Annotated in this window: 190 protein-coding genes and 4 pseudogenes; 87 read left to right on the top strand and 107 right to left on the bottom strand. The window is 68.7% G+C overall.

From position 1 onward, the window contains the following. Positions 1–181 (bottom strand): hypothetical protein (locus A3CU_RS53975; RefSeq protein ID WP_043841805.1); only part of this gene is annotated, 181 nt, incomplete at its 3' end. Positions 182–260: 79 nt separating this feature from the next. Between A3CU_RS53975 and A3CU_RS45635 the strand changes: the two are divergent. After that, positions 261–896, top strand: a pseudogene (locus A3CU_RS45635) (IS630 family transposase); the annotation flags it as partial. Positions 897–1,453: 557 nt separating this feature from the next. Here A3CU_RS45635 and A3CU_RS0119975 read toward each other — a convergent pair. After that, a complete protein-coding gene (locus A3CU_RS0119975) occupies positions 1,454–1,864 on the bottom strand; it encodes a VOC family protein (protein ID WP_027943810.1) in 411 nt (136 codons plus the stop codon). Positions 1,865–2,046: 182 nt separating this feature from the next. Here A3CU_RS0119975 and A3CU_RS45630 point away from each other — a divergent pair, with 182 nt between their 5' ends. After that, positions 2,047–3,495 carry an AfsR/SARP family transcriptional regulator gene (locus A3CU_RS45630; RefSeq protein ID WP_052371888.1) on the top strand — a complete coding sequence of 483 codons (1,449 nt, stop codon included), beginning with the start codon at positions 2,047–2,049 and terminating at the stop codon, positions 3,493–3,495. Between the two features lie 155 nt (positions 3,496–3,650). Here A3CU_RS45630 and A3CU_RS52510 read toward each other — a convergent pair whose 3' ends face one another. The 5 genes from A3CU_RS52510 to A3CU_RS0119950 all read right to left on the bottom strand — a co-directional run bounded on the left by A3CU_RS52510 (position 3,651) and on the right by A3CU_RS0119950 (position 7,226). Next, entirely contained in the window at positions 3,651–4,157 is a 507-nt protein-coding gene (locus tag A3CU_RS52510) for a hypothetical protein (protein WP_156960431.1), read from the bottom strand. Between the two features lie 396 nt (positions 4,158–4,553). Then, complete coding sequence (locus tag A3CU_RS0119965; protein ID WP_027943809.1) at positions 4,554–4,772, bottom strand: 4Fe-4S dicluster domain-containing protein; 219 nt, start codon at positions 4,770–4,772, stop codon at positions 4,554–4,556. Then, on the bottom strand, positions 4,772–5,572 hold the full coding sequence (locus A3CU_RS0119960) for a thiamine pyrophosphate-dependent enzyme (protein WP_027943808.1): 801 nt from the start codon (positions 5,570–5,572) through the stop codon (positions 4,772–4,774). The genes A3CU_RS0119965 and A3CU_RS0119960 overlap by 1 nt, the downstream gene beginning before the upstream one ends. After that, positions 5,572–6,663: a hypothetical protein gene (locus tag A3CU_RS0119955; RefSeq protein ID WP_027943807.1), complete on the bottom strand. Its 1,092-nt coding sequence runs from the start codon at positions 6,661–6,663 to the stop codon at positions 5,572–5,574. Before A3CU_RS0119955 ends, A3CU_RS0119960 begins: the two co-directional genes overlap by 1 nt. Then, the gene (locus tag A3CU_RS0119950; RefSeq protein ID WP_043841753.1) at positions 6,660–7,226 is read right to left on the bottom strand and encodes a 2-oxoacid:ferredoxin oxidoreductase family protein; all 567 of its coding nucleotides are present in this window, start codon (positions 7,224–7,226) and stop codon (positions 6,660–6,662) included. The genes A3CU_RS0119955 and A3CU_RS0119950 overlap by 4 nt, the downstream gene beginning before the upstream one ends. A gap of 116 nt (positions 7,227–7,342) precedes the next feature. Here A3CU_RS0119950 and A3CU_RS0119945 point away from each other — a divergent pair, with 116 nt between their 5' ends. Next, positions 7,343–8,944, top strand: a complete 1,602-nt coding sequence (locus A3CU_RS0119945) for an acyl-CoA synthetase (RefSeq protein ID WP_156960429.1) — start codon at positions 7,343–7,345, stop codon at positions 8,942–8,944. Between the two features lie 9 nt (positions 8,945–8,953). Here the strand turns inward: A3CU_RS0119945 and A3CU_RS45625 are convergent, their stop codons facing one another. Both A3CU_RS45625 and A3CU_RS0119935 read right to left on the bottom strand, forming a co-directional pair. Beyond that, complete coding sequence (locus A3CU_RS45625; RefSeq protein WP_043841751.1) at positions 8,954–9,814, bottom strand: SDR family oxidoreductase; 861 nt, start codon at positions 9,812–9,814, stop codon at positions 8,954–8,956. Between the two features lie 9 nt (positions 9,815–9,823). Then, positions 9,824–11,521 (bottom strand): 3-ketosteroid-delta-1-dehydrogenase, encoded by a 1,698-nt coding sequence (locus tag A3CU_RS0119935; protein WP_027943804.1) that lies wholly within the window; start codon positions 11,519–11,521, stop codon positions 9,824–9,826. Positions 11,522–11,739: 218 nt separating this feature from the next. Between A3CU_RS0119935 and A3CU_RS0119930 the strand changes: the two genes are divergently transcribed. Beyond that, entirely contained in the window at positions 11,740–12,576 is an 837-nt protein-coding gene (locus A3CU_RS0119930; RefSeq protein WP_027943803.1) for an alpha/beta fold hydrolase, read from the top strand. Between the two features lie 167 nt (positions 12,577–12,743). Here the strand turns inward: A3CU_RS0119930 and A3CU_RS0119925 are convergent, their stop codons facing one another. Then, on the bottom strand, positions 12,744–13,799 hold the full coding sequence (locus A3CU_RS0119925; protein WP_245617204.1) for an alcohol dehydrogenase catalytic domain-containing protein: 1,056 nt from the start codon (positions 13,797–13,799) through the stop codon (positions 12,744–12,746). A 143-nt stretch (positions 13,800–13,942) separates the two neighbouring features. Here A3CU_RS0119925 and A3CU_RS0119920 point away from each other — a divergent pair, with 143 nt between their 5' ends. Further along, a complete protein-coding gene (locus tag A3CU_RS0119920) occupies positions 13,943–15,442 on the top strand; it encodes a class I adenylate-forming enzyme family protein (RefSeq protein ID WP_027943801.1) in 1,500 nt (499 codons plus the stop codon). A gap of 51 nt (positions 15,443–15,493) precedes the next feature. Here the strand turns inward: A3CU_RS0119920 and A3CU_RS54575 are convergent, their stop codons facing one another. Beyond that, positions 15,494–15,658: a VOC family protein gene (locus A3CU_RS54575; protein WP_342668920.1), complete on the bottom strand. Its 165-nt coding sequence runs from the start codon at positions 15,656–15,658 to the stop codon at positions 15,494–15,496. On the opposite strand from A3CU_RS54575, the gene A3CU_RS0119910 reads away from it, so the two are divergent. Next, on the top strand, positions 15,647–16,315 hold the full coding sequence (locus tag A3CU_RS0119910) for a GntR family transcriptional regulator (RefSeq protein ID WP_084143413.1): 669 nt from the start codon (positions 15,647–15,649) through the stop codon (positions 16,313–16,315). The two genes, A3CU_RS54575 and A3CU_RS0119910, sit on opposite strands and share 12 nt — an antisense overlap. Before the next feature lies 1 nt (position 16,316). Continuing rightward, positions 16,317–17,315 (top strand): dTDP-glucose 4,6-dehydratase, encoded by a 999-nt coding sequence (gene rfbB / locus A3CU_RS0119905; RefSeq protein WP_027943799.1) that lies wholly within the window; start codon positions 16,317–16,319, stop codon positions 17,313–17,315. Positions 17,316–17,501: 186 nt separating this feature from the next. Here the strand turns inward: rfbB and A3CU_RS0119900 are convergent, their stop codons facing one another. Together A3CU_RS0119900 and A3CU_RS0119895 are read right to left on the bottom strand one after the other, a co-directional pair. Beyond that, positions 17,502–18,026 (bottom strand): nuclear transport factor 2 family protein, encoded by a 525-nt coding sequence (locus tag A3CU_RS0119900; protein WP_027943798.1) that lies wholly within the window; start codon positions 18,024–18,026, stop codon positions 17,502–17,504. A 2-nt stretch (positions 18,027–18,028) separates the two neighbouring features. Beyond that, complete coding sequence (locus tag A3CU_RS0119895) at positions 18,029–18,400, bottom strand: nuclear transport factor 2 family protein (RefSeq protein ID WP_027943797.1); 372 nt, start codon at positions 18,398–18,400, stop codon at positions 18,029–18,031. A gap of 168 nt (positions 18,401–18,568) precedes the next feature. Between A3CU_RS0119895 and A3CU_RS0119890 the strand changes: the two genes are divergently transcribed. Beyond that, positions 18,569–19,468: an IclR family transcriptional regulator gene (locus A3CU_RS0119890; protein ID WP_052371887.1), complete on the top strand. Its 900-nt coding sequence runs from the start codon at positions 18,569–18,571 to the stop codon at positions 19,466–19,468. Here the strand turns inward: A3CU_RS0119890 and A3CU_RS0119885 are convergent. Beyond that, positions 19,395–19,979, bottom strand: a complete 585-nt coding sequence (locus tag A3CU_RS0119885; protein ID WP_027943795.1) for a flavin reductase family protein — start codon at positions 19,977–19,979, stop codon at positions 19,395–19,397. The genes A3CU_RS0119890 and A3CU_RS0119885 overlap by 74 nt on opposite strands. Positions 19,980–20,181: 202 nt before the next feature. Between A3CU_RS0119885 and A3CU_RS0119880 the strand changes: the two genes are divergently transcribed. The 4 genes from A3CU_RS0119880 (at position 20,182) to A3CU_RS0119865 (ending at position 24,059) form a co-directional block, all read left to right on the top strand. Then, complete coding sequence (locus A3CU_RS0119880) at positions 20,182–21,057, top strand: alpha/beta fold hydrolase (protein ID WP_027943794.1); 876 nt, start codon at positions 20,182–20,184, stop codon at positions 21,055–21,057. Positions 21,058–21,115: 58 nt separating this feature from the next. Beyond that, complete coding sequence (locus A3CU_RS45615; protein WP_027943793.1) at positions 21,116–21,721, top strand: TetR/AcrR family transcriptional regulator; 606 nt, start codon at positions 21,116–21,118, stop codon at positions 21,719–21,721. 238 nt (positions 21,722–21,959) lie between these two features. Beyond that, positions 21,960–23,144, top strand: a complete 1,185-nt coding sequence (locus A3CU_RS0119870) for an acyl-CoA dehydrogenase family protein (protein WP_027943792.1) — start codon at positions 21,960–21,962, stop codon at positions 23,142–23,144. Positions 23,145–23,171: 27 nt separating this feature from the next. After that, positions 23,172–24,059 (top strand): VOC family protein, encoded by an 888-nt coding sequence (locus A3CU_RS0119865; RefSeq protein ID WP_027943791.1) that lies wholly within the window; start codon positions 23,172–23,174, stop codon positions 24,057–24,059. A gap of 131 nt (positions 24,060–24,190) precedes the next feature. Here the strand turns inward: A3CU_RS0119865 and A3CU_RS52505 are convergent, their stop codons facing one another. Then, positions 24,191–24,409, bottom strand: coding sequence for a hypothetical protein (locus tag A3CU_RS52505; protein ID WP_156960428.1), 219 nt, complete (start codon positions 24,407–24,409; stop codon positions 24,191–24,193). 78 nt (positions 24,410–24,487) lie between these two features. Then, positions 24,488–25,675: an NADH:flavin oxidoreductase gene (locus tag A3CU_RS45610; RefSeq protein ID WP_043841747.1), complete on the bottom strand. Its 1,188-nt coding sequence runs from the start codon at positions 25,673–25,675 to the stop codon at positions 24,488–24,490. 169 nt (positions 25,676–25,844) lie between these two features. On the opposite strand from A3CU_RS45610, the gene A3CU_RS0119855 reads away from it, so the two are divergent. Continuing rightward, positions 25,845–26,660 (top strand): SDR family NAD(P)-dependent oxidoreductase, encoded by an 816-nt coding sequence (locus tag A3CU_RS0119855; RefSeq protein WP_043841745.1) that lies wholly within the window; start codon positions 25,845–25,847, stop codon positions 26,658–26,660. A 30-nt stretch (positions 26,661–26,690) separates the two neighbouring features. Then, the gene (locus tag A3CU_RS0119850) at positions 26,691–27,521 is read left to right on the top strand and encodes a mycofactocin-coupled SDR family oxidoreductase (protein ID WP_027943789.1); all 831 of its coding nucleotides are present in this window, start codon (positions 26,691–26,693) and stop codon (positions 27,519–27,521) included. Here the strand turns inward: A3CU_RS0119850 and A3CU_RS0119845 are convergent. Genes A3CU_RS0119845 through A3CU_RS0119825 form a run of 5 tightly spaced genes read right to left on the bottom strand, consistent with a single transcriptional unit; the run spans position 27,518 to position 33,161 of the window. Beyond that, positions 27,518–28,594 (bottom strand): acyl-CoA dehydrogenase family protein, encoded by a 1,077-nt coding sequence (locus A3CU_RS0119845; protein WP_027943788.1) that lies wholly within the window; start codon positions 28,592–28,594, stop codon positions 27,518–27,520. The two genes, A3CU_RS0119850 and A3CU_RS0119845, sit on opposite strands and share 4 nt — an antisense overlap. Further along, on the bottom strand, positions 28,594–29,574 hold the full coding sequence (locus tag A3CU_RS0119840; protein ID WP_027943787.1) for an acyl-CoA dehydrogenase family protein: 981 nt from the start codon (positions 29,572–29,574) through the stop codon (positions 28,594–28,596). The genes A3CU_RS0119845 and A3CU_RS0119840 overlap by 1 nt, the downstream gene beginning before the upstream one ends. A 7-nt stretch (positions 29,575–29,581) precedes the next feature. Beyond that, positions 29,582–30,712 carry an acyl-CoA dehydrogenase family protein gene (locus A3CU_RS0119835; protein ID WP_027943786.1) on the bottom strand — a complete coding sequence of 377 codons (1,131 nt, stop codon included), beginning with the start codon at positions 30,710–30,712 and terminating at the stop codon, positions 29,582–29,584. Next, complete coding sequence (locus A3CU_RS0119830; protein WP_027943785.1) at positions 30,712–31,554, bottom strand: enoyl-CoA hydratase; 843 nt, start codon at positions 31,552–31,554, stop codon at positions 30,712–30,714. The genes A3CU_RS0119835 and A3CU_RS0119830 overlap by 1 nt, the downstream gene beginning before the upstream one ends. Further along, on the bottom strand, positions 31,551–33,161 hold the full coding sequence (locus tag A3CU_RS0119825; RefSeq protein WP_027943784.1) for a FadD3 family acyl-CoA ligase: 1,611 nt from the start codon (positions 33,159–33,161) through the stop codon (positions 31,551–31,553). The genes A3CU_RS0119830 and A3CU_RS0119825 overlap by 4 nt, the downstream gene beginning before the upstream one ends. Before the next feature lie 286 nt (positions 33,162–33,447). On the opposite strand from A3CU_RS0119825, the gene A3CU_RS0119820 reads away from it, so the two are divergent. After that, positions 33,448–34,617, top strand: coding sequence for an acyl-CoA dehydrogenase family protein (locus tag A3CU_RS0119820; RefSeq protein WP_027943783.1), 1,170 nt, complete (start codon positions 33,448–33,450; stop codon positions 34,615–34,617). Positions 34,618–34,684: 67 nt separating this feature from the next. Next, a complete protein-coding gene (locus A3CU_RS0119815) occupies positions 34,685–35,455 on the top strand; it encodes an SDR family oxidoreductase (protein WP_027943782.1) in 771 nt (256 codons plus the stop codon). A gap of 87 nt (positions 35,456–35,542) precedes the next feature. Here the strand turns inward: A3CU_RS0119815 and A3CU_RS0119810 are convergent, their stop codons facing one another. From A3CU_RS0119810 to A3CU_RS0119790, 5 genes are all read right to left on the bottom strand, one after another. Continuing rightward, on the bottom strand, positions 35,543–36,265 hold the full coding sequence (locus A3CU_RS0119810) for a CoA-transferase subunit beta (protein WP_027943781.1): 723 nt from the start codon (positions 36,263–36,265) through the stop codon (positions 35,543–35,545). 149 nt (positions 36,266–36,414) lie between these two features. Then, entirely contained in the window at positions 36,415–37,278 is an 864-nt protein-coding gene (locus tag A3CU_RS0119805) for a CoA transferase subunit A (protein WP_027943780.1), read from the bottom strand. Next, positions 37,271–38,023, bottom strand: a complete 753-nt coding sequence (locus A3CU_RS0119800) for an enoyl-CoA hydratase family protein (protein ID WP_027943779.1) — start codon at positions 38,021–38,023, stop codon at positions 37,271–37,273. Before A3CU_RS0119800 ends, A3CU_RS0119805 begins: the two co-directional genes overlap by 8 nt. A 58-nt stretch (positions 38,024–38,081) precedes the next feature. Further along, positions 38,082–38,996, bottom strand: coding sequence for an SDR family oxidoreductase (locus A3CU_RS0119795; protein ID WP_027943778.1), 915 nt, complete (start codon positions 38,994–38,996; stop codon positions 38,082–38,084). Further along, a complete protein-coding gene (locus tag A3CU_RS0119790; RefSeq protein ID WP_027943777.1) occupies positions 38,993–39,781 on the bottom strand; it encodes an SDR family oxidoreductase in 789 nt (262 codons plus the stop codon). Before A3CU_RS0119790 ends, A3CU_RS0119795 begins: the two co-directional genes overlap by 4 nt. A gap of 554 nt (positions 39,782–40,335) precedes the next feature. Between A3CU_RS0119790 and A3CU_RS0119785 the strand changes: the two genes are divergently transcribed. From A3CU_RS0119785 to A3CU_RS0119775, 3 genes are all read left to right on the top strand, one after another. Continuing rightward, positions 40,336–41,943 (top strand): flavin-containing monooxygenase, encoded by a 1,608-nt coding sequence (locus A3CU_RS0119785; RefSeq protein WP_027943776.1) that lies wholly within the window; start codon positions 40,336–40,338, stop codon positions 41,941–41,943. A 38-nt stretch (positions 41,944–41,981) separates the two neighbouring features. Further along, the gene (locus tag A3CU_RS0119780) at positions 41,982–42,794 is read left to right on the top strand and encodes a mycofactocin-coupled SDR family oxidoreductase (protein ID WP_027943775.1); all 813 of its coding nucleotides are present in this window, start codon (positions 41,982–41,984) and stop codon (positions 42,792–42,794) included. 72 nt (positions 42,795–42,866) lie between these two features. Further along, positions 42,867–43,304, top strand: a complete 438-nt coding sequence (locus tag A3CU_RS0119775) for a VOC family protein (protein ID WP_027943774.1) — start codon at positions 42,867–42,869, stop codon at positions 43,302–43,304. A 42-nt stretch (positions 43,305–43,346) separates the two neighbouring features. On the opposite strand, the gene A3CU_RS0119770 is transcribed toward A3CU_RS0119775, so the two are convergent. Continuing rightward, the gene (locus A3CU_RS0119770; RefSeq protein WP_027943773.1) at positions 43,347–44,816 is read right to left on the bottom strand and encodes an FAD-dependent oxidoreductase; all 1,470 of its coding nucleotides are present in this window, start codon (positions 44,814–44,816) and stop codon (positions 43,347–43,349) included. 265 nt (positions 44,817–45,081) lie between these two features. Between A3CU_RS0119770 and A3CU_RS0119765 the strand changes: the two genes are divergently transcribed. The 4 genes from A3CU_RS0119765 to A3CU_RS0119750 all read left to right on the top strand — a co-directional run bounded on the left by A3CU_RS0119765 (position 45,082) and on the right by A3CU_RS0119750 (position 49,280). Next, entirely contained in the window at positions 45,082–45,882 is an 801-nt protein-coding gene (locus A3CU_RS0119765) for a mycofactocin-coupled SDR family oxidoreductase (protein ID WP_169739660.1), read from the top strand. A 30-nt stretch (positions 45,883–45,912) separates the two neighbouring features. Further along, positions 45,913–47,121 (top strand): DegT/DnrJ/EryC1/StrS family aminotransferase, encoded by a 1,209-nt coding sequence (locus A3CU_RS0119760; protein WP_043841742.1) that lies wholly within the window; start codon positions 45,913–45,915, stop codon positions 47,119–47,121. Between the two features lie 59 nt (positions 47,122–47,180). Further along, complete coding sequence (locus A3CU_RS0119755) at positions 47,181–48,254, top strand: NAD(P)H-dependent flavin oxidoreductase (RefSeq protein ID WP_027943770.1); 1,074 nt, start codon at positions 47,181–47,183, stop codon at positions 48,252–48,254. Between the two features lie 117 nt (positions 48,255–48,371). After that, positions 48,372–49,280: an SDR family NAD(P)-dependent oxidoreductase gene (locus tag A3CU_RS0119750; protein WP_027943769.1), complete on the top strand. Its 909-nt coding sequence runs from the start codon at positions 48,372–48,374 to the stop codon at positions 49,278–49,280. A 63-nt stretch (positions 49,281–49,343) separates the two neighbouring features. Here A3CU_RS0119750 and A3CU_RS45605 read toward each other — a convergent pair whose 3' ends face one another. Further along, positions 49,344–49,796, bottom strand: a complete 453-nt coding sequence (locus tag A3CU_RS45605) for a DUF3224 domain-containing protein (protein ID WP_043841739.1) — start codon at positions 49,794–49,796, stop codon at positions 49,344–49,346. A 77-nt stretch (positions 49,797–49,873) separates the two neighbouring features. Between A3CU_RS45605 and A3CU_RS49880 the strand changes: the two genes are divergently transcribed. After that, positions 49,874–50,533: a TetR/AcrR family transcriptional regulator gene (locus A3CU_RS49880; protein WP_052371885.1), complete on the top strand. Its 660-nt coding sequence runs from the start codon at positions 49,874–49,876 to the stop codon at positions 50,531–50,533. Here the strand turns inward: A3CU_RS49880 and A3CU_RS0119735 are convergent. The 6 genes from A3CU_RS0119735 to A3CU_RS45590 all read right to left on the bottom strand — a co-directional run bounded on the left by A3CU_RS0119735 (position 50,519) and on the right by A3CU_RS45590 (position 56,711). Further along, the gene (locus A3CU_RS0119735; RefSeq protein WP_043841736.1) at positions 50,519–51,271 is read right to left on the bottom strand and encodes an ABC transporter ATP-binding protein; all 753 of its coding nucleotides are present in this window, start codon (positions 51,269–51,271) and stop codon (positions 50,519–50,521) included. The genes A3CU_RS49880 and A3CU_RS0119735 overlap by 15 nt on opposite strands. Then, positions 51,268–53,115, bottom strand: coding sequence for a branched-chain amino acid ABC transporter ATP-binding protein/permease (locus A3CU_RS45595; protein WP_052371884.1), 1,848 nt, complete (start codon positions 53,113–53,115; stop codon positions 51,268–51,270). The genes A3CU_RS0119735 and A3CU_RS45595 overlap by 4 nt, the downstream gene beginning before the upstream one ends. 3 nt (positions 53,116–53,118) lie before the next feature. Beyond that, positions 53,119–53,976, bottom strand: a complete 858-nt coding sequence (locus tag A3CU_RS0119725) for a branched-chain amino acid ABC transporter permease (RefSeq protein WP_027943767.1) — start codon at positions 53,974–53,976, stop codon at positions 53,119–53,121. Positions 53,977–53,993: 17 nt separating this feature from the next. Then, positions 53,994–55,202: an ABC transporter substrate-binding protein gene (locus A3CU_RS0119720; protein WP_027943766.1), complete on the bottom strand. Its 1,209-nt coding sequence runs from the start codon at positions 55,200–55,202 to the stop codon at positions 53,994–53,996. 85 nt (positions 55,203–55,287) lie between these two features. Next, complete coding sequence (locus tag A3CU_RS0119715; RefSeq protein ID WP_027943765.1) at positions 55,288–55,755, bottom strand: VOC family protein; 468 nt, start codon at positions 55,753–55,755, stop codon at positions 55,288–55,290. Then, complete coding sequence (locus A3CU_RS45590) at positions 55,752–56,711, bottom strand: TIGR03621 family F420-dependent LLM class oxidoreductase (protein WP_052371883.1); 960 nt, start codon at positions 56,709–56,711, stop codon at positions 55,752–55,754. The genes A3CU_RS0119715 and A3CU_RS45590 overlap by 4 nt, the downstream gene beginning before the upstream one ends. 148 nt (positions 56,712–56,859) lie before the next feature. Here A3CU_RS45590 and A3CU_RS0119705 point away from each other — a divergent pair, with 148 nt between their 5' ends. Together A3CU_RS0119705 and A3CU_RS0119700 are read left to right on the top strand one after the other, a co-directional pair. Beyond that, the gene (locus A3CU_RS0119705) at positions 56,860–57,447 is read left to right on the top strand and encodes a TetR/AcrR family transcriptional regulator (protein WP_027943764.1); all 588 of its coding nucleotides are present in this window, start codon (positions 56,860–56,862) and stop codon (positions 57,445–57,447) included. Between the two features lies 1 nt (position 57,448). After that, on the top strand, positions 57,449–58,243 hold the full coding sequence (locus A3CU_RS0119700) for an APH(3'') family aminoglycoside O-phosphotransferase (protein ID WP_027943763.1): 795 nt from the start codon (positions 57,449–57,451) through the stop codon (positions 58,241–58,243). Between the two features lie 3 nt (positions 58,244–58,246). On the opposite strand, the gene A3CU_RS0119695 is transcribed toward A3CU_RS0119700, so the two are convergent. From A3CU_RS0119695 to A3CU_RS0119685, 3 genes are read right to left on the bottom strand one after another with little or no spacing between them, the layout of a single operon-like run. Continuing rightward, positions 58,247–59,479, bottom strand: coding sequence for an acetyl-CoA C-acetyltransferase (locus tag A3CU_RS0119695; RefSeq protein ID WP_027943762.1), 1,233 nt, complete (start codon positions 59,477–59,479; stop codon positions 58,247–58,249). Continuing rightward, on the bottom strand, positions 59,476–59,895 hold the full coding sequence (locus tag A3CU_RS0119690) for a MaoC/PaaZ C-terminal domain-containing protein (protein WP_043841734.1): 420 nt from the start codon (positions 59,893–59,895) through the stop codon (positions 59,476–59,478). The genes A3CU_RS0119695 and A3CU_RS0119690 overlap by 4 nt, the downstream gene beginning before the upstream one ends. Next, positions 59,892–60,347, bottom strand: coding sequence for an FAS1-like dehydratase domain-containing protein (locus A3CU_RS0119685; RefSeq protein ID WP_027943761.1), 456 nt, complete (start codon positions 60,345–60,347; stop codon positions 59,892–59,894). The genes A3CU_RS0119690 and A3CU_RS0119685 overlap by 4 nt, the downstream gene beginning before the upstream one ends. A gap of 162 nt (positions 60,348–60,509) precedes the next feature. Between A3CU_RS0119685 and A3CU_RS0119680 the strand changes: the two genes are divergently transcribed. From A3CU_RS0119680 to A3CU_RS0119665, 4 genes are all read left to right on the top strand, one after another. Beyond that, complete coding sequence (locus A3CU_RS0119680; RefSeq protein ID WP_027943760.1) at positions 60,510–61,661, top strand: acetyl-CoA C-acetyltransferase; 1,152 nt, start codon at positions 60,510–60,512, stop codon at positions 61,659–61,661. Beyond that, a complete protein-coding gene (locus tag A3CU_RS0119675) occupies positions 61,658–62,248 on the top strand; it encodes a TetR/AcrR family transcriptional regulator (protein WP_211246461.1) in 591 nt (196 codons plus the stop codon). The genes A3CU_RS0119680 and A3CU_RS0119675 overlap by 4 nt, the downstream gene beginning before the upstream one ends. Positions 62,249–62,307: 59 nt before the next feature. Further along, positions 62,308–63,240 carry a TIGR03619 family F420-dependent LLM class oxidoreductase gene (locus tag A3CU_RS45585; RefSeq protein WP_052371882.1) on the top strand — a complete coding sequence of 311 codons (933 nt, stop codon included), beginning with the start codon at positions 62,308–62,310 and terminating at the stop codon, positions 63,238–63,240. 75 nt (positions 63,241–63,315) lie between these two features. Further along, a complete protein-coding gene (locus tag A3CU_RS0119665) occupies positions 63,316–64,086 on the top strand; it encodes a hypothetical protein (protein ID WP_027943758.1) in 771 nt (256 codons plus the stop codon). Positions 64,087–64,170: 84 nt separating this feature from the next. On the opposite strand, the gene A3CU_RS0119660 is transcribed toward A3CU_RS0119665, so the two are convergent. Next, positions 64,171–64,659 carry a nuclear transport factor 2 family protein gene (locus A3CU_RS0119660; RefSeq protein ID WP_027943757.1) on the bottom strand — a complete coding sequence of 163 codons (489 nt, stop codon included), beginning with the start codon at positions 64,657–64,659 and terminating at the stop codon, positions 64,171–64,173. 2 nt (positions 64,660–64,661) lie between these two features. Next, the gene (locus A3CU_RS0119655; RefSeq protein ID WP_027943756.1) at positions 64,662–65,522 is read right to left on the bottom strand and encodes an LLM class F420-dependent oxidoreductase; all 861 of its coding nucleotides are present in this window, start codon (positions 65,520–65,522) and stop codon (positions 64,662–64,664) included. A gap of 101 nt (positions 65,523–65,623) precedes the next feature. Between A3CU_RS0119655 and A3CU_RS0119650 the strand changes: the two genes are divergently transcribed. After that, positions 65,624–66,433, top strand: coding sequence for an SDR family NAD(P)-dependent oxidoreductase (locus A3CU_RS0119650; RefSeq protein WP_245617202.1), 810 nt, complete (start codon positions 65,624–65,626; stop codon positions 66,431–66,433). A 13-nt stretch (positions 66,434–66,446) separates the two neighbouring features. On the opposite strand, the gene A3CU_RS0119645 is transcribed toward A3CU_RS0119650, so the two are convergent. Next, entirely contained in the window at positions 66,447–67,502 is a 1,056-nt protein-coding gene (locus A3CU_RS0119645) for a ferredoxin--NADP reductase (protein WP_043841731.1), read from the bottom strand. Positions 67,503–67,654: 152 nt separating this feature from the next. On the opposite strand from A3CU_RS0119645, the gene A3CU_RS0119640 reads away from it, so the two are divergent. Then, positions 67,655–68,383, top strand: coding sequence for a TetR/AcrR family transcriptional regulator (locus tag A3CU_RS0119640; RefSeq protein ID WP_027943753.1), 729 nt, complete (start codon positions 67,655–67,657; stop codon positions 68,381–68,383). An 87-nt stretch (positions 68,384–68,470) separates the two neighbouring features. On the opposite strand, the gene A3CU_RS0119635 is transcribed toward A3CU_RS0119640, so the two are convergent. Beyond that, positions 68,471–69,019, bottom strand: a complete 549-nt coding sequence (locus A3CU_RS0119635) for an SUKH-4 family immunity protein (protein WP_027943752.1) — start codon at positions 69,017–69,019, stop codon at positions 68,471–68,473. A gap of 242 nt (positions 69,020–69,261) precedes the next feature. Here A3CU_RS0119635 and A3CU_RS51185 point away from each other — a divergent pair, with 242 nt between their 5' ends. Continuing rightward, positions 69,262–70,350 carry a response regulator transcription factor gene (locus A3CU_RS51185; protein WP_156960427.1) on the top strand — a complete coding sequence of 363 codons (1,089 nt, stop codon included), beginning with the start codon at positions 69,262–69,264 and terminating at the stop codon, positions 70,348–70,350. Here A3CU_RS51185 and A3CU_RS45575 read toward each other — a convergent pair. From A3CU_RS45575 to A3CU_RS0119610, 4 genes are all read right to left on the bottom strand, one after another. Continuing rightward, positions 70,231–74,121 (bottom strand): RHS repeat-associated core domain-containing protein, encoded by a 3,891-nt coding sequence (locus A3CU_RS45575; RefSeq protein WP_052371881.1) that lies wholly within the window; start codon positions 74,119–74,121, stop codon positions 70,231–70,233. The two genes, A3CU_RS51185 and A3CU_RS45575, sit on opposite strands and share 120 nt — an antisense overlap. Continuing rightward, entirely contained in the window at positions 74,118–75,617 is a 1,500-nt protein-coding gene (locus A3CU_RS45570; RefSeq protein ID WP_169739659.1) for a PrsW family intramembrane metalloprotease, read from the bottom strand. Before A3CU_RS45570 ends, A3CU_RS45575 begins: the two co-directional genes overlap by 4 nt. 5 nt (positions 75,618–75,622) lie before the next feature. After that, positions 75,623–76,003 carry a hypothetical protein gene (locus tag A3CU_RS45565; protein WP_043841728.1) on the bottom strand — a complete coding sequence of 127 codons (381 nt, stop codon included), beginning with the start codon at positions 76,001–76,003 and terminating at the stop codon, positions 75,623–75,625. A gap of 87 nt (positions 76,004–76,090) precedes the next feature. After that, complete coding sequence (locus A3CU_RS0119610; protein WP_027943751.1) at positions 76,091–76,846, bottom strand: TetR/AcrR family transcriptional regulator; 756 nt, start codon at positions 76,844–76,846, stop codon at positions 76,091–76,093. Positions 76,847–76,937: 91 nt separating this feature from the next. Between A3CU_RS0119610 and A3CU_RS45560 the strand changes: the two genes are divergently transcribed. The 3 genes and pseudogenes from A3CU_RS45560 to A3CU_RS51180 form a co-directional block, all read left to right on the top strand. Further along, complete coding sequence (locus A3CU_RS45560; RefSeq protein WP_084143397.1) at positions 76,938–77,990, top strand: ATP-binding cassette domain-containing protein; 1,053 nt, start codon at positions 76,938–76,940, stop codon at positions 77,988–77,990. Then, positions 77,987–78,811, top strand: a complete 825-nt coding sequence (locus A3CU_RS0119600; RefSeq protein WP_027943750.1) for an ABC transporter permease — start codon at positions 77,987–77,989, stop codon at positions 78,809–78,811. Before A3CU_RS45560 ends, A3CU_RS0119600 begins: the two co-directional genes overlap by 4 nt. A gap of 24 nt (positions 78,812–78,835) precedes the next feature. Continuing rightward, positions 78,836–78,932: pseudogene (locus tag A3CU_RS51180) on the top strand (transposase); the annotation flags it as partial. 41 nt (positions 78,933–78,973) lie between these two features. Here A3CU_RS51180 and A3CU_RS0119595 read toward each other — a convergent pair. From A3CU_RS0119595 to A3CU_RS0119555, 8 genes and pseudogenes are all read right to left on the bottom strand, one after another. After that, positions 78,974–79,930, bottom strand: a complete 957-nt coding sequence (locus tag A3CU_RS0119595) for a cyclase family protein (protein WP_245617210.1) — start codon at positions 79,928–79,930, stop codon at positions 78,974–78,976. Between the two features lie 207 nt (positions 79,931–80,137). After that, positions 80,138–80,280 (bottom strand): annotated as a pseudogene (locus tag A3CU_RS54570) (transposase); the annotation flags it as partial. A 319-nt stretch (positions 80,281–80,599) separates the two neighbouring features. Then, a complete protein-coding gene (locus A3CU_RS0119580) occupies positions 80,600–81,565 on the bottom strand; it encodes an ABC transporter substrate-binding protein (RefSeq protein ID WP_027943748.1) in 966 nt (321 codons plus the stop codon). A 22-nt stretch (positions 81,566–81,587) separates the two neighbouring features. Further along, the gene (locus A3CU_RS0119575; RefSeq protein WP_027943747.1) at positions 81,588–82,583 is read right to left on the bottom strand and encodes an ABC transporter permease; all 996 of its coding nucleotides are present in this window, start codon (positions 82,581–82,583) and stop codon (positions 81,588–81,590) included. Beyond that, the gene (locus A3CU_RS45555; RefSeq protein ID WP_043841725.1) at positions 82,580–84,127 is read right to left on the bottom strand and encodes a sugar ABC transporter ATP-binding protein; all 1,548 of its coding nucleotides are present in this window, start codon (positions 84,125–84,127) and stop codon (positions 82,580–82,582) included. The genes A3CU_RS0119575 and A3CU_RS45555 overlap by 4 nt, the downstream gene beginning before the upstream one ends. Beyond that, positions 84,117–85,397 (bottom strand): L-fuconate dehydratase, encoded by a 1,281-nt coding sequence (locus A3CU_RS0119565; RefSeq protein ID WP_027943811.1) that lies wholly within the window; start codon positions 85,395–85,397, stop codon positions 84,117–84,119. Before A3CU_RS0119565 ends, A3CU_RS45555 begins: the two co-directional genes overlap by 11 nt. Positions 85,398–85,473: 76 nt before the next feature. Next, on the bottom strand, positions 85,474–86,163 hold the full coding sequence (locus tag A3CU_RS0119560; RefSeq protein WP_027943746.1) for a FadR/GntR family transcriptional regulator: 690 nt from the start codon (positions 86,161–86,163) through the stop codon (positions 85,474–85,476). Between the two features lie 145 nt (positions 86,164–86,308). After that, positions 86,309–86,551 (bottom strand): hypothetical protein, encoded by a 243-nt coding sequence (locus A3CU_RS0119555; RefSeq protein ID WP_052371879.1) that lies wholly within the window; start codon positions 86,549–86,551, stop codon positions 86,309–86,311. Between the two features lie 182 nt (positions 86,552–86,733). Here A3CU_RS0119555 and tenA point away from each other — a divergent pair, with 182 nt between their 5' ends. Next, a complete protein-coding gene (gene tenA, locus A3CU_RS0119550) occupies positions 86,734–87,390 on the top strand; it encodes a thiaminase II (protein ID WP_027943744.1) in 657 nt (218 codons plus the stop codon). 27 nt (positions 87,391–87,417) lie between these two features. Here tenA and A3CU_RS0119545 read toward each other — a convergent pair whose 3' ends face one another. The 4 genes from A3CU_RS0119545 to A3CU_RS0119530 form a co-directional block, all read right to left on the bottom strand. Then, positions 87,418–89,823: an HAD-IC family P-type ATPase gene (locus tag A3CU_RS0119545; RefSeq protein WP_052371878.1), complete on the bottom strand. Its 2,406-nt coding sequence runs from the start codon at positions 89,821–89,823 to the stop codon at positions 87,418–87,420. Between the two features lie 567 nt (positions 89,824–90,390). Further along, complete coding sequence (locus A3CU_RS0119540) at positions 90,391–91,635, bottom strand: MFS transporter (RefSeq protein WP_169739658.1); 1,245 nt, start codon at positions 91,633–91,635, stop codon at positions 90,391–90,393. A gap of 234 nt (positions 91,636–91,869) precedes the next feature. Then, on the bottom strand, positions 91,870–93,441 hold the full coding sequence (locus tag A3CU_RS0119535; RefSeq protein WP_156960426.1) for a tannase/feruloyl esterase family alpha/beta hydrolase: 1,572 nt from the start codon (positions 93,439–93,441) through the stop codon (positions 91,870–91,872). A gap of 64 nt (positions 93,442–93,505) precedes the next feature. Then, a complete protein-coding gene (locus A3CU_RS0119530; protein WP_027943740.1) occupies positions 93,506–94,678 on the bottom strand; it encodes an ROK family transcriptional regulator in 1,173 nt (390 codons plus the stop codon). Positions 94,679–94,832: 154 nt separating this feature from the next. Between A3CU_RS0119530 and A3CU_RS0119525 the strand changes: the two genes are divergently transcribed. The 5 genes from A3CU_RS0119525 (at position 94,833) to A3CU_RS0119505 (ending at position 100,782) form a co-directional block, all read left to right on the top strand. Then, entirely contained in the window at positions 94,833–96,350 is a 1,518-nt protein-coding gene (locus tag A3CU_RS0119525) for a sugar ABC transporter ATP-binding protein (RefSeq protein ID WP_245617201.1), read from the top strand. Beyond that, positions 96,350–97,369, top strand: a complete 1,020-nt coding sequence (locus tag A3CU_RS0119520; protein WP_043841723.1) for an ABC transporter permease — start codon at positions 96,350–96,352, stop codon at positions 97,367–97,369. The genes A3CU_RS0119525 and A3CU_RS0119520 overlap by 1 nt, the downstream gene beginning before the upstream one ends. Before the next feature lie 61 nt (positions 97,370–97,430). Further along, the gene (locus tag A3CU_RS0119515; protein ID WP_027943737.1) at positions 97,431–98,480 is read left to right on the top strand and encodes a substrate-binding domain-containing protein; all 1,050 of its coding nucleotides are present in this window, start codon (positions 97,431–97,433) and stop codon (positions 98,478–98,480) included. A 129-nt stretch (positions 98,481–98,609) separates the two neighbouring features. After that, the gene (locus tag A3CU_RS0119510) at positions 98,610–99,761 is read left to right on the top strand and encodes a Gfo/Idh/MocA family protein (RefSeq protein WP_027943736.1); all 1,152 of its coding nucleotides are present in this window, start codon (positions 98,610–98,612) and stop codon (positions 99,759–99,761) included. A 16-nt stretch (positions 99,762–99,777) separates the two neighbouring features. After that, positions 99,778–100,782 carry a sugar phosphate isomerase/epimerase family protein gene (locus A3CU_RS0119505; protein WP_027943735.1) on the top strand — a complete coding sequence of 335 codons (1,005 nt, stop codon included), beginning with the start codon at positions 99,778–99,780 and terminating at the stop codon, positions 100,780–100,782. 178 nt (positions 100,783–100,960) lie between these two features. On the opposite strand, the gene A3CU_RS45550 is transcribed toward A3CU_RS0119505, so the two are convergent. After that, positions 100,961–101,440 carry a hypothetical protein gene (locus tag A3CU_RS45550; RefSeq protein WP_084143417.1) on the bottom strand — a complete coding sequence of 160 codons (480 nt, stop codon included), beginning with the start codon at positions 101,438–101,440 and terminating at the stop codon, positions 100,961–100,963. Positions 101,441–101,539: 99 nt separating this feature from the next. Here A3CU_RS45550 and A3CU_RS0119495 point away from each other — a divergent pair, with 99 nt between their 5' ends. Further along, positions 101,540–102,343 (top strand): class I SAM-dependent methyltransferase, encoded by an 804-nt coding sequence (locus tag A3CU_RS0119495; RefSeq protein WP_027943734.1) that lies wholly within the window; start codon positions 101,540–101,542, stop codon positions 102,341–102,343. A gap of 42 nt (positions 102,344–102,385) precedes the next feature. Here the strand turns inward: A3CU_RS0119495 and A3CU_RS0119490 are convergent, their stop codons facing one another. From A3CU_RS0119490 to A3CU_RS0119480, 3 genes are all read right to left on the bottom strand, one after another. Next, entirely contained in the window at positions 102,386–102,691 is a 306-nt protein-coding gene (locus A3CU_RS0119490; protein WP_027943733.1) for a hypothetical protein, read from the bottom strand. A gap of 249 nt (positions 102,692–102,940) precedes the next feature. Next, the gene (locus tag A3CU_RS0119485) at positions 102,941–104,227 is read right to left on the bottom strand and encodes an ArsB/NhaD family transporter (protein ID WP_027943732.1); all 1,287 of its coding nucleotides are present in this window, start codon (positions 104,225–104,227) and stop codon (positions 102,941–102,943) included. A 106-nt stretch (positions 104,228–104,333) separates the two neighbouring features. Continuing rightward, positions 104,334–104,579, bottom strand: coding sequence for a cation:proton antiporter regulatory subunit (locus A3CU_RS0119480; protein ID WP_027943731.1), 246 nt, complete (start codon positions 104,577–104,579; stop codon positions 104,334–104,336). A gap of 158 nt (positions 104,580–104,737) precedes the next feature. Between A3CU_RS0119480 and A3CU_RS0119475 the strand changes: the two genes are divergently transcribed. After that, positions 104,738–105,724, top strand: coding sequence for a HAMP domain-containing sensor histidine kinase (locus A3CU_RS0119475; protein WP_027943730.1), 987 nt, complete (start codon positions 104,738–104,740; stop codon positions 105,722–105,724). Between the two features lie 175 nt (positions 105,725–105,899). Then, the gene (locus A3CU_RS45545; protein ID WP_245617200.1) at positions 105,900–106,376 is read left to right on the top strand and encodes a LuxR C-terminal-related transcriptional regulator; all 477 of its coding nucleotides are present in this window, start codon (positions 105,900–105,902) and stop codon (positions 106,374–106,376) included. Between the two features lie 13 nt (positions 106,377–106,389). Here A3CU_RS45545 and A3CU_RS0119465 read toward each other — a convergent pair whose 3' ends face one another. Both A3CU_RS0119465 and A3CU_RS45540 read right to left on the bottom strand, forming a co-directional pair. Then, positions 106,390–107,064 carry a response regulator gene (locus A3CU_RS0119465; RefSeq protein ID WP_027943729.1) on the bottom strand — a complete coding sequence of 225 codons (675 nt, stop codon included), beginning with the start codon at positions 107,062–107,064 and terminating at the stop codon, positions 106,390–106,392. Continuing rightward, positions 107,061–108,692, bottom strand: coding sequence for an ATP-binding protein (locus A3CU_RS45540; protein WP_084143393.1), 1,632 nt, complete (start codon positions 108,690–108,692; stop codon positions 107,061–107,063). Before A3CU_RS45540 ends, A3CU_RS0119465 begins: the two co-directional genes overlap by 4 nt. Before the next feature lie 245 nt (positions 108,693–108,937). Here A3CU_RS45540 and A3CU_RS0119455 point away from each other — a divergent pair, with 245 nt between their 5' ends. The 4 genes from A3CU_RS0119455 to A3CU_RS0119440 all read left to right on the top strand — a co-directional run bounded on the left by A3CU_RS0119455 (position 108,938) and on the right by A3CU_RS0119440 (position 112,761). Next, positions 108,938–109,780 carry an ABC transporter ATP-binding protein gene (locus A3CU_RS0119455; RefSeq protein WP_043841717.1) on the top strand — a complete coding sequence of 281 codons (843 nt, stop codon included), beginning with the start codon at positions 108,938–108,940 and terminating at the stop codon, positions 109,778–109,780. After that, a complete protein-coding gene (locus A3CU_RS0119450) occupies positions 109,777–110,625 on the top strand; it encodes an ABC transporter permease (RefSeq protein WP_027943727.1) in 849 nt (282 codons plus the stop codon). The genes A3CU_RS0119455 and A3CU_RS0119450 overlap by 4 nt, the downstream gene beginning before the upstream one ends. Positions 110,626–110,665: 40 nt before the next feature. Further along, the gene (locus A3CU_RS0119445; protein ID WP_156960425.1) at positions 110,666–111,706 is read left to right on the top strand and encodes an ABC transporter substrate-binding protein; all 1,041 of its coding nucleotides are present in this window, start codon (positions 110,666–110,668) and stop codon (positions 111,704–111,706) included. Positions 111,707–111,819: 113 nt separating this feature from the next. Beyond that, on the top strand, positions 111,820–112,761 hold the full coding sequence (locus A3CU_RS0119440; protein ID WP_027943725.1) for an EamA family transporter: 942 nt from the start codon (positions 111,820–111,822) through the stop codon (positions 112,759–112,761). 307 nt (positions 112,762–113,068) lie between these two features. On the opposite strand, the gene A3CU_RS0119435 is transcribed toward A3CU_RS0119440, so the two are convergent. Beyond that, positions 113,069–113,473, bottom strand: a complete 405-nt coding sequence (locus A3CU_RS0119435; RefSeq protein ID WP_027943724.1) for a nuclear transport factor 2-like protein — start codon at positions 113,471–113,473, stop codon at positions 113,069–113,071. Positions 113,474–113,611: 138 nt separating this feature from the next. Continuing rightward, positions 113,612–114,436, bottom strand: a complete 825-nt coding sequence (locus tag A3CU_RS0119430) for an IclR family transcriptional regulator (RefSeq protein ID WP_027943723.1) — start codon at positions 114,434–114,436, stop codon at positions 113,612–113,614. A gap of 484 nt (positions 114,437–114,920) precedes the next feature. Between A3CU_RS0119430 and fae the strand changes: the two genes are divergently transcribed. The 7 genes from fae (at position 114,921) to A3CU_RS0119395 (ending at position 123,334) form a co-directional block, all read left to right on the top strand. Further along, positions 114,921–115,478, top strand: a complete 558-nt coding sequence (gene fae / locus A3CU_RS0119425; RefSeq protein WP_027943722.1) for a formaldehyde-activating enzyme — start codon at positions 114,921–114,923, stop codon at positions 115,476–115,478. After that, entirely contained in the window at positions 115,475–116,584 is a 1,110-nt protein-coding gene (locus A3CU_RS0119420; RefSeq protein ID WP_027943721.1) for a mandelate racemase/muconate lactonizing enzyme family protein, read from the top strand. Before fae ends, A3CU_RS0119420 begins: the two co-directional genes overlap by 4 nt. Beyond that, complete coding sequence (locus A3CU_RS0119415) at positions 116,572–118,077, top strand: aldehyde dehydrogenase (RefSeq protein WP_027943720.1); 1,506 nt, start codon at positions 116,572–116,574, stop codon at positions 118,075–118,077. The genes A3CU_RS0119420 and A3CU_RS0119415 overlap by 13 nt, the downstream gene beginning before the upstream one ends. 3 nt (positions 118,078–118,080) lie before the next feature. Beyond that, positions 118,081–119,001 (top strand): NAD(P)-dependent oxidoreductase, encoded by a 921-nt coding sequence (locus tag A3CU_RS0119410; protein WP_027943719.1) that lies wholly within the window; start codon positions 118,081–118,083, stop codon positions 118,999–119,001. A 151-nt stretch (positions 119,002–119,152) separates the two neighbouring features. Beyond that, the gene (locus tag A3CU_RS0119405; protein WP_027943718.1) at positions 119,153–120,292 is read left to right on the top strand and encodes an iron-containing alcohol dehydrogenase family protein; all 1,140 of its coding nucleotides are present in this window, start codon (positions 119,153–119,155) and stop codon (positions 120,290–120,292) included. Between the two features lie 255 nt (positions 120,293–120,547). Beyond that, positions 120,548–120,865 carry a hypothetical protein gene (locus A3CU_RS0119400; RefSeq protein WP_063628854.1) on the top strand — a complete coding sequence of 106 codons (318 nt, stop codon included), beginning with the start codon at positions 120,548–120,550 and terminating at the stop codon, positions 120,863–120,865. Positions 120,866–120,976: 111 nt separating this feature from the next. Continuing rightward, positions 120,977–123,334 carry an arylsulfatase gene (locus tag A3CU_RS0119395; RefSeq protein ID WP_027943716.1) on the top strand — a complete coding sequence of 786 codons (2,358 nt, stop codon included), beginning with the start codon at positions 120,977–120,979 and terminating at the stop codon, positions 123,332–123,334. A gap of 139 nt (positions 123,335–123,473) precedes the next feature. Here A3CU_RS0119395 and A3CU_RS0119390 read toward each other — a convergent pair whose 3' ends face one another. After that, positions 123,474–124,004 carry a helix-turn-helix domain-containing protein gene (locus tag A3CU_RS0119390; protein WP_027943715.1) on the bottom strand — a complete coding sequence of 177 codons (531 nt, stop codon included), beginning with the start codon at positions 124,002–124,004 and terminating at the stop codon, positions 123,474–123,476. 80 nt (positions 124,005–124,084) lie between these two features. Here A3CU_RS0119390 and A3CU_RS0119385 point away from each other — a divergent pair, with 80 nt between their 5' ends. Continuing rightward, positions 124,085–125,305 (top strand): metal-dependent hydrolase family protein, encoded by a 1,221-nt coding sequence (locus tag A3CU_RS0119385; RefSeq protein WP_027943714.1) that lies wholly within the window; start codon positions 124,085–124,087, stop codon positions 125,303–125,305. Between the two features lie 171 nt (positions 125,306–125,476). Beyond that, positions 125,477–125,899, top strand: a complete 423-nt coding sequence (locus A3CU_RS0119380) for a hypothetical protein (RefSeq protein ID WP_156960424.1) — start codon at positions 125,477–125,479, stop codon at positions 125,897–125,899. A 35-nt stretch (positions 125,900–125,934) separates the two neighbouring features. On the opposite strand, the gene nudC is transcribed toward A3CU_RS0119380, so the two are convergent. Beyond that, complete coding sequence (nudC, locus tag A3CU_RS0119375) at positions 125,935–126,825, bottom strand: NAD(+) diphosphatase (RefSeq protein WP_027943712.1); 891 nt, start codon at positions 126,823–126,825, stop codon at positions 125,935–125,937. Between the two features lie 127 nt (positions 126,826–126,952). Between nudC and A3CU_RS45535 the strand changes: the two genes are divergently transcribed. Next, a complete protein-coding gene (locus tag A3CU_RS45535) occupies positions 126,953–127,144 on the top strand; it encodes a DUF4253 domain-containing protein (protein ID WP_043841714.1) in 192 nt (63 codons plus the stop codon). 37 nt (positions 127,145–127,181) lie between these two features. On the opposite strand, the gene A3CU_RS45530 is transcribed toward A3CU_RS45535, so the two are convergent. Genes A3CU_RS45530 through A3CU_RS0119355 form a run of 3 tightly spaced genes read right to left on the bottom strand, consistent with a single transcriptional unit; the run spans position 127,182 to position 130,119 of the window. Then, entirely contained in the window at positions 127,182–128,009 is an 828-nt protein-coding gene (locus A3CU_RS45530; protein ID WP_052371873.1) for an ATP-binding cassette domain-containing protein, read from the bottom strand. Then, on the bottom strand, positions 128,006–129,058 hold the full coding sequence (locus A3CU_RS0119360; protein ID WP_027943710.1) for an ABC transporter permease: 1,053 nt from the start codon (positions 129,056–129,058) through the stop codon (positions 128,006–128,008). The genes A3CU_RS45530 and A3CU_RS0119360 overlap by 4 nt, the downstream gene beginning before the upstream one ends. Before the next feature lie 41 nt (positions 129,059–129,099). After that, positions 129,100–130,119: a sugar ABC transporter substrate-binding protein gene (locus A3CU_RS0119355; protein ID WP_027943709.1), complete on the bottom strand. Its 1,020-nt coding sequence runs from the start codon at positions 130,117–130,119 to the stop codon at positions 129,100–129,102. 299 nt (positions 130,120–130,418) lie between these two features. Here A3CU_RS0119355 and A3CU_RS0119350 point away from each other — a divergent pair, with 299 nt between their 5' ends. From A3CU_RS0119350 to A3CU_RS0119315, 8 genes are all read left to right on the top strand, one after another. Then, entirely contained in the window at positions 130,419–131,438 is a 1,020-nt protein-coding gene (locus A3CU_RS0119350; protein WP_245617199.1) for a LacI family DNA-binding transcriptional regulator, read from the top strand. Between the two features lie 138 nt (positions 131,439–131,576). Next, complete coding sequence (gene iolC / locus A3CU_RS0119345) at positions 131,577–132,578, top strand: 5-dehydro-2-deoxygluconokinase (protein ID WP_052371872.1); 1,002 nt, start codon at positions 131,577–131,579, stop codon at positions 132,576–132,578. Then, positions 132,575–133,414 (top strand): 5-deoxy-glucuronate isomerase, encoded by an 840-nt coding sequence (iolB, locus tag A3CU_RS0119340; protein WP_027943706.1) that lies wholly within the window; start codon positions 132,575–132,577, stop codon positions 133,412–133,414. The genes iolC and iolB overlap by 4 nt, the downstream gene beginning before the upstream one ends. Beyond that, the gene (gene iolD / locus A3CU_RS0119335; RefSeq protein ID WP_027943705.1) at positions 133,411–135,318 is read left to right on the top strand and encodes a 3D-(3,5/4)-trihydroxycyclohexane-1,2-dione acylhydrolase (decyclizing); all 1,908 of its coding nucleotides are present in this window, start codon (positions 133,411–133,413) and stop codon (positions 135,316–135,318) included. Before iolB ends, iolD begins: the two co-directional genes overlap by 4 nt. Positions 135,319–135,376: 58 nt before the next feature. Continuing rightward, the gene (locus A3CU_RS0119330) at positions 135,377–136,861 is read left to right on the top strand and encodes a CoA-acylating methylmalonate-semialdehyde dehydrogenase (protein ID WP_027943704.1); all 1,485 of its coding nucleotides are present in this window, start codon (positions 135,377–135,379) and stop codon (positions 136,859–136,861) included. 9 nt (positions 136,862–136,870) lie between these two features. Beyond that, positions 136,871–137,803: a TIM barrel protein gene (locus tag A3CU_RS0119325; RefSeq protein ID WP_027943703.1), complete on the top strand. Its 933-nt coding sequence runs from the start codon at positions 136,871–136,873 to the stop codon at positions 137,801–137,803. Further along, complete coding sequence (locus A3CU_RS0119320) at positions 137,800–138,807, top strand: Gfo/Idh/MocA family protein (RefSeq protein WP_027943702.1); 1,008 nt, start codon at positions 137,800–137,802, stop codon at positions 138,805–138,807. Before A3CU_RS0119325 ends, A3CU_RS0119320 begins: the two co-directional genes overlap by 4 nt. 7 nt (positions 138,808–138,814) lie before the next feature. After that, on the top strand, positions 138,815–139,048 hold the full coding sequence (locus tag A3CU_RS0119315) for a hypothetical protein (protein ID WP_027943701.1): 234 nt from the start codon (positions 138,815–138,817) through the stop codon (positions 139,046–139,048). Here the strand turns inward: A3CU_RS0119315 and A3CU_RS0119310 are convergent. Continuing rightward, positions 139,032–140,075: an alpha/beta fold hydrolase gene (locus tag A3CU_RS0119310; protein ID WP_027943700.1), complete on the bottom strand. Its 1,044-nt coding sequence runs from the start codon at positions 140,073–140,075 to the stop codon at positions 139,032–139,034. The genes A3CU_RS0119315 and A3CU_RS0119310 overlap by 17 nt on opposite strands. Positions 140,076–140,229: 154 nt before the next feature. On the opposite strand from A3CU_RS0119310, the gene A3CU_RS0119305 reads away from it, so the two are divergent. Continuing rightward, positions 140,230–140,646: a hypothetical protein gene (locus A3CU_RS0119305; RefSeq protein ID WP_245617198.1), complete on the top strand. Its 417-nt coding sequence runs from the start codon at positions 140,230–140,232 to the stop codon at positions 140,644–140,646. 19 nt (positions 140,647–140,665) lie between these two features. After that, on the top strand, positions 140,666–141,730 hold the full coding sequence (locus A3CU_RS45525; RefSeq protein ID WP_245617196.1) for a LysR family transcriptional regulator: 1,065 nt from the start codon (positions 140,666–140,668) through the stop codon (positions 141,728–141,730). 114 nt (positions 141,731–141,844) lie between these two features. Here the strand turns inward: A3CU_RS45525 and A3CU_RS0119295 are convergent, their stop codons facing one another. Beyond that, positions 141,845–142,270 carry a MarR family winged helix-turn-helix transcriptional regulator gene (locus A3CU_RS0119295; protein WP_027943698.1) on the bottom strand — a complete coding sequence of 142 codons (426 nt, stop codon included), beginning with the start codon at positions 142,268–142,270 and terminating at the stop codon, positions 141,845–141,847. 53 nt (positions 142,271–142,323) lie between these two features. Here A3CU_RS0119295 and A3CU_RS45520 point away from each other — a divergent pair, with 53 nt between their 5' ends. Next, a complete protein-coding gene (locus A3CU_RS45520; RefSeq protein WP_211246460.1) occupies positions 142,324–142,896 on the top strand; it encodes a cupin domain-containing protein in 573 nt (190 codons plus the stop codon). A gap of 223 nt (positions 142,897–143,119) precedes the next feature. Here A3CU_RS45520 and A3CU_RS0119285 read toward each other — a convergent pair whose 3' ends face one another. The 8 genes from A3CU_RS0119285 to A3CU_RS0119250 form a co-directional block, all read right to left on the bottom strand. Continuing rightward, a complete protein-coding gene (locus A3CU_RS0119285) occupies positions 143,120–144,508 on the bottom strand; it encodes an amidase (RefSeq protein WP_027943697.1) in 1,389 nt (462 codons plus the stop codon). Then, positions 144,505–145,884, bottom strand: a complete 1,380-nt coding sequence (locus A3CU_RS0119280) for an MFS transporter (RefSeq protein ID WP_027943696.1) — start codon at positions 145,882–145,884, stop codon at positions 144,505–144,507. The genes A3CU_RS0119285 and A3CU_RS0119280 overlap by 4 nt, the downstream gene beginning before the upstream one ends. A 106-nt stretch (positions 145,885–145,990) precedes the next feature. Then, positions 145,991–146,572, bottom strand: coding sequence for a GNAT family N-acetyltransferase (locus A3CU_RS0119275; RefSeq protein WP_027943695.1), 582 nt, complete (start codon positions 146,570–146,572; stop codon positions 145,991–145,993). Positions 146,573–146,710: 138 nt separating this feature from the next. Then, a complete protein-coding gene (gene eda, locus A3CU_RS0119270) occupies positions 146,711–147,343 on the bottom strand; it encodes a bifunctional 4-hydroxy-2-oxoglutarate aldolase/2-dehydro-3-deoxy-phosphogluconate aldolase (RefSeq protein ID WP_027943694.1) in 633 nt (210 codons plus the stop codon). A 33-nt stretch (positions 147,344–147,376) separates the two neighbouring features. Next, positions 147,377–148,315 (bottom strand): sugar kinase, encoded by a 939-nt coding sequence (locus A3CU_RS0119265; RefSeq protein WP_027943693.1) that lies wholly within the window; start codon positions 148,313–148,315, stop codon positions 147,377–147,379. A gap of 38 nt (positions 148,316–148,353) precedes the next feature. Beyond that, the gene (locus A3CU_RS0119260; RefSeq protein ID WP_027943692.1) at positions 148,354–149,928 is read right to left on the bottom strand and encodes an N-acyl-D-amino-acid deacylase family protein; all 1,575 of its coding nucleotides are present in this window, start codon (positions 149,926–149,928) and stop codon (positions 148,354–148,356) included. Between the two features lie 72 nt (positions 149,929–150,000). Continuing rightward, positions 150,001–151,359 (bottom strand): MFS transporter, encoded by a 1,359-nt coding sequence (locus A3CU_RS45515; RefSeq protein ID WP_084143385.1) that lies wholly within the window; start codon positions 151,357–151,359, stop codon positions 150,001–150,003. 82 nt (positions 151,360–151,441) lie between these two features. Beyond that, positions 151,442–152,578, bottom strand: coding sequence for a mandelate racemase/muconate lactonizing enzyme family protein (locus A3CU_RS0119250; protein ID WP_027943691.1), 1,137 nt, complete (start codon positions 152,576–152,578; stop codon positions 151,442–151,444). A gap of 144 nt (positions 152,579–152,722) precedes the next feature. Here A3CU_RS0119250 and A3CU_RS0119245 point away from each other — a divergent pair, with 144 nt between their 5' ends. The 3 genes from A3CU_RS0119245 to A3CU_RS45510 all read left to right on the top strand — a co-directional run bounded on the left by A3CU_RS0119245 (position 152,723) and on the right by A3CU_RS45510 (position 154,906). Further along, positions 152,723–153,373, top strand: a complete 651-nt coding sequence (locus tag A3CU_RS0119245) for a GntR family transcriptional regulator (RefSeq protein ID WP_027943690.1) — start codon at positions 152,723–152,725, stop codon at positions 153,371–153,373. Between the two features lie 291 nt (positions 153,374–153,664). Further along, positions 153,665–154,051, top strand: coding sequence for a ribonuclease domain-containing protein (locus tag A3CU_RS0119240; RefSeq protein ID WP_211246459.1), 387 nt, complete (start codon positions 153,665–153,667; stop codon positions 154,049–154,051). A 246-nt stretch (positions 154,052–154,297) separates the two neighbouring features. Then, a complete protein-coding gene (locus A3CU_RS45510) occupies positions 154,298–154,906 on the top strand; it encodes a hypothetical protein (RefSeq protein ID WP_043841708.1) in 609 nt (202 codons plus the stop codon). A gap of 9 nt (positions 154,907–154,915) precedes the next feature. On the opposite strand, the gene A3CU_RS0119225 is transcribed toward A3CU_RS45510, so the two are convergent. The 12 genes from A3CU_RS0119225 to A3CU_RS0119170 form a co-directional block, all read right to left on the bottom strand. Further along, positions 154,916–156,181, bottom strand: coding sequence for an NAD(P)/FAD-dependent oxidoreductase (locus tag A3CU_RS0119225; RefSeq protein ID WP_027943687.1), 1,266 nt, complete (start codon positions 156,179–156,181; stop codon positions 154,916–154,918). 71 nt (positions 156,182–156,252) lie between these two features. Beyond that, positions 156,253–157,401: a PucR family transcriptional regulator gene (locus tag A3CU_RS45505; RefSeq protein WP_063628853.1), complete on the bottom strand. Its 1,149-nt coding sequence runs from the start codon at positions 157,399–157,401 to the stop codon at positions 156,253–156,255. Between the two features lie 171 nt (positions 157,402–157,572). After that, positions 157,573–158,487 (bottom strand): alpha/beta fold hydrolase, encoded by a 915-nt coding sequence (locus tag A3CU_RS0119215; protein WP_027943686.1) that lies wholly within the window; start codon positions 158,485–158,487, stop codon positions 157,573–157,575. A gap of 61 nt (positions 158,488–158,548) precedes the next feature. Beyond that, positions 158,549–159,232 carry an isochorismatase family protein gene (locus tag A3CU_RS0119210; protein ID WP_425388266.1) on the bottom strand — a complete coding sequence of 228 codons (684 nt, stop codon included), beginning with the start codon at positions 159,230–159,232 and terminating at the stop codon, positions 158,549–158,551. Further along, the gene (locus tag A3CU_RS0119205) at positions 159,207–159,905 is read right to left on the bottom strand and encodes an SRPBCC family protein (protein ID WP_027943684.1); all 699 of its coding nucleotides are present in this window, start codon (positions 159,903–159,905) and stop codon (positions 159,207–159,209) included. The genes A3CU_RS0119210 and A3CU_RS0119205 overlap by 26 nt, the downstream gene beginning before the upstream one ends. Further along, the gene (locus A3CU_RS0119200; RefSeq protein ID WP_027943683.1) at positions 159,902–160,414 is read right to left on the bottom strand and encodes a (2Fe-2S)-binding protein; all 513 of its coding nucleotides are present in this window, start codon (positions 160,412–160,414) and stop codon (positions 159,902–159,904) included. The genes A3CU_RS0119205 and A3CU_RS0119200 overlap by 4 nt, the downstream gene beginning before the upstream one ends. Then, positions 160,411–162,864 (bottom strand): xanthine dehydrogenase family protein molybdopterin-binding subunit, encoded by a 2,454-nt coding sequence (locus A3CU_RS45500; protein WP_043841706.1) that lies wholly within the window; start codon positions 162,862–162,864, stop codon positions 160,411–160,413. The genes A3CU_RS0119200 and A3CU_RS45500 overlap by 4 nt, the downstream gene beginning before the upstream one ends. After that, positions 162,861–163,865: an FAD binding domain-containing protein gene (locus A3CU_RS45495; protein ID WP_084143379.1), complete on the bottom strand. Its 1,005-nt coding sequence runs from the start codon at positions 163,863–163,865 to the stop codon at positions 162,861–162,863. Before A3CU_RS45495 ends, A3CU_RS45500 begins: the two co-directional genes overlap by 4 nt. A gap of 84 nt (positions 163,866–163,949) precedes the next feature. Then, positions 163,950–165,368 carry an MFS transporter gene (locus A3CU_RS0119185; RefSeq protein ID WP_027943682.1) on the bottom strand — a complete coding sequence of 473 codons (1,419 nt, stop codon included), beginning with the start codon at positions 165,366–165,368 and terminating at the stop codon, positions 163,950–163,952. A gap of 31 nt (positions 165,369–165,399) precedes the next feature. Continuing rightward, positions 165,400–166,671 carry an FAD-dependent oxidoreductase gene (locus tag A3CU_RS0119180; protein ID WP_027943681.1) on the bottom strand — a complete coding sequence of 424 codons (1,272 nt, stop codon included), beginning with the start codon at positions 166,669–166,671 and terminating at the stop codon, positions 165,400–165,402. 139 nt (positions 166,672–166,810) lie between these two features. Further along, a complete protein-coding gene (locus A3CU_RS0119175; protein ID WP_027943680.1) occupies positions 166,811–167,584 on the bottom strand; it encodes a maleate cis-trans isomerase family protein in 774 nt (257 codons plus the stop codon). Between the two features lie 8 nt (positions 167,585–167,592). Beyond that, positions 167,593–168,639, bottom strand: coding sequence for a 2,5-dihydroxypyridine 5,6-dioxygenase NicX family protein (locus A3CU_RS0119170; RefSeq protein ID WP_027943679.1), 1,047 nt, complete (start codon positions 168,637–168,639; stop codon positions 167,593–167,595). A 159-nt stretch (positions 168,640–168,798) separates the two neighbouring features. On the opposite strand from A3CU_RS0119170, the gene A3CU_RS0119165 reads away from it, so the two are divergent. From A3CU_RS0119165 to A3CU_RS0119150, 4 genes are all read left to right on the top strand, one after another. Continuing rightward, positions 168,799–169,299: a MarR family winged helix-turn-helix transcriptional regulator gene (locus tag A3CU_RS0119165; protein WP_027943678.1), complete on the top strand. Its 501-nt coding sequence runs from the start codon at positions 168,799–168,801 to the stop codon at positions 169,297–169,299. A gap of 131 nt (positions 169,300–169,430) precedes the next feature. Then, positions 169,431–169,676 carry a hypothetical protein gene (locus A3CU_RS54565; protein WP_245617213.1) on the top strand — a complete coding sequence of 82 codons (246 nt, stop codon included), beginning with the start codon at positions 169,431–169,433 and terminating at the stop codon, positions 169,674–169,676. A 194-nt stretch (positions 169,677–169,870) separates the two neighbouring features. Beyond that, positions 169,871–170,167 carry a hypothetical protein gene (locus A3CU_RS0119155; protein WP_052371869.1) on the top strand — a complete coding sequence of 99 codons (297 nt, stop codon included), beginning with the start codon at positions 169,871–169,873 and terminating at the stop codon, positions 170,165–170,167. Between the two features lie 38 nt (positions 170,168–170,205). Further along, positions 170,206–170,952, top strand: coding sequence for a hypothetical protein (locus tag A3CU_RS0119150; RefSeq protein ID WP_156960423.1), 747 nt, complete (start codon positions 170,206–170,208; stop codon positions 170,950–170,952). 116 nt (positions 170,953–171,068) lie between these two features. On the opposite strand, the gene A3CU_RS0119145 is transcribed toward A3CU_RS0119150, so the two are convergent. The 4 genes from A3CU_RS0119145 to A3CU_RS0119130 all read right to left on the bottom strand — a co-directional run bounded on the left by A3CU_RS0119145 (position 171,069) and on the right by A3CU_RS0119130 (position 176,623). Continuing rightward, positions 171,069–172,400: an MFS transporter gene (locus A3CU_RS0119145; RefSeq protein WP_027943675.1), complete on the bottom strand. Its 1,332-nt coding sequence runs from the start codon at positions 172,398–172,400 to the stop codon at positions 171,069–171,071. A gap of 49 nt (positions 172,401–172,449) precedes the next feature. Further along, positions 172,450–174,762 (bottom strand): cytochrome P450/oxidoreductase, encoded by a 2,313-nt coding sequence (locus A3CU_RS0119140; protein WP_027943674.1) that lies wholly within the window; start codon positions 174,760–174,762, stop codon positions 172,450–172,452. 166 nt (positions 174,763–174,928) lie between these two features. Beyond that, complete coding sequence (locus A3CU_RS0119135; RefSeq protein ID WP_027943673.1) at positions 174,929–175,606, bottom strand: IclR family transcriptional regulator; 678 nt, start codon at positions 175,604–175,606, stop codon at positions 174,929–174,931. Between the two features lie 132 nt (positions 175,607–175,738). Beyond that, complete coding sequence (locus A3CU_RS0119130; protein ID WP_027943672.1) at positions 175,739–176,623, bottom strand: polysaccharide deacetylase family protein; 885 nt, start codon at positions 176,621–176,623, stop codon at positions 175,739–175,741. A gap of 64 nt (positions 176,624–176,687) precedes the next feature. On the opposite strand from A3CU_RS0119130, the gene A3CU_RS0119125 reads away from it, so the two are divergent. The 3 genes from A3CU_RS0119125 (at position 176,688) to A3CU_RS0119115 (ending at position 178,802) form a co-directional block, all read left to right on the top strand. Then, positions 176,688–177,047: a MerR family transcriptional regulator gene (locus tag A3CU_RS0119125; protein ID WP_027943671.1), complete on the top strand. Its 360-nt coding sequence runs from the start codon at positions 176,688–176,690 to the stop codon at positions 177,045–177,047. Between the two features lie 96 nt (positions 177,048–177,143). Then, entirely contained in the window at positions 177,144–177,407 is a 264-nt protein-coding gene (locus A3CU_RS0119120) for an HNH endonuclease signature motif containing protein (RefSeq protein WP_043841698.1), read from the top strand. Between the two features lie 99 nt (positions 177,408–177,506). Next, positions 177,507–178,802, top strand: coding sequence for an MFS transporter (locus A3CU_RS0119115; protein ID WP_027943669.1), 1,296 nt, complete (start codon positions 177,507–177,509; stop codon positions 178,800–178,802). Between the two features lie 61 nt (positions 178,803–178,863). Here the strand turns inward: A3CU_RS0119115 and A3CU_RS0119110 are convergent, their stop codons facing one another. Both A3CU_RS0119110 and A3CU_RS0119105 read right to left on the bottom strand, forming a co-directional pair. Then, positions 178,864–179,328 (bottom strand): group II truncated hemoglobin, encoded by a 465-nt coding sequence (locus tag A3CU_RS0119110; RefSeq protein ID WP_043841696.1) that lies wholly within the window; start codon positions 179,326–179,328, stop codon positions 178,864–178,866. After that, positions 179,321–179,638 (bottom strand): antibiotic biosynthesis monooxygenase family protein, encoded by a 318-nt coding sequence (locus tag A3CU_RS0119105; RefSeq protein ID WP_027943667.1) that lies wholly within the window; start codon positions 179,636–179,638, stop codon positions 179,321–179,323. The genes A3CU_RS0119110 and A3CU_RS0119105 overlap by 8 nt, the downstream gene beginning before the upstream one ends. Positions 179,639–179,674: 36 nt before the next feature. On the opposite strand from A3CU_RS0119105, the gene A3CU_RS0119100 reads away from it, so the two are divergent. Both A3CU_RS0119100 and A3CU_RS0119095 read left to right on the top strand, forming a co-directional pair. Continuing rightward, on the top strand, positions 179,675–180,256 hold the full coding sequence (locus A3CU_RS0119100) for a TetR/AcrR family transcriptional regulator (RefSeq protein ID WP_027943666.1): 582 nt from the start codon (positions 179,675–179,677) through the stop codon (positions 180,254–180,256). Between the two features lie 575 nt (positions 180,257–180,831). Then, positions 180,832–181,983, top strand: a complete 1,152-nt coding sequence (locus tag A3CU_RS0119095) for a hypothetical protein (protein WP_027943665.1) — start codon at positions 180,832–180,834, stop codon at positions 181,981–181,983. An 80-nt stretch (positions 181,984–182,063) separates the two neighbouring features. Here the strand turns inward: A3CU_RS0119095 and A3CU_RS0119090 are convergent, their stop codons facing one another. Both A3CU_RS0119090 and bla read right to left on the bottom strand, forming a co-directional pair. After that, on the bottom strand, positions 182,064–182,621 hold the full coding sequence (locus A3CU_RS0119090) for a D-alanyl-D-alanine carboxypeptidase family protein (protein WP_027943664.1): 558 nt from the start codon (positions 182,619–182,621) through the stop codon (positions 182,064–182,066). 12 nt (positions 182,622–182,633) lie between these two features. Further along, on the bottom strand, positions 182,634–183,590 hold the full coding sequence (gene bla / locus A3CU_RS0119085) for a class A beta-lactamase (protein ID WP_052371890.1): 957 nt from the start codon (positions 183,588–183,590) through the stop codon (positions 182,634–182,636). A gap of 106 nt (positions 183,591–183,696) precedes the next feature. Here bla and A3CU_RS0119080 point away from each other — a divergent pair, with 106 nt between their 5' ends. Together A3CU_RS0119080 and A3CU_RS0119075 are read left to right on the top strand one after the other, a co-directional pair. Further along, the gene (locus tag A3CU_RS0119080) at positions 183,697–184,581 is read left to right on the top strand and encodes a LysR family transcriptional regulator (protein ID WP_027943662.1); all 885 of its coding nucleotides are present in this window, start codon (positions 183,697–183,699) and stop codon (positions 184,579–184,581) included. Next, entirely contained in the window at positions 184,578–185,486 is a 909-nt protein-coding gene (locus A3CU_RS0119075; protein ID WP_027943661.1) for a serine hydrolase, read from the top strand. The genes A3CU_RS0119080 and A3CU_RS0119075 overlap by 4 nt, the downstream gene beginning before the upstream one ends. 42 nt (positions 185,487–185,528) lie before the next feature. Here A3CU_RS0119075 and A3CU_RS0119070 read toward each other — a convergent pair whose 3' ends face one another. The 5 genes from A3CU_RS0119070 to A3CU_RS0119050 form a co-directional block, all read right to left on the bottom strand. After that, positions 185,529–187,118 carry a dipeptide ABC transporter ATP-binding protein gene (locus A3CU_RS0119070; protein ID WP_027943660.1) on the bottom strand — a complete coding sequence of 530 codons (1,590 nt, stop codon included), beginning with the start codon at positions 187,116–187,118 and terminating at the stop codon, positions 185,529–185,531. A gap of 110 nt (positions 187,119–187,228) precedes the next feature. Next, positions 187,229–188,098, bottom strand: coding sequence for an ABC transporter permease (locus A3CU_RS0119065; RefSeq protein ID WP_027943659.1), 870 nt, complete (start codon positions 188,096–188,098; stop codon positions 187,229–187,231). After that, entirely contained in the window at positions 188,095–189,051 is a 957-nt protein-coding gene (locus A3CU_RS0119060; RefSeq protein WP_027943658.1) for an ABC transporter permease, read from the bottom strand. The genes A3CU_RS0119065 and A3CU_RS0119060 overlap by 4 nt, the downstream gene beginning before the upstream one ends. A 6-nt stretch (positions 189,052–189,057) precedes the next feature. Then, a complete protein-coding gene (locus tag A3CU_RS0119055) occupies positions 189,058–190,689 on the bottom strand; it encodes an ABC transporter substrate-binding protein (RefSeq protein ID WP_027943657.1) in 1,632 nt (543 codons plus the stop codon). Between the two features lie 256 nt (positions 190,690–190,945). Beyond that, positions 190,946–192,241, bottom strand: coding sequence for an MFS transporter (locus A3CU_RS0119050; protein WP_027943656.1), 1,296 nt, complete (start codon positions 192,239–192,241; stop codon positions 190,946–190,948). Between the two features lie 82 nt (positions 192,242–192,323). On the opposite strand from A3CU_RS0119050, the gene A3CU_RS0119045 reads away from it, so the two are divergent. Then, entirely contained in the window at positions 192,324–193,055 is a 732-nt protein-coding gene (locus A3CU_RS0119045) for a class I SAM-dependent methyltransferase (RefSeq protein ID WP_052371868.1), read from the top strand. A gap of 13 nt (positions 193,056–193,068) precedes the next feature. On the opposite strand, the gene A3CU_RS0119040 is transcribed toward A3CU_RS0119045, so the two are convergent. Further along, positions 193,069–193,440 (bottom strand): MerR family transcriptional regulator, encoded by a 372-nt coding sequence (locus tag A3CU_RS0119040; RefSeq protein WP_027943654.1) that lies wholly within the window; start codon positions 193,438–193,440, stop codon positions 193,069–193,071. 88 nt (positions 193,441–193,528) lie between these two features. Between A3CU_RS0119040 and A3CU_RS0119035 the strand changes: the two genes are divergently transcribed. Both A3CU_RS0119035 and A3CU_RS55690 read left to right on the top strand, forming a co-directional pair. After that, positions 193,529–194,704, top strand: coding sequence for an MFS transporter (locus A3CU_RS0119035; protein ID WP_052371867.1), 1,176 nt, complete (start codon positions 193,529–193,531; stop codon positions 194,702–194,704). A 9-nt stretch (positions 194,705–194,713) separates the two neighbouring features. Beyond that, complete coding sequence (locus A3CU_RS55690) at positions 194,714–195,106, top strand: HEAT repeat domain-containing protein (RefSeq protein ID WP_169739655.1); 393 nt, start codon at positions 194,714–194,716, stop codon at positions 195,104–195,106. A gap of 95 nt (positions 195,107–195,201) precedes the next feature. On the opposite strand, the pseudogene A3CU_RS0119030 reads toward A3CU_RS55690, so the two are convergent. Beyond that, positions 195,202–195,360 (bottom strand): annotated as a pseudogene (locus tag A3CU_RS0119030) (transposase); the annotation flags it as partial. Positions 195,361–195,864 lie beyond the last annotated feature (504 nt).

The raw sequence follows: 195,864 nt of genomic DNA, 5'->3' as shown, positions 1-195,864 counted from the left end.
CAAGGACCGCCTTGGTCATCTGGTTGAGCAAACCGTCCGCGCCGTCCAACGGTGTGCCCGACGCCTGCGCGTCCTTGATCAACGAATCGATCGTCGCCGGCGAGAGAGCTTCCGCCAACCGCCGCGCCGCCGCCTCATCCGTACGAGCCGACGACCCGCCAGACGATGTGTCCTTAGTCACTCGGTGTCCCTTCCGACCAGCTAACCAGCCAGTCGATCATGGATCACCTCCGACCTACACAGTTGGCATGACACGCCCCACCGACCCGGAACTCGAGCCCAAGATCCGCGACGTGGTGGGCCTGTATCTCAACCCGCCAGCGAACGCGGTCGTTGTCAGCGTTGACGAGAAATCGCAGATCCAAGCCCTGGATCGAACCCAGCTCGCATTGCCACTGCGACCAGGCCTGCCCGAGCGGCAGACCCACGACTATGTCCGCCACGGAACGACAACCCTGTTCGCCGCATTGGAGGTCGCCACCGGCAGGATCAGCGCCGACGCCTGCTATCCACGGCACAGCAACACTGAGTTCCTGGCCTTCCTGAAGAAGGTCGCCAAGGCCCACCCACGCGTCAAACTACACGTCGTGGTCGACAACTACGCCACCCACAAACACCCCGACGTGCAGAAATGGCTGGACCGCAGCAAACGCATCACCCTGCACTTCACTCCCACCAGCTGTTCCTGGCTGAACATGGTCGAGATCTTCTTCGGCATCATCACCCGCCAAGCCATCCGACGCGGCACCTTCACCAGCGTCAACGACCTCGAAGACACCATCCGCGACTTCATCGACGCATACAACCACCGAGCCAAACCCTTCACCTGGACCAAAACCGCCGACGAACTACTCACCAAGATCAACCGTAAACAAAACTCAGACACGCGACACTAGTGCCCCTTCCTCCACCACCCACCGCTTGCCCCGCCGGGCCGGCAACGGACGCCACCGTCCACTCCTCGGGTCCTCAGCCACTTCGTCCAGAATCCGGCCAAGGCCGTACTCCTCGATATCGGCCAGAGTGGTTCCGTCAATACATCTCGCCACCCGTGGAACCGTCATCCCGGATCGGCCTTGGCCAGCCGGTACAGCGCATGCTGCAAAGCACGAACCGGGTCCATCCTGGACCCCAGCGCGGTGGAACTAGCCTGACCGAAGACATCATGCACGCACGAAGCAGCGGCCCTTCCCTCACCGGCGGTCATGTTGTCCACCCGGCTCGATCAGTACTACGACCGCCTTCCACACCCTCCAGGCACCGACCCCGGCTACACACCAGTTACAGGACGAGCCTTTCCACGCCACACGCAGCACGTTTCGGCCGGGAAGCGCCTCCCCAGTTCCCGCTGTCACCGTGCCCTCGTACACCGAGGAGTGCCCTTCCGATGATCTTCACCGCTTCCATGGCCGTCACCGTGAACCGCCCTCCTCATAGCGCTGGACGGGGCGGGCTACTCGGTCAGAAACAGGCAGAACGGGTGTCCGACGGGGTCGAACACGACTCGGACGCGGTCTTGCGGTTGGAATTCGGCGAGCGTCGCACCGGCTTGTTGTGCCCAGGCCACGGCGGCGCCGAGGTCGTCGACGGCGATGTCGAGGTGCGTCTGCAACTGCTGCTCACCCGTAACCGACGGCCATACCGGCGGCACGTAGTCGGCTTCGTACTCGAAGTTCAGGGCCGGGCCCGTGGAACTAGCGGGCGGGCGGATCTGCGCCCAGCCATCTTCAGGCGGAAAGCCCGCGCGTGGCGGCTCCGTCGAGGTAACGGCCCAACCCAAGAGTCTGCTGTAGAAGGCGGCGAGTGCGCGCGGGTCGGGCGCCGCGATCGAGACCGAGGTCACGCGGAAGTTTGGTTGGACCACCCGCCGACGATATCGACATAGCCGGAGCGGTGGAACCGGACCAACTTCGCTTACCCGACTGGTCTTGGCGTTCCCTCTTGAAAATCTGAGGAAGAACAGAACCAAAATGGTCCGCACAACGTCAGACTCTCGTGGTGTGACAGAAGAGACGGTAGTGTCACACCTCTGCGACGGGAGGGACGATGGAAGCCATCGGCGGGGAACCTGCCGCGGCACGGCAGGTGCTGGTACTGGGTCCGGTCGGGGTCGGCGCGGGTGACGAGGTCTTTCGCCCCAGTTCTGCCGTCGCCGCGCGGCTGCTTGCGGCGCTGGCCACACGGTCGGGCCAGGCGGTGCCCGACGACGTGCTGCGTGCGCAGGTGTGGCCCGGCGATCCCGGCGACCGGGGGGCGAAGCTGGCCGTCACGGTGCACCGGCTGCGCGGATGGTTGAAGACCGTCGCCGGCTCTGCGATCGGCATCGGCCGCGGCACCGACGGCTACGTACTCGAAGGCGACACGGACGCGGCACAGTTCGGTCGGCTTGTCGCTGCCCGGCAGGTGGATCCGCAGAAGCGCGTGGAGGCGCTGGCCGAAGCGCTCCGGCTGTGGCGCGGCCCGCTGCCGGACTTCCTCGATCCGGCGGCGGCCGCGGCGCTGGAACGCACCCGGCGCGAGGTGATCGGCGAATATGGCCGGCTGTTGCTGGAGAGCGGGAGGACGGCCGCCGCGCTGGCGATCGTCGAGGAACCGGCCCGCACGAATCCGCTCGACGAGGATCTGCAGGCGGTCCGGATCGAAGCGCTCGCGATGGCGGGTCGCCGCGCGGATGCGCTGGCCGCGTACCACGAACTGCGCAGGCAACTCCGCGACGAGCTCGGCGTCCATCCGGGACCGCGGGCACAGGCAGCCCTGTCCAATGTGCTCGGTGAGAGCACTCCGGCCGTTCCGTGGGTGGCCCCACGGCCCGCTCAGTTGCCGCGCATGGTAACGCCCTTTCGCGGGCGGGCAAGGCAGCTTGCCGAGTTGGATGGGCTGCTCGCCACGGCGGCTTCGACGGTTGTCACGGTCACGGGCACGCGCGGGTGTGGCAAGACCGCGCTCGCGACGCGGTGGGCGCACCAGATCGCCGAGGAGTTCCCCGACGGCCAGGTCTTCCTGGACCTCCACGGCTCCTCGGACGAACCCAGCACACCGGTACGAGCACTCGCCAGCGTGCTCCGCTCGCTCGGGGAACCCCACATAGCGTCCGATGCGGACGAGGCCGGGGCGCTGTTCCGATCGGTCACCGCGGAGAAAAGCCTGCTGCTGGTCCTGGACGACGCCGCGTCGGCGGAACAGGTTCGGCCGCTACTGCCCGGCGCGTCGACCTGCCTCACCGTCGTCACCAGCCGCTACCCGCTCGACGAACTGACCGCGGTCGACGGAGCGGCGCGCGTCGAACTCGACGCGCTGCCCGCGGACGAGGCGGTCGCGCTGCTCGCCGCGCTCCTCGGAGAGGAACACGCCGACGACCATTCGCGGGCACTCACCGAGTTCGCCGAGGCCTGTGAACGCATGCCCATGACCCTGCGCACCGCAGCCACGGCGCTGCACAGCCACCTTCGGCAGACCGTGGTGCGCCACCGATCGTTAGCCGTGCCGGTGGCCTGATCCGTCGTCGCCCGGCCGGAAACTGCCGTTCGACACGCCGTCTCGGCTCGCGACACCCGGCCACCCGCGCGTCCGCCGAGGCGATGGCCGGGCTTTGGCGCAAGGCCGTGAGGTGACGTCAGGTCGCCAGCGCAGCCTCAGTCGTTGAGATCGTCTCAATAGGCTTGTACCGCAATAGTAAGAGTTTCCACCTGCGTAGAACTCATGTAAATGGTGGTGACAGGGATATCCTGACTGCCGTTGTTGAAGCCTAAGTTGAAATCTTGGCCGGTTTGGTTCTGGCCGATGGTCGCGCAGATGGCGCCCCCCGGGTCGGAACAAGCCGTGGCCGAGGTGGAGAGCATCGGTGGAATGATGGACACGTACAGTCCCTCGCCTGGAGCGACTGTCAGGCTCGTTCCCGTACCACATGGGGTCAGGTTGGGACTGAGGTACGTCGTGCAATCCCCACCAAAGCCGCCCCCCTTGGGTGTGCTTGCAACCCGCTCGGTGGCCTGGCTGCTAGCGGCACTCGCGTGCGCTGCCGACAGCAATAGTGTGCTGCTTTGGCGATCAGGGAAACCGTTGTGAGCGGTCGCCGCCGAGGCCGGGACGAAGCCGGCTACAGAGAAAGCAACTGCGAGGATCGCGCCGACACAGAGCGCGGTGAGTCTCTTACGCATGGCAACCTACTTCGGTGACCGGATGCGGTCAGATACCCACGCCTGATTTGGCTCTGCGCACGTATGGCCCCGTCCGGTCCGAGAGCGGACGCACTGGCCATAATTCAGCAGTGACCATGACCAGCGCATGGGGTATGTGTGGCGAGCAACAGTTCACATCGCCCGGGCGGGGTCGACGTCAGTTGGCAGACTGTAGCTGCGTTGACGGCGGCGACGCCGACCACGCAAAGACCTGAGGGTTCTGCCCTGCAAGTCGAAGCCCACCTTAGGCCTGGGCGATCTGACCGCCTAGGGCAAAAAGTCCCATATGGATAGACCCGTTCGGGGTAGGTCGGCTTTCGTCGCGCCCGAGTTCTCGGTTCAGGATGCCATGTTCCCGGTTCAGGCAGCTGAGTTCTAGGTTTGGTCGAACCGGTAGACGGCGAAGACGGCGTCGGGGCAGACGATCTGGCATGCGGTGCATCCGGTGCAGCCGTCGTGGAGTTCCGGGTAGCGGTAACCGGTCTCGTTCACCTCGCCGGACATCGTCAACACGCCTGGCGGGCAGGCCGCGATGCACAGCTCGCATCCCTTGCAGCGCTCGGTGTCGATCACCAGGGTGCCGCGGGCCGCCATCAGTCATCACCTCGCCGGAGCGGCCGGGAACGGAGGTCGCCGAGCGGGTAGACCCGCTCCATCGCCTCGGCCATGTAGTCGGGTCCCTGCGGCGCACCGACGAACCAGCCGGTGGGGCACATGGTGAGAATCTCGACCAGGCTGAACCCCTCCCCCGCCAGCTGGGCCTCGAACGCGGTGCGGATCATCTTCTTGGTGCGCATGACGCTGCCGGCGGTGCCGACCGCTCCTCGCGCCACGTAGGCGACTCCGTCAAGGCTCGCGACGATGTCCGCGACCGCGATCGGATGCCCGTGCTGGCGCGCATCGCGCCCTTCGATGCTGGTCTTGGTGCGCTGGCCGAGTACGGTGGTCGCGGTCTGCTGGCCGCCAGTGTCGCCGAAGACGCCGTTGTTGAGCAGGATGCACGTCACGTTCTCGCCCCGTGCGGCGGTATGGATCACTTCCTGCAGACCCTCGTTGACCATGTCGCCGTCACCCTGCAACGTGAACACCCCGACGTCCGGGCGCATGCGCTTGATGCCGGTGGCGCAGGACGGCGCCCTGCCGTGCAGGCACTGCAGCACCTCCACGTCCATGATCCGCACGAAACTGCCGTAGCAGCCGTGTCCGACCACTCCGATCGACTTTCGCACGAGATCCAGTTCCTGCAACGTTTCCAGCAGGATCCGCAGCGCCACCGGCTCGCCGCAGCCGGGGCACAGCGAATGCTCGCCGAGCACCAAAGACGGCCGGAAGTCCGCGACCTTGCGGCCGGCCGGCTCCGGCGGCCGGTCGGTGGGGATGAGTTCCCGCGTCATTACCGTCCTCCTTCGGCCGCGGCCGCCAGGATGCGTTCGCGGATGCGCGGCGCGTCCAGCAGCGGGCCGTAGGCCAGGCCGGACTCGTGGATGCTGACCCCGCCGATGAACCGGATGGCCGACCGGTCGTGCGCGTACTGGCGCACGTCGTCCAGCATCTGTCCCGCGTTGAGCTCGAAGACGAGCACCCGGCGTGCCCCGCGGGTGGCCGCCGCCAGCGCCGGCCCCGGAAACGGCCACAGCGTGATCGGCCGGAACCAGCCGATCCGATGGCCTTCGGCACGCAATTCCTCGACGACGTACTCCACGAACTTCGCCGCGCTCCCGAAAGAAACCACCACGGTGTCCGCGTCCTCGACGTACCCACTTTCGCTGCGCTGCTCGGTTTCGGCGATCCGATCGAACTTCGCGGCGACGTCGCGCCAGTGCCGGTCGGGGCCGGGGCCCGGGTCGGTGGCCTTGCCCATCGCCCAGGTCCAGACCTGACGGGAGTGCCCGCTGCCGCCGGTCGTGCCGTCCAGCGCCCAGTCCCGCGGCGGTAGCTCGCCGAACTCGATGCGCCGCAGATGCACGCCCACTCTGGTCTGCGCCAGCAACGGATCGCCGTACAGGATCGTCGGGCCGCGGTGCAGCTCGGCGAGATGGAACAGCAGCTGGGTGTGCTCCACGGCTTCCGGAATGTCCTTGGGCGCCAGCGTGATCGTGCGGTAGTCGCCCCAGCCGCCGCCGCGCGTGGCCTGGAAGTAGTCCTGCTGGTTGCGGGCCATGTTGAACACGACCATCGGCGTCTCGTTGAGCGCGGCCTCCGCGATGGCCTCCTGCATGAGCGCGATCCCCTGCCCGCACGACCCCGTCGCGGCGCGGGCACCGGTCGCGCCCGCGCCCAGCGCCATGTTGACGCCCTCGATTTCGCTCTCGGCGTTGATGCACACGCCACCGGCGGCCGGCAGCGCCTTGGACATGTGCTCCAGCAACGCCGTGAACGGCGACATCGGATAGCCGGCGAAGAACCGGCACCCGGCCAGGATCGCGGACTCCCCGATCGCGGCGGCACCCTCCATCAACCGAAGCCCGGTCGTCTCCGCCGTCATATCGCCGCCCCCGCGCCGGCGACCGCGGCCGCACCGGCCTTCAGCGCCGCTGCGTTCGTCGCCGCGTGCTGACGCCGGTAGGGCGGCAACAGCGACGTCATCGCCGCCACGAGGTGATCGTGGTCCACCAGACCGGTGAGGCCGGCGAACGCGCCGAGCAGGATGAACCCGGCCGCCTGCGGCGCACCCAGCTCCGTGGCCATCCCGGTGGCCGGCACCTCGACGACCCGGTGCGTTTCGCCGGCGGCGGTGGCGTCCACAATGGAGCTGTTGAGCAGCAGCAGCCCGCCGGGCCGCAGCCGTTCGGGCACCACGCCACTGAACTTGTGGTTGGCCACGATCGCCGCATCCACCGCAGGCAGGATGGGCAGGGCCCGCAGCGGCGCGGCCCCGATCACCACCGAGGCGTTCGACGGCCCGCCCCGCATCTCCCCGCCGTAGTCCGCGGCCAGCATCGCGTGCTTGCCGGCATCGGTCGCGGCCAGCGCCAGCGTCTTGCCGATGAGCTGCACACCCTGGCCTCCGATGCCGAAGATGACGACCGCTGTCTCCGGGCCACTCATGTCAGGCAGGCTACGAGCGCAACCCCACCGAACCCATCCACACTCCCGGTGAGCGGGAATATGGTCCGGGTCGATACTCGAAGCACTTCCGGCACTCCCGACGAATGCGAGAGCACATGAGCGAGGACACCGTACGGGTCAGCGGGGCGATCTCCCGGGCCCGCCAGCACGCCGTGGGCGATCTGTTGCGCCGCACGGCCCTGCGTTACCCGGACAAGCTCGCCATCGTCGCGGGCGAGCGACGGGTGACCTTCGCGGAGTTCGATGCCGCGGTGAACCGCTGCGCCAACAATCTGGCCGTCCAGGGCCTGGCGAAGGGCGACCGGCTCGCGCTCCTGTCCCACAACTCGTGGCAGTACGGCGTGCTCGCCTTCGCGGCCGCGCGCCTCGGCGTGGTGCTGGTACCGGTGAACTTCATGCTGGGCGCCGAGGAAATCGCCTACATACTCACCCACTGCGGTGCCGCGGGCATGGTCACCGAGGACACGCTCGCCCCCACCGCCGAGAAGGCGATCGTCTCGGCGGGCCTGAGCGGGGGCGTGCGGGGGTGGATCTCGCTTTCCGGCACGGCGCCGACCGGCGACTGGGAAGACGTCGACACCTGGATCGACTCGGGTTCCGACGCGGCGCCGGACGTCCTGGTGGCCGATGACGATCCGCTGCGGCTGATGTACACCTCGGGCACGGAGTCGCGGCCCAAGGGCGTGTTGCTGCCGTCGCGGTCGTTGATCAGTCAGTACGTGTCGTGCGCGATCGACGGCGGGATGAGCGTGGACGACGTCGAGATCCACTCGCTGCCGATGTACCACTGCGCGCAACTGGACTGCTTCTTCTCCGTGGACGTGTATCTCGGTGCGACCAGCATCATCCTGCCCGGACCGGACCCGGCGACGGTATTGGCGACGATCGAACGGGAGAAGGTCACCAAGCTGTTCTGCCCGCCGACGGTGTGGATCTCACTGCTGCGCCACCCCGATTTCGACAGCCGGGACCTGTCGAGCCTGCGCAAGGGCTACTACGGGGCCTCGCCGATGCCGGTCGAGGTGCTGCGGGAGCTGCAGCGGCGCCTGCCGCAGGTGCGGTTGTGGAATTTCTACGGGCAGACGGAAATGGCTCCGCTGGCCACGATCCTGCAGCCGCACGAGCAGTTGCCCCGCGCCGGTTCGGCCGGCCGGGCCTCGCTCAACGTGGAAACCCGCGTGGTGGACGAGTTCGACCGGCAGCTCCCACCGGGCGAGGTGGGCGAGATCGTGCATCGCAGCCCGCACGCCGCGCTGGGCTACTACCGTGACGACGCCAAGACCGACGAGGCCTTCCGCAACGGGTGGTTTCACTCCGGCGATCTGGGTGTGTTCGACGAGCAGGGCTACCTCACGGTGGTCGACCGCAAGAAGGACATGATCAAAACAGGCGGGGAGAACGTCGCCTCCCGCGAGGTCGAGGAGGCCCTGTACCGGCTCGACGGCGTGGCCGAGGTGGCGGTGTTCGGTGTCCCGCACCCGCACTGGATCGAGGCCGTGACCGCGGTCGTCGTGCCCAAGGAAGGCGTGGAGTTGACCAGGCAGCAGGTGGACGCGCACGCCCGCGAAGTGCTCGCCTCCTTCAAGCGGCCCAAGTACGTGGTGTTCGCCGACGCCCTGCCGAAGAACCCGAGCGGCAAGATCCTCAAGAAGGACCTGCGCGCACGGCACGCCGGCCTGGCCGAGGCCACCGGCTGAAGCGACGGCTCAGCGGGAGGCGTTCCCGGCGAACCTGCTGCGGAACGGCGCGGGCGGCCGGCGGCCGGCCAGTTGGGTGGCTCGGTCCGCCATCGCCTTCAACACCATTTCGGGCTGGGTCACGATGTAGAACTCGCCCTGCGCCGCCTGTTCCATGATCGTCTCGGCGGCCTCGGCGGGCGTGATCGCGCGCTCGTGCACCGCGAGCATTGCCCGCCGCTGCCGCTCCGCGGCATCGACGTCGCCCTCTTCGACGCCCCCGGCGCTGGAAAAGATGTTCGACTCGACCGCGCCGGGCAGGACGGCGGCCACCGACACGTCCGCGCCGACGAGCCCGATCTCCTGGTGGAGGCATTCGGTGAGACCGAGCACGGCGTGCTTGCTCATCACGTACCCAGCCTGTAGCGGGACGGAAACGACCGACCCGATCGACGCCATCACGAGCAGATGGCTGCGCCCCTCATCGGCGATCATGCTGGGCAGGAACGCCCTGACTCCGGTGAAGACACCGTTGATGTTGACGTCGACCAGCCGCTCCCACTGCGCGACCGGGGTGTCCCAGACGTAGCCGAACTGCTCCAGCCCGGCGTTGAGCACCAGAAGCCGCACGGGGCCGAGTTCGGCGCGTACCCAGCGGGCGAGTTCGGCCACGCGGTTGGCGTCCCGCACGTCGACCTGGTAGGGCACGCCCCGTCCCGGTGCGCCGAGAGCACCCGCTACCCGCTCGGCCGCGGCCCCGTCGATATCGGCCACCACGACCGTCATCCCGAGCCGCTCGGCAAGATGGTGGGCAAGGCCCTCGCCGATCCCGGAACCGGACCCGGTCACGACGGCGATCCCGCCGCCGAACAATTCCTGCTGGGTCGCCATGGTCGCTCCTCATGCCTCGCCGAGCGCGGCGTGCTCGGCGACGATGGTGCCGAACACCAGCCCCTGACCGATCGTCGCGCCCGCGCCGGGATAGGTGTGGCCGAAGGCGTTCGCGGCCGTGTTGCCCAACGCGTACAGCCCGCGCATCGGCGTCCCGTCCGTCCGCAGCACCCGGCCGTGCCGGTCCGCTCGCAAGCCACCGCACGTGCCCAGGTCGCCCAGGACCACTCGCACCGCGTACAGCGTTCCCGCCAGCGGTCGCAGGTTCGGGTTCGGGGCGACGGTGGGGTCGCCGTAGTAGCGGTCGTAGGCGCTGGCCCCACGGTGGAAGTCGTGGTCGGTTCCGGTGGCGGCCAACGCATTGAACCGGGCGAAGGTCCCGGTGAAGGCGTCCACCGGCACGCCGACCGCTTCCGCCAGCTCGCCCGGGGTGGCCGCGCGGTGCGCGATTCCCGCCTCGAACCAGGCCGGGGGAATCGGCATCCGCGGGAACAGCGACCCCGCGAACACGTACCGATTGCGGTAGGCCTGGTCGAAGACCAGCCACATCGTGCCGACCGGGTCACCGGCCCGCTCGCGGGCCTGCACCGTCTGACCGAAGGACATGTAGTCGGTCGCCTCGTTGACGAACCGGTTCCCGGTGCCGTCGACCATGAACGACCCGGGCAGCGACCGTTCGGCGAGCAGCACCTGCGGCGAGCGGCCGGGCAGCGGGGCCACCTCCGGGAACCACCACGCCTGGTCCAGGCAGGCGACGTCCGCACCGATCTCCTGGGCGAGGCCGATCGCGTCACCGGTGTTGCCCTCGCTGCCCAGACTCCAGCCCGCCTCGATCGATTCGAGCTGATACTTGCGCCGCATCGCGAGATCGTGGTCGAAGCCGCCCGCGGCCAGCACAACGCCGCGCCGGGCGGTGACGGTGACCTCCCGCCCGTCCTGCACCAGCCGCGCGCCGGTGACCGTCTCTCCCTCGGTGAGCAGGCCGGTCAGCGCGGTGCGCGTCCACACCGGAATCCCGGCGCGCAGCACGCCGGCGTAGAGGCCCGCGGCCAGTGCCTGGCCCCCGGCGAGGTACTCGCGGCCGACTGCGAGCCCGCCGATCCCTTGCGCCGCGCGGCGGAGCACCCGCGGGAGGGCACGCAGCGGCGCCCGCGTCAGGAGGTTCATCCACTTGTAGTCGGCGCCCGTGACCGGCATCGGCACCGGCGCCTTGAGCAGCCCCGGGCGCAGGCGACGTCGCTGGGCTCCCAGCACCGAGGCGTCGAAGGGGCGGCTCTCGCAGGTCCGGCCGACGGCCGACCCGCCGGGCAGCTCCGGGTGGTAGTCCGAATATCCCTTGGCCCAGAAGAACTTCAGCGGGGTGGTCCGTCGCAGCATCTCCACGGTCTGCGGGCCGTGGTCGAGGAACGCCTGCCAGCGTTCCTCGGGCGCGGTATCGCCCACGGCGGCACGGGTGTACTCCACGGCCCGTTGTGGCGAGTCGGCGGCCCCGCTCTCGGCCAGGATCGGGCTCGCCGGGATCCAGAAGGCCCCGCCCGACCGAGCGGTGGAGCCGCCGACGTAATCGGTCTTCTCCACGATCAGCACGTCCAGCCCGCGCTCGGCGGCCGCGAGCGCGGCGGCCATGCCGGTTCCCGAGCCGATCACGAGCAGGTCGACGCTGGTGTCGCGAGCGGGTGCCGGCGCGAGCGGTTCGGTGACGGACATCGGGCCTCCATTGGAGCGTGGACCGGGTCGGTAGGCATTTAACCAAGCGCTTGGCGCACTGAATCGGGCTACGACGGAGCCGACGCTAGGGAGCTTGTCTCACTGCGACTACCGGGCATCCCGGTGAGCGGGAAGACGGCTCGCCGCCTGCTCCGCGGATTCGTTAGCGTTCGCGGGAACGCTATCCGTACCACCGATGGAGCATGGGAAGGCAGCCGATGACGACGGTCGAAATCGCGCCGAAGATCAGTCGCGGCGCCTACGAGCTGGTCTACCGGGAGGCGGGGTCCGGTCCGGTGCTGGTGATGCTGCACGGCTCCGGGCCGGGGGTGTCCGGGATGTCGAACTACGCGGCGAACCTCCCCGTACTCGCCCGCACGTTCCGGACGATCGTGGTGGACATGCCCGGCTTCGGCGACAGCCCCGAAGTGCCTCACACCAAGCCGTATCCGGAGCACGCGGCCGAGGCGGTCGTGTCGCTGCTGGCCGATCTCGGGGTCGACAAGGCGCACCTGGTCGGCAACTCCATGGGCGGATTCGTCGCGCTCGAAACCGCGTTCGCCCATCCGGAACGGGTCGACCGGATGGTGCTGATGGGGCCGGGCGGGATCGCGGCCGAGATCTTCTCACCGCCGGTGTCCGAAGGCGCCCGGCGGTTGTTCGACTTCATGTCCTCGCCGTCCGAGGCCGCGATGCGCGCCTGGGTGGACACCATGGTCTCCAACCCGGCGAGTGTGCCGGAGGACGTCATCCGGGAGCGCACCGAACGCGCGCTCGCTCCCGGCGCGATCAAGAGGATGCGCAACGTCTTCGCCAGCCTCGGGAAACCGTCTGCTCATGGTCCGATGTGGACACGGACCGGACGGATTTCCCACCGGACGCTGGTGACCTGGGGTCGCGACGACCGGATGCTGCCGCTCGAGGGAGCGTTCTTCGCCACCCGGCGCATGCCGAACGCCGACCTGCACATCTTCGCCAACTGCGGCCATTGGGCCCAGGTGGAGCGCAAGGAAGCGTTCGAGGCTCTCCTCGCCGAGTTCCTGACCGCGCCCTGAAGTCCTCCTCGACTTGCCCGTGGCGCCTCCGGATCAACTCCGTGCCGTGCCCTGGCGTGCCAGCACGAGTTCCTCGACGGACCTGGGGAGGGTGGTCTCGAAGTCCAGCAGCTTCGCCCAGTCCGGCTCGATCGTGATCAGGACCAGCTGGTGCTCTCCAACAGCTCTCAGGGATTGACCACCGCACGTCCGGGCACCGATCCCTCGGCGAGCCGGCGATACGCCTCGCCGACGTCTTCCAGCGCGAAGGTCTCCACCCGGTTGCTGATCATTCCCGACCGGGCCAGTGCGACCACGGCACGGGTGTCGCTGATATCGGATCCCTGGAAGGTGAACACCTCCCCGTCCCGCGGCAGCCCGGAAAACCAGTTCCCGCGCAAGCCCCCGCCGGCCGAACCGACCAGGCCGAAAGCGCCACCCGGCGCGAGCGCGCCGAGCCCACAGCCGATCGTCACGTCCGTGCCGACGAAGTCCAGCACCGCGTCGGCTCCGGCACCACCCGTACGCTCACGGAGCGCCTCCACCGTCGACTCGTCGACACCGTCGATCGCCTCGTGCGCACCGAGTTCGACGGCCCGGTCGCGCCGGTCGGCCGACACGTCCACCGCGATCACCCGCGCCGCCCCGAGCACCCGCAAGAACTGCACCGCGAAACCACCCAACCCGCCGGCACCGAGGACGACCGCGGTCGCCTCGGGCAGGAGCCGGGGCCGGATGCGGCGCACGCCGTGATACGCGGTCGACCCCGCATCGGTGAGGGGCCCTGCCGACTCCGGCGCGAGGTCCCCCAACGGAACGAGATCGCGCGGGTCCCCGACGAGCACATACGGCGCCAAGCCCCCGTCGCGACCATAACCCCGGCCGGTCGCGCTGGCTGGGCACGCGTTGTCCTGTCCGGCGACGCAGTACCGGCACCGGCCGCAGGACGCTGCCGCGACCAGTGCTACCGCGTCGCCCTCGGCGAGGTCGACCGCGGCCGCCGAGCCGATCGCCGCCACCCGGCCTGCCGTCTCGTGCCCGAGCGTGAACGGCATACTCCAGCCGAGCGCCTGGCCCCTGGACGCCGGCATCCGCATCATGCCCAGATCCGACCGGCACAGCCCGCACCCGGCGACCCGCACCAGCACCTGTCCCGGTCCGGGTCGGGGCACCGGAACCTCTCGCAACTGGGCCGGGCCGCCCCAGCCGGTGACTCGGTAGGCCAGCATCGTGCGCTCGTCCATCAGGCGCCTCCCTGCCACCGTTCTACCGAGCTCCACGGCGCCACGGCCCCGGCCATCCCGATCACCGGGATTCCGCCGTGCACCCCAACCGAGCAAGCGCTTGGATCAATGTGCGGACGGGACGCGTATCGCAAGGAGGCAGGGTGGGGCTGCTGATCGGTGAGGTGGTCTCGGACGCCGCCGTGCTGAAACCGCACGGCGTCGCGGCCACCCTGGCCGGCCGGTCGATCACCTTCGCGGAACTGGACGCCGAGGCCAACCGCGTCGCGCACGCCCTCGCGGCCAAGGGCATCGAACGGGGCAGCCTGCTGGCCTGGTGGACGGCGGGCACGACGGCCTCTTTGCCGGCGCTGCTCGCGTGTGCCCGGCTCGGCGCTGTCTTCGCCCCGCTACCCCCGACGGCCGAGGCCACGGAGATGGCGGCCATCCTCGACTACCTGGAGCCGCGGTTGTTGGTCGTCGACGGTCCGCGGGTGGATGGGGCGGCGGATTTCGACGTCGCCACCCTCACCGTCCACACCGGACGGCCGGACGATCTCGGAGTGCTTGCGCAGGTGGCGTCGGCGGCCCCGGTGCGGGCAGGCGTCGCCGAGACCGATCCGCACATCCTCTACCTGACCAGCGGCACCACCGGTGCGCCGAAGGGAGTGCTCGTCAGTCACCGGGCGACGTGGCTGCGCTCCAGCGCCGGAGGCGGCACCTTCGGCGGAGCCGTACGCGGTGAGCGCGGCGTACTCTCCAGCTTCCCGCTGCACCACTACGGCGGCTGGCACTACGTGATCGAGGCGTGGCTGCACCGGACCGCCATCCACCTCGTGCCCCGGGCCGACGCCGAGAGCCTGCACGCGGCGGTGGCCAGGCATCGGCCCAGCGCGATGTACTGCATTCCCGCCGTCTGGGAACGGGTCCTCGCCGCGCCCGGTGACCTGAGCTGCCTGGCCCACGCCGACACCGGCACCTCCCGGGTCTCCGCCGGCCTCGTCGAACGCATCCGGGCCCGCGCGCCGCACGCGACCACCACGGTGCTGTACGGCAGCAGCGAGGCCGGGCCGATGGCGGCCCTGCGCGACTGGGAGCTGGCGGGCCACCCCGGCACCGTGGGCCGACCGATCTCCCCCGGCGTGATCACCATCGCCGAGGACGGGGAGATCCTCTTCCGCGGCCCCACCGTGATGAACGGCTACCTCGGCCTGCCGGACGCGACCGGGAAGGCGCTCGCCGGCGGCTGGTACCACTCCGGCGACCTCGGTGTGTATGACGGGGACGGCTACCTCACCATCACCGGCCGCAAGCGCGAGATCATCCGTTCCGGCGGCGAAACCATCGCACCCGTCGAGGTGGAGGAGGCGATCCGCGCCCTGCCCGGGATCGAGGACGTGGCCGTGGTGGGGCTGCCCGACGAGCGCTGGGGCGAGATCGTCTGTGCCGTCGTCGTGCCCAGCCCCGGCGCGACCGCGCCGGACACCGCGGCGCTGCGTGCCCGCCTGGGCAGCCTGCCGCGTCACAAGCATCCCCGGCGAGTCAGGACCGCCGCCTCGATTCCGCGCACCGGCGCCACCGGCCAGATCCGGCGCGCGCAGATCCGCGACGACTTGTTAGCCGCAGACGATGAAGCAGGACTCTGGCCGAACTCGGGGTCGTGAGGCCGGCGATGTGCGGGTTCATGCCACTGCGGGACGGCGCAGCCAAGCGGATCACGCCGGGCCCGCGGCGACGCAGAACTCGTTGCCTTCCGGATCGGCCATCACGACGTGGTGTCCGTCGAACTCCTCCAGGACACTGCCGCCCGCTGCCACCAAGCGTCCGGACTCTGCTTTGATTCGCGCCCACCGCTCGCTTGGACTGCTGTGTCCGGGCACCCGGATGTCGATGTGGAGCCGGTTCTTCGCCGTACAGAGGGACTGCTGGCCTCCCGCAAGGGGTCGGGCTGGTATGTCGTTTCCGGCGCTTCGTTTGGGCAGTCCTTGGCCCTGGGTAGCTTCCAGCACGCTGGCTCGGCGGTCACCGAGGCCGGTGTCCCGCTCGCGCGCACGGTGGTCGAGTACGGCTACGGCGCCACCCCGGACAGCGTGGCCCACCTGCTGGCAATTCCCGGCAACACCGAGACGCTGCGCGTCCAGGCGTTGCGACGGGCCGGTACGACACCGCTGGACGTGGTCACCGAGTGGGTCCCACTGGCGCTGGCGGCACCAATCAGCCGCGCGGACGCCGAGGATCCAGGAATCTGGGAAACCCTGCGCCGCCATGGGCACTGGGTTGCCGTGGTCCACCAGAGCATCGCCGCCACGGCCGCTTCCCAGCGCGTTGAGGACCTGCTCGAGGTTCCCGTCTCCACCCCTGTGCTGCTGGTCCGCCGTCTCGCTGTGGGACCAGACGAGAAACCCATCGCCTTGTCCGAGCATCGCTACCTCGGACACCGTTTCCGGTTGGAGGTGGAATTCCGCGGCTGGCCTGCCACCGCAGTTGCTGAACCACCCGGAGTCGCCCCGATCACCAGCACCGAGCAGGAAGGCTGACATGCGTCTCCTCGTCACGGGAGCAGCCGGATTCATCGGCTCCCACTTCGTCCGCCACTGGGTGCGAGAGCACCCAGACGACAGCGTCATCGCGCTGGACGCGCTGACCTACGCGGGTACCGAGACCAATTTGGCCGACGTGCGCGAGCAGATCACCTTCGTGCACGCCGACATCGCCGACGCCGAGCAGGTGCTGCGCGACCATCGCGTCAACGTGATCGTCAACTTCGCCGCCGAGTCGCACAACAGCCTGGCGGTCGTCGATCCCGGGCGGTTCTTCCGCACCAACGTGCTGGGCACCCAAGCCCTGCTGGAAGCCGCCCGCCAAGCCGGCCTCGAACGCTTTCATCACGTCTCCACCTGTGAGGTCTACGGTGACCTCGCGCTGGACGCCGACCAAGCATTCACCGAACGGTCGCCGTACCGGCCACGAACCCCGTACAACGCCAGCAAAGCGGGCGGCGACCACGCAGTGCGCGCCTATTACGAAACATTCGGCCTGCCGATCACCATCACCAACTGCGCTAACAACTATGGCTCACACCAGTTCCCGGAAAAGGTCCTGCCGCTGTTCACCACCAACGCGCTGGACGGCCGGCCACTGCCGGTCTACAGCTCCAAGGACAACCGTCGCGAATGGATCCACGCCTCCGACCACGTCCGCGCCATCGACGCAGTGCTCTGCCGAGGCCGGATCGGCGAGACCTACCACGTGGGCACCGGCGTCGAAGCCAGCGTCGAGCAGATCGCGGACCTGGTGCTCGACGAACTGAAACTGCCCGCGTCGCTGAAGCAAGAGGTGCCCGACCGTCCGGGTCATGACCGCCGCTACCTGCTGGACTCCGCCAAGATCCGCCGCGAGCTCGGCTGGGAACCCCTCGTGGAGTTCGAGGCCGGAGTGCGCGAGACCGTCCGCTGGTATGCCGACAACCGCGACTGGTGGGAGCCGCTACGCGACCGTTCACCAGTGGTCGAAGGCTCATGGGCACGCCAGTCCTGAACAGGCTCTCGCACACGTCCGCACCCGAGTCGGTGCGGCCGGTCGGCGGTCACCACCACTTTCGATTCAGGTGCAGGCCATCCAGCTCAGTGAGTCCACCGACGATACGTCGGATGCCGCAGCACTGTCCACGGGTTTTCGTCCAGCCAACCAGCAGGCCGTCAAAGCCTGTTCCCATAACTGTTGCTACAAGCCGGAAACGCACTGACCATTTGACCCCAAGATGGTCACCTCCGGCCCGATAGGACGGCTGATCGACCACAGCACGCGGAAATGGCATTGGCTGTGTTTCCATTTCCCGTCCTCGATCACGTACCGGTCGTCGTACTCCCCGGCCATGACCGTCTCCGTGCCGCGCTCGATGTCGATCTGGCGCATCCGCAGCGTCCACCGCCCGGTCGCCTCTCCCGGGCCCACCAGCTCGATATCGGGGTGGAATCCGTGGTGCATGTCCAGGACGACGTATTGCCCGTTCACCTTGCGCAGCGCGATATCGCGGTATATTCGTAAAATGGGTTCCACGTCGTCGTGCCGGCCGAGCCGGCCATAATCGATCGAGGCGCCGCGGGCGATGAAGCAGCGGCGAAATCCGTCGGGGTCTTTGGCATCACACGCTCGCCAGTAGCGGTACTTCATCTTCTTTATCGCCTCGACAGCCTCGATCACCTCAATCCGCCTCGCGAGCGCGCGTACCTCACCGTCGTCAGGCATGGTCACCCCAACCTTATGTCGGCTTCGCTCCAGAACGCGCGCATTTCGACGATCAGGCCGTTCTCGTCGAAGGTCATGACATCGATCGGTTGGACCTCGACCACCTGGCCGCCCCGCTCCGTACGCACCCGGAAATGGAAGGCAGCACTGGACGAAGCCACTCGAATCGCGATCAGCTCCGTTTCCCTGCGGGCATCCGTGATCGGTTCGAAGAAGCGCTGGATGGCCGCCCGGCCCCGGTGTGGCTCGCTGCCCACCGGATCTTCGAGCGTGGCGTTCTCGGCGAAGCAGGCGGCGATGTCGGCGGCCGTACCGCCGGCAACCGCTTTCAGGTAACGGCGAACGGCGTCGGTGATCGCCTCGGCTGTTGGCATCCTCCGACGTTATGGCCCCACCCGGGCGGATCTCGTGCTCGTCCCGATGACCGGGACCGCCCACGGGCACGACCCGGGCGGGCGAGTCGATCACTTCCCTGGCACGCCGGTCGCTGCTAGCGTAGAAATAGAATTGATTTCAACCTCGCCGGTGAGGTGGGAGCGAGCATGACCTCGATGCTGAACAGGAATGCCGAGGCCGCGGTCGAGCAGCGGAGGCCGCCGCCGTCGATGGTCGAGCGGATGACGTTGATCCTGGACCTGTTCGATCGCCCGCATACCCGCCTGACGCTCGAAGACGTCGTGCAGCGGACCCACCTGCCCCGGTCCACCGCTCACCGGATACTCGAACAACTCGCCCGCTTGCACTGGCTCGACCACTCGACGGCCGGCTATCGCCTCGGCCGGCGGTCCCTGGGACTCGGCGGACGGGAGACCGGCCACAACGCGCTTCGCGTCGCGGCGGCCCCCGTCCTGCACGATCTGGCCGTCCGCACGGAACTGGTGGTGCACCTGGGTGTGCTGGACGGCACCGACGTGTACTACCTCGACAAGGTGGGCGGGCGGTCCGCGGTCGAGGTACCCTCCCGGGTCGGCGGGCGGGCCCCCGCGCACTGCACCGCGCTCGGGAAGGCGATGCTGGCGTGGCTGCCGCCCGAGCAGGTCGACGCCGGCTACCACGGGGGGCTGGCCTGCCGCACCACGCGCACCATCGGTGATCTCGGGATGCTCCATCAGGAGCTGAGCCGCGTCCGCGGCCGGCGTGGCCTGGCGTTCGAGCGCGGCGAATGCTTCCCCGGGATCACCTGCGTGGGGATCGCATTGCGCGGACCGGACGGCCCGGTGGGCGCGATCTCGCTGGTGGGCGACGCGGGAATGGCCCTGGAACGGCTGGTGCCCATGGTGGTCAGCGCGGCGCGCACGATCACCGGCGAACTGTTCGACCGGGACGGTCTGCCGGCGCGCTCGCGGCGCGGCAGCACCGCGAGCGCCGTCATGCCTCCGACGTGGTCGGCCGAGTCGATAGCACGCCTTGTCGCGGTGGGCCAGAGCGGCGAGTGGCTGTAGCGGCAGTCCCGAGGCCGAACCCACCGCGGAAGAAGATCATCGGGCGATGCTCGGCGATGCGTTCGACCGCGAGCACCCGCCCGACCACGAGGTCGTGGTCACCGGCAGGGTGCACCTGGTTCACGTCGGCGTGCACGCGCATCAGGACGTCCGGCAGCGCGGGCGTTCCCCATCGCGTCAGTGACCACTCCGCGCCATCGAACTTCCGCCCCTGGCTGGAGCCGAATCGCTCGCACAAACTCGTCTGGTGCTCACCCAGGACGTTGACGCAGAATCGGCCGGACCGCCGGATCCGGGGCCAGGACCGGCTGCGGTGGTCGGCACAGAACACCACCAGCGGCGGTTCGAGGGAGACCGACGCGAACGCCTGGCAGGCGAACCCGACCGGATCGCCCGCGTCCAGTCCGGTCACCACGGTCACCCCGCTGGCGAAGTCGGCCATCGCCGCCCGGAACTCGGCGGGCGTCACCACCTCGCCGCCGTCTGAGATCGCGCTGTCTGAGCTCACCACGGCCCCGAAGGTAGGACCGCCACACCGGGCACGGTGGGACGAGTCCCGGTCACCGGACCACGACCTGCCGCGAGAAGCCGGCACCACGAATCCGGTGCCGCACGACCGGCGAGGTCCCGTTCTCCGAGACTGGACGGCCCATACGCCCGTGCTCATCGCCTACCGTCCGTCCGATCAACTATGGAGAGAGGGCCAACCGCAGATGACCGATCCGACCTACGAGGACACCTTGCGGGAACTGCACACCGACGAAGGCGTGCTGCGTTACCACGAGGCCGGTGACGGTCCTGGACTGCTGCTGCTCCACGGGTCCGGACCGGGCGTGACGGGCTGGCGGAACTACCGCGGCAACCTGGCGTCCTTCGCCCGGCACTTCCGGTGCCTCGTGCTGGAGTTCCCGGGATTCGGGGTGAGCGAGGAAACCGACGAGCACCCGATGATGGCCGCCCCCAAGGCAGTACTGCGGTTTCTGGCCGGGCTCGGGCTCGACCGGGTCGACGTGATCGGCAACTCCATGGGCGGGTTCGTCGCGACCAACGTCGCGCTCCGGCGCCCGGAACTGTTCCGCCGGATCGTGACCATCGGCGGGATCGGCCGCAACATCTTCAGCCCGGCGCCGGGCGAGGGCATCAACCTGCTGATGGACTTCACCGAGAATCCGACGCGGGAGACCCTGGTCAGGTGGATGCGTTCGATGGTCCACAACCCCGACGTGGTCACCGAGGAGATGATCGAGGAGCGGTGGAAGCACGCCACCGAACCGAAGACGCTCGAATCGGCCCGGCGCATGTACGGCCGGAAGGCGATGGCCGCGAGCCTGGCCGCAGCAGAGAAGTCCGACCAGCCGCCCGCCTGGGCCATGCTGCACAAGATCACCGCGCCCACGCTCATCACCTGGGGCCGTGACGACCGGGTGAGCCCGATGGACATGGCACTGGTGCCGATGCGGACCATGCCCAATGTCGAACTGCACGTGCTTGGAAACTGCGGGCACTGGGCGATGATCGAGCAGAAGGCCGCGTGGGAGAGCGCCGTGCTCGCCTTCCTCACCAGGCCGGACGACGCCGGGCGGGGCTGACCGCCTCGGTGGCGCTTATGCTGGAAGACACGATCAAGATGTGACGACAGGGGGACCAGTGGCGAGAATCGCCGAGGCCCGGCCGCCCGCGGCACCTGTGTCGAAGGGCCAGGTGGTGCGGCGCGACCGCATCCTCGACGCGGCGGCGGAACGCGGCGCCAGCGCCGGCTTCGAACGGGTGCAGATGCACGACATCGCCCGGGACGCCGGTGTCGCGATCGGGACCCTGTACCGCTACTTCCCTTCCAAGACCCACCTGTTCGCCGCGGTCTGGGAAGCGCACATCAGCCGGTTCATCGAAAACGAGTGGCCACCCGCCGGCAGTGACCCGGTGGCCGACGTCGGCGAGCGGCTGGTCGCGCTCGGCCGGAGGCTGCTGCGACGCCGACGGCTGTGCGCGGCGATGATCCAGGCGTCCGCGGCCACCTACGCCGCGTCCGCCACCAAGGAAGCCGAGCTGGCGGAATCCGAGCTCTACCGCGTCATCCTGCGTACCCTCGGCAGGTCGGCGCCGACCGACGAGGACCACACCATCGTCCGGCTGCTGATCTACAGCTGGTGGGGCGTGCTCGTGTCCTGGGTGAACGAGAAGACCTCACGCGAGCGGGCGGAGGCGGAACTCAGGCTGGCCGCGCGCCTGATTCTCGCGCCGTACAAGCAGTAGCGCTGCCGGGTCGTCCCGCTGACCGGGACGCAGGCGTCGACACGCGCCGAGCGCGGCGGGCACAGTTGTCGCGGCGGGCGAGAATTCGCGTCCGATGTGGACAGAAGGTGCCGGTGGAGATCGCGGGGGTCCCGATCAGCGGGATCTGCGGTCGTGGTGGGCCGACGGCGGTTTTAGCGTCAGGGCATCGCCACGAACTTGTGGCGATTGTTCGCCACACCAGTTCGGAGGTGCGTCGATGGCGCATGACGTTGTTCGCCGGGTAGAGGAGCTCGCCACGCGGCTGGCGGCGACCGCGGAGGAGACCGAGCGCCTGGGCAAGCTCTCCGACGAGAGCGTCAAGCTCGTGCGCGAAGCCGGCGTGATGCGGCTGCTGCAGCCGACCGACTTCGGTGGATACGCGGCGCACCCGCGTGACTTCGCCGAAGCGGTCATGGCGGTGGCGAAGGTGTGCGGCTCCACCGGGTGGGTGTGCGGCGTGGGCGGTGTGCACCCGTGGGAGATGGCCCTGATGGATCGCAAGCTGCAGCACGAGGTCTGGGGCACCAACCCGGACACGTGGATCGCCTCCCCCTACGCGCCACAGGGCATCGCCACCCCGACCGACGGCGGCTACCTCCTGCGGGGACGGTGGAACTTCTCCTCCGGAACCGACCACTGTGACTGGATCTTTCTCGGAGCGCTGGTCGGGGACGCCGACGGCAAGCCGGCCCAGCCGCCGTCGACGTTGCATGTCGTGCTGCCGCGCCGAGATTACACCATCGTCGAGAACTCCTGGGATGTCATCGGGCTGTGCGGGACGGGCAGCAAGGACGTCATCGTCGACGGTGCCTTCATTCCCGCCTACCGCACGATCGACTCCGCGGAGGTCGCCGGGGGCGAACTGGCCGCGGAACGGGCGGGCCGCACCGACACCGTTTACCGGATGCCGTTCTGGGCGATGTTCCCGCTGGGCATCACCGCGGCGGTCGTCGGGATCTCGGAGGGTGCGCTCGCGGCTCATCTGGACTACCAGCGCGACCGCGTGGCCGCGGTGGGCGGGAAAATCAGGGAAGACCCGTATGTGCTTTCGGCGATCTCGGAAGCGGCCTCGGAGATCGCGGCGTCGCGGACACAGTTGTTGGACGGCATCAGCCGGCTCTACGACCTGGCCGATGAGGGAAAGGAGATCACGTTCGCCGACCGGGCCACGGTGCGGCGCAACCAGGTCCGCTGCGCGTGGCGAGCGGTGGCGGCGGTCGACGAGATCTTCGCGCGCTCGGGCGGAAACGCGGTGCGTCGGCAGAACATCATGCAGCGGTTCTGGCGCGACGCCCACGTCGGGCTCCAGCATGCCATCCACACGCCCGGTCCGATTTACCACTCCACCGCACTGCTTTCGATGGGCATCGAGCCCGAAGGCGCCCTCCGCAACCTCATCTGAACCACCGATCAAGCAAAGGAACCAAGAATGCCGGACATCAGCTCGCTCGGCTACGTTCGAGTCCGCGCCAGCGATATGGACGCTTGGCGGAAGTTCGCCTTCTCCACGATCGGCTTCGCCGAGGGCACCGGGCCGGAGGCCGGTGCGCTGTACCTGCGGATGGACGAGCGCCCGGGGCGGATCGTGATCCTGCCCGGCGACACCGACCGCGTCGAGGCGGTCGGCTGGGAGGTCCGCGATCACCTTGCCCTGCAACGGGTTCAGGCCACCATCGAGGCAGCGGGAATCGGCACGAAGCCACTGACGCTGGACGAGGCGGAAGCCCGGCGGGTGGAGGCCGGCATCGCCTTCGAGGCGCCCGGTGGCACCCCGGTGGAGATCTTCCACGGTCCGGCGCTGGACCACAGTCCTATTGCGACTCCGTACGGAAACCGCTTCGTGACCGGCAAACTGGGCGCCGGGCACGTCGTCGTGCCCGTGAACGACCTGGACGGCGCGTACCGCTTCTACGCCGATACGCTCGGCTTCCTGCCGCGCGGCGCGTTCCGGCTGCCCGCGCCACCGGAGGCCGGCCCGGTCCGGCTCCGCTTCCTGGGCGTCAACGCCCGTCACCACAGTCTGGCGCTCATCCCCTCGCCCGAGCTGAAGGCACCGGCCCTGGTGCACATCATGGTCGAGTGCGAAACCCTCGACGAGGTCGGCCGTGCGCTCGACCGTGTCACCAGCGCGGGATACCACCTGTCCTCGACACTGGGCCGGCACACCAACGACAAGATGGTGTCGTTCTACGTACGCACCCCCGGCGGCTGGGACCTCGAGGTCGGCTGCGAGGGCATCCACGTCGACGAAAACGCCTACACGGCCGAGGAAATCACCGCCGACAGCTACTGGGGCCACCAGTGGGACTTCGGCTGATCGCACCCCAGCCCCGAACCCGCAACTCACCCACCCCAACCCGCAACTCACCCACCCGAACCCGCAACTCACCCACCCGAACCCAGAACTCACCCGCCTGAACCGGGAACTCAGGTGCCTGAACCGGGAACTCACCGTCCCCAGCCGGGGACACGCCAGGCCCCGGCGTGTCCCCGGCTCAGGCGCGTGAGTTCCCGGCTCAGGCGCGCGAGTTCCCGGTCCAGGCGCGCGAATTCCCGGTCCAGGCGCGCGAGTTCTCGGCTCGGGCACCCGAACTCCCGGTCCAGGCACGCGTGTCCCCGGCTCAGGCACGCGAATTCCTGGCTCAGGCACGCGAATTCCCGGCTCACGCGCGTGTGTCCCGGGTCAGGCGCGTGAGTTCTCGGCTCAGGCACGTGAGGTGAGGGTTGGGGTGGCGAGATCCGGGGTCAGGGGCGCAGGAGGCAGCGGGTGCCGCCGCTGAAGATGGTGGTCATGCACTTGTTGTTGTGGTTGCACAGCGAGCGCGTGCGCGGTTCTTTCTGCATCCGGTTGATCAGGTCCGGTTCCCGCAGCAGCGCGCGGCCCATGGCCACGAACTGGAAGTCCTCCGCCATCGCCTGGTCCATGATCGCCCGGTTGGTGACCCCGCCGAGCAGGACCATCGGCAGGCCGACCGCGGCGCGGATCTGGCGGGCGTCGTCGAGCAGGTAGCCGTCCTGGTATGGGTAGCCGCGCAGGAAATACCGGCCGACGAGTTTGACGCCGGTCTTGACCGGCTCGGGCATGTGCGCGGCGAACTCGCGCACCGGGGCGTCGCCCTTGAACAGGTACATCGGGTTGAGCAGCGAACTGCCCGCGGTCATCTCCAGCGCGTCGATCGTGCCCGAGCGCTCCAGCCACTGGGCGACCACGATCGCCTCGTCCAGCCAGAATCCGCCCGGCACACCGTCGTCCATGTTCAGTTTCGCGAGAACGGCAAGGCGGTCACCGGCCGCCTCCCGGACGGCACGGGTGATCTCCAGCGCCAGCCGCGCGCGGTTCTCCAGCGATCCGCCGTAGTCGTCCTTGCGACGGTTGAGCTTGGGGCTGAGGAACGAACTGGCCAGGTAGTTGTGCCCGAGGTGCACCTCCACGGCGTCGAAACCGGCCTCGATCGCCATCCGTGCCGCGTCCCCGTGCGCGCGGACCACGCGATCGAGGTCGGCTCGCGTGGCCGGGGCCGTGGGGCGAAGCGACTGCGCGTTGAAGAACCGACTCGGCGACAACGCGGGCCCACCGGTGACCCTGGAGTTGCCGACCGGACCGGAGTGGCCGATCTGGGCGGAAATCGCCGCCCCCTCCGCGTGCACGGCTTCGGTCAGCCGGCGTAACCCCGGCAGCGCCTCGGGCCGCCAGTAGATCTGACGGCCATCGGTGCGACCTTCCTTGGCGACCGCGCAGTAGGCGACGGTGGTCATCCCGACGCCACCGGCGGCGTGCTCGACGTGGAAGTCGATGAGCGGTTGGGTGACCAGGCCGTGTCGCGCCATATTCTCGTACGTCGCCGCCTTGATCGTGCGGTTACGCAGGCTCACCGGTCCGAGCTTGGCGGGCGCGAACACGTCCGGCGGCGTGGTCCGCTTGGTGCGGGTCATCGGCTCCTCCTCGGCTTTTCGGGCACGTTGCCCTGGCGCACCCACCTCATCGCGATCTTCAGCGCACGACGACCCGCAAGCCAGGACCAGTCCCACTGATCGGAACTCCGGCCATTGACGGTGGCCGCCTCGCAATGCCAACCTATCGCTTGCTCAAGGAGGAGTGCCGATGCCCACCCCACACCAGCCCGGTCCCCTGCTCGCCGGCCGCACGGCGCTGATCACCGGTGCCGCCGCCGGTATCGGACGCGGCATCACGACGGCGTTCCTGGCGCACGGCGCGCGAGTAGTCGCGGTCGACAAGGACGCGCCGGCGCTGGCGGAACTGGCCCGCCACGCCACCGGCGAGCTGACCACACTCGTCCTGGACGTGGTCGCCCCCGGCGCGGCCGAGCGCATGGCGACGGCAGGTCAGCCGGACTTGCTGGTGAACAACGTCGGCCACTTCCTGCGCCCGCCGGTCGAATTCGCGCACGAATCCCCCGGCCAGTGGGCGACACTGGGCGAGGTGAACCTCGGTCACGTGCTGGCGACCACCCGTGCCGTGCTGCCTGGAATGGTCGACCGCGGACGAGGCGGCAGCATCATCAACCTCACGACCGTAGAAGCATTCCGCGGGATCCCCGGCCACGCCGTGTACTCGGCCTACAAGGCCGCGGTCGGCCAGTTCACCCGCAGCCTCGCCGTCGAGACCGGCGGGCATGGCATACGGGTCAACGCGATCGCGCCCGACGTGGTGGAGAGCCCGCAGCTCCCCTACTCGGACTGGGTCGGCGAAGGGGACCGGTGGCGGTGGTCCACCTGGGTCCCGCTGGGACGGCACGGCACACCTGACGACGTGGCCGGTGCGGCGCTGTTCCTCGCGTCCGACCTGTCGTCCTTCGTCACCGGCACCACGATCCACGTGGACGGCGGCACCTGGGCAGCCGGCGGCTGGTACCCGCGGCACGGCGGCGGGTGGACCAACCGGCCGCTCGACCCGTGACAGCAAGCACGAGAGAAAGGCGACGAGGAAATGGGGCAACTGGACGGGCGGGTCGCGCTGGTGACCGGAGGCGCGCGCGGCCAGGGACGCGCCCACGCGCGTGCGCTGGCCGCCGAGGGGGCGCACGTCGTGGTGTGCGACATCGCGGCGCAGGTCCCGACGGTGGCCTATCCGATGGCGACGGCCGAGGACCTGGACGAGACGGTCGAAACCATCCGTGCCGCCGGTGGCATGGCGAGCGCGGCGACGGTGGACGTGCGCGACAGCAAGGCCGTCGACGAGGTCGTGGGGCGGACCGTGGCGGAGTTCGGGCGGCTCGACGTGCTGGTCGCCAATGCCGGCATCTGCGGCTTCTCCCGGGTCACGGACATCAGCGACGACTCGTGGCACGACATGATCGAGACCAACCTCGGTGGCGTGTTCCGCTGCGTCCGTGCGGTTCTGCCGCACATGACCGGCGCCGGGTACGGCCGGATCGTCGCCACCTCGTCGGGGGCCGGACGGGGCGGGATGGCGACGCTCGGCCACTACGTGGCCGCGAAGTGGGGCCTGATCGGACTGATCAAGTCGGTGGCCCTGGAGACCGCCCGGACCGGGGTCACGGCCAATGTCGTGTGCCCGACGACGGTACGTACGCCGATGGTGGTCAACGACGCCTCGTTCGCCACGTTCTGCCCCGGTGTCGAGCGGCCGGAGGTGGACGATGTGGTGCCGCGCCTGGCCGCGATGGACCCGATGGGCGTCCCGTGGCTGGAGCCGGAGGACGTGACCCGCGCGGTGCTGTACTTCGTCACCGATCCGGGCCGGACCAGCGGGACCGTGCTCGAAGTGGATCTGGCCACCTCGGCCCGCCGCACCTAAGCCAGTTCGGCCAGGTACTTCGAGGTCTCGCCGAAGATCTGGGCGCTGCTGTGCGCACGCTTGAAGTAGAGGTGCGCGTCGTGTTCCCAGGTGATCGCGATGCCGCCGTGGAGCTGGATCATCTCCGCGGCGACCTGCTCGAGGGCCTCCGAGCACACCACCTTCGCGGTGGCGGCGTCCGCCGCGAGGCCGGCCTCGTCGGCCAGCGCGGACTCCAGCGCGGCCCAGGACGCCGACCGGGCGGCCTCGACGAGCACGTACGCATCCGCCATGCGGTGCTTGAGCGCCTGGAACGACCCGATGGCACGGCCGAACTGCCGCCGCTGCTTGGTGTATTCGACGGTCAGTTCGAGCGCACGTGCTGCCGCACCGACCTGTTCGGCCGACAGCGCGACCAGGGCGAGGTCACGCACCCGGCGCAGCGCCGCGGCATAGTCTCCGCGGTCCAGCCGCCGTCCCGGCACTCCGGTCAGTTCCACCGCGGCCAAGCGTCGGGTCTGATCCATGGTCGGCGTGTGCCACCGCCGCACGCCGGGATGGGCGGTGTCCACTTCGAACAGTCCGACCCCGTCCGGCGTTCGCGCTGCGACAAGCAGCACGTCGGCGACGTCGCCGTCGAGCACGTAATGCGCGCAACCATCCACTGTGGATTCGGTGGCCACGAGAGCGGGCGAGTCCGGGGCCCAGGCACCCGCCTCCCCGGCCCATGCCAGGGCCGCGATCGTGCCGCCGTCGGCGATTCCGGGCAGCAGGCGGGCGCACGTCTCGGGATCGCCGGCGGCGAGGATCGCCTGAGCACACAGCACCGTGGAACCGAGCAGCGGGCTGGGCGTCAGCGTCCGGCCGAGTTCCTCGCAGACGGCGTGCACTTCGGCCAGCGTGGCACCGACACCGCCGTATTCCTCCGGGATGGCGAGCGCGGCCACGCCGATCTGTTCGCACAGCACGGACCACAGCTTGTCGTCGTAGCCCAGCGGGGTGTCCACCGCCGCCCGCACCGCCGCGGAACCGGACCGCTTCGCCAGCAGCGTGCGCACGGCCTCCCGCAGTGCCCTGATCTCGTCGCTGTCCATCACTTGTCGCCCTTCAATGCGGCCAGCACCCGCCGGCGGTGGACGGCGCCGCTACCCCAGGCCCCGGCCAGCGCGCGCACCTTGGTCAGCCAAAGCCCGAGATCGTGCTCGGCCGTGTAGCCGATGGCGCCGTGCACCTGCAGCGCGGTGCGGGCCGCCCGGTAGGCGGCGTCGGCCGCCGCGACCTTCGCGGCCGAGACGTCCCGCGTTACGGTGCCTGCGCCGGCCTCCGCCGCGACCGCCGCGCCGTAGGCCAGGGGCCGGGCCAGTTCCAGCCCGGTGACCACATCGGCGAGCAGGTGCTTGATCGCCTGGTACTGCCCGATCGGCTTGCCGTACTGGTGCCGCTGTTTGGCGTATTCGCCCGCCAGGTCGAGCAGGCGGCGACCGGCGCCGAGCAGTTGTGCCGCCACGGCCAGCGTGCCCAGATCGACGGCCGGCTCTCCCCCCGCGGCGGACACCGGGACACCGTCGCCGCGGACGCGGAACAGTCGCCGGGTGGGGTCGATCGAGCGCACCGGCTCCAGTTCGCCGTCGACCCGATCCACCCTGTCCTGCCCGATACGCAGGGTGAGAGCGGCGATGTCGGCGTCCAGCGCGAGCGGCACCTGAGGAGGGGCGAACACCGTCGCGACCTCATTTCCGGTGGCGAGTTCCGGCAGCCATCGCCGCGCGTCGTCCCCGGTGAGCAGCGTGGGCGCCACCACCGCGGTTTCCACGACCGGGCCGGGCACGCAGTGATAGCCCAGCGCCTCGAACGCGAGCACCGCGTCGGTGGCGCCCGCGCCCAGCCCGCCGAACTCGTCGGGCACCAGCAGCGCGGCGACGCCGATCTCTCCGAGGTCACGCCAGAGCTTCAGCCCCGGCTCGTGATCGCCGCCAGCCCAGGCACGGGCGGCGGCCGGGGTGTCCGCGCCACGCAGGAAGTCGTGCAGGCTCTCGGAAAACTGGCGCTGCTCCAGGGAAATCGTGAAGTCCACAGTGTACTCACCTATCGCGAGGCATACCGAGCAGCCGCTCGGCGATGGTGTTGCGCTGAATCTGGTCGGTGCCGCCGTAGATCGGGCCGGCCAGTGAAAACAGGTAGCCGTCCACCCAGGCCTCGGACACTTCCCCCTCGGCACCCAGCAGGTCGAGCGCGGTCTCGTGCAAGCCAACGTCCAAATGCGACCAGAACAGCTTGTTCACGCTGGACTCCGGGCCCAGCTCGCCGCCACCGGACAGCCGGGTCACCGTGTCGAAGGTGTAGAGCTGGTAGGCCCGTGCCCCGATCCACGCGTCGGCGACCCGGTCGGCGAAGGCGTCCGGCTCGCCCTGTTCGCGCCACAACGCGACCAGCCGATCGGCCGCGGCGAGGAAGCGGCCCGGGCTGCGCAGCGACAGGCCGCGCTCGTTGTTGGCGGTGGTCATCGCGACCCGCCAGCCCTGCCCGGCCTCGCCGATGACATCGGCGTCCGGGACGAAAACCTCGTCCAGGAAGATCTCGGCGAACCCCGGCTCACCGTCCAGTTGCGGGATCGGCCGCACGGTCACCCCGTCGCCGCGCAGGTCGAACATGAAGTAGGTCAGACCGCGATGCCGTTGCGCGTCCGGGTCCGTGCGGAACAGCCCGAACGCGCGATCGGCGAAGGTCGCGCGCGAACTCCACGTCTTCTGCCCCGACAAGAGCCAGCCCCCGTCGGTGCGTACCGCCCGGCTGCGCAGCGCGGCGATGTCGCTGCCCGCCTCGGGCTCCGACCACGCCTGCGCCCACACCTGTTCGCCGCGCGCCATGGGCGGCAGGATCCGGTCCCGCTGTTCCTGGGTGCCGTGTGAAAACAGCGTCGGGGCGAGCATGAAGATTCCGTTCTGCGACACCCGTCCCGGTGCGCCCGCGGCGTAGTATTCCTCCTCGAACAGCACCCACTGCAGCAAGGATGCGCCCCGCCCGCCGTAGGAATCCGGCCACGACACGACGGACAAGCGTGCCGCCGCCAGTTCGGCCTCCCACTCACGGTGCGCGGCGAAACCCGCGGCGGTGTCCATCGAGGGCAGGCCGGGCCGGGGCACATGCCCGGCCAGCCACTGCCGCACCTCTTCCCGGAACGTCGCCGAGGCGGCGTCGATGTCGAGGTCCATCAGCGGCCCGCCGCGTCACGCATCGACCGGGCCGACTGTCCCGCAAGGGAATCCGTGGACGTCTCCGCGTTGTGCGCGTGCGCGAAATGGTGCAGGCCGAACACCGAGTCCATTCCGGACCGCAACCCCATCAGGTCCTCGGCCTGGTTGACCGCCTTCTTCGTGAGCGCCAAACCGAACGACGGCATCTCGGCGATCCGCTCCGCCAGTGCGAAGGTCTCTGCCTCCAGCGACGCACGGGGCACGACCCGGGAAAGCATGCCCCACTCCTTGGCCTGCTGTGCCGAGAACCGCTCGCCGGTGAACAGCACCTCCTTGGCCGCGCGCGGGCCGAGTACCCAGGGATGGGCGAAGTACTCCACGCCCGGAATTCCCATGCGCACCACCGGGTCCGCGAAGAACGCGTCGTCCGAGGCGACGATGAGGTCGCACACCCAGGCCAGCATCAGGCCGCCCGCGATGCATGCGCCCTGCACGCTGGCGAGCATCGGCTTCGGAATCTCCCGCCACCGGCGGCACATTCCCAAGTACACTTCGGACTCACGGGCCAACCGCTGGTCCCCGCCCTCGCGGTCGGTGTGGTCCCACCACAGCACCGCCCGCCGGTCGAAGGACTGGTCGACATCCCGGCCCGGAGTACCGATGTCGTGGCCCGCGGAGAAGTGTTTTCCCGCCCCGGCCAGCACGATCACCTTCACTTCGCCGTCGTCGACCGCGCGCGCGAACGCGTCGTCCAGCGCGTAGGTCATGGCCGAGTTCTGCGCGTTGCGGTACTCCGGCCTGTTCATCGTCACGACGGCCACCGGCCCCCGGCGCTCGTAACGCACGACTTCTTCGCTCATAGCTTCTCCTTGCCAAGCTGCCTTTTCAGCACCTTTCCGGACGAGTTGCGCGGCAGCTCGTCGATGAACTCGACCGACCGGGGCACCTTGTAGTTGGCCAGCCGCCCCTTGCAGAACGTCACCACGGCCTCCTCGGTCAGCCCCGCCCCGTCGGCCCGGACGACGAACGCCTTGCCCACCTCGCCGAGCCGCTCGTCCGGCACCCCGATCACCGCGACATCGCGGACCCCGTCGAGATAGGCCAGTGCCTGCTCGACCTCCGCCGGGTACACGTTGAATCCCCCGGACACGTACATGTCCTTGAGCCGGTCGGTGATCGTCAGGTAGCCGCGCTCATCGAGGACGCCGACGTCGCCGGTGTGCAGCCAGCCGTCGGCGTCGATAGCCGCGGCGGTCGCCTCCGGATCATCCAGGTAGCCCACCATCACGTTGGGCCCACGCACCAGGATCTCGCCCGCCTCACCCGCCGGCAGGAATTTCCCTTCAGCGCTCACGGTCGCGACTTCGAGTTCGGACGTCGCCCGGCCCGAGGTGTGCGCCACCGTGTTCGCGTCGTCGCCGGACCGGCACATGGTGACCACGACGGCCTCGCTGAGCCCGTAGGCGGTGAGCACGGTGTCGAACCCGAGTTCGGTGCCCATGCGCTCGACGAGTGCCACCGGCACGGTCGCCGCACCTGTCACCGCGAGCCGGAGGCTGGGCAACGGGCGCCCGGCCCGCTCCGGAGCGTGCAGCAACGTCTGGAACACGGTCGGTGCCGCCGACAGCACGCTGATTCGCTCACGCTCCACCAGCTCGATCAGGGCGTCCGTGTTGAACACGGCCTGTGGCAGCATCGTGGCGCCGGACAGCAGGCACACCAGGATGCCCGCCTTGTAGCCGAAACTGTGTGAGAACGGGTTCACCAGCAGATACCGGTCGCCCGGCCGCATTTCCCCGCACCGGACCCAGGCCGTCGCGACGCCGAGCGACTGCCGGTGCTTGGACATCACGCCCTTGCTGCGTCCCGTCGTGCCCGAGGTGAACAGGATGTCGCACAGGCCCTCGCCCGTGACACCGTCCGCCCGGGCCTCGGCCACCTCCGGAGCGACCTCGGCGGCCCGCGAAGGCACCTCGTCCCAGGCGAGTACCCCGTCGACGGGCGGATCCGCCACACCGAGGGGGACCCGCAGCACCGCGCAAAGGTCCGGCAGCCCGGGCACGACCTCACCCGGTCCGCTTCCCGCGGCGTCGCGGATACCGGCCAGCCGGTCGGTGTCCAGGAAGGTCCCGGCGACCACCAGTGCCCTGGCCCTGCTGCGGCGCAGCAGGTCGACGGTCTCGACACCGGTGAACCGCGTGTTGATCGGGACCAGCGTGGCGCCGGCGTAGGAGGCGCCGAGCGCGGCGAGGATCCAGTGGTGGGTGTTGGGCGCGTTCAGCGCGACCCGGTCGCCGGGCCGGACACCGACGGCGACGAACGCTCGCGCCAGCTCGCGTACCTTCTCGGCGAGCTGTGCGAAGGTGAGCCGGACCGGGCCGTCCACCACCGCCTCGACGTCGCCGAAGTGCCGCGCCGCATGCCGCACGGCCGCGGGGATCGAATCCGCGATGTGCACCGTTGCCATCTCGCCTCCGAACCGGTTCGTGCGGACAGTGTTATTCAGAACGTGTTCGGGGGGCTTGCCCCCAGTCGGGGGCGTGCGGGCGGAGCCCCCACAAGGCCTTGTGCTGTCTCACCAAGCGTGCTCATCTCACCTTCTGAACAACCCTCATGGCATGCTCACCCGGTGGCCGGCGTGGCCGGCACCAAGACGCAGAGTACCTGAAACAAGCAAATGCTTGGTAGGCTCGAATTCGGGATTCGGGCCGGCCGCCGGGGCCGGTCCCGGCAACGGGCGTTGGGAGGTCCGGGTGAACGACGGCCGCGCTCTCGACGGCTTCCGGCGCGAGGTCGCCGACTGGCTGTCGGCCAACCTGGTCGGCGAATTCGCGCAACTGCGCGGTCTGGGTGGCCCCGGCCGCGAGCACGAGGCGTTCGACCTCCGGCTCGCCTGGGAGCGGCACCTGGCCGCGGCGGGCTGGACCTGCGTGGGCTGGCCGGCCGAGTTCGGCGGGCGGGGCCTGTCGCTGGCCGAGCAGGTCGCCTTCCATGAGGAATACGCGGCCTCGGGCGCCCCGGCCCGGGTCGGCCATCTCGGCGAGCAGTTGCTGGGGCCGACGCTCATCGCCTTCGGCACCCCCGAGCAGCGCGCCCGGTTCCTGCCCAGAATCGTGGCCGTCGAGGAACTCTGGTGCCAGGGCTACTCCGAACCGGGCGCCGGATCCGACCTGGCCGCGGTCGCGACCTCCGCGGTGCGAGAGGGCGACCACTGGGTGATCACCGGGCAGAAGGTGTGGACCTCGCTCGCGCACGTGGCCGACTGGTGCTTCGTGCTGGCGCGCACCGAGCCGGGATCGACCCGCCACCGCGGGCTGTCCTACCTGCTGGTGCCGCTCAAGCAGGACGGCGTCACGGTGCGGCCGATCCGGCAACTGACCGGCACGTCGGAGTTCAACGAGGTCTTCTTCGACCACGCCCGGACCGCGGCGGACGCGGTGGTCGGCGAACCTGGACAGGGCTGGACGGTCGCGATGGCCACCCTCGGCTTCGAGCGGGGCGTGTCCACCCTCGGCCAGCAGATCGGATTCCGCCGCGAACTCGACGGCATCGTCGAAGAGGCGAAACGGACCGGCACGTTCGACGACCCCGTGCTGCGCGCCGACCTGGCCCGCGCCCGGATCGGGCTCCGGGTGCTGCGCGCGCACGCCCTGCGCACGCTCGCCGCCGAACCCGGCCCCGAGGTCGCCGTCGGCAAGCTGTTGTGGGCCCAGTGGCATCGAGGCCTCGGCGAACTCGCGATGCGCGCCCGGGGCGCCCGCTCGCTGGTCGCCGAAGGACAGCCCTACGAGCTGGACGAGTGGCAGCGGCTGTTCCTGTTCACCCGCGCCGACACCATCTACGGCGGCTCGGACGAGATCGAACGCAACATCATCGCCGAGCGTGTACTCGGCCTACCAAAGGAGGCACGTCATGATCGATAATGACGGAGTCCCGGATCATGCGGGCCGACCGGGTGCGGGTGTCCCGCAAAACACCGGAGATGCGCCCGTGATACCGGAGTATCCGGCCGGACACCAGTTGCTGGACGGCAAGGTCGTCGTGGTGACGGCGGCCGCGGGAACCGGCATCGGCTCCGCCACCGCCAAGCGCTGCCTCGAAGAGGGTGCGACGGTCGTGATCAGTGACTGGCACGAGCGCCGCCTCACCGAGAAGGCCACCGAACTGGCCGGGCTGGGCAAGCTCCACGCCATCCCGTGCGACGTCACCAGCGAGGAACAGGTCCAAGCCCTCATCACCGGTGCGGCCGAGCGGTTCGGCCGGCTCGACGTGCTGATCAACAACGCCGGGCTGGGCGGTACCGCGTCGGTGTTCGACATGACCGACGAAGAGTGGTCGCGCGTCCTCGACATCACGCTCACCGGCACCTTCCGCTGCACCCGCGCGGCACTGCGGCAGTTCGCCGCCCAGGGCGGGGGCGGCGCGATCGTCAACAACGCATCCGTCATCGGGTGGCGCGCGCAGGCCGGGCAGGCGCACTACGCCGCCGCCAAGGCCGGGGTGATGGCCCTGACGCGCTGCTCGGCTCTGGACGCCGCGCCCCACGGTATACGCGTCAACGCCGTCGCGCCGAGCATCGCGATGCATCCCTTCCTGGCCAAGGTGACGACCGATGAACTGCTCGCCGAACTCGAACAGCGCGAGGCATTCGGGCGCGCCGCCCAGCCGTGGGAAGTAGCCAACGTCATGGTGTTCCTGGCCAGCGACTACGCCTCGTACCTGACCGGCGAGGTGGTGTCGGTCAGCAGCCAGCACCCGTGACCGGCCGCCAAGGGGTCTGGGGGCTTGCCCCCAGGCGGGGCCTGGGGGTGGCACCCCCAGAACATCAGGTCACGGGTGCCCCCGGTCTCAGGCGGGAACCTCCTTGTCCCGCAAGGATTTCGGGTCGAGGACTTCGCGGATCAGGCGCAGTTGCTCCGCGGTGGGTTCGGGCGTGACGGACGCGCCCGAGCAGTCGAGTTCGAAGGAGGTGGCCGCCGCCACCTCCTCCGCCGTCACCCCGGGATGCAGCGACACGGCACGCATCGAGTGGCTCGGCGTCGCGAAGTCGAACACGCCCAGGTTCGTCACGACCCGGTACACGTCATGGAACCGAAGCCCCGCCTTGGCGGCGTTGTCGTAGCCCACCCCGGACACCACGTCCACGGCATCGACGAAAGCGCGCTTGCTGTGCCGCGGAATCCAGTAGCTGGTGCGGTGGTTGGCGGTGTTGCCGGGTGCGCCCCGTACACCCAGCAGTTGCTTGGCCGGCCGGGCGTGGTCACCGATCGCCGAGATGTTCTGGTTGCCCCACCGGTCGATCTGGCTGGCGCCCATCACCACGTGCCGCCGCCCGTGCGGCACGATCACTTCCAGCATCTTGCGGTACGGCTGCCACCCTTCGATCTCTCCGTCGACGTCGACCAGATACGCCTCACCGTCGGAGAGCAGCAGGTCGGGCTCGAACGTCAGCCGGGCGAGCCGCGCGCCCAGGGTGGGGAGGAACCCGATGGGGCTGGCCACGATCGGCCCGTCGCCGCGGAACAACTCGGCCAACGCCCCGACCACGATCTCCGCTCTGGAAACGTTCACGCCACGGCCTCCAGTGCCTTGCGGGACACCCGCACCCGGTCGGCCCGCATGAGCGGGGGCTTCGCGATTGTCGCTCATGCGGCCTCCAATGTCTTGCGGGACACCCGCACCCGGTCGGCCCGCATGAGCGGGGGCTTCGCGATTGTCGCTCATGCGGCCTCCAGTTCGAATCGGTCCACTTCGGACAAGTAAGTGCGCTCGTCGCCGGAGAGGAAGCGGTCCACGAAGCCCGGCCAGCGGTCGAGATCCTTCGCGCAGGCCACGTAGTGGCGCTGGAATCGTTCGTCCCGCCCGTAGTCCGGCACCGCGGTGGTGAAGTGCGCGCCACGTGGCGCCTCGACCACCCCGTCGACCATGCCGCGGTTGAGCAACAGCGTCTGCACCGGCCCGGCGGCGGTCAGGTCCGCGGTGGCCACGACCTTCTCCGCCGACACGAAGCTCTTCTTCGCGGCGAGGCAGAACAGGTCGTCGAAGTACGGATCCGGACCCAGGTACTGGGCGTTGCCGCGGGAGTCCACCCGGTTGAGGTGCACCAGCGACACGTCCACGTTCAGCGCCGGAACGGCGAGCAGCTCCTCCTCGTCGTCGTAGGGCGACCGCACGGTGCGTAGCTCAGGGCTGAACCGCGGCACGTCGGAGCCAAGGCCGGCGCGGGTGGGCAGGAACGGAAGCCGTTGTGCCGCAGCGGAAAGCGCGGCGCAGAACATGCCTTCGTCGTATTCGGTCACCGCGATCTGCCCCGCCTCGCGGGCACGCCCGAACCAGGGGTCCAGCGGAACCGAGTCCAGCGTCACGAACCCGAACACCACGCGCGCGACCTTCCCCGCCGCACACAGCAGGCCCACGTCCGGGCCGCCGTAGGAAACCACGGTGAGGTCCTTGACCGGGGTGCGCAGCAGCGCCCGCACCAGCGCCATCGGCTTGCGCCGGGACCCCCACCCNCCGATGCCGATCGTCATGCCGTCGCTGATCTCGGCCGCCACCTCGTCGGCCGTCATCCTCTTGTCAGTCATTTCCCTTGTCCTTAAGGAAAGCCTCGCGGGCATCGTCGGCGGCACCCAGGAGGTTGAGTTCGAAAGTGAACCCCTGCTCGAACCGGTAGCTGCGGTGCACCTGCTGGGTGTCGATGCCGTTCAGCGCTTCCTTCGCCGCGCGGATCACCCTGGGGTCCTTGGCCGCGATGTCCCGCGCGACCGCCAGCGCCGCGTCGTCCAGCTCCTCCCGGGGCACCACCTGGTACACCGATCCGTACGAATGCAGCTCGGCCGCGGTGATGGTGCGCGCGGTGAAATACAGCGCGCGCATCAGGTGCTGGGGCACCAGCCGGGCCAGGTGAGTGGCCGCCCCGAGCGCGCCGCGCTCGACCTCCGGCACCCCGAACGTGGCATCCTCGGAGGCGACGACCACGTCCGAGTTGCCGACGAGGCCGATGCCGCCGCCAAGGCAGAAGCCGTGCACCGCGGCGACCACCGGCACAGCGCAGTCGTACACCGCACCGAACGCCGCGTAGCAACCCCGGTTCGCTCCGACCAGGGCCGCGTACCCGGTGCTGCGCTGGATCTCCTTGATGTCCACCCCGGCGTTGAAACCGCGTCCCTCGGCCCGCAACACCACCACGTGCACGTCCGGATCTTCGCCCGCCTTCCGCACCGCGGCGGCGAGGTCGAACCAGCCCTGCACCGGCAACGCGTTCACCGGCGGGAAGTCGACGGTGACGACCTCGATGTGGTCGGAGACCCGCTTGGTTATCACCGGCATCAGCTCGCTCCCGTCCGTTCCGCGATCTGCGCCCGTCGAAGAGTTGAGTGCCGCGGCTTCACTTCGTCGCCTCTCCGTAAACAGGTTCCGGCTCGGGCGCCTGGTCGATCAGCTTCGCCACCACCGGCCCGAGCTCGGCGGGATCCCAGCGCTCGCCCTTGTCCATCGACGGCCCGTGCCGCCAGCTCTGCGCGAGCGACACCTTGCCACCCTCCACTTCGAAGATCCGGCCGGTCACCTCCCGCGACTGTTCGCTGCCCAGCCAGACCACCAGCGGGGAGATGTTCTCCGGGGCCATCGCGTCGAATCCCGCCTCCGGCTTGGCCATGGCGTCCGCGAACACCTCTTCGGTCATCCGGGTGCGCGCCGAGGGCGCGATCGCGTTCACGGTCACCCCGTACCGGGCCAGCTCCGCCGCCGCCACCACGGTCAGCCCGGCGATGCCGGCCTTGGCCGCCGAATAGTTCGCCTGCCCCACACTGCCCAGCAGTCCGGCACCAGAGCTCGTGTTGATCACCCTGGCGTCCGGAGTGCGGCCGGCCTTGGCTTCGGCGCGCCAGTACTCGGCGGCATGCCGCAACGGCGCGAAGTGGCCCTTGAGGTGTACGCGGATGACCGCGTCCCACTCGTCCTCGCCGAGGTTCACCAGCATCCGGTCGCGGACGAACCCGGCGTTGTTGACCAGCACATCCAGCCGGCCGAAGTGGTCCAGCGCCGTGGCCACGAGGCCGCGGGCGCCATCGAAGTCGGCGACGTCGTCGGTGTTCGCGACGGCGGTGCCGCCCCGCTTGGCGATCTCGGCGACCACTTCAGCCGCCGGGCCCTCGCCGGTCGTCGAGCCGTCGAGCGCGACTCCGACGTCGTTGACCACCACCCGCGCGCCCTGGGCGGCGAAGGCCAGCGCGTGCGCCCGCCCGATCCCGCGGCCGGCCCCGGTGACCACGACGACCCTGTCCCGGCACAGCTCGCTCACTTGTCCTCCCGTCGGTTGACATCCGTTGCGGAGTGGAACGCGGGAACCTCACCACCGCCGTGCGCGAGCAGCGCGGCGCCCGAGACGTAGGACGCGCGTGGTGAGGCGAGGAACGCGACGCACTCGCCGATCTCCTCCGGCTCGGCCAGCCGTCCGAGCGGGACAGTCTTGCCGACCGCGGCCACGGCCGCCTCGCTGCCGTAGTGCAGGTGGGCCTGCTCGGTGCGGATCAGGCCGCCGAGCACCGCGTTGACCCGGACCTTCGGCGCCCACTCGACCGCGAGGCTGGTGGCGAGGTTGTCCAGGCCCGCCTTCGCCGCCCCGTAGGCCGCGGTGCCCGGGGAGGGACGGACGGCGCTCACGCTGGAGACCATCACGATCGCGCCGCCGCCATCTTGGCGCTGCATCACCGCGTTGGCATGCTGGGCGACCAGCAACGGCGCCAGCAGGTTCAGCTCGACGATCTTGGCGTGGAACCGCGGCGAAGCCTCCGCCGCCGGCACGTAGGGGCTGCCGCCCGCGTTGTTCACGACCACGTCCAGGCGGCCATGACCGGCGACGACCCGCTCGACCAGCTCTTTGACCTGGCCCTCCTCCCGGACGTCGCACGCCAGGAACTCCGCGGCGCGGCCGCCCGCGGTCACCGGCGCCTCCGGCGCGTGCCGCGCACAGGTGACCACCGTGGCACCGTGCGCGAGGAACACCCGGGCGATCCCGGCACCGACACCCCGCACACCACCGGTGACCAGCACCACGGCGCCGTCCAGGCCCAAACCGGCTGTCACACTCGCACCTCCGTCCAGGAACGATCACGGAAAACTTTACCAAGCACTTGCTTGGTCTTCCAGTCAACCCCGCACCCCACCCGGCGTGTCCCCGCCCCAGGCACCCGAGTCCCCGACTCAAGCACCCGAGTTCCGGGTTCAGGCCAGCGTGTCCCCGGTTCAGGCGCGCGAGTTCCCGTCTCAAGCACCCGAGTTCCAGCCCCAGGCACCCGAGTTCCGGGTTCAGGCGCGCGAGTTCCCGATTCAGGCGCGCGTGTCCCCGGTTCAGGCATGCGGGTTCCCGATTCAGGCGCGCGAGTTCCCGTTCCGAAGCCAGAACACAACCTTTGAACCCGGAACGCAGCGTCCTGAACCCGGAACGCAGCGTCTCAAACCGGGAACTCAGCGTCCTGAAGCGGGGACACGGCGGTCTGAAGCGGGGACACGGCGGTCTGAAGCGGGGTTCGGGCGCTGGATGTGGGGGTCTGCGGTGGGGACGCGGAATGGGCGGGATGGGTTTACCAAGCGCTTGCTTTAACCTAGACTCGGTTTCGACCTCGACGTGGAGGTAAGCGATGAGCGAACCGGACCAGGCGGACGTCGTCGTGGTGGGCGCGGGCGCCGCCGGCATGTACATGGTGCACAAGCTCCACTCGATGGGGCTGACCGTGCGATGTTTCGAGGCCGGGGCCGACGTCGGCGGCACCTGGTACTGGAACCGCTATCCCGGTGCCCGCTGCGACGTCGAGAGCATCGACTACTCCTACTCCTTCGATCCCGAGCTGGAACAGGAATGGGACTGGAGCGAACGCTACGCCACTCAGCCGGAGATCTTGCGCTATCTGCATCATGTGGCCGATCGCTACGGCCTGCGCCGGTTCATCACCTTCTCCACCAGGGTCGTCTCCGCTCGGTTCGACGAGCCGGCGGGCCAGTGGCGAGTGCGCACCGACTCCGGCGAGACCGTTTCCGCTCGATTCTGCGTCTTCGCCACCGGATCGCTGTCGGACGTGCGGGTCCCCGGCTTCCCCGGCCTCGACGAGTTCACCGGCTCGTGGTACCACACCGCCCGCTGGCCGCACCGGGAAGTGGACTTCACCGGGCGACGGGTCGGCGTCATCGGCACGGGTTCCTCGGGCATCCAGTGCGCACCGGTGATCGCCCGGCAGGCCGCGCACCTGTACGTGTTCCAGCGCACGGCGAACTTCTCCATTCCGGCTCAGAACCAGCCGCACACCCCGCAGAGCCGGGCCGCCTACAAGGCGACCTACGCCGAACGGCGGCGCAAGTCGCGGGCGAGCGGCGGCGGCTCGCCGCACGAGACGTACCCGAAGAACACGCTGGAGACCACGCCCGAAGAGCGGCGTGCGATCTTCGAGCGGCAGTGGCAGCTCGGCGGGGTCCTGTTCAGCAAGACCTTTCCCGACCAGTTGCGGGACCGTGCCGCCAACGACGAGGCCGTCGCCTTCTTCACCGAGAAGGTGCGGGCGATGGTCGGCGATCCGGCGATCGCGGATCTGCTCCTTCCCAACGACCACCCCATCGGCACGAAGCGGATCTGCACCGACACCGACTATTACCAGACGTTCAACCGGGACAACGTCACTCTGGTCGACGTCCGCTCCGCGCCCATCGAGCGCATAACGCGCGCCGGCATCCGGACGGCCGCGGCCGAGTACGAACTGGACGACATCGTGTTCGCCACCGGCTTCGACGCGATGACCGGGGCGCTGGCGAAGATCGACATCCGGGGCCGCGACGGGCTGGCGTTGCGCGATGCCTGGTCGGCGGGACCGCGAACCTACCTCGGCCTCATGGTGGCGGGCTTTCCCAACATGTTCGTCGTCACCGGGCCGGGCAGTCCGTCCGTACTGGCGAACATGATCCTGGCCGCCGAGCAGCACGTCGAGTGGATCGCCGAGGCCATCGGCCACCTGGACCGCACGGGTCGGTCCACGATCGAGCCGGCCACCCACGCTCAGGATGGCTGGGTCGACTACTGCAACGAGCTTGCCGGGCAAACGCTCTTCCCCGAGGCGAACTCCTGGTATCTGGGCGCCAACGTGCCCGGCAAGCCGCGGGTGTTCATGCCGTTCATCGGCGGGCTCGGCGCGTACCGCGAGATCTGTGCCGAGGTGGCCAGGGACGGCTACCGCGGCTTCGACCTGAAGGAGTCTGTATGAGTAACCCGGTGTCAAGCCGCGGATCCGAAGGAAAACCGTTGAGTGGCAAGGTTGCGTTCATCACCGGAGCGGCCCGCGGGCAGGGCCGCAGCCACGCGGTGCGGCTCGCCGCCGACGGCGCCGACATCATCGCGGTCGACATCTGCAAGCAGATCGACACGGTCGGCTACGCGATGTCCACTTCGGACGATCTGGCGCAGACCGTCGCCGAGGTCGAGGCGCTGGGCCGCCGGATCATCGCCACCGAGGCCGATGTCCGGGACGGTGCCGCCCTGCGCGCCGCGGTCGCCGAGGGGGCGCGTGAGCTCGGCGGGGTGGATATCGTGCTGGCCAACGCCGGTATCGCCCCCGGCGGCGGGTCCGGGAACGAGCCCGAACAGTCCTTTCGGGACATTGTCGAGGTCAATCTCTTCGGGGTGTGGAACACCGTGCACGCCGCCGCGCCACTGATGATCGAGCAGGGCCGCGGCGGCGCGATCGTGCTCACGAGCTCGACACAGGGCCTCACCGGACGAGGCGGTTACGGGGAAGCCGGGCTGGAGGGCTACTGCGCGAGCAAGCACGGCGTCGTCGGTCTCATGCGCACGTTCGCGTACTGGCTCGCCCCGCACAACATCCGCGTGAACACCGTGCATCCGACCGGTGTGAACACCCCGATGGTCGTGAACCAGGCATTGGAGCGGCACATGGCGGACAACCCGGATTTGTCCGCCGGCATGGCCAATCTCATGCCGGTGCCGCTGATCGAGGCCAGCGACGTCACCGAAGCGATCGTGTGGCTGGTGTCCGACGCCGGCCGCTACATCACCGGCGTGACGCTCCCGATCGACGCCGGATTCGCGATCAAGTAACGCCCCAGCGTGGGTGGGTGAGCTCAGGCCCAGCTCCGCCGGATGTCGTACCCCTGGCGGATACTGACCGCCATGAGCGCACCCACTCCCCTGGCCGACGTGATGATCACGCTCGGCGCACGTGACCTGCCCCGGCTCCGGAACTTCTACCGCCGGCTCGGCTGGCCGCAGATCATCGACGAAGACGACTTCGCGGCGTTCGAACTCCGTGGCGTCGTCCTCGCGGTGTTCCCGATCGCTCAACTCGCGCGCGACGGGAACGCCGAACCGGACCCCGGCGGCGGAGGCATCCGCTGCACCGTCGGGATCATGGTCGACACCGCCGAAGAGGTCGACCAGTTGACCGAGCAGATGCGTAAAGCAGGTGCCCGCGTCACCAAGGAGCCCGTCGATGCCGAGTTCTTCGCGGGCCGCTCGGCCTACCTCTGCGATCCAGAAGACAACTATTTCGAGATCACCTGGGCCGAGCCGAACAACCCGATCACAGCACGCCGTGCCGTCCGAGCCTGACCAGGCTCGCCCTGCCAGCAAGCTCACCTTCGGGCGCCGGCGTCATCGCTTCGCCGCGGCCCGGCCGGCCCGGCGGCCGAAGAAGCTCCCGTCGCCAAGGGACGCCCCGCTGGCGTATCCGCCCGCGGCGATGCCGGCCGTCGTCCGGCCCGCGGCGTACAACCCCGGGATCGGTTCACCGTCCACATCGAACACCGCCCCGTCGATGTCGGTGCGCAAGCCGCCCAGGGTGAACCCGGACGTGTGGCCGCGCAGGTCGAACACGCCGTAGGGCGGGCGCAGCGGGCGCACCCAGCGCGCGGCCTTGTGGTGAACGGGATCCTGACCATCCGCGGCATGCCGGTTGTACAGCCCGACGGTCGCCGCCAACATGCCGGCCGGAACGTGCATGGCCGCTTCGAGTTCGGTGAGGTCGTCGCTGACCCAGCGCGGCTGGGGAGCCGGCATCCCCGAAGAAACACGGTTGGCCGCGGCGTCCTCGACGGCCTGCTCATCGGCGACGACGAATCCCTGGCTGTCGTGCCGCAGCATCAGGGCCTGGCCGATCCGGCCGGGATAGGTGTCCTCGTTGATGACGCGCTCGCCTCGCGCATTGACCACGATGCCGCGGATCATCAGCCCCGGATCGGTGTGCACGGCGGCCTCGCACGCCCACATGTTCGCCACGTCCGCGCCGACGGCCTGCGCCGCACGGATCGACTGCCCGTCGTGCTGCTCGACGGCCGACCCCGGCCGTCCGCTGAGCGCGGGCACATGCCGGGCGACCATCTGCGCGTTGAACGCGAAGCTCCCTGCGGCCAGCACCACCCCGCGGCGCGCCCGGATCGCGACCTCTTCGCCGAAGCTGCGCGCGACGATCCCGGCCACCCGGCCGTCCGCGGCCAGAACCAGGCGCTGGAACCGGGTGTTGTACCGCACCCGCGCACCCGACTGCTCGGCGGTCTTGGTCAGCGGCAGCATCAGCATGTAACCGCCGCCGCGCTCGCCGGTGCGTTTGTCCGCCATTTGCGGCAAGTGCCCGCGTGGAGCCGGCTTGACGAGGTCGGCGAACGGATAAGCGTTTTCTCCGCCCGAGTACATCAGGCCCTCGTCGCCCGCGGGTTCCCACGCCGGCCGGTCGAAGAACGCGGCCCGGAACGGCACCCCGCACCGCACCAGCCAGTCGAAATGCTCGACGCTTCGCTCGGCGTAGACCTCGATCTTGGCCTCGTCCAGCCCCGGCCCCATCGCCGCGGACAGGAACGTGTGCATCGCCTCCGGGGTGTCGTCGAAGCCGCATGCCTTCTGCAGCGCGGTGCCGCCGCCCAGGTAGATGAACCCGCCCGCCAGCGCCGCGGCTCCGCCCCAGCCGCCGGTGTGCTCGACGACGAGTACGTCGGCGCCCTCGGCCGCGGCGCCGATCGCGGCCGCCGCCCCGGACACCCCGTACCCGACGACAACGACATCCGCTTCGGCGCTCCACTCGCTCACCTCAGCCGCCGGCCGCGGCTTCGCCGAACCTCCCTCCGACACGACACCCTCCTGTCTTCTGGGGGTGCAACCCCAGACACTCTGCCCTGCGGGGACTCCGCCCCCACACCCCCAACTGGGGGCAAGCCCCCAGACCCCCCTTCACAGTCCACTGTGGCCAGTCCGGCGTGATGCCGCGCCGGGGACTGGTGACGATACGAGCGGCGCGGCGGGCGCGACAGACACGGTCCTGCTCAGTGGGACCGTCGCGTGATTGTTAATCAAGCGCTTGCTACATATGCTGGTGTCCGCCGAAGGGAGCTCGCCGATGAGACTGTCCGGGAAGGTCGCCCTGATCACCGGGGCCGCGCAGAGTCAGGGACGCAGCCACGCGGTGCGCCTGGCCGCCGAAGGCACCGACATCATCGCCGTCGACATCTGCCGCCAGATCGACTTCGTGCCCTACGCCATGGGCACCGAGGAGGGCCTGGCCGAAACGGCCCGGCTGGTCGAAAAGGCGGGACGGCGGGTGTACACCGCGCGGGCAGACGTCCGGGACGCCGAAGGGCTGGCCGCCGCGGTTGAGGAGGGAGTGGCCGAGCTGGGCCGGCTCGACATCGTGTCGGCGAACGCGTCGATCGCCACGGTCCAACCGCACGACGAGATCACCCCCGAGATCTGGCAGACGACGCTGGACATCAACCTCACCGGTGTCTGGCACACCTGCGCCGCGGCGATCCCGCACCTGGTCGCCGCCGGGGGCGGCAGCATCGTCATCACCGGCTCGTCGGCCGCGTTGAAGGGGCTGCCCTTCTATCTGCCCTACGTCGCGGCCAAACACGCTCTGGTGGGGCTGGCGCGGTCGCTGGCGCTGGAACTCGCGGATCGGAACATCCGCGTGAACACGATCCACCCGACCGGGGTCGACACCCCACAGGGACATTCGGCGGTGCTGCCCGAACTTCTGGAAGCCAGGCCCGATCTCGGGCCGTTGTTCATGAACAGCCTGCCCGTGCCGCGGATCGAGGCGATCGACGTCAGCAATGCCCTGGTGTTCCTCGCCTCCGACGAGGCCCGTTACGTCACGGGTGCCGCGTTCCCCATCGACGCCGGCTCGACCATCCGCTGAACGCGACCCGACCCGACAGCAGGAGGAAAAATGGTGGATCGCGTGGTCTACGCGCGCAGCGTGCACGACGAGGCGGAAATCAACGCGGTGCTGGAGGTGCTGCGCGGCGGGCCGCTCGCGTTGAAGATCGGCAAGCACGTCGCCGAGATGGAGCGCCGGGTCGCCGAGCTCTACGGCAAGCGGCTCGGCCTGATGTGCAACTCCGGGTCCTCGGCGATCTATCTGGCCGTCGAGTTGCTGGACCTGCCGAAGGGCGCGGAGGTCATCACCTCACCGCTGACCTTCTCCACGGACGTCTCCCCCATCGTCCGGGCCGGGCTGGTCCCGGTGTTCGTCGACGTCGAGCCCGACACCTACAACGTCGACGTGACCAAGATCGAGGAGATGATCACCGAGAAGACCGGGGCACTGCTGATCCCGAACCTCGCCGGAAACGCGCCCGACTGGGACGTGATCCGCCAGCTCGCCGACCGGTACGGGCTCAAGGTCATCGAGGACTCCTGCGACGCGATCGGCACCACGCTGCGCGGCACGCCGACCGGCCTGCGCAGCGACATCACGGTCACCAGCTTCGCGATGGCGCACGTCATCACGTGTGCCGGCAACGGCGGAATGGTCACGCTCGACGACGAACGCTTGCGCGACAAGGGTTTGATGCTGCGCCGCTGGGGCCGCCGCTCGGAGCCGCACCTGTTCGGATCGGCCGGCACGGGCCGGGTGTTCCGGGAGGACCTCGACGGCGTCGCCTACGACAACGACTTCATCTTCGACGTGCTGCCGTGGAACTTCGAGCCGTCCGAGCTGGGCGCGGCGTTCGGTTTGCAGCAACTGAACAAGCTGGATCGCAACTTCGCCCGCCGCGCGGAGATCTTCGACGCCTACAGCACAGCCTTCGGCGCCTACCCGACCCTGTTCTCGCCGCCGCGCCAGCTGGACGGCTTCCACACCGCGTGGCTGTGCTATCCGGTGCTGGTCAAGCCCGGCGCCGGCTTCGAGCGCAGCGACCTGCAGGAGTCCCTGGAGGCCGCCGGGATCGACACCCGCACGGTCTGGAGCGGCAACGTCACCCGGCACCCGATGATGCGGGGTGTGGAGTTCCGCGTGCCATCCAGTGGGCTGCCGGTGGCCGACGAGGTGTTCCGGCGCGGCATGTCGCTGGGCATGAGCCACGGCACCACCGCCGAGGAACTCGACCACGTCGTGTCGAGCATCCACGCCTTCGCGTCCAAGTACGCATAACCAAGCGCTTGCTAGAATCGGCACACCGACCCAGTCCACGGGGAACAAGGAGGTAACCAGTGAGCCGGTCCCGAGCGGCGGGCCATCCCGCGCTGGCCACGCGCGCCACCGAGTTGTTCGGCGTGGCATACCCGATCGTGCAGACCGGGATGGGCTTCGTCTCCGATGCGAAGCTCACGGCCGCGACGGCACAGGCGGGCGGACTCGGGATCTTGTCCGCGGGGCTGCTGTCCTACGACGAGCTGTCCCGCGAGATCGACGCGATCAAGGCGCTGACGGACCAGCCCTTCGGCGTCAACATCCGTGCCGACCAGCCAGACGTCGCCCGGCGCATCGACCTGCTCGCCAGCAAGGGCGTGCGCGTCGCGTCGTTCGCGCTGGCGCCCCGGCAGGACCTCATCGCCCGCTGCAAGGACGCGGGCCTGGTCGTCATGCCGTCGATCGGAGCGCGGCGTCACGCGGAGAAGGTGGCCGCGTGGGGTGCCGACGCGGTCGTGGTGCAGGGCGGCGAGGGTGGCGGCCACACCGGCCGGGTGCCCACGAGCCTGCTGCTGCCGCAGGTCCGCGACGCGGTCGACATCGTGGTGATCGGCGCGGGCGGCTACTTCGACGGGCGCGGCCTGGTGGCCGCCCTCGCCTACGGCGCGGACGGGATCGCGATGGGCACTCGCTTTCTGCTGACCGCCGAGTCCCCGGTGGCGTCCGCCGTCAAGGACGTGTATCTGGGCAAGTCGGTCGACGACACGGTGGTGACCCGGGAGGTCGACGGGGTGCCGCAACGGGTGCTGCGGGCCGGCACGGTCGATCAACTGGAGCGCACCAAGGCCCCGGCGCGGCTACTGCGCGCGGTCCGCAACGGGATCGCCTTCCAGCGGATGTCCGGCACCCCGTGGCGCGAGATGATCAAGGAAGGCCTCGCTATGCGCAAGGCGCACGGCCTGACCTGGAGCCAGGTGGTGATGGCCGCCAACGCGCCGATGCTGTACCGGTCGGCGCTGCTCGAAGGTCGCACCGACCTGGGCGTCATGGCGACGGGGCAGGTGGTCGGCCTGATCGACGACGTACCCACCTGTGAGGAACTGATCAACCGCATGGTCGGGCAAGCAGTCGAAGTGCTGGCGCGCCTGCGCTGACGCTGTCCACCCGCCGTCCAACCGCACGCGCGACCGGCACCGCGTCTCAAGCGACCAGAGATACTGAGCGCGGTTCGAGCCCGCCGGAGTGTGAGGCACAAGAAGGGAGATCCGCAGATGCCCGCTCTCGCCGATCGTGTGGTGATCGTGACCGGCTCCGGCCGCGGACTGGGGCGCGAACACGCCCGGCTTGCCGCCCGGGAGGGCGCCCGGGTCGTGGTGAACGACATCGGCGCCGGCCCGGACGGGCGCGGGTTCGATCCCGGGATCGCCGAAGCGGTGGCGAAGGAGATCTCCTCCGCTGGTGGGATCGCGGTGGCCAGCGCGGCCGACGTCCGCACCATGCGTGGCGCGACGGAGCTGCTCGACCTCGCGGTGGACACATTCGGCACGGTCCACGGCCTGGTGAACAACGCGGGGATCCTGCGGGACCGGATGTTCGCGAACATGCCCGAGGACGACTGGGACGCCGTCATCGAGGGGCAGCTGAAGGCCACGTTCGCCCCCACCCGGGTCCTGGCCGGGTACTGGCGCGATGCCGCGAAGTCCGGGCGCGAAATCAAGGCTTCGGTCGTCAACGTCCCGTCCACGTCGGGCCTCATCGGCGCGGTGGGCCAGACCAACTACGGCGCCGCGAAGGCGGGGATCGCGGCGCTGACGGTGATCCTGGCGCAGGAACTGTCCCGCTACGGGGTGCGTGTGAACGCGGTGACTCCGGTCGCCCGAACCCGGATGACCGAGAACGTGCCCGGCGTGGCGGAGATGGTGGCCGCACCCGCCGACGCGGACGAGTTCGACGTCTACCACCCCGGCAACGTCTCGCCGCTGGTGGCCTGGCTGCTCAGCGAGGACTGCCCGGACAACGGTGCCGTGTACTACGCCAAGGGCGGAGAGATCCGGCGGTTCGCGGGGTGGAGCTACGAGTGGACCATCGACAAAGGCCGCCGGTGGACCGTGCCCGAGATCGACGCCGAACTGCGCGCCCGGTCCGCGCAAACCGTCAGCGCCGCCGGACCGCACGCATAGCGCTTGAGGTAAGGAAAGGGTGGAAAGTCCGGCTTTCACCAGCCGGCCCACTCTGCGCCGCGGTCACTCGTACCAGTAGGTAAAGCAGTCTGTGGCGTTTGCGTGAATGTCGGCGTCGGCGGCGAGCCGCGTGTCTGCCGTGAAGACGCCGTGACCGCGAAGTCCCGCGAGTTCCCCCGTTGCCGACTGCGGGACGACCTCCCAGCGCCCATGCACCATCCCGTCGACCGAATATCCCTGCGCCGTGAGCACAAAAGAACCGGTCCGCCCGTCAAGCGCGCCGGTGATCCGCTCAACGCCCGTGAAGGTGTGCCGCCCATCCGGGTAAAGAACGCGGACGTGGTCTGCCGTGCCTTCACCGACCAGGCTTCCGGTGAACCGTTCGCGGAGCACATCGGACACCAGGGTGACTCCGCTGTCATCCGGCTCGCTGATGACGAATCGGTCGAAGCCGGTGACCACGACCTTGCTTTCGCCGCTGGACTGCTGATGTCGCGGGCGCTGATTCTCGGTCACGAGTCCTCCTTCGGTTGCGACCCCAAGCCCCGGATATAATCGCGCCAGTCACTGGCACATGTCAATGAGAGGCACTTATGGGCAAGGTCGAGACGCCTGGGCCGGCAGTGGGCCTGCGAGCGCGTAAGAAGGCGATGACCAGGGAGAGCTTGGAGTCGGCCGCACTTCGGATGTTTCTGGATCGCGGCTACGACCAAGTGCGGCTCGAAGACATCTGCGAAGCGTGCACGGTTTCGATACGAACCTACTTCCGCTACTTCACCTCCAAGGAAGACCTCGTGCTCGGCCACCTCCGCGAGCACCTCTCCCTGGCACAAGACCTCTTCGCCCGGCGGCCACCGCAGGAATCGACTCTCACGGCTTTGCACGCGGTGATACGCGAGATCTGCCACGCTTACACGGAGCAGTCGAACCGCGAGTTGGCACGCCTACGCGTCGTTTCCGCCACCCCCGCGCTCGAAGCACCCCTCAACGCTGTGTTCGCGGGATTCGACCAGCTCGTCCGCACGGTTGCCGAAGCGCATCCGCCTGCCGGGCGAGACCCGCAGCACGCCAAGCTTGTCGCAGCGGCGGCGGTTGCCGCGTTTCGCGTCGGCCTGGAAATCTGGGTTGCGACCGAGGCCGGCCCGGACCTGGCCGACCTTGTACTTGACAACCTGGACAAGCTCACAGTCGGAGTATTGGGAGCAGCGACCAGCGAGGAACGACCGCCGGAAAGCCGCTCAGTCCGGTCGTGACTGTGCGCCGGCGCGGCCGAAGTACGCGTCTCGCACCAGGTCGAGGTTCGACACCTCGTCGGCGCGTGCGGTCAGCACCACGCGGCCGATGTCGAGCACCGCGATGTGGTCGGCGACGCCGAGGGCGGCCTCGACCGCCTGCTCCACCAGCAGGATCGCCAGCCCGGTCTCCTTGAGCGCGGCGATTCGCTCCATCACCTCCGCCACCACGACCGGCGCGAGGCCACCGGACGGCTCGTCGAGCAACAGCAGGGACGGCTTCGCCATCAGTGCCTGCCCGATGGCCAGCATCTGCTGCTGGCCGCCCGACATCGCACCGGCCAGCAGTGCGCGCCGCTCGCCGAGGATCGGGAACAGGTCGTAGATCGCGTCCACCGAGCCGCGCAGCTTCGCCCGGCCGAGGCGGCGCGGATAGCCGCCGAGCAACAGGTTCTGTTCCACCGTCAACCGGTGGAAGACTCGCTTGCCTTCCTGGACATAGGCCATTCCCCGGCGCACCCGCACGTGCGGCGCGAGCCGGGAAACGTCTTCACCGGCCAACTCGACGGTGCCGTGCGAGATCTTGTTGAGCCCGGACACCGCGCGCAGCGTGCTCGTCTTGCCCGCGCCGTTGCGTCCCAGCAGGGCGGTCACCTCGCCCGCCCGCACCTCGACCGAGACGTCCCACACGACCCGCAGGTCGCCGTACCCGGTGGCCAGCTCGTGAACCCGCAGCACCGGGCCCGGCTCGGTCGTCATCGCTCCCCCGCCTTCATCGTGTCCATGGCCTTTGAAGACTCAGAAGACTCGGCAGACTCGGTGGAGCGCACGCCGAGGTACTCGTTCAGCACGCGCGGGTCGCGCTCGATGACCTCGGGTGGGCCGGACGCGATCACCTGACCGTGGGCCAGCACGAAGATCTCGTCCGCCAACGCCAGTATCAGGCGGAAATTGTGTTCCACCAGCAGCACGGTGCCGCCCGCGTCGCGGATCCGGCGGATCAGCTCGGCGAGCCGGTCGACTTCGTCTTCGTCCAAACCGGACGCCGCCTCGTCCAGCAGAAGCACCTTCGGCTCCGTCACCAGCGCCCGGGCGACCTCCAGCAGCCGCCGGTTGCCCAGTGGCAGCGACACCGCCTCGGCGTCCCGCAGGTGCGCCAGCCCGACGAGCTCCAGCACTCGCTCGGCTTCGGCGATGTCCGCCGCGCGGATCCGCCGGAACCGGGGCAGCCGCAACACCGCGCCGAGCGTCGATGCCCGATGCGTGCTGTACCGGCCGGACGCGACGGCTTCGGCCACCGTCACCCCGGCGGGCAGGTTGGGCGTCTGGAACGTGCGGGCCACACCTGCCCTGGCGACCCGGTGGGCCGGCAGTCGCTGGATCTGGCCGTCGTCGAGGGCGATCCGGCCCGCGTCGGTGCGGTAGAAACCGGAGATCATGTTCAGCAACGTGGTCTTGCCGGACCCGTTGGGCCCGATCAGCGCGGTAACCCGGCCGGGGGCCGCGGTGATCGACACGTCCCGCAGCGCCTGGTTCCCACCGAACGCCTTGGACAGGCCGGACACCGCCAGCTCGACGCCCCGCAAGGCAGGGACCTCCGGCGGTTCCCCCGGTGGTGCGGCGGTTCGCGAAGGGGCCAGGCCCGCTCTGCGGTCGAGGCGCGTGACCAGACCGCGGAACAGCTGGGCCAGGCCACCGCCGAGCAGCACGCCGCCCAGGATCAGGAACGCGCCGTAGAAGACGAGCGCGTACTGCTGGAACGCCGAGGACTGGTTCGGGCCGAGCTGCATGATCGCGGCGCCGACCGCGGCCCCGTACACGCTGGCCGAACCGCCGAGGATGGACGCGGCGAGCACCGAGGTGGCCAGCGTGAAGGTGAACGTCTCGGGTGAGAGATAGCCGTCCAGGTTGGCGAACAAAGCACCGGCCAGGCCCGCCGGGAACGCACCGAGCGCGTACCCCAGCAGCTTCATCCGGAACACCGAGATGCCGACCGACGAGGCCAGCACCGGGCTCTGCTTGAGGACGCGGAACGCGACACCGTGCCGGGACACGACGATGTTGCGCAGCACCGCGAACCAGACAATGGCCACCACCACGATCACGACGTAATAGCCGTCGGTATCCAGTGGCGCGCCGAACAGGGTCGGGCCTTCGATTCCGCTCAACCCGTTGTGGCCGCCGGTGACGTCCTCGAACATCGCGAGCACGTCGGGCACCAGCAGCACCAGGAAGAACGACGTCATCGCCAGCGACCAGCTGCCCAGCCGCAGGCCAGGGATGCCGGTGAGCACCCCGACCGCCAGCGCCACCAGCCCGGCCACCACCAGTTGCAGCAGGATGTCGGTGTACCCGGCGATGGACAACAATCCCGCGGTGTAGGCGCCGGCCGCGTACATCGCGGCCTGACCGAGCGCGAGTTGCCCCGCGTAGCCGAGCGAGAGGTTCAACCCGCTGACAACCAGCGCGAGAATGCATGCCAGCTGGACCTGCCGTGACGTCGCGAAGTCCAATCCCAGCTGGGGCAGCAACAGCACGACCACCGCGACCACCAGCGGCGGCACCCACGTTGGGACGGCACGAAATGCCCGCCAGACGACCATGGTTCACACCGCCCGTTCTCGAACCCGGCCGAACAAGCCGGCCGGGCGGGCCAACAGGATGATCAGCAGCACCGCGAAGACCATGAGGTTGCTGAATTCGGAGCCCAGGTAGCGCGCCGTCGCCGACTCGATCACGCCGACCGACAGCCCGCCGAGCAACGCTCCAGCCAGCGAGCCGAAACCGCCGATGGCCAGCGCCACGAATCCCTTGAGCGCCAACGCGGAACCCAGCGTCGCCACCGCGTATGTCTTGGGGCCCACGAAAAGCCCGAGCACCCCGGCGAGTGCTCCGGACAACGCGAAAGCGCCCAGGACGAGCCGCTTTACGTTGATGCCGCGCAACATCGCGGCTTCGCGATCCTCCGACATGCCCAGCAGCGCCAGGCCGAGCAGGGTACGCCGGCTGAGCTGGGCGAGCACCACCACGAGCACCACGGCGAGCACGATCAACACGATTTCGACGGGATAGACCCGCCCGCCCAGCAGGGTCGTCACGTCGTTCGACCCGAAGAACGGCACCGTCAGCGGCTGGCCGCCCCAGATCAGCTGGGCCGCCCCGTTGAGCAGGGTGGCCGCGCCGAGGGTGGTGACCAGCTGCGTTTCGTGGGACGCCGCCGGCCGCACCGCGAACCGCTCTTCCAGCCCGGCCAATACGAGTACCGTCACCGCGGCCAGCAACGCCACCACGATGACCGGTAGGTGCAGGGTGACCAGGCCGGTGTAGGCGACGAACGTGCCCACCATCATCAGCTGGGCGTGCGCGAAGTTGAAGGTGCGCGAGGAGATGAACACGATGTTGTAGCCGACCGCGACCAGCGCGTAAACGGCGCCGAGCGCGAGCCCGGACCAGATGAGCGTCATGGCGTGGCTCCCAACCCTCAGGCGCCCGGGTGCCCGAACTGGCCGTTGAGGATCTTCGACGGCGCCACGAAGGTGAACGTGTCGGCGTCGGCGGCGGGCTCGTGCGACTCGGACGTGAAGTTGTACCGCGAGATCACCGCCGTACCCGCCGACTCCTGCACGGCCGGCTTCTCCAGCGACTTCGCCAGCGCGGCCGTCTCGGTCGATCCCGCGTCCCGCGCCGCGGCGGCGAGCAGAGCGAACACGTCGTAGTTGTAGGCCAGGATCAGGTTCCCCGGAATCTGCCCCAGCCCGGACATGGTCTTGACCATGTTGTTCACCTTGTCGGCGGCGGGGTCGTAAGAGGTGCTCTTGAAGACCTGCATGAGCAGGTTCGCGACCTGCGGGGTGCCCAAAATCCCGCCGGGCGGCGGCGTGGACACGAGGCTGGTCGCCGACACCGAGGTGTCACCCAGCAGCGGCACGTTCCAGCCGAGCTTCTCCAGGCTCTGCAACAGGTATCCGGCCGGCGCCCCGTACGCGTCGACCACCAGCACCTGCGGGTTCTTCGCTTGCAGGCTCTGCAGTTGCGGGGTCATGTCGAGCGCGGACACGTCGTACTGTTCGTTGCCCACCACCGTTATCCCGGCCGCGGTCAACGCGTCCTGCGCGTTCGCGGAGAAGGTCTGGCCGTAGGCGCTGTTGCCGTGGATCACGCCAACCGAGGCGTAGCCCTTCTGCTTGATGTGCGCGATGAATCCCTTCAGCTGGTCCTGCGGCCCCGGCGAGAGATCGAAGTTGAGCGGGTACTGCTTGGGATCCGCGGAGTCCTTCGTCGGACCGACGTTGAACGCGAGCACCTTGTTCTGCTTGAGGATCGGGAGCGTCGCGTTCGCGATCGTGGACGGGCCCGAGTTGAGGAAGACGTCGGGCTTCTCCTTGGACGCCAACGCTTCCCGTAATTTCGTGACCGCGGTCGTGGCATCACCGGTGTCGTCGACGACGGTGAGTTCGACGCGGCGGCCACCGATGCCGCCGGCCTTGTTGATGTCCTCGACGCCGGCTCGTGCGGCCAGTACCGACGTCTGCGCGTTCGCGGCCAGCACGCCGGGGGCGCTCAGCCCACCCGTGATCATCACCCGCAGCGGCTGGTCCGGCCCGCCCGATCCGGACGAACCCTGGCTGCCGCATCCGGCCAGGAGCAGCGCCGCCGCGGCGGCCGCGGCTACGAACCTCGTTGTTCTCATGATCGTCCCTCTCTGGACCAACCAAGCGCTTGATCAAGGTAGGCTAGTTTCCGTTTCGGGGACCGTCAAGGCGATCACCGGATGCTTACCCGCCGGGCTCGGCGAGTGACCGTGCGAAGCGGTCCGCCGTCCGCTCGTCCAGTAGTTCCACGAGGTGCCCGAGCGGGTCGCGGTGGTAGGTCGCGCCCGCGGGAAACCGCCCCTCCCCCAGCCCGCCCATGACCAGCGGCGAGCCGGCCTGTGCCAACCGCCGCGCGGCCGCGGGCAGGTCGTCGACGACGAACCCGAGATGGTGCACTCCCGGCACGGGAACCCACACGTCGTTACCGGAGACGGCGGCCAGCAACTCCAGGTGCGGCGGCCCCTCGACGGACAGCGCCACCTGCGTTACGGGTTCGGCGTAGCGGCCGTGGATCCGGCAGCGGTAGACACCCGCCGGGAACACGCGGAGGTCCAACCCGAGCCGTCGCCGCGTATCCGCGACGGCGGCCTGGAGATCCGGCACGACGATGCCCACGTGGTGCAACGCCGTCAACGGGTACTCGGCAGTCATCGTCCGGCCACCGACAGGGCGTCGATCAGCGGAGCGAGGGCGTCGAACTCCGCGGCTCCGAAGTCCACATAGGTCAGTCCGAGCCGGTCCCGGCGCTCACACAACTGTTCCACGCACTCCTCCACGGTCCCGACCAGCAACCCGGCTGAGGCCCGGCCGATCTCGGTGGACACGCCGTAGCGCGCGCACACCTCGGCGAGCGCCCCCGCGGTCTGCCGGGGCGCGTCCACCACCCGGCACGTCCACGTGATCGCGAGGTAGTCGAGACCGTCCGGGTCACGCCCGGCGCCCTCGGCGGCCCTGCGCACCCAGCCGATCTTCTCGGCCATCCGGCCGGGCAGCATGTCCTCGATCACCGCGGCGTCGTAGGCCACCCCGGAACGCAGGTTCGAATGAATGCCGGCGATGCTCGCGTACCGTCCCGCGAGCTGGAGCATCCGCCGGCCACCGCCGCCGAGCACCAGCGGCGGGTGGGGACGCTGAACCGGCGCGGGCGTTCCGGTGATCCCGGAGATCCGGTAGTGCTCGCCCGCATGCACCACCGGCTTGCCGGAGAACAGCGCGGTGACCACGCCGATGGCTTCTTCGAGCCGCTCGACGCGCATCCCGGCCCGGTCGAAGGGAAGGCCCGCGGACGCGTACTCCGCGACCAGGTAGCCCGCGCCCAGGCCGAGATCGAGCCGCCCGCCGGAGAGGACGTCGACGGTCGCCGCGGCCTTGTGGGTGAGCACCGGATGGCGATAGTCGTTGCACAGCACCAGCGACATCAGCCGCAGCCGCCGCGTGGCCGTGGCCAGCGCACCCAGCGCCGCCACCGGATCGGAGTGCCCGGCCAGGAAGTGGTCCGACACGGAGATCGCGGTGAGCCCGCTGTCGTCCATCGCCCGCAGCCGGTCACGCCAGGCCTCCGCGCCGGCCTTCGGCGCGTACAGGGCGGTCTTGATCGGCGGCGTCATCGCACCTTCCACGGTCGCGGCGTCGATCCTTGCAATCTAACGCTTGCTTGGTATCCACGCCAGTGGCTGGGCAGCTGGCCAAGCAAGCGCTAGGCTGAGCCCGGGGATGCTGGGAGCCGCGTCACCGCCTCCCGGAAAGGGGCGAGGAATGACCGACGAGCAGCCGCGCCGCGCGCTGATCCTCGCGAGCGCGGCCCGGCTCTTCGCACAGAAGGGCATCGCCGCGACCACGGTGCGCGAGATCGCCGACAGCGTGGGTGTCCTGTCCGGCAGCCTCTACCACCACTTCCCGTCGAAGGACGCGATCGCCGGTGAGGTGGTGCACGGCTACCTCCGCGAGTTGCTGACCGGCTACCGGGAGATCTCCTCCCGCGACCTGGATCCGCGTGAGGCGGTACGCGAGCTCGTGATCACCTCGCTCGAGGCGGTGCACCGACACCCGCACGCGACCGAGATCTACCAACGCGAAATGCGCCACCTGTACACGCACTCACCGGGCAACGAGCTCGTCGAGGCCGCGAACGAGGTGAAGCTGACCTGGCTGTCGGTGCTGGCCAAGGGCCGGGAGCAAGGCGTCTTCCAGCGCACGGTGCCGCTGTGGGTGCTGTTCCGGTTCATCCGCGACACGTTGTTCCATTCCGACCCCGATCAGCTCGGCGACACCACCGACCCGGTCAACACCCTCGCGTCGGCCTACCTCGCGACCTTCCTCGAGGGATTCGCCACAGCCCGGTAAATTGGTACGGGTGCTTCCCGCCCCCGCTGATCATGACTGGGTCCCCGTCCACGGCGGAGAATCCGGAGCCCGCACATTTCGAGCCGGGGACGGCTCGTGTTACGCCAAGTGCGTCCCGGCCGATCAGGTCACGGAACTGGAAGCCGCGCGGGACAAGACCGAATGGCTCCACACCCAAGGCATCCCCTGCCCCAGCGTCCTCGACTGGCGCGTCGGCGAAGCGGGCGCATGCCTGGTAACCAGCGCCGTTGTGGGCGTAGACGCGGGCTCCGTCCCACCGGCGACCCTCGCCCGTGCCTGGGAATCGATCGCAGACGCGGTACGGCGCTTGCACGACCTGCCCACGGACACCTGCCCGTTTACCCATGGCCTCACGCAGATGTTCGCGCTGGCCCAGGACGTAGTCTCCAGGGGCGCGGTCAACCCGGACTTCCTGCCCGTGGAACAGCAGCAGACACCACCTGAGTCACTACTCGCACGGCTGGCCCCGCAGGTCGAATGGCGCCTCGGGCAGGAGGCCGCCGAATCGGTTGTCTGCCACGGAGATCTCTGTCTGCCCAACATCATCCTGAACCCGGTTACGCTCGATGTCGCGGGCTTCATCGACCTCGACCGTCTCGGAACAGCCGATCCGTACGCCGACATCGCGCTGCTTCTGGGCAACGCCCGCGGGACCTGGCGCGACGAGGAGCAAGCCGCGGTGGCCGACGAAACCTTCGCCCGTCGATACGGGACTCGCCTCGACGACGACCGGCGGCGGTTCTACCTGCACCTCGACCCACTGACCTGGGGATGACGCTCACGTCAGGCGTTCGAGCACCAGCGCCATGCCCTGGCCACCGGCCGCGCACATGGTGGCCATCCCGAGGAGACGATCGGTCTCCTGCAAGCCGTGCAAGAGCGTGGTGATGAGCCGGGCACCGGTCTGGCCGAACGGATGCCCGAGCGCGATGGCGCCGCCGTGCACGTTGACCCGGTCGACGTCGATGCCGATCTGGTCCACACAGGGCAGCACCTGCGCGGCGAACGCCTCGTTGAGCTCCATCAGGTCGATGTCGCCCGGCCGCATCCCGGCCAGGTCCAGCGCACGCCGGACGGCGGCCACCGGACCCAGGCCCATCACCTCGGGGCTCAGCGCGGACACGCCGGTGGACACGATCCGCGCGAGCGGTTCGAGCCCCAGCTCGGCCGCCCGGCGATCCGACATCACGATCAGCGCGGCCGCACCGTCGTTGAGCGGGCAGCAGTTGCCGGCGGTGACCGTGCCGTCGTCGCGGAACGCCGGCTTGAGCTCGGCGAGCCGCTCGACGGTCACGCCCGGGCGCGGGCAGTCGTCGGCGTCCACGACGGTGCCGTCGGGCAGGGTGACCGGCGTGATGTCGCGGCGGAAGAAGCCCGAGGCGATCGCCGCCTCGGCGCGGCGCTGGCTCAGCGCCGCATACTCGTCCTGGGCCGCGCGGCTCACCCCGTACACCTCGGCGACGTTCTCCGCGGTCTGCCCCATCGCCAGGTAGAGGTCCGGCAGCTCACCGTCGAGCCGCGGGTCCTTCCACGGCCGGGGCCCGGCCTCCGCACGCGCACGGGCCGCGTCGAAGCGAGGATTGTGGGTGCCCGGCATGCCGTCTGCCTTACCCAGGCCATACCGGGACACGCATTCCGCGCCGGCCGAGATGACCGCCTGCGCCTCGCCGCTGCGGATCTCGTGGGCCGCCATGCGCGTGGTGAGCAGGCTGGACGCGCAGTAGCGCTGCACCGTCGCGCCGGGGAGTTCGTCGAGCCCGAGGAGGACGGTGACCGCGCGGCCGAGCCCGTAACCCTGTTCCCCCGCCGGCTGGGCGCAGCCCAGCAGCAGCTCGTCGACCTCGGCCGGATCCAGCTCGGGCACCTGGTCGAGCGCCGCGCGGACGAGCTGGGTCGCGAGGTCGTCGGCCCGCATCTCGCGCAGCGAGCCCTTGTACGCCCGCCCGATCGGCGACCGGGCCGCCGCCACGATGACGGCCTCGGGTGTTCCCCTGGTGGGCAAAGCACTCATGCAGGCTCCTCGGTCGGCTCGACGGGCAGGTCTTCCGGCACCACGAACGTCATCCACCCGCGGACCCCGACGCGCCCGTCCTGCGTGGTCGCGGTGAGTTCGAGATCCGCCCGGTGCTCGTCGCCCTCGGCGTAGGTCCGGACTATCCGCCCTGAGCAGGTCAGCGTGTCGCCAGGGAAAACCTGTTCGGCGAAGCGCATCCGGTAGCGGCGGACGTTCTCCGCGCCGAGCCAGTCGGTGGCCCAGGTCGCGAGCAACCCCGCGTTGAACATGCCGAGCGCGATCGGCGCCGGGAACCCGGCGGCCTTCGCCCATGGCTCGTCGTGATGGATCGGGTTCATGTCCCCGGAGGCGCCCTGGTAGCGCACGAAGTCGGTGCGCGTCAGCGGGCCAACGACCAGCGGTTCCGGCGTCATGATCGCACCTCCGCCTTGGCGGGAGCGGCCGCTTCCACGCCGGTGAGCCGGGCCCGCGCCACGAGCCGGCCGGTCTCGTCGGTGAAGTCGGTTTCCATGACCGCGAAGGTCATCGTGCCGCCCCGCCGGCCCTGCTTCTGGTAGACGTCCACGATCCGCGACCGGCCGGTGAGCCGCTGGCCCGCCCGGGGCGGTGGCCCGAAGAACTCGTATTCCTGTTCCGCGTGCAGCCCGCGCTGTTGGTCCAGCCGGACCCGCGGCCACGGATCCGCCTGGCCATCCGCCCAGAAGAAGATCGTGGTGAGAAACGTGGGCGGGACCGGAGCATCGCTACGGTCGAGGTAGTCCGGGTTGGCCGAGTACGTCGCGCGCGCGAACTCCCGGATCTTGCCGCGCTCGATCGGCACCGCGAAGGATTCACCGACCTCACCCACCGCTGCAGGATCCGCCATGTCCCATTCTCCCTTCGCCGCGTCCCGCTCGGCGCGGGCCGCCATCAAGGCTACCAAGCGCTTGGTCAATCGGAAACCCGCTCGGTGTGCCAGGCTTCTAACAAGCGCTTGTCCAAGTTCGGCCCGCCTGCGTATCGTTACCGGCACGCGAAGGAGGAGATGATGAGCGAGGCGTATCTGGTCGAGGCGGTGCGCTCACCGGTCGGCCGCCGCGGCGGCGGGCTGGCCCAGGTGCATCCGGCCGACCTCGGCGCGGCGGTGCTGAGCGCCCTCGTGGAGCGCACCGGCATCGACCCGAACGCGGTCGAGGACGTCGTCTTCGGGTGTGTCGACACGGTCGGTCCCCAGGCCGGCGACATCGCACGCACCTGCTGGCTCGCGGCGGGACTGCCCGAGGAGGTGCCCGGCGTGACCGTCGACCGCCAGTGCGGCTCGTCGCAGCAGGCGGTGCACTTCGCCGCGCAGGCGGTGCTGGCCGGCACGGCCGAGGTGGTGGTGGCCGGCGGGGTGCAGAACATGAGCGCGGTCCCGATCAGTTCCGCCATGACGCTGGGGCAGTCGCTCGGCTTTCCCGACCCGTTCTCCGGTTCCACGGGCTGGCAGGCCCGCTACGGAGGCCAGGAGATCAACCAGATCCGCGCGGCCGAGATGATCGCCGACAAGTGGGGCATCAGCCGCGAGGACATGGAGGAGTTCGCGATCGCCTCCCACGAGCGCGCGTTGCACGCCCGGGCGGAGGGCCGCTTCGACCGGGAGATCGTCCCCGTCGCCGGCCTGGCGCACGACGAGGGACCGCGGGTACCGAACCGGGACAAGATCCGTTCCCTGGCACCGGTACGGGACGGCGGCCGGATCACCGCGGCCGTGTCGAGCCAGCTCTCCGACGGCGCCGCCGCGCTGCTCGTCGCCTCCGAACGCGCCGTCGAAACGCACGGGTTGCGCCCGCGCGCCCGCATCCACCACATCTCCGCCCGCGGCGCCGACCCGGTGTACATGCTGACCGCACCGATCCCCGCCACGGCGCATGCGCTCGGCAAGGCAGGAATGAGCCTCGACGACATCGACCTCGTGGAGATCAACGAGGCGTTCGCCTCGGTCGTGCTGGCCTGGTTGCACGAGACGAAGGCCGATCCGGCGAAGGTCAACGTCAACGGCGGGGCGATCGCGCTCGGCCACCCGCTGGGCGCGACCGGCGCCCGGCTGATGACGACGTTGCTGCACGAACTGGAGCGCACCGGCGGACGCTACGGCCTGCAGGTGATGTGTGAGGGCGGTGGCCAGGCGAACGTGACGATCATCGAGCGGATCGGGTGAGCGTGCCGGCGGAGTCGGTCCGGTACGCCGCGATCCTGCGGGGCGCGGCCGAACTGTTCGCCCGTAAGGGAGTCCGCTCGACGACCGTGCGCGAAATCGCCGAGGCCGCGGGCGTGCTCTCCGGCAGCCTCTACCACTATTTCGCATCGAAGGACGCGATCGTCGACGAGATCATGACCCGGTATCTCCGCGCGTTGCTCGACCGCTACCGCGAGGTCGTGGCCACGGATTCCGACGCACGCGCCCGCCTGCACGGCCTGGTCGCCGCCTCGCTGGAAACGGCGAAAGCCGCGCCACACCAGACCCTGATCTACCAGAACGAGCTGCGCCGGCTCCGGCAGCGACCGGGCGGCGAGCACATCAAGGCGGCCGTGCACGAGGTCCAGCAGACCTGGCTCGACGTGATCGAGGACGGTCGCGCGAGCGGGGTGTTCCGCCGCGACATCCCGCCGCGGGTCTTCTACCGCCTGATCAGGGACGCGGTGTGGTTGTCGGTGAAATGGTTCCGGCCCGAGGGCTCCTATCCGATCGAACAACTGGCGCGCGACTGCACCTCGGTGTTCCTCGACGGTTTCGTTCTCAACTAGGTGGTTCCGCTACCCGCACCGCCACGCAAACCACTTCAAAACAGTCTCTAGGAGGAAAGGTGAATTTCGATGTCGCCTTGCCGGGCACTAACCACCTGCCGGGCCGCTGGAAATGGGCTCACGAACTCACCCCGCCCGAGCTGAAGCGAATCCTCGAAGTGGCCGACGAGCTCGGCTACACCTCCGTCACGGTGCCCGAGCACTTCGCCATGCCATACTTCGAGGTGCCCCGGCTCGGCGCGTACTGGCAGGACGCCCTGAGCGTGATGGCCTTCGCCGCGGCCGCGACGACGAACGTCCGGATCGATGCGACCGTCCTCGTGCTGCCCTACCACCATCCATTGCAGCTCGCCAAGGCGCTGGCGACGATCGACGTGCTCTCCGGCGGCCGGCTCAACGTCTCCGTCGGGGTCGGGCACGCCGAGCAGGAGTTCACCGTGCTGGGTGTGCCGTTCTCGCGGCGGGGTGCGATCACCGACGAGATCCTCGACATCCTCGACATCCTGTGGCGCGAGGAAAAGCCCGAATATCACGGGGAGCACTTCGAGGTGTCCGGGCTGGCCTTCGAACCGAAACCGGTGCAACGTCCCCGCCCGCCGATCTACGTCGGCGGCAACTCCAAGCCCGCGCTGCGCCGCGCCGCGCGGCACGACGGGTGGCAGCCGAACCCGACCGGTTTCACCCTGGACGAGATCCCGCCGCTGCTCGACTACTTGCGGGCCCAGCCGGAGTACTCCGGCAAAGCGGACACCTTCGACGTGAACTGGCTTGAGCCCCCGGCCGATGTACCCATCCCGCGCTCCTTCGCGAGCGCAGGCGCCGCCGAGTTGCATGCCTACCGCGACCGGTTGGTGGAGGCCTACGCGACGGACTACCCCGCCGCGGGCGTCACCCGCACCGCGATCGGCCTGCCGCCCGGCATCGCCTGCACCGCGGAGTACCTCGACTACCTCCGCTGGTTCGCCGCCGAGGTCATGCCCACCGTGTCCTGACCCGGAAGATCAGGACCCATCCAATACCAAGCAAGCGCTTGGTGTACCTATTTGATTCACCTACACTTCACCTTTGTGTTCTCTTCACGCGCGTTCTTCTCGTTCGTCAGGCTCACTGATCCCGCGCGTTACCGCGACTACAACGAGTGGCACCAGCTCGACCATCGCCCGGAAAACCTGCTTCTGCCCGGGGTCGCCTGGGGCGAGCGGTGGGCCGCCACCGCGGACTGCGCGGAGCTGACCACCGCGCCCGCCCCGGAGTACTCGGGGCTGGACTTCGTGGCCATGTACTGGTTCCGCGATCCGGCCGAGCAGAGCGTCACGGAATGGTCCGCGCTCGGCGAGCGGTCGTTCCAGTGGGGGCGCCGGCCGGAACTGTCCTATGTAGAGCGTCCCTTTCTCGGTTTCTTCTCGCCCGTCAAGGGCTACGTGGCGCCGCGGGTGCTCGTGTCGGCGGAGGCGCTGCCCTTCCGGCCGAACCGCGGTATCCGGTTGACCCTGACCCGGGTCAAGGACCCCCACGGCCTGGCGGCCGAGCAGGCGTTCCGCTGGCACGACACGGTGGCAATGCCAGGGCTGCTCGCGATTCCCGGGGTGGCGGGCGGCTGGACCTTCTCGTTCCTGCACACGCAACGGCACGCCACGGTGCCCCGCGACGGCGGCCCGGACTTCCCGCCGGGCTCGCTGCGCCTGCGGTTGCTCTTCCTCGACGAGGACCCGGTGCGAGTCGAGCACGACATCCGCCGGCAGGAGGCGGCCTGGGCCGAGGACGGCGCGCCCGGTCCGGCCGAGGAGTTACTGCTGTCCGGCCCGCTGCGGACCATCATCCCGTGGCAGGACTGGTAGACCGCCGGTCGGCGCCATCAAGCCCGGGGGCCATCGCGCCGGCGTTGTGGCCGGACCGGGAACCGCCACCGGACACCGGGCTACTCACAACGGACGGCCCCGGACCCCGGCCTCCAGCAGCCCCCGGGCCTGCACGCCACCGTTCAGCAAACGCGTGGTGCGGCGGAGGACGCGCCAGCCCTCCGGGAGTCGCTTGAGGACAAAGTGACTAGCGCCCGCCCGGTCGATCTCGAAGCCACCGTTGCGGCGTCGCACCAGGATCGAGTCGCATACGGCCACGGCGTCGTCGCCGTCGACGGTCACGTGCGCCGGCCCGAGGAAGTGGCAGCTACCACCGTTGATGATCTCCTGGTGGGAGTCCGACCGAACCATTGCCCGCACGTCGTCACGAGAACGCATGTGCCAGCCCTCGACGTCGTACTCGCCGTCCTCGGCCCACAGGGCCGCCACACCGTCCGCATCACCGGCGTCGACCAGCGGCCCGTATGACGCGATCAACTGGCTGATGGCGAGCTGATCCGTCAACCATTGCACGCGCTGTTCGAGCCGCGCCAACCTCGTTTCTTCGCTCATTCTCAACTTCCTTCTTCCTGCGCCGCGAGCGTGCGCAACGTGGCCAGTTGGTCGCAGTAGTGCGCGCACGACCTGGCGACCACCGAAACCGTCACCGCCGTCGCCCCCACCTCCCGCAGTTCCCGCAACCGCGACCGCGCCCCCTCGGGATCCGTCTCCGGGTCCAGCGGCCCCGAGGACAGCACGACCTCGAAACCCTCCGGCGGCTCGACCCGCGCGAGCAGGCCGCCGAGTTCCTTTGTGGACAGCCCGAACGGCATCCAGCCGTCACCGAGATCACATGCGCGGCGCAGCGACCGGAAGGTTCGTCCCCCTACCCACAGGGGCACCTTCTTCTGCGTCGCGTGCGGCTCCACCACCATGCCCTGGAAGGTGTAGTAGTCGCCGGAGTAAGCGGGTTCACGTTCGGACAGCGCCGCCCGCAACGCTCGCAATGCGTCGTCGGCGCGTGCGCCGCGGTCGGTGAAGGGGGCGTCGAGCAGCGCGAACTCCTCGGCCAGCGAACCCACGCCCACGCCGAGCACCAGCCGGCCACCGCTGATCACATCGAGCGTGCCGTACCGCTTCGCCAGCGTGAGCGGGTGGTGGTAACCGAGCACGACGACCGAGGTGGCGAGCCTGACCCGACGCGTGCAGGCGGCCAGGTAGCCCAGGGTGACCCCCGGGTCCCAGTACACACCGCCCCGCTGCGAAGCCACCGCGGCCGGGATCGCGACGTGCTCGGCGCAGGTCAGGTGGTCGAAGCCGAGTTCGTCCGCGGTCTGGGCTATCTCGGCGATGTCCTCGATCCCGGCGTCGCGTTCCCACTCCGAGTACGCCCCGGGCAGCTGAAAGACCACCGGCGTGGACAGGCCAATGCGCATTCCTACCTCCTACCGCCTCGTCCCCCGTCGACCACGGCGCTGTCCCGCTGAGCGGGAAACCTTGCCCCGTGGGTTCGGTGCCCTCCGGCAACCTGGTGACCATGACCGAACGCACGGAATCCGCAATGGACAGTCGCCGCTACGGGCCGTGGGCCGTGATCACCGGCGGTTCCGAGGGGGTCGGTGCGGCCTTCGCCCGCCTGCTCGCCGAAGCCGGCCTCAACCTGGTGCTGATCGCGCGCAAGCGCGATCCGCTGGCCGCCACCGCGGCCGAATGCCGGGCGCACGGAGTGCAGGTCCGCACGCTCGCGACGGACCTGACCGAGCCCGGCGCCATCGGCCGCGTGGTGGACGCGACCGCCGACATCGAGGTCGGCTTGCTGATCCACAACGCCGGAGCCAACTCGCACAGCAGGCCGTTCCTCGATGGTGACCTGACCGCCTTCCAGCGCGTGATCGACCTGAACGTCGCGGTTCCGATGGCACTGGTTCACCACTTCGGACAGTCCATGCGGGACCGGCGCCGCGGCGGGATCCTGCTCGCCGGGTCGCTTTCCGGGAACCACGGCGCGATGCGGCAGTCGGTCTACGGCGGTGCCAAGGCGTTCGTCCAGATCTTCGCGGAGAGCCTGTGGGTCGAGCTTCGCGAGCACGGCGTGGACGTCCTGGCGCTAGTGCTCGGCGCCACCCGTACCCCGGCGATGGCCCGGGCCGGGCTCAACTTCGACGTTCCCGGGCTCGTCGTCTCCGAGCCGGAGGAGGTGGCCCGCGAGGGTCTCGCGCATCTCCCGCACGGCCCGGTGCGCATCGTCAGCGGCCATGAGGTCCAAGCCGCCTCCGCCGCCGACGCCGATCGAGCGAAAGTGGTGCTCGAAGCGCACGACCGGGTCCGCCAGTTGCTGAACGGGTAGCCGCTGCCGATCTTCAGTCGTAGGTCACCTCGACGTGCTCGGTCACCGGCACCGCCTGGCAGGCCAGGAGGTAACCCTCGGCCAGGTCCTCCTCCTCGAGCACCTCGTTGCGGAGCATCTTGACCTCACCGGCGACCAGGCGGCAGGCACAGGCGCTGCACGCACCCTCCCGGCAGGAAAACGGGGCATCAAGTCCGTTTCCACGCAGCAGGTCCAGCAGCGGTGTCTGGGCCGGCCACGGCAGCGTCCGCCGCTCGCCGTCCAGTTCGACCGTGACGGTCGCGGCCTCCCGGCCCGCCGGCACCGTCTCGGCATCGGTGGCGCTGCCCGGCTCGGTGAACGGGTCCGACTCCAGCGACCGGAACTTCTCGGTGACGACCCGTTCGCGGGGCACGCCGAGCCGCGCCAGCGCCTCACCGGCCACCGCCATGAACGGGGCAGGCCCGCAGAGCATGGCGACGTCGGCGGCACGGAACGGCCGGCACAGCGATGCCAGGAGTTCGGCCGTGGGCAGTCCTTGCACGCTGTCCAGCAGGTGGAGCACGAGCAGCCGGTCCGGATGCTCGGCGGCGAGCCGTCGCAACTCCCCGGCGAAGATCACCGAACGCTCGTCGGAGTTCGCGTAGACCAGGACCGCGGAGCCGCCCGGGGCCGCCAGCCGGGCCCGCAGGATCGACATGATCGGGGTGATCCCGCTGCCACCGGCGAACAACAACAGATCACGCTGCCCGGCCCGCGGCACGAACAGGCCCGCGGGCGGCAGCACCTCGATCTCGTCGCCGGGCCCGAGTGTCTCGCAGATCCAGTTCGACGCGAGCCCGCCGGCCACCCGCTTCACGGTGATCGTGGGCGGACCGTCACCGGGCGCGCTGCACAGCGAGTAGCATCGCGCGGCCCAGCCGCCGTCGGGTGTCGGTATCCTCAGCGTAAGGAACTGTCCCGGTTCGAACCGGAACCGCTCCACCAGCTCGGCCGGCACCTCGAACTCGACTGAGACCGCGTCGTGCGTCTCACGCACCACCCGTGCGACCCGAAGCCGCCCAGCACCCGATGCCGTCACGGTCCCCATCCTGGAAACTCCTCCGGTGACGGCAAAACCACGTTCCCGCTCACCGGGACCCGGCGGCCGAAGCGTGAACCGCACCACGACCGGGCTCGGCCCGGCACCCCTGGACGCACACCGAGCGAGCGCTTGGCCATCAGAGGTGCATAATTGCACCCATGCCAGGCACGAAACGCGAATCGGGGAAAACCGCCTCGAAGACCACACCTCGTTCTCGGAAGGCCACGCGAGAAGGCGGCCAGACCGAGTCGCCGACGAACCGGCGGCAGGCGCTGATCGACATCGCGGCGGAACTGTTCGCCGAGCGCGGGTTCCAGTCCACCACAGTGCGCGATATCGGGCAGGCCGCGGGTGTGCTGTCGGGCAGCCTCTACTATCATTTCAACTCGAAGGAAAATATTGTCGACGAAATCCTGTCGACGTTCCTGGACGAGTTGCTCAAGGCCAGCCGGGCGATCGTGGCCGAGAACCCGGACCCGGCCGACGCGCTGCGCGAACTGATCCGGGCGGCGTTCACCTCGATCGGCGACCACCGGGCGGCCATCACGGTGCTGCAGAACGAGCGGCGGTTCCTCACCCAGTTCGCCTGGTTCGACCACGTGTCGAAGACCGAGAACAGCGTCCGCCGGGTCTGGCTGAAGGTCCTGCAGGACGGGGTCACCAGCGGCGCCTTCCGCCCTGACCTCGACCCGAAGGTGACCTACCGGTTCGTGCGTGACTCGGTGTGGGCCGCGGTGCGCTGGTACACCCCGAAGGGCGCGCTGACCTCGGCGCAACTCGCCGATCAATACCTGACGCTCATCATGGAGGGACTCAGCGCGCCGGCCGTGAAATCGCGCACGAGCGCGGCCCGCGGCCGGTCACGCGCGCGCACCCCGGCGTCCTGATCCGGCTTCCGGTGCACCGGGGCCACTCGCCCACCGTCCACACGGGATCCTTCCCGGGTGGACACCGAACGAGTGGCCCCCGGTGCGTCACTCCCCGATTCCGGCTCCGCCCAACTGGCGGAGCGCGATGGACCACCAGTTCTCCTCGAGTTCGAACGAGAACGGGTCGATGCGCATCAAGGTGCCGCTGAGTTCTTCGAATTCTTCTTCCGCACTTGCGGGATCGGCCTCCACTCGGAGCCGATATCGCTCCAGCCGGTACAAGAATTCGACGAACTCACCGAGATTATTGTTCACGACCTCACCTCGGGGCCGGTCCCCCTGCAACTGGACCAACGTGATGAAGCCCTCGTACGCGGAGATCGAGAACCGCATCCCGGAGTCTCCGGGCGGTCCACCGACAATAACCTCGCGATGGTCTTTGCCGTCCCGCGTCGTGACATCGATGACTCTCCGGAATTCGGGTCCGCCCTGCACCTCGGTCGTGAAGAACGGCGAACTGAACCGCGGCAGTCCTACCGTCGCCAACACCTCGGCATCCGGCGCACGGAGCCGGAAACGCTCGACCTCCCCCGACGGCACGGTAACGAGGTTCGAGGAGCCGTACAGGTCCAGCATGTCCTGACGCGTGATCATTCTTCTTCTTGTACCTCGGATCGGGCTCGTCGGTGCGTTACGGAGTGCTGGGCACGATACCGCCGCCGCGCTCCGCCGCCCGGAGGTGCTCAGGTGTCACCGTGCAGGTGCCGCGCCAGGCCGGCCGGCGCCGACCGATCGTGGAGGTGGATCCCGCCTGACGTCAGGTGTAGTCCATTGGTTCCGCTCAGTGACGTAGGCAGCTCCAGTAGCATCTGTCATCGGCGTAGGAGGTGTGGCCGGTGCGTCTACTGGTAGTCGAGCCTGACATCAAGCTCCGTAATGCCATCACGGAGTCTCTCCGTGGACATGCGGTGGACGCCGTTGCCGACCTTCCGGACGCGGATCGACCGCTTGCCGAGAACTCCTACGATCTCGTCATACTCGATCTGGTCCTGCCCAGCGGTCGAGCGTTGGACTTCCTGCGGACCCGGCGGGCCGACGGATGGCTCACCCCGGCGCTGGTGCTGGCCGAGAGCAGCCGTGAGGGCCGGATCGCCGTCGAGCACGGAGCCGACGACTACCTCGTCAAACCGTTCGCCACGGCCGAACTGGTGGCGCGGATCATGGCGGTGGGCCGGCGGAGCGCGCCGGCCATCGACGTCGGCCGGCGATTCCGTGGTTCCGACGACGCTCTCCTGGGCAAGCGGTCGCCAGACATTCGAGCCCACCGGCGGCCTCCTCCGGCCCGGACCGGTGGCGGTGATGTCGACGCGACAGCGACCTTGCCCGTGACAATCTATCTGGGTGAGGAATCCGGGCACGAGCTTGTCCAGGCCGCGGTCGAGAACCTGGTACGGCTGGCGGGCGGGGAGATCGTCGGCCGCGACGATCCCGTGCTCGGGTCGTGGTTCCGGAGGATGCGAGCGAGAATGCGGCCGGCCGCCTCCCGCCTCGGCCGGGAAACCGCACTCATGGCTGCGCACGCGCTGGACTCGCGTCTCGTCCTTGCCCAGGACGCGACCGTCACGGCGACGATGATGCAGAACCTCGGACCCGTCCTGACGTCCTTGCAGTCGACCAAGGATGCGGTGATCAGGGTCGGTGCGCTGCTGATCGTGAAGGTCGAGTGGACCGTCGCCGTGCACCAACTCACCGCCGCACAACAACTCGTACTCGACCATCGTCCCCAACTGCTCACCTCGCCTCAGGACATCCTCGCCGCGCTCCGCACGGAAAACGGGCATGAAGAACTGCCGGGCAAAGCAAGGTCAGGTGCGGCCGGAGTTGATGAAACCCCGCAGCGCGCCATAGACGCGGCCACCCCATTCGCCGACGGTGCCGGCGTAGTGGCTGGTGACCTGCCCGACGGCGTTGACCGCCGCGAGTAGGGAGTTCGAGGGCGGCACGGCCGACAAGCCCTGACCGACCAGCCCGACCGCGCTGCCGAGCTGTTTGCCCTGCTCGGTGAAGGTGTTGGAGTCCTGTATCAGCCTGTTGCCGCGGTAGCTGAGCTCGTCGAGCCGCCGTTCCAGAGGCATCCGGTGCGCACCCGGATTACGGTCCGTTATGGATCGAAGCCAGCTGCGCCGGTGCTGGGGCTGGTACCGGCCGGCGTGCCTGGGCTCTGCGTACCTGTGCTTGGGCTCATACGGCGCCTTCGACAACTTCTCATGAGCCGCTGACTTGGCCCTGTGCTGACCCTTCTGGTCGGCGAAGAACGGCGTCTTGACGTCCTCATAGGACGGTTGACCACCACGCTGGGCGCACCCGTCCGGGCCTTCCGGTGTCAGCCCGAGCGGGTCGAGTTCGGCCAGCGGGTTGGCCACGTAGGCGTGCGGGTTGAGTCCCCCGTCCAGTCCCCGCGGGTCAGCAGTGAGGTACCGGCCCGTTTCCGGCTCGTAGTAGCGGAACACGTTGTAGTGCAGGCCGGTCTCGGGATCGTGGTACTGGCCCGGGAAACGCAGCGGAATGCGTGCCTGCTCGCCCGGTGGCGCCTCGCCCCACAGTGAGGTGGTGGCACGCCACCGCACGGTGCCATCGAGGTCGACCAGCTCGGTCGGGGCGCCGATCGGATCGGCCAGGACCGCGAAGCACCGCTGGCCGCCTTGCCCGTGTTCCAGCTGGACCAGCGGGCCGGCGTCGTCCGGAGCGTATTCCCAGGTGGTGACCCGGCCCGAGGAGTCGATCTGTTCGACGAGAAGCGAGCCGTCCCAGACGAAGTCGATCTGTTCGACGACCGTGCCGTCGTCGCCGAGCCGTTGCTTGGCGATGCGGCGGCCGAAGGGGTCGTAGCGGTAGCACCATCTCGTGCCATCAGGGGTGGTGACGGCCTGGAGCTGGTCGTCGGAGTTCCAGCTGAATCGCCAGGTCTCTGGCGAGTCGTCGGCTCGGTTGCGCTGTCGCAGCACGGTACGGCCCTGTGCGTCATGCTCGTAACGGATCTCACCGGCCGCGCGAATGAGCGTCCCCGAGTACTCCCGTGGTTCCTCCTCGGCGCCCGGCCATGGCCGCAAGGCGTCGACGATGTTTCCCGCGGCGTCGTAGGCGTACCGTTCCCGGCCGGCCGGACCATCCACATTGGTCACACGGTCGTCCTCGTCGAGGGTGAACTGCCGGGTTCCGAGCGCATCTTGCATCGCCAGAAGATGACCGTCGGGTCGATACCGGTAATGGCGCTGCAGGGTCGGCGCCGTCCGCCCCACGGTCTCGGAGACCAACCGGTCGGCGGCGTCCCAGGACCGCGTCAGCGTGAGGCCGCTGCTCCACCGGATGCCCGCCACGCGGCCGGCCGCATCGTGGGAGAACCACACGGTTTGGCCGGCCAGCCGCATCGCGAGAGGCCGGTCACTGGGGTCGTAGCTCCAGCCGGTCTCGGTTCCCGCCGGGGTCCGGCGGAAGACGCGCCGCCCAAGCGAGTCGTATCCATAGTGGATGGTTCGTCCGTTGACCGACTCCGCGACAACACGCCCCAGGGCATCTCGCTGGAGCCGAACGTCGGCATCCTCGTTGACGGCACGGACGAGACGTCCGGCCGCGTCATATTCGAAGTGGGTGACGCCCTCACCGGCGCGTCGCTCAACAACGCGGTCGAGTGCGTCATAGTCGAACCTGACCGTTTCGCCGGCACCGCTCGTCTGCTCGATCAGCCTTCCGGCCTCGTCGTAGCGGTATTCGAGCGTGCGCCCGTTCAAGTCGGTTTCCCCGATGACATTCCCAGCCGCGTCATAGCTGAACCGCCACGTCGCACCCGCGGGGTCAATGACCGACACCAGGCGCAGGGCGTGGTCGTACTCCGCACGCGTCCGGGCCCCGCCCGGCGTGATCTCCTCGGCCGGCAGGTCGAAGTGGGTCACCTCCGTGCGGGTCTGGCGCCCCAGCCGGTCGGTGTAGCCGACCTGGTTGCCTTCGCGGTCATAGCGCCACTGCTCGGTGGTGCCATCCGCGTGCGTATGGGAAAGCGCACGGCCGGCCACGGTCCAGCCGAAGTATTCGATGCGGCCGAGTGGGTCGATGACCGCTGCGGGCCGTCCAAAGTGGTCACGGAAATACCGGGTCGTGCGGCCGGCCGGGTCTGTGACGGCAACTGGGAGCCCGGCCGGGTCGTTGTCGATCCGGGTCTCGCCCCCGAGCGGGTCGAGCACGCCGACCAGGCGGCCATGCTCGTCGTAGCGGCGGTAAGTGGTGGCCCCTGACGGGTCCGTGCTGGTGAGGAGGTTGCCCCGCTGGTCATAGGCGCACCGCCAGATTGCGCCGTCCGGGTCGGCGAAGGCCGCCGGGAAACCGAACTGGTCGTAGGCGATCCGGACCACGCTGCCGTCCGGCCTGACCGTGCGGATTAGGTTACCGTCCACATCGTACTCATGGCGAGTCGTGCGGCCCAGCGGGTCGGTAGTGGACACGACGCGCCCGTGGCGGTCCCGTTCCCAGGTCGTGGTGCGGCCCAGTGGGTCGGTCTCGGCGATCAGCCGTCCCTGCCGGTCGAACCGGTACCCGGTGGCGGCGCCGAGCGCGTCGACGAATCGCGTGGTCCGTTCCCGGGTGTCGTAGGTGAAGGTGCCGTTGAGGAACCCGCCGGAGCCCTCGGCGGCGACACACCGGCCGCCGGAGTCGTAGTGCCACCGGTACCATTCGCCGTTCCGGTCGGTCCACCCGGTGATGCGCCCTTCGGTGTCATAGGTGAAGCGCAGCGCGGTTCCCGACTCGTTGATCACTTCGCTGAGTTGGCCGGCGTCGTAGGTGTACCTCAGTAGCGTCGTCGCCGGCCCGCGCGCGTCGCGTAGCCGCAACTCGGTGACCAATCCATTCTCGATGTCCACGTCGATGTGGTAACCGCCGGAGTGGCGTACTGCGGTCGGCGCGCCGGCGGCGTCGCGGTCCACCTCGATGGTGTTTCCGTTGCGGTCACTGATAATGGCCAGCGGCAGCACGGTTGCGGTGACCGGGCGAAAGTGCAGGGTCTGCCCGGTTTCCCCGCGGTGGATGGCGAATCCGGTGGGCGTGCGGACGAGGGGCCAGCGCGGTCCCTGCGCGGGCAGGACGGCTCCGGTGGCGGGCGGCACCGGGTAGATCAGCCGCATCCCGTCGTCGGCGACGTAGACGAGTCCGTAGCCGTCGAACTCCACGCGCTGGCTCAGCGTGTCCGCCCAGGAACGACCGAAACCGAGTCCGGAGCGGTAGGACGACAAGTGGGTGCGAGTCAGCACCAGCGGCAGCACCCCGGGTAGTTCGACATCGGTCTGGCGCAGGAGGACCTCGCCGGTGGCCACGTCCACCGGGTCGCCGGCCGTGCACCGGACAGCGGCGGGCGTGCTCGCCGCTGTCGGCACCGGGGGGCGGGCGGGGGTCACCGTGCTGGCGGCCGGCCCGGCGGTGGTCGCGGCGAGCATGGTCGTCGCGGAAACGCCGTCGCGCAACGCCGTGGCGGCGGCCCGGCCGAGGCTGATCGCGAGTTGCAGGCCGACGCCGCCGAGCGCGAGTGCGGCAACCGTGACAATCCCGATCACCGACGGTGCGCTCGGGCAGTCGCCCAGCGGCGAGGATCCACTTTGGAGAACCGCGGGACCACAAGCGGCCGAAGCCTGCGGCGGGGCAACCAGCATGAGCGCGAACAATCCGTAAGCGACGGCGGTGAAACGCCGCACCATGGCCCATCCGTTCATGCGGGCACCTCCACAAAGGACTGTTGTTGAGGAGAGAGAGCGACGGTGGCCAGCTGATGCTTCAGTTCGAGCACGCGGCGCCGGAGTACTGTTTCGTCCGGAGCGCCGGGGTCGACCTCGCTCCGGGAGCGATGCCACCGTTGCATCCCCAGGTCGAGCTGCGCGGCGTGCAATCGCGCGAGCGCCCGGTAGGCGCCCGTCCCACCGCTGCGGAACGTGCGGAACCTCAACCACCACCGCATCCCGGGGCGCAACAACAGCGACACCTCGGCCGGCGTGACCGCGCCGAAACCGGTGTTCGCCTCCGCGGCCAACTCGACCCGCAACGCCGCCAACTGGTCACGCAGACCTCGCCGGAGCAACAGCACGTACATCACCACGAAAGGTCCAAACAGGACGATCATGCCGAGCGGTTGCAGAACCAACACGGACACGTAGTCGTTCGGGGAGCCGAACCACTCCGCGCTCAGTGTTGTGTAGACGCGGGTACCGGCGTCGAAGGTGAAGTGCCCCCCGATGGCGGCAACGAGTGCGCACGCGACCGGCAACCACCGCCGGCGCGGGTCGCCAAGCTGCCGCACCACCCCGAAACCGGCCCCCACGAGCGCGGTGAAGGCCACGTGCGTTCCCATCAGGCCGACGTACTGGCGGGCCCAGTACTGGCTCGCACCGCCCGCGGTGGTGGCGAGGTAATCCACCGTTTCGGCCAGATTGAAGCCGAGGCCGACGGCCGCGCCGACGACGATGCCCGACACCACATTGTCGAAGTGGCGACGGCAGAGAAGGTACACGATGGCCACACCGGCGCCCTTTCCCAGCTCTTCGCCTACGCCGGCGCTGAGGAACCCGGCGCTCATCACGTCGTGCTGCGTCTCCTGGGTCGCCTTGATCAGGCCCTGGAAGTTGTCGAGGCCCACGTCGATCGCATCGGTGACCCGGTGCAGGAGAAACCGGTTGACCGTGTCACCGGTCCACACGTTCATCAAGCCGCCGAAGCCGAAGGCGATGAGCGCTCCCCAGCCGAACCCGAACAGCGCGATCCGGAAAGGCATCCGCCGATGGCGTTGCATCCGGTGCACGGTCCACAGCCCGAATGCCGTGGTCGGCAGGCACAGCAGGAGCAGCGGAACGTGGCCGAACATCGAATTGACGGGATACACGCAGAACGGCGAAACGAGCACGGCCGCGATCGCCAGGTGGAAGAACCGCGCACGCCTGACCCGCTCGCCGGGATCTCGCGAGGTGCGCACGCGCCCGACAGCGAGCGGGACGAGGACCGCGAGCACGACGATCCAACTGGTCACGAGCCACCAGAAGGCCACCGACAGGGCCGGGAGGAGGGACATGGTCCCGTTGAGCGACGTGCCCGCGGGATCGACTTTCGGACTGGCCAGGTTGATCAGCACCTGCACGGCCATGGCCGCGGACAGCAAGACGGCGATCAGCATCACCCACCGCGTCCTCCGGTCGGTGCGCGGCGCTACCTGGTGCGACATGGTCATCACCGTGCTCCGGGTTCGGTCGTCGCCGTCGGGCCGAATCCGCCGGGAAGACTCGGCAGGCTGGGCAGATTGGGCAGGCTCGGCAGATTGGGCAGGTGCGGCAGGCTGGGCGGCATGGGCGGACCCGACGGCAGGCCGCGCGTGGGAAGGTTCGGCGGGCTCGGCATGCCGGGAACCTGCGGCAACTGCCCGGTGTAGTCCGGGGTGACAGCGAAGTCGAGGATCGCGCCGATGATGACGAACACCACGCCGATCACCCCGCAAACCGCCAGATACCTGACATGCGGCCGGCGCTCGTAGGCACGCTGGGCCGGCGCATCCCGCCCGTTCCCGGCTGCCGGTCCGGCCTGCCCGCGGCGGGCCTGCGGTGGGTCCGTCATGCCGCCTCACCTCCCCGTATCACGCTGCGGCCAAGGTACAAGGAAGCGCTTACAAACGCCTTACACTCGGGGAGGCGGTGAAGGTGATCAGCGGTCGAGGCGGGCTTGGATGCCGTCGAGGACGGTTTCGAGGCCGAAGCCCAGAATGTGCTCGGGGTTGTGCGCGGCGTCGAACTTGGCGCCGACGGAGCTGCCGACTCGGTCGGACAGGACCAGTTCGTCGTCGTCCATGACCTGACCGAGAACTGGGGAAACGACGTTCCACCATTCGGCGTCGGTCATGCCCGAGTCCTTCTGCGTCTGCAAGGTGCCCCGGTGGGCACGGGCGGTGCTTTCCACGAGGTTGAGCACGAGGGTCAGGGAAGCGTCCATCTCGACGTCGGAGAGGCCGATGTCGTCGAGAGGGCGGAGTTCGGTTTCGTATTTCCGGCTGGTGTTCGGTCCCAGAACGGGCCGGGACATCCGCAAGTCGAGCAGCCATGGGTGCCGTACATAAAGGTCCCAGTTGCGTCCGGCGACGAATCGCATTCCGTCGCGCCAGTCGCCGGCGTTCTTGGCGGCCTCGACGTCGTTGTCATAGAGCTCGGCGTAGACCGTATCGAGCATCAGCGCTGTCAGGTCTTCCTTGCCAGGCACGTAGTTGTACAGAGACATCGTGCTCACGCCGAGACGTTCGGCGACCTTGCGCATCGACGCGGCGTCGAGCCCATCGGCGTCGGCGATCTCGACGCCGGCCCGCACGATCGCGGGGACCGTGAGGCCGGACCGCCCGGGGCTGGGGTGGTGACCCCACAGCAGATAGATGCTGCGCACCGCGTCGGGGGCCGGTGAACGTCGCGCCACAGTCCATGCGTCCTTTCGGAGGCTTGCGATCTCCTGTAGTCTACTGGCGCGTGTTATGTACACTGTACAGTACGATGTACTGGAGGGGCGTATGCCAAAGTTTGAGACAGACGTGGCCATCGAGGCAAGGGGAGTGCGTAAGCGGTATCGCTCGGCGAGCCCGACCGGCCGGCCGGCGCTGGACGGGTTGGAACTGAAGGTGACTCGTGGGAGCGTGCACGGGCTGCTCGGCCCGAACGGCGCCGGTAAGACCACCGCCGTGCGCATCATGGTGACCCTTCTCGACCACGACGAGGGCGAGGTGCGGGTCGCCGGATACGACGTGCGGCGGCAGGCACGCCAGGTTCGCCGGCGGATCGGGCTGGTCGGCCAGTACGCGGCGGTCGACGAGGACCTCTCGGGCCGGCAGAACCTGGTGATGTTCGGGCGCCTGTGCAAGCTCTCGCCGCGCGCGGCCAGGCGCCGGGCCGACGAACTACTGGAACGCTTCGGCCTGGCCGAGGCCGGAGCCAAGCAGGTCAAGGCCTACTCCGGCGGTATGCGTCGCCGGATCGATCTGGCCGCGAGCCTGATCGTCGCACCGGAGATCCTCTTCGTCGACGAACCGACCGTCGGGCTCGACCCCACCGGCCGGCGGGACGTCTGGGACGCGATCCGCAACCTGGTACGCGGCGGCACCACGGTGCTGCTCACCACCCAGTACCTGGAAGAAGCCGATCAGCTCGCCGATCGCATCTCGCTGCTCGCCCGAGGTCGCGTGGTGGCGGGCGGAACACCGGCCGAACTCAAGGCGCGGGTCGGCGACGACTGGTTCGAGATAACCCCGCGCGCCGCGGCCGATCTTCCCCGCCTGGAAGACATTCTCGGTCCCCTGGCCAGCGGCGAGATCACCACCGGCACTGGCCGGGCCCGGGTACCGGTCCTCGACCGCACCAGGTCCCTGTTCGGTATCACGGCGGCCTTGCGGGACGCCGGCGTCACCGTCGACGACTTCGTCATCCGCACGCCCACCCTCGACGAGGTCTTCACCCAACTCACCGGTGCCGCCGCGACGGAGCGCACGAGTGACCCGCTCGTGCCGCTTTTCGACAGTAACGGGTCATCCACGAACCTGACCGACAACCCTGTGGGAGAGCCTTCATGACGACTTTCGCCACGACCCCCGATCGCCCGGCTGATCGGCTTCGCTGGGCGCTGGCCGACATCTGGACGATCACCCTGCGCGACCTCCAGCGCTGGCGCAACAACCCAGGGGTCAAGATCTTCGGCTGGCTCTTCCCCGTGCTGACGATGGCGATGTTCACCGGCCTCCTCGGCGGCGCGATCGGCGCGGCGACCGGAGCCCGATACGTCGACTTCGTCATGCCCGGAGCCTTCGCGATGGCGATGGTCTTCGGTCTCGAAGGGACCATGATGACCACCCACTCCGACGCGGCCAAGGGGGTGACCGACCGGTTCCGGTCGCTGCCGATGAGCGGGATCGCGGTCGTCGCCGGCCGGTGCGCGGCCGACATGATCGATTCTCTGGTCTCGTTGATCGTGATTGTGAGCGCCGGGCTGGTGTTCGGCTGGCGGTCCGACGCCTCCGCTGCCGGGATCGCCGCCGCGTTCGCGCTGCTGCTCCTGCTGCGGTTCGCGATGCTCTGGATCGGGGTGTTCATCGGCCTGAAGGCCACCAGCCCCGGAGCAGTCACCTCGGTCCAGGTCGCGATCTGGCCGGTGCTACTTCTCTCCAGCGCGCTTATCGACACCTCGACCATGCCGCGCTGGCTGGGCACCATCGCCGAGGCCAACCCGCTGTCGGCCACGGCCACCGCGGCCCGCGAACTTCTCCACAATCCGGTCTTCCCAGGCGGGTCGTGGTTCGCCGAGAACGCCCTGCTGCTCGCCGTGGCCTGGCCGGCCGTGCTCGTGGCGATCTTCCTGCCCCTGTCGGTGTTCGCCTACCGCCACCGCCGTCAATGACCCAACCCGCCCGTCACGGCGTGGAAGCATCCCCGCCGCGCGTTGGTGGACGCGATCCTCCATGTGGTGCGTACCGGATGGGCGTGGCGGCAACTGCCGGCCGACTTCCCGCCCTGGCAGGCCGATCGACTCGCAGCCGGTGAAGGGTGCCGAGCCCCGCGGTCAGAATGTGGCGATCGGGTTGACCGGGCTGCCGGACGTTCCGGCGAAGCGGACCGGCGCGACCGCGAGGTGGAAGTCCCACTGGCCGAGTTCGGCAGCCGTCGTCGCGCACATCTCCAGGTCACAGTTGTCGAGCAGCCACAAACCCATCGCAACGAGGCCCACGGCGTGAACCGGCATCAACACGTCTTCGTACCCCGACGGCTGAACGTCGGAGGGGGTGTCAGCGCCGATCAGCGCGACCTCCCGTTCATGCAGCCACGGCAGGCAGGACGCGTGCCAACCGGCCTGCATGAAACCGCCGGCCGCGCCGGCCTCGTGCCGGACGCGGCCATAGCCGGTCCGCAGGAGGACCGCATCGCCGGATCGCACCCGCACACCCTGGCGACGCTCGGCCTCCTCGAGATCGTCGGGAAACACCCCCTGCCCCGGTTCCAGCCACGGCACCTCGCGGACGCTGGCAATGTCCAGCAGAACACCACGCGTGATGATCCCGTTCGCCGCCGCCGTGACGGCTGCCCACGCCGATCCCGTTGCGGCGTCGACCAACGAGTGCGACCGCCCGTTGTACATCGTGCCGTCCCAGAAGATGTGGCACGGCGAGTCGACGTGGGTGAGGGTGTTGCCGTGGAACGTGATGCCGAGCCGCTCGGACGAATAGCCCCAGCGCCGGTCGGCGCGGAATCCGGGCAGCGGCATGTCCTCGGCACCCGGCATGTCGGCGGCGCACGGGCACGTCGTCGTCGACCGCTCCATGTCTTCCGGTACGGCGACCTCCCATGCGCACGACACGCTCCTGCCGTGGCGCACGGCCCGCGCCGCCGCCAGCCGGACGTCGTCGGTGATGTGGTTCAGAGTGCCGAGCTCGTCGTCATCGCCCCACCGTCCCCAGTTCGACAGCGTGTTGAAGTACCCGAGCACGTCGTCCTGTGTGGGCATCGGTCGCCCTGCCGTCATCCCAGCATCGACTCCTCCGGTCGTCACGCGGTTCGCGGCACCAAGGCGCGCTGAACTGGCATGACACCAGACCAGCGGGCCAGCAGTCGGCCGGTCAGGAGGTACGGTACGGCACACCTGTAGTGCTGTGGCACCTGTAGCCGCCGTTGATATTGCGTGCGAGGTACTGCCGGTGCAGTTACAGAGTGATGAAGTGCGCAGGTGGGTGTCCAACAGGACCGGCTTGGCACCATCGCGGTCCTGCCTGCCGGCGGAGAGGACAACGACAGTGACCAGCAGCCCGAGGGTGTCGGTCACGATGAACCGCTTGCACCGTTGATCTTCTTGCCGGCGTCGTAGCCGCGGGCCTCACGCCCGACAGCGTCCGAAAACCCGAACCAAGAACACACGCGCCCGAACCCAGAACTCGGACGCCCGAACCCAGAACTCGGACACGTGAACCGAGAACTCGGACACCTGAACCGGGGACACACGCGCCTGAACCGGGAACTCGGACACCTGAGTCGGGGACACGCCGGGTCTCGGCGTGTCCCCGGTTCAGGACAATGAGTTCCCGGTTCAGGACGGTGAATTCCCGGTTCGGGACGGTGAATTCCCGGTTCAGGACGGTGAATTCCCGGTTCGGGAAGATGGGTTCCCGGTTGGGGTGGGTGAGGTCCGGGTTGGGGGCTAGTGGTAGAGCGCCGCCTGGATCTTCGGGTCGTTGATGTTCGTCTTGTCGTACCAGTAGTAGGCGGTGTCGATGCGCTTGGGCAGCTGTTCGCCGTTGATGGCCTTCAGCGCGGCGTCGATGAGCTGCCTGCCCATGTCGACCGGGTCCTGGGTGATGGCCCCGACCTCGGTGCCGTCGTTGATGGCGTCGAGCTGGCCTTGACCGGAGTCGAACCCGACGACCGTGACGTCTTTCCGGCCGCTTTCCTGCACGCCCTTGATGACACCGATCGCCGAGCCCTCGTTCGACGCGTAGATCGCCTTGAGGTCCGGGTTGGACTCGATGATCGACTTCGTGATGTTCGCCGACTCCAGTTGGTCCCCGCCGCCGTACTGGGGCGGCAGGACGGTGATGCCCGGGGCGTTCTGGTGCATCCAGTCCAGGAACCCGTCGCGACGGTCCTTTCCGGACAGACTGGTCTGGTCGTGCACCACCAGCGCGACCTTGCCCTGCCCGCCGATCTGCTCGGCGAGGTGCTTGGCCGCCTCGGCCGCGGCGGCCTTGTTGTCCGTGGCCACCGTGGTCACCGGGATGTCACTGTCCACACCGGAGTCGAACGCGATCACCGGGATGTTCTGCGACTTCGCCTGCTGCAGCAGCGGTGCGGCCGCTCGCGAGTCGAGTGCCGCGAACCCGAGCGCCTTCGGGGACTTGGCCAGTTCGTTGGTGAGCATGTTGAGCTGCGGCTCGACGTCCTGTTCTGTGGCCGGGCCGACGAAGGTCGTCCGAGCGCCCTTTGCGGCGGCTTCCTCCTCGGCGCCCTTCTTCACGGCCTGCCAGAACTGGTGCTGGAAGCCCTTCGACACGATGGCGATGAGCGGCCCGTTGCCGCCGGCGGACGAGCCGCCGCCTTGACCACACGCCGACAGGCTCAGCGCCAGCGCCGCGGCGGCGACCGCCGCGACGCTCCTCCGAATCCTCATTACCAGATCTCCCTTGTTCTGGTTACGCTTCCTTTTTCCGGATGCGGTCGGTGTAGACCGCCAGCAATATCACGCACCCCAGGATGACGTTCTGCCATTCCTGCGGGATCGACATGATCTGCAGACCGTTGTTGAGCACCGAGATGATCAGTGCGCCGATCAGCGTGCCGACGATCGAGCCCTTACCACCGGACAGCGAGGTCCCGCCGATCACGACCGCCGCGATCGCCTGCAACTCGTAGCCCATGCCGGTGGCCGGCTGCGCCGAGCCCAGCCGCGCGGAGATCATCACCCCGGCCAGCCCGGTGAACAGGCCGGCGAGCGCGTAGATCGCGATCTTCCACTTCCGCACGCTGATGCCCGACAGCGCGGTCGCTTCCTCGTTGCTGCCGATCGAGTAGGTGTACCTGCCGAGCACGGTCTTCGTCAGCACGATGCCCGCGATGAGCGCGACCACCAGGAGGACCAGCACCGCGTTCGGGACCTCCGGGATCAGGTTCCCGATCGACAGGTCGGTGTAGCCGGGCACGTCGGTGAAGTAGATCGGCGTGCTGTTGGACAGCACGAGCGCCAGCCCCTGGGCGACGAGCATCATCGCCAGGGTCGCGATGAACGGCGGGATCCGCAGCACCGCCACGTTGATCCCGTTGACCAGTCCGATGAGTCCGCCGAACAGGATCGTCAGCGGCAGACCGAGAGCCAGGGGCAGGCCCAGCTTCACCATGAGCACGCCGGCCATGACCGCGCACAGCGCCATCCCGGTCCCGATGGACAGGTCGATCCCCGCCGTGATGATGACGAACGTGGTGCCGACCGCGAGCGTGCCGATCACCACGGTGGAGAACAGGATCGAGATGAAGTTGCCGTAGGAGAAGAAAAACGGGCTGACGATCGAGAAGAACGCGTAGATCACGATCAGGCTGCCGAACGCCAGCAACTGCTGGAGCCTGCTCTTGATCATGGCCGCCGGGCCGCTCGCTCGTTGCTGCTCCCCCTCCGGAGCCTTGACCGTTGTCATTGCTGCCCTGCCTTCTGTTCCGGGTCACCGACGGCGACGTCGGTCGCGTAGCGCATGATTCGCTCCTGGGTGGCCTCTGCGGCGTCGAGCACTTTAGTCACCCGGCCCTCGCTCATCACCACGACGCGGTGCGACATCCGCAGGATCTCCGGCAGCTCCGAGGAAATCATGATGATCGACTTACCCTGCTCGGCCAGTTCGCCGAGCAACTGGTAGATCTCCTCTTTGGCGCCGACATCGATGCCACGCGTGGGCTCGTCGAAGATGAGGATGTCGCAGTCCTTGACCAGCCATTTGGCGATGACGACCTTCTGCTGGTTGCCGCCGGAGAGGTTCTTCGTGGTCTGGTCCACCGAGGGCGTCTTGATCTTCAGGCTACTGGTGTGACGCTCGGCCTGGGCCCGTAGCGAACCGTCGCGGACGAATCCGGCCTTGGTGAACTTCTCCCGCAACGCGCTGAGCGCGATGTTGGCCTTGACATCCTGTTCCAGCAACAGCCCGAAGCGCTTGCGATCCTCGGACAGATAGCCGATGCCGAGCCTGGCCGCGTCCGCGGGAGTGGAGATGCGGACTTCCTTGCCACGCAGGCTGATCAGGCCGGCCTCGATCTTGTCGGCGCCCACCAGCGCCCTGGCGACCTCCGTCCGGCCCGCGCCCATGAGCCCGGCGAACCCGAGGATCTCCCCGTGCTGGAGATCGAACGACACGTCTTTGAGCAACGCTTTCGTCGTCAGGCCGCGGACGCTCAGAACCACGTCGCGGTCGCCGCGTACGCCTTCGGGCCGGGCTTCGGTGTCGATCGCGCGGCCGACCATGCGCGCGATGATGTCCGGCGTGCTCGCCGACGCGACCTCGAGCGTGTCGATGTACTCGCCGTCCCGGATCACGGTCACCCGGTCCGCGATCCGCCTGATCTCCTCCATCCGGTGCGAGATGTAGATGGCTCCCGTACCGGGCCGCACGAACCGGCGGATCAGCTCGTGCAGCGTTTCGACCTCGGCGTCGTTGAGCGCCGCGGTCGGCTCGTCCATGATCAGCACACGTGGCTCGTGCGACAGCGCCTTGGCGATCTCCACCATCTGCTGTGCGGCGACGGTGAGGTCACCGACGATCGCCCGCGGGTCGAGCGGCAGGTGCAGCCGGTCGAGCAGTTCGGCGGCGTCGGCGTTGAGCTTGCGCTCGTCGAGGAGCAGCCTGGCGCGGCGCGGTTCACGGCCGATGAAGATGTTCTGCGCGACCGTCAGGTGCGGCACCAGGTTGAACTCCTGGTGGATGATGCTGATGCCGAGTTCCAGCGCGTGGCGCGGGTTGCCCGGCTCGTACGGCCGGCCCTCGAGCTGGAAACTCCCGGCGTCGGCGGTGTAGATACCGGACAGGAGTTTCATCAGCGTGGACTTGCCCGCGCCGTTCTCGCCGACCAGCGCCAGAACCTCGCCGGAGCGCAGCTCCAGTCGCATGTTGTGCAGCGCGCGCACGCCGGGAAAGGACTTTTCCACGCCGTCGGCAGCGAGCAGCGGTTCCGTCATCGTGGCCTCACGTGTCATGCGCATACTCCACAATGGAGGTTCGGAGCATCTCTGTGCCCGCGCCCGGCGACTTCGGCGGGAAGTACCGTCCATCGTGGACATCCACCGGGGTGACGAAGTGCTCGTGCAGATGGTCGACGAATTCGATCACGCGGCCGGAGATCGTGCCGGAAACCGCCACATAGTCGAACATCGCCAGGTGCTGCACCGCCTCGCACAGCCCGACACCACCCGCGTGCGGGCACACCGGAACGCCGAACTTGGCCGCCAGCAACAGGATCGCGATGTTCTCGTTGATGCCGGCCACCCGGGTGGCATCGAGTTGGAGCACCGACAACGCATCGGCCTGCAGGAACTGCTTGAACAGCACCCGGTTAGCCACGTGTTCCCCGGTGGCCACCGGAATCGGCGCGACGGCCTTCGCGATGGCGGCGTGGCCCAGCACGTCGTCCGGGCTCGTCGGTTCCTCGATCCATGCGATGTCGAACGAGCGCAGCGCGTCCATCCACCGGATGGCGTCGGCGACGTCCCAGCGCTGGTTGGCGTCGACCGCGATGCGGACGTCGGGACCACAGACCTTCCGCGCGATGGCCAGGCGGCGTCGGTCGTCGTCGAGGTTCGCCCCCACCTTGAGTTTGATCTGTCCGAACCCGTCGGCGACCGCTTCCCGGCACAACCGCGCCAGCTTCTCGTCGTCATAGCCGAGCCAGCCGGGGGTGGTCGTGTAGGCGGGGTAGCCTTCGCGCAGCAGAAGCGCCTCCCGCTCGGCGCGGCCGGCCTGGGCCCTGCGCAGGATTTCCAGGGCCTCTTCGCGGGTGAGCGCGTCGGTCAGATAGCGGAAATCGACCAGGTCGACGATCTCTTCCGGGCTCAGCGAGGCGAGCACCTGCCACAGCGGCCGGCCTTCGCGTTTGGCTCGCAGGTCCCACAGTGCCGTGACCACGGCACCGATCGCCATGTGCATGATCCCCTTCTCCGGCCCCAGCCACCGGAGCTGCGAGTCATGCACGAGATCCCGCCACAGCCCGCCGAGGTCCGCCAGGGTTTTCTCGACGTCCCGGCCGACGATGTGCCCCTGGAGCGCATCGAGCGCGGCGACCTGCACATCGTTGCCACGACCGATCGTGAACACGAACCCGTGGCCTTCCAGCCCGTCCCCGGCGTCCGTGAGCACCCGCACGTAGGCCGCCGAGTAGTCCGGATCCGGGTTCATGGCATCGGACCCGTCCAAGGTTTGCGAGGTCGGAAAGCGGACGTCGTGCGTCTCCAGAGCGACGATGCTAGCCAAACCCACTCCCTGTACGGTCCAGGCCATGTTCACGGAGAACATAGACATCCGATGTCTGCATCGTCAAGACTTTGGGCTAGGCCGGGGGCTGATCCACGAGTGCCCGGCGGAGCCACTGCTCGACGCCGGCGATGTGCACTGTAGCCCACGCACGCGCGACCTCGGCCTCGCGCGCCGCGAGGGCCTGCTGGATCGCGCGGTGCTCGGCCAGCGTCCGTTCCGGCACGCCCTCCTCGGTGATGCCCCGCCAGGTCCGCGCGCGCTGGGTCCGGCCGGAGAAGCTTTCCACCAGCGACGACAACACGGCATTACCCGAACCCACGGCGATACGCCGGTGGAACTCGAGGTCGTTGTCCACCAACTCCTCGACCGACGGATCGTCCCCGATCGAGTCGAGCAGGACCGCGAGCCCTTCGATGTCCTCATCGGGCATCGCGGTCGCGGCCAGCGCGGTCGCCGCCGGCTCGATGATGCGGCGGACTTCGAAAACCTGCAGCACGCTGTCATCACGATGGAAATCCACCATGAATCCCATCGCGTCCAGCAGCAGGGACGGCTCCAGGCTCGTCACGTATGTCCCGTCACCCTGCCTGACATCCAGCACCCGGACAAGTGCCAGCGCGCGGACGGCCTCCCGCAACGAGTTGCGTGACAGGCCGAGCCTCGCGGCCAGTTCGACCTCGCGTGGCAGGCGGTCACCCGGCCGCAGTTCCCCGTCCACGATCATCTGCTTGATCGCCTCGATGGCATCATCGGTCACAGACATCGGCTCACACCCCTCGTCGCACCACGGCCGGCTCCAGCCTCCACCTAACCCACGTACCATACATCGGATCTTTGCCCGGGTCGGTCTGTCGATCGGCCGGTTCTCGGTTCCCTCACGATTTCGCCACCCGAGACCTGTCACGCGGTCACGGGTTCCGATCGTCGGTTGACGGCTCGAAAACCCGGTTGGCGCTGTCGGCGAGGGTCTCGCGGCGGGCGGCGAGATCGGCCATGAGTTCGTCGATCAGTTCTACGGCCACGCCTGGACGTCCGGCGCGCAATTGGGCGAGCACCTGCTGCCCTTGCGCGCGCAATGCGTCCGGCCACTGCTGCCACGGCGAGTCCGCGATGGCCGTACTCTGGCCGCCGACGTCGTCACGGCGGTCCATGACAATCGCCTCCTCCAACGGAATCCGGTCGACGGATTCCCATCCCGGAGTCTGTCACGGGATTCACCCCGATGCTGTTCTCTCCCGGAGTTCAGCCGCCGCTGCGCTGGGTATCACGGAGGGTAGGAACGCGAGAACCGGTCGCGACAGGCATTCCGGGACGCAGAGGGGTTGCAGCTGAAATGACTGGATTGAGCGAACGGCTACGCGCCGCCGCGGAAGAGATCTGGCATGCGCAACACGACCACCCATTCGTGCGCGGGATCGGCGAGGGCACGCTCGATGGTGCCCGGTTCCGATTCTGGCTCCGGCAGGACTACCTGTTCCTGATCGAGTACGCGCGCCTGCTCGCACTGGCCAGCGCCAAGGCCCCCGACCTCGACACGATGACACGGTTCGCGGGCCTCCTGCACACCACGCTGCACGAGGAGATGGCGCTACACCGGTCCTACTCGGCCGACCTCGGCATCGCCCTGCCGGACCTGGAACGAGAACGGCCGGCGCCCACCACCCGCGGCTACACCGACTTCCTCCTCCGCACCGCCGCCATTGGCGATTTCGTCGAACTGCTTTCCGCGCTGCTGCCCTGCATGTGGGGCTTCAACGAAATCGGTCTCGCGCTCGCCGAGCGTGGCTCGCCCGATCACGTGGGCTACGCGCGCTGGATCGAGATGTACTCCTCCTCCGACTTCACCGCACTCGTCGACTGGTTACGCGAACTGACCGACCGACTCGGGGCAGGACTGCCGGCGGCCACCGAGCAACGGCTGCGTGAGACCTTCCTGACCAGCAGCCGCTACGAACTCGCTTTCTGGGAGACGGCGTGGAGCCGCTCGTGAAAGCGATATCGAACAAACAGACGGCTATTAATCAACCGCCCCAGCCGGGGACACAGCGCGTCGGCGGAGGCGGCTGATCCACCGGCTGATCTCGATCAGCACGATGCCGGCGGCGGCGCAGGCGAGGGCGCTGAGCGTGTCGCCGGTGTTGGTGGGATCGAGCAGGAACAGTTCGCGGGTGACCGGCAGGACGAACATCAGGGCCGAGAGAGCGGTCATGCCGGCGACCAGGCCGACCTTCCACCAGCTGTCGGGGCGGGCGACGATCCCCAGCACCCACAGGGCCACCGTGATCAGGGTGATCAGCGCGGAGGTGCTGGCCTGCTCCTGACCGACCGGGTCGCCAGGGCCGGGATGGACCAGCAGGTACGAGGTGAAGCAGGCGGCGGCGATCACCACGCCGGAGGGCGCGGCCAGCCGCAGGACGCGGCCGACGAAGCCGGGGCGGGCACGGTCGGTGTTGGGCGCCAGGGAGAGGATGAAGGCGGGCAGGCCGATGGTGAACCAGCCGGTGATGGTGACGTGCCGGGGCAGGAACGGGTAGGGCAGCGAGTCGAAGCCGATCAGGCCGGTAACGCCGACCACCAGGGCCAGCAGCACGGAGTACACGGTCTTGGTGAGGAACAGGGTGGCGACCCGTTCGATGTTGCCGATCACCCGCCGGCCCTCGGCCACGACGTGCGGCAGGGTGGAAAAGGCGTTGTCCAGCAACACGATCTGGGCCACCGAGCGGGCGGCGGGGCTGCCCGAGCCCATGGCCACGCCGATGTCGGCGTCCTTGAGCGCGAGCACGTCGTTGACCCCGTCCCCGGTCATCGCCACGGTGTGACCGCGCGACTGCAGTGCGGTGACCATCGACCGCTTCTGCGCGGGGGTGACCCGCCCGAACACCGCGCCCTTGTCCACGGCAGCGGCGAGGTGCTCGCCGTCCTCGGGCAGGGTGCGGGCATCCACCGGGGTGCCGGCACCGGGCAGTTCCAGGGAGCTCGCGACCACACCGACCGAGACGGCGTTGTCGCCGGAAATCACCTTCACCGCCACCTGCTGGCTGGCGAAGTACCCCAGGGTGGCTTGCGCGTCGTCGCGGACCTTCTGCTCCAGCACCACCAGCGCCACCGGGGTCACCGCGCCCGGAGCACCCGGCGCGTCCGGCGCGTCGAGTGGCTGACCGGCGCGGCCCAGCAGCAACACCCGCAACCCGCCCGCGGCGAGCCGCTCTGCCTCGGCCCGCTCCACGACACCATCGGGAAGAAGGACATCGGGAGCGCCGAGCACCCAGTTGCCCTGCCCGGCGAAGCGAGCGCCGCTCCACTTCCGGGCCGACGAGAACGGCACCACGGCCTCCGCCCGCCAGCCCGAGTCCTCCGGGTACGCGGCGGCGATCGCCTGCAGGCTGGCGTTCGGGCGCGGATCACAGGCGGCGAGCGCGGCCAGCGCGACGCCCGGTGCGGTGTCGCCGTTGCCCAGCGGGTGGAGGGCGGCCAGCCGCAGGGCGTTCTCGGTCAGGGTGCCGGTCTTGTCCGCACAGACCACATCGACCCTGGCCAGGCCCTCGATCGCGGGCAGTTCGTTGACCAGGCACTGCCGTCGACCGAGCCGGATCACGCCGACCGCGAACGCGATCGAGGTCATCAGGATCAGCCCTTCGGGCACCATCGGTACCAGCGCGGCGACCATGCCGCGCAACGCGTCGGGCAGGGCCTGGTGGCCGGAGAACTGGTTGACAATCGACAGCACCCCGGCTGGGACCAGCAGGTAGGTGATCACCTTAAGGATCGTGTTGATCCCGTTACGCAGCTCGGAGTCGACCAGGGTGAACCTGCTGGCCTCTTCCGCCAGCCGCGCCGCGTACGCCTCCCGGCCCACCTTGGTGGCCCGGTAGGCCCCGGAACCGGCGACCACGAAACTGCCCGACATGACCGGATCCCCGGGCACCTTCATGACCGGATCGGACTCGCCGGTCAGCAGCGACTCGTCCACCTCCAGCGCCCCCGCCGCCAGCACCTGCCCGTCGACGACGATCTGATCTCCCGGGCCCATCTCGATCACGTCGTCGGCCACGATCTCGTTCGGCGCCAGCTCCGCGGCCCGGCCGTCGCGGCGCACCCGGGGCCGCGCCTGTCCGACGATCGCCAACCGATCCAGCGTCCGCTTCGCCCGCAGCTCCTGCACGATCCCGACGATGCTGTTGGCCACGATCAGCACCGCGAACAACCCGTCCAGCAGGTAGCCGGTGGAGAACACGATCACCGCCAGCACCGCGAAGATCGCGTTGATCCGGGTGAACACGTTCGACCGCACGATCTCCCACGCGCTGCGGCTCGCCCGCGCCGGCACGTCGTTGGTGCGGCCCTCGGCCACGCGCTCGGCGACCTCGGCCGCGCTCAGTCCCCTCTCGACGGTCACGGCGAGCAGTCGTTCATCCCCGGTCATGGCCCCGACGATACGCACATTCCGGACAGCCGACTCAGCCGGCCGAGGGCATCGGGGCGCCGGCCGCGTATTCCCGAGAGATCACAAACGACGGCTGGCACACCAGCCCAAGCAGGGCGACATGGTTAAATCATTCGGCTGAAAGGCCACAGACGGTACCAGCGACCGAACTTTTCCCGCTGCTGTTTCAGGGCAGGCTGTAGTCCTGCCCTGAAACAGTGGTTCGCTAAGACGGGGACGACGCTTCAGCAGCAGAGGCCGAGAGGTGTCGCCGCGCTGTGCGACGAAGAGCCGGAGACCGATGGTGCGGTCGCGGCCGATGCCACTGGAGTCCCGGCCAGGGCGAGCGTGATCAACATGACGGCTGAGGCGAGACCCCTGGTCACCTTGCGGCTGGTTTTCACCGATGATCCTCCTTCGGCTGCATCGCTGGAACCGGTATCCAGCTGAAAAGCCACGCTACGCGTAGTCCCCCTCCAACGGGGTCGAGCATGTTTCCGTTTTGGTGGAACTACAGCTGCACCAGACCTTTCTTCGATGTGCTGGTCCTTGTGTCCGCGCGTCTGGTCAGGACTCGAAGGAATCCACGATCAGCTGCCGGTGTCGACTGATGAGCCGGTAGATCATGACGACGACAACGAGTTGGGCGAGACCGGACACGAAGAACGCGGCAGGCACGCTGGTGCGGTCAGCCAGGGCACCACCGATCAGGGCACCCAACGGGATGCCACCCCACAGCGCGACGCGGTGGGCACCAAGCACCCGGCCGAGCAACTCGGCGGGAATCATCGCCTGCCGCAGCGACATCGACAGCACATTCCACATCGTCACGCCGACGGCGATGCCGAAAAACCACCCGCCGGCCGCCCACAGGTTCGTCACCGTCCCGAGCAGAACGCACATCACCGGAGCGATCGTCGCGGCGATGGTGATCATCCGCGGTCGGCCGAAGCGGGAGGTCAGCGGCCCGACTACGGCGGACCCGACGAGACCCCCGGCCCCCATGGCAATGAACAGGACGCCGTACAGCGACGGGCTGACGTGCAACGTGTTCAGGGCGTACAGGATAGTGAGCGACGTAGCCATGGACAAGAACCCGGCGATCAGTCCACTGAGGATGGTCAATCCCCGCAGCACGGGGTGCCGCCACAGCCAGCGCACCCCCTCGCGGATGTCCGCGCGCAAGGTAGTGGGCTCGGTGCGCTCAGCCCGGAACCGGCCAGGGACGGCGAGCACGAGGAGCGCCGCAAGCGCGAAGCCGATCGCACCGCAGATGAACGGGACGGCGCGGTACCAGCCGAAGAGGGCCGCGCCTGCGGGCGGGCCGACGAAGCTGGCCCCCACGGTCTCTTCGACGGTCAGCCAACTGTTGGCCTTGTCAAGGCTCCGACGGCCGACGACCTGGGGCAGAATGGCGCGCGCCGCCGAATCATAAACCACCTGGCAGAGGCCCAGCGCGAACGCGGCGACGTACAGCATCAGGATATTGCCCGCACCGGCGACGATGAACAGGACGAGGGCGCCGAGCAGTACGGTTCGCATGATGTTGACGGTCGACATTGCCCGCCGGCGATCCAGCCGGTCCACCAGCGCGCCGCCCGGCAGACCGAACAGCAACCACGGCAGGAACGCGAACGCGGTGAGCCCGGAAATGAGCACGGGATTGCTGGTCACGGACGCGGCGAACAGGGGCAGCGAAATTTTGCCGATGCCGTCGGCGCAGTTTGCCGTGGCCGATGCGAAAAACACTTTCCAGAACGAGCGGTCAAGCGCGGGCGCCGACTTGCCGGCCACCTTTGTCCAGCGAGACAAAATACATTCCTACCCTCGGAAACGAATCGTCGTTTCCGCTCAGGCAGCGGTCATCCTCCTGATGGCGCGGAAACGTGTGACATGACAAATATTCACAGTTACCGCCTCCAATCATTTCTCGAAGAGGACAACGCGGGAGAGCCTAGCACTGTCCGGCGGGCGTGGACCAGTGCCGGACATCGTTGATCAACTGGGGCTTGAGGTCGGCCCTCCGGCCAAGGTGGCGCCCGGATGTCAGGACCGCGCGGGAACGCAGTGGTAGGTGGAGCCGTCCGCGGGGTCTCCTCTTCCCGTCCACCGCGCGACATTCGGGTACATGCAGACCGGACGGGTCGCGGTGACCGAACCATCGGCGCCGGTGCGCACGGCCGGCAGCGTCCGCGGCGCCTTGCCATGCTCGACCCAGTCGACCAGGGCGCCGAGCGGGTCGGCCAGTTGCGGCCCCGGCCCGCCGCCGCAGTGATCCACACCCGGAGCCAGGAACAACCGCAGGAACTGCTGGGTCTGGCCGGGACCAAGTTTCTCCTGGACGCGCCGGTAGTAATCGACGGTGCCTTGGAACGGCACCGCGAAGTCCGCTTCACCGTTCCACAGCAGCAGTTTGCCGCCCGCACGTGCGAAGCCGGACAGGTCCGGGTTGTCGGCACCTAATACGTCGTTATACGTCGAGACGGCCTGGTCGAAGTACGCTTCGAACTTCGGATACGTCAGCGTGGTCCAGTCCCAGGAACGGTTTTGCGCCAGGAACATGCTGAACCACGACAGGTCGGAGATGCTTGGCGCCCCGACGAGCTTGCCGTTCAACGGCACCGTGTCGTTCAGGCCCGCGAACGACGCACCGGGCGCGAGCCCGTACCAGAGGAATTCCCCGTTCGCCCGCCGTGGGCCTTGCTGGATCTTCTTCATGACTTCGACGTCGGCCGCAGTGATCTTGCCGCACGGCGTCGCCCGTCCGACCAAATTGGACAAGTCGAAGTGGCATTGGAGCGGATCGCCGATCACCCCGTCCCGGACGCCGTCGCCCACGGTGTCGCACGCGCCGGTCATCGCGGTCACGGCCGCCTTGAACTTGCAGGGCGCCACCGGGTTGCCCTGCGCGAGCATCACCACCTGACCCCACATCTGCCCGGTCTTCAGTTTCGGGTAGCCGATCACCGGTGCCCCGGTGAGGATCCCGTCGTAGTCGTCCGGATGGCGCTGGGCCTCCGTGATCCCCTGCCGTCCACCGGTGGAACAACCGTTGAAGTAGGAGTACGCGGCATCTTTGCCGTAGAAGTCACGCACCATCGCCTTCGCCGCGGCGGTCATGTCCGCGATGCCCTGGTACCCGAAGTCCTTGATCGCCGGCCAGTTGAGGCTGCCGTCGGGTTTGAGCGCGAAGTCGGCGTTCGAGCCGCGATGGCCCGCATCCGTTGCCGCGGCAGCATATCCAGCACGCAGCGGGCCGACCAGGCGCGCGGCATCGCCACCCAGGAACCCACTACCGCCAACGGCCTGGAAGCGTCCGTTCCAGGTATCCAGCGGCAGGTAGACCCACACGGTCACCGCTCCTCCGTCGCCGGGGTCGGTGATACGCAAGGTCACCCGGCATGACGGCGGAGTCGTCGCGTCACCGGAGTCCTCGACCGCCGAGACCACGGTCGTGTCGGGCCGCGAGATGCGGGACAGGCTTCCGCACGTCCGCACCGGCCCAGCGACCGCGGGCGGGGTGAGCATCGGGAGTGCGGGGACCACGACGGCGATCATCGCCGCGACCAAGGTGACCGCCCGGCTCCATGGCCGCCGTATCGGTTGACGTTTCCGCACAGCCTGTCTACCTCTCTGTAGACCTGCCAGGCAGACAACCCTGCCGGGTGCAAGCGCCTCCAGCCTACTGTGCCACGAGCGTTTCCAGTTGCTCCGGCGACAGCGCGTGGTCGATCACCATCGCCGCCGCACCCAGCGCACCGGCCTGGTTACCGCCGCGGGACTGGACGATTCGCAACTCCTCGGTGGCCAGTGGTAGCGACCGGCGGTAGACGACCTCGCGCACCCCGGCGATCAGATGTTCCCCGGCCTGCGAAAGGGCGCCACCCACGACGATCACGGACGGGTTGAACAAGCTGACCGCCGTCGCGAGCACCTCGCCGATGTCCCGCCCGGCCTGCCGCAGCAACTGGAGCGCCGGCACCGAACCGCCGCGCGCCAGCTCCACCACGTCCTTGCTGCCCTCGGCACGCGTCCCCAGTGCGGTCAGCTTCGCGGCGATGGCACCACCGCTGGCGACCGCCTCGAGGCAGCCGGCATTACCGCAGCGGCAAGGGACATCGGCGCCGTGCGGCACCTGCACGTGCCCCATGTCCCCCGCCGACCCGCGGGAACCGCGATGCAGCCGCCCCTCACTGATCAGGCCGCAGCCGATGCCGGTGGCGACCTTGACGAACATCATGTTGGGCGCGTCCGGCCAGTGCGTGCGGTGCTCGCCCAGCGCCATCAGGTTCACGTCGTTGTCGACGAGCGCGACCTCGATGCCCAGCCGCTCGCGCAGGTAGGTCTTCACGTCGAAGGAGTTCCACCCCGGCATGATCGGCGGGTTCACCGGGCGGCCGCTGGCGTGCTCGACCGGGCCGGGCAGCCCGACGCCGATGCCGAGCAGTTCCTTCGCCGACCGCTTGACCTCTTTCAGCAGTTTCCGCCCCGCCTCGGCGACGTAGTCGAGCACGGTTTCCGGTCCGGCGGCGATGTCGAGGACATGGTCCTGCTCGGCGATGATCTCGCCGGACAGGTCCGCGATGGCGAGCTTGACGTGAGTGGCACCGATGTCGGCGGCCAGTACCACCCTCGCGCCGGGGTTGAACGCGAACATGCTCGGCGGTCGTCCGCCGGTGGACTCCGCCTTGTCGGCATGCCGGAGCAGGCCGGTCGCCAGCAGCGATTCGATCCGCTCGGCGATGGTCGAGCGGGCCAGCCCGGTCTCCGCCGACAGCTCGGCGCGAGTGCGCGGCCTTCCATCCCGGAGCAGCTGGAACAGCGCGCCCTCCGGCGGTCCTTCACGCACGGGCATGCTGAACGGTTCCTTTCCTTCGGCCGCACTACGACTTCGCTCTCGTTCACTGTAGAACATCCTGAGCTTTGGTCACGGCCGACGCGAGATTGACATCCAACTGTGGAGACTTTTGCTTGACTAAGGCGCAAAAGTCTCTCTACTCTGCTCGGTCATGGACGCAGGGTCGGCGGAGCTCCTGGTGATGCGCGGGATCGTCAAGCAGTTCCCGGGCGTCCGCGCGCTCGACGGCATCGACCTCGAGGTCGCGGCCGGGGAGGTGCACTGCCTGCTGGGCCAGAACGGTGCCGGCAAGTCGACGCTGATCAAGGTGCTGTCCGGTGCGCATCAACCCGACAACGGCGAGATCCGGTGGCAGGGCGAACAGGTCCGCCTTCCCGATCCGCAGGCCGCCATGCGGCTCGGCATCGCCACCATCTACCAGGAACTCGATCTGGTCGACGGGCTGTCGGTCGCGGAGAACATCTTCCTCGGGCATGAGCACGCCAAGTTCGGTTTCAACCGCCGCGCCGACGCCAACCGCGCGGCCACGGCTCTCCTCCAGCGCCTTGGCCACTCCGGGATCCGGGCAAGCGCGGACGTCGGCAGCCTGCCCGCGGCGGGCAAGCAGATCGTCAGCATGGCGCGCGCTTTGTCCCGCGACGTGCGGCTCATCATCATGGACGAGCCGTCCGCGGTGCTCGACCGGGAAGAGGTCCACCGGCTGTTCGAGGTGATCCGCGACCTCACCGCCGCGGGCGTCGCCGTCGTCTACATCTCGCACCGGCTCGACGAGATCCGCGAGATCGGCACCCGCGTCACGGTGCTCAAGGACGGCCGCACGGTGGCCACCGGCCTGCCGGCCGCGAGCACGCCGACGAGCGAGATCGTCCGCCTGATGACCGGCCGGTCCATCGAGTACGCCTTCCCGCCACGACCGGCCGCCGACTCCGGCACCGAGCCGATCCTCAGGGTCGAGAACCTGTCGCGGAACGGCGAGTTCACCGGTGTCGGCTTCGAGGTGCGTCCCGGTGAGGTCGTCGGGCTCGCGGGGCTGGTCGGCTCCGGCCGCTCGGAGATCCTGGAGACGATCTACGGTGCCCGCACGCCGAGCACGGGCACCGTGACGGTCGGCGGGAAGCGGGTCAGGCCGGGCCGCGTCGGCGCCGCGGTTGCCGCCGGAATCGGGCTGTGTCCTGAGGAACGCAAGAGCCAGGCCCTGTTCCTCAGTGAACCGGTCAGCCGCAACATCATCGCGGCCAGCCTCGACCGCTTCGCGCGCGGCGGCTTCGTGCGGCGTGCCGCCGAGCGCGCCTCGGCCGAGCAGATGGTGCGCGAACTCGATGTCCGTCCGTCCGATGTGGACAACGAGGTGCGCACGCTGTCCGGCGGCAACCAGCAGAAGGTGGTGCTGGGCCGCTGGTTGTTGCACGGCTGCAAGGTTCTGCTCCTGGACGAGCCCACCCGCGGCGTCGACATCGGTGCGCGCTCGGAGATTTACGCGCTCATCCGCGAACTGGCCGCGGTGGGCCTCGGCGTCGTCGTGGTGTCCAGCGAGATCGAAGAAGTCATCGGCTTGTCCACGCGGGTTCTGGTGATTTCGGACGGGCGCGTCGTCCATGACGGGCCGGCCGAGCGGATCGACGAGCACCGGGTGCTCGACCTGGTGATGGATGGTGAGGAAACAGCGTGATGACCACCCAGGATGTGACGGCGGAGCCGGCCACGAAGAGCGAGACGCGCAAGCGGATCCCGTCCGTCCTTTCCGGACCGGTCGGCCGTAACCTCGGACTGGTCGTCGCTCTCGCGCTGTTGTGTGTCATCGGCATCATCACCGCCGGGGACCGGTTCGGCAGCATCGACAACGTGACCACGATCCTGCGGCTCGCGTCCGTCATCGGCGTGGTCAGCGTCGGCATGACGTTCGTGATCATCGGCGGGGGCATCGACCTGTCGGTGGGTGCGATCGTGGCGCTGTCGTCGGTCTGGGCAACCACCATCGCCACGCAGACGATGGCCGCCGACTTCCACTGGATCGTCATGGTGGTCACGGCCATCCTGGTCGGCGCCGGGTGCGGCCTGGTCAACGGGATCCTCATCGCCTACGGCCGGATCACCGCGTTCATCGCCACCCTGGCCATGCTCGCCGCGGCGCGCGGCCTGGCCGAGATCATCTCGCAGAAGAAGACGCAGATCGTGCGCGTACGCGGCTTCGTGGACTTCTTCGGCGGAAATGTCGCCGGCATTCCGGTGCTGGTCGTCATCTTCGCGATCGTCGCGGTACTCGGCTGGGTCCTGCTCAACCGCACCACCTTCGGGCGCCGCACGATCGCCATCGGCGGCAACGCCGAGGCAGCGCGGCTGGCCGGCCTCAACGTGCGCCGGCACACCGCAAGCCTCTACGTGCTGCTGGGCATCGCATGCGGGATCGCGGCGATCATGTTGATGGCGCGCACGACAGCAGGCACCTCGACCCACGGCAACCTGTACGAACTCGACGCGATCGCGGCCGTGGTGATCGGCGGAACGCTGCTGTCCGGCGGCCGGGGCACGGTCGTCGGCACCGTGTTCGGGGTACTGATCTTCACCACGCTCACCAATGTGTTCACGCTGAACAATCTCGACACCTCCACCCAGGCGGTCGCGAAGGGCGCGATCATCGTGGCCGCCGTACTCATCCAGCGCCGCTTCGCCACCCGTCAGCGCACCTGAACTCCACCGATTCACCGCACCGCCCGGTGGAGGCTCCGCCCCATCCCCTCTAGGAGAAACCATGTTCAGGTCCACTCGCCCCGCCCGAAAACTGTTGACCACACTGGGAATCTTCGTCGCCGCGGGCGCGCTCGTGGCAGGCTGTACGAGCAACCAGGAGCCGCAGAACGAATCGGCTGCACCGGTCAACGCGGGCAGTTCCAACGACGCCCCGGGAAAGAAGGTCGTCATCGGCTTCTCCGGGCCGCAGGCCGACCACGGCTGGCTCGCCGCGATCAACTCGACCGCGCAGGCGGAGGCCAAGAAGTACCCCGACGTCGAACTGCGGGTCGCCGAGGGCACCAATGACGCCAGCCTGCAGATCAGCCAGATCGAGACGTTCATCAACGACAAGGTGGACGCGATCGTGCTGCTGCCCACCGACGGCGCCGCGCTGACCGAGGTCGCCCGCAAGGCGATGGACGCCGGCATCCCGGTGATCAATGTGGACCGCGAGTTCTCCAGCGAGTTCGCGGCGCGCGTCACGATCCTCGGCGACAATTACGGCATGGGCATCTCGGCCGGCACCTACGCGTGCAAGCTGGTCGGCGAGCGGCACCTGACCAGTCCGGTGATCGCGGAGATCGCGGGCACGGACTCGCTGCCGCTGACCCAGGACCGCTCGCGCGGTTTCGCCGACGCGCTACGGGCATGCGGCCAGAGCGTGAGCCGCCGGGTCGCCGCGGATTTCACCGTCGAGTCCGGTGAGGCCGCCGCGTCGAACCTGCTGCAGGCCGCGCCGAAGATCGACATCATCTGGAACCACGACGACGACCAGGGGGTCGGTGTCAAGGCGGCGTTCGACAACGCGAACCGGCACGAGTTCGCGTTCATCGGCGGTGCGGGCTCGAAGAACGCGATGCGCTGGATTCAGGATGGTTCGATGGAGGCCACCGTCCTGTACCCGCCGACGCAGGCCGCCGACGGCATCCGGCTGGCCCGGCTGCTGGTGCAGAGCAAGGGCCTGTCCGACCTGGTGCAGGTCGAGGTGCCGCGGCGGATCGTGCTCAATGCTCCGGTGGTGACCAAGGCCAATGTGGACAAGTACCTCCCCCTCGGCTTCGAGTCCTGAAAAGTGCTTTGAAGCGGCGGAGCGGCTTGCGGTGGGCCGTCAGCTTGCACCGCTGCGGGTTCTCCAGGCGGCTCCTGGCGAGGACAGCGCCGAGGTGGGGAATTGGAATCTTCGATCGAAAGGCACTTCATGAGCCATCCGACACTGGGCATCGGCATGGTCGGCCACGCGTTCATGGGAAGGGCGCATTCCCAGGGCTGGCGCAGTGCCCGTAGCTTCTTCGACCCCCCACTGACACCGCAACTCGTCGCGCTTGCCGGGCGCGACGAGCGGGCGGCCCGCGACACCGCCGACCGGTTCGGCTGGGCATCGGTGGAGACCGACTGGCGGGCGCTGATCGCCCGCGACGACATCGATCTGATCGACATCTGCACCCCGGGCGACACCCACGCGGAGATCGCGATCGCCGCGCTGGACGCGGGCAAGCACGTGCTGTGCGAGAAGCCACTGGCGAACTCGGTCGCCGAGGCCGAGGCGATGGCCGAGGCCGCAGAGCGGGCGCGGGCCCGCGGAGTGCGCTCGATGGTCGGCTTCACCTACCGCCGGGTGCCCGCGCTCGCGCTGGCCCGGCGGCTGGTCGGCGAGGGCCGGATCGGCACGGTCCGGCACGTGCGCGCCCAGTATCTGCAGGACTGGCTCGCCGACCCGCGGACGCCGATGACGTGGCGGCTGCGAAAGGAACGGGCCGGGTCGGGCGCGCTGGGCGACATCGGCGCGCACATCGTCGACCTCACCCAGCATCTCACCGGCGAGCGGCTGACCGGGGTGAGCGCAGCGCTGGAGACGTTCGTCAAGGAGCGTCCGGAACCCGACGGCGAGCGGACCGGGATCGTCACCGTCGACGACGCGGCGGCGTTCTTCGGCCGCTTCACCGGTGGTGCGCTCGCCACGTTCGAGGCGACCCGGTTCGCGACCGGCCGCAAGAACTCGCTCCGGATCGAGCTCAACGGGTCGGCGGGCAGCCTCGCGTTCGATCTCGAGGACATGAACCTGCTGCATTTCTACGATGGGTCCGCCGATTCGCAGGTGCAGGGCTTCGGCCGCATTGTGGTGACCGAGCCGGATCACCCGTATGTGGATGCCTGGTGGCCGCCCGGGCACGCCCTCGGCTACGAGCACGCCTTCGCCCACCAGGCGGCCGACCTGCTGACCGCGATCGCGCGCGGGGCCGATCCCGAACCATCCTTTGTAGACGGACTGGAGGTGCAGCGCGTGCTGGACGCCGTGGAACGCAGCGCCGCACGGTCCAGCACGTGGACCACGGTAGACATTCATTCCTGACACGGAAGGAGCACCGATGCCGCGCCCGATCACCCTGTTCACCGGCCAGTGGGCGGACCTGCCGTTCGAGGAGGTGTGCAAGCTCGCCTCGGCATGGGGCTACGACGGCCTGGAGATCGCCTGCTGGGGCGACCACTTCGAGGTCGACAAGGCGCTGGCCGACGACAAGTACGTGCGGGGCCGGCTCGACCTGCTGGAGCGGCACAACCTCAAGGTGTGGGCCATTTCGAACCATCTGCTCGGCCAGGCGGTGTGCGACCACCCGCTCGACGAGCGGCACCAGGCGATCCTGCCGGCGCGGATCTGGGGTGACGGTGAACCCGAGGGCGTGCGGCAGCGGGCCGCGGAGGAGATGAAGGACACCGCCCGCGCGGCGGCGAAGCTCGGCGTGGACACGGTCGTGGGCTTCACCGGCTCGTCGATCTGGTACACCGTGGCGATGTTCCCGCCCGTGCCGGAGTCCATGGTCGAGGCCGGGTACCAGGATTTCGCCGACCGGTGGAACCCGATCCTCGACGTGTTCGACGAGGCCGGTGTGCGGTTCGCGCACGAGGTGCACCCGACGGAGATCGCCTACGACTACTGGACCACGGTGCGCACGCTGGCCGCGATCGGGCACCGCGAGGCGTTCGGACTCAACTGGGACCCGAGCCATTTCATGTGGCAGGACCTGGACCCCGTGTCGTTCCTGCTGGACTTCGCCGACCGGATCTACCACGTGGACTGCAAGGACGCCCGGCGCCGGGTGGGCAACGGCCGCAACGGCCGGATGGGCTCGCACCTGCCGTGGGGCGACCCGCGGCGTGGCTGGGACTTCGTGTCCACCGGGCATGGTGACGTGCCGTGGGAGGACTGTTTCCGCGCGCTGAACGCGATCGGCTACCGCGGCCCGATCTCGATCGAGTGGGAGGACGCCGGCATGGACCGGCTCGCCGGCGCCCCGGACGCACTCGCCTTCGTGCGCCGCCTCGCCGCCATCGAACCACCCGCCGCCTCGTTCGACGCCGCCTTCGGCCGCTGAGCCCTGCACCCGGCGTGTCCCCGCCCCAAACCCCCGACTTCCCGGTTCAGACCCGCGAGTCCCCGGTTCAGACCCGCGAGTTCCCGGTTCAGGCCGGTGTGTCCCCGGTTCAGGACGATTAGTTCCCGGTTCAGCGAGGCGAATTCCCGGCTCAGCGAGGCGAATTCTGCCTTGTTGGTCACAGGTTCTGATCCGGCCAAGTCGCCGCAAGATCACGGAAGCCGGCGAAACGGGGCCCGGGCACCGGCTCTCGGATCGTCTGGCCGTTGAGCCAGCAGACCTGAAAGGTAGCGCTCTCCGTGTCGAGCAGGCAGCACACTCCCCCACTGGCGGCGGTGAGCCCGGTGAACACCGCCCTGACGCTCGCGGACCGCTCGAACAACAGGCTCATCCCCGTTGTGGCGGCGGTGAAACTCAGCGACGCATAGCGAGGGTGAAGCGTGGAAGCGAACTTAACCGTGAGGTAGACGTATCCGATCGACACCCTGCCGGCCTCGTCGCGGTCACGGATCTCGAAGTCATCGCCGAAGAACTCGCGCACCTCGTCATCGACGCCGACCATGACAGACGTGTCGAGATCGAGCCAGTCGCTTGCAGAGCAGTCAACCGGCTGGCTTTCGAAACGGGAGGTGAATGGGACCAAGTAGTCCAGTCCCATGCACACCACTCCGGTAAGCCGGCCCGGATCCTCCCACAGGCCGCCCCTGAGCGCGTGGCATTTTCCAGGCGCTGAAGCGCCTGCCAGTATCTTGGTGGAATGGGCGAGGACACCTGGGCCGATTTGGCTGACCAATTTGCCGATGAGGCCTATGCCTCAGTGAAGGGGTACGTGCGCACCTACGTGATGCACCACCAGTTGCTGGAGCACCTGCCGGCGCCTCCGGCATCCGTGCTCGACGTCGGCGGCGGCGCGGGCCATCAATCGTTTCCGCTGGCCCAAGCCGGCTACGACGTTACGTTGCTCGACTCGTCACCGGCGATGCTGCACAAGGCTCACCAGCGACTCCAGCGGCTGCCTGACGAGGCCCAACGGCGGGTGACGCTCTTGGAGGCCGACGGGTCGAACGCCGCCGAGGCGGTGAAAGGTCAACGCTTCGCCGCGGTGTTGTGTCATGGCGTACTCGGATACCTGGAACACCCGGAGCCGCTGGTCGACCAGCTGTGCCAGTGCGCCGCAGCGGATGGCATCGTCTCGATCATGACGGGCAACGCCAGGACAATGGCGGTGCGCCCGGCCCTGGAACAGCGGTGGGACGACGCCCTGGCGTCGTTCGATGCCAGAACCGAGATCGGAGTGCTCGGAGTGCCGGGTCGAGCCGACACGGTGGAAGAGCTCAGCGAACTCATGTTGAGCCGCGGTGTGGAGCCACTGCACTGGTACGGCATATGGCTGTTCGTCGACTGGCTCGAGTTCAGCGGAGCCAAGCTGGACCCCACCGACTCGAAGCAGGTGGCGGCCACGGCCGCGGTCGAACTCGAAGCCGGCCGACGCGACCCGTACCGTCAACTCAGCCGCGTCTTTCATCTCGTGGGACGCAAGGGAAATTCGGCGCCCGCATAATGGGCAGGTTTCAGCAAACCTGCCCATCAACGGATAGGCACCTTATTCACGTGTGACAGGGATGTTCGATACAGCGCAGGTTCCCGACTCGGCGCTCTCGGGCAAGGCTTTGCGGACGAGCCTGAGGGCAACCTGAGTGGTGACCTGGCCCATCGGCCCGCAGCCGAGAGCGCCGGCGACCACGGGCAGGATCGGCTCGGCATAGGTGATCAGGCGGCGGAGCGTCGCCGGTTCGAACAAGGCTTGGGTCGTCCCGGCTACGGCCGTTATCGCACGGGCGAGGGGCTCGAACGACAGATCAACCGCCACAACCGCGCGGTTCATGCCGATTGGCGTCGTGTAGGGCATGGCAGACCTCCTGCCGGCAGGCCGAACACAGCCGAACAGACCCCGGCCTACCGGGCCGAAGCGGCCGTACTCAGCAGAGGACGGGTGAGCGAATGACAGCCGGGACTATGACCAGTCATGCCTCTCACCTCCTCGTGGCCCGGAGCACTTCGGGAGTGCTCGCAATCCCTACCCCTCCATGGTCCAAAGCACCGGGGTAGGTGTCAAGGACGGCTTTGCCGCGCGGCCCGGAGCCGTCCGCCCGGCACCTCAGGTCAGGTAACGGAGCCAGACGTAGGCCCAGGCAAGCAGGAGGCTGAGTGCCGTGACCGTGATGCCGTACCTGGTGAACTGCCAGAAGCTGATCGGGTGGCCGGTTCGCGCGGCGACGCCGAGCGCGACGACGTTGGCGCTCGCCGCGACCGCGGTGCCGTTGCCGCCGAAGTCCGCGCCCAGGGCGAACGACCACCAGAGCGCCTGCGCGATTTCTGGCGTGGCCGCCTGCGCGGCCATGTCCTCGACGATCGGGGTCATGGTGGCGGCGTAGGGGATGTTGTCGAAGAAGGCACCCAGCACACCGGACCCGAACAGCAAGGCGGTCACCGCCGCGAAGTGGTTGTCACCGAACGCGTCGATGACCCAGGTGCCGGCCGCCTCGATCACTCCGGTGTGCCCCAGCGCCGCGACCATCACGAACAGGCCCATGAAGAACACCAGCGTCGGCCACTCGACCTCACCGAGGACGTCGTCCACGTTGGCACGGGACACCAGCAGCATCAGTCCCGCCCCGACCAGTGCGATGATCGCGGGCTCGACGTGGATGACGGCATGCAGGCCGAAGCCGATGACGACGAGCCCGAACACCACGAGACAACGCACCAGCAGGCGTGGGTCGCTGATCGCCTTACGCTCCTGCAGCGCCATGACCTCGGCGACCTGCTCGGGGTGGTACTGAAACTCCCGGCGGAACAACACCCAGGTGAAGAGCACGAAGACGACGAAGATGACGGCGACGATCGGCGCCAGGTGGACGAGGAAGTCGTTGAAGGTCAAGCCCGCCCGGCTGCCGATGATGATGTTGGGCGGGTCGCCGATGAGGGTCGAGGCGCCGCCGATGTTGGACGCGAGCACCTCGGCGATCAGGTAGGGCTGCGCGGGAATCCGGAGCCGGCCGCACACCACGACCGTGACGGGCGCGACCAGCATGATGGTCGTGACGTTGTCCAGGAAGGGCGAGGCGATCGCGGTGATGGCCATCAGCATCACCATGAGGACGTACGGCCGGCCCTTCGACAGCTTCGCCGCCCAGATCGCGAGGTAGTCGAACACACCGGTCTGCTTGATGATGCCGACGATGATCATCATGCCGAGCAGCAGGAAGATCACGTTCCAGTCGATGCCCTCGTGCTCGGAGAAGAACACCGCGGTGCCGGGGGCCAGGCCCAGCACGGTCATCAGGGCCGCGGCGATGAGAACGACCTTGACCTTGTTCACTTTTTCCGACGCGATGAAGAAGAACGAGACCAGGAAGATCGACAGCGCTGCTACGGCGGGCACGAGGGCGCTCACCCACCGCTTACGGTCGGTACGCGAACGGCGATGTCTCGGGGCATGTGGGCTTTCCTTCGTGGTCGGGGGCGAACTCGCGTGGTCAAGGGGCCTGTCAGGGAGGTCCGCAGAGCGGGCGACGGCGGGTGGCCGGGTCGCTGTGCAGGAGGTCGGCCAGTTGCTCGGCTTCGTTGTGGTCGAGGACCAGGGTGTGCGACGGCTTGTCGGACTCGCCGGACGCGGAGAAGAACAGCTCGCGTCGCCCGTCGTTGTGCCGCAGCACACCGAATCGCTGTCCGGCGTGGGTGAGGCAGTGATGCACCGTGCCGACACCGGGCACGGTGTCTCGCGTAGCACCCATGTCTTGCTCCCTTCCGACCTCTCCAGCGTCGGTCGGCGACGCCGCGGTGACCATCGGGTCCGGCACCCAATTCCTCCCGTGACGGGCGGACGGCTGGGCTTCCGGCTGAGGGCTGTACCTAATGGACAGTCACGGCCGCGCTCGGTAAAGCTGGTGTCATGGGAAAACGCGACCAGACGGGCGCCCCGGCGAAAGCGCTCTTCCGGCGGCTCTTCGCGATCAATGGGCTGCTGTTCGCCGCCGGCACGCTGGTGCTCGCCTTCTCACCGGCGACCGTGTCGTCGCCGGTGCTGGTGACCGAGGCGCCGGTCCTGGCGATCGGGCTGACCGTGATGCTGGCGGCGAACGCGTTGCTGGTGCGCAGGAGCCTCGCGCCGCTCGACTCGCTCGCCACGGTCATGCAACGCGTGGATCTGCTCCACGCCGGCGACCGGCTCGCCGACAACGACACCGGCGACCTCGCGCACCTCGTCCGGACCTTCAACGGCATGCTCGACCGGCTGGAAGCCGACCACAGTGCCAGCAGTGCCGCGGCGTTGACCGCGCAGGAAAGCGAGCGGCAGCGCATCGCGCGGGAACTCCACGACGAGATCGGCCAGAGCCTGACCGTGGTGCTGCTCGGTCTCAAACGGACCGTCGACCGGGCACCCGTCGCTCTTCGCGAAGAACTCCACACCGTGCAGGAAGCGATTCGGGGCTGCCTCGACGAGGTCCGGCGGGTCGCGCGCCGGCTGCGCCCCGGGGTGCTCGAAGACCTCGGCCTGCACAGCGCGCTGAAGGAACTGAGCACCGAGTTCACCCAGGCGAGCGGGCTTCCCGTCCACCGCCACCTGGATACCGGTCTTCCCGCGCTGAGCGAGAACGTCGAGCTGGTGATCTACCGCATCGCTCAGGAAGGGCTCACCAACGTCGCCCGGCACGCCCACGCCACCCGGGTCGACCTGTCCCTGATCAGCACCCCCGAACACCTCACGTTGACCATCGCGGACGACGGCCGCGGCGGCGTGATCGAGGAAGGCACCGGCATCCGGGGCATGCTGGAACGAGCCCTGCTCGTCGGGGCGCGGCTGACCGTGCGATCCGTGCCGGGCGAGGGAACCGAGGTAGTACTGGTCATACCGACGAGTGGGCGGAGCACGCGCTGATGATCCAACGCACCCGAATTCTGCTGGCCGACGACCACGCCCTGGTCCGGCAAGGGCTGCGGCTCATCCTGGACGCGGAGCCTGACCTGGTGGTCGTGGCCGAGGCCGCCGACGGCGCGGCCGCGGTCGACGCCGCCGACCCGGCCGAGTCGATCTCGCGATCCTGGACATCGCGATGCCGCGCAAGACCGGGCTGCAGGCCGCGCGCGAGATTTCCCGGCGCGCACCGGACATGCGGATTCTCATCCTGTCCATGTACGAAAACGAGCAGTACTTCTTCGAGGCGCTCAAGGCCGGCGCGTCGGGCTACGTGCTCAAGTCCGTGGCGGACCAGGACCTCATCGAGGCATGTCGCGCGGCCATGCGCGGTGAGCCGTTTCTCTATCCCGGTGCGATCACCGCCCTGATTCGTGACTACCTGCAGCGCGAACGTCAGGGCAAGCGAATACCGGAGGCCATCCTCACGCCACGAGAGGAAGAGATCGTCAAACTGATCGCCGAAGGTAATTCCGCCAAGGAGATCGCCGACGCCCTCGTCATCAGCGTCAAGACCGTCGACCGGCACCGCGCGAATATTCTGCAGAAGCTGGGCATGCGAGATCGGCTGGAACTCACCCGCTACGCGATCCGGACCGGTCTGGTGGAACCGTGACTCTTTCCGGCTGTCATCGGGTGGCCGGGCGATAGCGGTGGACGGGGCGTCCGGCGCTGCCGTATTCGAGATCCAGTTCGAGCGCGCCACGCCGATGCAATTCGCTCAGGTACCGCTGCGCGGTCGGCCGGCTGATGCCCAACTGCGCGGCCAGCGCACTCGCCGCCAGCGGCTCTCGTGACGAACGCACGGCTTCGAGTACCTTCCGCATGGTGGGCGGCAGTGCGCCCGTGCCCGGATGACCGGTGGCGCCGCGGAGAAGGCTGTACAGCGTGTCGACCGTTTCCTGGTCCGCTTCCCCGGTTCCGCTCGCCTGCTGTCGCCAAAGCCGGTATGCCTCCAACTGGTTGCGCAGTTGCGTCAGACCGAACGGCTTGACCAGGTAATACACGGCCCCGAGATGCATCGCGGTGCGCACCGTGCCCAGATCCCGTGCCGCGGTGATGACGATGCAGTCCGGCGCTGCCGTACCTTCCGCGTTCAGTCCACGTAGGACAGAGAGCCCATCCTCGTCGGGCAGGTACACGTCGAGCAGGAGGAGTTCGGGTTCGAGCTCCCGCACCGACTGCCGTGCCTGCTCGGCGGTGTGGGCCCGGCCCACGCAGGTGAAACCCGGGATGCGATCGATGCTCGCGGCGTGAATGCTCGCCACCCGGTAGTCGTCATCCACGACGACGGTCCTGATCATGACACTCGCTCCGGCTCGGTGGTCCTGCGGGCCCGCCGCACCCGGTACTCGTGCGGGACACCCGTGTTGGGCAGCCGGACCTCGAACCGGGCTCCGGGTCCCGGTGTGACGTCGATCGATCCGCCGGCCCGGTGCACGAGCCGGTAGACCAGTGCGAGTCCGAGGCCCCGGCGCATTCCTTCGCGCGGAGCCTTGCTGCTGTAGCCGTCGGTGAAGACCTTCTCGAGCGCATCGTGCGCGATACCGGGCCCGGTGTCGGTGACCACGATGCGCACCGCGCCGCCGACGTCGGACACATGCACATCGACCCGGCGCGGCCCCAGCTCCCCCGCGACCGCCTCCACCGCGTTGTCGATGAGGTTGCCCAGCACGGTGAGCAGGGACTTCGTTTCGATCGACGGAAGGTCCAAATGGGACTCCGGGCTCACGGTGAGCCGGACGTCCCGTTCCGCCGCGATGGTCACCTTCGCGAGTAACAGGGCGGCCAGCTCCGGCGGGGAGATCCTGGCGCGGAGGTCACCGGCCTGCGCCGTGTAATCGTGGGAAATCTCCGCCAGGTAGCGAGCGGCTTCGTCCGGCTCGCCGAGGCCGAGCAGTCCGGAAAGGACGTGCAGGCGGTTGTTGAACTCGTGTTCCTGGGCCCGCAGTGCGGTGGTCAAACCGGTCACCGCGTCCAGCTCCCGCACCAGCCCTTCCATCTCGGTGCGATCGCGCAGAGTGATCACCGCGCCCGCGTCGCGGCCGGCGAGTACGACCGGCATCCGGTTCACCACCAACAGGAACTCGTCGGTCAGCACGACCTCGTCGGCACCGCACATGGTGCCGGTCATCAGGTCGCGCAACCGGCCCGGCGGCAGCAGGTCGGCGATCCGGCGTCCCCGTGCGGCGGTCGAGATCCCGAGCAGGCGGCGGGCCTCGTCGTTGATCACCTCGACCCGGCCGACGGTGTCCAGGCCGACCACACCTTCGCGGATGCCGTGGAGCATCGCTTCGCGTTCTTGAAGCAGCGCAACGATTTCGGAGAGTTCGAGGTCGAAAGTGGCGCGTTTGATCCGGTGGGCGAGCAGCCAGGACGCACCCACTCCGATGGCCAGTGCCACCGCGGAATACAGCAGCACCCACAGGATCCTGCCCATCAGCTCGCTCGACACCTGCTCCTCGAGGATGCCGACCGAGACCTGCCCGGCGACGGCGCCGTCCGGACCGAGCAGCGGGGCGCGGCCGTTGGCCGACCGGCCGAGGCTGCCGTTGTCGATGCCCGTGTGTCCCCGGCCGTCAAGGGCCGCAACGGGCTCTTCGAGGCGCTGCCCGATGAGATCGGGATTGGGATGGGAGTACCGCAGCCCCGTCCGGTCGGTGACCACCACGTAGGCCGCCCCGGTGGTGCGCCGGACCTGTTCGGCCATCGGATCGATCGTGTGGCCCGGGTCGCCGGCCACGAGCGCGTCCCGCACCGTCGGCATCTGGGCCACCGTCATCGCGATGCCGAGCGCGCGCTGGCCGTACTGGGTGTCGAGCGTCTCGCGGGTGAGCTTGGCGTAGAGCAGCGTGCCGGCCGACACGGTGGCGACCAGAATGCCCAGCACGCCGAGCAGGATCTGTGACGCCAGCGGGCGGGATCGCCACATGACTGCTCCGCTCTGCCACTCACCATGGGGCCTGAATTGGATGACACCACGTGAGTTCCCCGCTGCCAAGCAGCCGTTGACGAAAAGACCGAAATGTCCTCAACGTGCCGAACTTTATGAGCAGAAACCACAAAAAGCACGCCGTCATCGGAAACGCACACAACGTTCTCCCGCCTCCGGCACGCGCCTACCGTCCACCACCACACCGACCTCGATTCCGGTCGGCCGAGGAAGGGAGCAGCACCGTGCCCGCGACTACGCCCAGTGGTGCGCCTCCGGCGATCGCGCTGCGCGGCGTGACGAAACAGTTCGCCACCGAGGACGGTACGCCCTACACCGCTCTGCGAGACCTGGACATCACGGTGCGACCGGGCGAGTTCTGCGCCGTCGTGGGGCCGACCGGGTGTGGCAAGTCGACGACACTCACCCTGGTTTCCGGGCTCGATCGTCCGTCTGCGGGCTCGGTCGAGGTGCACGGCAAACCCGTCACGAGCATCGCCCCCGGCGTCGCGTTCATGTTCCAGACGGACGCGATCCTGCCGTGGAAAACGGTGCTGGACAACGTATCCGCCGGTCCACGTTTTCGCGGGGCGTCGAAACGCAAGGCGTTCGACGACGCGCGCGACTGGATCCGCCGGGTCGGGCTGAGCGGTTTTGAAGGCCGCTACCCACATCAGCTTTCCGGCGGCATGCGCAAGCGGGTCGCGCTCGCGCAGAACCTCATCAACGAGCCGGAGATCCTGCTCATGGACGAGCCGTTCAGCGCCCTGGACGTACAGACCCGCGCGAAGATGTCGGGCGAGTTGCTGGGGCTGTGGGAACTGACCCGGCCCGCGGTCGTGTTCGTGACCCACGACCTGGAAGAGGCAATCGCGCTCGCCGACTCCGTCGTGGTGCTCACGGCCGGGCCCGCGGCGACGGTGAAGGCCCGGTTCGCCATCGATCTCCCGCGGCCGCGCGTCGTGCAGGAGATCCGGTTCGAACCCGAGTTCGTCGACCTCTACCACGAGATCTGGGAGGCGCTGCGCGCCGAGGTCGACGTGGCCTACTCGCAGACGACACAGCTGACCGGGACGGAGGAACGATGACGACCACCGCGCCGGCGGCCGCGCTGCCGGACACCACACGTCGTGCGCGGCGACGCCGTCGGCAGTTACTGGTCCACGCGACGCAATTGGCCCTACTGGTCGTCTTGATCGGCGGCTGGCAACTGCTCGTCCAGGGCGACCAGCACGCGATCATCCTTTATGGAGTGCCATCGCAGATCGTCTTCCGGTTGCAGACCTGGGTGACCGACGGCACGGCGATCGGCTCCCTCGGCGACCAGATCTGGACCACGTTGCAGGAAGCGCTGCTCGGCTTCCTCATCGGGACCGCGCTGGGCATCGTCTGCGGGATCGCGCTCGGCCGGATCAAGTTCCTTGCCGACGTGTTCGGGCCGTTCATCAAGGTGCTCAACGCGATCCCGCGGATCGTGCTCGGCTCGGTCTTCGTGCTCGCCTTCGGCTTGGGGCTGGAGTCGAAGATCCTGCTCGTGATCGTGCTCGTGTTCTTCGGGGTCTTCTTCAACGCGTTCCAGGGCACCCGCGAGGTCGACCGCAACTTCGTCGCCAACGCCACGATTCTCGGCGCGTCCCGCTGGCAGGTGACCCGGCACGTCGTGCTGCCGTCGGCGTTCACGTGGATCATCGCAAGCCTGCACGTGAGCTTCGGGTTCGCCCTGATCGGCGCGATCGTCGGCGAGTTCCTCGGCGGCTACGCCGGGCTCGGCGTGTTGATCAAGAACGCCCAGGGCACCTTCGACGCCAGCGGCGTGTGGGCCGCCATGGTGATCATGGGAATCGTCGCCCTGATCGCGGAATGGCTCATCACCTGGCTCGAACACCGGCTGCTGCGCTGGCGGCCCGCGCAGCTGACCGGCCCCGACCTGTGACCGCTTTCGCCGCCCAACCACGAGATCAAGGGAGATCACCGTGTCCAGAAGGAAATGGATCGCCGCGGCGCTGGCCGCGGCACTGGGCCTGGCCGGCTGTGCGAACAACGCCGGCCAAGGCTCGGGCACCAGTTCGAGCGGCGGCACCGGCACGCCGGTCAGCATCATGGTGGGCGGGCTGAACAAACAGATCTATCTGCCCTTCATGCTCGCCCAGCGGCTCGGGTTCTACCAGCAGCAAGGGCTCAACGTGACGCTGCAGGACGAGGGTGCCGGCGTCGACGCCACCACGAACATGATCGCCGGCAAGGTCGACGGAGTGGGCGGGTTCTACGACCACACCATCGCGATGCAGGGCCTCGGGCAGTCGCTCGAGTCGGTGGTGTCGATGCTGACCACCCCCGCCGAGGTCGAGCTCTGCCGCAACGAGGTGAAGGACCAGATTCACTCGCCCGCGGACTGGGCGGACCGCAACCTCGGAGTCACCGACCTCGGCTCGTCCACCGACTTCCTCACCCAGTACCTGGCGCAGAAGAACGGCGTCGACCCGGCGAAGATCCACCGCGTCGGAGTGCAGTCCGGCAACACGCTGATCGGCGCGCTGCAGCACGGAAACGTCGACTGCGCGATGACCACCGAACCGACGGTCTCCACACTGCTGGCCACCGGCTCGGCCTACATCCTGCTCGACATGCGCACCGCGGCGGCCACCGTGCAACAGCTCGGCGGCGAGTACCCGGCGACCTCGCTGTATATGACGACATCCTATGTGGACAGCCATCCCGATGTGGTGCAGAAACTGGTGAACGCCTACGTCGAGACCCTCAAGTGGATCCAGACCCACAACGGGACGGAGGTGGCCGACCAGATGCCGGCAGACTACTACGCCGGTTCCGGCAAGGACGCCTACGCCAAGGCGTTCGACAACGAGAAGGGCATCTACAACCCGACCGGCATCATGCCGCCGAACGGCCCGCCGACGAACCTCGCCGTCCTGCAGGCGTTCAACCCGGACGTGAAGGGCAAGACCATCGACCTGTCGAAGACCTACACCGACAAGTTCGTCCTGGCCGCCAAGTAGGCGCACCGGGGGCCGGGGTCTTCCACCCGGCCCCTGGACGGGTCGCTTCGCCCCGGGACCGAGCGCCGGAAATCCGTTGGCCGGAAACGTGATCCGGCGGGCACACTGCGGGCGTGGTCCTACTGGAAAAGACCGCGCGGGCGCCGAGCCGGGCCTGGGCGACCGGGCTGAGCCTGACCTCGTGGGTGCTGTTCGCGAGTTCCGGTCCACTGGCCAAAGCCGTGATGGAGACGGGTTTGTCCCCGTCCGCGGTGACCTCGGTGCGGATCGCGTTGGCCGCGGTACTGCTGGTCCCCGTGGTCGCGGTGCTGCGGCCGCGGGCACTGCGGTTCCGCCGCGCCGAGGGGTGGCTGCTGCTCGGCTACGGCCTGCTCGGTGTCGCCGGGGTCCAGCTGTTCTTCTTCCTGGCCGTGGCCCGAGTCCCGGTCGGGGTGGCGATGGTGCTGGCCAACCTGGCGCCCGCACTGGTCGCGTTATGGGTGCGGGTGGTACGGCGCACCCGGCTGCCCCGGCTGGTGTGGCTGGGGATCGGGCTGGCCGTGGCCGGACTGGCTCTGGTCGCACAGGTCTGGCAGGGCGCCCGGCTCGACCTGGTCGGCGTCGCCGCCGGGCTGGCCGCGGCGATCTGCTCAGCCGGGTACTTCCTGCTCGGCGAGCACGCCGCGAGCAGGCACGACTCGTTCGGACTGGCCGCGGCCGGGCTGGCGATCGGCGCGGTGGTGGTGGCCGTGGTCAGTCCGCCGTGGACGCTGCCCTCGGGCCTGCTCGCCGCGCCTGCGGTACTGGGCGGCCTGCGCGCGCCGGTGTGGCTGGCGCTGGTGGTGCTGGCCGTGGTCGGCACCGTGCTGCCCTACCTGGCCGGACTGCGCGCCCTGCCCTCGGCCCTGGCCAGCGTGCTGGCTCTGGTGGAACCGCTGGTCGCCGCCGTGCTGGCCTGGCTGCTGCTCGACCAGGCGCTCGGCGTGATGCAGCTGGCCGGGGCGGTGATCCTGCTCGCCGGCGCGGTGCTGGTGCAACTGGCCGGCCCGAAAACCGTCCAGGACGACCCTGAATAGACCACCACGCTCTCCGTCGTCCAGATCCAGCTGACGGTCGCTGGCCAGAGAAATCGGGGCAGGGCAAGGAAACCGGGAAGATCATATTCGGGTTCTGGCGGCGACAACCGGATGATCAGGTCGGGCGTGCGGGTGCCGGTGGCCGGGTCGGCGGGGCGTCCCAGCCCAGTTGCGCCGACACGGCCCGGCCGCCCGGGCAGTGATGCGGCCAGTGCCGAGAAGTCGAGGGCGGCGCCACGACTCCGGACCAAGGACTCCTAACAAAGTGTCAGGCTGGTCAGGCAGCTGACCCGAGCGACGCCAAGGATCAGGCTCCAGCGATGGTTCGGCCCGGCATCGGCTCCGCGAGCGCGGCCCGCCACGCCGGCGCGCCGAAGGGGTCAGCGAAGTACTGCGTCTCGTGCACCACATGCTGGTCAGCGAATTCCATGATGCTCACCGAGTACGAAGGCACACCGTCGTAGGTGATGACGCATTCGCTCACCCACAGGTTCGCGTGGCCGGTGATCCGCTGGACGGTGAAGTGCCGGTCGGCCGGGTGCCCGCCGCGTTGCGCCGAAATCGTCGCGCGGCCCCGGAACCGCTCGCCTGACTGCGGGTAGTCCAGGATTGCGCCGGTGGCGTAGATGGCGTGCTCGGCGTCGGTGTTTCCGCGTTCCGAGGCCCGCCAATGCTCCTCGATCGCGGCCCTGGTCCGGGAGTCGGCATCCATGGCATCGCCCTTCCCTCGCGGTGACAGCCTAGGCCCTCAGGGCCACCGTCGCCCGGGAACAGGCAGACGTGGCCGGTTGGGTCCTCTCTTTGACCGGATGGCATCAGCCACCGTCCACATACGACAACAGGCGAGCGATCAGGTCGGGCGTGCGGGTGCCGGTCGCCGGGTCGGCGGGGTATCCCAGCCCAGTTGCGCGGACACGGCCGCGGCCGCCCGGGCGGTGATGCGGCCGGCATCGTCCAGGCGGTGACCGAGCCGCGCGGCCGGTGCCGAGATGTTGAGAGCGGCCACGACCCGGCCGCGGAAGTCGCGGACGGGGGCGGAAACCCCGGCCAGACCGGCCTCGAACTCCTCGTTGACCTTGGCGAACCCGGTCCGCCGGCCTTCCTGGATCTTCGCCCACAGCTCCGGCAGGGTGCGCACTTCGGATCGGCCGCCGCCGGAGGGGATGTCGGGAAATCGGACGTACAGCTCGTCGGGCGTGGCGTCGAGCAGCAGCACCCGGCCGGCCGACGTGCAGTGGGCGGGCACCCCACGGCCCTCCCAGTCGTGCACCCGGAAGGAATGTCCCGAAACCGACAGGATCGTCAGGACCTCCTGGTCACGGAGCACACACAGGTGGCTGGTCTCCTCGAGATCGGCCGACAGCTTGTGCATCACGGGTTCCGCCGCGCGCACCAGCCGGTCTTCGACGGTGCGGGCGACGAGTGAGAACAGACGCCAGCCCAGCCGGTACCCCCGCGTGTCCGGATCGCGCTCGACCACGCCCTCTTCGGCGAGTGCCTTGAGCGCCCGGGAAACCTGGCTCTTCTCACGCCCGACGAGCTGGGCGAGCCGGACGACGCCGAGACCGCCGGCGTGCTGGGCCTCCGGTGAGGCCAGTGCCTCCAGGAGGTCGAGATCACGCCGCAGCCCGTGGACGTGGTGCCGGGGAGCCGGCCCCGGCAGCGGCGTCGTCATGGCCGCAGCGTAACCGACCCCGGAACACCCCGCCCCCACCCAGAACTCACCGTCCCCCACCCAGAACTCACCACCCCGAACCCAGAACTCACCGTCCCGAACCGGGGACACGCCAACTCCCGGCGTGTCCCCGACTCAGGCCCGCGAGTTCCGGGTTCAGGCGCGCGAGTCCCCGGCCCAGGCACCCGAATCCCCAGTCCAGGCGCCCGACTTCCCGGTCCAGGCGGACGACTTCCCGGTCCAGGCGGACGAGTTCCGGGTCCAGGCGCCCGACTTCCCGGGTTCGGGCGGGCGAGTTCCGGGTTCGGGCGGGCGAGTTCCGGGTTCGGGCGGGCGTGTGCTCGGGTCGGGCGAGTTCGGGGTTGGTGACCGGGGGAGTTGGCGGGAGCGCAACCAGCATTGCGATGTGTCTCGATCCCTTGCCGCGCGTTTCGCCGCGCTCTTACCGTCGGTCCCGCTGGCATCCGAGTTTCTGGAGTTACCCATGACTTTCGCGGCCACCGTGCTCGTCGGCGAGGCATTCGTCGGCGAAGGTGCCGACGCCGCCCACACGAACGTCGTGCTGGGGCGCCGCGACGGCCCCGTCGCCACCGCCTGGGCCACGGCACTGGCGAGCCCGAGTGCGGGACACGTCCCGTTCGTGACCGTGGTCCGCCCGTCCGTCCCGGTGCAGCCGCCGACCCTGTTCGTGCCCAAGGCCGCCGCGGAAAGCGAGCTGCACAGCCGGGCGACGTGGGGAGCGGCTCAGGCCGGGCTTGCGCTCGGCGTGACCGACGCGGTCGAGGCCGGCCTCATCCCCCGGGAGGCGGTAAGCGACCTGCTGATCATCGCCGCGATCTGGGTGAATCCCGCGGTCACGGACCTCGACCGGGCCTTCGCCAACCAGCGCGTCGCGGCGTTCCGCGCGGTCCGCGCCGCGGTGGCGGGCACGCCCGCGATCGACGACGTGCTCGGCGCCGCCCGGGAAGGCGCGGCGAACCCGTTCTACACGCCCAGCGACAAAGTCCTGGCACAGAGCAGCGCGGAGGTACGCGCCCAGTGAAGATCATCGACATCACGCTCGACCGGCTCCGCCTCGAGCTCGACCCGCCGCTGCACGCGGCATGGGATCCGCAGCCCCGCCGGCACTTCGACGCGACTATCGTTCGCGTGCACACCGACGAGGGCGTCACCGGCATCGGCTCGGGCGACACGATGGACTCCTTCGACACCGTCAAGGACCTGTTCATCGGAGAGAACCCGCTCGACATCGCCCGCCACGTGAAGGCCATCGAAACGGCCAACTTCCACGGTGGCCGCTACTGGCCGCTCGAAGCCGCGCTGTGGGACGTCATCGGCAAGGTCGCCGGGCTGCCGGTCGCCACGCTCTTCGGCAACTCCGCCCGGACTCTGCCCGCGTACGCCTCCTCCGCCGAGCTGAAGTCGCCCGAGGCGCGGGTGGATGCCGCCTGGCAGGCGCGGGAGGCGGGATTCCGGGCGATGAAGATCCGGATCGACCGGGCCCGGATCGACGAGGGTGTCGCCGCGGTCGCGGCGGTCCGCGAGGCGCTCGGCCCCGACTTCGAGATCATGGTGGACCTCAACCAGTCCTGGCGCATGGCGGGAGACACCGCGCAGGCGACCGACCTCGCCACGACACGCCGCCTGGTGCGCCGTCTGGCCGAGCTGGACGTGTTCTGGGTCGAGGAGCCGTTGCCCTACCCCGACGCCGACGGGTTCCGGCAGCTGCGCGCGGACAACCCGGGACTGCGGATCGCCGCCGGCGAGATGCACCATTCGGTGCCGGACCTGCTGGGCTATCTCGAACACGACGTTCTCGACATCTATCAAATGGACGTTGTGCTGGCGGTCGGCATGCACCGGGCCCGGACCCTGGCCGAACTCGCGCAGCTCAGGCACCGGGCCTTCACCCCGCACAGCTGGACCAACGGCATCGGCCTGCTGGCCAACCTGCACGTCGCCGCGGGGGTCGGCGGCGGGCCGTTCTTCGAATACCCCTACGACCCGCCCGGCTGGACGCCGGAACGCCGCGACTTCATGCTGGCCGCCCCCGTGATGATCAACGCGGCCGGCGAACTCGAGGTGCCCCAGCGGCCCGGGCTGGGCATCGAACTCGACGAGGAGGCGGTGCGCCGGTGGCGGATCTGACCTATCAGGACTGGCTCGACGCGGCCGCCAGGATCACGCCGCAGACGCGGCCGTTCATCGGTGGCTGCTTCGTGGACCCGTTGTCCGACAACGAATTCCCCACCGTCTCACCGCGGGACGGCCGGGTGCTCGCGCACGTGGCGGACGGCGGCGAAGCCGACATAGACCGTGCCGTGCGTGCAGCCCGCGAAGCGTTCGACGACGGCCGATGGCGCGGGCTCGCGCCACGGGAACGCAAGAGGATCCTGCTTCGCTGGGCGGAGCTCATCGTCGAGCACACCGACGAACTGGCCCTGCTCGACTCGCTGGAGATGGGCAAGCCCGTCGGCGAGGCCCGCCGGGTCGACGTCGCCAAGGCGGCGGAGACGATCGCCTGGTATGCCGAGACGGTCGACAAGACCTACGACGAGGTGGCTCCCACTCCCGCCGGCGCGTTCGCGTGGATCACCCGCGAGCCGCTGGGTGTGATCGGCGCCGTGGTGCCCTGGAACTACGCCCTGCTCATCGCGTCGTGGAAACTCGGGCCGGCGCTCGCGACCGGCAACTCGGTGGTGCTGAAGCCCGCGGAACAGACCTCACTGGCGTCGCTGCTGCTGGCCCGCCTCGGCACGGACGCCGGCCTGCCCGACGGCGTCCTCAACGTCGTGCCGGGCCGCGGCGAGGTCGCCGGGCAGGCACTAGGCCGGCATCCGGACGTGGACAAGATCGCCTTCACCGGTTCCGTCGAGGTCGCCCGCATGTTCCAGGTCTATGCGGGACAGTCGAACGGAAAGCAGGTCGCGATCGAGGCCGGGGGCAAGTCACCGCAGGTTATTCTGCCCGACGCCGATCTCACGGCCGCGGCCGAAGCGGTCGCGTGGGGCATCTTCTACAACGCCGGGCAGACCTGCAATGCCGGTTCGCGGGTGCTCGTTCCGGTGACGCAAAAGGACGAACTGCTCGGCGAACTCGGCAAGCTCGTCGGGGAGGTGTTCCGGATCGGCGACCCACTCGACCCGGACACCGTGCTCGGCCCGTTGGTCGACGAAGCACAGCTGACCCGGGTACTCGGCTTCGTCGAGGCCGGGCGGGCCGAGGGAGCCGACGTCGTCCTCGGTGGCAACCGGGTGCTGGCCGAGACCGGCGGCTACTACCTCGAACCGACCATTTTGGACAACGTCGGCAATCACATGTCGGTGGCACAGCGGGAAATCTTCGGACCGGTTCTCTCCGTCATCCCGTACGACGGGACACCCGAGGAGGCGATCAGGCTTGCCAATGACACCGATTTCGGCCTCGCCGCGTCCGTCTGGACCCGTGACGTCGGCAGGGCACACCGGGTCGCGAGCCGGCTGCGCGCCGGCACCGTGTGGATCAACACCTTCGACGCGAGCGACGTAATCACACCGTTCGGCGGCTTCAAGGCCACCGGCACCGGACGGGACAGGTCCCTGCACGCACTGGACGCTTACACCGCGCTCAAAACCACCTGGCTCGACTTATCCGAGAGGTAATCAATGGAGATCGGCTTCATCGGACTCGGCAACATGGGCAGACACATGGCCCGCCACCTCGTCCACGCCGGCCACGAGGTCACGGTGCACGACTTACGCCCCGAAGCCGCGGACGAGCACCTCGCCCTGGGCGCACGGTGGGCGGCGGACGCGGCGGCCTGCGCGGCCTCGGCCGAGGTGCTGATCACAATGCTGCCCACGCCCCGCACGGTGGAAAGCGTCATGCTCGCCGGCGGGGCAGCGGCGGCCCTGCCGGCGGGTGCACTGTGGATCGACATGTCCACCTCGACGCCGGCCGTTGCCCAGCAGGTGGCCGAGGATGTTCTCGACTGCCGGGGTGTGCGCAGACTGGACGCTCCGGTCAGTGGCATGGCGCGCGGGGCCGAGGCGGGCACGCTGCAGATCTTCGTGGGCGGTTCCGCCACCGACTTCGGCTACGCACTGCCGATCTTCGAGGTGCTCGGGGACCGGGAGCGGATACTGCACGTCGGCGGGGCCGGCCACGGCTACGTCGTGAAGCTGATGATCAATCTTCTGTGGTTCTGCCACCTCGTCGCCACCTCCGAGGTGCTGGCCATGGGCGTGAAGGCGGGGGCCGACCTCGGCGTGCTGCGGGCGGCGCTGCTCGCCAGTCCCGCTGCCTCCCACTTCCTGGAAAACGATGTCCTGCCCGTGCTCACGACAGGCGACTACGACGAGTCCTTCGCCATGGCGCTGGCCTGCAAGGACCTCGGGCTCGCCGTCGACCTCGGCCGGGAGGTCGGCATGGCCACGGAACTGTCCGCACTCGTCGAGCAGATCTACCGGCGGGCGAAGGCCGCATACGGCGATCTCGCGGGCGAGATGACCCCCATTCGCCTGTACGAAACCCTTGCCGGACGGGAGTTCCGCCTGCCGGCCACCCCCACGCTTTCGGCTGTCTGACGCCCTTTCCGGAAACCGCCGGATCTCTGGTCGAGGTGAGGCCTCGAACCCGACGTCCGAAGGTAGGAGATCTTGGGCGCAGGGCTCGGCGGAGAGCACTGGCCACGAGATCGGGTGGGCGGATTTGGAACAAGTACTGAAGGAGACCATCGTGAGGCTCACCGTCGAGCTGACCGGGCGCACCGAATTCGGTCCCGGCGTCGTGGCGGAACTCCCGTCTTTCGTGACGGCCCTCGGCCACTCCCGTGCCTTCGTCGTCACCGATCGCGGGCTGCGCGCCACCGGAATCGTCGAGCGAATCGAAAAGATCCTCGCGTCCGCCGGGGTCGAGCATGCGACCCATGAGGACATCGGCCCGAACCCACCCACCACCGAGGTGGACGCCGGCGCCGCCCGCCTGCGTGAGTTCGGCACCGCCGTCGTGATCGCGCTCGGTGGTGGCTCCGCGCTGGACGCGGCCAAGGGAATCTCGCTGCTGGCGGGAAATTTCGGCTCGGTCGCGTCCGACGCGGACAAGCTGTGGGAGGCCGCCGACGGCCTGCCTCTGATCGCTGTGCCCACCACGGCCGGCACCGGCGCGGAAACCAACGGGTTCGGTGTGATCGAAGATCCCTGCGTGCGTCGCAAGGTCTACATCGGACACTCGTCGGTCCGGCCGCGCATCGCCGTGCTCGACCCGGAACTGACCCTGGGGCTGCCGCCGCGGGTGACGGCCGCGAGCGGGTTCGACGCGCTGGTCCACGGCATCGAGTCGCTGGCCTCACGCGGGGCGAACCCGGTCTCGACGGCCTACGCCGCTCACGCCGTCACGATGCTCGGCGAGGGGCTGCCGGCCGTGCACCGCGACGGAGGAAACCTCGAGGCACGAGCGCAGGTCATGTTCGGGGCGCACCTCGCTGGGCACGCGCTCACCCTGTCCGGGCTCGGCCTGGTCCATGGGATCGGCCACGCCCTGACCGCCCATGCCGGCGTCCCGCACGGAATCGCGCTCGCGGCCGTGCTCGAAGAGGTCATGGCCTTCAGCGCCGCCGAAGCGGGGAAGGCCTACGAGACAACGGCTCGCGCCCTGCACGGCACGGCGGCCGGAGGCGACTGGGCGAGCGCCGCGATCGAAGCGGTCCACCGGATCGCCGAGCTGCTGTCGGTCAAGAGCCGGCTGCACGACCTCGGCGTGGGCAGGGACCGGTTGCCGGCCATCGCGGCGGACGCGGTCGCCGACGCGGTCACGCGGAACACGCCACGCGCCCCCACCGAGCCGGAGGTCCTCGACCTGCTTCAGTCGGTTTACTAGAACCCGGAACTCACCCGCCCCAACCCAGAACTCACCCGCCCCAACCCAGAACTCGCCAGCCCGAACCGGGGACACGCCAGATCCCGGCGTGTCCCCGCTCCAGGCACGCGAGTTCCCGGCCCAGGCGGGTGTGTTCGCGGTTCGGGCGGGTGTGTTCGCGGTTCGGGGAGTGGACACGCGGCGGGGACGGTATGGGGTTAGCGTAGGAAATGACACGAACAGGCACCTTGTACCGGCTGGTGAAAGGAGCGCGATATGACGGTGTCAGCCGACAAGACGCGTCCTGTGCCCTCACCGCGGACGGAGGCCTCCGATTCGGGCAAGGACTCCGGTGCGCGGGCAGCCGCCGAGCGCGTCATCTCAGGCCACTCGACGAACATCGAACTACTGGGCCTGCGTCTGCAACTCCCGTCCCCCGAAGGGCTCGCCTTCGTCGCCGGCCTTGGCGTGCTCGCCGCGTTCGGGATACTCGACTGGCCGGTCGCGGCCGTCATCGCCATCGGGCACGGGCTCGCCCACAGCCACCGCGGCCGGGTTCTGCGCGATTTCGGTGAGGCCCTGGAACAAGCGTGACGTGACGGGAGCCGGGCACGGCACATGGTTCACCTGCCAGGGGCGATGCGCCACGAGGTATGACTTACGAGTCTGGTTCCTCGCTGTGTGACACCGCCAGGGAGGAACGCCGTGACCAAGCCATTCCGGGGCGTCGTCAACATCGACGTCCGCGACTCGGTACCGGACTGGGGTCCCTACGAGCAGCCGAAGGCGAAACCCGGCACGCCGAACGTGGTCTACATCGTCCTCGACGACGTGGGCTACGGCGCTATCCGCTGCTACGGCGGTCCGATCGACACGCCGAACATCGATCGGATCGCCCGCAACGGCTTGCGGTACACGCAGTGGCACACCACGGCCTTGTGCTCCCCCACGCGCTCATGCTTGCTCACCGGCCGTAACCACACCGTCAACGGTATGGCCTGCATCAGCGAAGCCGCGATCGGTTTTCCCGGTGCGAACGGGCACGTGCCGCCGGAATGCGCGACGCTCGCCGAGATGCTGGTCGATCAGGGCTTCAGCACGGCGATGGTCGGCAAGTGGCATCTGTGCGCGGAAGACGAGATGAACCTGGCCTCGACCAAGCGGGACTGGCCGATCGGCCGCGGATTCGAGCGCTTCTACGGCTTCCTCGGCGCGGAGACGAGCCAGTGGTACCCGAACCTGGTGCATGACAACCACTCCGCCGAACAGCCGAAGACGCCGGAAGAGGGCTACCACTTCAGCGTCGACATCACCGACAAGGCCATCGAGTTCATCGACGACGTCAAGGCGATCGCCCCGGAACGGCCGGTGTTCGTCTACTACGCGCCAGGCTGTGCCCACGCCCCGCACCAGGTTCCCCGTGAGTGGGTGGAGAGATACCGGGGCCGGTTCGATGCCGGGTACGACGAGATGCGCCGGCAGACCCTGGCCCGGCAAAAAGAAATGGGCCTGCTCCCGCAGAACACCGAACTCCCACCGATCAATCCGATCGGCACGCCGGACACGCGCAGCGGTCCGGAGGGACAGCCGTTTCCCCCGCTGGACTACACCCGCCCCTGGGACACCTTGTCCGACGACGAGAAACGGCTGTTCGCCCGGATGGCCGAGACCTACGCGGGCTTTCTGTCTCATTGCGACAGTCAGATCGGCCGCCTGCTGGACTACCTGGAGGAGATCGAGCAACTGGACAACACCATCATCGTGGTGGTCTCCGACAACGGCGCGAGCGGCGAGGGCGGGCCGAACGGCTCGGTCAACGAGAACAAGCTCGCCAACGGCGTGCCCGACGACCTCGCGGAAAACCTGCGCATGCTGGACGACCTCGGCAGCACCAAGACCTACAACCACTACCCGAACGGCTGGGCGATGGCCTTCAACACGCCGTTCAAGATGTGGAAGCGCTACTCGTTCAACGGCGGCATCTGCGACCCCTGCATCATCTCCTGGCCGGCCGGGATCAAGGCCGCCGGCCAGACCCGCGACCAGTACCACCACGCCATCGACATCGTTCCCACCCTGATCGACTGCCTGGACATCGAGGAACCGGCAACCGTCAAGGGCTATACCCAGCACCCGATCCAGGGCGTGAGCATGCGCTACAGCTTCGAGGAGAAGACGATCCCGACCGCCAAGCACACCCAGTTCTACTCGATGCTCGGCACCCGGGGTATCTGGCACGACGGGTGGAAGGCCGTCACAACCCACCCCGCCATCAGCGGCTGGAGCCACTTCAACGAAGACGTTTGGGAGCTCTACCACACCGAACTGGACCGCTCCGAATGCCACGACCTCGCCGCCGAGGAACCCGCCAAACTCAACGAACTCATCGGCCTGTGGTTCCACGAGGCCGGTATGAACCAGGCGTACCCGCTCGACGACCGCTCTGCGGTCGAGATCCTGACCACGCCACGCCCGCAGATGAGCCCACCACGCAACCGTTACACGTACCGCCCAGGCGGCGCCGAGATCTCCGAGTCGGCCGCTCCGAGCATCCGGAACCGCTCCTATTCCCTTGGCGTCCTCGTCGAACTCCCCCGCCGTGGCGCGGCGGGCGTACTACTCGCCCACGGCAGCCGCTTCGGCGGGCACGCACTGTACATCAAGGACAACAGGCTGCACTATGTCTACAACTTCCTCGGGAACGCAATACAGCGAATCGTCGCGACCGAGGAGTTGCCGATCGGCGACAACATGATCCTGGCTGCTTCCTTCGACAAGGAGGGTGAGGACCCGCCCGGCACCGCACACGGCACGCTGAGCCTCTACCACGATGATCACAAGGTCGGCGAGGGACGGATCAGGACCCAGCCGGGCAAGTTCGGCATCGCCGGCGAGGGCCTCAACATAGGCCGTGACCGCGGCGACCCCGTCACCGACGATTACCCCGGAGAAGCTCCTTGGCCGTTCACCGGCGGAACACTCAAGCGCGTGGCCTTCGACGTCAGCGGCGAACCCTACGTTGATCTGGAGCGTGAAGCCGCAGCCATGCTCTCCCGTGACTAACGGTAGCCGTAGGCATGCCAGTTAGAACCGTTATGCCTTCGGCATGACCGAGCCCGGCCTGCACGGAAGCGGTGCGGCCGGCCGCCAGGAAACACCGCCGCGCCCACGGAAGCGGCCTCACACACCCTGTAACCCGGCGCTACTGGTCACCGTTTTCTCGCTCGTGCAGGCTCCACAGCACGCTGACCCCGACGCCGTCGGGATCGTCGCGTTGCACATACTCACGGAGCAATGCCTCAACCTTGTTGATCAATTCCCGCAGTGTTGATTCGCTCAGCCGCATGGCGAGGCGTTCTTGACTGCGGACCACGCCGAGGTCCGACGCGGCAAGCTCGGCGTGATACGCGGCGACGACCGCCAATTGCACATCCCTGGACAGGTCCGGGTGCCCGACGTGGTGGACGGCCAGTCGCCGGGACAACCTGGTCGCCCGGTATGGCCGCTCCCAGGCGCCGCTGTCTCCGGTGCGCATCTCACCGGAGTCCAGGAATCCGGTCGCGACAAGCTCTCTGACATGTCGCAGCGCGGTTGCCGGCGCGACATCCAGGCCGGCCGCCAGCTCCTGGTTCGTGTGGTCACGTTCCAGGCACAGCCGCAGGATGCGCAACCGAAGTGGGTGCCCCAGCGCCTTGAGTTGAGCCACGGTAGCCGCGATCTGGTCGTCATCCATTGCAATTCTCGCAATCGATATGGTTTCCTATAATGAGTATGCCAGGTGGCTGACCTTGCGCCGCAGGGAATGAGGACCACATGACCCGAACCTTGTTCACCGGAGGCCATGTCTTCGACGGCACCGGGGCACCGCCACAACCGGCGGATGTGGCGGTGGAAGAGGGCCGTATCGTCGCGGTCGGCACCGGCTTGGACGGCGACGATGTCGTCGACTGCACCGGCAGCACCGTATTGCCCGGCCTTTTCGACTGCCACGTGCATCTCATGGTGAACGGTCTGGACCCCGAGGGTTGGCGAGCAACGCCGTTCTCGCTGCCGTTCTTCCAGGCCGTGCACACGATGCGCGCCACGCTCGCCGTGGGGATCACCACCGTTCGCGACGCCTGCGGCGCCGATCTGGGACTCCAGGTCGCCCAGCAACAGGGACTCATTCGGGGACCACGCACGTTCCTGTCCATCGAGCAGCTGTCCCAAACCGGCGGGCAGAACGACCCCTGGGAGCCCTCGGGCTGCCTGAGCCCGGTCTTCGTGCCGCACCCCGGACGGCCGGACGGCGTCGTCGACGGGCCGGACCAGGCCCGCCGGAAGGTCCGGGAAATGGTGCGCGCCGGGGCAAACGTCATCAAGATCGCCACCAGCGGCGGTGTCGTCTCACCGCGCGCCGATCCCCGAGCCGCGCATTTCGGTGACGACGAGGTCGCCATGATCGTGCGCGAGGCCGCGGCCGCCGGCATCTCGGTGATGTCCCACGCCTACAGCGCCGAGGGCATAAAGATCGCGGTGCGCAACGGGGTCCGGTCCATCGAGCACGGATACTTCCTTGATGACGAGGCCATCGATCTCATGCTCGACCGAGGAAGCTGGCTGGTGCCCACCCTGATGGCCGGACCGGGCACCCTGCGCGCCGCGGCCGCCGGTATGTCGGTTCCCGAGCACATGCTGGCCAACGCCAAGCTGATCACCGAAGCCAGCATGGACTCGGTACGCCGCGCCGTCGCGGCCGGCGTCAAGATCGCCATGGGTACCGACACCGGGGTCACCCCGCATGGCCGAAACCTCGACGAACTGCCCCTCATGGCCGCCTGTGGCATGACCCACGCCCAGGTACTGCACGCCGCCACCCTTTCCGCCGCCAGGCTCATGCGCTTGGACGACGAACTCGGCTCGGTCGAGCCCGGCAAGCGAGCCGACCTGGTCGTCATCCGGGGCGGCATCGAACCCGATGGCATGGCCGACCGCGTGGTGGCGGTATATCAGGACGGCGAACTCGTGCACCAACGCGCAACAACCGGTGGATGACTGGTCGTTTTCGCGCAGCCGGCGAACCCGGTAACCTGCGCTACCTGTCAGCGCTGGGGGTCTTGCGTGTCGTCCGATATAACCACCGGCCCCGTCGAGGGACGGCCGGCTCGTTCCCGATGGGCCGTTGCCTGCCAGTTGCTCGGGGCCGCAGTATTCGGCGCGGCGACGATGACGACGGCGTGGGCGTGGAACAGCCACTTGTGGCTCTACAACGGGGATCCCGTCCTGCCGGTCGTGGCCGACCTCCTCGGGCTCTTCCTCCTCGGCGCGGCGACCAGAAACGCATCTCGAAACACCGAGCGCCTCGGCCGCCTGGTGCTATGGACCCTGACGCTGTTCACCGCGGCCTTCTTCGTGTCCTTCGCAGGCATGACGTATGGCGTCGAGTGGACCTGGCATCTCCCGGCAGAAGCGCAACAGGGTGCGCGTCTCACGACGATCGCCGTGGTAGCCGGTCTGGCGCACCTGCTCATCGGCTGGTTTCTGCGTTCCAGGAAGAACCCGTGGCTGTGGCTGGTGCTCGCCGAGTCCGCGTGGCTCGCCGCATTTGCCTGGTTCTTCTACGGGTTTACGCACTGGTATGTGTACTGATCGAGAGTTGTTCAAACCGCAAGACGAGCACGCGATCAGTCGTTCTCGCGCAGCCAGTCTTCGATCAGCGTCTTGCCGATCGAGTCCGCTCGGTAGGGCACGCCGATTTCCGGGTCGGCGATTCGTGCGCGCAGATCCGCCGCGGTGAACCACCGAGCCTCCTGCAGTTCCTGGCCGTCCACCGCGATCGTCTCGGAGACCGCTTGCGCACGAAAACCCACCATCAGTCCGGCCGGAAACGGCCACGACTGTGATCCCTGGTATTCCACGACATCCACCGTGACGCCGGCCTCCTCGGCAACCTCTCGCCGCACGGCGTCTTCGAGGCTCTCGCCGATCTCGACGAACCCGGCGAGCGTGCTGAACCGGTTTGGGGCGGACTGCCGGTGTTGGCCGAGCAGGCACCGCCGTGGTTCTCCCGGCAGTTCGACCAGCACGATCACCGCCGGTTCGATCCGGGGGAACAGCAGCTTGCCGCACTGCCGGCAAACGCGCAGGTGTCCCCCGTCGCGGGAGCCGGTACGGCCGCCACAGGCTCCACAGAACTGCTGATTCCGTTGCCAGTGCAGGATTCCGCGCGCATAAGCGAGCAGCCCGCACTCTGCCACCGGACGAGTCGCGACGAGACCACGCACGTCCACCACCGAGTCCGCCCCGGCGGCCTCCAGCGCCTCCGCCTGCTCCAGTTCCGACAGGTCCGCGGCGAAGACCGCGGCCGCACCGTCGAGCCCGAGCAATACCGGATCTTCGGTCGCGACCGGGAGCTCCCCCGCCGTGAGCATCACCGGCTGGTCGTGGCGAACCAGACAGTTGTCACGCCACAACGGAATCACCTGGGTGTCGGTGTCCGTGAGCTTCTTCTGGAGCCACGCGCGGTCTGTCCGTCGGCTTCCCGCTCGATCCAGGGACAGCCCGCTGTAGTACATGAAGGAACTCCTTGTCGCCGGCCATGGACGATATCGTCTCGGTCGAGCACGGTAAATGCTCGAAAGTTACGTCGCGTGTGAGCGGTGCTGGTCGCGCAAGAGGATCACCACCAGCGCGAGGAGCCAAGTGGTCCCCACCAAGCAGAGCGCGAACGTACTCACCGTGGCGGCACCGCCGACCTCGGTCGAACACGCTCGACAGGTCGCCATCGAGCATCACGCTTTCTGCCCCGACCTCGTCACGCAGGCGATGGAATCGTTCGACGAGTACGTGAACGACCTCGTCGGCAACGACCTGTGGTGGTTCTGGTGGGACTGAAACAAGCCGTGTACCGAGTCGGGCCTCGTTCTCCCTTTCAGTGCGGCGATTCGTGCAGCGCACCCATATCGGGCGCCTGGATCCGGTCGAGTTCTCCGCGTAGCGCGTCGAGTTCGGCACCGCCGGCCATCTGGCGGGTCAGGTCGTCCAGGGTCAGCTCGGCCCGCGCGGCGTCGAGCTCGACCTCGCCCTGCCGCAGCACGACGAAGTGGTCGCCGACCATGAACGCGTGGTGCGGGTTGTGGGTGATGAAGATGACGCCCAGCCCGGCGTCCCGCGCTGCCGCGATGTACCTGAGCACCACGCCCGACTGCTTCACGCCCAGCGCCGCCGTGGGCTCGTCGAGGATCAGCACGCGGGCGCCGAAGTAGATCGCACGGGCGATCGCCACGCACTGCCGCTGCCCGCCGGAAAGGCGCCCGATCGGCAGGTCCACCTCCGGTAGCGCGATGCCCAGCTTCCTCAGCTCGGAATCGGTCGTCTCACGCATCTTCCGCACGTCGATCCGGCGGAACGGCCACGTCCCCTTGGTGAGTTCCGAACCGAGGAAGAAGTTCCGCCACACCGGCATCAGCGGCACGACGGCGAGGTCTTGGTACACGGTCGCGATGCCGCGGTCCAGCGCCTCCCGCGGGGAGCCGAACCGGACCGGTTCGCCGTCGACCAGGTACTTCCCGGTGTCATGGCCGTGCAGCCCGGACACGATCTTGATCAGGGTGGACTTGCCGGCCCCGTTGTCCCCGAGCACGCAGGTGACGGCTGCCTCGCGCACGGCGACGCTCACCGCGCGCAGGGCGGTGATGTTGCCGTAGTTCTTGCCCACGCCGACCAGTTCCACCACGGGTTTCGCGGCCACCACAGTCATCTCCTCGAGGTGCGCAGCCGCACCCACAGGTTGAGCAGCGTCGCGACCAGCAGGACCGCGCCGACGAAGAACCTCACCCAGTCCGGATTCCACCCGGCGTAGACGATTCCCTGGGTGGTGGCGCCGAAGATGAACGCGCCGATCGCGCCTCCGATGGCCGAGCCGAAGCCGCCGGTGAGCAGGCAGCCGCCCACCACGGCCGCGGCGATGTAGTACAGCTCGTTACCGACGCCTGAACCGGACTGCTGGACATCGAACGCGAACAGTTGGTGCATGCCCACGAACCACGCACAGAACCCGACCGCCATGAAGAGCCCGATCTTGGTGTGCTTGACCGGAACACCGACCGCGCGGGCCGAGTCGGCTTGGCCCCCGACGGCGTAAATCCAGTTGCCCACCTTGGTACGCAACAGAATCCAGGTCGCGATCGCGAGGAGCAGGAGCCACCAGCACACGGTGATCTTGATCGCGACGCCGCCGATGTGCACCTCCGAGGCGAACACGGCCTTGGCCGAGTCGAACCCCGCCATATCGGCGATCGAATCGGTGGCGACGTTCCCGGTGACCAGTTTCGTGATCGCGAGGTTGAGTCCTTGCAGCATCAGGAAACTGGCCAGCGTGATCAGGAAGCTCGGCAGCCTCGTGCGCATCACGAGGTAGCCGTTGAAGAAGCCGATGGCCAGCGATACCACGAGCGCCAGGACAACACCGGCCCACACGTTGAGGTTCAGTTGGAAGGCGAGCATCGACGCCGCCAGCGACGAGGTGGTGACGCCGACACCGGCCGAGAGATCGAACTCACCGCCGATCATCAGCAGCGCCACCGACACCGTGACGATGCCGAGCGTCGAGCTGGCATAGAGCACAGTGGACAGTGACCCTGCCGCCCGAAACGGGGGCGCCACGACGAAGAAGAGCACGAACACCGCGACGGCACCCAGCAGCGAACTGAGTTCCGGGCGCGAAACGATGCGACGCCCCAGCGACCGCGGCTTCACCTGTGCGTGCGCCCGCGGTGCCGCCGGAGCGGAAGCCGGTGCGTGACTCATGGGTCTCCCTCAGCCGAGAATTCCTGGAGAACGTGGCTTGGTCACCGCGTTCCCCGGTCGGCGTAGGTGGACACACTGTCCACATTGTCCTTCGTGATGAAGGCGGGCCCGGTCAGAACGGGCGCCGTGCTGCCGCCGCTGTAGTTGCCGTTGTACTTGTAGAGCCACAACGAGTCGACGGCAAGATAGCCCTGCAGGAACGGTTGCTGGTCGATCGCCCACTGGATCGAACCGTCCTTGATCGCGGCGACCAGGGACTTGTTCAGGTCGAAGGTGGCGACCTTCGCGGAACTTCCCGCGCCCTCAACCGATTGCACCGCCAGCAGCGCGATCGGCGCGCCGAGCGTGACGACGTAGTCGATGCTGCGGTCCTGCTGCAGCTTCGCCTGAATGGTCGACTGAGTCGCGCTCTGATCCTCACCGTTGACATTGAGAACCTCGGTCTGTCCCCGGAATGTCTGCTTCACACCGTTGCAGCGCGCCTCCAGTTGGACTTGGCCCTGGGTTTGGATGACGCACAGCGCGTGCTTCGCACCCACGCTGTTGAGCTTGTCACCGAACGCCTGCCCGGCAACCGACTCGTCCTGGCCGAAGTACTCCAGCAGGCCCATCTGCTTCCACTCGTCGACACCGGCATTCAGGCCCACGACGGGAATTCCCGCCGCCTTCGCCTTGGCAACGCCGTCGGCGAGCGCGTCCGGGTTCGGCATCGTCAACGCGATACCGTCGGGCTTCTGGTCGATCGCGTTCTGCAGCAGCGCCGCCTGCTTCGGCGCGTCCGGATCGGCGGTGTAGGTGAGGTCGACGTTGTCCTTGACCGCCGCGGCCTGCGCGCCCTTCTGGATGATGTCCCAGAACGTGTCGCCGGCCGGGGCGTGGGTGACCATGATGATCTTCATCCGCGGTGTGTTCGCCTGCCCCGCGGCCACGCCGGGGGTTTGCGTCTCGGCGTTCTTGCCGCCGGAGCCGCTGCACGCGGTGAGCGCGAGCGCGGCCGTGACGAGACCGGCGATGACGGCGAACGTGCGTCGATTGCGACGACCTGAGACAGGAATCCTCACTGTCTTTCCGCGGGTTTGCGCGGGCCTTTCCAGGCGCGCGTGCTGGTCACCTTGATTGCCGCGACTCAAGACAGGAATCCTCATCGATGCACCTCTTTGTGCAGTGGCCCGACCTGTTCCCTGACACGTGCTACTAGCGCGCTCTAGTCCTCGGTACTATGCTGCGCATCACACCGGCATGTCAAGACTGAGCAGTGAACAGAACGTGAGACGGGCACCGGCGGCAAGCCACGTTCTGAACAACCTGAACAGCACTGCCCCTCAGCAAAACGGTTTTCCGGACAAGGCAGGATCGAGGCATGGCACCCCAGCGCACTCGGCACCGGCGCCCCACGATGTCCGACGTGGCCGCCCGCGTGGGTGTTTCGCGTGCACTGGTCTCACTGGTGTTCCGCAACGAGCCGGGAGCGAGCGAGGAGACCAGGGAGAAGATCTTCGCCGCCGCGCGGGAACTGGGCTACCAACCCGACAGCGCCGCGCGCCTGCTCGCACGCTCACGCAGCCAGGTGCTCGGCGTGCTGCTGACCGTGCGCAACATGTTCCATGCCGAGTTGGTCGAGGGCATCTATCCGGTCGCCGAACGGCTCGGCTACGAGATCCTGCTGTCCGCGGCACTACCCGGCCGCGACAAGCGACGGGCGATCGAGGCGCTGCTCGGCCACCGGTGCGAAGGGCTGCTCCTGCTCGGCGGGCACTCCGACGCCGATTACATGGCCGATCTCGGCAAGCGCATCCCGACCGTGGTGGTCGGCCACCGGTTTCCCGCCACTCCGGTGGATTCGGTGCATGTCGCGGAGGCCAAGGGCGTGCGCCAGATCGTCGATCATCTCGTCGGACTCGGGCACTCGTCGATCCTGCACATCGACGGCGGCGACGACGCCGGCGCGGTCGAACGCCGGCGCGCATACCGCACCGCGATGCGCCGCCACGGCCTCGCCGAGCAGATCCGCGTGCTGCCGGGTGACCACACCGAGGACTCGGGTGCCCGCGCCGCGCAGGCGCTGCTATCCGAAGGGACCGAGCTACCCACCGCGGTTTTCGCGAGCAACGATCGCTGCGCACTCGGCTTCATGGACTCGATCAGGCGAGCCGGGCTCGACGTGCCGGGCACCATTTCCGTGGTGGGCTTCGACGACAGTCACCTTGCCCGACTGTCGCACATCGATCTGACCACCATCGGTCAGGACCCGGCGCGGCAGGCCGAACTCGCCGTGCAGGCCGTGGTCAAGCGGCTGACCGATCCGGAGATGCCCCCGCGCGAACTGGTGCTGCCGCCGCGGCTCGTGGTGCGGGGAACCACCGCGCCGCCCATGTCCTGAACAACACCGCAACTCTTGACAGCCAGCTGTGGCGCGCATCATAGTACAAGGACTAGAGCGCGCTAGTAGCGCGTGCTAACCACCGCCGGGAAGCTCACTAGGAGGAGGGCTATTCAGAACGTGAGATCACGCCGCTCGGTGACACAGCACAACGGTGTGGGGCACGACGCGGCTTTCGACGTCGTCACCGTGGGCCGGATCGGTGTGGACATCTACCCGCTGCAGCAGGGTGTGGGTCTGGAGGACGTCACCTCGTTCGGCAAGTATCTCGGCGGCACGGCCACCAACGTGGCGGTCGCGGCCGCGCGCTACGGACTGCGGTCCGCGGTGGTCACGAAGACCGGAGACGACCCGTTCGGCCGGTTCATCCGCCGTGCCTTGCGCGGATACGGGGTGGACGACCGGTTCGTGGGCACGAGCCCCCACCTGCCGACGCCGGTGACGTTCTGCGAGATCTTCCCACCGGACGATTTTCCGCTGTATTTCTACCGTTTCCCGAAGGCCCCGGACCTGGATCTGCATCCGGGAGACCTCGATGCCGAGGTCGTTCGCGCGGCAAAGGTCTTCTGGGTCACGGGTACCGGGCTCTCGGCGGAGCCGAGCCGTTCCACCACGCTGGCGGCGTTGGCGGCCCGGGGCCGCCGGGGAATCACCGTGCTCGACCTCGACTACCGACCGATGTTCTGGGAGTCCCGTGAGCAGGCGCGGGAGTGGGTGGGCAAGGCGCTGGAGCACGTCACCGTCGCGGTGGGCAACCTCGACGAGTGTGAGACCGCGGTCGGCACACGCGAACCTCGAGAGGCAGTAAAAGCCTTACGGGACGCGGGAATATCGCTCGCGGTGGTGAAGCAGGGTCCCCGGGGTGTGCTGGCGGTGGACGATTCGGGCGAGGTGGAGGTGCCGCCGGTACCGGTCGAAGTGGTCAATGGTCTCGGTGCGGGGGACGCGTTCGGCGGCGCACTGTGTCACGGGCTGCTGTCGGGGTGGGACCTCGGACGGATCATGCGCTTCGCCAACGCCGCCGGGGCGCACGTGGCCGGCGAGCTCGCGTGCTCGGACGCCATGCCGACCGAAGAGCAGGTGCTGAGCAGGCTGGCGGGCCATGACGGTGATGTCGCCACGGCAATGGGGTTGCCATGAAGCTCTACCGGCCGGCGGGAAGCACCGCCGAGGGGCCGTTCGATCCGGTCATCACACCGCAGTCGGCGGGCTGGGGCTTCTGCGGCCTGCGGGTGGTGAACCTCGACGGCAGCCAGTCAGTGTCCACTCAGGACTCCGAGACGCTGGTGCTGCCGCTGTCCGGCAGTTGCACGGTCTCCGTGGACGGCGAGACCTTCGAACTGCGCGGGCGCACCGGCGTGTTCGACGCGGTAACCGATTTCGCCTACCTGCCGAGAGATGTCCAGGCGACGATCACCGGCACCGGCCGGTTCGCGCTGCCGTCGGCGAGAACCCGCAAGCGACTGCCCGCGCGCTACGGTCCGGCGGAGCACGTGCCGGTGGAGTTGCGCGGTGCCGGAAACTGCAGTCGCCAGGTGAACAACTACTGCCTGCCGCACACTTTCGAAGCGGATCAACTGCTGGTGTGCGAGGTGTTGACGCCCGGCGGCAACTGGTCGTCCTATCCCCCGCACAAACACGACGAGGCTCGCGAGGGCGAGAGTGTGCTGGAAGAGATCTACTACTTCGAGGTCGGGCGGGACGGCATGGGCTACCAGCGGGTGTACGGCACCAGCGAACGGCCGATCGACGTGCTTGCCGAGGTCCGTACCGGTGACGTGGTGCTGATCCCGCACGGCTGGCACGGCCCGTCGATGGCCTCCCCCGGCTACGACCTCTACTACCTCAACGTGATGGCCGGTCCCGGCCCGGAGCGGGCCTGGCTGATCTGTGACGACCCCGCGCACGCCTGGGTGCGGCAGACCTGGGAGTCGGCCGGCGTCGATCCGCGCCTGCCCTTCGGAGGCACGACATGAGACTCACCACGGCGCAAGCGCTGGTGCGGTTCCTGGCCAACCAGTACTCCGAACGCGACGGTGTGGAGCAGCGGCTGATCACCGGGGTGTGGGGGATCTTCGGGCACGGGAACGTGGCCGGGCTCGGCCAGGCGCTGCTTCAGGCCGCCCGGACTGGCAACGAGCACAGCGGCGGGCTTCCTTATTACCTGGCGCGCAACGAACAGGCGCAGGTGCACACCTCGGCGGCGTTCGCCAAGATGCGCAACCGGTTGCAGACCTTCGCGTGCACCGCCTCGACCGGTCCCGGCTCGACGAACATGATCACCGGAGCGGCGCTGGCGACCACGAACCGGCTGCCCGTTCTGCTGCTGCCCAGCGACATGTTCGCCACCCGTGCGCCCGATCCGGTGCTCCAGCAGCTGGAAGACCCGCGCGCCGGGGACGTGTCGGTCAACGACGCGTTCCGGCCGGTGTCCAAGTACTTCGACCGGATCACTCGCCCCGAACAGCTCATTCCGGCGGCGCTCGCCGCAATGCGGGTGCTGACCGATCCGGTGGAGACCGGCGCGGTCACCCTGTGCCTGCCGCAGGACGTGCAGGCCGAGGCATTCGACTGGCCCGAAGAATTCTTCCGGCGCCGGGTATGGCGCGTGGGTCGCCCGGTTCCCGAGGCGCCGGCGCTGGCACGCGCGGTGCAGTTGCTGCGCAACGCGAAGCGGCCGCTGATCGTCGCCGGTGGTGGCGTCGTCTACTCAGCAGCCGAAAACGAACTGCGTGCCTTCGCGGCGGACACCGGGATCCCGGTCGCGGACACGCACGCCGGCAAGGGTGCGGTGCCGTGGGACCACTCGTGCGCCGTCGGCGGCCTCGGCGCCACCGGCACCTCCGCGGCGAACGCCTTCGCGGCGGAGGCGGACGTGGTGCTGGGCATCGGCACCCGCTACTCCGACTTCACCACCGCGAGCCACACGGTTTTCGCCAACCCGGACGTGAAGTTCGTCAACCTGAACGTCGCCCGCCTCGACGCCGCCAAGCACTCCGCCGAGATGCTGCTCGCGGACGCCCGGCTCGGCGTCCAGGCCCTCCACGACGCACTCGCCGGTTGGCGGGTAGACCCGGCGTACTCCGCGCAGGCGCGGGCGCTCGCCGCAGAGTGGAACCGCACGGCCGAGGCATGCTTCCGCGGTGACTTCCGCGACCCCCGGACGCGAGGCGCCGCGCACGGCCCGCTGCCGGCGCAGACCGAGATCCTCGGTGCGCTGAACGAACTGGCCGGCGAACGGGACGTGGTGATCAACGCGGCCGGGTCCATGCCGGGTGATCTGCAGATGCTGTGGCGGGCCCGGGACCCGAAGGCTTACCACGTCGAGTACGCGTACTCGTGCATGGGCTACGAGATCGCCGCCGGGGTCGGGGTCAAGCTGGCCGCTCCCGACCGCGAGGTGTTCGTCCTGGTCGGTGACGGCTCGTACCTGATGATGGCGCAGGAGATCGTCACCATGGTCGCCGAGGGCCTGAAGGTGATCATCGTGATCGTCGACAACCACGGGTTCGCCTCGATCGGCTCGCTTTCGGAATCCCTTGGCTCACAACGGTTCGGCACCCAGTACCGGTACCGCGGCGACGAATCCGGACAGCTCGACGGCGGCCTCCTCCCGGTCGACCTCGCGGCCAACGCCGAAAGTCTCGGCGCCACCGTGCTGCGAGCAGCCACGGTGGAGGACTTCAGGGCCGCCATCGGTCAGGCCAAGGAGAACACCACGACCACGGTCGTGCACGTCGAAACCGACATGCTCGGCCCCAATCCGCCCGGCTCCGCGTGGTGGGACGTTCCGGTCAGCCAGGTTTCCGACCTGGACTCCACCCGCAAGGCATACGACGACTATGCCGCGGCCAAGCGGAAGCAGCAGCACTATCTCTAGGGAGAAGTGACGGCCTGGCTACCCGAACACGTTCCGAACGACACTGAAGGGCACCGACGTGAAGACCATCGAACACTGGATCAACGGCACCGGCACCCCGGCCGCGTCGGCGAGGACCACGCCGGTCTACCACCCGGCGACCGGGCAGCAGCGAGCACAGGTTCTGCTCGCCGAACCATCCGATGTGGACTCCGCGGTCGCGGCGGCGGCGAAGGCGTTCGAGTCGTGGGGCGATTCCTCGCTGTCCCAGCGCACCAAGGTCATGTTCGCCTTCCGCGAGCTGCTGGTGAAGCACGAGGACGAGCTGGCACGGGTCATCTCCAGCGAGCACGGCAAGGTGATCGAGGACGCCCGCGGCGAGATCGTCCGCGGCCGCGAAGTCGTCGAGTACGCCTGCGGAATCGCCGACGCGCTCAAAGGCAGCTTCTCCGACCAGGTCTCCAGTGGCGTGGACATCCACAACTTCCGCGCCCCATTAGGCGTGTGCGCCGGGATCACCCCGTTCAACTTCCCGATCATGGTTCCGCTGTGGATGCATCCCATCGCCATCGCGACCGGCAACACCTTCGTGCTCAAGCCCAGCGAACGCGACCCGTCCGTCTCACGCCTGGTCGCCGAACTCTATGTCGAAGCCGGGCTGCCCGACGGCGTCTTCAACGTGGTCAACGGGGACAAGGTCGCGGTCGACGCGATCCTGGACCACCCCGACATCGCCGCCGTGTCGTTCGTCGGCTCCACCCCGATCGCCAAGTACGTCCACGAACGCGCGACCGCCGCCGGCAAGCGCGTACAGGCTTTGGGCGGCGCGAAGAACCACGCCGTCGTGCTGCCCGACGCCGACCTCGACTACGCCGCCAACCACCTCGTCGCCGCCGCGTTCGGCTCCGCCGGCCAGCGCTGCATGGCCGTCTCCATCGGGCTCGCGATCGGACAGGCCGGGGACGAACTGGTCGAGATCCTGGCACGCAAGGCCAACGCGGTGAAGGTCGGACCCGGTGACGACCCGTCGAGCGACATGGGACCGGTGGTCACCAAGGCCGCGCAGGAACGGGTCGTCAACGCCGTTGCGCGCGGCGCCGAGCAGGGCGCGAAGGTGGTCGTCGACGGGCGGGGCCGCACCGTTGCGGGCCACGAGGAGGGCTTCTTCGTCGGACCGTCCGTTTTGGACCACGTCACGCCGGAGATGGACGCCTACCGCGAGGAGATCTTCGGCCCGGTCCTCGGCATCGTGCGCGCCGCCACCGTCGACGAGGCCATCGAGATCATCAACGCCAACCCCTACGGCAACGGCACCGCCATCTTCACCAACAGCGGCGAGGCCGCCCGCCGGTTCGCCCGCGCGGTCAAGGTCGGCATGATCGGCGTCAACGTTCCCATCCCGGTGCCGATGTCCTATTACTCGTTCGGCGGCTGGAAAGACTCCCTCATCGGCGACAGCCCCATCCACGGCCCCGAGGGCGTGCGCTTCTACACCCGGGCCAAGGTCGTCACCACCCGCTGGCCCCGCACCCAGGCCAGCTTCACCTTCCCCACCTCGAGCTAGGAGCCGTACATGACAAAGGCCGTCATCGGCAACCTGTGCCTGGGCAGCGCGCCTGACTCGTGGGGTGTCTGGTTCCCCCGCGACGAGCGCCAGGTCCCGTTCACCCGGTTCCTCGACGAGCTGGTCGCCGCCGGCTATGCGTGGCTCGAACTGGGCCCGTACGGCTACCTGCCGACCGACCCGAAGCGGCTGGCCGAGGAGGTCGGTGCACGCGGTCTGGGAGTCTCGGGTGGCACCACGTTCGGCGCTCTGCACCGCCCGCACGAGTGGGCCGAGATGCTCGCGCAAACCCGGGCGGTCGCCGAGCTGACCGCCGCGGCCGGGGCACACCACCTGGTCTTCATCCCGACCATGTACCGCGACCAGAAGACCGGCGACTACACGGAATCGCCCGAGCTGACGGCCGAGCAGTGGAGCGCCTTCGGTGCTCGCGCGGGTGAGCTGGGCAAGATCCTGCTGGAGGAGTACGACGTTCGTCTGGTGCTGCACCCGCACGCGGACAGCCATGTCCAGAAGCAGGACGAGATCGAGCGTTACCTCAACGAGAGCGATCCGCGCTACGCGAACCTGTGCCTGGACACCGGTCACGTCGCCTACAGCGGCGGTGACGCCATCGACCTGATCCGCCGGTACGGCGACCGCGTCGGATACGTCCACATCAAACAGATGGACCCGGTGATCCTCGACCGGGTCCGGAAGGAGAACCTGAGCTTCAGTGAGGCCGTCCGGCTCGGTGTCTGCGTCGAGCCGCCGGCTGGCGTGCCCGAGCCGGCCAAGGTGATCGACGCACTGTCCACACTGGATGCGGAGATCTTCGTGATCGTCGAGCAGGACCTGTACCCGTGCGCACCCGAGGCGCCGTTGCCGATCGCGACCCGCACCCGCGAATACCTGAACAGCCGAGGCGTTTCCGCCACCGAACGTCCCGGAGCCGTCGCATGACAATCCACATTGGAGTGATCGGTACCGGCATGATCGGCCGCGACCACATCCGGCGCATCACCGACGTGGTGACCGGCGCTCAGGTGGTGGCGGTGACCGACATCGACGTCGAGCGCGCGAAGGAGATCGCGTCCACGATCGACGCCCGCGTGCTGCCGACCGGGCACGACGTGATCAACGATCCGCTCGTCGACGCGGTCGTGGTCACGTCGTGGGGCCCGACGCACGCCGAGTACGTGCTGGCCGCGATCGCGGCCGGCAAGCCCGTGTTCTGCGAGAAGCCGCTGGCGACGGCCGCCGAGGACGGCCTGCGCATCGTCGAGGCCGAGCAGGCGTTCGGCCGGCGGCTCGTGCAGGTCGGCTTCATGCGCCGCTACGACGCCGGCTACCGGGCCATGAAGCGGGTCATCGACAGTGGGGAGATCGGCGCGCCGCTGCTCATGCACTGCGTGCACCGAAACCAGTCGGTACCCCAGACCTACCACTCGGACATGGCCGTGCAGGACACCGCGGTCCACGAGATCGACATCATCCGCTGGCTGCTCGACGACGACATCGTCTCGACCCAGGTCATCACGCCACGCCGGACGGCCAACCGGTTCGGACACCTGCAGGACCCGCAGGTCATGCTGTTCGAGACCAGCGGCGGCGTGCGGATCGACCTCGAGGTGTTCGTCAACTGCCAGTACGGCTACGACATCCAGTGTGAGACCGTCGGCGAGACCGGCACCGTCCGGCTGCCCGATCCGGCCGACGTGTGGCTACGCAGCGCCGGCCAGCTGCGCACCGGCGTGCTCCAGGACTGGCAGCAACGTTTCACCGCGGCCTTCGATCGCGAGTTCACGGAGTGGGTCGCGTCGATCGCCGACGGGCGGCTGTGCGGGCCGAGCGCCTGGGACGGCTACGCGACCGCGCTGATCAGCGATGCAACCACCGAGGCCCGGCACACCGGCCGGGTCGTCACCCTGGCGCGACCGGACCGCCCCGCGTTCTACGCAACCTGACCCCGGCGTGTCCCCGCCCCAGGCCGCCGAGTTCCGGATTCAGGACGGCGAGTTCCCGCTCCAGGCCCGCGAGTTCCGGATTCAGACCGACAAATTCCGGGTTCGGGCGTCCGACTTCCGAGTTCAGGCCGCCGAGTTCCGGGTTCAGGCGTCCGAGTTCCCGATTCAGGACGACGAGATCCCGATTCAGGACGACGCCCGATTCAGACGGCTGAGTTACCGGTTCACCCGGCCGCCGTGAGGTGGTCGACAAGTGCCTTGCGGAAGGCGTCCGGCTGGTCGAGATGCGGCCCGTGACCCGAGTCCGGAATCGCCACCTCGCGATAGTTGCCGTACGTACCGAGCACGGCACGGGTCTGCGCGATCATGGGTTGGGGCGGAAAGGTCTCCGCGCCCGGCCACCCCGGTACCGCACCGATCGACCCCAGATACGCCAAGTCGTGCAGCGAGGTGTCCGACACGATCACGTCCTCGGTGCCACGCACCCAGAGCACCGGCGGCTTGGGATCCACAGTGGACAGGTCGGCGATCCGGAAGTTGGTGGGAGACATGCTGTTCAGCACCCCGCGAGCCCCGGGGACGGTGCCGGGCCAGGCGTCGGTGGTGGTGACGGTACCCGGGTAGTGGTCGTCTCCCGTGCGTGTGGACAACATGGAGTCGACCAGCAGGTCCAGATGTTCCGGCACGCAGGGTGGCTTGACGTAGTGCGCGAGCAACACCTGACGCGGCGACAGCGGGGAGTCGTCACCGGTGTCGCCGGCCGCCAGCCGCTGGACGAACTCCGGGTTCGCGGATCCGGCGCCCGAACCCGCGCCGGCCGGGTGGCACAGTTCGCCGTCGATCCCACGGGTGCCACCGAAGCCGTACGGCGACACCGGGTTCACCAGCGTCAACGACGCGATCGCCGCCGGCTTGTCGAGCAGGTACTGCAGCACCACACCGCCGCCCATACTCCAGCCCACCAGGTGGACCGGGGCGAGATCCATAGCGGATACCAGTGCGGCGACGTCGTCGGCGTAATCGGACAGCCCGCGAGTGGCGTCCACCGGCTCCGGGTCGGTGTCGCCGAACCCCCGCAGATCCACGGCCAGCGGCCGGAATCGCTCCGGCAGCGCGAGCATCGTCGTCTGCCAGAACAGGCTCGACGACACGTTGCCGTGAACGAACAGCACCGGGGTGCCGGTACGACCTTCGACCTCCAGCACGTTCAGGGTCAGCCGGTGGGTATCGATCCGGCGTGCTGTCACGCCGGGCACCAGGACGGTCACGATGATCCTCCACACAGTTACGCCGGATGGAGGATGATATCCGGGGCATCTCGGCGTGCCTATGTGTCCGGACGCCACATCTCGAGCCCTCCGAATATCGGCCGCTCCCGTATTCGGCCCGTTCTCCGGCCGGTGGCGCTGGCATGATGGCACTGTGGTTCGCACCGGAATCCGGGCCGGTCTCGTCGCCGGGGTGCTCAGCGGCGCCCCGTCGACCGTGCACGCCTTGCTCACGCGGCGGGACCCCCTTGCCGCCAGCCGGGCCGCCGGGGCGCTGCTCCTGCCGGACGAGGTGCGCGCGAGCCGGCTGCTGGCGGCGGCGGTGCCGGTGCACTTCGGCATCTCGGCCGCCTGGGGGCTGGTGCTGTCCGCCGTGCTGCCCCGGCGGGCGACCGTGCTGTCGGGCGCGGTCGCCGGGCTCGCCATCGCGGCCCTCGACCTGCGCCTGCCCGGCCGGCGCACGAGGCTGGTGCGCGAGCTCGCCGCCGGGCCCCAGGTGGCCGACCACCTCGCGTTCGGTGTGATCGCCGGCGCCGTCATCCGGGCACGGCGCGCACACGAGGGAACATGATCGAGGTGACGTACAGTCTGTGCGGTCCGCGATCACCAGGAAGGTGCCGAACCTCGTGTCCACCGCCGGCCCGTTCAAACCACAGGCCACCAAAAGTCTGTCCCGCCTGCGCACCCTCCTCGCCGTGCACGAGACCGGCACCGCGCTCGGCGCGGCGAGAATGCTCGGGCGTGAGCAGTCCAGCGTGCAGAAACAGCTCGACACGCTGAACCGCAACTTCGGTGAACTCTGCGGCGAACCCTTGGTGCACAAGCGCGGCCGGGGCATGACGGTGCTGTTCACCGACACCGGGGAAGCACTGGTACACACCGCCCGCAACACGCTCGGCACCTGGCTGGACGAGATCCACGAGCGCCGCCGGCGGCTGGGCGGGACGCTCACCGTCGGCACCACCCGCTACACCCTCGGCTACCTGTCCGAAGCCAGCGAACGCGTGCGGACGGAGTTCGCCAACCGTGGGATCGACCTCAAGGTCGTGCACGTCCGCACGCACGAACTGCTGGACAAGCTGGCCAGCGGGCAGGTCGACCTGGTCTGCGGCAGCGTGGTGACCACGACCGGCGCCGACTCCGCGCTGTCCGGTCTGGACGTGCTCGAATGGCGGCGGAGCGACCTCTCTCTGGTCACCAACCTGCCGCACGACCAGCTTCCCGGCCCCGTGGCCGGAACGGAGCTGGCCGCGCTGCCGCTGGTGATGCCGGTGGGCGGGCTGATCACCGAGTTCGTGCGCCGCTGGTTCGGCAACGACTACCGCAACCGCCTCGACATCGTCGCCGAGATCGACAGCGCGCAGTATGGGTTCGAACTGCTGCATTACGGCCTGGTCCGCGGCTGCATGCTGGTGGTCGAGGGAATCGGCGAGGCCGTCGCGGAGGGGCGCATGCCCTCGACGTCCAGCCTGCGCACGGTCAAGCTGATCAGCGATCTCCAGCCCGGCCTGCGGATACTCGCGGGCGCGTTCGCCCGGCGCGGCGAACGCGCCTCCTACGCCGGCGACCACCCGCTGAACCTGCTCTGGCAGGCCCTGACCGAGCGGCACGAGGCCTACCAGCGCCAGAACTCGAGAACCACAGCCAGAAGCTGAGAAACCCACGGCACCCACCGCGCTGCGCGAATCCGCCGTCTGATCGGGCCAGGAGGGGCGGTCGTCGGCGTCGGCGCGAGGTTCCTTTGTGGACTCCTCAGGCGAATCAGCTGATCAAGCGAGCGTGTCCAGCGCATCGCCGAGCAAACGCCGCAACTCGGCCAGCCCCTTGTCACCGAGCCGTAGGGCGAGGTCACGTTCGATTCCGGCGATGGCGGAGGCGGCTTCGACCAGGACCCGGCGGCCGCGCGCGGTCGCCACGACCAGGCGTACCCGGCGGTCCCGTGGGTCCACCCGCCGCTCGACGTAGCCGTGCTGTTCGAGGTGCGTGACCAGTTCCCCCATCGACTGCTGGGTCATCCCGGCCGCCTCGGCAAGCGCCGTCACCTTCGACCCGGCCGGGTCGAGGTACCGGAAGACCGCGAAGTGCGCAGGTCGCAAATCACTGGGCGACAGCCGTTCCTGCACCCGGCGCTCGACCGCGCGGGTAGCCAGCACGAGCAACTTGAGCAGGCTCGCGTCCCGGTTCTCAGTTGACACAAAGCAAAGGCTACCTTAGCTTCTTAGGAAGGTAACCTGTGCAAGGAGTGGACGTGGACGCATTGATTTTCCGCAACGGCCACCGCATCACGCGGCTGGCCGAAGGCACCGACGGCGACGGTCCCTACCTGCGTCTGGAACACCGGATTCCCCGGCCACAGCGTCAGGCCGGTCCGCACTGGCACCCCGTGCTCACCGAACAGTGGACCGTCCAGGAAGGCCGCGTGCGCTTCCGCGTCGCCGGAAAGGACATCGACGCCGGTCCCGGCGACACCGTCGCCGCCAAGGCCGGGCAGGTTCACCAGTTCCACACGGACTCGCCGGACGTGGTGCTACGGCACGAAATCCGCCCACCGCTGCGACACTGGGAGATGTTCCAGTTGTGGCATCGGCTCGACCTGGCGGGCAAGACGACCCGTAACCGGATGCCCCGCAATCCCCTGGCGGTCGCGCTGCTGTGGAAATACCAGGACGGCTACCTCGCCGGAATACCTGCCATTCTGCAGCGATTCGTGCTCGGCGGACTAGCCGCGCTCGCGCGGGTAACCGGCTACGCAGACCGGTGGCTCACCGGCGATGGGCCGACCTGCCGGCTGCGGAACAGGCGGAGCAGTGGGACCGGGTAAGCCCGGGTACCTTCGACCGCGTCATGGCGGGCGTCGAGCGCACCGAGCGACACGATCGTCTGATGGACCGGGCCGACCTCGTCCTGCGGGCTCTGGGCCTGTTCGCCGGCTTGGCGCGGTCGCACCCTGGGCATGACGGCCGCGCATTTCGCCTCGATCGGCGCACCCACGCAGGGACTGGGCGTTTTCGGCGCGGGCAGTGCCTCGATCGTCGGCGCGTCCCTTACCGTACGCCGATCCCGGCCGGGTCCACCGGCTCGCTGACGCCGACGGCGGCTTCGATGAGGCCCGCCAGTTCGACACAGCGCCGCTCGTGCCAGGGCGGGGCGACGATCTGCACCCCGAGCGGGCCGCTGCTGCCGGTGCTCACCGGCACCACCGCCACCGGGCTGCCCACCGCCGACATCGCGGTGACGAACCGCATCGAGTCGATCACCTGGTGGGCGCGCTCGACGTCGCCGGTGTCCATTCCGATCTCGAACGGCGGCTCGGTGGCCACCGGACCGACGATGGCATCGAAGCCCGCGGCGAACTCGTGCCAACGCGCGGTCAGTTCGGTGAGCCGGTTCAGCGCCGCCAAGTAGCCGGAGAGGTCGACCGCCGGGAAGTAACTCTCCATATAGGACAGTGATCGCAACGTCGTCTGCTCGTCCCCGAGCGCCCGGTTGGCGTGCCAGCGAGCCTGCGTCTCGGCATAGACCACCGTGCCGCGGACCTGTTCGAGGTCACGGATTCCGGGCGGGTCGACGAATTCGACGCGCGCCCCGGCATCGGCCAGGATCGACGCGGCCCGCTCCACCGCGGCCCTGACCTCGGGATCGACCTCGCCGCCGGGTCGGGTGACCACACCGATTCGCCGGCCTTCGAGGCCGGATGGCAGCGGTGGCGGCGCCGGGAACCGGTCCGGCCGGCCGGCCAGGATCGCGGACAACCCGAGCCAGTTGTCCGCGACAGAGCGGGAAAGCACGCCCTCGACGCCGAACAGCCGCGACCCGTAGCTGCCGCTGATGCCCTCCGGCGGAGTGAGGCCGACGGTCGGCCGGATGGCCACCACGCCGCAGCACGACGCCGGGTGCCGCAATGAGCCACCTTGATCGTTGCCGTGTGCCAGCGGAAGCATGCCGGTGGCGACGGCGGCCGCCGAACCGCCGCTGGAACCACCGGCCACCCGGCCCGGGGCACACGGGTTGGCGGTCGCGCCGTGCAGCGGGTTGTCGGTATGCCAGCGCAGGGAGAACTCGGGCGCGTTGGCCAGCGCGACGACGATCGCGCCCTGCCGCCGCAACGCCGCCACCACCCAGGAATCCGCGGCCGCCGGGGTGGTCGCCAGCCCCGGACAGCCGTTGCTGTTCGGTACCCCGGCCACCGCGGTATTGATCTTTATCGCGATCGGGACCCCGGCCAGTGCGCCGTTTCCGTTGCCCTGTCCGGAATCCAGCGCCGCGGCCTCGGCCCGTGCCTGCTCGGTCAGGCGCACCGGCAGCGCGTTGACCAGCGGGTCCACCTGTTCGATCCGCTCCAGATGCGCCTGGAGCACCTCGCCGGCGCTTACCTCCCGCCCGCGGACCAGTGCCGCGATTCGCTCCGCCGGCAGACGCCACAGCTCGGTCAACGGACTTCCTCCAGGTCGATGTCACGGGTCTCCGGCCCGAGCCAAGCGCCGATGGCGACGATCACACCGCCGATCACTACCAGCACCACCGGCGTGTAGACGTAGGGCATCAGGTTGCCCAGGCCGAGCATGTAGAAGCTGTAGAGCGAGGGCAGGATCACCGCCACCTGGTAGCCGACCGCCCAACCGGTCGAGCGGACCTCGGTCGGGAACCGCTCCGTGATGTAGGTGCAGACGACCGGGAACAGGCCGGTGGCCAAAACCATGCACACGCCCACCAGCACCATCGTGATGGCCAGTGAGCCACCATGGTCGGCGTTGGCCAGTGCGATCGCGTAAAGCCCGGCGCCCAGGGTGGCCACCGAGACTCCCCCGCCGATCAGCAGCCGCCGCCGGCCGATGCGCTGCCCGAGCACCGCGTAGCCGAAGTAGCACGCGGCCAGCACCACGTTGGCGATCATCAACGAAGAGGTCACGGTCGATGCGGGACGATCCAAATAGGTCACCAGGACGCCGGAGACCGCGGAGGTGATGGCGTGAAAGCCCATCCAGATGCCGGTCATCAGCAACAGCACCTGCAGCAGCGACCGGCGGTTGCGCCCGCGCATCAGCTCGGCCAGCGGCCGTCGCTTGGGCCCGGAGCCGGTGGACGCGCCCTGCCACAACGGTGATTCGCCGACCACCCGGCGGAAATAGACCACATAGGCCAGCGCGAGCAGGCCGCCGAAGATGAACGGGATGCGCCAACCCCACTCCACATAGGGCGAGCCCGCCCCGTGCGCGGGCACCAGCTTCAACATCACCGTGGTCACCAGGGAGATGGTCGCGGCGCCGAGCGGGTAGCCGATGTTGGTGTAGCCGCCGACCAGGCCCCGCATCGGTTTCGGGGTCACCTCCATGGCCAGCGGGGTCAGCCCGGCGGTGGCGCCGCCCATGAAGATCCCGCCGACGAACCGGATGACGGTCAGCAGCACGTAGGCGCCGATGCCCCAGGCGGCGTAGCCCGGCAATGCCGCGGTGAGCAGCGTGCAGACGGCGACCCCGGGGATCGCGATCGTGGTGGCGGCGCGGCGTCCCACCGAGTCGGCGATGTGACCGAAGATCACCGAGCCCACCGGACGGGCCAGCAGGGTCACCGCGAAGACCACATAGAACATCGTGGTGCTCGTCGCCACCGCCGAGCCCGGCGGCTGGAAGTACGCCATCGCCGGCGCGAGCACGACCGTGGGCAGGTAGATGTCGACGACATCGACGAAGAAACCGATCGTGGCGGCATGCACCACCCGCCGCTGATCCCGGCTCAAGCGGGCCGGCCGTCCGGCGGCCCGAGCCGGTTCAATATCGTGCTGCGCGACCTGGTCGCCACCACTTCGCATCGCAGTCCTTTACACGCTCTCGTTGATCGGGAGCTCAGTCTTCGGCCTGGCGGCGACGGGTTCAAGGTGCACTCCGCATTGAATCCGCGGGCTCGGATTGTGAACTTTATCCAGCGACAGTCCGCCTTGGACGAGGCTGCTCCCACTGGGCCCGGGTGAGTTCGTACTCGACTTCACCATGCTCGGAGCCGGCGATCTTCTCCGGCCAGTCCCCGGTGAAGCTCCGCACGAAGGACAGGCCCGACTTCTCCATGACACGCCGGGAACGGGCGTTGACGGCCATGGTGTTCGCAGTCACCCGCTCGACGCCGAGTTCGGTGAACCCGTGGTGAATCAGGGCCAGAGACCCCTCGGTGGCATAGCCGCGCCCCCAGGCCGCCCTGTTCAGCCGGTAGCCGAGTTCGACCACGGCGGGGCTGTTCTCCCGCAACGGCCGGTACTCGAACCAGCCCAGGAAGGTCCCGGTGGCCTTCTCTTCCGCTGCCCAGTAGCCACGGGTCCCGAAGCACGGGTAGTCGTGCAGGAGCCGTGGGAGGGTCTGCGTTCGGATCGTCTCCCGGCTTGTCGGCCGGCCACCGTTGATGAAGCGCATGACGTCCGGATCGTTGTCCAGCTCAAGCAGGTGGTCAGCGTCGGCCGCGGTGAACGGCCGCAGGACCAGCCGCTCGGTTTCCAGGAAGGTCGGCATGCGGCGATCTTCGCTCCAGTCGGCCCGGACGCGCTACCGAGAATCGGCACCGCCACGCATGGACCGGCCGGACCACTATGCCGCATCATCTGGCACCTGACGTCGTCCCGCGGCGGCCGCCAACCCCGGAGTTCAGCTTTACGCCGTTGCTCCGGCGCGGCAGGCCGTGAGGAAGTCCCGGGTGAGCGCGGTGATCCTCGCGAAGTCGCCGGCAGCCACCGCTTCGGCCGGGGTCAGCCAGCTCCCGCCGACGCAAGCCACGTTCGGCAGCCTCAGGTAGCCGGAGGCCGATTCGGCGGTGATCCCCCCGGTGGGGCAGAACCGCAGGTCGGGCAGGGGTCCCGCGATCGCGCGAAGGTAGGCGGGGCCGCCCGCGGCTTCGGCAGGGAAGAACTTGAGCTCGGAATGGCCTCGTTCGGCCAGGCTCATCGCTTCGCTCACCGTGGCCGCACCGGGCAATATCGGCAGGCCGGTGTCCCGGCACGCTTGGTACACCTGCTCGCTGCTGCCCGGCGTGACCAGGAATTCGGCTCCGGCCTTGGCCGCTGCCGCGGCCTGGTGCGGTGCGACCACGGTTCCGGCGCCCACCAGGACGTCCTCCACCTCGGCCGCGATGCGCCGGATGGCCTCGATCGCGGTCGGCGTACGCAGGGTCACCTCGGCAAGGCGCACGCCCCCGTCACGCAGTGCTTCGACAACCGGGACGGCGGCCTCATGGTCGTGCAGGACCAGCACCGGTATCACCGGCGAGATGTCGAGCAAGCCAGGCAATTTCCCTCCTCGGGCAGACTTCGGACGCGGGTGTCAGCGGGCAACGTCGTCCTCGAGTAACAGGTCGAGTTCGGCGAAGGTGGGCAAGCCCTCGTTGTCGCCGCTCGTTGTCGCGGCCCAGCGCCCCAGTGTCATGGCCAGGTCGAGACGTTCCACGGGATCCAGATTCGTGAGCAGGCCATGTAAGTAGCCCGCGGCGAAGGCGTCACCGGCGCCCACCGGGTCCACCGGCTGGACCGGCGGACGGTGACGGGTCAGGATTTCGCCGTTGTCGGCGGCGACGACCCGTGCCGCGTCGACCTTGAGCACCACTCGCCGGGGGCCGAGTTGCCGCAGTTTGCGCACGGCGTCCGCCGGGTCGGCCGTGACACCGAACAGCTCCGCCTCGGCCAGGGTCAGGAACAGCACGTCCGCCCGTGCGATCAACGGGCCGAGCGCGGCAACCGCCTCGTCCGGACCAGGCCAGAGCCTTCGCCGGTAGTTCACGTCGAAGCTGACGATGCCGCCGGTTCGGTGCACGGCGGCCATCGCGTCACCGATCGCCGCTCGCGCCCGATCGCCGAACGAGGCGGTGATTCCCGTTGTGTGCAGAACCTGCGCGTTACCGAGCAGGCTCGGGTCGAGGTCCTCCGGCGCCAGCCGCGAGCCGGCGCTCTCGTGCCGTGCGTAGCTGACCCGGACGCGACCCGCCGAGCGGAACTCCTTGAACATCACCCCGGTGTTCGCCGCGGTGTCCCGCGCGATCGCCCGGACGTCGATGTCGTCGGCGCGCATCGCCCGGATGAGCGCGGTCCCCAGGGGATCGTCACCGACACGACCGAGCACCGCGGACGGCGTACCCAGCCGCCGCGCACCAAGCGCGGCATTGCATTCGGCGCCGCCAAGGCCCAGGCGGTAATGGTCCCCCACTCGCGCCGGCCCGACCGTACCCGAGGTGAACACCGCGAGCGGTTCGCCGAGGGTGACGAGCACGAATAGCCCTCCTTTATAGGTAGTAAGCGCTTTTGCGGTCAGCTTCGCCGGGGCAAATGGCGTCCCGGCCGGGCACCGGTGTGCACCCCGTCATCGACCACCACGGTGCCGTTGACCAGGACGTTGGTCACCCCGGTGGCGTAGTGCAGCGGTTCCTTCCGGGTCGAGTTCTCCCGAAGTCCGGCCAGATCGAAGGTGATCACGTCGGCTTTCGCGCCCGGACGCAGCCGGCCCCGGTCGCCGAGTCCGAAATGGTCGGCCACCATCGCGGTCATCTTGTGGATCGCCGTTTCCAGGTTCAGCGTCCCCCGATCCCGGACGTGGTGGGCCAGATAATGCACATGCCCGGCGAAGAACAACGGGTGCTTGCAACGCAGCGCCAGGGGTCCGTCGACTCGACTGGTGTAGCCGTCCACCCCGAGACAGAACAATGGATGCCGGATGGCTTCGGCCACGTGGCCTTCGGTGAACAGCCTGCCCATCAGCTGTACCGATCCCAGGTCCGGCCCGGCGGCCCGCAGCACATCGAAGAGGCAGTCCCATTCGTCCCGGCCGAGCCGCGCCGCGATCTCCGGGAAGCTCAAGCCCTCCAGTTCGGCCGTCGCCGGGCTGTTGAGCAGGGTGACCCGCTCCCACTGGCCACGGTGCACGAACCGCCAGTACCGGTCACAGTCGCGACGCAGGCGTTGCCGCACCAGCGGATCGTCGAGGCGGCGTGCCGCGGTGGCGGCACCGTCGTCCAGCAACCAGGCCGGCAGCAGCCCGGCGGCCAGCCCGATCCCGTCCTCGAACGGAGTCATGTCGGCCAGCACGGCCATCCCGGTACGTTCTTGCTCGAGCCGTGCTACGGCCCATTGCCAGGCACCTTCCGGCGCCCCCGTCTGGTCGCGCACATTCAGGTGGGACAGTTGTGCCCAGCCACCGGCGGCTCGCGCGATGGTGAAGAACTCCTCCACCGCAGCGGCCAGTTCCGCGTCCCGGTTGCGGATGTGACTGGTGTACAGCCCGCCCCGGCGGGCCAGCACCCCGGCCAGCGCGACGAGTTCCCCGGTTTCGGCCTGCCGTCCCGCGCCGTATTCGAGGCCGGTCGACAGACCGAGAGCGCCGGCGGCCATCGCCTCCTCCAGGAGCGCGGTCATCCGGTCGGGCACCCCCTCGGCGGCCTCCCGGATGGCACTGTGCCCGACCAGCCACGCGAGATTCTGCGTGGTCCCGACGCCGGCCACCGCGTCGAGCAGCTCACCGAACCCGCGCCAGGTGACGGGTTCGGGATATCCGTTGGCGCGCAACGCCTCCGTCACGGTTTGGGCCGACGCATCGCTGAGCGGGGCGTAGGTGACACCGCAGTTGCCGACGATCTCGGTGGTAACCCCTTGGCGGATGGTGCTTTCCGCGGTCGGGTTGGCCAGCACCGTCCAGTCGCTGTGGCTGTGCGGGTCGATCAGGCCGGGACAGACCGTCATGCCGGTCGCGTCGATGGTCCGGCCGGCGTCCGCGCCGGGAAGCGGCTCGACGGCGACGATGCGGTCGCCGACGATACCGACATCGGCCGGCCGCGCCGGGCCACCCTCACCGTCCACAACGGACCCTCCGCTGATCAGCACGTCAAGCATTTCAGACTGTTTCCTTCGCGAGTTTGCGCGCTCGGTGGTCACCGTGATTGCCGCGTGTTGCCACAAAGGGTGTCACGCCCGCACCTTCGAGTCGGTTGGTGCTTCGGCAAGGACCGGCTCGATCCGGCCAAGGAGCAGCGCGTAGGCGAGCAGACCGAGCGCGAGCACGACACCGGCGATCAGGAACGCGGTACCGAATCCCGCGGCGTCGGCGACATAGCCGGTCACGATCGGCGCGACGATACTCGCGACGTTGCCGCCGAAGTTCATCACGCCACCGAGCAGGCCGATCGACCCGGCCGGAGCGATCAGGCCCGGGATGCTCCACGCCACCGGCGCCGACAGCGCGATCCCGGCCAGCGCGATGGTGATGCAGGTGATCGCCACCGTCGGGTTGGTGGTGAACGCGGCGGGCAGCACCGCCAGTCCGAGGACCATGCCACCACACAGCGCGACCTGCCGGACCATTGTGGAGTTGCGCCCGTTACGGATGAGCCGATCGACGAGGTATCCACCGATGGCGACGTCGGTGATGGTCGCCGCGATCCACGGGATCGCCGTGTACCCGCCGGATTTCAGCAGTGACATGCCCATCGTGCTGGAGAGATATCCCGGCAGCCAGGTCATGAACATGGTGAAGCAGTAGTTGTACGCGGTGAAACCGAGGATGAGGCCCCACACCTTGCGCCGGCTCAGCAGAGCCCGCGCCGACACACCGGCGGAGGAGGCGGTGTTCTCCTGCTGAGCGCCGCCGTCCCGCAGATACCGGCGTTCCGGCTCCCGCAGCCGCCGGTGCTTGCTGGGATCGCGGTAGAACGCCCAGAACACCACGAGATAGAGGACGCTGAGACCGCCGCTGAAGATGAACGCGGCCCGCCAGCCGTACAGGCTGATCACCACGCTCATCAGCGGCACCCCGACCACGTTGGCGAACTTGGCCGCACCGTCGAAACAGGAGGTCGCGACCGAGCGTTCGCGGACCGGGAACCAGTAGCTGGTGGCCTTCGACGCGCTGGGGAAGATCGGTGCTTCGCCGACGCCGAGCAGCACCCGCACGGCGATCAGCAACCCGAAACCGCTGACCACGGAGGTCAGCAGGGTGGCCGCCGAATAGATGAACGCGCCCACCCGCTGTATCCACACGATGCCGATCCGGTCGAGCAATGCGGCCACCGGCAGCGTGAACAGCGTGTAGGACCAGGCGAAGGCGGACAGCACTATGCCCATTTCGCCGTTGGTGAGCCCGAACTCCGCTCGGACGTCGCCATTGGCCACGGAAAGGTTGGCGCGGTCGAGGTAGCTGATGAAGACGCCCAAGGCCAGGCAACCGGCGATGGCCCAGCGGAGCCTGCCCGGCCGGGCTCCTCTCCTCGGCCCGGCCTTTCCGGCTTCGTCAGGGGTGGCAGGAGTGTCGCCGACACTGGCGGACATGCCCGCTCCTTTCATTGGCTGTCCAGAAGTACGGACGCCTGCTCGTTGAAAGAAGAAAGAGAAATGGATCGCGCGCGGTCGCTTACGGTGTCACCAAGCTCCGGCCGCCGGTGTAACGGGCAAGGCGCTCCTCGTCGAGGTCGATACCCAGTCCCGGGGCTTCGGGAATCGCCAACTGCCCGAGGTCGTCGAGCCGCCAGTTCGACGTCAGGATGTCGTCCACATAGGGCGAGCCGGTCTTGTACTCGACCAGATCGGTGGCGGGCAACGCCGAGGCCAGGTGCAGGTCCGCGGCCAGGCCGATCGCGGTGTTCCACCCGTGCGGGACCAGCCGCGCCCCGAATTCCTCGGCGAGCCAACCGATTCGCCGGCTCTCGCTCAACCCACCGCACTTGGTCGTATCGGGTTGCACGATGTCGAACGCGCCCGCGCTCAGAAAGGGAGTGAAGGCCTGCCGCCGGGTGAGTACCTCTCCACCGGAGATCGGAACCGGGGACGAACGGCGGAGCGCCACGAAGTCGTCGAGCGCGTCCGGGGGGAGCGCTTCCTCGAACCAGGCGACGTCGTAGTCGGCCAACATTTGCGCGGTGCGCAACGCCCACTTGTAGTCCCCGCGCCAGTAGGCGTCGCTACCGCCGGCATCGACGGCGAGGGTGGCGGTGGGTCCCACCGCCTCGCGCGCCGCCTTGACGATCGCTTCGTCGACCGCGTACCCGCGCCGGCCGAACGGTCCCCAGCCGATCTTGAACGCCCGGAATCCCTGTGCCGCCAGAGATCGAAGGTGGTCGGCCAGCACCTCGGGTTCATCCATCAGGACCGACGCGTAGGGCGTGACGCGGTCCCGGTGGCGACCGCCGAGCAGCCGGCCCACCGGTTGCCCCGTCGCCTTGCCGAAGAGGTCCCACAGCGCGATGTCGATCGCGCTGATCGCGTGGGTGATCGTGCCTCCGCGGCCGAGCCAGAAGGTGTGCTGGCGGAGCGTTTCGGTCACGCGCTCGGGTTCGAGCGCGTTGGCGCCCAGGCACAGCGGCGTGAGCACCTCCAGCGCGGCCTTGACCAGCGACTCACTGGTGAACGCGCTGCCGATGCCCACCAGGCCCTCGTCCGTGTGCACCGCCAGCAGCGTGTGCACGACGTCGTCGGCCTGCAGTTCGTTACTCCAACCACCCTCGGGGGTGGCGCCGCTGAGCCCGACCGCTCGAATCTCGCGAATCTTCACGAGTCTCCTCATCGGTTGGAAGGGAAGGAAGTTCGTGGCGCCGGCACCGTGCGGCCTTGCGCCGCGGCGAAGTGTAGAACCGATTGTCGACACTCGTCAACGCGCTACACTGGCCCACGTCGTCGACGACGGAAGGAAGTGCCCATGCACGGCGAGTCCCTACCACGCCTGACCCCGGCGTCGCGTCGCCACCAGGTGGCGGAGGCGCTTCGTGACGCGATCACCGGCGGACAGCTTCAGCCCGGGGACCGGCTGCGCGAACCCGATCTGGCCGACCGGTTCGGCACCAGCCGCGCCCCCTTGCGGGAAGCCTTGCGCCAGTTGGAAAACGAGGGGCTGGTCGCGTCCTCGCCGTACCGAGGCACCGTCGTGCTCGGCATCTCGCAGACGGAAGTCCAGGAGATCCTGCTCCCCATCCGGCTCACCCTGGAACGGTTCGCGGTGCGGCACGCATTACCGAACCTCACCGGCGAGGACTTCGCGGAACTGGAGAAACTGACTCAGCGCATGCGCGAGTCGGATGACGATTTCGACGAACTGGCGCAGGCCGACGTCCGCTTCCACGAGGTGCTGGTGGAACGTGCCGGCCAGCCCCACTGCGCCCAGATCTGGCGCATGATCCAACCACGGATCTGGGCCTACTTCCGACGCGACGCGACCGCGCACCCCTCGGCGACGGTGGTCGCCGACCAGCACGCGCGCCTGCTGACCGCGCTGCGCTCCGGCGACGAGCGGAAAGTGCTCACCGCGCTCGACCAGCACATCAACGATATGCCAGGGCGCGCGCAGCAGTAACTTTCCAAACCACACCCGCCAAACACGCGCCCGAATAATCCGGCCGCGTTTGTCGCCCGGGCGCCGCAGCCGATGTCCAGGACGCGGCTGGTGCCGGTGAGCGCGGCGGCCCGGAACATTCAGCAAGCGCTTTCACTAACACCTTTGCCCGGATGAGTACCTGTGGTCGTCGGCGAGGGAAGGTGTACAGGCCGGCCGCGAGAAGCCAAGAACTAACACAAAGTCGGTTGTGCTGGTTAACAACGACCGATCACCATGGTGCTGCCATTCGTCCGACTACGGAGGTCCGCCATGTTGCGAAGGTCGCTGTCGGTTCTCGCTCTGCTGTTTGCCCTCTGCACCACTGTCCTGACCACTCCAGCGAGCGCCGCCGTCTACAACACTTGCTCGGTGTCCGGCTGCTCCACCGCGAAGACTGCTTACAACGGCTGGCAGCAGTTGGGTTTCCCGCGCACGTCGGGCTGGTACGCCTGGCCTTACGGTTCGTACAACTACACCGGCGGAAGGTTCTACAACCGTGAGGGCCAACTACCCGCCGGCGACACCTTCTACGAGTACGACGTCAACCCGCGCCCGAAGGGTGCGGCCCGGGACGCCGAGCGCATCGTGCGGGACGTGAACACCGGCGTGGTGTGGTATTCGCCCGATCATTACGCCAACTTCTACCGCATCGTCTGACACCTGACCCCGTCCGGTCTCGGCCACCGACCTCGGAGTCCAGCTTCCCGGGGTCGGTGGTCCAGCCCTTCATCGGTGCGGAAGGGCGTGAATCACGCAGAGTGGGTCACCGAAGGCAAACCGCGACAAAGAAGGCGGGCTCCGGCAGGTAAGATCCCCGGGTCCGGCACGGCGCCGGCACGGCGTCGGCCCAAGACCAGCACGGCGGCCGGTTCCGACGGCACGATTTTCACCTGAGGGATATCGATGACCTATCCACCCGCACCCGAGCAGTACCCCAATTCCGGCGGTTTCTCGCAACCGCCCGGCCAGTACCCGGGCATGCCGCCTTCCCCGGGTGGTGTCGACCCCCAGCCGAAGCCCAGCGGTGGTACCGCGCTCACTGCTGCGGCGTTCGCCATAGCCGGGACGGTCTTCGGGATCATCTTCGCGATCGGCAACTTCGACTCGGCCGGGTACGACGAGCTCGGGGGGATCGCCTTGATGCAGGGCATCGCCTACCTGATAGAGGTGGTTACGCTCGGCCTCGGCGCGACCCTGCTGTTCATGCGCAAGGCGCTGGGACGGTGGCTCGCTCTCACCGGCAGCGTGGTCCACGTCGTCCAGTGGATCATCGCTGTATTGAGCGTGGCGTCCGCCCTGAGCATCCCCGGCCTCGGGTTGGGGGGTCCCATCGCGGTCCTCGTCATGTCGGCCCCGGCGATCGCAACCGCGGTCCTGCTGATGGTTCCGCTCACCGGCCGCTGGCTCGCCTGGGGCAACCAGCCACAGCCAGGCCAGCAACCGGCTTACGGGACGCCACCCATGCCCGGCCAGCAGCCGGGGTATGGGCAGCAGCCGCAGAACTGGTCGTGAGCACGCGACTCACCGAAGTGGGTCGAAGGAGCGCAGAAGGTCGTCGGTCTGGTTCCGGGTGATCTGGGCGGCGAGTAGTTTTCCGGTCAGTGGGCCGAGGGCGATGCCCCACATGCCATGTCCACCCGCGACATGGACACCGGGTGTGCGGGTCCGCCCGATCAACGGCAAACCGTCGGTGGTGCAAGGACGCGATCCCACCCACTCGGCGGTGCGGGCCGACCAGTCGACCCCGCGCAACATCGGTTTCGCCGCCTCGATGATCGCCCGGACCCGGCGCGGGTCGAGCGGATCGTCGGGGCGGCGGAACTCCATCATGCCGGCCACGCGCAGTCCGTCGGAGGGCTCGCCGAGCGGCGTGCACGCCACCCGTTGAGTCGGCAGATAGAGCGGGTTCTTCGGGGTCTGCTCCGGATATACCGTGAAGCTGTAGCCGCGTCCGGCTTGCACGAGACGACGCACCCCGTGCCGGCGAGCCAGGTTCCCCAGCCACGAGCCGTTGGCGATCACCACCGCGTCGGCCTCCATGGAGCCGCCGTCGGCGAAACGGGTCACGACGCGCGCCCGGCCACCGCGTTCCACCGCCACCACGTCCCGTCCCGTGACGATCTCACCCCCGCCGGTCTTCACGGCGTCGGCCAGCGCGTGCACGAACTGGCCGGGGTTGATGAACCGCTGGCCGGACATCGTGATTCCACAGTGGACACCTTCGCCGAGTGCCGGTTCGAGCTCGCGGACAGCGTCTCGGTCCAGCAGGGTGTACTCGATGGAGCCACCGCGCTCATTGACATGGCGGAACTCATCCAGCAGCACGCGCCGGTCGGCCTCGCGGGCGAAGGCGGCCAGGAACGGAGTGGCCGCCTTCGTCGGGGCCTGAACCGGAGCAGGCGAGCCGGTCAGCTCATCGAAGGCATCGAGGGCGGTCGCGTTGGCGCGGATGAACACGTCCAACGCCCGGCGCCAATGCGACTCGGTGCAGTGCCGGGCGAAACCGGTCAGGAAGCGGGCCAGCCGGGGAACCGCCGTCGGCGGAACGTAAACCGGCGACTTCGGGCTGAGCGCCGCCCGGACACCGGTGGCCAGGATGGCCGGCTCCGGCAACGGCAACGTAAGAGCCGGAGAAAGCCAGCCCGCGTTGCCCCACGAGGAGCCGGCCGCAACGTCGCGCTTGTCCACGACAGTCACTTCGGCGCCGTCGCGTTGTAGGTACCAGGCGGTCGCCAGTCCGACCATGCCCGCTCCGATGACGATGACCTTCTGTGTGCTCACGCCCATGATCTTCGGCCAGCACGCCCTCGTTGGGAGTGGCCGTTCGGCTACCGGTCTCCGCCCCGTCTTGTGGGATTTCACAAGGGCCCCGGCGAGCGGCGGACCGCCAGGTGAACCATGAGGGCCAGCTTCGTCGCGGGATCTTCCGGGTCCACTCCGCAGACCTCGCGAGCCCGCCGGATGCGGTTGCGGATGGTGTTGGGATGGACGTGCAGTGCCTGCGCGGCGCGGAGCACGTTCTCCGACTCGGTGAGGAAGGCATCGACCGCCGGGACCAGGCCGGTCTCGTGCTCCTCGTCGTGTTTCTCCAGCACGGTCAGCGGGCTGGCATCGGCATGCGCCATGAGAAAGCCACGTAGCCGGTCGACCAGCAGGTCGGTGAACACCTCCGGCAGCCCGGCCACAACTGAAGGAGATCGCCGGCGAACGAGTGCCCCGGCCACTTCGGCGGCCAGCGCGGCCGACCGTGGCAGGTCGCCGGCTCCGACGGCCTCGCCGATACCGGCGACCACGTCCCGGCCACCGGAAACCCGCGTCAGGAAGTCCCCGATGATGCGCTGTGCCGAGCCGGACGCCATCACGCAGTAGAGCGTGTCCTGACGTAGCGCGCAGATGGATTGGGGCGCCACGGCACGCAGGTGCAGCGTCAGTGGCCCGTCGAGCTTTTCCGCGTCCAGCGGGGAGTGGCCACGCAACGCCACGACCACCAGCCGCTCCCCCAGCCCGGCTTCCCCGGCGGCTCGCACGGCGACCTCACCGCCGGCCAGCAGACGGGCAAGCAGCGCGTCCCGTTCGCTGGCCGCCTGGTCCGCGGCACGGCGGGCCAGCCGCACGTGCCGGGCGATCACCGGTGCGGCGGTTTCCAGCACGGCCGCCTGCTGGGGCGTGGGCGGAGCGTCCAGCGCCGCCCAGATCGAGCCCAGCAGCTCGCGACCGCTACGTAGCGCCACCACCGCCCGCGGGGTCATGCTCATCTCGGGCAGATCGACCACGATGACCTCGTCGGTCTGGCGCAAGCGGTCGAACACGCCGGCCCGGTCGATGGCCTGCCGGTAACGCGCCGGCACCTGCCGGTTGAGAATGGTCTCCACCCGCACGGTATCCGCCCCATGGTGGTCCCCCGCGTAGGCGACGACGATCGTGTCCGGGTCTTCGATGGTGACCGGGCACCCGAGAAGGCCGGCGAGGTCCTGCGCCAACCCGAACAGATCAGCGGTGTCTGTCACGGCGCAGCCGCCTATGCCGGCGCTGAAGTAGCGCGTGTTTCAAAGGTGGGTGATCTGCTCGAGACGACCCGTCGCGCGCCCCTATAAAACACAGACTGGCGACTATCACGACGCCACGTCTACCACACTTCTCTCGGGAACGCGTGCTCGGCAACACCCGGTCCAGCGAGGCTAGATGAGCTTTTTCAGTGCGTTGCGCGCCGCGGCGAGGGCCGCGTCGGGGTCGTCCCAGAAGATCATGTGTCCGACTCCGGGAACCTTGACGAGTTCGGCGGCGGGATTGGCCCTGGCCGCCTCCTCGGCACCGGCGGCGGTGACGACGGGGCTGTCGCCGCCGTAGATGAGAACGGCGGGCGCGGGAACCTTGGGCCAATCCGCGAAGAAGTCCTCTGACTCGAAACCGGCGTGGGTGGCCGCGATCGCGGTGCGGGAGCACGAGGCGAGCCAGCGGGCGCGCAGTTCCTGCTCCCGCCGGGGCCAGCGGGGCCAGGACTGGGCCACCTCGTCGGCGTCGGTGCCCCGGCGGGCCTGGTCGAGCTGTCCGAGGAAAGCCTCGAGCGTGGTGGGATAGGGGTCCCGGCCGGGACCGCTCATCGGGGGATCGACCAGGACGGTGCCCCGGAGCTCGTGGCGTCCGGTGGCCGCGGCCAGCGCGACGATCCGCGCGCCCATGGAGTGTCCCAGCAGGATGGGGCGGTCAAGCTCCAGGCCGGACACGACGGCATCGACGTCCGCGGCATAGCTCGCCAGGTCGTAGCCGTGCAGCCCGCCGCTCTCGGCCGTGCCATCGAGGGCTGGTGGGTTGTCGGAAAGCCCCCGGCCGCGGATGTCGAGGACGAGCGGGCGTACCAGATCCGCCAGGCCTCGCGCCACGAAGTCCATCGTGACCGCGGGGCTGGTGATGCCGGGCAGCAGGAGCACCGGCACGCCGTCGGCCGGCCCGTAGTCGAGCACGTGCAGCCGTAGCGAGCCCGACCGCACCCACCGGCTGGTCGCCGGGAGGTCGCCGAGATCGGCCAGCGCCGGCTGGCTCAGAGTGCGCAGGGCGGGCGGTTCGGCCGGGATCGAGGGCAGCGTTCCGGTCACGTCAAACCTTTCTGTCTCGGGAAGCGGCGCCGCATCCGGCCGGCCCCCGCTGGTCGTTGCCTCAGGCAGGCAGGGAGTCGAGGTAGGTGAGGGCGTCGTCGAGGCCGACGACGTCGGCGTACTTGGCTTGCAGGTCGAACAGCGCGGCATCGTGTGGTCCTCGGGCCCGGTCACCGCATGCCTCTCGCACGACGAGGGTGTTGAACCCGGACTGCACGGCGTCGACCGCGGTGGCCCGGACACAGCCGGAGGTCGTGGCGCCGCAGACGAGCACCGTGTCGGCGCCCTGGCCGGCCAGCAAGGCGGCCAGCCCGGTCCCGTGGAACGCCGACGCACCCTTCTTCAGCACGAGATGGTCGTCGCGGCGGTACTCGAGTCGCGGATCGAGAGCGACCGCCTCGCTTCCTTCGCGCAGGGACCGCATGCCCGGCGCCTTGCGGAGCCAGGCAATGGCGTCGCCCTCGGCCTCGGCGACGGTATAGCTGATGGCGGTGTAGATCACCGGGACCCCATGTTCCCGGGCCGCGCTCACGAGAGCGGCCGTCGCGGTCACCTCAGCGGTGAGGTCCGCACCGGACGGGAAATCGGGTTCGGTGAATCCGCGGGTCAGGTCGACCACGACCAGTGCCGGGCGGCGGCCGCGGGGCACGGCGGCGCCGAAACCGGCCCGGTCGTAGGTGGCGTCGGTGTCGGCTCCGTGCAGGCCGGCGGGTCGGTCGTCATGAACAGGCACGCTGGCGGGCACGCTGCAACTCCTTGATCAGTTTGTCCTGGGTGCGGATCCTGCCGAGAAGCCAGCCCTGGAAGAGCCCGAGTACAGCCGCGGCCGCCACGGCCGCGTACCGCTTGGCCCCGGGCGGAAGCAGCATGGCCAGCCCGTCGAGTGCCTCGCCGTCCGCGCCGGCCGGCGCCACGGCCTGGACCGGTCGGGCGCTGCTGGCGGCAGCTGGACCACCCGCGGGAGCCGTGGCGCCCGGCTGTGCCAGCAGCTGGGCGAGATTACGGGCGAACTGGTCGAGTAGCCGGTTGGAGACCGTGGTGATCGCGCCCTTGCCGAACTGGGCGATCTTGCCGCGGATGGACAGGTCGGTGCGCAGGTCGAGCGCGGCTCCACCGGGAGCATCACGCACGATCAGGACGACTTCGGCTTCGGCGTCTCCGTTTCCGTGCTGGTCCGCTCCGCGGGCCAGCAGGCGCAACCGGCGTTGGGCGGTGTCGACCTCGGTGAACCGCACGGTGCCGGAATAGGCGGCGCTGATCGGACCGACCTTGAACTTGACCCGGCCGGCGTAGGCGTCGCCGTCCTTCCCGTCGAGGACCGCGCCAGGCAGGCAGGTGGCCACCCGTTCGACGTCGTTGATCAGGGCGAACACGGTGTCGGGGTCGGCCGGCAGGTCGACGTGGTTTTCCAGGATCACGGTGTTGTCGCTTCCTTTTCGGGGTGAGGACAGGCGGCGCGCCGGCGAGCCGCGGTCGTGGAGATCGCATCGACGATCGTCTGGTATCCCGTGCAGCGGCACAGGTTCGCCGAGACCGCCTCCCGGATCTCCTCGCGATCGGCGTCCGGTCGTTCGGCGAGGAAGCCCTCGGCGAGCATCAGGAACCCGGGAGTGCAGAACCCGCACTGCAGCGCGTGGTTGGCGCTGAAGGCCTGCTGCAGATCGGAAAGCTCGCGGTTGGTCGCGAGCGACTCGACCGTTCGGATGTCGGAGCCCTCGGCCTGCACGGCGAACATCAGGCAGGCCCGCACCGGTGCGTCGTCGACGAGGACGGTGCAGGCGCCGCAGACTCCGTGTTCGCACCCGACGTGGGTGCCGGTGAGACCGAGATCGTGGCGCAGGACGTCGAGCAGGGTCTTCCGGGGCTCGACGACGGCCTCGTACTCCGTCCCGTTGACGTTCAGGACGATCAGGTGCCGGTCGCTCATGATCGCGTACTCGCCTCCTTCCGGGGTGGGATCTGGCTCTGGCCGGCACCGTCCAGCGCGGCGAGCACGGCCCGCGGGTGCACGGGGGTGGCGTCGAGTTCGACGCCCGTGTGGCGCAGCGCGTCGTTGATCGCGTTCAGCACCGCGGCCGGGGCACCGATGGTGCCGCCTTCGCCGGCTCCCTTGGCGCCGTTCTCGGTGAACGCGCACGGCGTTTCGAGGTGGGAAACGCTGATGTCGGGGATCTCGGTAGCGGTCGGCACGAGGTAGTCGATGAAACTGGCAGCCGACGGTTCACCGTTGTCGGCATAGGTGACTTCCTCGAACAACGCTCCGGCGATGCCCTGGGCGATCCCGCCCCGGCATTGTCCGTCGACGACCTGCGGGTGGATCACCACGCCACAGTCCTCCACGCAGGCGTAGCGCAGGATCTTGACCTGACCGGTGCCCGGGTCGGCCTCGACGACCACCGCGTGGGTGGCGTTGGAGAACGTGCCGTCGCCCGCGACATCGAAGCTCGCGGTCGCCGACAACGTCGGCTCGACGTCTTTGGGCAACAGGTGGCTGCGTAGGTAGGCCACATCGGCGATGTCCTCAAAGGACAGACGCCGGGCCGGGTCGTCGATCTGGACAACGCCGCCGTCGCCGTCGAGGCGGACGTTGTCGGGACGGGTTTCGAGAAGGTGCGCCGCGATGGTGCACAACAGCTCGCCGAGGCGCCCAGCCGCGACCGACACCGCCGAACCGCCGATGGTGACCGAACGCGACGCGAAAGTCCCCCAGCCGTAGGCGATGCGCTCGGTATCGCCCTGGCGCAGCTTGACCTTGTCGACGTGAACTCCCAGCCGGTCGGCCACGATCTGGGCGAAGGTCGTCTCGTGCGACTGGCCGTGGTTCATCGTGCCGCTGGTCACCACGACCGAGCCGGTCAGATCCATCCGGATCTCCGAGATGTCGAACCCGGGAACCACCTTCATCTTGCGTTTGGCGAAGGCCTCGGACCCGTAGCCGGTCCGCTCCGAGAAGCAGCAGTAGCCGATACCGATGTGCCGGCCCTCGGCGGCGGCCCGTTCGCGGACTTCGTACCAGCCCTCGTCACGGAGGGTGGCCTCGGCGAGGTCGAGCGACTCCCGGTAGGTGCCGGGGTCGTAGGTGACCAGGTTGACCCCGGTGTAGGGAAACTCGGTGATCACGTTGCGCCGGCGGATCTCGACGGGATCGATGCCGAGCTCGCGCGCGGCTCGCTCCATGACCCGTTCGATGGCCAGGACGTACTGGGGCCGGCTGACGCCGCGGTACGGCGCGGTCGGTGCCTTGTTGCTGGTGATCGCGCGGGCGCGGACCCGGTAGGCGGGCACCTGGTAGACGCTGGGCATCTCGGCCGCGGCCATCAGCGGTTCGATACCGGCCGTGAACGGGTAGCAGGAGTAGGCACCCATGTCGCACACGACGTCGACGTCGAGGGCGGTGATCCGTCCCTCGGGGTCGAAGGCGGCCCGGGTGCGGTAGCGCTGCTCCCGGGCGAGGAACCCGGCGGTCAGCGCCTCCCGGCGGTCTTCGATCCACTTCACCGGCCGCGCCAGCAGCCGAGCCGCCGCTGCCACCGCGATTTCTTCGCGTCCCACCACGCATTTCTGGCCGAATCCGCCGCCCATGTCGGGGACGGTGACCCGCACGGTGCGCTCCGGGACCCGCAGCGACCGGGCCAGCACCGTCCGCACCTGGTGCGGTACCTGCGTGCAGGTCTGCACGAGCAACTGCTCGTCGCGGTCGTCCCAGGAGGCGACGACACCGCGCGTCTCGAGCGGCAGAGCGTTCTGCCGTCCGCTTCGCGTGACGACGTCGACCACGCAGCCCTGCCCGGAGCCGGCGGCTTCGAAGGCGGCGTCCACGCCGGGCGTGTCGAACATCGACACGTCCAGCAGCACGTTGCCCGCAGCCTCCTCGTGGACCAGCGGAGCGTCCTCGGCGAAGGCGGATTCCTCCGAGACGATCGCCCCGAAGGACTCGTAGGTCACGACCGCGGCCTCGATACCGTCCTCGACGAGGTACGGGTCGCGGGCGACGATCAGCGCAACGGGCTCCCCGACGAAACGCACCTTGTCCCGGGCCAGGATCGGCATCGCGGTGGGAACGAACTCCTCAGGCGGGCGGTCCAGGAGCGCGACGATGTCGCCGAGGTCGAGGTCCGCTGCCGCATACGCCGCGACAACGCCTTCCACCTCGCGGGTGGCGGACAGATCCAGCTCGGTGATCCTGCCGTGCGCGACGGTGGAGCGGACGAAGCCCGCGTGCAGCATCCCGCTCAGCTGGATGTCGTCGACGAACCGTCCGTGGCCGGAGAGCAGGCGCGGGTCCTCGCGCCGCGGGACGGAGGCCCCGACCCAGCGGCCGCGACGCCCGTCGAACCGGGGCGCCCCGCTCGGGGCATCGATGTCGGCTCCGGTCATCCCTTCGCTCCTTCTTGTGCCTCACACGCCGGCGGGCTTGAACCGCGCTCAGTGCCACCGGTCACTCGAGACGCGGTGCCGGTCGCGCGTTCTTGCACCGTTTCTTCTGCCGCCGGTTTCCGCCATGCCTGTTCGAGGGCCCGGGTGACCAGGGTCCGGGTCAGCCGGCGACGGTAGGCCGCGTCATCCGGTGGGTCGATGGCCGCCGCGGCGGCCTCGCCGCAGGCGGCGAAGAGTTCCGGCCCGGGTACGCCACCCGCCAGCACGGCCTCGGCCTCGGGAACCCGGATGGGCGCGGGGGCCACGCCGCCGAGTACCACCCGGCCTCCCACCAGCGGGCCCGGCCCGTCCGGGTCCGCGGGGTCCACGTCCAGCGAGACCGCCGCGTCGACGATCGCGAAGTCACCATGGCGGCGGGCGAACTCGGTGAGAGCGGCGCGGGGTGCGGGGCGGGTGAAGCGGACCTCGATCACGACCTCGTCAGGTTCGACGGCGGTGGCGTAGAAGCCGTAGAACATCTCCGCGGCGGGGATTTCCCTCCGAGCGCCCGGTCCGTCCGGCCCCTCCGCGACGATCACGGCGTCGAGCAGCAGCGCCAACAGGCACCACTCCGCGGTGGCGTCACCGTGCACGATGCTGCCGGCCACGGTGCCCCGGGCCCGGATGGGCAGGTGACCCACCCACCGCATGGCCCGGGAGAGCACGTCGAAGTCCGGGCCCAGGGTGTGGCCGGAAACCTCGACCTTGCGGTGGGTGACCAGCGCACCGATCCGGAGTCCGGAGTCGTCACGCTGGATGGAGGTCAGCGCCGGGTCACGGCGCAGCGGCCCCAGATCGACCAGAGCGCTCGGGCGGGCGAGCCGGAAGTTCATCATCGGCATCAGGCTCTGGCCGCCGGCGATGAGTTTCGGGTCCTCGCCCGCCTGGGCGAGTTCTCCGAGCAGGCCGGTGGCGTCGGAGACGTCGTGGGCACGGTGATAGGTGAAGGCGGCCGGCTTCACGGGGTTGGCCTCCTGGCTGCGGTCGGACAGCGACCCTCCTGACAGCGAGTGCGGGGCGCCGTCAGCGGGTCTTCGGGGACGGGGTCAGGGGGTCTTCGTGGACGGAGCGGGCTCGGTGAGCGGCTCCTGGGCGGCACCTCCCGGCCCGGCGGAATCGGCGATCCGGTCGAGCTCGCGGCCCCGGGTCTCGGGCGCCGCCACCATCATGAACACGACCGCGGCGACCACGAGCGTACCCAGCACGGTGAAGGTGAGCGGCAGGCCGAGTACCGGCCACAGGACGCTGCCGAACAGCAGCGGAGCGAAACCGGTCAAGGCGCGACTCGACGACGACGCCCAGCCGAATCCCGACGCACGCAGCTCCGTCGGGTAGAGCTCGGAGACGTAGGCGTACATCACCGGGATGACCACCAGGGAGAACAGCCCGAAAGCACCGAGGGCCACGACCGCCGCGGTTGGCGTCTTCAGCAGCAGCGAGAACACCACCAGCGTCAGCGCCGCGAGCGGCCCGGCTATCGCGACGATCCGCTTGCGGCCGACCTTGTCCACAAGGAGCACGGCCAGCGCGACGCCCACGATGCCCAGCGCGTTCATCAGCGCGGTCGAGTTGAAGGCGGCGGCTTCCTTGAACCCCTGGGCCTTGAGGATCGACGGCATCCAGCTCAGCGCGGCGTAGTACACCAGCATCACGGTGATGAACAGCGACCAGGCCACCGCCGTGATCCGGGGGTTGTAGGCCCACACCCGGCGCAGCTGGTCGAACGCGGCCGCGGCGGCCCCGCCACGAGCGTCCTGGATCACCGGTGCCGGGATCGTGTAGGACTGCGGCGCCGCCCCGGTTCGGCGGACGAGATCGTCGATCACGAGCCGGGCCTCGGCCTCGCGGCCCTTGCGGACCAGGTAAAGCGGCGACTCGGGGATATTGCGCCGGGCCCAGAACAGCAGCAGCGCCGGCAGGATCATCAGGACCAGCATCCACCGCCAGTTCCCGTGCACCGGGAGCAACGCGCTGGCCGAGACGCCCGCCAACGTGGTGCCGACCGGCCACCAGCCGTCCATCGCGGACAGCACCCGGCCCCGATGGCGGCGGGGTGAAAATTCACTGACGATCGCGTAGTCGACGGGAATGCACCCACCGAGCCCGACCCCGGCCAAAAACCGCAAAGCCAGGAAGATTTCGATGTTGGGCGAAAAGGCCCCGAACACGGAGAACAGGGCGAACACCAACAGCGTGACGCTGAACGCCCGCTTGCGGCCGATGCGGTCGGCCACCGTGCCCCACGCGACCGCACCGACCGCCATGCCGATCAGGTTCGCGGTGGCGACCAGGCCCTTCTGCCCGGGCGTGAGCCCGAACTCGGCCCCGATCAGCGGGGTGAGGAACCCGTTCAGGGCGACGTCCCAGGCGTCGAACATGTAGCCAAGGCCGCCGATGAGGAAAATCTTGCCTTGTACTCTCCATCGCCAGGGCAGGTCCTGGACGATCTGATCTCCGGTACGCATCAATCGATCGCTCCGTTGCGACAGCTCTGCGTCAGCGCGCGAACTGGTAGTGGATGGACTCGGTATCGGGGTCGGTGAGGGGGGTTCCGTTCCAGAGCCAGTCGTAGGACACGTCCGACTCACCGTCGAAGCGACGCAGCTTCTCGTCGCGTTCACGCTGCTCGGGGCCGTCTGGCAGGTGGTAGAAGCTCATGTTCTGCAGGGACGCGTCCTGGACCATGCCCGCGTGCTTGGCCCGCCGGTCGACGTAACGGATCAGGGCTTCGTCGATTCCGTTGCGCGTGGCCCGGCCGAGTTCCTCGGCGAGCACCGCGCCGTCCTCCATCGCCTGGGAAGCACCCTGCGCCTGGTACGGCAGCATCGCGTGGCATGCGTCACCGAGCAGAGCGACCCGGCCATCGACCCAGACGGGATCGCGACGCCGGCGATACATCGCCCAGACCGACACGTCCTCGTCCTTGGCCTTCGACAACATGGCCGGCACGCGGTCGTCCCAGTCCTGGTACTCCGCGGCGAGCTGGGCCGCGGTGGACGGGCCGCTCCAGTCGCGGGCGATCGTCTCGCTGCATGGGACGATCGCGACGACATTGAGGTATTCACCGCCTCGGATCATGTAGTGCACCAGGTGTTTGTCGGGGCCGTACCAGATGGTGGAGTGGTAGCGGTCGACCAGGAACCGGGTTACCGGGTCCGAAGCGACCAGGTCTCCGGGAATCAAGGCACGGTAAGCCATCTCGCCGGAGAACACCAGGGTGTCGTCGAACCCGGCCAGATCGCGCACGGCGGAGCGGATGCCGTCCGCGCCGACCACCACGTCCCCGGCGAACCGCCGGCCATCGGCGGTGATCACCGCCGGGCGAGCCGGATCGGTGCGGTCCAGCTCGACCACTCGCGCCGAGGTCGCCACCTCTATCGCCGGACCGGGCACGCCCGGATCCAGGCAGGCCTCGAGCAGGACCGCGTGCAGGTCGGCCCGGTGGTAGTGCCAGTAGGGCGCCCCGTACTGGTCGATCACCCGCTGTCCCAGCGAAAGCTGGGCGATGATGCTGCCATCGGCCCACCGCCGGCGGACCTGGTCCAGTGGCTCGGTCCGCACGCGCTCGAGCTGGGCACGCAGTCCCAGCCCGATGAGAATCCGGCTGGCGTTCGGCGCGGTCTGGATGCCCGCGCCGATCTCGCCCAGTTCCGGCGCCGCTTCGACCACGGTGACCCGCAAGCCCCGCTGCCGCAGCGACAGCGCCGCGCACAGGCCACCAAGGCCGGCACCGACGACCACGACTTCGAACGACTGACTTGCCGCCACGCTGACCTCCTTGTCACATCGTTCCGCCGCACGGCGGCGACGGGCGTCAATAAATCCGAACACGTACTATCCGAATACGCAAGGTTTTCTTCCGGCGCATCCGGAACTCGCGCGCCCGGCCGTCCGGGCGCGCGGGTCATCAAGCCGGCGCGGCAACCGCTCCGCTGAGCAGCCGGCCGGCGCCGGGAACACGGGGTTCGAGCCCGAGTTCGGTCAGGATCCGGAACGTGGTGGCGGTCGCCGCCGACAGCACCGGGATGCCCACCTCGTCCTCCACGGGCTGGATCGAGGGCAGCGACGGCATCTGCACGCAGGCCGACAGCACCAGAGCGTCTACATTGGACAGGTTGAGCCTGCGGTGATGCTCGCGCAGGTCGGCCGGGTCCAACCGCGCCACGGCGAGATTGTCCGGCACCTCCAGTGAAAGCGCGTCCACCACCTCGACCCCGGCGTCCTCGATGTACTCCGCCACCGCCTTCGTCAGCGGCTTCATGTACGGAGTGATGATCGAGACCCGGCGAGCGCCGAGCGCGGCCAGCCCGGACAGCAGCGCCCCGGCGCTGGAGATCACCGGCGCGGTAGCACCTTCGCCACGCAGCGCGCGGGAAATGTCGGCCTCCGCGGTGCAGTGGTAACCGGGCCCCTGGGCCATGATCGCCACCAGGCAGGCGGTGGCCACGACATCCGGCCGGGCATCGGCCAACTCGGTCGCCGCGCGCTCGGCCTGTGCGTTCATCGCCCGCAACTGTTCCGGGGTGACGTGCTGCATCCGGGCACGGGCGGAATGGAAGATGAACCGGTTACCGGGATCGACCTCCTCCCGGGCACGCAGCATCCGCGGCAACTCGGTCTCCATCGTGAGGTTCGAGCTGGGCACGATCATCCCGATGTGATGGTCGCGCGGCGCCTCCATGCCCGCGCTCACCGGCGGCCCACCGGACGCATCTCGGGCACGGTCAGCTCGCCCGCGTCGACGATCAGCTCGTCGTCCAGGTAAAGCGAGTTGCCGCGCATCGGGATGTCGAAGTGGCAGGGCGTGTCGTTCGGGCCGCCCAGTTCGTTGTTGGGGCCGATGGAGAACATGACGTTGCCGTAGAAGCTGCGCAGTTCCATGCCCATCCCACCGGGGAACTGGGTGAGGCCGTGCCAGTGCGCGCGCTCGTCGAGTCCCCAGCCGACATGGCTCATGCCGTAGCCGCGCGGGTCCTCGAAGCTCTCGATGTAGGAGCGCAGCAGGTCGGCGTCCAATCCGGACGATCCGGCGCCACCGCGGATGTCGCGGATGAAGCCTTCTTCGATGGTGATCTCCACCGGGGTCTGGACGTAGGTGTTGAAGGGCAGGAGAACGTCCCCCGGCGACAACACGATCTTTCCGTCGACACCGTCGTCGGCGCCGCCGGTGAACACGAACGCGGCCGGCCAGTGATCCCACCGGCCGGGGGTGTCCGTGTAGCCGTACTCGGACAGCGTGGGGTACACGCCCAGCTTGTAGGTGACGTCGGTGCCGGCCGGGCTGGTGATCCGCATCGTGCCGGCCTTGGCCAGCAGCTCGGCGCCGATCTCGACCCGTTCGCGCAACTCCTTCGTCGGCATGAGCCGGGCCAGCAGCTCCGGCGGCTCCACGGCGGTCAGGATGCGGGTGCCGGCATCCTGGATCGCGAACTGCTCCTTGCTGAACAGCAGGAACGTGCAGTCGACGACCATGTCGACGTTCTTGAGCGCCTCCACCGCCCGTGGGATGTTCCCGAGCCCGGAGTCGCCTACCGCCCACGCCCCCGACGCGCTCGCCGGCGAGGGCAGTCGCATGTGGAACGTCGCGGCCCCCAGCTGCTGAGCGGCCCACAGGAAGGCGTCGGCGTACTCGGCGCGTTCTCCGCCCCGGGTCAGCACGACCACCGTCTCACCCTCGTGCACTCCGGACAGGCGCAGCTGCTGCAGGCAGATGTCGTTGAACAGGTTCTGATCCATCGTTGACCACCTCCTGCTCTAATCCGAACACGTATTATCCGAACACGCAAGGGTTGGTTCCGGCCAGGTCGCGGCGGCAGCCCGGACACGGAGGGAACAATCCGGGCACGTATAATCTCAGTGAACTGGGGACAGGTCTGGGCAACGCGGGGAGGACGGATGGGTGAGCCGGCGAAGTCGGACCAACGCGGCCGGAAGAACCCGGCCGCTCCCCCGCCCGGGCCCCCCTCCGACCTGCTCGCCGCCCCCGGATACGGGGCTCGCCGGATGTACCAGGCCTATCTCGCGGCGTGGAACCGTCACGTCGACTCGGTGCTGACGGGCCCGCAGTTCGCGGTGCTCTCGGCCGTCCGCGCCTACCCCGAACGGGACCAGAGCTCACTGGCCGGAGCCGTTGCCCTGGACACCTCGACGATGGCCGACCTGTGCCGCCGGCTCGAAAGCCGAGGCCTCATCCGGCGCACCGAATCCCCCCGCGACGCCCGGCGCAAGCTGCTGTCGCTCACCGACGAGGGCGCGGCGGTACTGAGCGAGGTGAACCGGCGCGCCCGCCGGCTGGACAGGGCGCTGCTCGAAGGTCACGATATCGACGTCGCCGCAATGCTCAACACGCTCGGCGCACGCTGGGAAGCCACCGCCGCGCGCGACGACCTGGACTGAACCTCGGCGTCGACGCGGCATCAGTGCCGGTGCGACGTTGCGGTGACGGTGCGCGTGCAGACTTTCCGGCATTCCCGTCGGGCGGCATGTTCCTGGCCCGGACCACGATCGGAGAGGAGCATGTCGCCGGTATGAAGAAGGTCGTCCTCGTCGCTTCCGTTGCTCTTGTCCTGTTCTTCCTGATCACCCGGCCGACGCAATCGGCCGACGTGGTGCAGACATCCCTCGGCGGCCTGCGCAACGGCGCCGATGGGCTCGTTACGTTCGTCCACAACCTGTTCGGGTCGGGATATTCAGGCAGTGACCACTATTCCGGCAATGACCACTATTCAGGTAGTGAGAACGCTGGCGGTGGTGAGGTTTACACCATCCACTAGTACTCCAGTCCGCACGGTTCCCGGGCCGGCCGTTACCCGGTCTGCGGCGTCCGATGCCAGTGCCCGGCCTGGTCAGCCACCTGCCCACCAGGCACGAGGAGACCATCCCGGCTTGACCCGGTATCGCGGTGCAGGGTCTACCGTCGTGGTGTGCGGGCTCGTTTGACCGGCGCAGACGAGGTGGGGAGCAAGCGGTGGGGATGACGTCGACCGAGGCCGGGCTCTCGGGCGGGCGAGTCCGGGTGCAACTGCTGCGGGTGCCCGATTGCCCGTTGGTCGGGCAGGTACGCGCGACGCTGCAGGAATGCCTTCTCCTGTCACCTATCCCGGTGGTCGTGGAGGAGTTGGAAGGGCCGTACCCGTCGCCCACCCTGCTCATCGACGGCGTGGACGTCGCCACCGGGAAGGCCCCATCCCGCGATGCCTGCTGCCGTCTCGATCTGCCCACGCGGACGCAGATCCTGGACGCTTTGCAGAGGAGTCGGCCCTAACACTGAGGCCTGCTCGACGTCATGTGGTACAACGTGCCGTGCCGTTCAAGAGCAAGAAGTTGTGGATTCTCGGCGCGGTGGCCGTCGTGGTACTCGCGGGTATCGTCACCACCGGCGGAATTCTCATCGCCGACCAGACAGAGAAGACCGGTGCGGCAAGCGCCGGCGGTGGGGACCGGCCAAGTCATCGAGCGGCCCCGAATTGGCCAGGACAGTACCCGCTGGCCGCTGACCTGAACAGCCTGTGTCCCGTGCTGGACACGGCATCGCTCAACGATATCGCACCGCAACGAAACGACAATGCGGACAACGGTAGAGCTGAGCAGAGCGAAAAACTGCTCTTGGGATGCACTTCGAAGCTGGACAATCTCTCGGCACACCCTTCATTCGAGCAGATACGAAACGTCGACCTCATAGCGACGGCGAACGTAATGAAACCGAGTGAAACAGCCAACGATATCGCAACCAGGTACCAGGCGGTCTCGGAGAGCGCGAAGGACGCTACTGACCGGTCCTCTCTCGTCTCACAGAATCGGACTACCGATGAAGGCGCGCTCCCCGGAGTCGGTGACGAGGCGAGTTTCACGTTCGCGTCATCCCTGGACCGAGGCGCGGGAGAACGCTACATCGCGCTCTACACCGTCGTCGTTCACCACGGCAATCTCGTGCTGCGATTACAGGGCACCTGGGCGCGCAAGACCGGTCCGTGGACCGTCGAAGAGGTTTCCGCGCCCATGCGGGACATGGCGATTTCCATCATGGACGGCCTGCACACACAACGCTGATAGCGCAACATACTGCGCTTCCTGTTCGGCCGCAGATACCGATCAGCGTGCGCACAGAGAGATCGCCGCGGGGGAGCTGACCCCCGCGGCGATCTCTCTGGTCTGTGGCCGGCCCGCTATTCGACGGCGTCCAGGTCCACGCCCTTGGTCTCCCAGCTAGTCGCCACGGCCAGTACGGTGATCGCCATCGTGATCACCAGGTAGGCGACCACGGTGCCGGAACCGAAACTGGTGACCAGCCAGACCGCGATCAGCGGTGCCGGCGCGCCGGCGATGATCGACGAGCCCTGGAACACCAGCGACGACCCGGCGTACCGGTGCTTGGTGGGGAACAGCTCGGTGATCCAGCTGGCCTCGGAACCGGCGAGCATGCCGTGGAAGAAGGCGCCCACGCACACGCCGACCCACAGCATCGGCAGGCTTTCGCTTTGCACCAGCCAGAAGAACATCGGCGCCCACACGATCAACACCACCGCCGGCACCAGCATCGCCGACTTGCGGCCGACCCGGTCCGACCAGGCGCCGCCGGAGATCATGCCGATGAACTGGGCGACCGACGCGAACGTCACGGCCAGCATCACATCGCCGCGGGTGTAGCCGAAGGAGCTGGTGGCGTAGGCAATGACGAACACCGTGTAGACGTAGAACGCGACGTTCTCACCGAGCCGCATGCCGAGCCCGTGCAGCAGGGCGCGCGGCTTGGCCAGTGCGGCGAGGATCGACGAGCGCTCGCTGCCCTTGGACCGGTCCGCGGCATGCTTTTGCGCGGCCTGGAACACCGGCGACTCCTCGACGCTGCGGCGCAGCCAGAAGCCGATGATCAGCAGCGGGATGGCGAACAGGAAGGCCACCCGCCAGCCCCAGGTTTCGAACGACTTTCCGGGGAAGGCCGTGGTGAGCACGGTGACCAGCACGGTCGCCAGCACGGTGCCCAGCGGCGCTCCCGCCTGCGGCCAGGACGCCCAGAAGCCGCGGCGCTTCGGCTCGCCGTACTCGCTGACCATGAGCACCGCGGCGCCGAACTCGCCACCCAGCGCGAAGCCCTGGATCATCCGCAGCACGACCAGCAGCACGGTCGCCCAGATGCCGATCTTGCTGTAGGTGGGCAGCAGGCCGATCGCGGCGGTCGCCGTACCCAGCAGCAGGAAGGTCGCCACGAGCATCGGTTTCCGGCCGAACCGGTCGCCGAGATGGCCGAACACGATCCCGCCCAGCGGGCGGGCGACGAACCCGAGCCCCTGGGTGGCCAGCGCCAGCAACAGTTTCGCCACCCCGTCGCTGCCCGGGAAGAACAGCGGGCCGAGAACGGTGGCGGCAAGCACGCCGTAGATCGCGAAGTCGTACCACTCGAGCACCGCGCCGGCCATGCTGCCGGCCAGTACCCGGCGGAAACCAGTCGGCGAGGTGGGCGGTTTCGCGGGCGCGACGGCGCGTTCCGCTGACGCCATTGTCAGGTCCTTTCAGGAGATTTTGATGAGGTTTTCGGGGGAAGTTCGGCTACAGGCCGAGGGTCAACCGGCCACAGAGCGCACGAGAGCAGCAGGTCATCATGCGGCTTTGCGCGGCGCGCTCGGACTTGGTGAGGACGTGGTCCCGGTGGTCGATCTCACCGGTCAGCACGGGGGCCTCGCACGATCCGCACAGGCCCTCTTCACAGTCACTGGAGATGTCGATGCCGGCCGCCCGCAACACCCCGAGCACGGTCTGGTCCGCGGGGACCTGCAGGGTCAGGCCGGAATCGGCGAGCTCCACCTCGAAGGCGTGCTCCTTCGCCGGGTCGAGTCCGTTCCCGGTGGTGACGAAGTGCTCCACGCGCAGGCTGTCCTCCGGCCAGCCCTGGCCGGCGCTGTCCAAAGCGGACAGCAGGCGCTCCGGCCCGCACGCGTAGATCTGAGTTCCGTCGGCCGGGACGGCGAGCAGGCGGTCGACATCGAGCCGCCGCCCCTCCCCCGCGGCGTGCACGGTGAGCCGGTCGCCGTGGTCGCGGATCAGCCGGTCCAGCAAGGCCATCGAGTCGCGGTCCCGCCCGCAGTAGTGGATCTCGTAGTCCTTGCCCGCCGCCTTGACGTGGTCGGCCATGGCGATGATCGGGGTGATTCCGATGCCGCCGGCGACGAACAGGTATTTCCCGGCCGACGAATCGAGCCGGAAGTGGTTGCGCGGTCCCCGCATGGTGAGCACCTGGCCCGGCGCGAGTTCCTCGTGCACGTAACGGGAACCGCCCCGGCTCTCGGGTTCCCGCAGCACCGCGATCTCGTACACGGATTTTTCGGCCGGGTCCCCGCACAGCGAGTACTGCCGCGAAAGCTCGCCCAGTTCCAGGTCGATGTGCGCGCCGGGCGACCACCGCGGCAGTGGCCGGCCTGCCGGGTCCGCCAGCCGCACCCGCACGACACCGGTGGCCGCACGGGTGACCGACTCGACCACCACGGTCCGGGTGATCGACCGCTTGGACGGCTCACCGATCCGCACCGGGCGGGTGGTCCGCAGCAACTCCGGGTTCGCCCGCTCCGGGTTGGCGGCCGGATCCCATTGCACCCACAGGTGTTCCGGCCCGCGGAAGGAGGTGTTGGGCAGGTAGGTGATCTTCTGGTCCGCCACCAGTTCCAGGTGCGGCAGCCGCTTGGTCAGCTCCTCCAGGAAGATCTGCAGTTCCATGCGGGCCAGGTTCTTGCCCATGCACTGGTGGCTGCCGTAGCCGAAGGTCACGTGGTCGCCGGCGTTCTCACGGCGGATGTCGAGTTCGTCGGGCTGGTCGAAATGCCGCTCGTCGTGGTTGGCCGAGGAATTGACGATCAGCAGCTTCGCGCCCTTGGGGATCGGCACCCCGCCGATCTCGGTGTCCGCGGTGACCAGGCGCCGCCACGCGGCCACGGACCCGTTGTGCCGCAGGCATTCCTCGACCGCGTTGGAAATCAGCCCGGGGTCGGCGCAGATCTCCTCCCAGACCGAGCGGTTTTCCAGCAGCACCTTCATCGCGTTGGCGGCGGCGTTGGCCGTGGTCTCGTGCGCGGCCACGATCCCGGCCATCATGATCGAGTGCAGGTAGGAATCGGTGATCACGTCCGGCATCTCCCGCTGCAGGCGGATGCTGTAGGGCATCCATCCCGGGCCCGACGGATCGCGGCGGATCTTCTCCACCACCGTCCCGGCGAACTGCCAGAACTTGCCGACCGCTTCGGCAACCTCGACCTGCTCTTCGCGTGAGGGACGGCCCCACGTGTTCACCGTGTGCGCGATCGAGTACTTGCGCAGCGTGGCCATGTCTTCCTCGGGCACGCCGAGGAAGTGCAGCGCCACGGTGAGCGTGACCTCCCAGAACATCTCGTCCACCAGATCCGCCTTGCCGGCGTCGATGAACGCGTCAACGTACTCGCGCGTCAGGCGCCGCACCATCGGTTCATGGTGTGCCAGCTGGGTCGGGGTGAAGGGGTCCAGCAACGCACGGCGCCGCGGCATGTGGGCCGGTTCGTCCTCGTTGACCAGCGTGCGGTCCATCCCGTAGTCGTAGCGAGCCAGCATCTCGGTCGCCTCGGGGCACACCGGCGTGATCTTCTCCAGCGCGATCGACGGGGAGAAGAGGATGTTGTCCCGGAACACCGCTTTGACGTCGTCGTAGCGCGTCACCACCCAGTAGCCCAGGCGCGGACTGTAGAAGACCGGCTCCTCGTCCCGCGACCAGCGCAGCGACGCCGGCGGGTCCGACTGGTAAGCCTCCCCGAACGGATCGAACGCCTCCGCACGCGCGGACACGGGACAGGCAGCCGTCGCCGGGCCGGAATGGTCGATCGGGCACGACTCCGCGCTCATGCGGCACCCCTCCACGCTTACTACCTGCGGATTTACTGATATCGCACAGATTGTACCTCTGAGCGAACAGAGCAGAGATTAAGTGGCCGCCCAACCAACGTCAAGGCTTCCGCCGCGCCTCTTTGCCGGGCACGAGGTGGGACGCGGCGAAGAGGCGCTCGCCGGATCAGGCGCGGAGGAGGTTTTCCAGCTGCCGCGCCGTGCGCATGATCGCGACGGCGGCCAGCTCGGTGTCGAGCCCGTCGATGGCCACGACACCGACGCTGCGCTCGATGGCGGGAGACAGCCCCGGGGGCAGCTTCAGCGCGGTGGACACCCCGACCGCGCCCCGCTCCAGCTCGCCACGGGTGAGGCTGTACCCGTCGCGGCGCGCTTGCCGGACGGCTTCGGACTCTCCGGGCTGTTCGGGGCGCCCGGCGAGGATCGCGATGCCGGCCGCGCCCACGTCGAGCGGATGCCGGCTGCCGACCCGGTAGCTGACCGTGAGCACCACGTCATCCGGCTCGCTCACCATGACCACGACCGCCTCCTGCCCCTCGGCCGCGGACACGAACGCCGTCGCATGCGTCTCGTTGGCCAGCCGATGCAGGATCGGGCGCGCATCACGGGTGAACTGGGGCTCGAACCGGGACGCCAGGACCGCGACCCCGGCCGCCAGCCGGATCCGGCCATCGTCCATGCGCGACACCAGCAGGTGCGCTTCGAGGGTGGACACGATGCGGTAGCAGATCGCGCGGTGGATCTGGAGCTCGCCGGCCAGGTCTGCGATCGAGATCCCGCCCGGCGACTGCGAGATGACGTCCAGCGCGCGCAGGCCCCGGTCCAGCGTCTGCAGCGTGCTCATCCGACGCTCACCAGCCCAACCGCCGGGGTCACGGTACCGCCGAACGTCGTCATCGCTCTCCCTTTCACCGGGGCCATCCTATGGACACACCGGCCCGCCATCCCGCCCAGGTTTCTGCCTTTCCGACTCAGGTCACGCTTGCTGGTGCGCTTCAAGCGTGCGGTGGTAGTGCTCGGCGATGTCGTCACTGGTGGTCAACCAGATGTCGGGTTGTGCGGCGAGGTAAGCCAATGCCTGGTCCAGGTACTTGTGGCGAAACGGTTGGCCGGTCACGAAGGGATGCAGGGCCAACGCCATGACCCTCCCGCCGTCCTCGGAGTCGGCTCGCAGTTGTTCGTACTGATCTTGCACGATTTGAACGAATTCCGGGCCCGTGAAACCCTTGCCGAACAGCATCAGGTCGTTGAGTTCAACCGTGTACGGGACGCTGATCATGCCAGGAACCTTCAGTGCGTAGGGCTGGTCATCATTAGTCCAGTCCAATATGTAATCGAGTCCGAGTTCGGCGAGTAGCGCCGGGGTGTTGAACGTCTCGGTCAACCCCGGTCCCATCCAGCCTCGGGGCCGCCGGCCGGTGGCGTCGGCGATGGTGTCGATGATGTCGGTCAGCACGCGGCGTTCTTCGTCGCGCGGCATGTCGGTGTGCAGGATCGAGTTGGTTCGCCCGTGCGCCAGCCAAGCCCAGTTTCGCTTGCGGCCGGCTTCGATGATCTGCGGATAGTGCCGGGTAACGTCGGAGTTCAGCAACACGCTTGCCCGGATACCGTGGCGGTCAAGGCTTGCCATCGTGCGCCAGATGCCGACCCGGGGCCCGTAATCGCGCCAACCGTAGTTGAGCGCATCGGGGACCAGGTCCGCCGTGCCGGGCCAGATGCTGGTGGACGGACGGTCGATCAGGAAGTGCTCGACGTTGAGCCCGACGTAGGCGGCGACCTTGGCGCCGCCGGGCCAGTGCAGCGGCGGCCGGTCGACGATCGGGCTGTAGTCGAAGAGTTCGTTTTCGGTCGTGTTCGTCATGCCAGCAGGGTAAGAGCTAACATCAGTGTCAGGTTCAAGTTCGGAGCAGGGATGCGGAGGCCACATGCGCATTGGTGAACTTGCCCGGCGCACCGGGGTGAGCGAGCGATCGCTGCGCTACTACGAGCAGCAGAGCCTGCTCGCGCCCGACCGCACGCCTGGCGGACAGCGTGACTACCCCGAGCGGGCTGTCGACCGGGTCATTCGAATCCAGGAACTGTTCGCCGCGGGACTGCATAGCAAGAAGATCGCGCAGTTGCTTCCGTGCATGCGGGATACGGACGGCGGCCCGTCCGAAATCGCCGACGCTCAACTGGTCACCGACCTTGCCGCCGAACGCGACCGCATCGACCAGATGATCAGGGATCTGGCCAACTCCCGGGCCGTGCTCGACGACGTGATCGACGCCGCATCGCGGCGCTGAGAGTCGCTGTCGGCCAAGCCGTTCGACGCCTCCTACCGACCACCAGCAGCGTTGGCCCGCCTTGCCTATGCCCGCGACCGCGGATGCCGCTCCCCCGTGTGCCATCGACCCGCGCAGGTCTGCGAGTTGGACCACGTCGAAGAATGGGAAGCCGACGGCGGCGAAACCTCGTACGACAACTTGGCTCCGTTCTGCGCCCGGGACCATCACATCAAGGACCTGCCCGGCTGGTCGTACACAATGGACAAGGACACCGGGAAGATCACCATCACCACACCGACCGACGACCAGTACACCAGCAAATCCGAGCCACTCCACGAGCCTCGCGACAACCCACTCCCCGACGAACCGCCGTTCTAGAACGCGCGTGGCACCAACACAGACTTGTCACGAGGGTTCCAAATCGGCGATTCGTGTGGCAATGTCGCACACCAGCGAAGGACGGCGCGGAGGTAGCCCATGACCGAGTCGAAGGTGGCGCCAAGTTCGGACGTCCGGCATCGTCTGCCGGTCCGCAAGCTGTTCGCGGCCAGTGTCGGCAACGCGCTGGAGTGGTTCGACTGGACCGTCTACGCGACGTTCAGCATCTACTTCGCGACGGCGTTCTTCCCCTCCGGCAACGACACCCTGGCGATGATCAACACCTTCGCGACCTACGCGCTGGCGTTCTTCTTCCGGCCACTGGGCGGGCTGCTGCTGGGCCGCTTCGCGGACGTGCGGGGCCGCAAGCCGGCGATGATCCTGACCATCACGCTGATGGCCGGGGGCTCGGTGATGCTCGGCATCCTGCCGACCTTCCACCAGGTGGGCTGGCTCGCGCCGATCCTGCTGCTGATCGCCCGGGTCGCGCAGGGCCTGTCGCTGGGCGGCGAGGTGTCGAACGCGTCGGCGTACCTCGGTGAGATCGCGCCGCCGCGGTGGCGTGGCCGGTACTCGTCGTTCTTCTACATCTCGACCGGCTCCGCGGTGCTCCTCGCCTCGGTGCTGGGATTCGTGCTTGCCCGCACCATGGACAAGGCGGCGATGAACTCCTACGGGTGGCGGATTCCGTTCCTGATCGGCGGGGTGCTCGGCATCATCGGGCTCTGGTTGCGGCGCAGCCTCTCCGAGACCGAACAGTTCGAGCAGAACAAGTCGGCGGCCCGGCGCGTGCGCCGGCCCCTGCTGGCGACCCTGCGGCACCACCCGAAGGCGGTCGCTCAACTCGTCGGGTTCACGATGCTGTCGACGCTGTGCTACTACACGTTCTTCAGCGCGTTGACCCCGTTCGCGGTGAAGACCCGGCACGCCAGCGATGTGGACGTGTTCCTCGCGCTGTCGGTCGGCACAGCGTTGTTCGTCGCACTGCAGTACCCATTCGGTGCACTGTCGGACCGGATCGGCCGCAAACCGCAGCTTCTGGTCTGGGCGGCGGCGATGACGATCCTGACCGTGCCACTGTCCATGTTGGTCCGGCCGGGCCTCGGCGGATTGATCGTCGCCTTCTGCGTGGGGCTTGGGCTCTACGCGGCGATGTCGTCGCTGGCTCCCGCGATCATGAGTGAGCTGTTCCCGACTTCGCTGCGGGGACTGGGTATCGGCGCCTGGTACAACCTGACCGTGGCCATCTTCGGTGGTACGGCACCGCTGGTGATCAGCGCGCTGTCGGCCGCCGGGGCGTCGTCGCTGTTCTTCTGGTACGTCTCGATCGCGGCGGCGATCGCCTTCTTCGTGATACTCACCCTCCCCGAGACTCGCAACAGCGAACTCCGATAAGGCGCTATCCACTGAGGACGGTCGAATCGGCGCCCCGCTTTCGTGGCGCGCCGATTCGTGTTCACGGCTGGTACGGCGGGGTCTGGTTCCAGGTCCAGCGCGGCATTTCGGCCGCGTCGATGGGTGGCGGGTTGTCGCCGGAGTAGACCAGCGCCATCCGGGTGCCCCACTCGATGTAGTAGCTGAACACCGCGCGGAACTCCGGGTCGTCGGGCAGGCCGACCTCGTCCGCGCTGTCCATCAGCAGTTCCACCCAGCGACGGCGCTGCTGCTCGGTGATGCGCCGGCCCAGGTGCATGCGGGCCATGTGCGGATGCCCGCCGCGGGTCTCGCTGTAGCCGGCCGGTCCGCCGAACACCTCGGCCAGCCACATGGCCACATGCCGGGGGTGGTCGTCGGCCATCCCGGCGAACAGCGGAACCAGGATCGGGTCCGCGAGGACGTGGCCGTAGAAGACCTCGGTGAGCTTGTTCAGCGCGGCCGAGCCACCGGCCCAGTCGTAGATGGTGGGGGTGCCGTCAGCCATTTGCACTCCGTTCCGGTGCTGCTTGGCAGACGTCGTAGTGCTTCATCTCCTGGATCTCGTCGAAGAAGGGGCGCACCGCGGCGAAGAACTCGGCGAACCCGGGGCTGGTGCGGAAACCCTGCTCGTGGCCGGTGACCGAATCCCACTCGATGCGCACCACCCAGTTCTGCGGCTCCTCGATGCCCCTGGCGATCTCGTAGCTGAGACAGTGCGGGTCGGTGTCCAGCACCTGGGAGGCGGTCTGGTATGCCTGCTCGAACTCGGCGGCCCGTTCGATGGGGACGGTGTAGCGGATGTACTCAACAACCATGCTTCAATACAATACAGAGTTGTATTGGAGGTGGCCATGACAAGATCCGGCCGGGCCAGGGACACCGGCATCGACCGGCGGATACTGGCCGCCGCGCGGCGGCACCTGTCCGCCTACGGGTACGAGCGGATGTCGCTGGCCGCCGTCGCGGAGGAGGCGGGCACCACCCGCCAGGCGCTGTACCGGCGGTGGCCGGGCAAGGCCGAACTGGCCGCGGCCGTGGTCGGCACGTTGGCGGAGGACACCCCGGCCCGGACAGTCGACGACCCGTTCGCGGCGCTGGTGGCCGAACTGACCGACTTCGCGCGGGCGGTGTCCAGGCCGGGCCGGATGTCGCTGGTCGGCACGATGCTCCAGGAGACCACCGATCCGGACGTGCTGGCCGGGTACCGGGCCCGGGTCATCGCCCCCCGCCGGCGCCGGCTACGGGAGATCTTCCGTGCCGCGCAACGGATTGGGCTGATCGACCCGGACGCCGATCTGGAGGTCGGCGTGGCGCTGTGCACCGGCAGTTGGTACGCCCGGGCGCTGGCCACGGACCGGCCGCCGAAGAACTGGCCGGAACGCGCCGCGAAACTGGCCTGGCGGGCCTTGGGCGGTACGAACCAGTCGGCCTGACGACCACTTCACGTTCGGTGAGAGCGGGCAGGCTCGACTAACCCGCGCTACATCGGGCAGGCCGAACTCCATGGCCGGCTCGCCGGGTTCGAACTGGAGACCGAACCCGCGGACCACACCGGCATCTAATTCACCGCCGGGTCAGGATCCCGCGTCTCCGTGTACCGCCCGCAACCGGAATTCGGTGATCCAGCTACCCCTGACCAGGTCAGCAGATGCAGTCGGACGATCAGCTGCCAGACCACTATGCTCAGTGGATCAAACCGCCCGAATGCCCCCACGCGGGAAGCCCTCACCTCGAGCGAGTATCGACCGACTATGATCACGATCCTGCATAGAGAGTGTGCATGAGTGAGGAGTTCATGCCGGATTTCGACAGTAACGAGTCACTCATACCACTTCGAGCTTGACACGTCTCGACCAATATCATGGTTGGGGCTGGAGAGGCCGCTGATCGCCGCTACACTGCGCGCGTCAGCCGACGACTCCCGCAGTCGGTGATGTCACGGCGCTGCGGGTCGCTGGCGGTCACCCCGAAGGATTCGCCCGAGCACTCGAACAGCAGGGATAACTAAATGGAAACCGAGAGCGACCAGCGGGCTGCTTCCGCGGACGTCCTCAGCAGCGCGGCCCATGCCGCCCGCCTGGCCATGTTGAACACTGTGGACGAGAGGATCCGCTACGCCTGTGAGGCCCTGGTCCATCCGTCGACATCGGACGTGCTGGCCTTTCTGATGACGTACGGCGTGGTAACCAACCCCAAACGCGAGCGTGCCTACGTGTCCACCCAGGTCGACAAATGGCGCGAGGAGCGCGGACTGGGCGACACCGGGGAGCTGCCGCGCATGTCGGCGGAGATGCTCACCGAACTGGACGGCCTCCGTACCACCGATGAGGCGGACGTGGCCACGGACACCAAACCCGAGCCGGCGAAGGTACAGCCGGCCGCCGAACAGACTTCGCAGATCAACGAGGCTCCCGCCGCCCCGGTAGCCCCGGCCACCCCGGCCAACCGGAAGACGCCGGAGGGCTCGCGCGGCTTCTACCTCGTGGCGTTCATGTCGCTGCTGGTGTCCGTGGACACCTCGTGGCGGTTCTTCGGGGACCGGCTCGGGATCACGAACATCTACGAGCGGGCCACCATGTTCGCCGTGGTGGAGGTCGCCCTGATCGCCTGCGGGTTCGCCATGCGCGCCGGAATCCGGAGCCACAGTGGAAAACCCGGCCCGGCCCGCCTGATCCTGTGGGCGCTGTGCGCCGCCTCCGGGTACATGGCCTTCGACCTGGCCGGCCCGGTGTCCGGCCTCGCGCGGGTCACGCTGGGTCCGGTGCTCGGGGTGATCATGCTGCACCTGGCGCTCGGGATCGAAATCCGGCACACGCGCCACCGGGTCACCACGTGGTCCAGGGTCAGCCGTGAGCTGAAAGAGCGGTTCCTGTCCCGGCTCGGCCTGGGTGATGACGAGCGGGATGCCCTGGCCCGTACCCGCGACCGGGCGGCTCGCCGTGCCGCCCACCTGGCTCGCGCGTCCTGGGTCACCCCGTTCCGCAAGGCCCGCCTCGGCCGTGCCCTGCGTGCCGCGAACGCGGCTCACGATGAGCGGATGCGAGCCCGGTTGATGGCGGAGCTGGCGGCTGTCCAGCACGCCGACGAACTGAGGCGCCTGGACCTGGCCTCCCCTTGGGCAGGCTCGCTGTCCAGCACTCTCAAATACCTGAAGCGTTAGAGACTGGCACACACTCAGCCTTTCCCCCGGCTGCATGCCGCCCACGATCTCGTAGACGGCATGCAGCCTTTTCGTGTGCGTTACCGGCAGGCGCTGACGCTGATGTCCGCGCCCGGATGTGGCAGGCGGGGCGGCGGGCCCTCGGGCCGGTATTCGAAATGCCACCATTCGTTCTCGTAGACGCGGTAAAGGTGGTGCTGCCCGCCGTGAATCTCCAGCCAGCGCGCTCCTTCGGTGGGCCGCACGTCGAGTGCGGTTCCCGCGACGTGCCGGGATTCGGCGGGCGGTAGCGTCCGCGACCGGGCCGTCGCGGGAGAGCCACTGCGGCGGACCTCCGCGGCGAACAGTCGTTCCTGCTCCCCGGCGTCGCGATATCCCGAAGTCAGCCCGATCGGTATTCCGTACCACCACAGCGCCCGCGTGCGAGCCGCCGTGAACGCGGCCCGCGTCGCCGGTGTCAGCCCGGTGAGGTCCTCGGCGGGAAAGCGGGCCGCGAGCGCCCACTGGCATGCGACGTGCCGGGCCCGGTGCGGCACGGCCATCCGGGCGATCGGCAGCAGCAGGACGGCGAGCACGCGGGTGACCAGGCGGTATCCGCGGTCACGAAGACGCGGACGGTCGCGATGGGACCGGGGCATGGCGTTCCCCGGCTACTGGAAGACGCCGAGCGCCGCGGCGGCGGCCTGGGCGATCAGCTTGTCGTCGTGGTCGGAGTCCTTCGCCTTCCGGTCGGACAGGATCACGAGCACGATCGGCGCGCGCTGCGGCGGCCACACGACCGCGATGTCGTTGCGCGTCCCGTATTTCGCGGTGCCCGTCTTGTCGGCGACCTGCCAGCCCGCCGGCGTGCCCGCCCGGATCACCGAGTCGCCGGTGACGTTGGCGCGCATCATGTCGGTCAGAATGGTCCGTTTTTCCTCGGGCAGGGCCTCGCCGAGGGTGAACGCGCGCAGGCTCGCCGCAAGCGCACGCGGCGTGCTGGTGTCCCGGATCTCACCGGGCGCGAGGTCGTTGAGCGCGGGTTCGATCCGGTCGGCGTGGGTGGTGGTGTCGCCGGCCTCGCGCAACGCGGCGGCCATCCCGGCCGGGCCACCGATTTCGCGGAACAACAGGTTGTCCGCGGTGTTGTCGCTATAGCGCAAGGCGGCGTCCATGGCCGCGCGCAGGGTGATGCTCGCCGTCGGGGCGGTGCCGAGGTTCCGCTGCGTGATCGGCGAGTTGGGCACGAGGTCGTTCGCGCCGTAGGTCACCGTCCGCTCCAAGCCTTCGATCGGGGTCCGCTGTAGAACGGCACCGGCGGTGAACACCTTGTGCGTGGAGGCATAGCCGAAGCGGTCGTCGGCGTGGTAGGCGAGGTTGCGGCCCGTCGCGGTGTCCACCGCGTAGACGCCGAGCCGGGCGTCGAAGGTGCGTTCCAGTTCTTCGAAGGCCGCCGTCTGCGGTACCGGATCGGCCTGCTGGACCGAAGCGGGCTCCTGGGCCGGTGGGGCGGCCGGGGCCGGGTCGGTGCCGGAGCAGGCCGCGAGCGGCGCGAGGATCAGCGCGGCGAGAGACAGTCGCGCGCTGCGCCAGGCAGACGGACGGGAAGGGGGTACGGACTCCTTCAAGATCTCAGTCCTTTCGTCATCGGATATCCGCAGTTTCACCGGCCCGGCTCATGCTGTCCAAGACAGAAATGAGTACTTCGATGTCGAAACCGCATATAGTGAGGTGGTGGACCTCGTCGGCAGCTGCAGGGCGTTCGTGAGTGTGAGCGAGACCGGGAGTTTCACCGCTGGCGCCGCGGTCGCGGGCATCCCCCAGCCCGTGGCCAGCCGGCGCATCGCCGCGCTCGAGCGTCGCCTCGGCGAGCGCCTGTTCGACCGCTCCACCCGGCGGGCGCGGCTCACCCCATTCGGCCGGGAGATGCTGCCTTCGGCCAAACGCCTCGTGCATCTGGCCGACGCGATGGAGCACGACGCGAAGCGGGCCAAGCTCCGGCCGCTGCTGGTTGCCGTGCCGGAGACCTGCTCGACCCGGGATCTTGCCGAACTCGGAGCCCAGGCCCGCGAGTTCGAGGTCTTCCTGGAGTTCCGTCCGGCGCCGCCGGGCGAACGCGCCGAACTGGTACGCACCCATGAGGTACGGGCCGCGATCACGGCGGTTCCGGCCGAGGATGCGGTGTGGACCGTCCCGCTCGGACTGGCCGGCATCGGGAAGCCACGGGCGCACACCATCCATCTGGAAACGCTGCGGGCCGGGCGGTCCGGCTCGCCGCGGCGCCGGGTCTGGATCCAGCCCGAGGACGATGTGCCCCATGTCCGGGACCGGGTGCTGCGGGTGCGCGACGCCGTGGGCCTGCAGCCCGCGCAGGTGGCCGTCGCCGACTCGCTGACCTCGGCGGCCGCGAGCGTCATCGGTTCGGCGGATCTGCTGCTGTGCTCGGCGGCGCAGGCTCACGAGCTCGGGCTACAGTGGCGCCCGATCGGGGAAATCCGGCTCGCGCGTGGCTTCGACGTCATGGCCGGGCTGGGCGAGGACGCCGGCCACCTGCGCACCCGGTTGTGGGCGGAGGTCGGGCGCTGCCTCGGAGCGAACGGGAACGAGGGAGACAGGTGAGCGCGGAGGCGCTGATTCGGGATCTGCGGGCCGAACTGGACGACGGCGGGCTGCGGGGTTCGTTCCTGGTGCGCGAGCTGCGTTCCGGGACCGAGCTGGGGATCGACCCGGACCTGCAGTTCCCGATCGCCTCACTGGTCAAGATCCCGCTCGCCATGGCCACGCTGGAGCGGATCCGCCGCGGCGAACTCGATGGTGCGACCCCGCTGGAGGTCGAGCCCGGCAAGATCACCACGCCCGGGCCGACCGGGCTGACCCGGTTCCGGCATCCCGCCCGCATCGCCATCGACGACCTGCTGTACCTGTCCATCGCGATCAGCGACGGAACCGCGGCCGACGCGCTGTTCGAGCTGACCCCGCCCGGCGAGGTCGCGCGGATGCTCGGCGAGTGGGAATTACCGGGAATCTTCGTACGTCACCTGAGCGGCGATCTCAACGACACGCCCGCCGACCGCTTCGACACCGCCGACGTCGACCTGGCCCACTCCCTGGCCATCGGCGCCGTGACGGCCGGGCAGGGCCACCGGATCGCCCAGCTCGACGTCACCCGGGCGAACTCCGGTTCGGCACGGTCGTTCGCCGATCTGGTGCAGGCGCTGTGGACACCGTCCAAAGTCGACTCCGAGGTCGCCGGACGCGTTCGCGAGCTGATGAGCCTCAACCTGCTGCGCCACCGCCTGACCCCGGACTTCAGCTCCGACGCGTCGAAGTGGTCGTCCAAGACCGGGACATTGCTCAACCTGCGGCACGAAGTCGGTGTCGTCGAGCACGCCGACGGGCAGATGTTCGCGGTCGCGGTGCTCACCGAATCCCGGGTGCCGGCCGCTATCCAGCCCGAGGCCGAAGTGCTGATGGCCCGCGTCGCCCGGACCCTGCGCGATCACCTGCGCGGCACCGTGGCCTGATACCGCGTGCTGACTCCTCTCGACCTGTGACAGCCGTAGCGGTCAGGAGAAGACGCCGGCCCCCGGAATGGCGTCCAGGAGCTGGCGCGTGTACGGGTCGGCGGGCGAGGTGAGGACCTCGTCGACCGGACCGTGCTCGACCACGCGGCCCTCGCGCATCACCAGCACCTGATGCGCGAGCGAGCGGACCACGGCCAGGTCGTGCGAGATGAACAGGTAGCTCAGGCCGAGTTCCTCCTGCAGCGACGACAGTAGCTTCAGGATCTGGTCCTGCACCAGCACATCCAGCGCCGACACCGCCTCGTCACACACGACAAGCCGCGGGCCGAGGGAGAGCGCGCGGGCGATCGCGACGCGCTGCCGCTGGCCGCCGGAGAGTTCGTTGGGATAGCGCTGCGCCAGCGAGGCGGGCAGCGCGACCTGGTCCAGCACTTCGATCACCCGTGTCCGGCGGGACGCCGAGTCGCCGATGCGGAAGGTCCGCAGCGGCTCGCTCACCAGCCGCTCCACCGTCCACATCGGATCGAGCGACGCGTACGGGTCCTGGAACACCGGCTGCATCGCCCGGCGAGCCGCCCGCAGCTGGGCGCCGCGCAGGCCCACCACCTCGGCGCCGTCGAGCCGGATCGTGCCCGAGGTCGCGGGCACGATCCCCAGCACCATGCGCGCGATCGTGGTCTTACCCGAGCCTGACTCGCCGACGATCGCCGTGGTGCGGCCGCGGCCGATCGTGAACGACACGTCGTCGACCGCGTGTAGCACGCCGCCGCGGCCACGGATCCGGTAATCCTTGCAGACGTGGGAAACCTCCAGCACCGGCTCGTCCACAGTGGCCGGAAGGACTCGCCCCGGTGCCGACATCGCCGGTGCGGCGGCGACCAGCCGTCGCGTGTAGTCCTCCTGCGGATCCGTCAGCACCCGCCGCGCCGACCCGGACTCCACCACCCGGCCCTCGGACATCACCACCACCCGGTCCGTCCGGTCGGCCGCGAGCCCGAGATCGTGCGTCACCAGCAACAGTGCCGTGCCCAGTTCCTGGGTCAGCTTGTCCAGGTGGTCGAGGATCTGCCGCTGTACGGTCACGTCGAGCGCCGAGGTCGGCTCGTCGGCGATCAGCAGGTCCGGCCGGCACGCCAGGGCGATCGCGATCAGCACGCGCTGCCGCATCCCGCCCGAAAACTCGTGCGGGTACTGCCGCGCGCGGCGCTCCGGCTCCGGCAGACCTGCCTGGCCGAGCAGCTCGATCGCCCGCTTCGGCGCCTCCCGGCGCGAACACATTCCGTGCACCACAAGGGTTTCCGCGACCTGGCGGCCGACCCGCGACACCGGGTTGAGGTTCGACATCGGGTCCTGCGGCACAAGCCCGATCTTCCGACCGCGCAACCGCCGCAACCGCTTCTCCGTGGCGCCGGTGATGTCCTCACCGCACCACCGGATCGCGCCGCCGGTCACCCGCCCCGATCCGGGCAGCAGACCCATGATCGCGTGCGCGGTGGTCGACTTCCCGGAACCGGACTCGCCGACGATCGCGACCCGCTCGCCGGGCAGCATGGTCAGGTTCGCGCCGCGCACGGCCGGGACATCGCCGAAGAACACTTCGAGATCGCTGATCTCCAGCAGGCTTTCGGTCACCGGGAGCTCCTTTAAATTAGGTGGTGTTTCAAAGCGGCGGAGCCGCTTGCGGTGGGCCGTCAGCTTGCACCGCCACCCTCACCGCCACGCAAGCCAGTTCAAAACAGTCTCTAGCGGCTGGTCTTCGGGTCGAGCGCGTCACGCAACGCGTCGCCGAAGAGGTTGAAACCGAGGCAGATCAGGGCCAGTGCCACACCGGGGAAGACACCCGGCCACGGCGTGCGGAACAGGTACTGCTGGGCGTCGGAGAGCATGATGCCCAGACTCGGCGAGGGCGGCTGGATGCCGAGGCCGAGAAACGACAGGATCGCCTCGCCGAGCACCGCGGTCGGCATGATCACCGTGGCCTGCACGATCACCGAGGACAGCGCGTTCGGCAGGATGTGCTGGCCGAGGATCCGCCACGGCCCGGCGTGCATCGTGTGCGCGGCGAGGATGAAGTCGTTCTCCTTGAGCCGCAACGTCTCCGCGCGCACGACGCGGGTCATGATCGGCACCTGCGCGATCCCCAGCGCGATCGCCGCGTTCGTGAGGCCGCCGCCGTTGATCGCGGCAAGTCCCACCGCGAGCACCAGGAACGGGAACGCCAGCAGCACGTCGGTCAGCCGCGACACCAGCGCGTCCAGCCACCGCCAGTACCCGGCCAGCAGGCCGAGCGGCACGCCGACCACCACCGCGAACAACACCGACAGCGCACCGACTTCGAGCGAGGCCCGCGTGCCGAACAGCACGCGGGAGAGGATGTCGCGGCCCAGATCGTCGGTGCCCAGCGCGAATCCGACCGTCCCGGGCTGCTGGAACGGGGTCGAGAAGTGCACCTCGGCCGGCGCGTAGGGCGCGAGCAGCGGGGCGAACACGCCGGCCACGATCACGATCAGCAGCAGCACGCCGCCGAGGACGCCCATCGGGTTGCGCCACAGCTTGCGCAGCGAGCGCCCGCGTACCCGGACGATCGGTGCAGTTTCGACGACAGCGGTCATCGCGCCCTCCCGGATACTCGCACTCGCGGATCGATCACCGTGTACAGCACGTCGACCAGCAGGTTGATGACGATGTAGGACGTCGTGATCACCAGCACGACCGCCTGGATCACCGGGTAGTCACGGGTGAACACCGAGTCCAGCGTCAGCTTGCCGATGCCGGGCAGGCTGAAGATGCGTTCGGTCACCACCGCGCCCGCGATGAGCCCGCCGAGTTGCAGCCCGACGATCGTGGTCACCACGATCAGGCTGTTTCGCAGCCCGTACCGGAAGATCACCGCGCCCCGGCCAAGGCCCTTTGCCCGTGCGGTGCGCACGAAGTCGGCGGTCAGCGTGTCGACCATCGAGGCGCGCGTCTGCCGCTGCACCACCGCCGCGTGCGCCAGGCCGAGGATCAGCGCGGGCAGCGTCAGGTAGTAGATGCCACGCATCGGCTGCTCGAACGGCGACACATAGCCCGACGCCGGGAACCAGCGCAGCTGCACGGAGAGGTACAGCACCGCGAGGATGCCGAGCCAGAAGGTGGGCACCGAAAGCGCGAACAGCGAGAAGCCGTTGGCCGTCCATTCGGGCCAGCGCCCGCGGAACACCGCCGCGACGACCCCCGCGATCAACCCGGCGAGCACCGCGACGAGCATCGCGTACACCGCCAGCTGCACGGTCACCGGCAGCGTCGTGCCGATCATCTCGCGCACCGGGGTGCCGGTGCGGATCGACCTGCCGAAGTCACCGGTGATCGCGTGCCCGACGAACTTGAAGTACTGCACGGGAAGCGGCTGGTCGAGGCCGAGCTGGGCGCGTACCGCGGCGATCGTCGCCGGATCGGCCTCCTCACCGGCCATCGCCGTGGCCGGGTCGCCGGGCAGCGCGCGGATCCCGATGAAGACCACAATGGACGCCAGCATCAGGGTGATGGCGGACTGCCACAGGCGGTGGAACAGATAACGCAGCATGGGGTGTCAGCCCTTCTGGTCCGTGACGAACGCCGCCTTGCCGAGCCGCACGACGCCGTCCGAGTACACCTCGATGCCGGTGACGCGGGTGGAGTGCGCGGTCAGGTTCCGTTGCCGGTAGGTGTAGATGATCGGGTTCTGCTGCTGGATCACCTGCGTCGCCTGGCCATACAGATCGGCGCGCTGGGCCGGGTCGGTGACGCGTGCGGCGCGCGCCAGCAGGTCGTCCAAACTGGACGAGCTGAATCCGCCGTAGTTGCCGCCCGCACCGGTGCTGAGGAACCGCGTTATGTTGCCGTCCGGGTCGATGCGGCCCGACCAGCCGAGGAACAACGTCTCGAACGTGCCGCGCTTCTGCACGTCCAGCAGGGTCGAGTACTCGACCGGCACGATCTTGAGGTCGAACCCGCCCTCGGCGACGCTGGCCTGCAGCGCCTGCGCGTACCTCAGCGCGTCCTGTGTGTTGGTCACCGACATCGTGACGGCGTAAGGGATCGGCACTCCGGCTTCGGCGAGCAGCTGCCGAGATTTCTGCGGATCGAAGGCAGGGCAGGCATTGCTGGCCGGCGACGCGTACGGGGTCTGCGGCGCGACCGGCGAGCAGGCCGGTTCGAACCAGTTGTTGAACACCGTGTCGACCAGGGTCTGCCGGTCGACGCTCAACGACAAGGCCTGCCGGACCCGTGGATCCTTCGCGATCGGCGTGTCGATCTGTTTGGTGGGTTTGCCGACACCGTCGACGTTCCCGGTGTTGATCGTGAAGCCCTGATAACCCAGTGAACCGGATTGCAGCACCTTGAGCTGGGGGTCCTTGGCGAGCGCGTCGACGTCCTGCGGTGAGATCGTGTCGGCGACCTGGATGTCGCCGGAGCGCAGGTTCGCCGCCCGGATGTTGGCATCGGCCATGATCCGGTATGTGATCGTGTCGAGGTGCACGTCCTTGGCGTCGTAGTACAACGGATCGCGGGTCACCACGATCGAGGTCTGCGGCACGCGTTTGACGAACTTGAACGGCCCCACGCACACCGGGTTGTCGCCGAAGTTGTCACCCTCCCGCTGCAACGCGACCGGCGACATGATCATCCCGGCGCGGTCGGCGAGCGCCGCGGTGATCGGCGCGAACGGCCGCTTGTACTGGATCACCACGTGGCTCGCGTCGGGTGCCTCGATGCTTTTGACCGGGCCCATTTCGCTGGTGCGCTGGGAGGTCTTCAACGTGAAGTGCCGCTGCAAGCTCGTCTGGACCGCTTGCGCGTCGAACGGGGTACCGTCGGCGAACACGATCCCGGTGCGCACCGGTATCGTCACGCTGAGCCCGTCGGCGGATGTCGACGGCAGCGCCGTTGCAAGCTGCGGCACCACTTCGCCGGCCGAATTGAGGTCGTAAAGCTTCTCGCAGATCGTGGTCATCACGTAGCGGGTGTAGAGCGAACTCGACGTGGTGGGGTCGAGCCGGTCGGGCTCCGCCGACAGGCCCATCACGAGGTCGCCGCCTTGCTGGACCGGGCGGGTGCCCACCGGCGTGCCGAAATCGTCGGTGTGTACCACGTTCCTGGCGACGTGCTGAACGGGGACGCAGGCGGCGAGCGTGGCCGCGGCCAGGCCGAGCACCGCCATTCGGGAAAACCGGGAGGCCATGCCGCACGACTCTACGTCTGTTTTTCCCGGACACCATTTCCCACAGTTAAATCCGTGTCAATATCGTTATTTGTACAAATGGCATGGGAAATAGCGATCCGGGGAATGCCGCACCGCTATTTCCCAGAGATCGTGAAGTTATCGCCCGGGCTCGCCGGGTATCAGTGGAGTATCGCTCGCTGCCGCGCAGTACGTCCAAGACATCCAGGACACCGGTCAGATAGCTCCTTGCTATGGAACGGCGCACAGGGCGACGTCAAAGCCGGCGCTCGTCGAGGTCGCGGCTGGGCCCGTCGTCAACTGGCCCGCGACCGAGTTCGCGGACGCCGGTGACGGCGAAGGGGGCCGCCGTGGTGATCAGCAATGCGCTGATGCTGGCCCAAATCGTGGCCGCGATCCCGGCGATGGCTGCAAGCGGGGCCGTGATGGCCAGGCCGACGGGTTCAAGGCCGAGTTGTCCGACGTAGTCGAGGGAGACGACCCGTGCGAGGACGACATTAGGGATATGCCGCTGTAGGGCGCTTGCCCAGAGCACCGCGAACACCGAGCCACCCGCACCGTAGAGAATCATCAGTGCGCTCAGCACCGGCACCGGGAAGCCGGCTACCAGGCCGATCAGCACCGGCAGGCCGCCAAGCATCGCCAGCAGGGCGACCGTGCCGGGCTCCCTGGGGTGCCACCTGCCGGCGAGCAGGGCGCCCAGCACCGCGCCCACCGCCTGCAGCGAGAGCAGCCAGCCGTAGCTGGACAGTTCGCCGCGCGTGCGCAGCACCAGTGGTGCCAATACCGTCAGCGGGGCGTGCACGAGCAGCACTTGAACCGCTCCCTGAATGATCACCGCGGCCGCCCAGGGATGTTTGCGCAGGGTCCGGACTCCTTCCCACGCTTCGGCCGGCAGCGATCGGCCGTGCGGCGCGACAGCTGGGCGCTGTCCTCGTTCTCGGAGAGTGAGCAGGGAAATCACGGAGATCAGGAAGGTGACGGCGTCGACGCCGAACGCGGCTCCCGGGCCGAAACCGGCAACCAGGAATGCGCCCAGCGGCGGGCCGAGGATCAACGCGATCCGGTTCGTGACGCCAGTTAAGCCGTTGGCCGCCTGCAGTTCGTTGTTCGGCACCAGCGACGGCAGCATTGCGCGCTCGGCCGGTTCGAACATCGCGCCGCCCACGCCGAGCACGAACGCGATTGCCATCAGCGGGACGAGCCCAACGTGCAGACCGACGATTGCCAGCAGCAGAGTGGACGCCAGGCGGACCACGTCTGATACGGCCATCAGGGAAACGCGATCGACACGATCGCCGAGCAGCCCGCCGACGAGCACGAACAGGATCAGCCCAGCACTCTGCGCGCCGAGCACCCACCCCAGGTGCGTGGCGGGCCGGCCCGAACCGAGCAGCAGCAAGGTCAAAGCGACCGGTGTGATCCCGTTGCCCAGCGCGCTGAACGCCTGCCCGACCCACAACCGCCGAAACCGCTTGTGCCGCAACGCAAGGAGAATGTTTGGTACCCACATATCGTCCGCGATCTTCTCACCATCACGCAGGGTGGCCACGGCGCCCGAGAGTTGTCGTGAACCGGCGCGGACAGAACGTGACAGTGTGGCCGAAGGGGCGCGATGGGAGGAGGATCGGGTGATGGTCGATGAGTCTGTGCCTGCGGTGTTCGAACGGGTGCTGCCGTTGTTGGCGCCCCCACCCGAGCATCCGGAGTTCCGTGCCGGATACCTGGACCTGCTCGGTGCGCAGGGTGAGAAGTCCTCCGGCCCGATCCAGTCACTCTGGGAGTCGGGCATGGGTTCGGCCGCCTACGACCACCTCCAGTCGTTCGCCCGGCGCGTGCTCCCGTGGTTCCAGCTGCCTGCCAGTGCACGTCCGCCAACCGGTGGGCGGGTGCTGGACGTCGGCTGTGGGCCCGGCAACGTGACCGCCCAACTGGGTCGCGCTGTCGGCCCTTCGGGTCTCGCGATCGGCATCGACGTCTCTCCGCCCATGCTGGCGCGAGCAGCCCGGGCCGAAACGTCCGGCAGCGTCGGGTTCATCCGGGCCGACGCGCGCCGGCTGCCGTTCGCCGATGCCACGTTCGACCTGGTCACCAGCATCGCGGCGCTGCAGTTGATCCCCGAGCCGCACCGAGTGCTGGCCGGGATGACCCGGGTCCTCGCACCCGGCGGCCGGCTGGCGGTCATGGTGCCCACGCCGCGCGGCAGCCTGCTGAACCAGGCGACGAAGCTGATCGGCGACCGGTCCGGCCTCTCCTTTTTCGACGCCACCGAAGTCGCCGAGTCGCTGCAGGCCGCCGGGGCCGCAACCGTGCACACCCACCGCACCGGCCCGACGCTGTGGATCACCGCGCGCCGGGCCGCGTAGTTTCCACAGTGGACTATTCGCGGCGCAGCCGTGGCCTGGCCTGCGCCAGGTAATCGTCGATAGCGTCCCGGTTCGCGGTCAGCGCTTCGATCCGCCACTGGATTTTCGCCCGTTCCTGCTCCAGGTTGGCGAGCATCTCCGGGGCGACGATGCGCATGTGGATCGCGCCGGGCTTGTCCAGGCAGGGCAGGATGTCGCGGATGATCCGGGTCGGGATCCCGGCGTCGAGCAGGCCACGGATCTTCTGCACCCGGTCCACCGAGCCTTCGGTGTACGCGCGGTGCCCGAGGTCGTCCCGGGCCGGCCGGATGAGTCCCTGCTCTTCGTAGTACCGCAACAACCGGACGGACACCCCGGTCCGCTCCGCCAGCTCCCCGATCCGCATAAGCCCATTGTCCACACCCCGCTCGGTGTTCCACATCACGCACAGATCGCTTGCCCTCTCACTTATGTGAGGGCTTCAGGGTTGGGCCATGCGTTTGAAAGACGGAACCGACGAGGCGGGTTCGAGCGCACAACTGCCGATCGGGGCCTTGGCGGCCTTTGCGACCGTGGTGTTCATCGGCTGCCTTACCGAAACGCTGCCCGCTGGAGTGCTGCTGGGAATGAGCAGCGATCTACGGGTTTCGGAGTCGCAGGCGGGTCAACTCGTGTCGGTGTACGCGATCAGCACCGCCGTGACGTCGATACCACTGACGGCATTGACCAGGCAGCTGCCGCGCCGCACCCTGCTGCTCGGCTTGATCCTCGGGTTCGCCGTGGTCAACGGCGCCACCGCGATCTCACCGTGGTACCCGTTGACGCTGGTGGCGCGGGTGCTGGCCGGCGCGGTCTCCGGGGTGATGTGGTCGATGATCGCCGGTTACGCGATGAGGATCGTCCCGGCGGAGCGCGCGGGACGCGCGCTGGCGATCGCGATGGTGGGCACACCGATCGGCTTCGCCATCGGAGTGCCGGCCGGGACCATGCTCGGGGACTTGATCGGGTGGCGCTACGCCTTCGGCGCAATGGCCGTCATCACCGCGACGCTGGTCGGCTGGGTGCTCTGGAAGGTCCCGCCATTGCCGGGTCAACCGGCGGAGCACCGCGCGAATATCCGGGCTGTCCTTGCTACGCGAGGATTCCCGGCCGTGCTGGTTACCACGTTCACGCTGGTCCTCGGGCACAACACTCTCTACACCTACATCGGTCCGGTGCTCGCGGCCGGCGGGCAGGCCGAGTTGCTCGGCGCGGCCCTGCTGGTCTTCGGGGTCGCCTCGGTGCTCGGCATCTGGATCGTCGGCGCGACGATCGACCGCCGGCTGCGCCCGCTGGTGCTCACCTCGACGCTGGCGATCGCCATCGCGGCAGCGCTGATCGGCGCGGTGCCAGGGGTACTCTTCATCGCGATCGCGGTGTGGGGCCTGGCTTTCGGCGGAGCGCCGACGATGTTCCCAGCCGCGGCGGCGCGGGTGGCGGGCCTCGACGCAGACGTGGCTCAGTCGCTGACCATCACAGTCTGGAACATCGCCATCGCTGCGGGCGCGTACCTTGGCGGGGCCGCGCTCGACCTGGCTGGGGACGCAGCCCCGCTCCCGTGGCTCGCAGCGGCCCTCGCCATCGCGGCCCTCGTGATCGCCTCTGCCACTCGACGCGGGTTCCGGAACTGACCCGGTCTGGTGCGCTTTACGGTGGCTCTTCAGCGGCAGCGTGACGTGCTGGGCTGGCCTGTGCGGCAGCAAGCGGCGACAGGGCTCGGTGACGCTGGAGAGGTTGCCGGTCTTGAGCCGTTGACGAAGGCATTGAAGGATTCCCACCCCACTGTGCGCAGGCTCGGCGTGGAGGCTGTTCGCCGGCTCGGCAACGCAGGACTACGCAATGCTGTGCTTTCGCATCCTATCCGGGACGTGCTCGTAGAACTTCTACACGATCCTCTCCGAGACACGCGGATCGCGTCAGCGCGGACGCTCGGTTCTCTGGGCGAGGTCGAGGTTTTGCGAGAATTTACTCCGAGGTCGTCCCGCGATCGGCGTGAATGGGAGCGAATTCTGCAAGGTGCGATTCCACGCTAAAACGCATTTGGCCAGGTGACCTCACGATCTGACTTCCGCTCTGCGCCGCACAGTCAATCCGCCTGTGACAAGGAGTCGCTGCACTCAAGCCTGATGATCCCAGCCGCGGCGCAGCGATCGCGGTCGCTGGTCCAGGATTTCGGCAGATACAGGGCCCGGTCGATAAACGCGTGCCCCCTTGTCGGGGCATACGTCAGATACACCGTGACCTGCGAGTTCTCGATCCAGCCCGCGGTTCCAGCGTATTGGCGTTGCTCACGAGCACCGATCACGAAGTCCGGCTTACTAGGGCAGCTCCACTTGGTGTGTTGGGTTCAGAATGGTGGCTTCTGGGTGTCGTCGGGTTGTTGATCATCCTTTGTGGATTCGTCAGATTTTCTGACGTCGGGTTTGAGGATGGGTTCGGGTTGGGTGGTGTGGCAGCGTCCGGTCGGAGTGGTCACCTTCAGTTCGCCTGTCGCTCCATCGAAGCGGAAGTCCCATCCGGCGACGTCGTTGGAGTCGGCACGGGGCGCGGTTCCCGGTTTTCGCCGGGTCGTTTCCCCGTGCCGCTCCGCCGAACCGGACGTGCCAGTTTCCCGGCATCCGGCTCTCCACGAGTCGGTCAGGCGATGGTGTTTCGGAGTGCGTGGGTCCACGGGTTGGCGATCTTGCTCCCGCGCCAGGTGTGGCGTTCGATTTTCATCGATATGGGATCGAAGAGTGTCACTCCGTTCGGTGCTGAACACCACTTGTTGTTTCTGCGGTAGCGTTGCTTG

Source organism: Amycolatopsis taiwanensis DSM 45107, from assembly GCF_000519205.1.
Lineage (GTDB): Bacteria > Actinomycetota > Actinomycetes > Mycobacteriales > Pseudonocardiaceae > Amycolatopsis_E > Amycolatopsis_E taiwanensis.
The sequence above is the reverse complement of the archived record's forward strand: the minus strand, read 5'-3'. Positions and strand labels throughout refer to the sequence as shown.

Coding starts and splice junctions, on each gene's coding strand:
- A3CU_RS0119175 (WP_027943680.1), bottom strand. CDS start 167,584: ATGGAGGCGCCGCGCGACCATCACATCGGGATGATCGTGCCCAGCTCG.
- A3CU_RS0119275 (WP_027943695.1), bottom strand. CDS start 146,572: ATGCCGACCTTCCTGGAAACCGAGCGGCTGGTCCTGCGGCCGTTCACC.
- A3CU_RS0119520 (WP_043841723.1), top strand. CDS start 96,350: ATGACCACCCAGGATGTGACGGCGGAGCCGGCCACGAAGAGCGAGACG.
- A3CU_RS0119865 (WP_027943791.1), top strand. CDS start 23,172: ATGCCGGACATCAGCTCGCTCGGCTACGTTCGAGTCCGCGCCAGCGAT.
- A3CU_RS0119715 (WP_027943765.1), bottom strand. CDS start 55,755: ATGACTGCCGAGTACCCGTTGACGGCGTTGCACCACGTGGGCATCGTC.
- A3CU_RS0119655 (WP_027943756.1), bottom strand. CDS start 65,522: ATGCGCATTGGCCTGTCCACGCCGGTGGTCTTTCAGCTGCCCGGGGCG.
- A3CU_RS0119890 (WP_052371887.1), top strand. CDS start 18,569: ATGACCTCGATGCTGAACAGGAATGCCGAGGCCGCGGTCGAGCAGCGG.
- A3CU_RS0119945 (WP_156960429.1), top strand. CDS start 7,343: ATGAGCGAGGACACCGTACGGGTCAGCGGGGCGATCTCCCGGGCCCGC.
- A3CU_RS0119435 (WP_027943724.1), bottom strand. CDS start 113,473: ATGGATGCCGACTCCCGGACCAGGGCCGCGATCGAGGAGCATTGGCGG.
- A3CU_RS54565 (WP_245617213.1), top strand. CDS start 169,431: ATGAAGAAGGTCGTCCTCGTCGCTTCCGTTGCTCTTGTCCTGTTCTTC.
- A3CU_RS0119200 (WP_027943683.1), bottom strand. CDS start 160,414: ATGAGCGACCGGCACCTGATCGTCCTGAACGTCAACGGGACGGAGTAC.
- A3CU_RS0119115 (WP_027943669.1), top strand. CDS start 177,507: ATGACCGAGTCGAAGGTGGCGCCAAGTTCGGACGTCCGGCATCGTCTG.
- A3CU_RS0119135 (WP_027943673.1), bottom strand. CDS start 175,606: ATGAGCACGCTGCAGACGCTGGACCGGGGCCTGCGCGCGCTGGACGTC.
- A3CU_RS0119525 (WP_245617201.1), top strand. CDS start 94,833: ATGGACGCAGGGTCGGCGGAGCTCCTGGTGATGCGCGGGATCGTCAAG.
- A3CU_RS0119480 (WP_027943731.1), bottom strand. CDS start 104,579: ATGGGTGCTACGCGAGACACCGTGCCCGGTGTCGGCACGGTGCATCAC.
- A3CU_RS0119760 (WP_043841742.1), top strand. CDS start 45,913: ATGGTGGATCGCGTGGTCTACGCGCGCAGCGTGCACGACGAGGCGGAA.
- A3CU_RS0119800 (WP_027943779.1), bottom strand. CDS start 38,023: ATGCCGGTGATAACCAAGCGGGTCTCCGACCACATCGAGGTCGTCACC.
- A3CU_RS0119505 (WP_027943735.1), top strand. CDS start 99,778: ATGCCGCGCCCGATCACCCTGTTCACCGGCCAGTGGGCGGACCTGCCG.
- A3CU_RS0119380 (WP_156960424.1), top strand. CDS start 125,477: ATGACGACGGCGTGGGCGTGGAACAGCCACTTGTGGCTCTACAACGGG.
- A3CU_RS0119725 (WP_027943767.1), bottom strand. CDS start 53,976: ATGACGCTCATCTGGTCCGGGCTCGCGCTCGGCGCCGTTTACGCGCTG.
- A3CU_RS0119735 (WP_043841736.1), bottom strand. CDS start 51,271: ATGACGACCGAGCCGGGCCCGGTGCTGCGGGTTCACGAGCTGGCCACC.
- nudC (WP_027943712.1), bottom strand. CDS start 126,825: ATGTACTACAGCGGGCTGTCCCTGGATCGAGCGGGAAGCCGACGGACA.
- A3CU_RS0119830 (WP_027943785.1), bottom strand. CDS start 31,554: ATGAGCGAAGAAGTCGTGCGTTACGAGCGCCGGGGGCCGGTGGCCGTC.
- A3CU_RS0119145 (WP_027943675.1), bottom strand. CDS start 172,400: ATGGCGTCAGCGGAACGCGCCGTCGCGCCCGCGAAACCGCCCACCTCG.
- A3CU_RS0119125 (WP_027943671.1), top strand. CDS start 176,688: ATGCGCATTGGTGAACTTGCCCGGCGCACCGGGGTGAGCGAGCGATCG.
- A3CU_RS0119680 (WP_027943760.1), top strand. CDS start 60,510: ATGAGCGAGGCGTATCTGGTCGAGGCGGTGCGCTCACCGGTCGGCCGC.
- A3CU_RS0119090 (WP_027943664.1), bottom strand. CDS start 182,621: ATGCCCCGGTCCCATCGCGACCGTCCGCGTCTTCGTGACCGCGGATAC.
- A3CU_RS0119320 (WP_027943702.1), top strand. CDS start 137,800: ATGACAATCCACATTGGAGTGATCGGTACCGGCATGATCGGCCGCGAC.
- A3CU_RS0119475 (WP_027943730.1), top strand. CDS start 104,738: ATGGGAAAACGCGACCAGACGGGCGCCCCGGCGAAAGCGCTCTTCCGG.
- A3CU_RS45555 (WP_043841725.1), bottom strand. CDS start 84,127: ATGACACGTGAGGCCACGATGACGGAACCGCTGCTCGCTGCCGACGGC.
- A3CU_RS49880 (WP_052371885.1), top strand. CDS start 49,874: ATGGGCAAGGTCGAGACGCCTGGGCCGGCAGTGGGCCTGCGAGCGCGT.
- A3CU_RS0119765 (WP_169739660.1), top strand. CDS start 45,082: ATGAGACTGTCCGGGAAGGTCGCCCTGATCACCGGGGCCGCGCAGAGT.
- A3CU_RS0119260 (WP_027943692.1), bottom strand. CDS start 149,928: ATGCTTGACGTGCTGATCAGCGGAGGGTCCGTTGTGGACGGTGAGGGT.
- A3CU_RS45510 (WP_043841708.1), top strand. CDS start 154,298: ATGACCTATCCACCCGCACCCGAGCAGTACCCCAATTCCGGCGGTTTC.
- A3CU_RS0119645 (WP_043841731.1), bottom strand. CDS start 67,502: ATGGGGACCGTGACGGCATCGGGTGCTGGGCGGCTTCGGGTCGCACGG.
- A3CU_RS0119845 (WP_027943788.1), bottom strand. CDS start 28,594: ATGGACAGCGACGAGATCAGGGCACTGCGGGAGGCCGTGCGCACGCTG.
- A3CU_RS0119895 (WP_027943797.1), bottom strand. CDS start 18,400: ATGCCAACAGCCGAGGCGATCACCGACGCCGTTCGCCGTTACCTGAAA.
- A3CU_RS0119170 (WP_027943679.1), bottom strand. CDS start 168,639: ATGGATCAGAACCTGTTCAACGACATCTGCCTGCAGCAGCTGCGCCTG.
- A3CU_RS45595 (WP_052371884.1), bottom strand. CDS start 53,115: ATGGTCGTCTGGCGGGCATTTCGTGCCGTCCCAACGTGGGTGCCGCCG.
- A3CU_RS0119035 (WP_052371867.1), top strand. CDS start 193,529: ATGCGTTTGAAAGACGGAACCGACGAGGCGGGTTCGAGCGCACAACTG.
- A3CU_RS0119560 (WP_027943746.1), bottom strand. CDS start 86,163: ATGTCTGTGACCGATGATGCCATCGAGGCGATCAAGCAGATGATCGTG.
- A3CU_RS0119925 (WP_245617204.1), bottom strand. CDS start 13,799: ATGGACGAGCGCACGATGCTGGCCTACCGAGTCACCGGCTGGGGCGGC.
- A3CU_RS0119880 (WP_027943794.1), top strand. CDS start 20,182: ATGACCGATCCGACCTACGAGGACACCTTGCGGGAACTGCACACCGAC.
- A3CU_RS0119785 (WP_027943776.1), top strand. CDS start 40,336: ATGAGCGAACCGGACCAGGCGGACGTCGTCGTGGTGGGCGCGGGCGCC.
- A3CU_RS0119600 (WP_027943750.1), top strand. CDS start 77,987: ATGACGACTTTCGCCACGACCCCCGATCGCCCGGCTGATCGGCTTCGC.
- A3CU_RS0119040 (WP_027943654.1), bottom strand. CDS start 193,440: ATGCGGATCGGGGAGCTGGCGGAGCGGACCGGGGTGTCCGTCCGGTTG.
- A3CU_RS0119225 (WP_027943687.1), bottom strand. CDS start 156,181: ATGGGCGTGAGCACACAGAAGGTCATCGTCATCGGAGCGGGCATGGTC.
- A3CU_RS0119495 (WP_027943734.1), top strand. CDS start 101,540: ATGGGCGAGGACACCTGGGCCGATTTGGCTGACCAATTTGCCGATGAG.
- iolD (WP_027943705.1), top strand. CDS start 133,411: ATGAGACTCACCACGGCGCAAGCGCTGGTGCGGTTCCTGGCCAACCAG.
- A3CU_RS0119165 (WP_027943678.1), top strand. CDS start 168,799: ATGGGTGAGCCGGCGAAGTCGGACCAACGCGGCCGGAAGAACCCGGCC.
- A3CU_RS0119530 (WP_027943740.1), bottom strand. CDS start 94,678: ATGCCCGTGCGTGAAGGACCGCCGGAGGGCGCGCTGTTCCAGCTGCTC.
- A3CU_RS0119775 (WP_027943774.1), top strand. CDS start 42,867: ATGAGCGCACCCACTCCCCTGGCCGACGTGATGATCACGCTCGGCGCA.
- A3CU_RS0119750 (WP_027943769.1), top strand. CDS start 48,372: ATGCCCGCTCTCGCCGATCGTGTGGTGATCGTGACCGGCTCCGGCCGC.
- A3CU_RS0119185 (WP_027943682.1), bottom strand. CDS start 165,368: ATGCGTACCGGAGATCAGATCGTCCAGGACCTGCCCTGGCGATGGAGA.
- A3CU_RS0119575 (WP_027943747.1), bottom strand. CDS start 82,583: ATGACAACGGTCAAGGCTCCGGAGGGGGAGCAGCAACGAGCGAGCGGC.
- A3CU_RS45500 (WP_043841706.1), bottom strand. CDS start 162,864: ATGACCGGAGCCGACATCGATGCCCCGAGCGGGGCGCCCCGGTTCGAC.
- A3CU_RS45630 (WP_052371888.1), top strand. CDS start 2,047: ATGGAAGCCATCGGCGGGGAACCTGCCGCGGCACGGCAGGTGCTGGTA.
- A3CU_RS0119465 (WP_027943729.1), bottom strand. CDS start 107,064: ATGATCAGGACCGTCGTCGTGGATGACGACTACCGGGTGGCGAGCATT.
- A3CU_RS0119960 (WP_027943808.1), bottom strand. CDS start 5,572: ATGACGCGGGAACTCATCCCCACCGACCGGCCGCCGGAGCCGGCCGGC.
- A3CU_RS0119385 (WP_027943714.1), top strand. CDS start 124,085: ATGACCCGAACCTTGTTCACCGGAGGCCATGTCTTCGACGGCACCGGG.
- A3CU_RS0119660 (WP_027943757.1), bottom strand. CDS start 64,659: ATGAGCGAAGAAACGAGGTTGGCGCGGCTCGAACAGCGCGTGCAATGG.
- A3CU_RS0119110 (WP_043841696.1), bottom strand. CDS start 179,328: ATGGCTGACGGCACCCCCACCATCTACGACTGGGCCGGTGGCTCGGCC.
- A3CU_RS0119965 (WP_027943809.1), bottom strand. CDS start 4,772: ATGGCGGCCCGCGGCACCCTGGTGATCGACACCGAGCGCTGCAAGGGA.
- A3CU_RS0119280 (WP_027943696.1), bottom strand. CDS start 145,884: ATGCGAAGTGGTGGCGACCAGGTCGCGCAGCACGATATTGAACCGGCT.
- A3CU_RS45540 (WP_084143393.1), bottom strand. CDS start 108,692: ATGTGGCGATCCCGCCCGCTGGCGTCACAGATCCTGCTCGGCGTGCTG.
- A3CU_RS0119930 (WP_027943803.1), top strand. CDS start 11,740: ATGACGACGGTCGAAATCGCGCCGAAGATCAGTCGCGGCGCCTACGAG.
- A3CU_RS52510 (WP_156960431.1), bottom strand. CDS start 4,157: ATGCGTAAGAGACTCACCGCGCTCTGTGTCGGCGCGATCCTCGCAGTT.
- A3CU_RS0119515 (WP_027943737.1), top strand. CDS start 97,431: ATGTTCAGGTCCACTCGCCCCGCCCGAAAACTGTTGACCACACTGGGA.
- A3CU_RS0119705 (WP_027943764.1), top strand. CDS start 56,860: ATGACCGACGAGCAGCCGCGCCGCGCGCTGATCCTCGCGAGCGCGGCC.
- fae (WP_027943722.1), top strand. CDS start 114,921: ATGACTTTCGCGGCCACCGTGCTCGTCGGCGAGGCATTCGTCGGCGAA.
- A3CU_RS0119580 (WP_027943748.1), bottom strand. CDS start 81,565: ATGAGGATTCGGAGGAGCGTCGCGGCGGTCGCCGCCGCGGCGCTGGCG.
- A3CU_RS0119650 (WP_245617202.1), top strand. CDS start 65,624: ATGACCGAACGCACGGAATCCGCAATGGACAGTCGCCGCTACGGGCCG.
- A3CU_RS0119245 (WP_027943690.1), top strand. CDS start 152,723: ATGCACGGCGAGTCCCTACCACGCCTGACCCCGGCGTCGCGTCGCCAC.
- A3CU_RS0119140 (WP_027943674.1), bottom strand. CDS start 174,762: ATGAGCGCGGAGTCGTGCCCGATCGACCATTCCGGCCCGGCGACGGCT.
- A3CU_RS0119490 (WP_027943733.1), bottom strand. CDS start 102,691: ATGCCCTACACGACGCCAATCGGCATGAACCGCGCGGTTGTGGCGGTT.
- A3CU_RS0119055 (WP_027943657.1), bottom strand. CDS start 190,689: ATGGCCTCCCGGTTTTCCCGAATGGCGGTGCTCGGCCTGGCCGCGGCC.
- A3CU_RS0119060 (WP_027943658.1), bottom strand. CDS start 189,051: ATGCTGCGTTATCTGTTCCACCGCCTGTGGCAGTCCGCCATCACCCTG.
- A3CU_RS0119935 (WP_027943804.1), bottom strand. CDS start 11,521: ATGTCCGTCACCGAACCGCTCGCGCCGGCACCCGCTCGCGACACCAGC.
- A3CU_RS45570 (WP_169739659.1), bottom strand. CDS start 75,617: ATGTCGCACCAGGTAGCGCCGCGCACCGACCGGAGGACGCGGTGGGTG.
- A3CU_RS0119870 (WP_027943792.1), top strand. CDS start 21,960: ATGGCGCATGACGTTGTTCGCCGGGTAGAGGAGCTCGCCACGCGGCTG.
- A3CU_RS0119065 (WP_027943659.1), bottom strand. CDS start 188,098: ATGACCGCTGTCGTCGAAACTGCACCGATCGTCCGGGTACGCGGGCGC.
- A3CU_RS0119640 (WP_027943753.1), top strand. CDS start 67,655: ATGCCAGGCACGAAACGCGAATCGGGGAAAACCGCCTCGAAGACCACA.
- A3CU_RS0119720 (WP_027943766.1), bottom strand. CDS start 55,202: ATGAGAACAACGAGGTTCGTAGCCGCGGCCGCCGCGGCGGCGCTGCTC.
- A3CU_RS0119410 (WP_027943719.1), top strand. CDS start 118,081: ATGGAGATCGGCTTCATCGGACTCGGCAACATGGGCAGACACATGGCC.
- A3CU_RS0119350 (WP_245617199.1), top strand. CDS start 130,419: ATGGCACCCCAGCGCACTCGGCACCGGCGCCCCACGATGTCCGACGTG.
- A3CU_RS0119430 (WP_027943723.1), bottom strand. CDS start 114,436: ATGACGACGCCGCTGCCGGGGCCGGCTCCCCGGCACCACGTCCACGGG.
- A3CU_RS0119690 (WP_043841734.1), bottom strand. CDS start 59,895: ATGACGCCGGAACCGCTGGTCGTTGGCCCGCTGACGCGCACCGACTTC.
- A3CU_RS0119850 (WP_027943789.1), top strand. CDS start 26,691: ATGGGGCAACTGGACGGGCGGGTCGCGCTGGTGACCGGAGGCGCGCGC.
- A3CU_RS45575 (WP_052371881.1), bottom strand. CDS start 74,121: ATGAACGGATGGGCCATGGTGCGGCGTTTCACCGCCGTCGCTTACGGA.
- A3CU_RS0119450 (WP_027943727.1), top strand. CDS start 109,777: ATGACGACCACCGCGCCGGCGGCCGCGCTGCCGGACACCACACGTCGT.
- A3CU_RS0119100 (WP_027943666.1), top strand. CDS start 179,675: ATGACAAGATCCGGCCGGGCCAGGGACACCGGCATCGACCGGCGGATA.
- A3CU_RS0119835 (WP_027943786.1), bottom strand. CDS start 30,712: ATGGACCTCGACATCGACGCCGCCTCGGCGACGTTCCGGGAAGAGGTG.
- A3CU_RS0119510 (WP_027943736.1), top strand. CDS start 98,610: ATGAGCCATCCGACACTGGGCATCGGCATGGTCGGCCACGCGTTCATG.
- A3CU_RS0119360 (WP_027943710.1), bottom strand. CDS start 129,058: ATGAGTCACGCACCGGCTTCCGCTCCGGCGGCACCGCGGGCGCACGCA.
- A3CU_RS45610 (WP_043841747.1), bottom strand. CDS start 25,675: ATGACCCGCACCAAGCGGACCACGCCGCCGGACGTGTTCGCGCCCGCC.
- A3CU_RS0119695 (WP_027943762.1), bottom strand. CDS start 59,479: ATGAGTGCTTTGCCCACCAGGGGAACACCCGAGGCCGTCATCGTGGCG.
- A3CU_RS0119130 (WP_027943672.1), bottom strand. CDS start 176,623: ATGACGAACACGACCGAAAACGAACTCTTCGACTACAGCCCGATCGTC.
- A3CU_RS0119685 (WP_027943761.1), bottom strand. CDS start 60,347: ATGGCGGATCCTGCAGCGGTGGGTGAGGTCGGTGAATCCTTCGCGGTG.
- A3CU_RS0119900 (WP_027943798.1), bottom strand. CDS start 18,026: ATGCCTGACGACGGTGAGGTACGCGCGCTCGCGAGGCGGATTGAGGTG.
- A3CU_RS0119855 (WP_043841745.1), top strand. CDS start 25,845: ATGCCCACCCCACACCAGCCCGGTCCCCTGCTCGCCGGCCGCACGGCG.
- A3CU_RS45530 (WP_052371873.1), bottom strand. CDS start 128,009: ATGACTGTGGTGGCCGCGAAACCCGTGGTGGAACTGGTCGGCGTGGGC.
- A3CU_RS0119595 (WP_245617210.1), bottom strand. CDS start 79,930: ATGACGGCAGGGCGACCGATGCCCACACAGGACGACGTGCTCGGGTAC.
- A3CU_RS0119045 (WP_052371868.1), top strand. CDS start 192,324: ATGGTCGATGAGTCTGTGCCTGCGGTGTTCGAACGGGTGCTGCCGTTG.
- A3CU_RS45545 (WP_245617200.1), top strand. CDS start 105,900: ATGCCGCGCAAGACCGGGCTGCAGGCCGCGCGCGAGATTTCCCGGCGC.
- A3CU_RS0119105 (WP_027943667.1), bottom strand. CDS start 179,638: ATGGTTGTTGAGTACATCCGCTACACCGTCCCCATCGAACGGGCCGCC.
- A3CU_RS45515 (WP_084143385.1), bottom strand. CDS start 151,359: ATGTCCGCCAGTGTCGGCGACACTCCTGCCACCCCTGACGAAGCCGGA.
- tenA (WP_027943744.1), top strand. CDS start 86,734: ATGACTGGATTGAGCGAACGGCTACGCGCCGCCGCGGAAGAGATCTGG.
- A3CU_RS0119545 (WP_052371878.1), bottom strand. CDS start 89,823: ATGACCGGGGATGAACGACTGCTCGCCGTGACCGTCGAGAGGGGACTG.
- iolB (WP_027943706.1), top strand. CDS start 132,575: ATGAAGCTCTACCGGCCGGCGGGAAGCACCGCCGAGGGGCCGTTCGAT.
- A3CU_RS45590 (WP_052371883.1), bottom strand. CDS start 56,711: ATGACGCCGCCGATCAAGACCGCCCTGTACGCGCCGAAGGCCGGCGCG.
- A3CU_RS45550 (WP_084143417.1), bottom strand. CDS start 101,440: ATGGGACTGGACTACTTGGTCCCATTCACCTCCCGTTTCGAAAGCCAG.
- A3CU_RS0119240 (WP_211246459.1), top strand. CDS start 153,665: ATGTTGCGAAGGTCGCTGTCGGTTCTCGCTCTGCTGTTTGCCCTCTGC.
- A3CU_RS0119825 (WP_027943784.1), bottom strand. CDS start 33,161: ATGGCAACGGTGCACATCGCGGATTCGATCCCCGCGGCCGTGCGGCAT.
- A3CU_RS0119325 (WP_027943703.1), top strand. CDS start 136,871: ATGACAAAGGCCGTCATCGGCAACCTGTGCCTGGGCAGCGCGCCTGAC.
- A3CU_RS0119555 (WP_052371879.1), bottom strand. CDS start 86,551: ATGGACCGCCGTGACGACGTCGGCGGCCAGAGTACGGCCATCGCGGAC.
- A3CU_RS0119955 (WP_027943807.1), bottom strand. CDS start 6,663: ATGACGGCGGAGACGACCGGGCTTCGGTTGATGGAGGGTGCCGCCGCG.
- A3CU_RS0119390 (WP_027943715.1), bottom strand. CDS start 124,004: ATGGATGACGACCAGATCGCGGCTACCGTGGCTCAACTCAAGGCGCTG.
- A3CU_RS0119095 (WP_027943665.1), top strand. CDS start 180,832: ATGGAAACCGAGAGCGACCAGCGGGCTGCTTCCGCGGACGTCCTCAGC.
- A3CU_RS45560 (WP_084143397.1), top strand. CDS start 76,938: ATGCCAAAGTTTGAGACAGACGTGGCCATCGAGGCAAGGGGAGTGCGT.
- A3CU_RS45625 (WP_043841751.1), bottom strand. CDS start 9,814: ATGGCGACCCAGCAGGAATTGTTCGGCGGCGGGATCGCCGTCGTGACC.
- A3CU_RS0119950 (WP_043841753.1), bottom strand. CDS start 7,226: ATGAGTGGCCCGGAGACAGCGGTCGTCATCTTCGGCATCGGAGGCCAG.
- A3CU_RS45565 (WP_043841728.1), bottom strand. CDS start 76,003: ATGACGGACCCACCGCAGGCCCGCCGCGGGCAGGCCGGACCGGCAGCC.
- A3CU_RS0119635 (WP_027943752.1), bottom strand. CDS start 69,019: ATGATCACGCGTCAGGACATGCTGGACCTGTACGGCTCCTCGAACCTC.
- A3CU_RS0119400 (WP_063628854.1), top strand. CDS start 120,548: ATGACGGTGTCAGCCGACAAGACGCGTCCTGTGCCCTCACCGCGGACG.
- rfbB (WP_027943799.1), top strand. CDS start 16,317: ATGCGTCTCCTCGTCACGGGAGCAGCCGGATTCATCGGCTCCCACTTC.